Annotated in this window: 218 protein-coding genes, 2 tRNA genes and 5 pseudogenes (1 of these 225 only partly in view); 95 read left to right on the forward strand and 130 right to left on the reverse strand. The window is 33.8% G+C overall.

All coding sequences use genetic code 11. The features are described 5' to 3' along the window. Positions 1 to 43: 43 nt before the first annotated feature. From NLG42_RS10415 to NLG42_RS10425, 3 genes are all read left to right on the forward strand, one after another. On the forward strand, positions 44 to 796 hold the full coding sequence (locus NLG42_RS10415; protein ID WP_257683983.1) for an aldo/keto reductase: 753 nt from the start codon (positions 44 to 46) through the stop codon (positions 794 to 796). Positions 797 to 1,061: 265 nt separating this feature from the next. Next, positions 1,062 to 1,514 (forward strand): hypothetical protein, encoded by a 453-nt coding sequence (locus tag NLG42_RS10420; protein WP_257683696.1) that lies wholly within the window; start codon positions 1,062 to 1,064, stop codon positions 1,512 to 1,514. Between the two features lie 58 nt (positions 1,515 to 1,572). Then, entirely contained in the window at positions 1,573 to 1,974 is a 402-nt protein-coding gene (locus tag NLG42_RS10425) for a hypothetical protein (protein WP_257683697.1), read from the forward strand. A 410-nt stretch (positions 1,975 to 2,384) separates the two neighbouring features. On the opposite strand, the gene NLG42_RS10430 is transcribed toward NLG42_RS10425, so the two are convergent. From NLG42_RS10430 to NLG42_RS10465, 8 genes are all read right to left on the reverse strand, one after another. Next, the gene (locus NLG42_RS10430) at positions 2,385 to 2,903 is read right to left on the reverse strand and encodes a DUF6515 family protein (protein ID WP_257683698.1); all 519 of its coding nucleotides are present in this window, start codon (positions 2,901 to 2,903) and stop codon (positions 2,385 to 2,387) included. A gap of 311 nt (positions 2,904 to 3,214) precedes the next feature. Continuing rightward, on the reverse strand, positions 3,215 to 4,129 hold the full coding sequence (locus NLG42_RS10435; protein ID WP_257683699.1) for a phospholipase A: 915 nt from the start codon (positions 4,127 to 4,129) through the stop codon (positions 3,215 to 3,217). A 17-nt stretch (positions 4,130 to 4,146) separates the two neighbouring features. Continuing rightward, positions 4,147 to 5,235 (reverse strand): hypothetical protein, encoded by a 1,089-nt coding sequence (locus NLG42_RS10440; RefSeq protein ID WP_257683700.1) that lies wholly within the window; start codon positions 5,233 to 5,235, stop codon positions 4,147 to 4,149. A 125-nt stretch (positions 5,236 to 5,360) separates the two neighbouring features. Continuing rightward, the gene (locus NLG42_RS10445) at positions 5,361 to 5,948 is read right to left on the reverse strand and encodes a DUF4397 domain-containing protein (RefSeq protein ID WP_257683701.1); all 588 of its coding nucleotides are present in this window, start codon (positions 5,946 to 5,948) and stop codon (positions 5,361 to 5,363) included. Positions 5,949 to 6,315: 367 nt separating this feature from the next. Next, positions 6,316 to 7,242, reverse strand: a complete 927-nt coding sequence (locus tag NLG42_RS10450) for a DUF6268 family outer membrane beta-barrel protein (protein ID WP_257683702.1) — start codon at positions 7,240 to 7,242, stop codon at positions 6,316 to 6,318. A gap of 63 nt (positions 7,243 to 7,305) precedes the next feature. Further along, entirely contained in the window at positions 7,306 to 10,404 is a 3,099-nt protein-coding gene (locus tag NLG42_RS10455) for an efflux RND transporter permease subunit (RefSeq protein WP_257683703.1), read from the reverse strand. Positions 10,405 to 10,412: 8 nt separating this feature from the next. Further along, entirely contained in the window at positions 10,413 to 11,534 is a 1,122-nt protein-coding gene (locus tag NLG42_RS10460; protein WP_257683704.1) for an efflux RND transporter periplasmic adaptor subunit, read from the reverse strand. A 42-nt stretch (positions 11,535 to 11,576) separates the two neighbouring features. Next, positions 11,577 to 12,896, reverse strand: coding sequence for a TolC family protein (locus NLG42_RS10465; RefSeq protein WP_257683705.1), 1,320 nt, complete (start codon positions 12,894 to 12,896; stop codon positions 11,577 to 11,579). A gap of 345 nt (positions 12,897 to 13,241) precedes the next feature. Here NLG42_RS10465 and NLG42_RS10470 point away from each other — a divergent pair, with 345 nt between their 5' ends. The 5 genes from NLG42_RS10470 to NLG42_RS10490 all read left to right on the forward strand — a co-directional run bounded on the left by NLG42_RS10470 (position 13,242) and on the right by NLG42_RS10490 (position 17,028). Then, positions 13,242 to 14,270: a sensor histidine kinase gene (locus NLG42_RS10470; RefSeq protein ID WP_257683706.1), complete on the forward strand. Its 1,029-nt coding sequence runs from the start codon at positions 13,242 to 13,244 to the stop codon at positions 14,268 to 14,270. Further along, positions 14,267 to 15,046, forward strand: a complete 780-nt coding sequence (locus NLG42_RS10475) for a LytR/AlgR family response regulator transcription factor (protein ID WP_257683707.1) — start codon at positions 14,267 to 14,269, stop codon at positions 15,044 to 15,046. Before NLG42_RS10470 ends, NLG42_RS10475 begins: the two co-directional genes overlap by 4 nt. Positions 15,047 to 15,213: 167 nt before the next feature. Continuing rightward, positions 15,214 to 15,336, forward strand: coding sequence for a hypothetical protein (locus NLG42_RS10480; RefSeq protein ID WP_257683708.1), 123 nt, complete (start codon positions 15,214 to 15,216; stop codon positions 15,334 to 15,336). 766 nt (positions 15,337 to 16,102) lie between these two features. Continuing rightward, positions 16,103 to 16,318, forward strand: coding sequence for a hypothetical protein (locus tag NLG42_RS10485; RefSeq protein WP_257683709.1), 216 nt, complete (start codon positions 16,103 to 16,105; stop codon positions 16,316 to 16,318). After that, positions 16,303 to 17,028 carry a DUF2806 domain-containing protein gene (locus NLG42_RS10490; RefSeq protein WP_257683710.1) on the forward strand — a complete coding sequence of 242 codons (726 nt, stop codon included), beginning with the start codon at positions 16,303 to 16,305 and terminating at the stop codon, positions 17,026 to 17,028. The genes NLG42_RS10485 and NLG42_RS10490 overlap by 16 nt, the downstream gene beginning before the upstream one ends. A 101-nt stretch (positions 17,029 to 17,129) precedes the next feature. Here NLG42_RS10490 and NLG42_RS10495 read toward each other — a convergent pair whose 3' ends face one another. Further along, a complete protein-coding gene (locus NLG42_RS10495; RefSeq protein WP_257683711.1) occupies positions 17,130 to 18,356 on the reverse strand; it encodes an ImmA/IrrE family metallo-endopeptidase in 1,227 nt (408 codons plus the stop codon). 934 nt (positions 18,357 to 19,290) lie between these two features. Between NLG42_RS10495 and NLG42_RS10500 the strand changes: the two genes are divergently transcribed. The 3 genes from NLG42_RS10500 to NLG42_RS10510 are packed head-to-tail and all read left to right on the forward strand — an operon-like array spanning position 19,291 to position 21,038. Further along, complete coding sequence (locus tag NLG42_RS10500; RefSeq protein WP_257683712.1) at positions 19,291 to 19,779, forward strand: hypothetical protein; 489 nt, start codon at positions 19,291 to 19,293, stop codon at positions 19,777 to 19,779. Further along, entirely contained in the window at positions 19,760 to 20,449 is a 690-nt protein-coding gene (locus NLG42_RS10505) for a hypothetical protein (protein WP_257683713.1), read from the forward strand. The genes NLG42_RS10500 and NLG42_RS10505 overlap by 20 nt, the downstream gene beginning before the upstream one ends. Before the next feature lie 37 nt (positions 20,450 to 20,486). Then, positions 20,487 to 21,038 carry an ADP-ribosyltransferase gene (locus NLG42_RS10510; RefSeq protein WP_257683714.1) on the forward strand — a complete coding sequence of 184 codons (552 nt, stop codon included), beginning with the start codon at positions 20,487 to 20,489 and terminating at the stop codon, positions 21,036 to 21,038. Positions 21,039 to 21,178: 140 nt separating this feature from the next. Here NLG42_RS10510 and NLG42_RS10515 read toward each other — a convergent pair whose 3' ends face one another. The 10 genes from NLG42_RS10515 to NLG42_RS10560 form a co-directional block, all read right to left on the reverse strand. Beyond that, positions 21,179 to 22,048 carry a hypothetical protein gene (locus NLG42_RS10515; RefSeq protein ID WP_257683715.1) on the reverse strand — a complete coding sequence of 290 codons (870 nt, stop codon included), beginning with the start codon at positions 22,046 to 22,048 and terminating at the stop codon, positions 21,179 to 21,181. Positions 22,049 to 22,130: 82 nt separating this feature from the next. Next, positions 22,131 to 23,195, reverse strand: coding sequence for a DNA adenine methylase (locus NLG42_RS10520; RefSeq protein WP_257683716.1), 1,065 nt, complete (start codon positions 23,193 to 23,195; stop codon positions 22,131 to 22,133). Then, positions 23,186 to 24,868 carry a hypothetical protein gene (locus NLG42_RS10525; RefSeq protein ID WP_257683717.1) on the reverse strand — a complete coding sequence of 561 codons (1,683 nt, stop codon included), beginning with the start codon at positions 24,866 to 24,868 and terminating at the stop codon, positions 23,186 to 23,188. Before NLG42_RS10525 ends, NLG42_RS10520 begins: the two co-directional genes overlap by 10 nt. 3 nt (positions 24,869 to 24,871) lie before the next feature. Continuing rightward, the gene (locus NLG42_RS10530) at positions 24,872 to 26,398 is read right to left on the reverse strand and encodes a hypothetical protein (RefSeq protein ID WP_257683718.1); all 1,527 of its coding nucleotides are present in this window, start codon (positions 26,396 to 26,398) and stop codon (positions 24,872 to 24,874) included. Next, a complete protein-coding gene (locus NLG42_RS10535; protein ID WP_257683719.1) occupies positions 26,398 to 27,486 on the reverse strand; it encodes a hypothetical protein in 1,089 nt (362 codons plus the stop codon). The genes NLG42_RS10530 and NLG42_RS10535 overlap by 1 nt, the downstream gene beginning before the upstream one ends. Positions 27,487 to 28,145: 659 nt before the next feature. Then, positions 28,146 to 28,445: a hypothetical protein gene (locus tag NLG42_RS10540; protein ID WP_257683720.1), complete on the reverse strand. Its 300-nt coding sequence runs from the start codon at positions 28,443 to 28,445 to the stop codon at positions 28,146 to 28,148. Between the two features lie 210 nt (positions 28,446 to 28,655). Beyond that, positions 28,656 to 29,969: a PcfJ domain-containing protein gene (locus NLG42_RS10545; RefSeq protein ID WP_257683721.1), complete on the reverse strand. Its 1,314-nt coding sequence runs from the start codon at positions 29,967 to 29,969 to the stop codon at positions 28,656 to 28,658. Further along, positions 29,966 to 30,376, reverse strand: a complete 411-nt coding sequence (locus tag NLG42_RS10550) for a PcfK-like family protein (RefSeq protein WP_257683722.1) — start codon at positions 30,374 to 30,376, stop codon at positions 29,966 to 29,968. Before NLG42_RS10550 ends, NLG42_RS10545 begins: the two co-directional genes overlap by 4 nt. 25 nt (positions 30,377 to 30,401) lie before the next feature. After that, positions 30,402 to 30,764 carry a DUF7222 domain-containing protein gene (locus tag NLG42_RS10555; protein WP_257683723.1) on the reverse strand — a complete coding sequence of 121 codons (363 nt, stop codon included), beginning with the start codon at positions 30,762 to 30,764 and terminating at the stop codon, positions 30,402 to 30,404. A gap of 40 nt (positions 30,765 to 30,804) precedes the next feature. Beyond that, positions 30,805 to 31,194 carry a single-stranded DNA-binding protein gene (locus tag NLG42_RS10560; RefSeq protein WP_257683724.1) on the reverse strand — a complete coding sequence of 130 codons (390 nt, stop codon included), beginning with the start codon at positions 31,192 to 31,194 and terminating at the stop codon, positions 30,805 to 30,807. Between the two features lie 396 nt (positions 31,195 to 31,590). Here NLG42_RS10560 and NLG42_RS10565 point away from each other — a divergent pair, with 396 nt between their 5' ends. Further along, entirely contained in the window at positions 31,591 to 32,055 is a 465-nt protein-coding gene (locus NLG42_RS10565; protein ID WP_257683725.1) for a hypothetical protein, read from the forward strand. Positions 32,056 to 32,203: 148 nt separating this feature from the next. Here the strand turns inward: NLG42_RS10565 and NLG42_RS10570 are convergent, their stop codons facing one another. The 4 genes from NLG42_RS10570 to NLG42_RS10585 all read right to left on the reverse strand — a co-directional run bounded on the left by NLG42_RS10570 (position 32,204) and on the right by NLG42_RS10585 (position 35,205). Beyond that, positions 32,204 to 32,518 carry a hypothetical protein gene (locus tag NLG42_RS10570; protein WP_257683726.1) on the reverse strand — a complete coding sequence of 105 codons (315 nt, stop codon included), beginning with the start codon at positions 32,516 to 32,518 and terminating at the stop codon, positions 32,204 to 32,206. Positions 32,519 to 32,581: 63 nt separating this feature from the next. Then, positions 32,582 to 34,627 carry a DNA ligase D gene (gene ligD / locus NLG42_RS10575; protein WP_257683727.1) on the reverse strand — a complete coding sequence of 682 codons (2,046 nt, stop codon included), beginning with the start codon at positions 34,625 to 34,627 and terminating at the stop codon, positions 32,582 to 32,584. Positions 34,628 to 34,766: 139 nt separating this feature from the next. After that, positions 34,767 to 34,946, reverse strand: a complete 180-nt coding sequence (locus NLG42_RS10580) for a DUF3606 domain-containing protein (RefSeq protein WP_257683728.1) — start codon at positions 34,944 to 34,946, stop codon at positions 34,767 to 34,769. 40 nt (positions 34,947 to 34,986) lie between these two features. Continuing rightward, positions 34,987 to 35,205, reverse strand: a complete 219-nt coding sequence (locus tag NLG42_RS10585; RefSeq protein WP_257683729.1) for a hypothetical protein — start codon at positions 35,203 to 35,205, stop codon at positions 34,987 to 34,989. A gap of 222 nt (positions 35,206 to 35,427) precedes the next feature. Here NLG42_RS10585 and NLG42_RS10590 point away from each other — a divergent pair, with 222 nt between their 5' ends. Then, positions 35,428 to 35,757, forward strand: a complete 330-nt coding sequence (locus NLG42_RS10590; RefSeq protein ID WP_257683730.1) for a hypothetical protein — start codon at positions 35,428 to 35,430, stop codon at positions 35,755 to 35,757. 111 nt (positions 35,758 to 35,868) lie between these two features. Here the strand turns inward: NLG42_RS10590 and NLG42_RS10595 are convergent, their stop codons facing one another. The 4 genes from NLG42_RS10595 to dinB form a co-directional block, all read right to left on the reverse strand. Then, positions 35,869 to 36,291 (reverse strand): hypothetical protein, encoded by a 423-nt coding sequence (locus NLG42_RS10595; RefSeq protein WP_257683731.1) that lies wholly within the window; start codon positions 36,289 to 36,291, stop codon positions 35,869 to 35,871. A 6-nt stretch (positions 36,292 to 36,297) separates the two neighbouring features. Then, a complete protein-coding gene (locus NLG42_RS10600; protein ID WP_257683732.1) occupies positions 36,298 to 36,924 on the reverse strand; it encodes an SOS response-associated peptidase in 627 nt (208 codons plus the stop codon). 141 nt (positions 36,925 to 37,065) lie between these two features. Then, complete coding sequence (locus tag NLG42_RS10605) at positions 37,066 to 40,119, reverse strand: DNA polymerase III subunit alpha (RefSeq protein ID WP_257683733.1); 3,054 nt, start codon at positions 40,117 to 40,119, stop codon at positions 37,066 to 37,068. Between the two features lie 6 nt (positions 40,120 to 40,125). Continuing rightward, the gene (gene dinB / locus NLG42_RS10610; protein ID WP_257683734.1) at positions 40,126 to 41,307 is read right to left on the reverse strand and encodes a DNA polymerase IV; all 1,182 of its coding nucleotides are present in this window, start codon (positions 41,305 to 41,307) and stop codon (positions 40,126 to 40,128) included. A gap of 436 nt (positions 41,308 to 41,743) precedes the next feature. Between dinB and NLG42_RS10615 the strand changes: the two genes are divergently transcribed. Next, a complete protein-coding gene (locus NLG42_RS10615) occupies positions 41,744 to 42,190 on the forward strand; it encodes a response regulator (protein WP_257683735.1) in 447 nt (148 codons plus the stop codon). A gap of 77 nt (positions 42,191 to 42,267) precedes the next feature. Here NLG42_RS10615 and NLG42_RS10620 read toward each other — a convergent pair whose 3' ends face one another. The 4 genes from NLG42_RS10620 to NLG42_RS10635 are packed head-to-tail and all read right to left on the reverse strand — an operon-like array spanning position 42,268 to position 46,263. Further along, positions 42,268 to 42,558, reverse strand: a complete 291-nt coding sequence (locus NLG42_RS10620) for a DUF6965 family protein (protein ID WP_257683736.1) — start codon at positions 42,556 to 42,558, stop codon at positions 42,268 to 42,270. Between the two features lie 60 nt (positions 42,559 to 42,618). After that, positions 42,619 to 44,607: a conjugal transfer protein MobC gene (gene mobC, locus NLG42_RS10625; RefSeq protein ID WP_257683737.1), complete on the reverse strand. Its 1,989-nt coding sequence runs from the start codon at positions 44,605 to 44,607 to the stop codon at positions 42,619 to 42,621. Positions 44,608 to 44,626: 19 nt separating this feature from the next. After that, a complete protein-coding gene (locus tag NLG42_RS10630) occupies positions 44,627 to 45,886 on the reverse strand; it encodes a relaxase/mobilization nuclease domain-containing protein (protein WP_257683738.1) in 1,260 nt (419 codons plus the stop codon). Next, positions 45,871 to 46,263, reverse strand: a complete 393-nt coding sequence (locus NLG42_RS10635; RefSeq protein ID WP_257683739.1) for a plasmid mobilization protein — start codon at positions 46,261 to 46,263, stop codon at positions 45,871 to 45,873. The genes NLG42_RS10630 and NLG42_RS10635 overlap by 16 nt, the downstream gene beginning before the upstream one ends. A gap of 292 nt (positions 46,264 to 46,555) precedes the next feature. Between NLG42_RS10635 and NLG42_RS10640 the strand changes: the two genes are divergently transcribed. From NLG42_RS10640 to NLG42_RS10650, 3 genes are all read left to right on the forward strand, one after another. Continuing rightward, positions 46,556 to 46,846 (forward strand): hypothetical protein, encoded by a 291-nt coding sequence (locus NLG42_RS10640; protein ID WP_257683740.1) that lies wholly within the window; start codon positions 46,556 to 46,558, stop codon positions 46,844 to 46,846. A 207-nt stretch (positions 46,847 to 47,053) separates the two neighbouring features. Beyond that, positions 47,054 to 48,577, forward strand: coding sequence for a MauE/DoxX family redox-associated membrane protein (locus NLG42_RS10645; RefSeq protein ID WP_257683741.1), 1,524 nt, complete (start codon positions 47,054 to 47,056; stop codon positions 48,575 to 48,577). Positions 48,578 to 48,670: 93 nt separating this feature from the next. Beyond that, positions 48,671 to 48,934: a hypothetical protein gene (locus NLG42_RS10650; RefSeq protein WP_257683742.1), complete on the forward strand. Its 264-nt coding sequence runs from the start codon at positions 48,671 to 48,673 to the stop codon at positions 48,932 to 48,934. Positions 48,935 to 49,005: 71 nt separating this feature from the next. Here the strand turns inward: NLG42_RS10650 and NLG42_RS10655 are convergent, their stop codons facing one another. The 3 genes from NLG42_RS10655 to NLG42_RS10665 are packed head-to-tail and all read right to left on the reverse strand — an operon-like array spanning position 49,006 to position 56,090. After that, positions 49,006 to 51,660, reverse strand: a complete 2,655-nt coding sequence (locus tag NLG42_RS10655) for an alpha/beta hydrolase family protein (protein ID WP_257683743.1) — start codon at positions 51,658 to 51,660, stop codon at positions 49,006 to 49,008. 12 nt (positions 51,661 to 51,672) lie between these two features. Beyond that, positions 51,673 to 53,055, reverse strand: a complete 1,383-nt coding sequence (locus NLG42_RS10660; protein ID WP_257683744.1) for a RagB/SusD family nutrient uptake outer membrane protein — start codon at positions 53,053 to 53,055, stop codon at positions 51,673 to 51,675. An 11-nt stretch (positions 53,056 to 53,066) separates the two neighbouring features. Further along, positions 53,067 to 56,090 (reverse strand): SusC/RagA family TonB-linked outer membrane protein, encoded by a 3,024-nt coding sequence (locus tag NLG42_RS10665; protein ID WP_257683745.1) that lies wholly within the window; start codon positions 56,088 to 56,090, stop codon positions 53,067 to 53,069. Positions 56,091 to 56,625: 535 nt separating this feature from the next. Between NLG42_RS10665 and NLG42_RS10670 the strand changes: the two genes are divergently transcribed. The 3 genes from NLG42_RS10670 to NLG42_RS10680 all read left to right on the forward strand — a co-directional run bounded on the left by NLG42_RS10670 (position 56,626) and on the right by NLG42_RS10680 (position 57,979). Next, on the forward strand, positions 56,626 to 56,874 hold the full coding sequence (locus NLG42_RS10670) for a helix-turn-helix transcriptional regulator (protein ID WP_257683746.1): 249 nt from the start codon (positions 56,626 to 56,628) through the stop codon (positions 56,872 to 56,874). A gap of 215 nt (positions 56,875 to 57,089) precedes the next feature. Then, positions 57,090 to 57,596: a hypothetical protein gene (locus NLG42_RS10675; protein WP_257683747.1), complete on the forward strand. Its 507-nt coding sequence runs from the start codon at positions 57,090 to 57,092 to the stop codon at positions 57,594 to 57,596. A gap of 32 nt (positions 57,597 to 57,628) precedes the next feature. Further along, positions 57,629 to 57,979: a hypothetical protein gene (locus tag NLG42_RS10680; RefSeq protein ID WP_257683748.1), complete on the forward strand. Its 351-nt coding sequence runs from the start codon at positions 57,629 to 57,631 to the stop codon at positions 57,977 to 57,979. A 604-nt stretch (positions 57,980 to 58,583) separates the two neighbouring features. Here the strand turns inward: NLG42_RS10680 and NLG42_RS10685 are convergent. Together NLG42_RS10685 and NLG42_RS10690 are read right to left on the reverse strand one after the other, a co-directional pair. Next, the gene (locus tag NLG42_RS10685; RefSeq protein ID WP_257683749.1) at positions 58,584 to 58,760 is read right to left on the reverse strand and encodes a histone H1; all 177 of its coding nucleotides are present in this window, start codon (positions 58,758 to 58,760) and stop codon (positions 58,584 to 58,586) included. A 71-nt stretch (positions 58,761 to 58,831) separates the two neighbouring features. Beyond that, complete coding sequence (locus NLG42_RS10690) at positions 58,832 to 60,529, reverse strand: helix-turn-helix domain-containing protein (RefSeq protein ID WP_257683750.1); 1,698 nt, start codon at positions 60,527 to 60,529, stop codon at positions 58,832 to 58,834. A 317-nt stretch (positions 60,530 to 60,846) separates the two neighbouring features. Between NLG42_RS10690 and NLG42_RS10695 the strand changes: the two genes are divergently transcribed. From NLG42_RS10695 to NLG42_RS10805, 23 genes are all read left to right on the forward strand, one after another. Then, complete coding sequence (locus NLG42_RS10695) at positions 60,847 to 61,539, forward strand: hypothetical protein (RefSeq protein ID WP_257683751.1); 693 nt, start codon at positions 60,847 to 60,849, stop codon at positions 61,537 to 61,539. 295 nt (positions 61,540 to 61,834) lie between these two features. After that, a complete protein-coding gene (locus tag NLG42_RS10700) occupies positions 61,835 to 62,719 on the forward strand; it encodes a helix-turn-helix domain-containing protein (RefSeq protein WP_257683752.1) in 885 nt (294 codons plus the stop codon). 30 nt (positions 62,720 to 62,749) lie between these two features. Continuing rightward, positions 62,750 to 63,952, forward strand: a complete 1,203-nt coding sequence (locus tag NLG42_RS10705) for a hypothetical protein (RefSeq protein WP_257683753.1) — start codon at positions 62,750 to 62,752, stop codon at positions 63,950 to 63,952. 16 nt (positions 63,953 to 63,968) lie between these two features. Continuing rightward, positions 63,969 to 64,535 carry a hypothetical protein gene (locus NLG42_RS10710; RefSeq protein WP_257683754.1) on the forward strand — a complete coding sequence of 189 codons (567 nt, stop codon included), beginning with the start codon at positions 63,969 to 63,971 and terminating at the stop codon, positions 64,533 to 64,535. 239 nt (positions 64,536 to 64,774) lie between these two features. After that, positions 64,775 to 65,260 (forward strand): hypothetical protein, encoded by a 486-nt coding sequence (locus NLG42_RS10715; protein WP_257683755.1) that lies wholly within the window; start codon positions 64,775 to 64,777, stop codon positions 65,258 to 65,260. A 129-nt stretch (positions 65,261 to 65,389) separates the two neighbouring features. Beyond that, positions 65,390 to 65,728, forward strand: a complete 339-nt coding sequence (locus tag NLG42_RS10720; protein ID WP_257683756.1) for a DUF4134 domain-containing protein — start codon at positions 65,390 to 65,392, stop codon at positions 65,726 to 65,728. A 12-nt stretch (positions 65,729 to 65,740) separates the two neighbouring features. Next, complete coding sequence (locus tag NLG42_RS10725; RefSeq protein WP_307774307.1) at positions 65,741 to 66,049, forward strand: DUF4133 domain-containing protein; 309 nt, start codon at positions 65,741 to 65,743, stop codon at positions 66,047 to 66,049. Positions 66,050 to 66,079: 30 nt separating this feature from the next. Further along, entirely contained in the window at positions 66,080 to 66,730 is a 651-nt protein-coding gene (locus NLG42_RS10730; RefSeq protein WP_257683757.1) for a DNA cytosine methyltransferase, read from the forward strand. After that, on the forward strand, positions 66,711 to 69,179 hold the full coding sequence (locus NLG42_RS10735) for a TraG family conjugative transposon ATPase (protein WP_257683758.1): 2,469 nt from the start codon (positions 66,711 to 66,713) through the stop codon (positions 69,177 to 69,179). Before NLG42_RS10730 ends, NLG42_RS10735 begins: the two co-directional genes overlap by 20 nt. A 12-nt stretch (positions 69,180 to 69,191) precedes the next feature. Next, the gene (locus NLG42_RS10740) at positions 69,192 to 69,881 is read left to right on the forward strand and encodes a conjugal transfer protein TraI (protein ID WP_257683759.1); all 690 of its coding nucleotides are present in this window, start codon (positions 69,192 to 69,194) and stop codon (positions 69,879 to 69,881) included. 15 nt (positions 69,882 to 69,896) lie between these two features. Beyond that, on the forward strand, positions 69,897 to 70,514 hold the full coding sequence (locus NLG42_RS10745) for a hypothetical protein (protein ID WP_257683760.1): 618 nt from the start codon (positions 69,897 to 69,899) through the stop codon (positions 70,512 to 70,514). Between the two features lie 11 nt (positions 70,515 to 70,525). Next, complete coding sequence (locus tag NLG42_RS10750; protein ID WP_257683761.1) at positions 70,526 to 71,161, forward strand: TerB family tellurite resistance protein; 636 nt, start codon at positions 70,526 to 70,528, stop codon at positions 71,159 to 71,161. A gap of 10 nt (positions 71,162 to 71,171) precedes the next feature. After that, positions 71,172 to 72,365 (forward strand): conjugative transposon protein TraJ, encoded by a 1,194-nt coding sequence (gene traJ / locus NLG42_RS10755; protein ID WP_307774308.1) that lies wholly within the window; start codon positions 71,172 to 71,174, stop codon positions 72,363 to 72,365. Positions 72,366 to 72,389: 24 nt separating this feature from the next. After that, positions 72,390 to 73,001, forward strand: coding sequence for a conjugative transposon protein TraK (gene traK, locus NLG42_RS10760; protein WP_257683762.1), 612 nt, complete (start codon positions 72,390 to 72,392; stop codon positions 72,999 to 73,001). 80 nt (positions 73,002 to 73,081) lie between these two features. Next, complete coding sequence (locus NLG42_RS10765) at positions 73,082 to 73,402, forward strand: hypothetical protein (protein WP_257683763.1); 321 nt, start codon at positions 73,082 to 73,084, stop codon at positions 73,400 to 73,402. Positions 73,403 to 73,454: 52 nt separating this feature from the next. Continuing rightward, entirely contained in the window at positions 73,455 to 74,744 is a 1,290-nt protein-coding gene (traM, locus tag NLG42_RS10770) for a conjugative transposon protein TraM (protein WP_257683764.1), read from the forward strand. A 16-nt stretch (positions 74,745 to 74,760) separates the two neighbouring features. Further along, positions 74,761 to 75,591, forward strand: coding sequence for a conjugative transposon protein TraN (gene traN, locus NLG42_RS10775; RefSeq protein WP_257683765.1), 831 nt, complete (start codon positions 74,761 to 74,763; stop codon positions 75,589 to 75,591). 28 nt (positions 75,592 to 75,619) lie between these two features. After that, positions 75,620 to 76,420 (forward strand): hypothetical protein, encoded by an 801-nt coding sequence (locus NLG42_RS10780; protein WP_257683766.1) that lies wholly within the window; start codon positions 75,620 to 75,622, stop codon positions 76,418 to 76,420. Positions 76,421 to 76,447: 27 nt separating this feature from the next. Further along, positions 76,448 to 77,479 (forward strand): hypothetical protein, encoded by a 1,032-nt coding sequence (locus tag NLG42_RS10785; RefSeq protein ID WP_257683767.1) that lies wholly within the window; start codon positions 76,448 to 76,450, stop codon positions 77,477 to 77,479. Positions 77,480 to 77,489: 10 nt separating this feature from the next. Continuing rightward, positions 77,490 to 77,777, forward strand: a complete 288-nt coding sequence (locus tag NLG42_RS10790; RefSeq protein ID WP_257683768.1) for a hypothetical protein — start codon at positions 77,490 to 77,492, stop codon at positions 77,775 to 77,777. An 18-nt stretch (positions 77,778 to 77,795) separates the two neighbouring features. After that, complete coding sequence (locus tag NLG42_RS10795; protein WP_257683769.1) at positions 77,796 to 78,233, forward strand: hypothetical protein; 438 nt, start codon at positions 77,796 to 77,798, stop codon at positions 78,231 to 78,233. A 42-nt stretch (positions 78,234 to 78,275) separates the two neighbouring features. Beyond that, entirely contained in the window at positions 78,276 to 78,566 is a 291-nt protein-coding gene (locus NLG42_RS10800) for a helix-turn-helix domain-containing protein (RefSeq protein WP_257683770.1), read from the forward strand. A gap of 73 nt (positions 78,567 to 78,639) precedes the next feature. After that, entirely contained in the window at positions 78,640 to 78,771 is a 132-nt protein-coding gene (locus NLG42_RS10805) for a hypothetical protein (RefSeq protein ID WP_257683771.1), read from the forward strand. Between the two features lie 45 nt (positions 78,772 to 78,816). On the opposite strand, the gene NLG42_RS10810 is transcribed toward NLG42_RS10805, so the two are convergent. From NLG42_RS10810 to NLG42_RS10905, 20 genes are all read right to left on the reverse strand, one after another. Continuing rightward, positions 78,817 to 80,049, reverse strand: a complete 1,233-nt coding sequence (locus NLG42_RS10810; RefSeq protein WP_257683772.1) for a site-specific integrase — start codon at positions 80,047 to 80,049, stop codon at positions 78,817 to 78,819. 265 nt (positions 80,050 to 80,314) lie between these two features. Then, positions 80,315 to 80,399, reverse strand: a tRNA-Ser gene (locus tag NLG42_RS10815). Positions 80,400 to 80,541: 142 nt separating this feature from the next. Further along, positions 80,542 to 80,626: transfer RNA gene (locus tag NLG42_RS10820), tRNA-Ser, on the reverse strand. 140 nt (positions 80,627 to 80,766) lie between these two features. Next, complete coding sequence (locus NLG42_RS10825; RefSeq protein WP_089056793.1) at positions 80,767 to 81,165, reverse strand: acyl-CoA thioesterase; 399 nt, start codon at positions 81,163 to 81,165, stop codon at positions 80,767 to 80,769. A gap of 3 nt (positions 81,166 to 81,168) precedes the next feature. Beyond that, complete coding sequence (ribB, locus tag NLG42_RS10830) at positions 81,169 to 82,299, reverse strand: 3,4-dihydroxy-2-butanone-4-phosphate synthase (protein ID WP_257683773.1); 1,131 nt, start codon at positions 82,297 to 82,299, stop codon at positions 81,169 to 81,171. Positions 82,300 to 82,301: 2 nt separating this feature from the next. After that, positions 82,302 to 83,762: an LptF/LptG family permease gene (locus tag NLG42_RS10835; protein ID WP_089056791.1), complete on the reverse strand. Its 1,461-nt coding sequence runs from the start codon at positions 83,760 to 83,762 to the stop codon at positions 82,302 to 82,304. A gap of 8 nt (positions 83,763 to 83,770) precedes the next feature. Next, complete coding sequence (gene lolA1 / locus NLG42_RS10840) at positions 83,771 to 84,418, reverse strand: outer membrane lipoprotein periplasmic chaperone LolA1 (protein ID WP_199170258.1); 648 nt, start codon at positions 84,416 to 84,418, stop codon at positions 83,771 to 83,773. A gap of 52 nt (positions 84,419 to 84,470) precedes the next feature. Next, on the reverse strand, positions 84,471 to 86,921 hold the full coding sequence (locus tag NLG42_RS10845) for a DNA translocase FtsK (protein ID WP_257683774.1): 2,451 nt from the start codon (positions 86,919 to 86,921) through the stop codon (positions 84,471 to 84,473). A 15-nt stretch (positions 86,922 to 86,936) separates the two neighbouring features. Next, entirely contained in the window at positions 86,937 to 87,311 is a 375-nt protein-coding gene (locus NLG42_RS10850) for a diacylglycerol kinase (protein ID WP_089054575.1), read from the reverse strand. Between the two features lie 13 nt (positions 87,312 to 87,324). Beyond that, positions 87,325 to 87,822 carry a thiol peroxidase gene (tpx, locus tag NLG42_RS10855; RefSeq protein WP_089056789.1) on the reverse strand — a complete coding sequence of 166 codons (498 nt, stop codon included), beginning with the start codon at positions 87,820 to 87,822 and terminating at the stop codon, positions 87,325 to 87,327. 373 nt (positions 87,823 to 88,195) lie between these two features. Beyond that, positions 88,196 to 88,453, reverse strand: coding sequence for a DUF6952 family protein (locus tag NLG42_RS10860; protein WP_042566605.1), 258 nt, complete (start codon positions 88,451 to 88,453; stop codon positions 88,196 to 88,198). A gap of 66 nt (positions 88,454 to 88,519) precedes the next feature. Then, complete coding sequence (locus NLG42_RS10865; protein WP_257683775.1) at positions 88,520 to 88,828, reverse strand: thioredoxin family protein; 309 nt, start codon at positions 88,826 to 88,828, stop codon at positions 88,520 to 88,522. 246 nt (positions 88,829 to 89,074) lie between these two features. Further along, positions 89,075 to 89,713, reverse strand: a complete 639-nt coding sequence (locus tag NLG42_RS10870; RefSeq protein WP_089056788.1) for a peroxiredoxin — start codon at positions 89,711 to 89,713, stop codon at positions 89,075 to 89,077. A gap of 123 nt (positions 89,714 to 89,836) precedes the next feature. After that, positions 89,837 to 91,450 (reverse strand): glycoside hydrolase family 3 protein, encoded by a 1,614-nt coding sequence (locus NLG42_RS10875; RefSeq protein WP_257683776.1) that lies wholly within the window; start codon positions 91,448 to 91,450, stop codon positions 89,837 to 89,839. Between the two features lie 2 nt (positions 91,451 to 91,452). Beyond that, positions 91,453 to 91,902: a GNAT family N-acetyltransferase gene (locus tag NLG42_RS10880; protein ID WP_257683777.1), complete on the reverse strand. Its 450-nt coding sequence runs from the start codon at positions 91,900 to 91,902 to the stop codon at positions 91,453 to 91,455. A 194-nt stretch (positions 91,903 to 92,096) separates the two neighbouring features. Then, positions 92,097 to 92,438, reverse strand: coding sequence for a hypothetical protein (locus NLG42_RS10885; protein ID WP_257683778.1), 342 nt, complete (start codon positions 92,436 to 92,438; stop codon positions 92,097 to 92,099). A 21-nt stretch (positions 92,439 to 92,459) separates the two neighbouring features. Continuing rightward, positions 92,460 to 93,782: an MFS transporter gene (locus NLG42_RS10890; RefSeq protein ID WP_257683779.1), complete on the reverse strand. Its 1,323-nt coding sequence runs from the start codon at positions 93,780 to 93,782 to the stop codon at positions 92,460 to 92,462. Beyond that, on the reverse strand, positions 93,769 to 95,340 hold the full coding sequence (locus tag NLG42_RS10895; protein ID WP_257683780.1) for a glycoside hydrolase family 10-like protein: 1,572 nt from the start codon (positions 95,338 to 95,340) through the stop codon (positions 93,769 to 93,771). Before NLG42_RS10895 ends, NLG42_RS10890 begins: the two co-directional genes overlap by 14 nt. 246 nt (positions 95,341 to 95,586) lie before the next feature. After that, complete coding sequence (locus NLG42_RS10900; RefSeq protein WP_257683781.1) at positions 95,587 to 96,864, reverse strand: RagB/SusD family nutrient uptake outer membrane protein; 1,278 nt, start codon at positions 96,862 to 96,864, stop codon at positions 95,587 to 95,589. 15 nt (positions 96,865 to 96,879) lie between these two features. After that, a complete protein-coding gene (locus NLG42_RS10905) occupies positions 96,880 to 99,942 on the reverse strand; it encodes a SusC/RagA family TonB-linked outer membrane protein (RefSeq protein WP_257683782.1) in 3,063 nt (1,020 codons plus the stop codon). A 220-nt stretch (positions 99,943 to 100,162) separates the two neighbouring features. Between NLG42_RS10905 and NLG42_RS10910 the strand changes: the two genes are divergently transcribed. Then, positions 100,163 to 100,912 (forward strand): DeoR/GlpR family DNA-binding transcription regulator, encoded by a 750-nt coding sequence (locus NLG42_RS10910; RefSeq protein ID WP_257683783.1) that lies wholly within the window; start codon positions 100,163 to 100,165, stop codon positions 100,910 to 100,912. Between the two features lie 140 nt (positions 100,913 to 101,052). Here NLG42_RS10910 and NLG42_RS10915 read toward each other — a convergent pair whose 3' ends face one another. From NLG42_RS10915 to NLG42_RS10940, 7 genes and pseudogenes are all read right to left on the reverse strand, one after another. Then, the gene (locus NLG42_RS10915; RefSeq protein WP_257683784.1) at positions 101,053 to 102,207 is read right to left on the reverse strand and encodes a hypothetical protein; all 1,155 of its coding nucleotides are present in this window, start codon (positions 102,205 to 102,207) and stop codon (positions 101,053 to 101,055) included. A gap of 370 nt (positions 102,208 to 102,577) precedes the next feature. After that, positions 102,578 to 102,862 (reverse strand): transposase, encoded by a 285-nt coding sequence (locus tag NLG42_RS24420; protein ID WP_307774309.1) that lies wholly within the window; start codon positions 102,860 to 102,862, stop codon positions 102,578 to 102,580. Between the two features lie 4 nt (positions 102,863 to 102,866). Further along, complete coding sequence (locus tag NLG42_RS24425) at positions 102,867 to 103,007, reverse strand: hypothetical protein (protein WP_307774310.1); 141 nt, start codon at positions 103,005 to 103,007, stop codon at positions 102,867 to 102,869. A 127-nt stretch (positions 103,008 to 103,134) separates the two neighbouring features. Next, entirely contained in the window at positions 103,135 to 103,368 is a 234-nt protein-coding gene (locus NLG42_RS10925) for a hypothetical protein (protein ID WP_257683785.1), read from the reverse strand. A 215-nt stretch (positions 103,369 to 103,583) separates the two neighbouring features. Continuing rightward, positions 103,584 to 104,758 (reverse strand): annotated as a pseudogene (locus NLG42_RS10930) (IS3 family transposase). 45 nt (positions 104,759 to 104,803) lie between these two features. Then, positions 104,804 to 105,841: a hypothetical protein gene (locus NLG42_RS10935; RefSeq protein ID WP_257683786.1), complete on the reverse strand. Its 1,038-nt coding sequence runs from the start codon at positions 105,839 to 105,841 to the stop codon at positions 104,804 to 104,806. Positions 105,842 to 106,124: 283 nt separating this feature from the next. Continuing rightward, the gene (locus tag NLG42_RS10940; protein WP_099719998.1) at positions 106,125 to 106,358 is read right to left on the reverse strand and encodes a hypothetical protein; all 234 of its coding nucleotides are present in this window, start codon (positions 106,356 to 106,358) and stop codon (positions 106,125 to 106,127) included. A 569-nt stretch (positions 106,359 to 106,927) separates the two neighbouring features. On the opposite strand from NLG42_RS10940, the gene NLG42_RS10945 reads away from it, so the two are divergent. Next, entirely contained in the window at positions 106,928 to 109,834 is a 2,907-nt protein-coding gene (locus NLG42_RS10945; RefSeq protein WP_257683787.1) for an FAD-binding and (Fe-S)-binding domain-containing protein, read from the forward strand. A gap of 475 nt (positions 109,835 to 110,309) precedes the next feature. Here the strand turns inward: NLG42_RS10945 and NLG42_RS10950 are convergent, their stop codons facing one another. Further along, complete coding sequence (locus NLG42_RS10950) at positions 110,310 to 112,469, reverse strand: S9 family peptidase (protein ID WP_257683788.1); 2,160 nt, start codon at positions 112,467 to 112,469, stop codon at positions 110,310 to 110,312. A 474-nt stretch (positions 112,470 to 112,943) separates the two neighbouring features. On the opposite strand from NLG42_RS10950, the gene NLG42_RS10955 reads away from it, so the two are divergent. Together NLG42_RS10955 and NLG42_RS10960 are read left to right on the forward strand one after the other, a co-directional pair. After that, entirely contained in the window at positions 112,944 to 114,875 is a 1,932-nt protein-coding gene (locus NLG42_RS10955; protein ID WP_089059461.1) for an amino acid permease, read from the forward strand. A 149-nt stretch (positions 114,876 to 115,024) separates the two neighbouring features. Then, on the forward strand, positions 115,025 to 116,119 hold the full coding sequence (locus NLG42_RS10960) for a DUF695 domain-containing protein (protein ID WP_099719995.1): 1,095 nt from the start codon (positions 115,025 to 115,027) through the stop codon (positions 116,117 to 116,119). Between the two features lie 164 nt (positions 116,120 to 116,283). Here the strand turns inward: NLG42_RS10960 and NLG42_RS10965 are convergent, their stop codons facing one another. Further along, positions 116,284 to 117,486: an aminotransferase class I/II-fold pyridoxal phosphate-dependent enzyme gene (locus NLG42_RS10965; protein WP_099719994.1), complete on the reverse strand. Its 1,203-nt coding sequence runs from the start codon at positions 117,484 to 117,486 to the stop codon at positions 116,284 to 116,286. A 364-nt stretch (positions 117,487 to 117,850) separates the two neighbouring features. Between NLG42_RS10965 and NLG42_RS10970 the strand changes: the two genes are divergently transcribed. Further along, the gene (locus NLG42_RS10970; RefSeq protein ID WP_089059458.1) at positions 117,851 to 118,309 is read left to right on the forward strand and encodes an Lrp/AsnC family transcriptional regulator; all 459 of its coding nucleotides are present in this window, start codon (positions 117,851 to 117,853) and stop codon (positions 118,307 to 118,309) included. A 427-nt stretch (positions 118,310 to 118,736) separates the two neighbouring features. After that, positions 118,737 to 120,140 (forward strand): dihydrolipoyl dehydrogenase, encoded by a 1,404-nt coding sequence (gene lpdA / locus NLG42_RS10975; protein ID WP_089059457.1) that lies wholly within the window; start codon positions 118,737 to 118,739, stop codon positions 120,138 to 120,140. Positions 120,141 to 120,196: 56 nt separating this feature from the next. Here the strand turns inward: lpdA and NLG42_RS10980 are convergent, their stop codons facing one another. Both NLG42_RS10980 and NLG42_RS10985 read right to left on the reverse strand, forming a co-directional pair. Further along, positions 120,197 to 120,850, reverse strand: a complete 654-nt coding sequence (locus NLG42_RS10980) for a hypothetical protein (RefSeq protein WP_257683789.1) — start codon at positions 120,848 to 120,850, stop codon at positions 120,197 to 120,199. A gap of 679 nt (positions 120,851 to 121,529) precedes the next feature. After that, positions 121,530 to 121,778 carry a hypothetical protein gene (locus NLG42_RS10985; protein ID WP_257683790.1) on the reverse strand — a complete coding sequence of 83 codons (249 nt, stop codon included), beginning with the start codon at positions 121,776 to 121,778 and terminating at the stop codon, positions 121,530 to 121,532. Positions 121,779 to 122,044: 266 nt separating this feature from the next. Between NLG42_RS10985 and NLG42_RS10990 the strand changes: the two genes are divergently transcribed. The 3 genes from NLG42_RS10990 (at position 122,045) to NLG42_RS11000 (ending at position 126,977) form a co-directional block, all read left to right on the forward strand. After that, positions 122,045 to 123,331, forward strand: coding sequence for an anthranilate synthase component I family protein (locus NLG42_RS10990; protein WP_257683791.1), 1,287 nt, complete (start codon positions 122,045 to 122,047; stop codon positions 123,329 to 123,331). Between the two features lie 233 nt (positions 123,332 to 123,564). Continuing rightward, the gene (tilS, locus tag NLG42_RS10995) at positions 123,565 to 124,875 is read left to right on the forward strand and encodes a tRNA lysidine(34) synthetase TilS (protein ID WP_257683792.1); all 1,311 of its coding nucleotides are present in this window, start codon (positions 123,565 to 123,567) and stop codon (positions 124,873 to 124,875) included. Beyond that, the gene (locus NLG42_RS11000) at positions 124,875 to 126,977 is read left to right on the forward strand and encodes a protein-disulfide reductase DsbD family protein (RefSeq protein ID WP_257683793.1); all 2,103 of its coding nucleotides are present in this window, start codon (positions 124,875 to 124,877) and stop codon (positions 126,975 to 126,977) included. The genes tilS and NLG42_RS11000 overlap by 1 nt, the downstream gene beginning before the upstream one ends. 134 nt (positions 126,978 to 127,111) lie before the next feature. Here NLG42_RS11000 and NLG42_RS11005 read toward each other — a convergent pair whose 3' ends face one another. The 3 genes from NLG42_RS11005 to NLG42_RS11015 form a co-directional block, all read right to left on the reverse strand. Then, complete coding sequence (locus NLG42_RS11005) at positions 127,112 to 128,428, reverse strand: ammonium transporter (protein WP_257683794.1); 1,317 nt, start codon at positions 128,426 to 128,428, stop codon at positions 127,112 to 127,114. Positions 128,429 to 128,768: 340 nt separating this feature from the next. Further along, positions 128,769 to 130,076, reverse strand: a complete 1,308-nt coding sequence (locus NLG42_RS11010) for an amidohydrolase family protein (protein WP_257683795.1) — start codon at positions 130,074 to 130,076, stop codon at positions 128,769 to 128,771. Between the two features lie 37 nt (positions 130,077 to 130,113). Then, a complete protein-coding gene (locus NLG42_RS11015; RefSeq protein WP_257683796.1) occupies positions 130,114 to 133,113 on the reverse strand; it encodes an amidohydrolase family protein in 3,000 nt (999 codons plus the stop codon). Between the two features lie 377 nt (positions 133,114 to 133,490). Here NLG42_RS11015 and NLG42_RS11020 point away from each other — a divergent pair. Beyond that, positions 133,491 to 134,144 (forward strand): annotated as a pseudogene (locus NLG42_RS11020) (magnesium chelatase domain-containing protein); the annotation flags it as partial. A 64-nt stretch (positions 134,145 to 134,208) separates the two neighbouring features. On the opposite strand, the gene NLG42_RS11025 reads toward NLG42_RS11020, so the two are convergent. Beyond that, positions 134,209 to 135,426 carry a hypothetical protein gene (locus NLG42_RS11025; RefSeq protein ID WP_257683797.1) on the reverse strand — a complete coding sequence of 406 codons (1,218 nt, stop codon included), beginning with the start codon at positions 135,424 to 135,426 and terminating at the stop codon, positions 134,209 to 134,211. 521 nt (positions 135,427 to 135,947) lie between these two features. Then, complete coding sequence (locus NLG42_RS11030; RefSeq protein WP_194657728.1) at positions 135,948 to 136,226, reverse strand: helix-turn-helix domain-containing protein; 279 nt, start codon at positions 136,224 to 136,226, stop codon at positions 135,948 to 135,950. 104 nt (positions 136,227 to 136,330) lie between these two features. On the opposite strand from NLG42_RS11030, the gene NLG42_RS11035 reads away from it, so the two are divergent. From NLG42_RS11035 to NLG42_RS11045, 3 genes are all read left to right on the forward strand, one after another. Next, positions 136,331 to 136,687 (forward strand): hypothetical protein, encoded by a 357-nt coding sequence (locus tag NLG42_RS11035; protein ID WP_257683798.1) that lies wholly within the window; start codon positions 136,331 to 136,333, stop codon positions 136,685 to 136,687. A gap of 18 nt (positions 136,688 to 136,705) precedes the next feature. Further along, complete coding sequence (locus NLG42_RS11040; RefSeq protein ID WP_257683799.1) at positions 136,706 to 137,017, forward strand: hypothetical protein; 312 nt, start codon at positions 136,706 to 136,708, stop codon at positions 137,015 to 137,017. A 133-nt stretch (positions 137,018 to 137,150) separates the two neighbouring features. Next, positions 137,151 to 137,780 carry a recombinase family protein gene (locus NLG42_RS11045; RefSeq protein ID WP_257683800.1) on the forward strand — a complete coding sequence of 210 codons (630 nt, stop codon included), beginning with the start codon at positions 137,151 to 137,153 and terminating at the stop codon, positions 137,778 to 137,780. Positions 137,781 to 137,957: 177 nt separating this feature from the next. Here the strand turns inward: NLG42_RS11045 and NLG42_RS11050 are convergent, their stop codons facing one another. Beyond that, entirely contained in the window at positions 137,958 to 138,737 is a 780-nt protein-coding gene (locus tag NLG42_RS11050; RefSeq protein ID WP_257683801.1) for a hypothetical protein, read from the reverse strand. Positions 138,738 to 139,328: 591 nt separating this feature from the next. Here NLG42_RS11050 and NLG42_RS11055 point away from each other — a divergent pair. The 3 genes from NLG42_RS11055 to NLG42_RS11065 all read left to right on the forward strand — a co-directional run bounded on the left by NLG42_RS11055 (position 139,329) and on the right by NLG42_RS11065 (position 141,567). Continuing rightward, complete coding sequence (locus tag NLG42_RS11055) at positions 139,329 to 140,171, forward strand: GNAT family N-acetyltransferase (protein WP_257683802.1); 843 nt, start codon at positions 139,329 to 139,331, stop codon at positions 140,169 to 140,171. A gap of 264 nt (positions 140,172 to 140,435) precedes the next feature. Next, entirely contained in the window at positions 140,436 to 140,807 is a 372-nt protein-coding gene (locus tag NLG42_RS11060) for a hypothetical protein (RefSeq protein WP_257683803.1), read from the forward strand. A 202-nt stretch (positions 140,808 to 141,009) separates the two neighbouring features. Continuing rightward, positions 141,010 to 141,567, forward strand: coding sequence for a hypothetical protein (locus tag NLG42_RS11065; protein WP_257683804.1), 558 nt, complete (start codon positions 141,010 to 141,012; stop codon positions 141,565 to 141,567). Between the two features lie 402 nt (positions 141,568 to 141,969). Here the strand turns inward: NLG42_RS11065 and NLG42_RS11070 are convergent, their stop codons facing one another. Continuing rightward, complete coding sequence (locus NLG42_RS11070) at positions 141,970 to 143,040, reverse strand: IS110 family RNA-guided transposase (protein WP_257683629.1); 1,071 nt, start codon at positions 143,038 to 143,040, stop codon at positions 141,970 to 141,972. A gap of 163 nt (positions 143,041 to 143,203) precedes the next feature. Here NLG42_RS11070 and NLG42_RS11075 point away from each other — a divergent pair, with 163 nt between their 5' ends. From NLG42_RS11075 to NLG42_RS11110, 8 genes are all read left to right on the forward strand, one after another. After that, a complete protein-coding gene (locus NLG42_RS11075; protein ID WP_257683805.1) occupies positions 143,204 to 144,067 on the forward strand; it encodes a hypothetical protein in 864 nt (287 codons plus the stop codon). 182 nt (positions 144,068 to 144,249) lie between these two features. Beyond that, a complete protein-coding gene (locus NLG42_RS11080; RefSeq protein ID WP_257683806.1) occupies positions 144,250 to 145,980 on the forward strand; it encodes an AIPR family protein in 1,731 nt (576 codons plus the stop codon). A 164-nt stretch (positions 145,981 to 146,144) separates the two neighbouring features. Continuing rightward, positions 146,145 to 147,434, forward strand: coding sequence for a DUF6602 domain-containing protein (locus NLG42_RS11085; RefSeq protein ID WP_257683807.1), 1,290 nt, complete (start codon positions 146,145 to 146,147; stop codon positions 147,432 to 147,434). A 154-nt stretch (positions 147,435 to 147,588) separates the two neighbouring features. Continuing rightward, complete coding sequence (locus NLG42_RS11090) at positions 147,589 to 148,128, forward strand: hypothetical protein (RefSeq protein WP_257683808.1); 540 nt, start codon at positions 147,589 to 147,591, stop codon at positions 148,126 to 148,128. Between the two features lie 188 nt (positions 148,129 to 148,316). Beyond that, on the forward strand, positions 148,317 to 148,619 hold the full coding sequence (locus tag NLG42_RS11095; protein ID WP_257683809.1) for a hypothetical protein: 303 nt from the start codon (positions 148,317 to 148,319) through the stop codon (positions 148,617 to 148,619). 189 nt (positions 148,620 to 148,808) lie between these two features. Continuing rightward, the gene (locus NLG42_RS11100) at positions 148,809 to 149,645 is read left to right on the forward strand and encodes a competence protein CoiA (RefSeq protein WP_257683810.1); all 837 of its coding nucleotides are present in this window, start codon (positions 148,809 to 148,811) and stop codon (positions 149,643 to 149,645) included. Between the two features lie 200 nt (positions 149,646 to 149,845). Then, positions 149,846 to 150,712, forward strand: coding sequence for a hypothetical protein (locus NLG42_RS11105; protein ID WP_257683811.1), 867 nt, complete (start codon positions 149,846 to 149,848; stop codon positions 150,710 to 150,712). 379 nt (positions 150,713 to 151,091) lie between these two features. Further along, positions 151,092 to 151,565, forward strand: coding sequence for a hypothetical protein (locus tag NLG42_RS11110; protein WP_257683812.1), 474 nt, complete (start codon positions 151,092 to 151,094; stop codon positions 151,563 to 151,565). A gap of 10 nt (positions 151,566 to 151,575) precedes the next feature. Here the strand turns inward: NLG42_RS11110 and NLG42_RS11115 are convergent, their stop codons facing one another. Next, positions 151,576 to 151,797: a helix-turn-helix transcriptional regulator gene (locus NLG42_RS11115; protein WP_257683813.1), complete on the reverse strand. Its 222-nt coding sequence runs from the start codon at positions 151,795 to 151,797 to the stop codon at positions 151,576 to 151,578. Between the two features lie 105 nt (positions 151,798 to 151,902). On the opposite strand from NLG42_RS11115, the gene NLG42_RS11120 reads away from it, so the two are divergent. Both NLG42_RS11120 and NLG42_RS11125 read left to right on the forward strand, forming a co-directional pair. Next, positions 151,903 to 152,400, forward strand: a complete 498-nt coding sequence (locus NLG42_RS11120; RefSeq protein WP_257683814.1) for a hypothetical protein — start codon at positions 151,903 to 151,905, stop codon at positions 152,398 to 152,400. Between the two features lie 119 nt (positions 152,401 to 152,519). Beyond that, positions 152,520 to 153,128: a hypothetical protein gene (locus NLG42_RS11125; protein ID WP_257683815.1), complete on the forward strand. Its 609-nt coding sequence runs from the start codon at positions 152,520 to 152,522 to the stop codon at positions 153,126 to 153,128. Between the two features lie 116 nt (positions 153,129 to 153,244). On the opposite strand, the gene NLG42_RS11130 is transcribed toward NLG42_RS11125, so the two are convergent. Next, a complete protein-coding gene (locus NLG42_RS11130; protein WP_257683816.1) occupies positions 153,245 to 155,044 on the reverse strand; it encodes a recombinase family protein in 1,800 nt (599 codons plus the stop codon). Positions 155,045 to 155,081: 37 nt separating this feature from the next. On the opposite strand from NLG42_RS11130, the pseudogene NLG42_RS11135 reads away from it, so the two are divergent. Together NLG42_RS11135 and NLG42_RS11140 are read left to right on the forward strand one after the other, a co-directional pair. After that, a pseudogene (locus tag NLG42_RS11135) lies at positions 155,082 to 155,285 on the forward strand (ATP-binding protein); the annotation flags it as partial. A 50-nt stretch (positions 155,286 to 155,335) separates the two neighbouring features. Next, on the forward strand, positions 155,336 to 156,967 hold the full coding sequence (locus NLG42_RS11140) for a recombinase family protein (RefSeq protein WP_257683817.1): 1,632 nt from the start codon (positions 155,336 to 155,338) through the stop codon (positions 156,965 to 156,967). A gap of 84 nt (positions 156,968 to 157,051) precedes the next feature. On the opposite strand, the gene NLG42_RS11145 is transcribed toward NLG42_RS11140, so the two are convergent. Further along, positions 157,052 to 157,666: a recombinase family protein gene (locus tag NLG42_RS11145; RefSeq protein WP_257683818.1), complete on the reverse strand. Its 615-nt coding sequence runs from the start codon at positions 157,664 to 157,666 to the stop codon at positions 157,052 to 157,054. A gap of 194 nt (positions 157,667 to 157,860) precedes the next feature. Between NLG42_RS11145 and NLG42_RS11150 the strand changes: the two genes are divergently transcribed. After that, positions 157,861 to 158,775: a hypothetical protein gene (locus NLG42_RS11150; protein WP_257683819.1), complete on the forward strand. Its 915-nt coding sequence runs from the start codon at positions 157,861 to 157,863 to the stop codon at positions 158,773 to 158,775. Positions 158,776 to 158,777: 2 nt separating this feature from the next. Continuing rightward, positions 158,778 to 159,539, forward strand: coding sequence for a hypothetical protein (locus NLG42_RS11155; RefSeq protein ID WP_257683820.1), 762 nt, complete (start codon positions 158,778 to 158,780; stop codon positions 159,537 to 159,539). Here the strand turns inward: NLG42_RS11155 and dcm are convergent. The 4 genes from dcm to NLG42_RS11175 form a co-directional block, all read right to left on the reverse strand. Further along, positions 159,529 to 160,494, reverse strand: a complete 966-nt coding sequence (dcm, locus tag NLG42_RS11160; RefSeq protein WP_257683821.1) for a DNA (cytosine-5-)-methyltransferase — start codon at positions 160,492 to 160,494, stop codon at positions 159,529 to 159,531. The genes NLG42_RS11155 and dcm overlap by 11 nt on opposite strands. A 288-nt stretch (positions 160,495 to 160,782) precedes the next feature. Beyond that, entirely contained in the window at positions 160,783 to 162,504 is a 1,722-nt protein-coding gene (locus NLG42_RS11165; protein ID WP_257683822.1) for a hypothetical protein, read from the reverse strand. A gap of 2 nt (positions 162,505 to 162,506) precedes the next feature. Beyond that, positions 162,507 to 163,598 carry a DUF4297 domain-containing protein gene (locus NLG42_RS11170; RefSeq protein WP_257683823.1) on the reverse strand — a complete coding sequence of 364 codons (1,092 nt, stop codon included), beginning with the start codon at positions 163,596 to 163,598 and terminating at the stop codon, positions 162,507 to 162,509. Positions 163,599 to 163,876: 278 nt separating this feature from the next. Further along, positions 163,877 to 164,122 carry a helix-turn-helix domain-containing protein gene (locus NLG42_RS11175; protein WP_257683824.1) on the reverse strand — a complete coding sequence of 82 codons (246 nt, stop codon included), beginning with the start codon at positions 164,120 to 164,122 and terminating at the stop codon, positions 163,877 to 163,879. A 135-nt stretch (positions 164,123 to 164,257) separates the two neighbouring features. Here NLG42_RS11175 and NLG42_RS11180 point away from each other — a divergent pair, with 135 nt between their 5' ends. The 3 genes from NLG42_RS11180 (at position 164,258) to NLG42_RS11190 (ending at position 166,117) form a co-directional block, all read left to right on the forward strand. Continuing rightward, positions 164,258 to 164,830, forward strand: coding sequence for a hypothetical protein (locus tag NLG42_RS11180; RefSeq protein ID WP_257683825.1), 573 nt, complete (start codon positions 164,258 to 164,260; stop codon positions 164,828 to 164,830). A 179-nt stretch (positions 164,831 to 165,009) separates the two neighbouring features. After that, positions 165,010 to 165,321, forward strand: a complete 312-nt coding sequence (locus NLG42_RS11185; RefSeq protein WP_257683826.1) for a hypothetical protein — start codon at positions 165,010 to 165,012, stop codon at positions 165,319 to 165,321. Between the two features lie 85 nt (positions 165,322 to 165,406). Next, entirely contained in the window at positions 165,407 to 166,117 is a 711-nt protein-coding gene (locus tag NLG42_RS11190) for a hypothetical protein (protein WP_257683827.1), read from the forward strand. A gap of 137 nt (positions 166,118 to 166,254) precedes the next feature. On the opposite strand, the gene NLG42_RS11195 is transcribed toward NLG42_RS11190, so the two are convergent. From NLG42_RS11195 to NLG42_RS11205, 3 genes are all read right to left on the reverse strand, one after another. Next, a complete protein-coding gene (locus tag NLG42_RS11195) occupies positions 166,255 to 166,746 on the reverse strand; it encodes a hypothetical protein (RefSeq protein WP_257683828.1) in 492 nt (163 codons plus the stop codon). A gap of 152 nt (positions 166,747 to 166,898) precedes the next feature. Beyond that, a complete protein-coding gene (locus tag NLG42_RS11200; protein WP_257683829.1) occupies positions 166,899 to 167,153 on the reverse strand; it encodes a hypothetical protein in 255 nt (84 codons plus the stop codon). Continuing rightward, complete coding sequence (locus tag NLG42_RS11205; protein WP_257683830.1) at positions 167,153 to 167,314, reverse strand: hypothetical protein; 162 nt, start codon at positions 167,312 to 167,314, stop codon at positions 167,153 to 167,155. Before NLG42_RS11205 ends, NLG42_RS11200 begins: the two co-directional genes overlap by 1 nt. A gap of 163 nt (positions 167,315 to 167,477) precedes the next feature. Between NLG42_RS11205 and NLG42_RS11210 the strand changes: the two are divergent. Next, positions 167,478 to 168,191 (forward strand): annotated as a pseudogene (locus NLG42_RS11210) (YifB family Mg chelatase-like AAA ATPase); the annotation flags it as partial. A gap of 162 nt (positions 168,192 to 168,353) precedes the next feature. Here the strand turns inward: NLG42_RS11210 and NLG42_RS11215 are convergent. The 17 genes from NLG42_RS11215 to NLG42_RS11295 form a co-directional block, all read right to left on the reverse strand. Next, the gene (locus NLG42_RS11215) at positions 168,354 to 169,943 is read right to left on the reverse strand and encodes an ABC-F family ATP-binding cassette domain-containing protein (protein ID WP_257683831.1); all 1,590 of its coding nucleotides are present in this window, start codon (positions 169,941 to 169,943) and stop codon (positions 168,354 to 168,356) included. A gap of 152 nt (positions 169,944 to 170,095) precedes the next feature. Further along, a complete protein-coding gene (locus tag NLG42_RS11220) occupies positions 170,096 to 170,464 on the reverse strand; it encodes a nuclear transport factor 2 family protein (RefSeq protein WP_257683832.1) in 369 nt (122 codons plus the stop codon). Between the two features lie 35 nt (positions 170,465 to 170,499). Further along, positions 170,500 to 171,186: a GNAT family N-acetyltransferase gene (locus NLG42_RS11225; protein WP_257683833.1), complete on the reverse strand. Its 687-nt coding sequence runs from the start codon at positions 171,184 to 171,186 to the stop codon at positions 170,500 to 170,502. Between the two features lie 6 nt (positions 171,187 to 171,192). Continuing rightward, a complete protein-coding gene (locus tag NLG42_RS11230; protein ID WP_257683834.1) occupies positions 171,193 to 172,059 on the reverse strand; it encodes an alpha/beta hydrolase in 867 nt (288 codons plus the stop codon). 83 nt (positions 172,060 to 172,142) lie between these two features. Next, positions 172,143 to 172,640 (reverse strand): SRPBCC family protein, encoded by a 498-nt coding sequence (locus tag NLG42_RS11235; RefSeq protein WP_089059899.1) that lies wholly within the window; start codon positions 172,638 to 172,640, stop codon positions 172,143 to 172,145. Between the two features lie 45 nt (positions 172,641 to 172,685). Next, complete coding sequence (locus NLG42_RS11240; protein WP_257683835.1) at positions 172,686 to 173,186, reverse strand: SRPBCC family protein; 501 nt, start codon at positions 173,184 to 173,186, stop codon at positions 172,686 to 172,688. Then, positions 173,176 to 173,502 carry an ArsR/SmtB family transcription factor gene (locus tag NLG42_RS11245; protein ID WP_089054615.1) on the reverse strand — a complete coding sequence of 109 codons (327 nt, stop codon included), beginning with the start codon at positions 173,500 to 173,502 and terminating at the stop codon, positions 173,176 to 173,178. Before NLG42_RS11245 ends, NLG42_RS11240 begins: the two co-directional genes overlap by 11 nt. A gap of 219 nt (positions 173,503 to 173,721) precedes the next feature. Next, positions 173,722 to 174,276, reverse strand: a complete 555-nt coding sequence (locus NLG42_RS11250; RefSeq protein WP_257683836.1) for a hypothetical protein — start codon at positions 174,274 to 174,276, stop codon at positions 173,722 to 173,724. Positions 174,277 to 174,340: 64 nt separating this feature from the next. Further along, positions 174,341 to 174,739, reverse strand: coding sequence for a YybH family protein (locus tag NLG42_RS11255; protein WP_089059902.1), 399 nt, complete (start codon positions 174,737 to 174,739; stop codon positions 174,341 to 174,343). 51 nt (positions 174,740 to 174,790) lie between these two features. Then, on the reverse strand, positions 174,791 to 175,975 hold the full coding sequence (locus tag NLG42_RS11260; RefSeq protein WP_099719978.1) for a hypothetical protein: 1,185 nt from the start codon (positions 175,973 to 175,975) through the stop codon (positions 174,791 to 174,793). 184 nt (positions 175,976 to 176,159) lie between these two features. Then, entirely contained in the window at positions 176,160 to 176,609 is a 450-nt protein-coding gene (locus tag NLG42_RS11265) for a DUF1572 domain-containing protein (protein ID WP_307774311.1), read from the reverse strand. Between the two features lie 214 nt (positions 176,610 to 176,823). Beyond that, positions 176,824 to 177,309 (reverse strand): hypothetical protein, encoded by a 486-nt coding sequence (locus NLG42_RS11270; RefSeq protein ID WP_257683837.1) that lies wholly within the window; start codon positions 177,307 to 177,309, stop codon positions 176,824 to 176,826. An 81-nt stretch (positions 177,310 to 177,390) separates the two neighbouring features. Next, positions 177,391 to 177,756: a hypothetical protein gene (locus NLG42_RS11275; protein ID WP_257683838.1), complete on the reverse strand. Its 366-nt coding sequence runs from the start codon at positions 177,754 to 177,756 to the stop codon at positions 177,391 to 177,393. 58 nt (positions 177,757 to 177,814) lie between these two features. Continuing rightward, positions 177,815 to 178,264 carry a hypothetical protein gene (locus NLG42_RS11280; protein WP_099719974.1) on the reverse strand — a complete coding sequence of 150 codons (450 nt, stop codon included), beginning with the start codon at positions 178,262 to 178,264 and terminating at the stop codon, positions 177,815 to 177,817. A gap of 11 nt (positions 178,265 to 178,275) precedes the next feature. Next, entirely contained in the window at positions 178,276 to 179,097 is an 822-nt protein-coding gene (locus NLG42_RS11285; protein ID WP_257683839.1) for a hypothetical protein, read from the reverse strand. 204 nt (positions 179,098 to 179,301) lie between these two features. Further along, the gene (locus NLG42_RS11290; RefSeq protein WP_089059909.1) at positions 179,302 to 179,943 is read right to left on the reverse strand and encodes a hypothetical protein; all 642 of its coding nucleotides are present in this window, start codon (positions 179,941 to 179,943) and stop codon (positions 179,302 to 179,304) included. 93 nt (positions 179,944 to 180,036) lie between these two features. Then, positions 180,037 to 180,426, reverse strand: coding sequence for a helix-turn-helix domain-containing protein (locus NLG42_RS11295; RefSeq protein WP_257683840.1), 390 nt, complete (start codon positions 180,424 to 180,426; stop codon positions 180,037 to 180,039). 205 nt (positions 180,427 to 180,631) lie between these two features. Here NLG42_RS11295 and NLG42_RS11300 point away from each other — a divergent pair, with 205 nt between their 5' ends. Beyond that, positions 180,632 to 180,958: a hypothetical protein gene (locus NLG42_RS11300; RefSeq protein WP_257683841.1), complete on the forward strand. Its 327-nt coding sequence runs from the start codon at positions 180,632 to 180,634 to the stop codon at positions 180,956 to 180,958. 283 nt (positions 180,959 to 181,241) lie between these two features. Here NLG42_RS11300 and NLG42_RS11305 read toward each other — a convergent pair whose 3' ends face one another. From NLG42_RS11305 to gltB, 5 genes are all read right to left on the reverse strand, one after another. Next, positions 181,242 to 181,556, reverse strand: a complete 315-nt coding sequence (locus tag NLG42_RS11305; protein ID WP_257683842.1) for a GIY-YIG nuclease family protein — start codon at positions 181,554 to 181,556, stop codon at positions 181,242 to 181,244. 371 nt (positions 181,557 to 181,927) lie between these two features. After that, a complete protein-coding gene (locus NLG42_RS11310; RefSeq protein WP_257683843.1) occupies positions 181,928 to 183,088 on the reverse strand; it encodes a glycosyltransferase family 4 protein in 1,161 nt (386 codons plus the stop codon). Between the two features lie 349 nt (positions 183,089 to 183,437). After that, the gene (gene lysA, locus NLG42_RS11315) at positions 183,438 to 184,730 is read right to left on the reverse strand and encodes a diaminopimelate decarboxylase (protein ID WP_255409835.1); all 1,293 of its coding nucleotides are present in this window, start codon (positions 184,728 to 184,730) and stop codon (positions 183,438 to 183,440) included. Positions 184,731 to 185,362: 632 nt separating this feature from the next. After that, positions 185,363 to 186,817 (reverse strand): glutamate synthase subunit beta, encoded by a 1,455-nt coding sequence (locus NLG42_RS11320; RefSeq protein WP_089057654.1) that lies wholly within the window; start codon positions 186,815 to 186,817, stop codon positions 185,363 to 185,365. Positions 186,818 to 186,921: 104 nt separating this feature from the next. After that, on the reverse strand, positions 186,922 to 191,439 hold the full coding sequence (gltB, locus tag NLG42_RS11325; RefSeq protein ID WP_089057664.1) for a glutamate synthase large subunit: 4,518 nt from the start codon (positions 191,437 to 191,439) through the stop codon (positions 186,922 to 186,924). A 415-nt stretch (positions 191,440 to 191,854) separates the two neighbouring features. Between gltB and sucC the strand changes: the two genes are divergently transcribed. After that, positions 191,855 to 193,048: an ADP-forming succinate--CoA ligase subunit beta gene (sucC, locus tag NLG42_RS11330; protein WP_089057663.1), complete on the forward strand. Its 1,194-nt coding sequence runs from the start codon at positions 191,855 to 191,857 to the stop codon at positions 193,046 to 193,048. Positions 193,049 to 193,417: 369 nt separating this feature from the next. Here sucC and NLG42_RS11335 read toward each other — a convergent pair whose 3' ends face one another. Together NLG42_RS11335 and NLG42_RS11340 are read right to left on the reverse strand one after the other, a co-directional pair. Beyond that, positions 193,418 to 194,215: a DUF5694 domain-containing protein gene (locus NLG42_RS11335; RefSeq protein ID WP_257683844.1), complete on the reverse strand. Its 798-nt coding sequence runs from the start codon at positions 194,213 to 194,215 to the stop codon at positions 193,418 to 193,420. 356 nt (positions 194,216 to 194,571) lie between these two features. Next, positions 194,572 to 195,357: a DUF5694 domain-containing protein gene (locus NLG42_RS11340; protein ID WP_257683845.1), complete on the reverse strand. Its 786-nt coding sequence runs from the start codon at positions 195,355 to 195,357 to the stop codon at positions 194,572 to 194,574. 220 nt (positions 195,358 to 195,577) lie between these two features. Here NLG42_RS11340 and NLG42_RS11345 point away from each other — a divergent pair, with 220 nt between their 5' ends. Together NLG42_RS11345 and NLG42_RS11350 are read left to right on the forward strand one after the other, a co-directional pair. Beyond that, positions 195,578 to 196,618: a sensor histidine kinase gene (locus tag NLG42_RS11345; RefSeq protein WP_257683846.1), complete on the forward strand. Its 1,041-nt coding sequence runs from the start codon at positions 195,578 to 195,580 to the stop codon at positions 196,616 to 196,618. Positions 196,619 to 196,621: 3 nt separating this feature from the next. After that, positions 196,622 to 197,329 (forward strand): LytR/AlgR family response regulator transcription factor, encoded by a 708-nt coding sequence (locus NLG42_RS11350; RefSeq protein ID WP_257683847.1) that lies wholly within the window; start codon positions 196,622 to 196,624, stop codon positions 197,327 to 197,329. Positions 197,330 to 197,488: 159 nt separating this feature from the next. On the opposite strand, the gene NLG42_RS11355 is transcribed toward NLG42_RS11350, so the two are convergent. The 4 genes from NLG42_RS11355 to NLG42_RS11370 all read right to left on the reverse strand — a co-directional run bounded on the left by NLG42_RS11355 (position 197,489) and on the right by NLG42_RS11370 (position 200,947). Then, a complete protein-coding gene (locus NLG42_RS11355) occupies positions 197,489 to 197,953 on the reverse strand; it encodes a DUF1456 family protein (RefSeq protein WP_089057649.1) in 465 nt (154 codons plus the stop codon). A gap of 99 nt (positions 197,954 to 198,052) precedes the next feature. Beyond that, positions 198,053 to 199,105: an aminotransferase class I/II-fold pyridoxal phosphate-dependent enzyme gene (locus tag NLG42_RS11360; RefSeq protein ID WP_257683848.1), complete on the reverse strand. Its 1,053-nt coding sequence runs from the start codon at positions 199,103 to 199,105 to the stop codon at positions 198,053 to 198,055. A 3-nt stretch (positions 199,106 to 199,108) separates the two neighbouring features. Beyond that, on the reverse strand, positions 199,109 to 200,119 hold the full coding sequence (locus tag NLG42_RS11365) for a dipeptide epimerase (RefSeq protein ID WP_257683849.1): 1,011 nt from the start codon (positions 200,117 to 200,119) through the stop codon (positions 199,109 to 199,111). A gap of 30 nt (positions 200,120 to 200,149) precedes the next feature. Continuing rightward, a complete protein-coding gene (locus tag NLG42_RS11370) occupies positions 200,150 to 200,947 on the reverse strand; it encodes an alpha/beta hydrolase (protein WP_257683850.1) in 798 nt (265 codons plus the stop codon). A 57-nt stretch (positions 200,948 to 201,004) separates the two neighbouring features. Between NLG42_RS11370 and NLG42_RS11375 the strand changes: the two genes are divergently transcribed. Then, complete coding sequence (locus NLG42_RS11375) at positions 201,005 to 201,406, forward strand: excinuclease ABC subunit B (protein ID WP_257683851.1); 402 nt, start codon at positions 201,005 to 201,007, stop codon at positions 201,404 to 201,406. Positions 201,407 to 201,451: 45 nt separating this feature from the next. Here NLG42_RS11375 and NLG42_RS11380 read toward each other — a convergent pair whose 3' ends face one another. From NLG42_RS11380 to NLG42_RS11430, 11 genes are all read right to left on the reverse strand, one after another. Beyond that, positions 201,452 to 203,635, reverse strand: a complete 2,184-nt coding sequence (locus NLG42_RS11380; RefSeq protein WP_257683852.1) for a prolyl oligopeptidase family serine peptidase — start codon at positions 203,633 to 203,635, stop codon at positions 201,452 to 201,454. A gap of 103 nt (positions 203,636 to 203,738) precedes the next feature. Continuing rightward, the gene (gene uvrB / locus NLG42_RS11385) at positions 203,739 to 205,730 is read right to left on the reverse strand and encodes an excinuclease ABC subunit UvrB (RefSeq protein ID WP_089057643.1); all 1,992 of its coding nucleotides are present in this window, start codon (positions 205,728 to 205,730) and stop codon (positions 203,739 to 203,741) included. A 46-nt stretch (positions 205,731 to 205,776) separates the two neighbouring features. Further along, positions 205,777 to 206,718: an alpha/beta fold hydrolase gene (locus NLG42_RS11390; RefSeq protein WP_257683853.1), complete on the reverse strand. Its 942-nt coding sequence runs from the start codon at positions 206,716 to 206,718 to the stop codon at positions 205,777 to 205,779. 82 nt (positions 206,719 to 206,800) lie between these two features. Continuing rightward, positions 206,801 to 207,037: a uroporphyrinogen decarboxylase gene (locus NLG42_RS11395; RefSeq protein WP_089054635.1), complete on the reverse strand. Its 237-nt coding sequence runs from the start codon at positions 207,035 to 207,037 to the stop codon at positions 206,801 to 206,803. 81 nt (positions 207,038 to 207,118) lie between these two features. Beyond that, entirely contained in the window at positions 207,119 to 208,069 is a 951-nt protein-coding gene (rlmF, locus tag NLG42_RS11400) for a 23S rRNA (adenine(1618)-N(6))-methyltransferase RlmF (protein ID WP_257683854.1), read from the reverse strand. Between the two features lie 215 nt (positions 208,070 to 208,284). Further along, positions 208,285 to 208,947 (reverse strand): thiamine diphosphokinase, encoded by a 663-nt coding sequence (locus NLG42_RS11405; RefSeq protein WP_257683855.1) that lies wholly within the window; start codon positions 208,945 to 208,947, stop codon positions 208,285 to 208,287. A gap of 101 nt (positions 208,948 to 209,048) precedes the next feature. Next, positions 209,049 to 209,495: a DinB family protein gene (locus NLG42_RS11410; RefSeq protein ID WP_257683856.1), complete on the reverse strand. Its 447-nt coding sequence runs from the start codon at positions 209,493 to 209,495 to the stop codon at positions 209,049 to 209,051. Positions 209,496 to 209,539: 44 nt separating this feature from the next. Next, positions 209,540 to 210,022, reverse strand: a complete 483-nt coding sequence (locus NLG42_RS11415; RefSeq protein ID WP_089057638.1) for a GyrI-like domain-containing protein — start codon at positions 210,020 to 210,022, stop codon at positions 209,540 to 209,542. 2 nt (positions 210,023 to 210,024) lie between these two features. After that, the gene (locus NLG42_RS11420; RefSeq protein ID WP_089057637.1) at positions 210,025 to 210,852 is read right to left on the reverse strand and encodes a DUF4249 domain-containing protein; all 828 of its coding nucleotides are present in this window, start codon (positions 210,850 to 210,852) and stop codon (positions 210,025 to 210,027) included. Positions 210,853 to 210,891: 39 nt separating this feature from the next. Next, positions 210,892 to 213,273, reverse strand: coding sequence for a TonB-dependent receptor (locus NLG42_RS11425; protein WP_257683857.1), 2,382 nt, complete (start codon positions 213,271 to 213,273; stop codon positions 210,892 to 210,894). A gap of 153 nt (positions 213,274 to 213,426) precedes the next feature. After that, complete coding sequence (locus tag NLG42_RS11430) at positions 213,427 to 215,649, reverse strand: NADP-dependent isocitrate dehydrogenase (protein ID WP_089057635.1); 2,223 nt, start codon at positions 215,647 to 215,649, stop codon at positions 213,427 to 213,429. 402 nt (positions 215,650 to 216,051) lie between these two features. On the opposite strand from NLG42_RS11430, the gene NLG42_RS11435 reads away from it, so the two are divergent. Together NLG42_RS11435 and NLG42_RS11440 are read left to right on the forward strand one after the other, a co-directional pair. After that, positions 216,052 to 216,471: a helix-turn-helix domain-containing protein gene (locus NLG42_RS11435; protein WP_099719952.1), complete on the forward strand. Its 420-nt coding sequence runs from the start codon at positions 216,052 to 216,054 to the stop codon at positions 216,469 to 216,471. 467 nt (positions 216,472 to 216,938) lie between these two features. Beyond that, positions 216,939 to 217,130: a hypothetical protein gene (locus tag NLG42_RS11440; RefSeq protein ID WP_257683858.1), complete on the forward strand. Its 192-nt coding sequence runs from the start codon at positions 216,939 to 216,941 to the stop codon at positions 217,128 to 217,130. A gap of 8 nt (positions 217,131 to 217,138) precedes the next feature. Here NLG42_RS11440 and rplS read toward each other — a convergent pair whose 3' ends face one another. Both rplS and trmD read right to left on the reverse strand, forming a co-directional pair. Continuing rightward, entirely contained in the window at positions 217,139 to 217,489 is a 351-nt protein-coding gene (rplS, locus tag NLG42_RS11445; protein ID WP_089057633.1) for a 50S ribosomal protein L19, read from the reverse strand. A 197-nt stretch (positions 217,490 to 217,686) separates the two neighbouring features. Next, positions 217,687 to 218,361, reverse strand: coding sequence for a tRNA (guanosine(37)-N1)-methyltransferase TrmD (gene trmD / locus NLG42_RS11450; protein WP_089057632.1), 675 nt, complete (start codon positions 218,359 to 218,361; stop codon positions 217,687 to 217,689). A gap of 227 nt (positions 218,362 to 218,588) precedes the next feature. Here trmD and NLG42_RS11455 point away from each other — a divergent pair, with 227 nt between their 5' ends. From NLG42_RS11455 to NLG42_RS11495, 9 genes and pseudogenes are all read left to right on the forward strand, one after another. Continuing rightward, on the forward strand, positions 218,589 to 218,915 hold the full coding sequence (locus NLG42_RS11455; RefSeq protein ID WP_257683859.1) for a hypothetical protein: 327 nt from the start codon (positions 218,589 to 218,591) through the stop codon (positions 218,913 to 218,915). A 126-nt stretch (positions 218,916 to 219,041) separates the two neighbouring features. Then, positions 219,042 to 219,503 carry a nuclear transport factor 2 family protein gene (locus tag NLG42_RS11460; protein ID WP_257683860.1) on the forward strand — a complete coding sequence of 154 codons (462 nt, stop codon included), beginning with the start codon at positions 219,042 to 219,044 and terminating at the stop codon, positions 219,501 to 219,503. Between the two features lie 130 nt (positions 219,504 to 219,633). Beyond that, positions 219,634 to 220,047, forward strand: coding sequence for a hypothetical protein (locus NLG42_RS11465; RefSeq protein WP_257683861.1), 414 nt, complete (start codon positions 219,634 to 219,636; stop codon positions 220,045 to 220,047). An 18-nt stretch (positions 220,048 to 220,065) separates the two neighbouring features. Next, a pseudogene (locus NLG42_RS11470) lies at positions 220,066 to 220,509 on the forward strand (sugar phosphate isomerase/epimerase family protein); the annotation flags it as partial. 14 nt (positions 220,510 to 220,523) lie between these two features. Then, on the forward strand, positions 220,524 to 221,429 hold the full coding sequence (locus tag NLG42_RS11475) for an archaemetzincin family Zn-dependent metalloprotease (protein WP_257683862.1): 906 nt from the start codon (positions 220,524 to 220,526) through the stop codon (positions 221,427 to 221,429). A gap of 12 nt (positions 221,430 to 221,441) precedes the next feature. After that, on the forward strand, positions 221,442 to 221,786 hold the full coding sequence (locus NLG42_RS11480) for a cupin domain-containing protein (protein ID WP_257683863.1): 345 nt from the start codon (positions 221,442 to 221,444) through the stop codon (positions 221,784 to 221,786). A 145-nt stretch (positions 221,787 to 221,931) separates the two neighbouring features. After that, positions 221,932 to 223,074, forward strand: a complete 1,143-nt coding sequence (locus NLG42_RS11485) for an MFS transporter (protein ID WP_233207107.1) — start codon at positions 221,932 to 221,934, stop codon at positions 223,072 to 223,074. Between the two features lie 68 nt (positions 223,075 to 223,142). Next, entirely contained in the window at positions 223,143 to 224,075 is a 933-nt protein-coding gene (locus tag NLG42_RS11490; protein WP_089057625.1) for a peptidylprolyl isomerase, read from the forward strand. Positions 224,076 to 224,170: 95 nt separating this feature from the next. Then, positions 224,171 to 224,482 carry a cytochrome c gene (locus NLG42_RS11495; protein ID WP_257683864.1) on the forward strand — a complete coding sequence of 104 codons (312 nt, stop codon included), beginning with the start codon at positions 224,171 to 224,173 and terminating at the stop codon, positions 224,480 to 224,482. Positions 224,483 to 224,593: 111 nt separating this feature from the next. Here the strand turns inward: NLG42_RS11495 and NLG42_RS11500 are convergent, their stop codons facing one another. Next, positions 224,594 to 224,989, reverse strand: coding sequence for a GreA/GreB family elongation factor (locus tag NLG42_RS11500; RefSeq protein ID WP_089057623.1), 396 nt, complete (start codon positions 224,987 to 224,989; stop codon positions 224,594 to 224,596). A gap of 419 nt (positions 224,990 to 225,408) precedes the next feature. Next, positions 225,409 to 225,963: a thioredoxin family protein gene (locus NLG42_RS11505; RefSeq protein ID WP_257683865.1), complete on the reverse strand. Its 555-nt coding sequence runs from the start codon at positions 225,961 to 225,963 to the stop codon at positions 225,409 to 225,411. A 175-nt stretch (positions 225,964 to 226,138) separates the two neighbouring features. Between NLG42_RS11505 and NLG42_RS11510 the strand changes: the two genes are divergently transcribed. Next, positions 226,139 to 226,474 carry a tRNA-binding protein gene (locus tag NLG42_RS11510; RefSeq protein ID WP_089057621.1) on the forward strand — a complete coding sequence of 112 codons (336 nt, stop codon included), beginning with the start codon at positions 226,139 to 226,141 and terminating at the stop codon, positions 226,472 to 226,474. Positions 226,475 to 226,547: 73 nt separating this feature from the next. Here the strand turns inward: NLG42_RS11510 and NLG42_RS11515 are convergent, their stop codons facing one another. The 3 genes from NLG42_RS11515 to NLG42_RS11525 all read right to left on the reverse strand — a co-directional run bounded on the left by NLG42_RS11515 (position 226,548) and on the right by NLG42_RS11525 (position 229,460). Beyond that, positions 226,548 to 227,096, reverse strand: a complete 549-nt coding sequence (locus NLG42_RS11515; RefSeq protein ID WP_099719947.1) for an RBBP9/YdeN family alpha/beta hydrolase — start codon at positions 227,094 to 227,096, stop codon at positions 226,548 to 226,550. A 147-nt stretch (positions 227,097 to 227,243) separates the two neighbouring features. Next, positions 227,244 to 227,612 (reverse strand): PUR family DNA/RNA-binding protein, encoded by a 369-nt coding sequence (locus tag NLG42_RS11520; RefSeq protein ID WP_078227816.1) that lies wholly within the window; start codon positions 227,610 to 227,612, stop codon positions 227,244 to 227,246. Positions 227,613 to 227,681: 69 nt separating this feature from the next. Continuing rightward, a complete protein-coding gene (locus NLG42_RS11525; protein WP_099719946.1) occupies positions 227,682 to 229,460 on the reverse strand; it encodes an ABC transporter ATP-binding protein in 1,779 nt (592 codons plus the stop codon). Positions 229,461 to 229,663: 203 nt separating this feature from the next. Here NLG42_RS11525 and NLG42_RS11530 point away from each other — a divergent pair, with 203 nt between their 5' ends. Beyond that, positions 229,664 to 230,686, forward strand: the 5' portion of a protein-coding gene (locus NLG42_RS11530; protein WP_089057618.1) for a Glu/Leu/Phe/Val family dehydrogenase. 84 nt of this gene lie beyond the right edge of the window; 1,023 of the gene's 1,107 nt are visible here — the first part of the coding sequence; its start codon is at positions 229,664 to 229,666; its stop codon lies off the right edge, out of view.

The raw sequence follows: 230,686 nt of genomic DNA on the forward strand, positions 1-230,686 counted from the left end.
GGTTATGGCTTAGCGGTGTTTCCCCAACGACCAGACTACTGTTCTGGGGGTCGCCAAAGCGATCGAAGCGGGCTATCGTCATATTGATACCGCGGCTGTATATGGTAATGAAACAGCTATTGGCAGAGCGCTAAAGCAAAGCAGTGTGGATAGGGAAAGTCTTTTTGTCGCCAGTAAGGTTTGGAATACTGAGCGTGGCTATGAAAAAACAAAGAAGGCATTTCGTAAAACACTTCAGGACCTTCAGCTGGATTATCTGGATCTGTACTTAATCCATTGGCCTGCAGCAGGTCATCAGTTTAGGAACTGGCAGGAGCTAAATCTGTATACCTGGCGTGCCCTTGAAGAATTATGCTCTGAGGGTCTGGTAAAATCAATAGGAGTAAGTAATTTTCTGCCTCACCATCTCCAGCCTTTGATTGATGCGGCAGAAATAAAACCAATGGTTAATCAAATTGAGTATCATCCAGGTTTCAGACAGCAGCAAACATTGGATTTCTGCAGAATAAATGATATAATTGTCGAGGGATGGAGTCCTCTTGGCACGGGCAGGCTTCTTGAAAACCAAAGTCTGCAGAATATTGCCACCAAATACAACAAGACTGTAGCCCAGCTCTGCATTCGATGGGCATTGCAGAATGAGGTAATACCGCTTCCAAAATCAATTACACCTAATCGTATAATTGAAAACTTTGAGGTATGGGGATTTGAAATTGATAAAGCAGATATGCAGACAATCGATAAAATGAAGGACATCGGAAGTTCAGGACTCGATCCCGATAAGGTTAACTTTTAAAAAATGAATTTCAATGTAATAATTTAACAGCAGCAGGCATTTCAGCAGCTGCTGTTTTTTTTTTAGTTGGATAATCTTTCATGATTTGCAGCACTTCTTCTAAGTGTGTTTTTATGTGAACGCCATTAGTATAAACGATACGGCATTAGTGTAATTACGCTTTATTTAATGTGTGATTTCCAGTAAATTTGCATTTAAATTATTCATACTAAGTAAAGTTAAATATAAGCCCATTATGAGAATATAAGTCATCTTGTTCATATTTTTGTATTCCTTAAAAACTGCTGCTCAGGATAAACCGGCTCCGATTAAAAAGCTCGGAGGATTTGTTACAGAAAAATTTCCAAGTACGAGAATTTTTGATGTTCAGTATGAACAGCTAGGGCCAACGTATTTTAGTTCAAAACTCTTGGGGAATCGTTTTGAAGATGGAAAAATAGAAAGCCATAATAGATTTAAAGCAGCTTTAAATATGCCTTTTTTTACTTCAGAATCTAAAAAAATAGCCCTTACCGGATCGCTGCGTTACAAATATGAATCATATGGATTTGGCCAGTACAGATACAATACTAATTCAGTATATCATAGAGGTAATGAGGAATACCATTATTTTGCGACATCAGTGAGTGCTACTTATATCTCAAAACTTTTTAATAAAACAGTAATTTATAATGCAACGGCAACAGTAGATGCGGATAAAGAAAGTCCAGCGTTTTAAAGGTTTTGTGGGGACCAGTATGGTTTTAAAAAGAAATGCAGGTACAACGATGACAACGATGACAACGATGACAACGATGACAGCGATGACAGGGGGAGTGCTGGTATTGCTGGATCCTTCCTCTATAATTCCTATGACGCCGACCTTCAGTTATAATCATAAATTTGAGAACTCCAAATGGGATTTTGACTTCATACTTCCCCAGCGTATACTTTTTAGAAGACAACTTTCGGAGAATGGACGTCTGGGGATGGGAACAGAGCTTAATTCAGAAAATTTTTATATCAATCTTGACAACCCGGAGATGAGAGGTGTTTATGAACTCAACCAGCTGGAATTAAAATCCGGTATTACTTATGAATATCATTTTGCGCCGAGATTGATCGGTATGTTTAAAGCAGGAATTAATAATGTCGTAAATGTAAGACTTACGCAGAGAGGGGAGCGAACTTCCAATTAAATGTACAGACATAAAGAAGATCCCCAGGGATATGTCAAGTTCGGAATTTCGTATAATCCATTTTAAAGTAGATTAAACTTACAGTAGATAAAAAAATAAGATTTATTAGGTACATTTTTCATTTTACTGAATAAGTTTCTTCGGGAATCGTGCATCGATTTGAACTTTAGCTTTGAAGGCATTGATTTTTTTAATTGCAGCAGATAAAAAAATATCAAGATTCAATCGGAATATTTCGCAGGGTTGTTTTTTATAATAAGCTGCAAGTCAGCCCAAACTTACCAAAGCCGAATTCTAGTTTTCAAAAAAACATCGTTGCAGCATTTTTGCCGCAAAAAGTAAATGTCTTCCTATTAATAGGAGAAAAAAATTAACTTTTTGCGGCATAAAATATGTCAGGTCCACCTGAGTTATTTTGTCTTTTTACCTGCTGTTTTATAGCTGATTTCTCCATTCTCAGAAGTAATCTTTTCGTAGTAGATGTCGTTAACGCGGTAATAATTTTTACCGTTTATTGAAATTGATTCGGCGCCTTGCGGGAGTTGTGAAATAAATTCGGAATATTCAAGGCATATTATCTTCTCATCAGGTTTTTCAACTACCTTATAAATATTTGGCTGAATCTGGATGTAATATACGTCATTCAAATAATAGTAGGATGTCCCTGCGAGAATAAGAGTTGCAAAACCAGGTGGTAAAACATTTACATGAATCCCTACAGGCGGTCTAACAATTGTATAGCCTCCTTGGTAAGGACGGTAATAAATTCCATCAGCATAATGGTAATTTACTCCATTATAAACACTTACTCTGCTGTTAGGAATTGTTTTAGTAACTGTAATTTTTGCTGCTGCCCGGTGCTGGGCATGAACTGTCAGGACTGCTGATAAATTTAGTAATAGAGCGATTAGTGAATTTTTAATTTTCATGATAGCGATTTTTATTAATATTAATATTCTTTGATAATAGATTAAGGCTGTCTATCTGCATTTAGATGTCTTTATTATTACAGTTTTTTGAACAATGAACCAGTATGATTTACTGGTTTAAAAACTTAAATGATTTTGTTACTGAGAGCTTTGATACAAAGCAAAAAAAGGCAAATTAAATATTTTGTGAAAAGACAATCTGTTTTAAGCAGGCATATTTAATATTGAAGCGGACAGCTGGTGTTTCTTTTAGACATATTGCGCCCATAAACCTTTATTTTTAATATTTTCAGTTTATAAACGGCCTGTATTCAAAAGAAATTCATGAAATTTGGTTTGAGCACAAATCCAAATCTAATCATACTGGCCTGTTGATTATACTGCAGTAAGTTTTCACCATACCCATGAAAAGCCTGAACCATCATATACAGATTTGAAGTCGGAATTGCTTTGTAAAACAGCTGTGTTTCAACTGATCCTCTCCAGTCGCAGTCAGCTCCCTTTTTTACTATTACCTTTGCGTAAAGTTTTTGAGGAATGAAAATATAAGTGAAAGCAAGATCTCCGTATCCAATGTATTTAGACAGTTTGGGATTATCTGATAACGAGCCGTAGGGAATGGTTAGTTTTGCATCAATAATTAATTTTGGACTTACTTCTGCACCCCAGTTAAACGAAATAAAATTCCAGCTTCTTGAAGAGATGCTGTCTTTGCCATTTGACTCATGCTCAAGCATTAAAGAATAATATCCTAATCGTCCTTTTTTATTCATGTAGGGTCTTATAAAGCCAAGGCCGGGATTAAAGTTTATATCGCCGAATGGACTTGATTTCTGATAGACATCCCAAAAAGATTTCTGGGTGTAGGTGAGATAGGAGTATACGTTATCAAATAATGGTTTCTGATTTATTCGATATTTAAAACTTATCTGGAATTTAACATCTGAATTGTTAATTGATGGACCATCTCTGAAAGAAGTACCTGTAATAAAATAATTATCCTTGTGCATACTGAAATTCGGCTGGCTTAAAAAAATAGCAGTTGCCTTTTTTTTTTCGACTGAATCGTTTTGTGCATTTACCCCATTACAGTATAGAAAAAAGAAAAATAGAGATAATAATCTTAAAACTCCCCCTGTATTACAATGCCAAGTACAAGTAGCCAGCGAGAAAATGTTTTTTTGAAAATCCAGCACTGATTTTGATAAATGATTTTTATAATCCATGTGAATGTTTCTGAAGGTTATTTTCTTTTTGCAAGGTTTGCTGGATTCAGGGTGTATGAAAATCCCATATTAACACCGAATCCAAAAGTGTTAAGACTTCCTGAGCCTCCATTGTTGATATAGTACTTTAAAGGAAGTGCAGCATTTACTTTTAAGCTGGGAGAAAGTCTGTATTCCAGCCCAAAATCATAAAGCAGTGTGATGTATTGGTTTTCGCTGTTTTTTTTTGACACAGAAGTCTGCTTTCTTCTTAATTTAACATTTATCAGGGAATAAAAACCCAGTCCTGCTGAAGAAAAGTATCTCAGAGGCTCTTCATTATTATAATATTTTCTAAAAGTAAGATCGGCGCCGAAAAGAGCATGTGCATTTATGGTATCCCTGCTGACGGTCTGGAGTTTTTCTTTAGTTTTGGTCTTATTGGCGATCGAATAATTTAAATTTAAAACCAGGGCAGTAGTATGGCCTGTGTTTTTTTTTAATGAAATCCCAAGTAAACCTATTGCTGTTTTGTCAATTCCCAGTTTAGTTCCGGTAAGAAAAAAAGGATTATAATTAAATCCTATGTCAAAGTTTTTTTTATAGTTAGCCATTTTTACGGCATCTACTTCCTGTGTGGTGTAAACAATAGGCATAAAATAGTTGGTGGTGGTTGTTTTTTTTTTAATCTCGTCTTTTATTTGCTGAATTTCCAGATCTTTCGCTGCAATAATTTTAAATTCATATTTCTGCGGGTTCGAATTCACATCATTTTGAGAAAAACCATTTTCTTCGCTAATTAAATAATATGAAGATTTTTCAATACGGTTTACAAAAGAGTTTACATTTATAATCTGCTCATAACAATTAAGAGGGAAGTTATTCTGCTTTTCAATAACGCGGATGTATAAAAAATTATAGTCACTAAAAAGGCCGGAGGATATATACCTGTTATTTAAAGCATGAAATTTAATATCTGCTACAGATACTTCAACTACTATTACTCCTTTTGGGTTTTTTGCTTTCTTCTCAAAAACTGTTTCGCTGTAACAGACTGTGCCGGGATTATTATATTGATGTACCGTCTGAGCTGACAAAGGTGAAATACTGATACAAAAAATCAGCAAAAAGAGCAAATTCGATTTAATTTCACAACTGTGTAAAATCTTAATGTTAGGCTTTAATAAATAATTTAAGCGGATGGGTGATTTAAGCATTGGTATAAGTTTCTTTTAAAATGAATCACAACTTGTCAATAGTTTTGAATAATGGAGGCGCAAAAAGTGTTTTCTTTTTGGGCCGCCCGTGTTAAGCCAGTAGAACATATGGTATATATACCGCCGGATTCCAGCTTCATCTGAGTTTTATAATGCGCATTTTTGGATAATCTGCTCTGACGATATTTTATCCAGTAGTATCCATTTTCAACCTCGATAAAAGCGGTTGCCTGTTTATACGCTAACTCTTTGTTTACTTTTAGTCCATTTCCTTGAAGAGTTATTATCTGGCTGTCACTTGAAAGATTTATAAATCGGATCAGAGATTTTCCTCTGGGAGGTGCGGCCCAGGTGTCCTTGAATCCTAAGAAAAATATTTTTTTGGATGAATCTTCCAAAGCAAAAAGGCTCATATTTTCATTTGTATTGAGAGAAAGACTGTTTACAGATAATACAGATCCATTATCGTTAATGGCAGTGATACTGTTGGCTCCAGTAAATAAACTAAAATAACCTGTGGGGCATGAATATTTCGAAGCTGATTTTTTGAGTTCTTCCGAGTTGAATAAAAAAGACAGATTGCTGGATTTTTGTATTAAATTGGTAAAGTTTACGTGCGGCATTTCAGTACAGTCTTGACCGTAATATAAAGCACTATTATAAGCACAGGAATGATATTGTGAGTTATTGGAACAAGAGTACGATATCATGCAAAAAAGAAAATAAGTTAACCTGTATTTAGTAAAAAAAATATTCATGTTTCATTTCGCATTATTCAATTTTTTGTAAGCTCTATTAATTATTGTATATTCAATTACATCAATTTATGCAGTTTTAGCGGTGAACATTAGTTGTTTAAAACTTAAATTTTTACGCATTAATATTTTAAGAAAATATCAGTGGTTTGTGTTTTTAATACTATAAAGTGTTTGTATTAAGAGACCACTGATATTATTCTGCTGATAAAAAGTTTAAAACTTCTTAAAGCAGTTACTCCTGAGCTTCGGGAGTGAGCTGTTTTTTGGGACTCGGAGGCAGCAGTATAATTCCTATATTAAAGAAGCCTCCTGATTCAGAATCGAATTTGTGTTTGCTTCCGGCCAGATCTTCAAACTGATACATACGCATGGTGCTGATTCCTCCCGAAGCTTCAATCAGTAAAGTTTTTGTAAGCTGGTAATTAACAAATGGGCCTATGTTGGCTCGTGCATAATTGAACCGGTCCATTTCAGTATCACTTGAAAAACTTTTTGAGCTTGCATTAAAGTTCGCCCCGTTTACTGCTGCCCTGAAACCAAGCCCGATTTTGTTCTCCGGGCCGGTCTGGTAAACGTAATTGGCAAATATCGGCAGATAGATATTCAATGCATGCCTGTCTTTTTTGTATTGGTACTGAATACTTGGAAACAGCAGCGGTTTTCCAAACCGCATTGTATATATTAATCCTGCCCCTCCAATTACATTATCGTTAAATTTCTTGGTAACCATGGCATTTCCCTGAACAATAAAATCATGCCAGGAAAGTTTATCTTTAAAATCACTAGCCAGTGTTGGAGAGAGGCGGCCTATGAATGTCCATTTTTCATTAAACCGGTAAATGTAGGTAAAGGAATAACTCATTTTATGAAATGTCATCTCGTTTTTTGAAGATAGGGCATCATTGTAAATGGCAGTTTCTACAATTCCGTACTGAAGCCCGTTAACTAAAATAGTTTTCTTGTCCTGGAGCATTTTAGGAAAACTTACAAAGGCACCTGCTTCGCTGAAAGCGGCTTTATTTCCGCCGGCATCATCTTTGAATTTCACTTTGGGATAACTTAAGTATTCTAATCCTGCAAGTTTTAGGTCTTGTGCCCTGCTCTGAAAACAGAGCAGTAACAGACTTATCGATACTATTTGTTTTATTGACTTTGTCATATTGTTATTTATTATTAATATATTTCACAGCTGTATAACAGCATGCTGCAAACTCATTGTTTATTAGAAATTCCTATCGGGATGTTTTGAATTTGATTTGAACCGCACCATCAATTTTTCTACAATCATATATACAGCAGGAACAAGAAACAGCGTGAGTAAAAAAGAACTTGTAAGTCCCCCGATCAGAACCCATGCCATCCCGTTTTTGAATTCAGAACCTGGACTTTGAGAAAGTGCCAAGGGAAGCATTCCTAATATCATTGCGAAAGTTGTCATAATAATTGGACGAAGCCTTTCTTTCCCTGCCTCTATTAAGGCCTCTTTGGCGCTGAAGCCTTTCTCTTTAAGATGATTGGCAAAGTCCACGATAAGAATGCCATTTTTGGTTACAAGTCCCAACAGCATAATTATTCCTATAATAGTAAAAATGGTCAGCTGGTTCATTGTCAGGGCTATGGCAAGCAGCGCTCCAATCAGGGCTACAGGCACCGAAAAAATAACCACAAAAGGATAGACCAGACTTTCATAAAGACTTACCATTACCATATATACAAGAAGTATGGCTATGATCAATGCAATACCTAAACTCATAAAGGCATCTTTTTGATTTTTGGAGTCCCCTTGAAAATCTACTTCGATACCGGCAGGATAGCCAGCCTTATCCACAGCTGCCTGAATATCCTGTACAATGGTTCCCGAAGGACGTCCAACGGCTGCGGAAGTTATTGTTATAGAATTTTGTCTGTCACTTCTCTGCAGGATCGACTGTCCCAGTACTTCTTCTACATCAGCAACCTGCCAGAGTTTTATTAACTGCCCCTTACTGCCGTTTAGAGAAAGATTTCTGATCGCTTCGATATCCTGCTTGTCGGTCTGGCTGATTTCTAAATTTATTTTATAGATATCATCTCCCTGCATGAATTCTGTATCGTCATTTCCGTTAAAGGCCAGCTGGATGCTCTGGGCCACGTCAGGAAGAGTAAGTCCCAGTTTAGCTATGCGATCTCTCTGCGGAGTTATTTTAATCTGTTTTACAGTTCCTTTGGTGCTGTAACGCACGTAATCAGTCCCAGCTGTCTGCATTACAACTTGTTTAATTTTTGCCGCCGCGCTGTAAAGACTGTCAATATCGGTTCCTTTTACAACAACCTGGATCGGTGCATTTACACCTCCTGTGATGCTTGTTGGAATTACGGTTACCTGAAGTCCTGGTATCTTCTCAATTTCATTTCTGGCCGTGACTCCAAATTGATCCGCTGTATAATCACGTTTAGTTTTATCAATGAGCGTTACTGAAAGTTCCGCAAGGTTTTCGCCGTCCCCTTTTGCTCCTGTCTGGGTTCCGACCAGCGTATAAACATTTTTGACCTCTGGGTGTTTCAGCATCAGCTGCTCGGCCTGCTTTACAAGGAGGTTAGTCTGGCGAATCGGGGTATCTGCAGCTGTTTCCAATTGTATGGCCAGTTCGCCACGGTCGCTGTCCCCCGCAAAAGATGATCCTATAAATCCTGAAGGAACAAGAGAAACGGAACCGGCAATTAATAATATAACCAGTATAAATAGATAACGTTTGTTTTGCAGCACCCATTTCAGAAGCTCACCATAGGTGTTTTTAACATTTTCAAGCAGATTCTCAAAACCAAGGATTATGCGTCCCCATAATGTCTGCTTTGTCAGATGTTCGAGTCGGGCAAAGCGTGACGCCATCAGCGGTGTTAAAGTGAAGGCTACCAATAAACTCATTAGTGTGGAAACCACCACCACAACAGCAAATTCTCGTAGTATTCCTCCGATAAGACCTCCTGCAAAAGCCATTGGCAGGAACACCACTACGTCTACAAGTGTAATGGCCAGAGCTGTAAATCCAATTTCATTACGGCCGTCAAGTGCTGCTTGTTCTTTTTTCTTGCCCATTTCCATATGCCGGAAGATATTTTCCAAAACCACTATACTGTCATCCACCAGGATTCCAATCACTAATGAAAGTGCTAAGAGGGTCATAAGATTTAATGAAAATCCCATAGCGTACATGACAATAAATGTAGGGATCATCGCTGAGGGTATAGCGACCATTACAAAGAAGGAACTTCGCAGACTGTGCAGAAACAGCAGCATGACCAGACCAACAATGATCACGGCCATAAACAGGTCATGCATCACTGCATCTGCCGAACTGAGCGTATATATGGACTGATCTGAAGCAATCTCATAATTAAATCCTTGTGCTTTATAAGTTTTTTTTAGCTCATTGAGCTTGTCTTTTACCTGCTGGCTTACATCTACGGCATTGGCATCATTGGTTTTGAATATCTGTATGCCGACTCCTGGTTTATTATTCATACGGTTCAGCGTAGTTATTTTCTGCTGCGCATCGCTAACTGTCGCTACATCAGACAGTAATACACGGCTTCCCGAACCATTGTCCTTGAGCACAATCTCCGATAATGGACTTACCTGCTTATAGTCGCCGTTGATGGTAATGGATAAATTCTCTTTTTCACCCGATATGTTTCCTCCGGGTATGGAAATACTGTTGGCAGCAACAGTCTGAAAAACTTGTTTTGCAGATAGGCCATACATTTGGAGTTTACTGTTATCCAGCAGAATTTTTATTTCTCTTGGCTGTCCACCTATGATATTGATCTGACCTACACCCTTTACACTGCTCAGCTTTGGCTTTATGTCCTTGTCAATTAAAAGATAGAGGTCCTTTGAAGAGATGTTCCCTGTTGCAGAGATATTCAATATGGCAAAATTATCGGTGCTCAGACGGTTGACCACAGGGTCATCAATGTTATCGGGCAGTGTAGATTTTATTTGATTGATAGCTCTTTCAATGTCCTGCTGCGCCTGGACATCTGAAACCCCAGATTTCAGGGCAACCTGAATCGAAGATACATTTTGAAGCGAGCTTGAGGTTACCCTGTCAATTCCTTCTACCGTACTTACTGCTTCTTCAATTGGTTTGGAAATTTTATTTTGGATTTCCTCAGGGGATGCCCCGGGAAGCACAGTTCTAATACTGATATTACCTGTTTCAAAGGTAGGCAGTAGATTGTAATTCAGGCTGGTGTAACCTAAAATCCCAAAGAGTATAAGCGCTGTAAAGGCGGTAATTATAAGCAGGGGACGTTTTATGGATAGTTCTGTTAATGTCATTGCTGATATTATTTTATAATGTTTATAGTACTGCCCGCTCGTAAATTAATCTGGCCGGTGGTAATAACTCTGTCACCCTCGTTTAAACCTGAAAGTACTTCAACAAGGTCGTTTTGTATAATTCCCGTTTTAATTATTTTAGTGACGGCTTTTCCATTACTTTCAATAAATACATAGGGGTCTTTGCTGTCATTGATAAGTGAAGATTTAGGAATCTGCAAGGCTTCTTTTTTAGAAACAGTGTTAAATGAAACTTGGACATCTGTACCTCCTTTAAGCAGAATGCCTTTTTTCTCTGAGATAAGTAGATCTATTTGATAATTGTGATTGCTGTCAGACACTGAGCTGATATAATTAATTTTTCCCTTGAAGGTTTCTTCTCCGAACAAGGGCGAGGTAATTATAGCTGATTCTCCGGTTTTTAATTTATAGCTCATCTGCTGATCTACAAAAACGGTAACTTTAACTGCTGCCGTATTGCTTATAGTTGCAATAGGGCTGCCGGGGCTGACAAACTCCCCCTGTTTAATCATATGGGCGGAGACCGCGCCGCTCAGAGGCGAAATGATTATGGAGTTTCGGATCTGCTGCTGGATCAGCCGTATCTGTATTTCTGAATTTTCAAGTTTATTTACAGCGTTATCGAATTCATTTTTAGCAGTAAGCATATTTACCTGAAGTCCGGCATTGTTTTCAAAGAGATCTCTGGCTCGGTTGTAATCGTCAAGTTTTTTGGTCTTGTTAATTGCTGCAAGGTTTCTTTCTATCTGTGCATTTTTTAAATTTATTTGCAGTATGCGTGTATCAAGCCTCCCGATAACCTGTCCCTTCTTTAACTCCTTGCCTAGATATAAATCCAACAGGGCGATCATACCGCTGTTTTGTGCATACAGCATGACCTGGTCCAAAGGCTCAATTGTTGCGGGATATTGATCATTGGTTTTCAAAGGGGAGATCTTTGCAGTCATAACTGATACGGCCACAGGGATATCTGTCCTGTCCACGGGTCTGGCGGACTCATTGATTTTCTTTTTGTTGCCTGCAAGGACAATAATTATAGGTAAAATTACCACTAAGCAGAACGATGCCAGTATAATCAAATTCCTTTTTTTTTGATTTGGATTTTTCATACGTTGTAGATTTAATTTTCTGTAATAAATTGTATTTAAAGTTTAACGGATCTGGCTCATAAAGCTTAGAAGCGATCCTTTTGATTTTTGGTAATCCATCTGGCTGATCATAAGATTGTATAAACTATTGATGTAATTACTCTGTGATTCCTTATATGCCAGATCGTCATTAAGGTAGTCTGTGAGATTTGTAACCCCTCTCTGGTATTGATAATCGGTGACATCCAGTAATTTTTTTGCCAGCACCATATTATCCTTACTGCTCATGTAAGAGCTGTATGCAGTGCCCATCGCTGTTTTTGCATTGTCAAAACGTAATTCCAAGTTTTGTTTATTGATTTTAAAATTCAGCTCTTCATTTTTAAGTTTTAACTTTTCTTCCTGAACTTCGCTTTTTCGTTTAAAACCGCTGAAAATTGGTACATTAAGCGAAAGACCTACATAAGAGAAAGCGCTCCAATTGTTAAAACTGTTGGAAAAATCATTATTCAGCGCCTGCTGTCCAAAACGCCCCACTGCTGATAAAGTGGGAATAAAAGAGGCTTGTTTGGTCTTCAGGCTGTATTTCTGAAGTTCCAGTGACTGTTCGCATATCGCGGTTTCGGTCAGATTATCCAATACTAGATTTTCATCAAAATTTCCCGCGGCCAGAAGCTCATAGTTAACGGTAGGAACTATATCAAAATTCTCTTCTGCATCCATACCCATGGCATTTTTCAGTATGTTCAGAGCCAGTATTTCTTTGGTTTGCGAATCTTGGATCTGATAGGTTGTCGTATTGAGGTTTACCTGTACTCTGTCAACATCTTTTTCCAGTACTGTTCCTTTCTCGTATTGATATCGAAGTACTTTAACCATCTGTTCATATTTCTGCTGGTTGGATTTGAGTATGTGCAGTTTTTCTCTGTATATTAATACCTGGTAGTAAGCTGTTCCGGTATTATAAATCAATAATTCCTGATTTTGTTTCTGTTGCAGAACACTTATCTCAGCATAGGGCTTGGCGGCTTTGATCCCGGTTATTTTAGATTGGTCATAAATGATCTGCTTTACATCTACAGCTGTGTTGGTATTATACTTGGTGCCAAAAGTAATTTCTGATGGATCCGGGCCCAGGATTCCAGCAGGCAGCACATTGGTCTGGAGCTGAATGTTATTGAGCATAGTGGCAGAACCAGATACCTGGGGAAGATATTCCGAAAGGCTCTGCCATGATTTTGCTTTTGCTATGGCAACATTATTTTGCTGCACAAAAAGAGAAGGATGATTCTTTAATGTATAATCAATACATTGCTGCAATGTAAATTCTTTCTGCGCATGGACCTTAAAGGCAAGAAATAAGATTAAAATTTGTTTTTTCATTATCATTTTTTTTCGTAGAAGCATTAATTTTGATGCAAATTAAACGTTGCTCAAGCAGTGGTAAAAGCGCTTTCTGCTCTAAACGGGCAAATTTTGAAGTGAAGCGGGCGGGATATAGTTTAGTGAAAATCATGCTCAGAGACCCTGAAGATTTCAGATAAAGCTCAAGATTAACGCTGTGTTCTTTTCGAGATTGGTTTTGGTTGGTTGAGAATTCATTTTGCCTGTTTTAAGACTGCCACGGGAGCAGGGCGGGAGTAATGTTATAAATTTGTAATAGTTAAAGTGTTTTTAAAATAAAAAATAGAAACTGTTATGCCCTTAATTTTAAATGTGAAAAAAAACATGCAGTTCCAAAAGATTGACTGGAAACTCGGAGTGCTTTCATCTATTCTTTTCTCCATGATAGCATTCTCATTGTTTCTTATCAGAATGGATGAGATTCGATGGAATGACACACTGCTTGTTGTGACATTTACATTTTTATATTGCTTTTTATGCTGGCTGATCCACAGCTCCCTTTTAAAAAGGAACAATCAATTAAAATTTGACAATAAGCAGAAAAGATATGCTGCGCTGAGCATTATGGCAGCTGGTTTTTTAATTTTTGGATTTGATCTGATCTGCGGTTTTTTTTCAGATAGAATTATCTTATTTAATCAATTCTCTTATCAGATGCAAGGTCCTAAAAAATATTTTGGGATGCTTTTGAGAGCAGAACTCCTTAGCTGCCTGTATTATTTTATTTTGTATTATACACATATCCTGCGCGAAAAACAGCAGCATGCAATAGAAATTGCAAAATTGAAACAGGCGCAATTGGAAGCTAATCTGTCTTCTTTAAAGGAACAGCTGAGCCCGCATTTCCTATTCAACACACTCAGTACACTCAGTACACTGACCCGGGAAGAAAATGTAAAAAATTATGTATTGGAATTAGCCAATGTATACCGGTATGTTGTACTCTACGAAAAGAAAAATAAAGCTTCATTGAAAGAAGAGCTTAAATTTATCGAATCATATCTTTATATTTTAAAGACAAGAATGGAAAATGCTATTATGATCTGTATAAACGTAGATGAAAATATGAAAAAGACAGTTCTGCCTCCTTTAACGCTGCAGCTTCTGATCGAAAATGCAATCAACCATAATATTGCCTCCATGGCAAGACCCCTTAAGATTGATATTTACATTAAGGATGAAGAATTTTTGGTTGTATCCAATAATTTTCAGCCTAAGATTTCAGTGCAGCATTCTACAGGAATTGGTCTGGATAATATCATGCAGCGTTATAATTTGCTGTTTAGCCGTGATATACATATAATAAACAATGCCAATGAGTTTACTGTAATGCTCCCAATTATAAGACCATGAAAATACTAATTATAGAAGATGAAATAAAAACGGCCAAGGAACTGCAGAGAATCCTTCTTTGCTTTAAGGGCTTTGATATCGAGATTTTAGCAATTATCGACAGCGTTGAGGAAAGCCTGCTGTACCTTAATAACAACCCGCACCCAGATCTTATATTCTCTGATATCCAGCTGGCTGATGGTTTATGTTTTGAAATATTCAATAAAATTTCCGTCAAGAGTCCTGTTATATTTTGCACTGCTTTTGACAGTTATATGATGGAGGCATTTTATGTCAACGCAGTAAGCTACATTTTGAAACCTGTCTCGGTTCAGAGTGTAGAGGCAGCTCTGCAGAAATTCAGACTTATGCAGGAAGCCTTTGAACCGGAAAAAGCAGCCCGCACTATAAGTGCACTTGGACAGCAGATGAAGTCTAATTATAAAATAACACTTCTGGTTGAACAGCGTGAAAGAATTGTACCTTTAAAAGTAAATGATATAGCTTTTTTTTACCTTGATAAGAAAAATGTGGTAAAGATTACCACATTAAACAGCCAGCGCTATTTTATGGCCTCCAGTTTAGATGAGGTGGAAGGTACTATTAGCCATCAGCAGTTTTACAGAGCAAACCGCCAGTTCCTCATTAACAGGGATGCTGTTGAATCAGTAGAGCGGTATTTTTCAAGAAAACTGGTAGCTAAGTTATCCGCTGAAGTACCGGAGATTATTATAATCAGCAAGGCAAAAGCCAGTGATTTTCTCAGATGGCTTGAGGGTGGGTTTGAAGCTGGATAATTAAATTTATAAATTTAGATTTTCTAATCAAAGTTCAGCAGATAATCTATTTTTTAAAATTATGCAGGAAGTTATCGGACATAGGGTTTATGCTGTATTTTTGCTGACCCGGACAAAAAATAAAAACCCTTTTTTCAAATGCGCAATGAAAACTTTAAGCTGCTTATATGATCAATAAAAATGAATTAAAAGAAGGACTAATTGAACATTTAAAAGGGATGATCGAATTGAGCGGTTTTACTTTAATTGCTATGAATGCTTCGTTTGGAAAAACGAATATAGTTTTTTGAGCGATAAATAATGGATGTTTTTCGAATTTATTTAAATTTTTGGTTTAATATATTTTCCGATATTTAAACGGGTAGAAAAAACAAATGGTATTCTGCAGCCAATTTGAACATCGACTCAGCAGGTCTTGGTTTTGCTGATTATTGGTTGTTCTTTGAAATGATTTACCAAGTTTGCTGTGGTAGATTGTAACTATTTGTTTTTAAGTAATTTATGATAATGTGTGGTTTTATAGTGCGGAGGAAGAGGTTCCGCTTTTAATTATTAAAAACACTAGTAAATAATAGGTTTAATTGTTTATTAAGACTCGGCACAGAAAAAAAAGTGTACCTCGAAATTTTAACCAATTTTTATACATAGATATAGGGTAAAACAGTGGATATTCAAACAAAAACAAGAGGGAAAGTTAAGTTTTTTTCTTAGAACTCTTAACTTTTTTAAAATTCTACTTAATTTTTTCTATCAGAAATATATCAAATCCAAAACACCATTTTCCATGATTTTGCTAAGAATCGTTTATGCTTTAAAATTTTTAGGATTATTTGTAATTAAATATAACGTGACGTTCTGCTTAGAATTTTTAAGACTCTAGTAAATACTTATGTTTCATCTGTTATTTGAGATGTGGTACAGAAATAGTAGTGTGTCAGGTTTTAAACAATTCCTATACAGATCTTACTTTGTTAGAAAAAGATATTTTAATTTCAAATTAGCTTAAATTTGTAAAATCTTAATAATTATTCAAAATAATCATAATAATTTAAGTTTATGGGGGGAGTAACATTATTTAGCGGAAAACCAATTGAAAAACTGATTGACGTTATAAGTGAAGGGATAGGGGTCTTATATAAACCGCGCGCAATCAGAAAAGAAGCAGATGCAGAGGCTTATAAAATAATAGCTATAAAAAAGGCAAAACTACTGCCAAAGCGCAATCCAAGCTTATTGAATTTGAGACTTTCAACGAAATGGAGCAGAAAATAATTTTCAAGGAGCAGAAGAAGCATAAAAACGTAAAAAATATCATCGAGCTTGCGGCAGAGCAGATTGAAGAGCAATCTGAGGTTAGTTCTGAAAAGGTGGACTCTGACTGGTCGACGAGATTTTTTAATATTGCTGAAGACATTTCAAATGAAGAAATGCAGAAATTATGGGGGAAAATCCTGTCGGGCGAAGTAAAAAAACCGGGTTCATTCTCCTTAAGGACTTTAGAGCTTTTGAAGAACCTGAGCAGAAATGAAGCGGAAATTTTTACAAAGTTTGTCCAGTTAAACGTAAAACACAGCAAAGGACATTTTATTCCCTATGTCGATCAAAATATCTTTGAAGACTATTTTGGAATTGCCTACAGCGAAATTCTACTGATGTATGAAGTGGGGCTGCTGTCAAGCGGTCCTAATATAGGACTGCATTTTCCTGCCTTGGAGTTTCCCGCAATGACTTTGTATGAATTTGGAGAAACAGGTATAAGCGTGACGTCAGGTCCGCACAAAGAGCCAAACAGCATTAGCATACTTACCCTTACGCAGATTGGACTGGAGCTTGCAACACTGATACCATTCGAGAAAAATGAGAAAAATATCAAGTACCTTTGTAGGGCTCTATCGACTCCCTATACAAAGATCATACTTGGAAAATTGATCAATGAGAACGGGCATTTTAAGTTGTCGGATACTTTTGAATACCGGCCCTGATTTGTTTAGTCTGCCTGTATATCACAACAGCTGTAATAGCAAGTTTGTTTTTTTTGTATTTATATTATGCGCTTATTTTGTTATGTTTGGGCAACCCGCTTTTAGTAGTTGTGGTTTGTGCTTAGCATGCTGAATCTTCTTAATAGCTCTTTATCAGTGTCTCTTTCCTTTGTCTTTTTTGGACGGACTATAAGACCTAGATCATTTAAGCGATATTCAATACTTAGCTTCGATACATTAAAATGGGCCGCCATCCTTTTGACTATTTCAGAAAAATCCCTTTTGTTGCATTCCTGGTCATCAAGAAAAATACTTCCCGCTTTACTGATTCCCAACTCATTCTGTGTTAAAATAAGGACGGCCTGAATACTGAACTGGGGCATTAGCAGACTTGCTGCAAAACAGTTTGCCTGCCATTCTATCCAATTCTTAGGATTTTTTAAGGCATAGGACTGTTCAAAAAGACTAAAGCTTGTGTCCTTAAAATTATTGTATCTTGTTTTGTTTATCCTTAATTTCTTGTGTAATATGAAATGTCCAATTTCGTGGGCAGCAACAAAAGGTTCCCTTATACTCTCCTTTATCGATAAATTTATTATTATCTCATTCCTTTCAGCGTCAAAGTATCCTAATATATTTTTATTTGCCTCATTTTCCATATTTGAGTAACTATACTTCAAATTATGTTTCCTTTCTAGATATTGAAACAGCTCGGTTAAAGGGATTGGTAGCGCATAATTCAAAATTTCGGGATTGAATTCGGCAATAAGATTGGAAGCAATTTTATCTATCTGCTTGGAAGGTAATTTTTTAAGGCCTTCGATTTCTACCGGTAGCAATGCTCCCTGTATTGCTTTAATTATAATCTGATCGATATCATTTTCAGGGCTATTCTTTCTCTCATTTTTATAGTGTACGATATTGTAGCTATCTTCGTCCACTTCAATCAGCATCATGCCATGCGATTTGATTTCTTCGATGGCTCCGCTCTGCAGTTTGCTGTTGCTGACAAAAACACCTTTCACGGCGTAATCATGGATTTCATTTATATATTGGGCAAATAACGCCACATCATCAACTGGAATGGAAGAGGAATAATTCTTGCATTCTATCAGGTAGAGAAGGGTAGGTCTGGAGGCTCCCGGTGGAGTAACCTCTATGGATAAATCGAATATTATATCTTTTTTTCTCCTTACGGAGTAATATCCTTTTTTTCTGTAAACGCTGCAAAATTCTGGTATTAGCCCTAACTTTTTGCTGTTTAATGCAGTGCTGATAATATCATAAGACTTGTCTTCAAAATTGTCTCCGATTTCTACTGTATTCATCTGTTGATTCTTTTTTTAATGCTTTAAGCTGAGAGCTGAATGATGTGAAATTGATTTACACACGAGGTCAGTTAAAAAGTTAAAATTATGCAATTGTAAATACAAAGATTGCTAATATCGGTCTGCATGAGAAGTGTAGGATGTTAAAAATCAATTGATTTATCAACACCCGCTCACACTGGGTGAAATAATTTTTTAGCCCAATATAGCGATGAGAATATTCGCTTTTCAGCATTATGCAGATTGAAAGTTATCAACAATCCGTTTCTATTACTCGAAATTTATTCGAATAATAAAATGTCTTAAAGGCTGAGCATCCCCTACTTTCTTGATCTCAATTTCCCTTTACGAATTATATATTCCTTTTCATTTCATTAACAGATTTAATTCGTTTTGGGCATTGCCTCCGAATTGATGATAGGCATAAAAGGTTATTCTACGTTTTTATTCGAAACGGCTAAGGGCAGTCAAGCATTTTGTCGCTTGAAACAGAGTAGTTGGTGATCAATGAATTATTAAAATTGTAATAAACGTTTTATATAGACTTCGTACAAAAATGTATTGAATCAGCTCTCAGAATCTGCTGGTTTGCATGTTAAAATCATCATTTGAAATGATTGAATGATTGTAGCTGTTAGTTGAATAAAAGATTGGTTTAGCGTAAAAAAAATTAAATTTAATCCTCAATAGTATTGAAAGGGCACATTAGCTTAAAAAATTTCCCTTTTTCAATTCCAATTTCAATCAGTGCCAGCCGATTATTTAGTAATGTATTTGTAGTTGAAAATAAAAGAAATAAAGGAAGAAAGTTGCAAATTTTAATTTTCTAGATTTTATTTTTTAAAAAAGTAATAGTTTTACAGATGCTTAAAATAACCACTATATTAAATATATGATTTATAATTTATATCTCACCATTTTAATTTAGAATAACATGAAAAATAACATGAAAAATAACATTGAAATCGCACTTGAATTACATGGAATTAGACCCGATCTTTATGAATCTTACGATGTTCTTTGTTTACCTGAAAACTTCGGAGCACTTGAATTACTAGATTCTTCAGAGACATTAGATTTTTACAAGGAATTAAAAAGTAAAGGAATTTCGTGTGCGAATTCATACGACTTAGATTTAGAAACAAAGACAATTGCTAGACGAAGTGATGATATCTGGATTGGACAAATTTTTATTATTAATGATTTTATTATACCTGCTGTGATGACTATTTTAGAGCATTTTATCGTGAATAGTTTTTCTTTTAGCAATAAGCAAATTTCGTTAACTGGTGATCCGACAGTACATATCGAGCTTAAACTTCATAAAAATGGAAAAATTTCAAAAATAAAATTTGATGGAGATAAAAAAGATTTGTTGAAAATTATTAAAGCCTTGAAAAAAAATGGAAAAATATCTTCATGAAAAGCTAAATATTTTTCAAATACTTTTCGCTTCTCAAAAATATATTGAAGCAAAAGATTTATGCTATGATGTGGTTGAAAATTCGAAAACGGCATTAGCGGATAGGAGTATAAACAGTGAAGAAGAAAATAATTTATACTATATAGCAGCAATGCTTTTTAAAGGGTTTTCAGAATATATTGACCTTCAAAATTTGATAAAGGAGTCTCTATGGTTCAAGAACAAAGAAAAAGTTGAAAAAATTTGGTATTTACTATGTGATTGTGCTGATCACTTAAATTTCTGTATATGTGTTATCGAAGTTAAAATTCTTACAGTTATAGTAAATAAGGTAAAAAATATAAAAAAAAAATTTAAAGAAAAGTTCGGCGCTGGTATGTATTTAAGTCCTGTTATAACTATTAGTAAAGAAACCTGCTCAATTTGTAGCAAGGATGTTAGAAGCTGTATTCATAGGCAAGGAGTATTGTATAACGGATTGATTTGTAGGTATGTTGCAGCAGAGATTTCTAATTTTTCAGGTGTTGATATAGTGAAAGTTCCTAAAGATCCAAGATGTCGCATATGGCCATGGAATGGTGATGGCAAAAAATTTAATGCAATGGTTTTAAGTCTAAACTGTGTAGATGATTTTTTATATAAAGAAAATGATGATAATACTTCTAACTAAGGTTAGCCCTTAGAAGAAGAAAAAATAAATAATTAATATGGATGAAGAATTTTACAATAACTTAAATGCAGATCAAAAAAGTGTGTACGATAGATATAAAGCAAACACTAGTGCCTTCTGCTACATTTTAAATGCTCATTTACGACATAGTGATTTTTTAACACATCAAACTGAAATAGCACTTTTGGACCAAATTACCTCGATGTATCAAACCCCTGAGGAAATTATCTTGTATAGAGCTACAATTGAGGCTAATGTCAACAATTATATAACCGGTGATATTTATTCCAACCCTGAATTTTTATCTGCTACTACTGATGTGGAGAGTGTTCAACAACATTTTACAGATACAGACCATCCAGTTTACATGATAATTACTTGTCCAATAGGTATGTATATGGCACCAATGCAAGGCAATGTTCAATTTGGAGACAGTGAAAATGAAATGCTATTGTCAAGAAATAATAATTTCAAAATTGTTAATAATCGATTAACTAATAATAGAAATGAAATTGCAGAAATTATGGGACGAGACTTTGCGCAAGATGTCGAAAGCTTGAGAATAATTGAAGTTAAAGCATTAATATAACGGTTTTCTATAAGTAAGCAATAAATTATTATAGCATTCTTCATATAATGACAGTCTATTGGAAAAGAGTTGATAGAAATTCTTTGCAGTAATGATAATTATTGAGCCAATTTTTGTACTATGCAAAACAAGAACAAAAATTAATTATTACCCCCTTTGCTAAAAGATTTCGGTGTTATAAAAAGTTTTAAGACGAGTTCTGATGATAAAATTAATTTAGTACCGAGATCTATATCTTTTATTAATTGATTAAATGAATCGTTTTTCCTTTTTAGAAGGTTTAAAATCAATGAAATAATAACCTCCTCCTCATATAAGAAAAAGGTGTATTTAAAGTTTTCCAGCTGGCTTGTTTTTGATAAATTTTCACTACTGCAGTATTTAAAATCCATGCGATCAATCCAGTTATTGTTAAAAGACATGAATATTAATCCCTCATAGTTGTAATAGAAAACTGGAGCTTTTTTATGTTTGATATTGATTTTATTATATTCGCTACAATGTAAATACGTTTCGATTTCTAACTTTTCTGTATTGTATTCCTTTAGATTAAGCCAGTTAGGATAAAAATTTTCAACCATTTGGGAAGCAAAAATAATTTCGATCCATTCATCTATATAATCAAAAGAGAGAGAATTATAAATACAGTATTTTTTAGGTAGAGATTTAATTTCCAAAAAAAGATATTCTAATTTTTTTTCTTCTTTTTCTTTAATTATTTCTTCAACATATTCAGTTAGTAACGCTGCCACAAATTTATCTTCGGTCGTATCACCTTCAGCATATTGGAATAAAAAAGTAGAATTTATTAAAAATCTTGCAAGTTCATAAATGTTTTGCTTGGAATATGGAGAGGAGACTTCAAAAACAGTATGAAATCCCGAATACGAATCATAACTCTGTAATACATCGTCATATCCATGATTATCAATTCTTTCATTAACGTAATAGAGTTGGCCAAATTCGCGTTCATTTTTTTTCCATGTATGAATTGTTATACTATAACTCATGATTTGCTTAGAATTTTCTAAATGACAAAAAATATTGTGATTAATTCCTTTTCAAAAGTTTGGTAAGCTTTATAAAATTGCATTAATTAAGAGGTGTATTTGAACCAATTATTAAAAATTCCCTATTACTACCATTGTCCTTATTCAGAGCATAACCATACTGTCCCAAGTCTATAGTATATATCTTCATTCCTGGTTTGCATTGTTGCATTAATTCTGTAAGTTGATCAATTGAAGGGAATCCATTATTGCGATAAGATAAGACAATAATTGAATTGGAATGTTTCAATAAAAGTTGAGTCATTTCAGGAATAAAATTATTTCGGTTTTCAAACTCGAAACTTTTTCCTAATTGAATCTCCTTATTTTTTTTAAGATAATTAATATTCTCGATAATGTTGCTGTAGGATGCCAGTCCTTCTAAAAAATGATATTTTGAATGATAGGAAGTATTAGTGCCATCAGATTTTATATATGGAGGATCAATATATACTAAATCTGCAGTAATTGGGCACTTCAGAGCAGAGTAGTTATAAGCTAGATTAGTTTTATTATTTTCGAAGCTAAATTTATTTAATTCTTCAATAAATCTTATGAAAAGTTCTTCAAAACTTCTTTCCCATGTTTTCTTATTTCCAAAATTTCCGCTAGTGAAATTCTCACGCATGGAAAGATTATTTCTGTGAAACAAATTATAGGGACGCTTAATTATGCAAGATTGAAAAAGAAGATAATATGCGCTGAGTTTCTTGTTTTCTGAGGACAGTTCTTGTATGTTTTGAACAAATATGTCTATTTGTTGATTTTCTTTTTTTGTAAAATAGATACCTTCGAAATGAGTTTCTATTGTAGTTTGGTAAGTTTTGTTTTCTTTTGGTCTTAGTAAAGAAACGGCTTCCTCATAACTTAATTCATTTTTATTTTGCTCGATTAGTGTTTTGCCAATTAAATAATTGAATTTAAAGATGTCATTGTAATATACAGTCTTTCCCTTTGTTTTTGCATAATAGGAGAAAACAGCACTTCCTCCAAAAGTGTCTAACACAGATTCAAATTCTATCTCTAGTTTTTCTATTTCCTCCCAAATTTGATTTATTAGCTTTCTTTTTGAACCATAGTATCTTGTAATTGGTAATTTTATTGGCATCTTTCTTTTATAAGCTTATCTAATTTGTCGTATTCAGGCTCAGCAATACAAAGCAAAGATACTCCTTTTATTTCTTGTAGAGGCAGTTCAAATTTGTATGGCATAGTATCTAACCCTTCTCGTTTCGAGTTATAGTCTTCATAAACCTCAGCATCAATAAAGTGTTTATAATGCTTTTCTAAATTTTCGCTGAACGAACCAATTATAACAAACTCGATAGCAATGCTTTTATCAATGAATTTACGCAAACCTTTATATAGATTAGTTGTTTTAATTAAATACTTCTCAATATTTAATTGTGTGAGTTTTGTTTTTGCTTCTATGAAAATAAGCTTTGTTTCAGTTTTAACAAGAAAATCAATTTCATAATCCTGTACTTTTGATATATCGAACTTGAAATTATTTATGAAACTAAATTTATTTGCAATGAGAATATCCTCTATTATATCTTCATAATACTTTCTTATGAAATAATATGCTACGTCGGGACGGAGTGTTTTTATAAGAGCCTTTTTGTGTTTGGTGGTCGTTACATGAGGCTTATGCTCTATATAGTTTTCATTATCTTGTTCTATCCAATGCAATAAGTTATAATTATTATCTAATCTTTCTGTAGAATAAATTCCAAGTGCTAATTTTTTTTCGTCAGATTTTGATATGAAAAAACTTGAGCTGTTGTAAGGGTTTAAATTTTGAACAAGAGCTACTTCCTCAAAAAAATCTTCAAAGGCGGGTTTGATTAAAGCTAAATTATCAGCTGTAATGTATAGATTATACACCAGATATGACAATAGTTTGTTTAATTCTGTATTTTTATTTTCTTTTTTAAATCTATTTATTAAAGGACTTGTGGTATTTATTGCTGGATTTTTTTTGTTAAAAACATTTATAAATAAACTGAAAATATAATCCGTTAAGTTTGTTCGGATTATATAATTCTCTATTTGAACTGATTTTGACGGAATAAACCAGTCATCTACAGTGTAACCTATTAATAAATCTGAACTAGAATCTTGGACCATGAGGAATTTTGGATTACTGCCGATTTCAATTCCAAAATTTTTATCTAAAAAACTATGGTTTATCCAAAATCTATTTTCATCTACTGGCTTACATTCTATTTTGGAATCATCCAATGCAGTCCTTGGAAGAATAAAAGGAGCCTTCTGCTGACCATGTAATGTTGTGGTGACGGACTTGTTGTACAAGATAGTATTATCAAAAAGCGATACACTTGACAGGCATTTCTTAATTAAATCTAAATCTAAATTTGAAATTAGATCATTATCAATATCAAGTTTTTTAATATAGTTGATTAAGGTATTATTTAGACTTTTTGCTTCCCCCTTAAAGAAAACGGTTTTCTCTAACTTATCCAGAAATAAAACATTGGATATCTGAAGCACTTCCAGACCTGACGTGAAAATTTCGAAATCAAAGATATTGTTGTTATAAAATTCACCAATAACGGAAAAAAGTTCTTCCTCACTTTGTAATGAAGATTTTCTGTGGCCACACTGCGCAATAAAAGCTGCTGAAAATAAATCAGAATAAACAAAACCTTTGATTGTTTGCTGCCCTATATCATTGGCAATACAGCAAATTGGTTTAACAATCTGCTGTAATTTTGATTTAAATGAATAACTAAAAATTTCGCTGTTATTGAGAAACATACCTTACAATTTTAAATTAGAATAGCTTGATATAACATCATTTAAGATGTTTTGCTTATCAAAATTTTCTCTAAACATTACTAACAAAGTAAATAAATCTTCGGGACTGTAATCAATTATTTCAACCGCACCATTGGTATCTAATTTAAAATTTTCTAAATAACTATTAGTAAGTTCTAATTCTTTAGGAGCAAAAATGACAATGTTGTAATCATTAAAATCGAGAAGGAGATTATTTATTTTTTCATATTCCTCTTCTATATCGATGATTTCTGAATTAAAGATAAAAAGATTAATACTTAGTAAATCTTTATCAATGAAAATTCTTTCTCGTCTTTTCAGAACATCATTAATATCTCTTCCTTTGACAGATTCTAAGTAATAATCCAAAGGATCAAAAAACTTTTGATGCAGTCTTTTGAATGTATCTTCAATATCTAATCTTTTCTCAGTCTCAAGGAATAATTCATAAAGCTTTGCATTTTCAAGCAGAGACTGGATTGGAAGCTCCAAGTCTTTGATATCCAAAAGATGCACAATTTCTCTAATAATACTTCTGTTATCTTTGAGAGATTTGTTGTTTACTTTATTAAATATTTCGTTATACTTATTTTTTTTGTTGGTATCAAACAATTCATCTAAATATCCAATCAATTGCAAATAGTCTGCTTTTTCTTCGATAGATTTTAAGGAAATGATATCTTTTTCGATTCTAGTATATAAAGCCTGATTTGCTAAATTTATAGCCTGTCCACCCGTTGTGTCTGTTATACTTGTTAAGATATAGTGACCGTGAATCTTATTTGCAAGGTCAATAATTTCCCGATACGAAGTTAAAAAGTGATTGAATCTTATTTTCGATTTCTCTACAATTTTTTCAATTTCATCAACACAAAAGATTATGTATTTATTTTGAGACGAAAGAATATTTAGAAGAACTACTAGTACTTCTCGTCTATTGAAAGCTTGTATCTGAGGTATTCCATATTTCGTGAAATAATTTCTTGTGTAAATTCTGCCAGTTCCCATATAGAGCAGTTCTTCTATTTGTTCTCTGCTCATTGATGGATCAAAAAGTTTATTTACATAGTCCTTTATTTCTGCAAAATTTTCTTCAAAATTATATGAAATGTCTTTCACATCTAAATTTGCTCTATTCTCAACAATTGTATCAGCAAGAAATTCTAGATAATTATTTTCAATATGTGTTAAAAAAATTAGACCTAAGTCAGTTCTGTCTTTATCTGCCCTGGTATAAATTACATCCACTGCTTTGTTTTCTTTAAAAAATAACTTTAAGTACTTTAAAAGATTAGTTTTGCCATTTCCATATAAAGCTATAAGTACATTTGTTTGGAGTCGTCTGCCGTCTAGGTGCTTCAGTTTATCTCCTATTTGTTGTTTAGCTTCAATTTGATCTACAATAAAAAATGGAAGTTCTGGAACTTTACCATCGGAAATATCTCTTTTGAACGTATTTAAGTTTTCAGTATTAACGGGCAATTTTTCCCATAAATTTTTGAACTCCATTATTTTTTGATTTTAATTTTTAAAACTGGAATTTTATTTACATAGAATCTCTGTCGTCTGTCGACAGAATTAACAATGTTGCTAAAAAAAATCTTTGAACTGCGCTTTTCATCTTCATAAAACTGGTTTAAAAATAATTCAAAATTATCGAAGGATGTGTGCAAATGCGATTTTAAATCATGTAGATTAACAAAGCCTAAATCTTCAGTTTGATTTTTAACAAATTTATCATATTCTTCAATAAAAAGCTTTTTTAATTTTAAATACTTTAAGTTTTGTCTGAAAGTTGTACTCTCAAAGTTTTTAATGTTAATTGCTATTTCTTCGTACCACTTCTCAAAAGTTGGATTTTTCTTGATTATATTAATATAATTGTTTCTTAAATTCTTACTTGCATTTAAAACGCCTAACGTTTCAATCCAATACGATCGCACTGTATTATAATTTTCTAAACTCGGTGTGGTAAAATTAAAATGGCTTATGTTATAAAACTTTTCTAGAAAGGCGTATTGATATTCGGTAACATTTTTAATGGCATATTTCAGTTGAATCCTTTGAAAATTGCAATATGTAATAAATACTAGAAAATCGGATTCTAAAACTCGTTCGAAATAGAATTCTTTTTCCTTAGCCGACAGTGTAAATTTAGCACCAGTTTTTATTTCTAAAAGCCTTTCACCAGTATAGGTAAGATTATTTTTTTCATCAATGAGTTTAAACTTGTCTTTTGCAAGATTAACAAAATAAGATGACGCTTTATAAACAGAATATATTTGTTTCTCTATGCCTAATCTCTTTTTATTTTGCAAGATAGCGACCAGATTATCGTTTAAACTTGTCTTATTTAAGGATGAAATATAGTTCGCTATTGCATCGATAGCAGATTTGCTTGGAATTCCATGATATTCTCCAGGCAAATAAGTCGAGTACGTTTTATGAAGCTTTTTTACTAAATAGTAAAAAAAATCTATGTTAATCATCGAACTTTTAATATCATCGCGATTAACTATAAATTCACAGACCCATCTAGTGCACTTTAATGGCTTATTTAATGGCCGATGAAGACTTTGGATAAATGGAATTTCCATTACAATTTATTTTTTTTTTCAAATGTACAATTTTTAAATTTTTGCCATAATATATTTTTTCTGACATTTTTTAATCTTTTACCTCATTCAATATGGACCTAAACTTCATATATTTTAGATATTACTTTTTCTAAAGTATTGTCATGTGTCGAATCATGAGTAAAAGGTGTTTTCAGTTATTTCGATAAATTGGTAAGAGAATCAAATGTTTCTAAAATATCCAATGTCTCAGATCCTCTAATAATGGAACAAATCGATTATATACTACAAAGTACTTTTTGTACAGTCTTTTTATTATTTTCAAATATAAACTGATACATTTTGAGCCTCTATTGAATAGAGAATAATGTTTATAGTAATTGACACTGTTCTTAAAAAGCGTGTGACTTACCTGGAGAATACGATTATAGTTGAGGTATTTACGGATACAATGGTTCCGCCTAGTATTTTTTTGAAGAACTTACAAATACTAGGTAATCTCTAATTGTTGAATTAGTAACTTCAAAAAAGTGTACTTTAAATTTATTTGTGCCAAGCGAGATTTTTAAGTGTCAGCATTTTTAATCTATCAGTAAGACACCTTTGAATATAGTGAATAAATTTTGAAGATGGAAAAATTATTCCCAATCTGAAAGCACGAGGTTCTTATGGACAAGTCATTAAAATATACTATTGCGCTGCGCTGCAGCGGCTATAATTTGTCCTGCTGCTGTTATAGAACTGTTGTCTGTTTCGGGATTTAAAAACACCAGACCAAGGTCATCCAGTTTTATTAAATGATCTAAAATTAAGGACTGCTTCTGACGTTCTTCGAAAGTTTCTTCAATATCTATATTACGATAATTTCCTAAATTGGTGAAAACAAGCTTGGTGAGTTCTTCTAAAGAAAAACTTCCAGCATGGTTTTCAGACAGAATTCTTAAGATTAAATTGAAAAAGTCATTAGATTTCTCAGGCATATAGTATACTAAAGTTTATATAGCTAAATGTATGAAAAAAATACTCTTGTTTGATATTTTATCAGATATATACATCTGCTCTGCTTTTTCAGGCTTGTTTAAACCATCCTAATTTTTGAAATTACAGTGAAAAAGCTAATAATCATAAACAACTTCACTTTCCTATAAGTGTCTGCTCCGCCAAAAAAAAAACCGGCATACAGCCGGCTTTCACAAGAACGATTTAGCTTTTCTTTTTTTGACCCTTTCTTTAATCTGATAAAGGTTTCTGTTCATAAGAGTTAGTATCAGCTTATGGTGAGTGGAAGCATTGTTTTTCATGCCTCTGCACTGGATGATTTCCATGTTTTTAAGCGATACTTCAATAGTTTCAACAGACTGGCCGTCCACTTTTGCCGACAATATAAGCGAGTTTCTTTTCTTGTAATACTCGTTGGTAAAAACGCAGTGGTGCAGGTTATCGCCTTCTTCCATGAAATCCCGCACATTTTCCATTACCGAAACAGTCAGGTTTTTATCAGAGAAGCAAAGTCCGAAAAAGTCTTTTTTCTCCTCTGCATATACGCTTTGTGCTTCGAGTATTTCCGAGCGCATCTCTATGAGATATTTTTTTCGCTGAATGGCTCTTTTTTTTAGGACAAGCCTGTCATGCGATTGACTAAGGCTGTCGGGACAGACGTATAAAGCGCAGCTGAGGTCTTTTTTAAACCATCTTAAAAGGTCTATGTAATCCTCCCAAATCCTGTAATCTGAAATGATATATTTGTTTTTAAGACAGGTCTTTACTGCCTGCCAGTTCTGTTTCAGATGCTGTTCAGAAGAAGTCAGATAGTAGTTCAGCATTGAAATCTGCGAGGATTTCAAAAGGGTTTCCGCTAAAGAATCTTTCAGAAGCGCAGAAAAAAGTATCTGCGGAGCGATATTGTGGAGCGAAGTTTTAAAACCATTCCGTTTAAGAGAGCTGATAACTTTTAATTTAGGATAAACCCTGTAAGGGGCTATTCGGTACTTTGGCGAGTTCTGAAAATCCTTTGGTCTTATTTCAAGGGGAGAATAATATTTCCACTGGTCGTAAGCCTGAGAAAAAACATTGACAGAAAGCGACATTGTGCGTACGTCTCCCTTGGAGTTAATCCAATGCTGCATAACCTCCTTATGAAAGTAGGTCGGTGCAAAACCTTTCTTCATCTGCTTGTGGGAACAGATGATGCGCACAACCTGAAAATCTCCCGCCGTGTCCAAAACCGCGGAGTATTCAATTTCCTTGAAATGTGTTTTGTTATAAGGCTGCAATTTCAGTTTTCCCCTGCATCCTGCGCAATTAATGTAGTTCTGGCATTCAGCTTTGGCGCTGCCAGTTTTCCATGCGTGAGAGCAGTCAAGACAATAATATTTTCCCCTTGACAGTACGCCCCACTTTAAGAAAATGGATTTCTCCGCCCATGCAGTAAATTCATTGGGCAGAGGTGTAAGTGTTGCACTCAGCGCCGTAATCTGTTTTTCGATTATTGTTTTAGGTGTCATAGGTCAAAAAGTGTTAAGGCTGTCTGTACTGGTTTTTCGGTCTGCTGTAGCGGGATTTGCTTTGCAGGAAGAGAAAGAGCAGAATTTTTCTGCACAGGGTTTTCTGCAATGGGAGTGGGAGCGGAGAACAAATCAGCCTCCGTCGGCTGATTTGTCGTCACTCTGCATCTGATTTCGGGAATATTTCCGATAGTGTCATCGGTGTAGTATTTTACCGCCATATCAAAAATCTCACTGTCGTCAAAGGCGCATTCGCCTGTCTTTTTTACTTCGGAGATGATGTATTTAAGACAGTTTTCGACATTCTTGGAAGCCTTTTCAAGCATGGGCGCAAAAGCGGAATCCGACTGGGATTTCTCTTTCAGGAAATCTTCTATCCTCGTTTGGAATTTTTTTGAACCTTTCATAACTGATGTTTTTTAGGGTTATCGGCTATTTTTCAAATGTGCTTCTGTAGATGTCAAAGCAGTATTCCTCAAAGCAGAGCCAGCACATAAAAGTGTAGTGGGGCAGACGGTGGCGGTTCTTGATACATTCGCCCAGTGAATTTTCTAGTTCATCCCTTATTTCTTCCAAATCATCAAGATGTTTTTTGTAAAATGATTTGCAGTCAACATGGTAAATAAATTCGCCGATCATACCGCTGATGCATCCTCCGTTCTGCAAGTCCTCTATAAAGGATTTGAGCTGTTCTTTTTTAGTTCCGTCATAGGCATCCAATTCTGACAGGATTATTTTATTAAATGCCTTACTTACTCCGTAGTGGGCGTATGCTGATTTTTCCAGTGCTTTCATAATTCATTTTCTTTAGGCTTGTACATTTATCTCAAAAGGTTTAGAAAGGCAGGTCGTCGGGGTCTTTTTCATCCTGTTTTGTAACTGCATTATTCTGCTTAGGTGCTGAGGGATTATCGCTGACAAAGGCAATAATCTTGATGTTGGAGGTATGAAAGGTCAGGCTTCCGTGCGCCTGCGAATCATTACCGATATATACATTCAGACCGATTCGCCCGAAAAGTTCAACAGCAGTTCCTTTTTTAAGATACTGCGCCACTCCTGTGGAGAGCCAGTAGGAACAGTCGATGTAGGTTACAATTTTTTTGACCTCAGTGCTGTTTTTTGGTCTGTAGCTGTCGTTTACGGCGATTGAGAAATTAACCACCTGTCTTTCTGAGTTTACTTTTGCCACTACGGCATCTCTAGTAAGTCGTCCAATAATTTCCATGATTTTAAAATTTAAGTGAGTAAAATTTTCAAGTCTCTTTCTCCCTCTCCCAAAAATTATTTTCAAAAGAAAAAACGGGAAAAAAGAAAGCAAGAATCAAGTGGACCGCTTGAGGATGCGGAGTGCTATAAGTCCCGAAGGGCGGAGGAGTGAAACGGAGCCGTTATGCGCATGCAGCGTCCGGGGGGACACTATCTTGGCTGCCCTTTTAACCCGTTTCGAATGAAAATCTAAGGCAATGCCCTAAGAGCGGGCAGAAGGAAATTTTAATTGTTTGGGAAACTCGTTAGCGGAAAAGTTCTAGATGTCCTGGTGCAGACTGCAGGAATTGCGGATTTAGTTGACTGCAATAAAAAATTTAGCTATTTTTATAAATAACATTAAATGCTTAGCCGTATGAATATAGATTATCAGGACCGTAATATCTTCGAAACAGATTATATATTCAGGATCCAGACCTTTGAAAAGTACCTCGAAAACACGATGTCCTCGCCGGAGCATTATGCAAATTATAAAGCCGGACTGATACCCAATATCTTTTACGGGCATAATATGGCGGAACTTTTGGATCTGTTCCGAAAAGAGTTCCTTGAAGTAAAATCTGGAATTGAAAGGTATGAAGCGGATAATAACAATGATTTTCCAATGCTGAAATCGTATGTTAATACCGAAAGGAATCTGCGCAAAATTCTGGATGAGAGCCAGCTCGCAGATTATACGGCGCTTCTTGAAAGTTCATTTGACAATCAAAAGCAGGATGCAAAAGCTGCAGCTGTGAGCCGCTTTTTCCTGTCAACGCCGATATTGAACAATTATATATTCCAAATAGAGAAGATATTTGGAAAAGGCATCCTTGACTAATGTGATATTTTAGTGGAGCTTTAATTCAAAACTTTAAATTACATGGAGTAAGAAAAGCACAAACTCATATTTTACATCTTGATGGTATACGAATCTGTGCAGCGAGCAGTCAGCTGAAGGCAGCTGTTTCTCAGAGCAGCAACAACTGCTAATATTCCTGATGGTTTAAAATAAACCCTTCCAGTTCCTTGTCGATCAGCGGGTCACGGTTCACTGAGGTGAGTATTTTGCTGTAAAGCACTATAAAATTGCCGGCAAGAAATTCTTCCATTGCATCAAGGCACTTTAAAAATGTAGGCTGCGAGGCCGCCCAGAGATATTTACTGCTGTCAGCAAGATCGGTAAGCACAGCCTGATACGTATCCGGCTGTCCCGAGGTTTCCGATTTTGCAATTGTAACTTTGAGCTCAAAATCGTTATCATGGTCATTAAATGATCCGGTAAGAAAGTAGGCTGTGGTCATAACTAAATTTTTTATTTATTAAAGTGCATTTTTTATCTGTTCGAACTTAACAGGACAGGAAATTCAAAAAAAGATGCTCTGGGCTTTTGCCACCGCTTTTTTCATGTTAATTCCTTTTTGCAGCGATCCTTTAAAAATATCGCCTTCGGCCCTCATTCTGACAATGGAATTCTCTATGGTGAAATCTTTCATTGCCAGCCCTTTTTTAATCTCCTCCCAATGCAGAGGCATCGACACAGTAGCTCCTGGTTTCGGACGAAGGGAGTAAGGACATGCAATGGTTGCGCCCGGACGGTTCTGCAGAAAATCAAGGTACATCTTTCCGCCGCGGTTTTTAATCTGGCGCTCCAGGCTTGTGAAGTCCGGAAGCTGTGAATGCACGATCGATACGATCATCTTTGCGAACATCTGCGACTGGTCGTAGCTGTACTTGGCGCCCAGCGGTATATAAATATGAATTCCTGTTGAGCCTGATGTCTTCACATAACCCGTGATATCCAGCGTATCGAGTATATTTTTAACCTCGCAGGCAGCGCGGATGACCTGTTCGAAAGTATTCTGGTCCGGGTCAAGGTCAATTACGCAGTAATCGGGATTATCAGGATGCTGCACACGGCTGAACCATGGGTTCATTTCAATGCAGCCGAGCGATGCCATATACAAAAGCGTTTTTTCGTCGCCGCCGACAAGAAATTCCTTGCTTTCCGCGTCACTTGTGGTGTAGGGAAAGGTATCTGCCCATTCGGGCGCTTTTCCTTTGACATCTTTCTGGTAGAAGCTTTTGCCGTGGATACCGCCTGGAAAGCGGTTCAGCGATAGTGGGCGGTCCTTGAGATAAGGAAGGATATATTCTGCCGCCTGATAATAGTAATTGAACATGTCGCGTTTAGTGAAACCGTCCTCAGGCCAATAGATTTTGCTTAAGTGGGAAAAGGTGAGATTATGGCCTTTAATTTTCTTGGTCTGCGTTTCGTCTGACGGGTTCAGCAGAGTGCCGCGTGAAGATTTCCCGGGTGCTGTAAGAGGCGAAGAGACAAACTTCTTCCTGCTGGTTTTACCATCTTTAACAATCGATGAAGCAGAGTCTTCTTTTTCAAGTGCGACATCAACTGCTTTTTTATCGATTCGCATGCCTTCGAAAGAAGGGTGGCGGAAAACCCCGTCAGCGGTGATTTCGGCAAAGCTGACCTCGCAGACCAGAACAGGCTTAAGCCATACCGCCTGGGCATGCGGAGGATTAGGGCGGAAACGTGAGGGCTTGTTTATATCGGGCTCCGAGGCAAAAGGAATTGTTTTGGTTATAAGCGGTTTGAACTGCTCCATCATTTCCCTCTGCATCTTATCCGTAAATCCGGTCCCGACTTTGCCCGTATATACCAGCTGTCCATTGTGATAGACACCCAGCAGGAGCGAGCTGAAAAGCTTGGAAGAAGAATCATTTTTGGTATATCCTGCAATCACTACTTCCTGTCTCTTGTTTGCTTTGATTTTAAGCCACTGTTTGTTTCGGCTGTCAGGGCTGTAAAGGGAATCTTTCATTTTGGCCATAATGCCTTCAAGTCCCATTTTTGAGGCAGTCTCAAAGAAGTCGATCCCGCCGCTGAAAGGCTGGCTCAGGCGGATCCTGTCGTCATCACTTGGGAGTATATCTTTTAAGATCTCCTGGCGCTGGGAGAGTTCCAGATCCATAAGGTTAATGCCGTTGTACCAGAGAATATCAAAAACGTAAAAGACCAGGTGTCCGTCCGCTTCGCTGCGCCAGTTCTGAAGGGCGCTGAAATCTGCTTTTCCATCGTCTTGGATTACCAAAATTTCCCCATCCAGCACAGCATTGTTTTTCCAGTGCTGTAATGCATTTGTGATCGGATAATATTTATCTGTAAAGGGTTTATTGTTGCGGGAGGAAAGCGAGACCTCTCCCTTATTGATATAGGCGATCGAGCGGTATCCGTCCCATTTTACCTCATAAATCCAAAGGGGATCATCAAAGGGCTCGTTTACCAGTGTTGCCAGCATCGGCTTAATACCAGCGGGCATTCCAGCGGGCGTGCCGGCTTGCAGAAGCGCTTTGAGCTCCTGACTGCCATTTGAAGTTTTTTTCTCTGCCATTTTCGTTGTTTTAAATAATAAATAAAATGTGAAGCCAGCTGCGATATTTAACGTTGCATCTGCATTGCAAGCAATAGGCAAAAAATCCCCGTTACATATATGGCATATGACGGGGATTTTTATTAAGTACAGTCTTGTGCTATTTCGAGCGCAGCACCTGCGCAACAGCGTCGGCAGAATTTCCTGCCTGGTCCACGGCCTTTTGCAGTTCTTCCCGGCTGACATTGAATTTTTCTGTCCAGTAGGCCACCTCGTGATCCTCATTCATATTAATGCGTGACCGGTCCTGCTGTCCTTTTTTGTTTAAATCGTCGCTCATGATTATTGATTTTAGAATTAATAATTTATTTCATCACCGGTCAGGTGTTTGTGTTTCTGCCCGAGCCTGCATGTGATGGATTACCGCTGTTTTTTTCATTGCGGTGAGGGCTGGTGCCGTCCTGGTCGCTTTCATCGATATCTCCCCAGTCCCCCGTATTTTCATTCTGATTTTCGCCTTCATTCTCCTGCGCGCTGAGCATTTGGTGGTATGGGCACTTTTGCAGTTCTTCAGCACTGAAATTATTTATATTTTCCATGATGTTATTATTTTATAATTAATCATCTTAAAATTAAGCAGATAAGGTGCAATGTGCTTACAGGACTATTTTAAGATGTTATTTAATTATCATGCGCCGGAATAATCACATCGCTAATAAAAAGAACGCCATTGGATTTTAAAATTAAATTGGCTTAACGATTTCTAGAAAATTTGTTTAATATTTTGTAAATTAGAGTGTTGAATAAAAAAAAACATTCTCATGGAGCAGCATACTATGGTTTTATCGGCAGCGAAAACTGTACTGCCCGAAAGTATTTCAAGTGATTTTGTTGCCGCACTTATCAACCGCGGGCTGACGCAGGTTGAATATTTTGGACGGGAAATCGACAATCACTGTGATATCATAAGCGACGATATGGAAGTGGTCAGCCGCGGCCTTACCTTTATAGATATCCATTTCGATACGGAAGATCCTATTGGATATGAAGGGCTGGACGAACTGCAGGTGGAAGCGCTTGCTTTGAATATGCTTAAAGAATGCCGTGCTGAAATCCGACGGGATGAAAAAGACATTACTATATACCTATAAGATGGCAGGAAGAAGATGTAGGAAAATTATCTAAAAGGTGGAATGTTTGAGACACAGCTTCATGATTTTCGATAAAGATACAGAACAGGAGCCCGCGGATTAAAAACGGTATTATCTGATAAGCGAGCGGAGATATTTTAGGCCTTTGCACAGCCATCGGTGCAGCAGATATTTGTGATCGCATTCACCCGCAGGATCAATATACGTTACCGATACCTGCTCTATATAATCATCAATCAATGTTCCGGCTTCGCTGTATATCTGCTCTCTTTTAATCCTGCTGATTATTTCAATTTCTTCCCCGCTCAGCACCACGCCGTTTTGGGCAGCTGAATTGCTGATTATTTCTTTTATAAACTGCTTTTCATTTTCGATGCACTGTGTTATATGGTCGCCGTATTCCTGCTCGGGATCGAAAAAATCATCCGGGTCATTGTACTGCACAAATTCGGTTTTCGAGTACAGCTCTTTTTTAAACCGCTCGTGGATTTCCTGATTGCTTACGCCTTTGAAATAATCTATATCGTGCTGCATATCTGCTTAATTTGATTCCAATGCAATTATTTTGGCCTCATAAGGATAGGCAAATTCAGAGACAGCCACTGAATGGTCAAGCCAGGATGCTTCGTCGTTTTTGTTTAGAAGGATCGGCATCCTTTTTTTATGGTTATGCACATACTGCATTACCTCGTTTGCTTCCGTGGTAAGCATGGTGTAGGTATTGAACTGCTGACCGGTTGAAGGTTCGGTCCAGGTATTGTAAAGGCCTGCAAAAGTAAAGATTTCCTCGTCCTGCGAATTGATCTGGTACTTCTGTTTGGATTTTCCCTTCTCATCATGCCAGCGCCACTCATAATAGGCAGTTGCAATTATCAGGCAGCGTTTCTCAAGGCTGTCCTTAAAGGAAGCTTTCTCATCAATAGTCTCAATCCTTGCATTGAGCGTATTTTTTCTGAAGTCCTTATCTTTAGCCCATGGGGGAAGAAATCCCCAAGTATAATTCGTGGTGACAAGATCCGGCCTGATATCCAGTATCACCGGCAGGTTGGGATAGGCAAAACCATTTATGAAATCTGTCTGCAGGAAAGTTTCCTCGTTATCAATTTCGATATGAAATCTTTTTTTTACCTGGTCTATCGTTGACATCTGCTGGGTATAATAACACATAAGATATAATTTAGTTCTGTAAGATGTTCGGTTTTAAAATAGGCATCCTTTTAGTGCTGTGCTTCTGAGCCTGTCCATCAAATTTAAGAAAATATAAGTTAAAGCGCTATATTGCAGCAGGCTGTAAATGTTATAAAGTTATCATGTCTTCATTTTATGTCTTGGCAGATTGATTTCATGCTCCTGAGGATAGGGAAGCCTTTCGGTCGTGCTGACATCTTCGCGGATAAGCTCCTGTGTCCTGTACTGGTCTTTTGAATCCATATAACGGGGATCGGGAATAAACGGCATTTTTGCCATTTTATGAATGGTAATGGTTGGAAAATGGTAATCAATTTCCACAGTCCCAAGCAGCAGGTAACAGCCTCCGCCTTTAAAGGGGTGCTGCACAAGCGAGTCAGGAAAATGGGCCGTGTCAAAATATGCCCCTTCATTATCGATCCAGGTGCCGAAATACATATTGCCCTTTTTTGTCGGTACCTGTTTGGTGGAAATCAAGTAGGCAAGCATTCGGACCTGTTTTTTATGGCAGGACGGAAGGTCGCGTACTTTTATATCCCCGCGGTGTTTTGTCTGGAGAAGGTCAAAGACCGTACAGGAAACAGGAAAGCTCAGAAGCTCGATTTCATCAAATGCATCTTCAAATAATGACCTTTCAAGAGTCGGGAGGTTATATTCTTTTACCGGTTCCTGCAGCAGCATCGGTGTCCTGTTCTCCGGTTTAAAATTATTTAAAAGCAGGCTTGCAATGACCAGCAGCTGATTTTTAGTTTTTCCGGTAAAGCGGAATGCGCCGATGAAAATCAGGATCTTTACGCTTTCTATTCCCATCGGGATGCGGTTTATAAAGTCTTCCAAGGAGAGAAAATCCCCATTTCTGCTGCGTTCAGACTCTATAAACTGCGCCATTTTAGAGTCGAGGCTCATCAGGTGCATAAAGCCAAGATATACATCATTTCCATAAAGGGTGGTCTCAAAAGTACTTTTGTTCACGCATGGATTATGGATTACGGCGCCTGCCATCCTTGCCTCATGCACATATATTTCAAGACGGTAAAAACCTCCCTGATTGTTAATAACCGCTACCATAAACTCTATAGGGTAGTGAACCTTTAGGTAAAGGCTCTGGTAGCTTTCAACCGCATAGGAGGCAGAGTGCGCCTTACAGAAGGAGTAACCGGCAAAGGATTCGATCTGGCGGTATATTTCCTCACTAAGCTGACGCGGATGTCCTTTCTTTTCACAGCAGGTAAAGAAATTCTCTTTCACTTTCTGAAGTGCAGCTTTAGATCTCCCTTTTCCCGACATGGCACGGCGGAGAATGTCGCCGTCTGCAGCGGGAAGCCCGCCGTAATGAAGTGCAATTTTAATGACATCCTCCTGATACACCATAATGCCGTAGGTCTCCCCAAGCTGCTCCTGGAATACAGGATGGAAATATTCAAATTTTGACGGATGGTTATGGCGGAAAATGTATTCCTTCATCATACCGGACTGTGCCACGCCAGGGCGTATAATGGAGGAGGCAGCAACAAGAGTCTTATAATTGTCACATTTTAATCTTCTGAGCAGTCCGCGCATGGCAGGGCTCTCAATGTAGAAACATCCGATTGTTTTTCCCTGTGCCAGATAGGAATTAGCGGCAGCTTCATTTTTCGATATCGAAGTATCACGGATGTTGATACGTATCCCCCTGTTTTTTTCTATCAGTTTCACGCTCTCATCAATATGTCCGATCCCGCGCTGGCTCAGGATGTCAAATTTTTCAAAGCCAATATCCTCTGCCACATGCATATCAAAAAGCGCAATTGGAAATCCCTTTGGAGGCATTTCAAGGGGCGTGTAATTGGTAATAGGTTCTTCAGAAATCAGGATGCCGCAGGAATGCATGCTTCTCTGGTTGGGATATTTCTCCAGCATCATTCCGTACTCCTGCACGAATTTTACAATTGAATTTGACTCATGGAATTTCATCGGGTTTTTAGCCAGCATATCGAGTTCCTCTTTAGGAAGGCCGAATACTTTTCCGACTTCCCTGAAAATGGAACGGTACTTAAATTCGACATTGGTACCGCAGAAGGCCACATGTTCATAGGTATAACGGTTAAAGATATATTCCAGAATTACATCGCGTTCCTTCCAGCTCCAGTCGATATCAAAATCGGGCGGGCTTTTGCGGTTTTCATTTAAAAAACGCTCAAAATACAGATCCAGTTCCAGCGGACAGATATCTGTTATGCCAAGACAGTAGGCAACGATGCTGTTGGCGCCGCTTCCCCTGCCGATATGCAGAAAACCCTGGCTGCTGCTGAAACGGATGATATCCCAGGTGATAAGAAAGTAGCCGCTGAATTCCAGCTGGCTTATTACCTTGAGTTCCTTTTCCATTCTCTCCCTTGCCCGTATGTTTTTTGCGCCGTAGCGCCATACAAGTCCCTGCTTTGCCAGAGAGGTCAATAGGTCTATATCGCTTTTTCTGTTGTTGGTGTAGTATTTTTTATTTTTGGGAGTCTGGAAATCATAGCTGAAATTGCAGGCATCAATAATTTTCTGTGTGTTCTGGATGATCTGCGGATATTCTTTATAAAATTCCAGAAGCTCAAAAAGCGGCATCATCTTATCGGAAGTGCTGCAGGTATCCCTAGGTTCAAGCCGGGAGAGAATTACATTGCGGTCAATAGCACGCAGGATGCGGTGCAGATTGTATTCCTTTTTAGAGCGGAAAGTAACCGGCTGGAGAATAACCATATCTGCGGTGCGCTTTCTCCACTGGCAGAGCACAAGCTTCTGCAGCTGGTCGGGACGAATACCGATGTACTCATTATCGCGCAGCTCATCAGGCGCATTTTCCAAAGGGTAGATTACGAAAACATCCGAAAAAAAAGGTGCAGTTTCAGGAAGCGGCTTCTTTTCAAAATTATGTGCAGTCAAAAATCGGTTCATCTGCGCGAGTCCTGCAGCGTTTTGGGCAAGCCCGATATAGCGGAGCTGAAATTCCGAGCGGAATTCCATCCCTACAATAGGTTTGATGCCTTCCTGGCCGCAGTGCTTAATAAAATCGTAAATTCCTGTTACCGTATTAATATCGGTAAGTGCCATAGCGGTGACCCCGCAGGCTGCAGCCTGGGGCACAAGCTCGTCCAGCGGTATGGTTCCATAACGCAGGGAGTGAAAAGAGTGGCAGTTGAGATACATGGCTTCTCAGGGTTTACGTTTTAGGATTTCATTTTTATTATTGGGCTTAAAGGAAGCTCCTGCGCATCGCATTACCGCATCAAAACCGTAGCGGCTTTTCATGCGGTCCATAGCCTGATAGAGGGCAAGCATTTCTTCTGTATCCTGAAAAAGATCTATCTGATAGGTGCCCCTGACCAGTCCGCTGAAACGTATACCGATAAGGCGCAGACGCATTCGGCGCTGGTAGAGTTTATCAAAGAGTTCCTGAACTGTCTTTGTGAGTATGTGATCCGCTGAGGTATACTGCACCCTGCACTGTTTGGTTTCGGTATCAAAGTTGGCATACCTGATTTTGACTGTCACCGTTGAGGTCAGCCACTCTTCGGAACGCAGCTGAAAAGCTAGTTTTTCCACCATTCCCAAGAGGACCCGATTGAGCTTAGGAATGTCAATGGTATCCTGCGAGAAAGTGTGTTCGGTGGAAATGGATTTCCGCTCCGTGTAAGGTTCAACGGGATTGTTGTCTATGCCGTTGGCCTTTTTCCAGAGTTCAATGCCGTTTTTGCCAATCATCTGCATCAGCACATCAGCGGGCATTTCTGAAAGCGTGCGGATGGTGCGGATACCAATCCGTGAAAGCAGCTGAAAGGTCTGTTCGCCGACCATCGGGATTTTGCGGATCGAAAGAGGATTTAAAAATGACTGCACCAGATGTTCCGGAATTTCAAGGTTCTGTTTCTGTTTGCCTTCACCTGTTCCGATTTTGGATACCGTTTTGTTTATTGAAAGTGCAAAGGTGAGGGGCAGGCCTGTTTCTTTTGTGATACGCTGGGCAAGTTCGTCGGTCCATTTGTAGCTGCCGTAAAATTTGTCCATTCCGGTGATGTCGAGATAAAACTCGTCAATACTAGCCTTTTCTACTACGGGCGCTTTTTCCTGGATTATCTCTGTAATGTCGTGGGAAAGCCTGGAATACAATTCCATGTCGCCTTTCATGATTTTGGCCTGCGGGCACAATTTCATGGCCATGTGGATCGGCATTGCCGAGCGAACGCCAAACTTCCTGGCCTCATAAGAACACGAAGCCACGACGCCTCTTTCTCCTCCGCCGATAATCAGCGGGATACCGTTAAGTTCAGAATTGGTGAGTCTTTCGCAGGAAACGAAAAACGTGTTCATGTCGATGTGTACAATTGCCCTTGTCATAATTTCTATCCATTTATACGAATCAAAATTAGTAACAGATAATAACATTTTTAAAAAGTATAATGTTATAAATAGTAACAAAATTATAAAATCCTTATTTTGCAGGGGATTTGAAAAGCATTTTTTTACAGTCAAAAATGTTTATTCAGAATTTACGCAACGCCACTTTAAATGAGATTTTTTTTTGAAAAGGGTGAAGCAGGCATATTTTAAGGAATGAAAGTTCTGCAGTTAAATTCACTTTTCCTTTTGTAATATTTATGTTAAATATGAAATTAATGACTATTTTGTAAGTAAATGACGTATCTTTGTAAGCTATTAACCGCTCCACGGATATAATTCGATTGTTTATCGATTTTCAAATGCTTTGATATTTATATAAGCTTTTGCAGATTTGTAGATTCTTGTCTTCTGTAACTGCATAAATTTCTAAGCTATGTTACAACAAAAGAATTCCCAAAAGATTATTTTTCATGCAGATGATGATGAGGATGACAGAATGCTGTTTATGGATGCGGTCAATGAGCTCGATATGCCGATTAAAGTGCAGCAGGCCGAAGACGGGCAGAAGCTTCTTAACTGCCTTTACAGTCCCGCATTAGAGATTCCCGAAATTCTATTTCTTGATATTAATATGCCCGGTAAAAACGGATTTGAATGTCTTGAGGAAATACGAAATGCGGATGATCGTTTGAAACAGCTGAAAATAATTATGCTTTCAACGAGCAGCAATATTGAAAATGTTGAGCTTTCTTATAAACTAGGAGCTGATCTGTATGCCGTCAAGCCCAGCACATTTCACGGGCTTAAAAGTCTTCTTACGGAAATCCTCGAGTTGCAGTGGAATGCCTCCTGGAATAAAAAACAGTTTCTTATTACCTGAAATAAAAATAAATGTACAAGTCCAAAAAAAAGCCGTGCATCATAAATTGCACGGCTTTTTTTAAACCATTTGCAGTCTTATAAGGCAGGTTCGGTTTCTGCAGGAGCTTTTTCAGCAGAATGCCCTGCGGCAGCTCCTTCTGTTTTCTCCACAGCATCCTGCTGGGCTGTCTTTTTCATCAGAATATAAAAGTCTCTAAGATGCCACCATGCCGGGCACATGTCAAGCGGCCCATTAAAGGTGCGTATTCCTGTGTAACAGCTTTTTAGGAAAAGCTGCGAGTCTGTGATTTTTGCCCATGGCTTCCAGTCTACCTGCAATGGCGGGGGACTGCTTTCAAAGTATCGTTTAATTTCTTCTGGATTCATAGTGCAAAATTAATTAAAAACCAGCCGCAGGTCAATTAAACAATAAGATTATAATAAGACTTATTTCTTTTTTTTGATTACTAAATGAGACAATGCCGGGTCATGTAAAAGCCGTTCTAATTCTGAATTTACAATCTCTGATATATCTTCTTTTATCTGCAGATAATTGCGTTCAATCATAGTATTATTTATGATCCGTACCGGACTGATCTGCTGATATGAATTCTCTTCTTTTTTAAGTTCATCATGATTATTTATTATTTCGGAATGAAATGTTTTGAGTTCAATTTTACAGTCAGGATTGTCAGCAGTAATACCTACAAATTCACCTGAACTTAAACAGGAAATCTTAGAAGCAGGTACAGCGGATTCCAATTGTTTTGATTTGCTGATGGAGGTATCTGAGCTGTTAATTGAAAGGCTTTCGCGATCCTGCATTATTTTTCCAAAGCGCTCAGAAAGCTGTTTGGCGGTGTCGCCGTTCACCTGGCCACTGATGATATTTCCAGTAATATTGAGTATGACATCTGCCTGCTCGCGGCCGTAATCCTTACGCAGCTGGCTGAAGTCCTGAATCCCCAGACATGTGCTCACCTTGTTGCTTCTTGCAGTAGCTATCAGGCTGTCCATATTGTTGAGATAGATGGTAGGAAATTCATCAAATACCAGACTGCTTTTAAGTCTGTCTTTCTGGTTTACCTGCTTGATGAGCCTGCTCACAAAAAGGGAAAGAACAGCACCATAGGTCTGGATTTTCAAAGGATTGTTTCCCATGCAGACTATCTTTGGATCTGCAGGATTATTAATATCGAGTGTAAAATCATTACCGGAGAGCACGTAATAAAGCTGCGCACTCGACAATCGTGCCATGGAAATCTTAGCGGAAGCGATCTGCCCCTCAAGCTGCTCCATGACGTTATTCAGATAGGCGCTGACAAAAGGGTCGATCAGAATCTCTATTTCTTTTTCAGTCCTGAGCAGCGTAAAAAGACTATTGTATTCAACCTGCATCAGTTCGATAACATGAGGCAGCGTGCAGAATTCACCGTTGTTGTATTTTCTCAGATACCAGATTACTGCTGAAAGGAAATTAATAGGCGATTCCACAAAAAAGTCTCCCTGTTTTTTTATCCATTCACGGTTTAATCCTAGAAGAATTGTGCGTGCCGACTCACCAGCATCCGTGATGTCTGTCATTGATTTTGGATCAAGGGGATTGCACCTGTGGGTACGGCTCAGGTCATCAAAATTGATTACATAAAATTTAGGCTCAACCATATACAAATGTTTATACTTAAGCCAGGTGTTATGGGCAATAATGCTGAGATCATCAAATTTAAAATCGTACACAAACATTGAGAATCCTTTACGGATGTGCTGGGTTATCACATGTCGGATCACAAAATAAGATTTTCCAGATCCAGGTGTTCCCGCTACCAGTATTCCCCGAAAGGGGTTTATGATATTTATCCAGCTTTTCCGCACTTTATTTTTCAGATTATACTTTGCCGGAAGATTGACGGAATATTCATTTTCAAGAAGCCTTTCTTCCTGAGGAAAGGTCTCATTTTCCCTGTTGAAAATATCACTGCTGCTCAGATTTCTGTGAATGATTCTAGAAAGCAGTGTGCCTCCTGACAGCAGCAGCAGATATCCTAGAGCAGTGCACAGCATATAGATAATCAGTTTTGTTTCAGGCATCGAGAAAGCAATCAGAAAAAAGTAACTTGAGAAGTAAGCCGTGAATCCTGCAACAATGTAATACGTGGCTCTTTTCGAGTTCAGCTTTTCGTTTTTCCTGCCCTTTGCACCAAGAAGGGAGATGCTTAAAAATCCCAAGGCAAAAAGTTTAGAGGTATGGAAATAATCCAACAGTCCTGTGCGGAAAATGTTCTGCAGTATTTTATCCCCAAGGTCATTCGTAAGCCCCCAGAACCTAAAAACATTATATCCGAAATAGTAGAAATGAAGGCAGAGCAGTATCATGCTAATAAGCCTTGTCATATCAAGAATTTTTCTAAGCGCCTGTTCATTTTCACCTGTCTGCATTGTCTTAGTTTTTTATTTATTAATCATTAAGTCCTTTTCTTCTTCTTCTTTTCTTTTTTCTTTTGAATTCCTTTGAAACGTAAGCAGCAGCTGAATCAGATTGCAGCAGGGAATCAAATATCTTTTGCAGTTCGTTTCCGCTGATAAAAGATGAATGCTGCGATGTATTCACAATCTCTTTATGATCGATATCTCCAACAGCTTTTCGGTTAGTATTGGATATTTTCAGACCGCACCGTTTTTCAATTTCTGATGCAGCATACGGCTTACCCAAAATACTCCCGTTAAAAACGCATTTTGTTATGTGGTCCACATAAGTTAAACCATAAAGAATTCCCTGTTCATTTCTTCTCTCTGCAATCTTAATCCCGTCCTTTATAAGAATTCTGTCTAGATTGGAAACCGTCTTTATTTTGTTCTGAATGAATGCCATATCAACTGCATTTTTAATTCTTTTCAAATGGGGATTTCGGGCTGTCTTATTTGCAATAAACTTTAACTCCAAATATTTTAAAGTGGGCTTAAGGTAAAAACTGCTTGCTTTTATGGGAACGCCGACCGGCTGTTTTTTGTCATTTAAAATCTGGTATGCTAGTCCTCTATGCTGAAACATTCTTGAATCTTTCGCTCCCTGCATTGCGGTGATATTGTACAGGTTTAGAACAGCATTTAATTCTCCCACGGTGGTATACCTATAATTTGGAATAACAGCGTTCAGAACATTGGCAATTGCTTTTTTAGTTTCAGATTCCCCATATTGAACAACAATACTTTTTACAGGTTTTATATTGATTTTTTCCTTCTTACTACTCTGGGCGGCAACTAAACCAAATGCCTTTTCAATATCCCTTCGTGCTGTTTCGGACCGGTTTTTCCCTATGTTATTCATGTCAATTCTTTTCCCGTCCGATTTCACTTTTATAGAAACAATGTGGATATGCGGATGTCCCGCATCATGATGCTGGTACACCAGATAAGGCTGCACCCCGAACCCTATTTTGTCCATATAAACGTGGGCAATTTCCATGAGTTTTTCTTTCGGCAGATTACTTTCAGAGGAATCAAAATTCAGTGAGATATGCACGCTTCCCCGTTTCACATTGGAATTTAATTCGAGCATTTTTAAAAGCAGTTTCAACCTGAGATCTCTGTGAAGTCCCGAGGCTTCAACAGGATAATTTCCGTCGCCGATAAGCTCTGCTTTTTCTGCTTCGATCTTATTTTCATTGTAGTTAAAAATACTTCTGACTGATGATCCCGTATTTATGACTGCAACCATTTTTCAGCAAGATTTTGGATTGTATTTTTAATTGCATCAATAGAGTTGAACAGCATTTTTTTATCTGTTTCGAAACTCAGTATCCACACTTTGAATTCAGAAATGTGTGAAAGTGTGTGCAGTTTTTTTACAGCCTGGTTAAGATTATTTCCAATGGGATTAAGCTCTGTTCTGAGGCGTGTCAATTCTGCCATCAGCTCATCAATAGATGCATTTCTGCATTTCAAAACAATAGGTTTTCTCAGCAGATTTTTACGTGCAAAATCACTTATTTTCGGGCAGACCGAGTCTGCAAAATATTGCTGTAAAACTTCATATTCCTTTTCGCTGAGCCTAAGATGAAGCCATCTTGTCCTGTTTTTTTTCTCTTCTTCCATCATTTTTCCTTTTCATTCGACATTATAAATCTTCCAGTTTTCACTGCCAGCGAGTTCCGAGCAGAGGGGCAGCAAGATAGCGGTTGTGATACAACCGGACATCTTGCAGATTGCAGCAAGGCGTGGCAATCCTACAGAGTCTGTTTAAAAACTCAGACATCTTTCAAATATTCAGACGAATTTATGCAGGAAATTCCAAAACATCCCATCATAGGTAAATTTTGCTTATGATGCTTTGAGATGCCATTGGTATCTTTAGACTTTGATTTATTAATTTAAAAACGCTGAAATTATGAGTGCAAAGAATTATGCAGCCAAGGTGTTCGATACCGTTTTGAGCATCCCTGGCATGAGTGAGCCGGTGAAGATTGATCTGAAAATTTCACGCAAAAATGTACTTCTGTTATGCCATTTTATTGACAGGGGAGTGCTGCTTGAAAAAGATGAAGCAAGCCTGATGGGAAGCATTGCAGAGGAAGAACTAATAGAACTAAAAAATGTCTCGCAGGAGTGTCTCCAAAAAGCCGGTCTTATAGAACTTAACCAGAAGCTTTTGAGTTTTATTGAAGATGCTAAAACTTAATTAAAGAAGTTTGAAAAAAAGAAAATGCTTTATGGATTTTTAATCTGTGAAGCATTTTTTATTACATAATCTTCAAATATAAATTGGCGTATTTTTGATGTTTTTTGGCGTGTTTTTGATGTGTTTTCTTTCATTTCGGCGTTTTACATTTGTAAAAGCTTAAAAGAAAAAGGTTTTTAATTTGAATATTAATTAAAGAATAATTTTATGAATTTAAAAGGCTACATCAAACAACCTATAATTGAAGTAATCAGTCTCTTATATATATTGCTTTTTATTTATGCCGCTGTAAGTAAATTATTGGATTTCGAAAATTTTCAAGTACAGGTGGGGCAGTCGCCTTTGGTAAGCGCTTTTGCTTCATGGATTGTATGGACAGTTCCGGTGCTGGAGTTGATTATCGCCTTGCTGCTTTGCATTCCGAGATTCAGGATATGGGGACTTCTAGGTGCTTTCAGTCTAATGGCCATGTTTACGGTTTATATTTTTATTGTGTTGAATTACAGTTCTTTTGTGCCATGCTCCTGTGGCGGTATTTTGGAAAAGATGAGCTGGAAGGTGCATCTGGTTTTCAATGTAGTGTTTGCATTGCTGGCGGCAGCAGCCATTTATTTTTATGCTAAGGCTTACAATTTAAGACTGGGAAGACATAATTTTGAACCGGTTAAAAGTATGCTGGTTATTTTCTTATGCAGCACCGGACTTATGATCTTTTTATTTCTGCGTTCAGAAAACATCATGCATTATAAAAATCCTTTTACAAGGCGATATGCAAAACATCCCTCTGTATTTCTGTCTCAAAAAGATCTCAAGTTTAATTCTTTTTATATAGCGGGAATGTCTAATGGAAGGATCTATCTGGGAAATTACACCAGCCCTGGCCGCATTGTTTCGGTGGATGAGAAACTTAAAAATGAACAAGTGCATCAGATTATTTTTGATCCTGCAAAGATTGCTTTTAAAAGCATCAGAATAAGTGTAAGTGGCGGGTATTTTTATATTAAGGATGGAACCGTGCCTGTCATTTTCAGAGGCAAAATTTCAGATTGGAAAATTGATAAAGAATTTAAAGGAATGCCATACTTTACAGTGGCAGAACCGATGGACAGCACTACTATAGTATTTCGTTCCAATAACGGAAAAAAGCTAGCCAATATAATAGGGATCTACAGCGCGGGAAATAATGGAAAATCAATATATAACGATTCTCTCCTTCAACAGCAGATTGATGGCGTTTTTGATACCGATGGGGTTTTAACCTATAGTGAAATAGATCGTAAAATCTTGTATCTGTATTATTATAGAAATGAATTCATTGTTGCTGGCAAGACAGGAAACTTGGCTTTACGCGGCAGAACTATCGATACTACGACTAAAGCCAAAATCAAGATTTCCTATCTGAAAAACGATACGCAGAGGAAAATGTCGGCACCTCCTTATGTGGTTAATGCCAAAGCTGCTGTATGTGAAAATCTGCTCTTTGTACATTCAAAGATCAAAGGAAGATATGAAAATGATAAACTCTGGGATCAGGCAAGCATAATTGATGTTTATGATTTTAATAGAAATGAATATCTGTTAAGCTTTCCTGTGTACAATTCAAATGATGGCAAAATGAGTTCGTTCAAAGTGACCCGCAAATATTTATATGCTGTTGTAGGCAAGAAGCTGGCACTCTACGAATTTAAGGATAAACTAAGTAATGAAATGAAGAGCAATAATCCGAAATAGAATTTACGCTAAAAATATACTGGCCAGTATCAGGACAAAGATCGAAAACCTGTAAAAAAAAGTAGATCGAAAGTTAACTTAACATTTAGTATTATGAAAACGCAAATTTTTAAAAATGTGATGCCATTTGCTGTTGCGGCAGCAGGTATCTTTGGAGCTTTTGCAACCACTTCAATGCAGAAAGCTGAGAAAGAAGTAGCATTTGTAAACGCTTACAGACAAAGTGACTGTCAGAATATTGTGAAACAGTGTGATAATCAGGAATTAGACTTCCTTTGTCGTATTGGTTCCACTCAACTATATGGTAAAGATGGCAGTGGAAATTGTGTGCAGACCTTATGGCAGGAAAATCCATAAATTGAAGCAAGTTTTTAATAACGATGCCGCACCAAATAGGTACGGCATTGTTTATTTTTTAATTATTATGATTAATCTACATTATCAATCCAGGCGTAAATTTTTTCATCTTTGAGATAGTAAGCAAACCATTGTAGAACACGCTCATTTAAATCTTTCTGGTTAATAGGGTTAAGCAGCGTATGGCCTTCATTCGGGTAGAAAAGCATAATATTATTTTTAGATAATCTCCGCAGTGCCATATAATATGCCTTACTCTGAAATGGATCCACCTGCGTATCTTCTTTTCCGCTCCACATTAAAAGTGGAGTCTGTAAATTTCCAATGAATGCAAGAGGAGAGTTCCTGTCAAAATCAACTCGGTCGTAAAAAGGTGTTTTTTCTCCCATGCGCCAGCCGCCTGAAGCAAAGCGCCACATTTCCGGCTTTGCAGTATTAGTGCCAATTGTAAGATATCGGCTGTTCAGATCCGTTATGGCACCGCTGGCTATTGCAGCCGCAAAAATATTGGTTCGGTTTATGACATAGGCTGTCTCGTAGCCGCCAAATGAATGTCCCATGATGCCAATCTTTTTTGGATTGACAATTCCGCGGTCTATAATGCTTTGTGTACCAGATACAACACAGTCCAAAGTTGAAGGCCCAACATTTTGTCTTTCATGAATTATATCAGGACGGAAAACAAAATAACCATTGGTAGTAAAAACACTTGGATTGTACCCGGATTCATTTTCAAGCGAAGGATTCCAGTATTTATGGAGTCCGGGAGACTGTGTTTCATAAATGCTGACAATCATGGGATATTTTAGCATTGGGTCATATGCTGCAGGATAATATAAAATTCCTTTTAAGCTTTCGTTTTTTGAATTTTTAAAGGAAACAAGTTCGCTCGTTCCCCAGTCAAACGTAGCATGCTGGGGGTTGCTTTGAAAAATACATTTTTTAGCCGAGTTGTTTTCTTTTGATATTATTCTAGGCGGAAGATCAAACTTCTGTTCAGTACAGAAAAAAGTCTTTCTTTTTGACCCTGTAATGAGATTTGAAAAATACGAATCACCGACTAGAAGTGTGTTAATGCTATTGGCTGCATTCCAGATATAGAATCCTGTCTGTCCGTTTTGATTTTCGCCTCGCAGCAAGAGTGTTTTATTAAGATCATACTTCGGCAGGAGAAGTCCATCATAAAGGTATTTACGGCTAATAGTTATGGGTTTCAAATCCATCCTGTATTTTATTTTTGATGCTCTGCCATTGGTTAATCTTCGGAATTCAGTTCCATCGGGTTTAACTGCCCACAAGTCAAATTCATCGTAAAGGAGAATTTCCTTATCCTGCGAAGTCCAGCCGGGGTTTCCATAAGCACTGTCTGCAGTAAGAAGATGCACTTTTCCAAAGAAAGACTGTCTGATTCTTGAAGTAACGTTAGTATGGGTTTTACTTTCTATATTGTAAATCCACCAATTTTTATTTTTTGTATAAGAAATGTATTTAGCCTCAGGCGATATTGAGATATCATGCATATGTACAGGCTGGTTTTCAAGAATAAGATGTTTCTCGAAGGTTTTGAGGTTCAAAAAATAGTAATCTCTAGGACTTTCAAATTCAAACTGCGGTTCATATGCTTTTGGATCAGAAAGAATGGCAAATCTGCAGTCAGTAGAAAGCATTATTGACAATAATGTATTATCGGTTATTTGTCTAAAAGAGTTTGCTTTAGGCATCCAGACACATACTTTTGGTGTCGTAGCTGAGCTTCCGTCACGCTGTCGCTGTGGATAGATCCATCTGTCTTTTGTATTCCAAATTTCAACTTTTGAATAGGAATGATCAGGAAAAGTTTTATTTTGGTTTGATATGGAAAAAAATACCTTTTGAAGGTCATCTGACACCAGCATCTTATTGCGAGCAAGGTCTGCAATTGAACTGCCTTTAGGAAATGCATCCGATTTGGCAGGATCAAACTGATACAAGTTCTTGTCGGCCATTGTGTAGAGAAATACGGATGCAGGCTCTCCAGTTTTCGAATTGCCACAGAAAGCGACCGCATTATCGTTTCTCTGCCACGTAAAATTGTCGTAATAATTTTCAGTAACGCTCATTATCCATTCTGATGCATTTAATTTTTTTAGGTCAGTAAGAAAAACTGAATTTTTCCCATTGTAGCAAAGATTATATAAGAGGTTGATTCCTGATGGGCTAACCGAAAAAGTTGTCACATCTGATATTTCCTGAAGTGTTTCTCCCAGAGGTTTTTTTATTCTTAAAGTTCCTTTGTTTTTCTCTGATCGACAATAGACTATCAATAGGTTTGTTCGATCCGAATACTCGTAATGCTCTACCGCTTCAACAAAATCCATTTTTCCATTTTCGGGATTTATTGTAACGAGGGTGTCATTTTTCATAAAAACAAAAAGGTTATTTTTTGTAAATAAAGACGTAGAGGAAGATGTAAAACGGTACGTTTTATTGTCCGAGACTCCGCGCAGGAATAAGGAATCAGTTTTATTAGCGTAATTAACTGTGAAACTTACCCATTTTTCATTGGGTGCCGTTTTGTCCATTTCAAAGGTGGACCACAAAGGATAGCTGGCTGGATCTAATTTCTGTTTTACCATTACCTGCCCAATTAAAGGGCAGGCTACTAATGGCAAAACAAAAAATGAAACAAGGGTAAAAAAAGGTATAAGCGAGATTTTAGATATTTTAAATAGAACAATTTTCAGCATGATAAAATTTTTTTAATATCCGGGATTTTGAGGAAGAAGATTAGGATTCAGATTAAGTTCGTTTTCCGGTACGGGTAGAAGTCTGTCTGTAGTGCTCCAGCCGGGTTTAATTGGCGAGAGTGCTGCATCCAGCTCCTGAAATCGTCGTAAATCAAAAAAACGATGTCCCTGCTCGGTAAAGAGTTCCCATCTTCTTTCCTGAAGGATGGCGCTTAAAATTTCCTGCGGATTTGCTGCATTCGTATCGGAGAGCCCTGCACGCCTTCTTATTTTATTCAAGTCTTCTTTTGCACCGATAAGATCTCCCTGATGTGTTCGCGCTTCGGCTCTTATGAGGTACTGTTCCGATACTCGAAAGAGGATGGAATACTCTTTAGAAACAGAAGTGTTGTTCTGCTCTTTATATTTGTAGGCATGTGACCAAGATCCATTTCCATTAGTTACTGTTTTGATCCAGTTGGCTTTACGGAGATCAGAGTTTCGAAACGAGTTAAGCAGATATGGAGTAAGCGCCACCATACTGGGAGGCCCCGCCTGAAAGATAAAAAAAGCTCCTTCAGCGGCATTCTGTCCTGCAGTGGATGTCTGAAGCTGCCAGATTGTTTCTTTTGAACTATTTAAAAATACCTTTGAAAGATCATTTTCCAGAATATAGAGTTCTGTCTTGTTTAGCACTGCTGAGGCCTCATCTGATGCTTCTTCATACATTCTACTGTAGATATACACTCTTGCTAAGAAAGCATGGCAGACAGATTTATTGGGGCGTATTCTAGCGGAAGATGGATAATCATCGGGCAATAGTGCTAAGGCATCATTCAGATCGCTAATGATCTTCTGATAGACCTGTTCTTCAGTTAGTCTGCTGACATTTAAATTTTTCTCATATTCGGTGTCTTTGACGTATGGTATATCGCCAAAAAGATTTAGGAGGTAAAAGTGGGACAACGCTCTAATGAATAGAGCTTCACCAAGCAGCTGTCTTTTTTGATTCTGGCTGATATTCAAACTCTTTTCAACCCCTTTCAATACTGCATTAGCCGCATAGATCTGGTTGTAAGAGTTATTCCAATATGTAAGAATAACTGCTGATGCAGGAGGTACCGTATTATTGTAAAATGTGAATACGGGATTGGAAGGGAGTCCATAAGCAGTCAGTTCATCTGCATAATTTCCAAGCTGATTAGAAATTCCACTGGTAGATCCATTTAGGACTCCATTATCTCTGATTTTGGAATACACATTTGTAAGTGCGGCATTTGCCGTATCGTAATTTTCAAAGACAGCCTGTGCCGTAAGTTGTGATTTTGGAAGGTCAACTTCTACAAAATCATTACATGCGCTGCAAAGCAGTATTGAAGCGAGCAGTAAAAATTTTAAATTTTTTGAACGTATCATTAGTTTGATTTTTAGAAGGTTAATTGTAGTCCGGCAGTCACAACTTTCAGAGGAGACAGGTAGCCGTAAGTAGTAAATTCAGGATCTCCATCAGGATATTTTGTTATTGTCAGAAGATTTTGAGCCTGCAACATCAACTTGCAGTTTGTGCTTTTAAGGCTTAATGGAATATCATAGGAAAGGGCAATGTTTTTAAGTCGAATAAAACTGGCATCCGTTATTTGTGCATTGCTCAAAGAATAATTGCCGTCCGCGGTTAATGCTGTTCCGTTAATGCCGGTAGTATACATCTGATAAGTGCTATTCCGTCCTTCCTGTTTCCAGCTGTCAGACATCCTAGCCTGCTGATTTGACATTAGTCCAGCAGTCCCCATTGGAAAAAGACGGTTCTGCTGTTTTACAAATTGAAAAAGAAAGTCAAGGTTCCATCCTTTGTATCTAATCTGATTTTGTATGCCTCCATAATATTTGGGATTAAGATCCGCTGTAAATTGCCTGTCATAAGGAGAAGATATTTTCCCATCATTGTTTAGATCTTCAAATTCATAAATGCCGGTTTGAGGATTTACGCCTTTGTATTTGTACAATAAGGCAATATTGAGCGGTTTTCCTATTCTGTACTGCTGGCTATACGTAGAACCCTGCAGACCCGGAAAACGCACCAGCTTGTTTTGGGCAGAAGTGACATTGAAGATGGTTGTCCACTGAAAGTTTTGTTTTTGAAAGTTAACGGTGCGAAATGTAAATTCTAAACCTTTGTTCTCAACCACAGCGTCAAGATTGGCTTGAATGGAGGTAAAACCGGTTGTTCCCGGAAGAGGAATTCCGACCAGCTGATTTGAAGAGCGGTTTTGATACCACGCTGCCGTTGCAAAGACTCTGTCCTTAAATAAACCAGCTTCAAGTGCGAATTCCAGTTTCTTATTGATTTCCCAGCCAAAGTTAGCGTTAAAGAGTCTTGAAGGCAAAAGCCCGGTCAAGCCATCATAACTGATTCCAGTTGTGCTGTAGGTATCGAAAAACTGATAATCACCGATCTGGTCATTTCCTGTAGTTCCGTAACTGCCCCGCAGTTTTCCGAAGCTCAGCCAAGATATTTTTTTTACTAAGTTCTCATTTGTGAAAAGCCAAGCAAATCCCGCCGCACCAAAATTGGCAAACTGTCTGCCTGGACCAAAACGGCTGGAACCATCCCTGCGGGCGGTCAGATTCAAAATGTAGCGATCCTGCCAGTTATAGTTCAGTCTTCCAAAGAATGCCTGGTATTTATACTGAGTTTCGTCGTTGAGCGATACCGTAATAACTTTGGCGGAGGCCAGATTATAGATTAAACTGTTTGAACTGAATCCGCTTCCGGACTGATAGAGTGTATTTGTGGTCTGGGACTGAAAGGTAGATCCTGCCAAAAATCCTATTTTTCCGTTTCCGAGTTCTTTTTCCCAATTAATCTGTGGTTCTATAATCCAAGAGCTTCTGGCAGTCTGGTTTTGAAAAAGTGCCGATCTCTGACTGCTTATGTTGTAGACGGGATTAAAAATGGTCGATGGTGCCGTGCGGGTTTCCAAGGTGGCAAGGTCAGTAAAACCAAAACTGCTTTTGATACTGAAACCTTCAAATAAATCATAGGAAAGAACAGCATTGGCTATTAAATCTTTTGTTTTGGATTTAAATTTAGCGTTGAGGTTGGCGAGCGGATTTTCCCAAGTCTGATTTTCCCAGTTTAGAGTTCTATCTTCATTGTAAAGGTCGGGAGCATTAGGCGCAAGGAACCTTGCCACATATGTCAAATCACTGGCAGGTTGATCATTATTTTGTGAAGTGTAGCTGCCTGAAAATGCCAATTGGAATTTATTGTCTTCTGAGCGGTGGTTAATATTGACCTGAGCGCCGCCTCTTTTATAATTAAATTTCCCAGGAAATACGGTAGATTCGTTGTGGTAGGTGCCGCTGAGGAGAAACTGTGTTTTTTGCGAACCTCCCGAAACAGTCCCCTGATTATCGGTAATCTGCGAAGTACCTCCCAAAAGTTCACTTTGCCAGTCGGTGTATCGGTTTTGGTCCCACGTCCCGTTAATATCATAATCTGCATCGCTGTATTGCGTTATTCCATCATTTAAAAAAGCCTGTTTACGCATAGCCAAATACTGTTGCGTATTCATAAGGTTAAGAAATTTTGTAACTCTTCCTGCGCCAGTACTGCTTGTTACTGTAAATTTAGTTTTGCCAGATTTTCCTTTTTTGGTGGTAATTAATATAACGCCGTTTGCGCCCCTTGAGCCATAAATAGACGTGGCATCGGCATCTTTCAGAACTTCGATGCTTTCTATATTGTCGGGATTAATGCTGTTAAGTGGGCTTGTTGAAGTTGGAAAAATAGAGGATGTCTGTCCCGAGCCTATCGGACTGGATGAATAAGGAACACCGTCAATGATATACAAGGGGGCATTTGCAGCAGAGCGCAGGCTGTTCTGTCCGCGAATTTTTATGTCAAAACCGCCTCCTGCAACTCCTGTGGTCTGCGTAATATTTACTCCAGCCATTCTGCCCTGCATGGTTGCTAAAACATTTGCCACAGGCTGCGTTTCTATATCTTTGGAGGTAATCCGGGCAATACTCCCCGTACGGTCACTTTCCTTTACGGAATAATAACCAGCATTTACCCGGACCTCCTGTAGTGTCGTGGTATCATATTCAAGTTTAATGTCAACTTTTGTGCTTCCGTTTACTGGGACGTACTTTGTTTTAAATCCCATAAAGGAAAAAATCAAAGTGTCTTTCGCTGTAGCATTAATTAGATATTGCCCACTATAGTCGGTGATAGCATAATTATTACCACTGCCTTTTACGCCAATGGTTACTCCGGGCAGAGGAGCAGAGCCATCTGTGACAGTTCCTTTTATCTGATTCTGTTGGAAAATAAAACTGAAATGCCGAGAGGAATTAACGGCAAACGATGACGAAACAGTGAACATAAATGCCGTAAAAATTAGGCAATAAAGCACTCTTCCATCCTTGTAAAATGAAAAATTATTCATAATATTGGACTTGGTTAGTTAAATTGATTTTGATTAGCTAAGGTCCTCTACGCTAGTTTGGTCGCTGCCGTTGAGGGCCATTTTTTATGCATTAAGTAAACGGCTTAATATGCATAAAGAGAATTCATTTTTTTTAGTACACAGGCAAGAAAAATTAAATAGTTTGACTTTTTCAGCGAAACATAAAGTACTAAAACAATGTCACTAAGAATCAAATGAGAGAATGACTTTTGGATAAAAAAGGCGTGGAACTCATCTTATTGTATCAAAGGCACTGGCGGCACCCAACCACAAATAAGTGAGCCCACGCCATAAGACGTGAGCATCTTACTTATCCTCTCGTGGTTTTGTAAAACGCCAGTTTTTTGATACGAGATTCTAAGCGAATGCTTCAATTTTTTATATGAAGGATCGCAAATTTAATAAATGATATTTATTATTTGAAATAAATATCAAATCTTATTCAAAGATAGGAAATAATATTTGTAATCCAAGTGGTTTACAGAATTTTATGAAATATTGTCAAAATTGCAGTATGGCTGAAATGACAAAAGAAGATAATGAATTTAGAATAAAAATTGCTGAGAGAATTGAGTTTTTAAGAAAAAAAACAGGTCTTTCTCAAAGCGATTTTGCAAAAAAGCATGATTTAGATCGTCAAATTCTAAACAGATGGGAGAGTACAAGGAATAAACGTGGAGTAACCATTTATACAATAAAAAAATTTTGTAATATGGTTAATGTAAGTGTAAAGGACTTTTTCGATACTGAAAATTTTGATTAAAAAAAAGATGCATTAGCATCTTTTTTTTTTAAGTTCATAACTTAAAATCAAATCTTTATGCAAGACCTATTATTAACTATAATGGGCTATTTTGTACGATTAATTATAACGCGTTCATAAAAAAAAGTGTTCGAATAACGACTTTTACGTGACTAACGAAGTTTGGCATGCAATAAGATAATATAATGGAGAATATACCAAAATCTTAAAAATCAATGAAAAAGCACCCTTTACAATGCCCCGAATGCAACGATTTTAAGAAGTTAGAAATTAGTTGGGTAAGATATAAGCAAGAAACTGAAAAAGAGTTGGATATTGACATACCATTCCTAATCTGCCCAAATTGCGGTCATAAAAAATCATTTAAACAAAAAGAATATTACGATGAAATCTCTGAAGCCTACTTTAAAGATATGCCAAATGGAGAAAAGTCAAGTATCACTTTTGGATATGAAAACAAAAAGTTTGAACAATATTCTCATTTAGAATTTAAGTATTCGTCCGAAGATTATTATTTAATACCAGGATTAGTTCGTCCAGAAAATGATGGTTTTCTTACTCCAGTATTTTTTGAAAAAGATATTTTACTTTATTATAATAATCATCCTGACTACAAAGTAAGGTTTGGCTCATTTTCTTCTGGAAACATCTATTTTAAGATAGCCCTCTTTTTGGTTGGGGATTTGGAATCAATAGAAACGGAAAAATTTTTAAATGGCTAGGCGACTTAAATGATGACTTTAAAAAAGATGAAATGAAATCACACCTAAAAAGATTTCAAGCAAGTAACGTAGAATCTGACCATGATATCTACTCTAAATTTTATCTTATGCAAAATCCTTTCTCACCGAATGATGCATTTCAAGATTCTGACAATGAAGTAAAACTATTTAAGCTTAAAAATGAATTAGACGATATTTTTGAAAAAAAATTCTCTTTTAAACTAACCAAAGTGCAGATTGATGATTTTTTCGATTATTATAAACCACCTATTTTAGAAGAAAAAGAACAAATATTTAATGCTTATATTAGCTTAACAAAATTAATTATTGAGAATATTCAGATTGATAATATAAAAGACCTTATTAGAAAACAAGAACAATGAAAAAGTTGTAAAGTCATTAGGATCATTAAAAACTTTGGAGTATTTCTTAATAAACAAACTAAATATTGAGGATAGTCAAAGTAAGGAAATAATGTCGTGTTTGTTTGTACTTTACGATTTACGACTTTTACAAGGTCATTTCCAAGATTCTGGTTTTGACGAAAAGTATGATTTTTGTAAAGCAAGGCTCGGAATTGATAAAGATTCCAAACATTTTAGTGTTTATGAGCGGTTGGTTGAAAAACTAATTAGTACGTTTAAGCAATTGAAAGAAATAACTAAAAGTTTAGATATTAATTAATAGTAATTCTGGCTGGTGATAGACAACAACAAAGGAAAAAATTAAAACCAAATGTGGTGTTTTCACTATTTAAAAATTTAAATCATTATTTTTCAGCCCCGATTGAAACGGAAATACTTTTCTGCCGGTGTACGGCATAAAAGATTGCAGTGTAAAGCGGGATAGGCTGCATGATAAAACGATTTGTTGTTCTGCTCTATGAAAGAATATCTTTTTAAAATACTCAAATCCGATGCCACAAAAATAAACAATAATAAATGGGGCTAAAATGCCCCATTACTCTCTACATAAACGTGCAGCAAATTATTTTTTAGATTCTTCAATAGAAACTTTTCTAAACTCCTTTAAAAGTTTTTCAATTTCCAATGAAGCTTTACGAGCTCTTGCTCCGGCAGCTTTAACTCCTTTTTCAGAAAGAGATTCAGATTCAGTTTTGAATGTTTCAATTTCTGCATTAATTTTTACGATTAGATCTTTCATAATGTCATGTTTTTAATTACGGGAGCAAATGTAATTTTAAAATTAAAAGAACCAATTCCAAAAGTAAATTATTATGGTTGCGACTTATTTATTCTCTGAATAAAAAAGCTTACTGGCATTCCTGCTTTTGCCAAAAAAGCGTTTGCAAACCGCTGTGTTGAGCTGAAGCCTGCTTCTTGAGCCAATGCTTCGTAGGTGTACTTTCTATATATTGGTTCCGTCTGTAGTAAGTTGATGATGTATTCGATCCGAAGACCATTAATGTATTCGCTCATTCCCATATCCCTATAATAACTTAGGATAGCGGCTAAATATTTAGTATTTGAGTTAAATGCTGCTGCTAATGTGACAAGATTCCAATCTTTTCCTAAAAATTTTTTTTCGATTTCAAAATTTTCAAGCTGTTTAAGTATAGATGAAACTGTTTCAATATTTATGTCTTTTATCGGTTCTTTTTCAATCTTTATTTTAGGTTTATTTTTAACTGCATTAAGTTCCTGCATTCTAAGCTCAAAGTTTTTTTCATAAATTTTTCTTCTTTTGTAGTATCGACGGGTCTGCCAGATTATAAAGATGAAAAGCAAAAAGATAACGCATGCAAATATTATATCATAATACTGTTCCATTTTTAGATCTTCTGCAATTTCATTTTTTTCTACCAATATTTTTTCTTTTTCTTGAATAAGCTCTTTTGTATCATACTGCTTATGTATTTTGCTTACGATGTACGTATTGTTCTCCACAAGAAGAGTGTCAGCTTTTAAAAGTTCATTGATGTAGTATAATTGATTATTTAAATCTTTTTTGGTTTTATTGTAGTTAATCAAAAGTTCGAATGCCTGTCTTAGATCCGGCCTCAGGTATTTTTTCTCTTTAAAAATACTATCAACGATTTGAAAATGCTTCGATGCTTTTTCTTTTTTGTTAAGTGACCAGTAGCTTTTCCCTACATAAAAGTTTCCAATTGCGACATTTGCAAAATCTTCATTTTCAATAATAGGCTCAAGGGAAGAATCTATTTTTTTAATCGATTCTGCGTAATTTCCTTTAAAGTAGTCATTTATGCCCTCAGAATGTTCATAATAAGGAATCATTACCGTCGATTTTAATCTCTTGCTTTCCGATATTCCTAGAGCATTCATTTGCGTGCATAATCCATAGTTGCCAAGTTTGTTGTAACAGAGTCCCAGCATGTGAATAGAATTAAGATAAGGTCTTGTCTCAACATTTTTATAGTAATCTACGCATTCTCTTAAAAGAGAAACAGCTTCATCATAAAATCCCACGTAAAACTTTGTTAGGGCAATACAGTACTTTACTTTATGTATCTGATATTGATCATTTGTCTTGGAAACATAACTATTTGCAGTTAAATAATAGTCCATTGCAAGTTTCTGGTGTTTCAATCCGTAGTAATAGGTGCCCTTAGTGAGATAGGCAGCTCCAATTAATGCATAGTCATTCGATTTTTTAGCTGTGTATAAAATACTGTCTACGTAGATGAGTTTAATTTTATTGGGAGATATCAGCATCAAATTCTGGTATCCATTCATAATTTCTTTCGAGTTTTTTTCAAGTCTGGCCTTCTTAAGAAAGCTGTAAGCATATATGGCTGCATGTGCACTGTCTTTCTTCAAAGTATAGAATTTATTATCTAAGTATTCATAGCTTTTTTTCTTGAGAGAATCTGGGATCATGAATGAGTTTTTTTGAGCTGATATTACATTAAACAGCAGCAGGCAGGCAATAATTAGATTTGATTTATTCATACAATTAGGGATTTGTGCAGCATTGATAATTGACCGACTCAATGCTGTAATATTAATTTTACATTATGTTAATATAAAAATAACATAAACATTTGAAATACAGTGTTTTGTTTGGTTAAAAGCACTGTGGATTTCCATGAAATCCACAGTGGAATTGCCGAAAATCCACACACAATGGTTTGCGGGAGACTAATGAGCATAATAGTTTTGCCTTGAATTCAAAAGCAAAATGTCCAGCAGGGTGCTGGATAAAAGTTCTGCTTATCCGGATGAAAAGGGCTGAGAAAATAATCTCATTCATTTCAAACATCAAAATCATGAAAACTTTTTTACTATGTATTACTGCATCATTTTTATTTATTTCGTGTTCGGCTGATGCCGATATTGAAAGTTCAAGACCCACATCGGTTTCGCTACAGAATTCTGAAAGTAAAAGCCAATCTTTTAAGGGTGACGGCAACCCTTTTGATATAAAAGGGCAGAATGTTTACGAATTATTGAAAGTTTTTTATCAAAATAATCAGTCTCCAAATTCTGTTGCAGAACTTACTGAGCAGATAAGGTTTGTTTTAAATAGTGTTCAGAACAAAAAGGGCATTACTAATCGATTAATACCCTTTACTGACGAGATGGTGGAAGCTATACTTTCCGATCCAGACAACAGTATGATTCTAATTGTCCAGAATAGCACTTTACAGACTTATGCGAAAAACAATCTTATAAATTTCCTTCAGAATCTTATCAGTAAAAGGCAGGAAGAATTTACGATCACCAATAATTACATTCTTGGCTATGAATCTGATGTGCTCAGTGATACAATTTTTACTACTGAGGAAACCGAGACCATTCTAACTGTAGCGTCTATTTCAAGATATTCCTTATACACAGAGGAAGAACGTAAAGATAAGGATTGGGATATATTGGTAGGAAGCAAACATGCCCAGCCTTTCTTTAGTAAAAATGAAGTTTCAATTATACTAGTTATCGCCCTTCTTGAGAAGCTGCTTTAATATTCTCAAAGTTTTAAATTAAATCTGCAAATATGAAATTACGTGCCATTTTAAATATCGCTATGGTTTTAACCAACCTCATTAGTCTCTTTATTATTCTAGGACTATTATTAGACTATCAGCCCGCAGATTATTTTAGAACTGCAGAACCTACAGCATATATACCTTTCCGTTTGCAGGTATATATGCTGTATGTTACCTGTTTGTTTAACCTGTATTTTGTTTTCTATCTATTCATTCGAAAAAGATTTAAAGTATGACCTATGAAGGACGGAAAATTTAAAGTAAGAGAGTTATGATAAAAAATCTAATAAATGCCAATTTACTAGATGCTTCTAGTGAAGGTGTAGATATTCATATTATAAAAAAACATGAAAGAATTGAAAGTGATGAGCCTTTTGTTACAGAAAACTTAGCAGTACTCTTAATTAGATCAGGCAAAGTTATAATTAAACTGAAGGAATTAATTCAAAATCTATCAGCAAGAGATCTCATAGTTATTCCGAAGGACTCGATCTGCACAATTTTTGAAGTTCAAGAGAAACTACAGCTGTATTTAATTACCTTCTCATCAGACTTTGCTGTAAAAAACTGTCTGAAACAAGAATTGGTTGAGTCGTTTTATTTTTTTATAAGGAAAGAACCTTTGAAGGCTTCACTTGAAGAAAAAGAATATCAGGTATTATCTCTAATTTATAAGCTGGTGCATTACATTAATTTAGAGGCGAAAAGAACCGATATTGATGAGGAGCTTTACAGGATAAGCTTAAATTTATTTTTGTATGAACTTAAATTAATTTATGCAAAGTATTCATCTGATGCTGCAATAAGTTTTACGAGGAAGGAAAATTTGGTTATCCAGTTTTTAACCGTGCTTTCTATACATTATAAAAAACAGCATCACGCTAAATTTTATGCAGGTGCACTTTTTATTACAAGCAAGTATTTAAATAAAGTAGTAAAGGAGGTTACAGGAAGTTCTGTAAAGGCATTAATTATTGAAGCTATTATCAGCGAAGCAAAAATTTTATTGGAAGATACTCAAAATACATTTGCAGAAATCGCTGAAGAAATGGAATTTGCAAGTGTCTCAATCTTTAGCATTTTCTTCAAAAAGCATACGTCATATTCTCCGTCGGAATATCGTGCGATTTTTATTGATAGATATAAGAATCGTTAGTTTTCAGTTGTTTCATAGTAAAATCTAAAGATGATGAACATTAATTATCCATTGGAATGGTTTGATACTTTGATACTGCAGACTTTTGATCCACTAACCACAAATATTGAAAGTTTGAATGATAATGATATCTCAGTTATTACCGAAAATATTTCAAAAGAATCTATTAAGATACAAGTGCATCTAAAAAATGAGGTTTTTTCATTAAAAAAGAAAAGACATATACGAGTTACAGTCAGGCAATATCATTCAACATTAATTTTTCTGCTGGACAGCATCATCGAAAACCGTACAGAAAAAGTTCTTAAATCTGAAAAAATAAGAAAACTAGCCGATCTGCTCATTTCAAATCTTGATTATCTTATTTCTTTCATTGAAGACAGGTTTTCGTATTACCTCAGTCTTGACGAAAGAGTTCCGATTACCTATTTAATGGTGTGCAGAAAAGAGCTTGCATTAAAACTTCAGAGAATCAATAAAAGAAACTTAAATGCTGAGCCTGATAAGTTAACTATTAAACGAATTCTAAAAATATTGCAGAATTCAATTGAAGCCGACAATGGCAAAAAACTTACTTATCGGCGGATTCTCTATTTTCGAGAACTTTTAAAACTGCTTGATGAATATAATGATACCATGGAAACCCCATCTGTTTTCACCCCTCTAGATGAACTTTTAATTGACCATAATTTTAATTCTGTGCAGTATATTTCGATCCTTACAGAGAGAATGACTGAACAGATTTATAACACCGAAAAGCAGTCAGCAAAATTGAATCTCCTTTTACTCTTTTTCAAGGATTTCAAGCAGCTCCACTCAAATGTGAAAATTACTTTCGATGCCAGCCATCAGAATATTAAGGATGTCTTGGAGAACTGGTTTGTATCAGAGATTAGCTTTCTGCAGAGCAGGGATGAAATTGAAGAGTTAGATAATGTGCTTTCTAAAAGAAATATAAATTCATCTAGTCAGATACCTGAAAACAAAATCCAGTGCACTCTTTCATCTGACCAAATGGGTCTGATTTTAAGAGCCACTGACGAAACAAGAATATTGAAAGCAAAATCAATGAGTTTAATATTTAAGACGATTGTTCCTTATCTCTCAACTCCATTCAAAAGAAATTTATCATATCAGTCGGTGAGGAGCAAGTCGTATAATCCTGAAGAAAAAGATAAAGAATTTGTTATTAAAACTTTGGAGAAAATTATTAAGCATATAAAGGAATACTAATTTAATTTATGACATCATGAAATCACTATTAAGAATACTGCCATTGTTCAGCCTTTTATTCATCTGCTGCCAGAACAATAAACTGGATAGTAAAACAGCAGAAAGTATGATTGTAAAAAAATACCAATTTCCTCAAGAAATCGATTTTGAGGTTTTCTGCAATGATCCTGTGCATGCGAAAAAAATGCTGGATTCAGGTTTAGAAGAAAAAGGTTTTGTACGAATAATGAAAGTTAGAGAGTATAAAGATGGAGAAAAGCCTTTGATAGAGTTTACAGATTCGGCTGAACCTTTTCTGCTTGAAAGAACAGCAGAGGAACGAGAATACAAAATCCAGAATGTTAAGATCGGAACGAAAAAGTTTGGGGAAATTATTCAGTTAACAGCTGAAACAAATGATAAAAAGATGGCTGTGGCTGAATACATTGTTAAAAATGAACTCAATGAATTTGGAGTTTTATGGCCTGGACTTCCAGCTGAAAAGAGAGAAAAAGCATATTTTATTCTTTCGGATAACGGCTGGAAGATAATTGATAAAAAAGACGCTGAACTAATCATGTTTAGGAAGATTATAGAAAATTAATATTTCTAAACAATAAAATTGACCTCCTTTTTAAGGAGGTTTTTTTATGTCTTAAAATTTTTATTGTTCTCTCAGCCCTTGAAATTATTAAGGGGTACAGGGGTACAACTGGGGTACAGAAAAAGTTGTACTTGTAGAAGTTTTATTTCCGAAGTTACTTTGGAATGTAAAATAAACCGTAATTGTCTTGATGGTTTATTCATAGTATGAGATGATGTTGAATGATAAATGAAAATGCTATGTTAAATTCTATTACATGGAGCAGTTACCTTATAACTGCTATTACTCTATTAGTGTTATGGTATCTATTTGTCGGCCTGCGCTATTATTCTTTTGAAATAAAAGAGATTCTGCAGGGAAGAAAGAAAATTAATTTCCCATTGAGAGGCAGCAGACTAAAAAATAATTCCTTACAGCCTTTTGGGCAGGATGAAAGCAGTCGCACTAATCTTAATGAAGTATTTGAAGAATCATTTGCAACTCTTGATGAGGTAAAAGAACTTTCAGCCCGTCTGACAGCCGCAGTTGCGGAAAGCGCAGAACTAAAACGCTCAAATCTTGAGTTCAAAAATTATATCCGTTTAATTCTTTCGGATTATCCTTATGTGAAGATTTCTTCTTTACGCAGCAACGTAAACATTCTGCTGGCTCTTGATTCAGAAAAGTATCCTGAACTGCTTCTTACTTCAAGCGAGGCAGACGAATTATGGGAAGACAATAATTAAAAAAACAGCAGAGGAATTTTCCCCGTCCGCTCTAGTGCGGTATGGTAAAATGTGACAAGGAGAATAGATGATGTGACGGCGATGTTCCTCTGCTTTTTGAATAAATAGTAATCTTTAAAATGATGTGCGATGGTGAATGATGGAATAAAGGTAAAGTGTTTTTTTAAAAGGAACAAGAAGCTACTAAGCTTAATTTTTCTGCTTTTAATTATTAAAGGAAATGTATATGCCCAGGATGGTGTGGCAGGAATAAATGAAGCGAACCAAAAGGTAAGGAGCTATTTTGATGCAGGTACAGAACTCATGTATGCAGTCGGCGCAATACTAGGACTTATTGGCGCTGTTAAAGTTTATCAGAAGTGGAACGCCGGAGATCCTGATACAGGCAAGGTTGCCGCCGCATGGTTTGGAAGCTGCGTGTTTCTTGTCGTAGTAGCTACAGTAATCAAATCTTTCTTTGGTGTATAGGCAGTCTCGATTATGAGCAGTGTATACCAGATCAACAAAGGAATCAATCAGTCAATTGAATTTAAAGGCCTTAAAGCCCAGTACATATGGTATCTGGGAGGAGGTGTTGTCGGACTGATGATTGTTTTTGCGGTACTCTTTATAATCGGAATTCCTTCGCTGATTTGCGTTGCTTTAATCGGCGCATCAGGGACGGTGATGGCGATTAAGATCTATAAGATGAGCAGGAAGTATGGCGAATATGGAATGATGAAAGCTTTAGCGTCCAGACAAATTCCCAAATGTGTAAAAGTGCGCAGCAGGCTGGTTTTTATAAAATGATAGCTTAAGAACGTTAAAATGGTTTTCGCTATGAAAGTCTTAAATCTTTATGCCGGAATAGGAGGCAATAGAAAAAACTGGACTGATGTATCTGTCACTGCTGTCGAGCTTGATCCGCAGCTGGCAGCTATCTATTCAGAGAACTTTCCACAGGATATAGTGGTGGTTGGAGATGCGCATCAGTATCTTACGAATCATTATAAGGAGTATGATTTTATCTGGACTTCGCCTCCCTGCCAGTCCCATTCATCGTTCAGACAGAATATATGTGTGAGATTCCGAGGTACTCCTGCGGTATTTCCTGATATGAGACTTTATCAGGAAATTTTGTTTCTACGGCATAATGCTGAATGTTTATGGACTGTTGAAAATGTAAAGCCTTATTATAAACCACTCATTGATCCCGATGCTGTACTGCAGCGCCATTTATTCTGGTCAAATTTTGAGATTTCACATCCTGGTCTGTGCGCAGCGATAAAAATCCGGCATGCCCAGATCCCTGATCTTGAACAGGCCTTAGGTTTCAGTTTAAAGGAGTGTAATATTCCAAACAAAAGGCAGGTGCTTCGGAACTGCGTGGATCCAAATCTTGGAGAGCATATTTTGAAGGAAGCCAGAAGCCTCTGGCGTAGAAAAGCAAAAATTAGTAAAGCGAGGAAAAATGGAAAAGGAATTGGATGATGTTTTACCGATTATGGATGTGCAGCATGACTGCATTTTGTCAAAGCAAGGTGATATAACGATTGTATTTAAAGCTGATCTGCCTGAGATTTTTACGCTCTCGGATCAGGAATATGAAGCCTTCCACCAGTCATGGATCAAGGCTGTCAAGATACTTCCGCATTTCACCGTATTTCATAAGCAGGACTGGTTTTTGGAAAGCAGGTACAAAGCGGATTTCGAGAGTGGAGACCGCAGCTTTTTAACCCGAAGCAGCGAACGGTTTTTCAATGAAAGGCCCTTTCTGGATCATTCCTGCTACATTATGATAACTAAAAAACCGGCAGGACGTAAAAATTCCAGTTCGTTGTTTTCTAGTCTTATAAGGAATAAATTAGTTCCACAAGAGACGCTGAAAACCCAGTTTCTTCAGGATTTCATTGACAGCACAGGGCAGTTTAAAAGGATCATGGAAGACAGCGGGTTCATCCGTCTGGCCAGGCTCAGAAACGATGAGCTGAAGAGCCAGAACAGAAAAATGGGGATCATAGAAAAATACTGTTTTTTATCTGATGATGAGCATTCGTTCGTGTACGGCGACCTCAAGTTTTCAGACGGGATGCAGATAGGAGAGAAGCACAGCCAGCTATTTACCCTTGGAGATGCTGCTGATCTGCCCGCTCTGTGCGGGTCACGAATCAATTTTGACAGATACTCGACTGATAAGACAAAGTTCAGTGTCGGTTTTGCTTCTACGCTGGGCCAGCTCCTTTCGTGCAATCACCTTTACAACCAATATATTTTCATTGAAGATGCACAGAAAACCATCCAAAAGCTGGAAAGTAAAAGATTAAGACTCCAGTCATTATCCGCCTACAGCCGTGAGAATATGATTGCAAGGGATGCCACTAATGATTTTCTCAATGAAGCGATTGCACAGCAGAGACTGCCTGTCAAGGCACATTTTAATGTCCTGGCTTGGACCTCAGAAAAAGAAGAACTGAAAGACATAAAAAACAAGATATCATCCGCACTGGCGCAGATGGATGCTGCCGCCAAACAGGAAACAGTCGGCGCACCACAGATCTATTGGGCAGGGATTCCCGGCAATGCGGCCGATTTCCCGATGAATGATGCTTTTGACACCTTTACTGAACAGGCCGTGTGTTTTCTGAATATGGAAACAGGCTATCGTTCCTCGCTGAGTCCCTGCGGTCTTCGTTTAGGTGACCGTCTGACGGGCAAACCTGTTCATGTTGATATCAGTGATGAGCCGGTAAAGAAAGGGATCTGCACCAACCGGAATAAGTTTATACTCGGGCCATCAGGAAGCGGCAAATCTTTTTTTACTAATCATATGGTCAGAAGCTATTACGAGCAGGGAACGCACATTGTATTGGTGGATGTCGGCCACAGCTACAAAGGATTATGCGATATGGTCAGCGGCTATTATTTCACCTATGACGAGAAGAATCCCATCCGCTTCAATCCTTTTTACATCAGCGAGGGAGACAGTCTGGATACGGAGAAAAAAGAGAGCATCAAAACGCTGCTGCTGGCACTTTGGAAGAAAGATGACGAAACCTTCAACAGAAGCGAGTATGTGGCGCTGTCCAATGCCCTGCAGCTGTACTATGAAAATCTTGAAAAGGATAAAAGCATTTTTCCCTGCTTCAATACATTCTACGAGTTTCTGAAAGAGGAATTTGTGTCGATCCTTCTGGGAGATAAAGTGAAAGACAAGGATTTTGATGTCAATAATTTTCTTTACGTGCTCCGTCCATATTACAGAGGAGGCGAATTTGATTATCTGCTGAATGCAACAGAGAATCTGGATCTTCTCCAAGAGCGCTTTATTGTATTTGAGCTTGATAATATCAAAGACCATCCTATACTGTTTCCGGTGGTGACCATTATTATTATGGAGGTATTTATCAGCAAGATGCGAAAACTGAAAGGAATACGAAAAATGATACTGATTGAAGAAGCCTGGAAAGCCATTGCAAGGGAGGGGATGGCAGAATATCTGAAGTATTTATTCAAAACCGTTCGTAAGTTCTTTGGTGAGGCGATAGTTGTTACCCAGGAGGTGGAAGACATCATTTCATCCCCTGTGGTGAAGCAGGCAATAATCAACAACAGTGACTGCAAAATCCTGCTGGACCAGAGCAAGTATCAGAACAAGTTCGACCAGATTCAGGAACTGCTCGGGCTGACCGAAAAGGAAAAAGCTTTGGTGCTTTCAGTGAACAAAGCCAATGATCCTGATAAAAAGTACAAAGAAGTTTTTATATCGCTGGGAGGAATGCTTTCCAAGGTCTACCGAACAGAGGTGTCTTTGGAGGAATATCTTGCCTATACTACCGAAGAAAGCGAGAAGGTCAAGATGAATGCTTATGCAAAACAGTTTGGCGGGGACATCAAAAAAGGGATTGCCGCTATGGCCCGCGAAATAAGAAATGGAAATTAAAAATTAAGTCAAATGAAAACGAAAATTAGAGTAGCCGCATGTCTTATGTGTTTTCTGCTGATCAGCACGCCTGTACGACCGGCGGAAAAAACAGCAGTCCTCCCGATTCTGGAGATCGTGAAAGCAGTCACAAAGAAAGTTATCAAGGCTATCGATCTTGGGATCCAGAGGCTGCAGAACAAAACCATCTGGCTTCAAAACGCGCAGAAGCAGGTGGAGAATACACTTTCCAAGCTAAAGCTTGATGAGATTTCGGACTGGACAAAAAAACAGCGTGATCTTTATAAAGGCTATTACGAGGAACTGCAGAAGGTGAAGTCCATCGTTACCTACTACCAGAGAATTAAGGAAATCTCATCAAAACAGACCCGTCTAATTGAAGAATACGAGAGGGCATGGAATCTTTTTAAAAGAGACCAGAGTTTTACAGTCTCGGAACTGGAATATATGGAAAAGGTATATGACGGCATACTTGAAGAGAGCATGAAAAATATAGATCAGATATTTTTAATCATAGAATCTTTTACCACGCAGATGAGTGATCTGAAAAGGCTGGAAATCATAAATAAAGCGGCGGATCAGATTGACACCAATTACAATGATCTCCGGATTTTCAACCAGCAGAATGTGCTGCTGAGTCTTCAGAGAGCAAAAACAGAAGCTGAAGTAAATAAAGTGAAACAATTTTACGGAATTCCGTAAACAGTACTCAAAAAGATGAAAAAGACAATATTGATATTCATAATAACAGCACTGCTTAGCGGCGTTCTTCAGGCGCAGCAGGCAAAACAGAAAAGAATGCTGCTGCTTCAAATTGCGGCATTGCGGACTTATGTGGATTATGCTGCAAAAGGGTATAAAGCAGTTAAAAACGGGCTGAATTTTATTTCGGATGCTAAGAAAGGGGAAGTGAACCTGCACGGTGATTATTTTACGTCGCTTCTTTCAATAAATCCAAAGGTTAGGAACTACACAAGAGTTGCCGAAATAGTCTCGCTGCAGGTTCAGATTTTAAAAACCTATAAAAGGACATTTATAGAACTCCAGAAAGACGATCTGTTTCACGGCAGTGAACTGGATTATATTGAGCGGACATTCAGACGCCTGCTTGAAAGCTGTGATGAAAGTATTGATACGCTGCTTTTAATTACGACAAGCACCAAACTTCAGATGAAGGACGACGAGAGAATTGAGCGTATTGACAAGCTTTATGAGACAGCGCGTGAAGACTACGCTTTTTGCGAAAAATTCAGCGGGGAAATTAAAGTGCTTGCATTATCGAAAGCTAAAGAAAAAAATGACAGCAGACAGTCTGGGGAATTGTATGGCTTATAAACAAACTTACTATGAAAAAGAAGTTATTAATTTTTGCAGTGTCACTTTTAATGTGTGTTCCTTTTTCAGCAAAGGCACAGTCTGCTGAAATCCAGCAGCTCATATTAAATATCGAAAAACTATCTCAGTTTAAAAAGATATTGAGTGATATGAAGAAAGGCTACGATATACTGAGCGGCGGATACAAAGCTGTAAAAGATATGTCCGAGGGAAATTTTTCTCTTCATAAGACTTTTTTAGATGCCCTGAGGCAGGTAAGCCCTGTTGTGAAAAATTACAAGCGGGTAGCAGACATAGTAGACTATCAGTTTACACTGATGAAGGAAAGCCACAAAGGACTTGAACAGATCCTTAAAAATGAACGGTTCAGTGAGAAGGAAATACAATATTTTGAAAAAGTGTATTCGAATCTAAGCAGGGAAAGCCTTAGAAATATTGATGAATTGACATCCGTAATCACATCAGACAAACTCAGAATGACTGATGATGAAAGACTCGAAGCTATTGACAGGATCTACGAGGACATGCAGCAGAAGGTGCTGTTTCTCCGCGACTTTAACGGATCGGCATCTGTACTTGCATTGCAGCGTTCTAAGGAATCTAATGACGCGGCCTCAATTCGAAAAAACTATCATTTTAAAGATTAAACAGCATACCATGATAACGATTTTAAAAAAAGCTTTTCCATTTTTTCTTCTTCCCGAGATGGTTTCAGCTCAAGGACCAGGCGATGATATCGACAGTCTTCATTCAGTTTTGGAACAGCTGTACGATGAGATGATGCCGCTCTGCAGCAATCTTATGGGAGTAGGGCAGGGCATAGCGGGATTTGGAGCAGTCTTCTACATTGCTTCAAGAGTCTGGAGACATATTGCCAATGCTGAGGCAATTGATTTTTACCCGCTTTTCAGGCCGTTTGTGATCGGATTCTGTATTATGATATTTCCTTCTGTGCTCGCACTGATAAATGGAGTCATGAAGCCGACAGTCACTGCTACTGCTTCCATGGTTTCAGGATCCAATAAAGCTATTGAAGTGCTTCTGAAGGAAAAAGAAAAAGCAGTCAAGGAAAGTGCTCCATGGAAAATGTATGTCGGCGTTCTTGGGACGGGCGACCGGGACAGATGGTATAAGTATACCCATGACGGAGCTGATCCTTCAGATGAAGGACTTATGGAAGGAATAGGGAATGATGTGAAGTTTGCAATGGAAAAAGCTTCCTACAGCTTTAGGAATTCGGTAAAGGAGTGGGTAAGCGAGGTACTGCGGATTCTATTCGAGGCCTCTTCATTATGTATAGATACCCTGCGGACTTTTCAGCTGGTGGTGCTTTCCATCTTAGGGCCTCTGGTGTTTGGAATTGCAGTTTATGACGGATTCCAGCATACTCTTACGGTCTGGCTTGCCCGATATATTAATATCTATCTGTGGCTTCCCGTGGCCAACATCTTTGGCAGTATTATCGGAAAAGTTCAAGAGCAGATGCTGAGGCTGGACATTTCGCAGATCAATACATCAGGCGATACGTTTTTCAGCAGAACCGATATAGGCTACTTGATTTTTATGATTATAGGCATAGTGGGATATTTTACAGTGCCCTCTGTAGCAAACTATATAGTGCACGCATCAGGCGGAAGCGCACTGGGGCAGAAAGTCACCAGTCTGTTTGGCGGTTCCACTTCCTCTGTCATCGGAGGTGCGGCAGCTGGAGCGGGAATGGTAATGGATACGATGGGCAATGCGGCAGGAAAAATGAGCCAGAGCATGTCATCGTCTTCGACATCCTCTCCTTATTTTGAAGATAAAGGAAACTATATGAGCGAGAGGCTCAAAGGAAATTCTAAAAATTAAAAGCATGCGGTTATGTTCAGCAGGATGAAAAATATAGATACAGCTTTCCGCCACGTAAGAGGGTTTACGATGCTGGTCATTGCAGGCAGTACAATCATTACGGGTTATGCACTTTATAAAAGTTTCAGCGCTGTCGCTTTGATGCAGGATAAGGTTTATATCCTTGCAAATGGAAAAGCGCTGGAAGCGTACGCGTCAGACCGTAAAGATAATGTTCCGGTTGAGGCAAGGGATCATGTAAAGACATTTCACCAATATTTCTTCAGTCTTGATCCTGATGATAAAGTGATTAAAGCCAATGTAACAAAAGCCCTTTATCTGGCCGATAATTCGGTTAAGCGCATATACGATGATTTAAAAGAAAACGGGTATTATTCGGGTATTATATCAGGAAATATAAGCCAGACAGTTCTGATAGACAGCGTTACCATTGATATCAATGAATATCCCTACCGCTTTAAATGTTTTGCCAGACAAAGCATTATTAGGACTACCAGCATTTTAAACAGAAACCTGATTACAGAAGGCACGCTGCGTAATGTTTCAAGGAGTGATAATAATCCCCACGGTTTTCTAATAGAGCGCTTTAATACTTTTGAGAACAAAGATCTTGGCACTGTAAACAGAAAACCATGACAAGCTTATTTAGAAAACACAAAAGCATCCGAAAGGATTCACGGATTTATCTTATGATCAGATTCTGGTGGGTGGTTAAAATGAATAGGATTACTAAAAAACTTTCCAAATCACAGCTTTGGTTATCTCTTGCAGTTTTTATGATAACGGGAACAGTTCTTTGTTTTTACAAAGTAATAGGCGGTGTTTTACTTTACAGTCCTGAATCAATCAGCATTGAAGGAATATCAGTTGTTAAGCCTATTTATTCTGATCAGAATAAAGCACAGCATTTATTTCATATGCCGCTTAAAAAAAGTGAGAACCAATCTGATCTCGGCAGATACATAGACAGTATAATAGATGTTTCTGGTAAAATCGATTTAGATAAAAAATATAATTCCAAAGACGCAGACTTTTAAATGCTCTAAAAGTCTGCGGAAATCAATACAGGTAACTATAATAAATGAAATTATGGAAAATAAAACACTTTCAGCCAAAGGCAGAAAGGACCGTAAAATGATGCTGGTTCTTCCATTGCTTATACTGCCGTTTATAACAATGCTCTTTTGGGTTCTTGGAGGAGGCAAAGGAAAAGAAACTGCGCTTTCAATAGAAAGGAAACCAGGTTTAAATTTGCTTCTTCCAAACCCAAAGTTAAAGGAAGATTCTTCATTGGATAAAATGAGCTACTATGATCAGGCTTCGGTTGATTCATTAAAGCGTGAGGAGCAGAAGAAAAAAGATCCTAATTATTCGATGATTAATGCAGATGAAAGTAGCCTTGAATATGACGACTCTTTTGATCCAGATTTAACTTCAATGAGAAGTCAAAAAGACGGACTTAACACAGGTTATTTAAAACCGGAAAATGAGCAGAAGATGTACCAGAAACTTCAGGCGCTCCAAAAGGCAATTGCAGTGCCTCCTAAAGTAAATGGCTATGATCAGGATATGAGAGAGTTTCAATACCAGAAGCCGCCTTACAGTGAATCAGCGGAAATGAAAAACCTGGAACAGCTGATGGCTGCTATGAGCGCACCATCTGAACCTGATCCAGAACTGGCGCAGCTGGGAGGGATGCTGGAAAATATCCTGGATATCCAGCACCCTGAGCGTGTTCAGGAAAAGCTGAGGCAGAATTCAAAGATTCAGAAAGGGAAAGTATTTTCGGTGAGCAGGAAAGCAGATGAGCAAAGTATAAGTGCAATGCAGAGTACTTCACAATCAGTGATAAAGCAGGAAGCGAATTCTTTTTATTCTCTGGAAGAACAAAACGTTAACGAAGAAATACAGAATGCGGTTGAGGCGGCAGTTCATGAAACGCAGACCATTGTAAACGGTTCAATTGTGAAGATAAGGCTTGTAAATGATGTTTTTATTAACGGTGTACTCATTCCAAGAAACAGTTTCGTATTTGGTACTGCATCTCTGAAAGGAGAAAGACTGGAAATAAAGATAAACACCATAAAATACCTGAATGCCATTTTCCCTGTGGAACTTGCAGTTTTTGATATAGACGGCATAAAAGGCATTTATATTCCCGGCACAATTAACAGGGACGTTGCAAAAGCCTCTGCTGACAGGTCAATGCAGAGTATCGGGCTTGCGGGTGTAAGTGATTCATGGGGAGCCCAGGCTGCTGGAATGGGAGTGGAAGCGGCGAAAACACTTTTGAGCAAAAAAGTAAAGCTTATTAAAGTGGCAGTCAAAGCAGGCTACAAAGTGCTGCTTTATGATGAGAAGGAAAAGAATGAAAAATAACTGTAAACTATTCAACATGAAAAAAATAAAACTAATACTATTTATATGGGTTTTTCTCACAACAGTTTCAGGATATACACAGTATAATTTAAAATCTGAATATAATAATATACAGCTCAGCAATTCAAAAACTACCAGTATCTTATTTCCATATGCTGTCAAAAGTCTGGATATCGGCAGCCGTGATGTTTTGGTGCAGAAAGCTAAAGGAGTTGAAAATGTTCTTCTTCTTAAAGCAGGAAAACAGAATTTTCAGCAGACCAACCTTACTGTAGTTACATCCGACGGAAAGCTTTACAGTTTTATATTGAACTTTGACGATTTATGCCCGACTTTAAACATTGATGCCGGACTGCGAAATCCCGACGATAAACATCTGCTGTTTTCGATGGAGAATGAAAACCAGAAGGAAATAAAGGATTATGCAATGCTCGCATTATCGAAAAAAAATAAGGTAAGCAGACTTAGTTCAAGAAGATCAGAAATTGAACTTAAAGTTGACGGTATTTTTATTCATCAGGACATAATGTATTTCAGAGTCTTTTTAGGCAATGATTCTAAAATTAATTATGATGTAGATCAGCTTCGTTTTTTTATCCGTGACCAGAGAAAGTCGAAACGCACCGCATCACAGGAAATAGAGATTATACCGCTTTTCAATACTGGTGATTTCAACCGGATTTCTGATAATTCTGAAAATACAGCTGTATTTGCGTTGCCTAAATTTACAATACCCGAAAAGAAAAAGTTTACCATGCAGGTCTTTGAGAAAAACGGAGGCAGACATCTGGAGCTGAATATCAAAAACAGGAACCTGGTAAATCTTGAAATTCTAGGTAACCTTTAAGCAATACTAATTTTAAATGTAAAAGATCATGAACCAGAAAAATTTAGATTACCTTAAAGATCAGTTGAAATATACTGGATTTGGGGAAACTTTTGAAGCAGAACTGAAGGCAAATATGCTGAAAGGCGAAAAAGATTTTAAAATTGTTCACACAGGTATTATGAACAATGGTGTTCCTAATAAGGACAGCTTGACTGTTGAACTAAATTTCAAAAAGTCGGAACAGAACGATATGTATTTTTTTAATTCCTACCATGTTAACCTGCAAAAGGAGGAAAACAAACCGGGATTGGAGCAAACCTTTTACATCAACAAAGAGGGGAGCATTACAATGAAAGAAGCCTATAATTTGATGGAAGGACGATCTGTCAATAAAAATCTTCAAAGTAAGGAGGGTGAAACCTATAATGCCTGGATTTCTTTGAATTTCAAGGAAACCGACAACAGTGGCAACTTCAAGCTGAACCAGTATCACCAGAATTACGGCTATGATCTGGAAGCTTCACTGGAGAAGCATTCGATAAAAGAACTGCTTACGCCCCAGTATAAAAAAGACTTAATAAATTCTCTCAAAAAAGGAAATCTACAGTCTGTAACTTTTGTTGTGGGTGGAGAAGAACGAAAACAGTTTGTGGAAGCGAATCCGCAGTTTAAAACGGTAAAGGTTTATGATTCTTCATTGCAGAGAATCAATGATAGAGAAAGTAAAAATGAGAAACAATCGCAATCAAAAGAAAAGAGTGCGGCGCAGAACAATAATGATGATGAGCCAGCACAGAAAGAATTGAATTCTGCATCACGTTCAAGGAAAGCAGGCAGATCAGTTTAGTTTCAGTAATCCACTTAAAGATTAAATATGTCGTCTGAGAACAATAGAATACAGAATGAAGTAAAAGAGTGGATGTCCAAGGAAGATAAACTTAAATCTATATTTGGTAAAAGCCCAGGCATCGAGCGCTCTTTTGGCATAGAAAAGCTGAAATTCTTTAGAATGCTTCTCTTTAAGTATGGTAAAACAAAATCCTTGGACGAACTTATTACTGTACAGTTTCTGAAGCACGAATATAAAAGCTTAAGACATAAAATTTATCCTAACGTCTTCAAACGTCTTTTTAATGATGCAGTAAATTCTATTGTATTTGAAAGAATTCATAAACCCGCATACTTAAAAGATTTGGATGCTAATAAAAAAGCATTGGAAGTACAGCTTAAAAACACGGGTTTCGCTCAAGTATGGGAAAAAGTTCTGCATCAAATGAAAGAGGAGCAGCTGAATTTTTATATACCTGTCTCTTATCATATATCTGAAAAGGAAAGGCTTGATCATTCACTTCATTTTGCAAAAGATGTACAAGGAGCTTACCGGTTTGAAGGTTTTACATCAACCCTGCATACAGACTCTATTCCGTCAGGAAGAAGTACTCATCATTTTAAAAATGAGACGTCCGAATATTTTAATGTAGATGAAGCGTATAATATGCTCGCTGGAAGATCAGTACTTAAAAACGGCACATGGAAACAGTTTAATTTTTATGACAAGGATTTAAGTGAAAATTACCGGATGCATGAGTTTCCTCAGGATTATGGCTATAGAGTTGAAAATGTTTTAGCTCTTCTTCCTCTTAAGAATACAGATGGAGAGACATTTTACGATTTATGCAGTTCCTTAAAAGAAGGCAAAATAGAAGAGGCGGTGCTGTTAATTGAAGGCAGAGAAGTAAAAACTTTTATTGAGGCTAATCCACGTTTTAAAACATTAAACTTTTATAATGACAGAATGCAGAAGATAAGTTTAAAAGAGTTGGAAAGAGGATGTAAAATTCAGCAGGTAAAGAAGCCTGAGATGCATATTGAAACATCTTCAAGAAAGATGACTCCAAAATTCTGATTTAAAACCTATGGATAATCTTCAAATCTTAACCAGATTTTTTAAGGCAATTGAAGATGATTATAGAATTGGAACTACCCATATAGCAATTTTTACAGCTTTACTCCAGTTTCGCGCTTCTAAAGATCACATCAATCCAATATTAGCATATAGTATCGAAATTCAAAACATCGCCAAAGTGATGTCTCCTAAAACTTATCATAAATGTATGCATGATCTGGATAATTACGGCTATCTGGTTTACGTCCCAACGAAGAATAAAAACAAAAGAAGCAGCATCTATTTTCATTTGGAATGAGCTTTAAATTTCTAAATCATGAAAAAAACGAAAATTTTGGAATGCTTAGATGAACTTTTAAAACATGAATCCAGATTAATTGTGCTAGAAAGAATTTTGAAGAAAAATTTTAAAGTTGATATCAATAGTAAAATATCCGCTTCAGTTTCTAATCCATGCAGATGTAAAAGTTCATTTACTAAGATAGAGTTTGCAAATCTTTTTTACATTCTTATGGATGAAGGTTTTTTATTTTTTGAAAGATTGGATAAAAAGAACAACAGGATTGAATTTCAAAAGTTTTTAGAAAACAATTTTACTTATTTTGGAAAGAATGGCAGGCAATGTGAAATCAAAAATATAAGTAAAGAATTTGCTGAAAGCAAAGGATATACGTATAGAGAAAAACAGATTGAGTTTTTAGACTTATTGATTTTTAGATTACAAGAAAGAAAATCAAGAATTGAAAATTGGTAGTCTGAACAAAATTTGTGTTTAATAACTTAAAAAAATTAATTAATGAAAAAGGATGTCAAAAAAAAGAAACTCTCATTTCTTATGAAAGTTAAAAAGATGATTGATCCTGTCGTTGTAAAACTTGAGACCATTGATTCTAAAATAAATTCAAGAGGGAATGAAGGCAGGCCTGCTTATTACAGGAATGAAGATTTAAAAAAAATATTTGGGCTCTCACCAAATACAATAATAAAATATAGACAGACAGGAATCCTTCCTTATTCAAAACTTGGTGAAATATTCTTGTATGACTCAAGTCAAATTGAAAAAATTCTTCAGGAAAATAAAAGCTGAGAATAAAAAGTGTAAGTAAATATTCATGTAAAAAAAAAGTATCTTTGAGAGTAACTAATTAAAAATTAATACCATGGGACTTAAGACCGGACCAAAAATAATAGCCAAATCAACAGGAGAGCCTGACAAGAGACAGCGTGATAACAAAGATATACCAGGAAACACGCCTTCATTAAAACCGCCAGTAAAGAAACCTAGAAAATAAATTAAAAAAACAGAGGATTTCAAATTTTGAAATCCTCTGTTTTTTTTACGAAACTTTATCTTCATATTTAGATTTAACCATATTCATATCCTCCATTATATTCACATCTAGTACTTTCGCATAGTGCTGCGTTTGTTTGATGTTCGTGTGCCCCATCATAGCTGAAACATTTTCTAGTCTGACTCCGTTGCCAAGAGTTACTGTAGTTGCAAAAGTATGTCTTGAAACATACCAGGTTAGATACTTGTTAATTCCGCACACATCAGCAATTTCCTTTAAATAAGCATTCATTTTTTGATTTGAAATACTTGGCAGTAATCCAAGCTGCTTCCCATTGTACTTTTGAATGATTTTTTCAACTGGCGGCAGAACTGGAACATTTTCTTTTATAGATGTTTTTGTTCTGTTGGATATAATCCATTGGTTGCCGTTATTGTCTTTTGATATATTTTTTTGTGAAAGTTTTAAAGCGTCAGTTGGAGCATATCCTGTGTAACAGCTAAATAGAAATATATCTCTGACTCGGTCCAGTCTTTCAATAAAGAAAACTTTTTTCTCTATAGCATCAAGTTCGGACTGTGAGAGAAATACAGCATCTTTAACACTTAGTTTTCCCTCATAAACATTAAATGGATTTTTTTGGATCAGATCCATCCTGATAGCATAATTAAAGGCAGTTTTATACATCTTAATATACTTTACTACTGAGTTGTTTTTTATTCCTATGTGGCCTTTAAAATTGCTTTCGTATTTAAGAAATTCTTCAAGATTGTAGATAAAAGAACTTGATATTTCATCAGCGGGAATGTCGACTAAATTGTATTGTTTTACCATAAAGTTAGCGATAAGTTCAGAGCTTCGTCTGTATTTCTGCAGTGATGCGGCTGCTCTTTCACCAGCTTCTACTTTTTTTGCAAAGAATTTATTATGGCGGTGCATAATTTGAAGCAGTGTAGTTCTGTTTGTCTGTACTTTAGATTTGCCTGAAAGTTCTGCTTTAAGCACTTCTAGAGGAACATCTGGATCGACATTGAAAAGCTTATTGAACTTCTTCTCGACATTCAGGCGGTAAATATCCAGATAGTTTTTCAGTACCTTTTCCTTTTCAAGTCTTAAAAGAATTCTTAATTTGTTTGTGTAATCCCATCTTTCTTTTGAGATGGCCTTTCCAGTGCTCAAGGAAATTCTTTTTTGTTTGTAGGTAATACGTGCAAATATTGAAAACTCTCCATTCTTATCTGCCTTTTCCGATTTCAGGTAAAAAATTACTTTTAACATGCTTTCTAGTTTTTAAATTAATAATCAAATTGATTTAAAAATTTCGAAAGACACCTTTGTTTTCAGGGAATCCAGAGAGAATTCTCTTTGAATTAGTACACTTTTTTTATGGTCAAAACCCACCAAAATAAAAGTGTACTTAAAAGTGTACCACGCTTTGCAATAACATGTGATTTTTGACAATTGCCAAAAAACAAAAAAACCTTTAAATACTTGTATTTAAAGGGTTTTAACTTTTAAAGTTTCTTTTTGAAACTCCGTTCAGCGGAGAAAGAGGGATTCGAACCCCCGGACCTGTTACAGTCAACAGTTTTCAAGACTGCCGCATTCGACCGCTCTGCCATTTCTCCAGTATGTTGCTATCGTTTTCTGATTGCGAGTGCAAAGATAAGGTGTTTTTTGAATTGTGAAAATTTTTTTGAAACTATTTGCGAAAAAAAATGCTATAAAAAAAGAAAACCCTTAACGTAAGTTAAGGGTTTTAAAGTTTAGCGGAGAAAGAGGGATTCGAACCCCCGGACCTGTTACAGTCAACAGTTTTCAAGACTGCCGCATTCGACCGCTCTGCCATTTCTCCAGTATGTCGCTCTCATTATCTGATTGCGAGTGCAAATATAGTACGCTTTTCCGATTATAAAAACTTTTTTAGCGGTTTTTTTAAGTTATTTTTCAAGTGTCTAATTATCAGTATTTCCGAAAGTCAGGTTTTTGGAAAATTTACTCTAAGTCGTCTAAAATTGGCACTGGTTTTTTGTTTTCATCCACTGCAACAAACGAAAAAGTTCCTGAAACTACCGTTTCGCGAAGTTCTGAATACATTTGTTCCATAAAAATATCAACGTGAATTTTACAACTTGTTCTTCCAACGCTGACAACATTTGCTACTAATTCGATTAAAGTACCAGCTGGAATTGCTTTTTTAAAATCAATTTGACCAGTTGAAATCGTTACAACTTTCTTTCGACTGAATCGCGTAGCACAAATAAAAGCAACTTCGTCCATAAGATGAAGCGCCGTACCACCAAACAAAGTGTCGTAATGATTCGTTGTAATAGGAAAAACCGCTTTAAAAATATGAGTTTCCGATTTTGAAATTCTTTCTTCTAATGTTCCCATAGATTAATACGTTACGTATTCAGTAATTTCAAGACCATATCCAATGATTCCAACGCGTTTTGTTTGTTCTGTATTAGAAACTAATCTAATTTTTGAAATATCAATATCGTGGAGTATTTGAGCGCCAATTCCGTAATCTTTACTGTCAATAATTACTTTTGGAGCTTTCAAAGTTCCCTGCGCTTGTAATACCTTAAGTTCAGAAATTCTGTTTAGTAAGTTTACAGCCGTCATATCTTGGTTAATAAAGATAACAGCGCCTTTACCATTTTCATTAATAACTTTAAACATATCGTCTAATTGCTGTTCTGCATTATTAGTTAGTGTGCCTAATAAGTCGTTATTTACTTGCGAAGAGTGAATTCTTGTTAAGATTGGCTCACCAAGATTCCATGTTCCTTTAGTTAAGGCAATATGAATTTGTTTATTGGTAGTTTGTTCGTAAGCTCTTAATCTGAAAGTCCCAAAACGAGTTTCGATATCAAAATCTTCTTTTTTAACGATCAAGCTGTCGTGCTGCATTCTGTAGGCAACTAAGTCTTCAATTGATACCAATTTTAAATTGAATTTTTTAGCTACTTTAAAAAGTTCTGGTAAACGAGACATTGTTCCATCTTCGTTTAAAATTTCACAAATTACACCAGCAGGTTTAAAACCAGCTAGTCTTGCAAAATCAATAGCAGCTTCTGTATGGCCAGTTCTTCTTAAAACACCTCCTTGTTTGGCTATTAAAGGAAAAATATGACCAGGACGTGCTAAATCATGAGGTTTTGTATTTGGATCAACTAATGCTAGAACAGTTTTAGATCTATCTGCTGCCGAAATTCCTGTTGTTACTCCATTGCCTTTTAAATCAACAGAAACAGTAAAAGCAGTTTCCATATGATCTGTATTGTTTGTAACCATTGCACGTAAATCAAGTTCCTTACAACGGCTTTCTGTAAGTGGTGTACAGATTAATCCGCGTCCGTGAGTAGCCATGAAATTGATCATTTCCGGCGTTACTTTCTCGGCTGCAGCCAAAAAATCACCTTCATTTTCGCGATCTTCATCATCGACTACAATGATTACTTTACCTTGACGAATGTCTTCTATGGCTTCTTCAATGGTATTCAGTTGAATTTTTGTTGACATAATTATTGTTTATTTTGAGTCGGTGAAAACCGCTCAGCAATTTTTTGAAATAGTTGTGAAATAGGAGTGGTTATCGCGTCAAAATTAATCAATCCGTTATCATTTGTAGCACGATAAGTAAGTAATACAGCTAATGGGAGTAATATAAATGAAGACATCCATGATCCCATAAATGGAGACATTCCGCCTTCTTGCGATAATCTTTTTCCAAACGTATTGATGAAATGAAAAGAGATGAAAATTAAAACTGCAAAAACAATTGGTAGTCCAAGTCCTCCTTTTCGTATAATAGCTCCTAATGGGGCTCCAATGAAAAACATTAAAAAACAAGCAAAAGCAATTACGAATTTTTCGTACAATGCTGTTAAGTGTTTATTGATTTCGCGCTGTTTGTCTTTTAGATCTTTTTGAGTCGATTCAATTGAGTAAATGTTACTGGAAACATTACTGCTGGCCATTTTTAGAATGTCAGACTTTTGTTTATTTGTATATAAAGACAAAAGGTCGTTTGGTAAAGCTTTTTTCTTTTTAGCCTTATCTACATTGATTGGAGCTATTGATTTTCTAATACCAACACGCTGATTGATATTTTCAGAGAACGAAATAATTTCGGTGTCTAGATTTTTGCTTAATGAGTCTAAGGTATAGCGCAGTTCATTTACATTAAGCATTGCATTTGTTCCGGCAATACTTTCTTTACTGTCATCAACTTTATTTAATTCTGATAAATCAATGTTAATGATATGTTTTTTAAAAGCGGCTTTTATAAATGGAAGCTTGGCACGATCCTCGTATTTTTTTGGAGTAACATCTTGATAGTAGTAACCATTATTCAAAACCAGTTTTAAAATACTAGAATTTTCATTACTGATTAATTCTCCATCTTTGGCTTTGATAACAGTTTTGTTTTCTCCAACGTTATTTGATTTTTCATGAATTGTAACGCCGGTTAGTATATTTCCGTTTTCTCCAGATTTTTTATTTACTTTAATATTGTAAGTTCCAACATCGTTAAATTGTCCTTCGGCAATTGCCATTGCGGGTTTTGCCTGAGCGATATTTTTTCGGAAATTAACAAATTTATATTCAGCATAAGGAATAACGTTGTTGGCAAACCAAAAGGCTACAATGCTCAGAACGAATATAAAAACAACGAGAACTCTCATGGCTCTTTGAAGCGATATTCCAGATGATTTCATCGCTGCAAATTCATAGTTTTCGGCCAAATTTCCGAAACTCATAATCGAAGCTAATAAAACTGATAAAGGTAAAACCAGCGGAATAATACGCGGCATTGAGAAAAGCAGGAATTTAATAACTAATACAAAGTCAAGATCCTTACCTGCAAGTTCTGCAATAAAAAGCCATACGGTTTGTAATATGAATATAAAAAAAAGGATTACGAATACCGTAGTAAACGTAATCAGAAATGTTTTTAGTAAGTATTTGTCTAAAATTTTCAACCTTGTAATTAATCTAATTTATTGATGTAGTATTTCGGGTATTTACTCGCTACAAAGGTAAATTGATTTTTTGATAAAGGCTGATTGGTTTTAAAAGAATTAACGGTCAAAGTAGTTTTTGTTCCGTTTTTTCCAGTTTCAATTAAATTGTATATGTGTTTTGTCTGAACATCAATGCCTAAAAGAATCTCTTTTCTTTGGTCTTTTGCATTTGTAGGAGCTAGTTTTATGTATTGAATTTTTCTTCCTTTAACATTTTGTACAATATCCATATTGTATTTGTAGCCAGAATTGAAAAAAGTCAACATTTTTGAAGGTGTAATAGCGTTGTCGTCTTTTTCGTTTACTTTAGAAATAGTAACTTCTTCATCTTCAGGATTAATTGTGTATGTTTTTTGTCCGTCGAATATTTTAGTTACGCCCATAAAATTCAATACATATTGATTTCCTTTCATGGTTACATTTCCTTTACTGTCTTGATTAATGTTTTCCTTTGCGTTATTCAAAGAATATTTAAAATCGATTACAATATTGTTGTAGCTCTTTATTTTTGAAGTTACTTCGTTCAATAAATCTTTGGCTTTTTTATCCTGAGCTTGAATAGAAGTGAAGCTCAAAAGCAATAAGATTGCCATTTGAAAACACTTTTTACTCATGTTAGTGATAGAATTGTTCTTGATTTCCTGAATTTTTGTTCTCATGATTGGATTAATTTTGTTCATTGTTAAAAAATTGATCAAGAGCACTAAGGTCAGAGATGTTCACGCTTCTCGCTTTACTGCCTTCAAAAGGGCCAACGATTCCAGCTGCTTCCAGCTGATCGATCAAACGACCGGCTCTGTTGTATCCTAATTTTAATTTTCGTTGCAGTAATGAAGCAGAACCTTGCTGCGCATTGACAATAATCTCTGCGGCTTCTCTAAATAAGGTGTCTCTTTCGGAAATATCCATATCAAGATTAATGCCAGTTTCCTCTCCAACAAACTCTGGAAGTAAATAAGCTGTTGAATATGCTTTTTGTGAACCAATAAAATCAGTTATTTTTTCAACTTCTGGAGTGTCAATAAAGGCGCATTGAACACGAATTACATCATTCCCGTTTGAGTATAATAAATCTCCACGTCCAATTAATTGATCAGCACCTTGCGTATCTAAGATAGTTCTAGAGTCAATTTTTGATGTTACTCTAAAAGCAATTCTTGCAGGGAAATTGGCTTTAATTAAACCTGTAATTACGTTTACAGATGGTCTTTGTGTTGCGATAATTAAGTGAATACCAATGGCACGCGCTAATTGCGCAAGACGAGCAATTGGAATTTCAACTTCTTTTCCTGCAGTCATAATTAAATCGGCGAACTCATCAACAACCAAAACAATGTAAGGCAGAAAACGATGTCCAGCTTCTGGATTTAATTTTCTTGATTTGAATTTTTCGTTGTATTCTTTGATGTTACGAACCATTGCATCTTTCAATAAAGAATAGCGATTGTCCATTTCAACACAAAGAGAATTTAAAGTATTTACAACTTTTGCATTATCTGTAATAATAGCATCTTCCGTATCTGGAAGTTTTGCTAAATAGTGTCTTTCAATTTTGTTGAAAAGCGTAAGCTCTACTTTTTTTGGATCAACCAACACAAATTTTACTTCGGCAGGATGTTTTTTGTATAAAAGCGAGGTTAAAACAGCATTTAATCCAACAGATTTCCCTTGTCCTGTAGCACCTGCCATTAATAAGTGAGGCATTTTGGATAAATCGACAACAAAAGTTTCGTTCGAAATGGTTTTTCCTAAAGCGATAGGCAATTCCATTTCAGCTTCTTGAAATTTGGCTGAACCAATTACACTTTTCATAGAAACCATCGTTGGATTCTTGTTAGGAACCTCGATACCAATTGTTCCTTTTCCTGGAATTGGAGCGATAATACGAATTCCTAATGCAGATAATGATAAAGCAATATCGTCTTCTAAACTTTTAATTTTTGAAATTCTGATTCCGGCTTCCGGAACAATTTCATATAAAGTTACCGATGGACCAACGGTTGCTTTAATCTGTGCAATTTCAATTTTGTAGTTACGAAGTGTGTCTACAATCTTGTTTTTATTTTCTTCTAATTCTTCTTGATTAATAGTGATTCCGCCAGTCGAATATTCTTTTAATAAATCGATGGTTGGGAATTTGTAATTTGATAAATCTAAAGTTGGGTCAAATAAACCAAAATCAGCAACCAATCTTGAAGCTAGATTTTCTTCAATAATATCTTCTTCCTCAGCTTTTTCAATGACAAATTCTTCAGTATGAACTGGAGCAGTTACAGTTACGGGATTAATATCCATCTGAACTGGTTTTACAACTGGATTTAAATCAATTTCTGATGAATGTGAAATTGTTGGTTTTAAGGCTTCTTTGTTGATTTCGAATTTAGAATCGTCTGTCTTTAGATGAATATTATCCAATTCAGGATCTTCTTCGATCGCAAATTCTTCTAGATTATAGGCGCTTTCTGGTTGTGGTACAGGTTTTATAGCATTTAATTCAGTTTTGAACTCCTTTTTGGTAGAGTCAAAGTAAGATTGAATTTTTTCTGGCGAAAGTTTAATTTTAAAAATTAAATAAACGATCAATCCAAAAAGCAATGTTAATAAAGTTCCTGTTTTTCCAATATAATCCTGAAGGAAAAGGTTTAATTCATAACCAATTGTTCCACCAAGTTCTGGTGCCGAAGTTGCGAAAAAACCAAATAGAATTGAAATGATTATAATAGCAAATAGATCCCAAAACCAAGTGTTTTTTAGTTTTTTAGTAGAAAGTTCTAATGCTAAAAACAAACCGGTTAGGAAAAATAAGCGTACAAAAATAAAAGAGGCGATTCCGAAACCTCTATAAACAATTAAGTCAGCAAGAAATGCTCCGAATTTTCCGAGCCAGTTTTCTACAACTTCGCCGCGATCTCCAAGCTGGCTGACCGCACTTTGGTCTGCTTGCCATTGTCCGTTAACATAAAAAGAAATAAATGCAACTAATAGTGCAATTGAAAAGAGAACCAAAAGACAGCCTGCAACAAATTTTTGTTGTTTGGAAAATTTCCATGACCTTATTGTCTCCGTTTTTGATTCGTTTTTTTTGTCTACAGTTTCCTTTTTGGTTGTTTTTGCCATTCTTGCTTTCCTTGCCTATGTAAATTTTGGAATATAAATAATCAATCCTATTGCTATTGCTGTCATTGCGGCAAAAAACACTGCGCCTGCAGCAATATCTTTAATAAAACCGATTCGTTTGCTGTAATCAGGATGAATAAAATCGGCAATTTTTTCAACAGCCGTATTCAATCCTTCAACACTTAAAACTAAACCAATGGCTAAGGTTTGACAAAGCCATTCGGTTTGTGAAATATGAAAATAGAAACCAGCAATAGTCATTATAATTCCCAATGAGAATTGAACCATAATGCTGTGTTCTGTTTTTATAAGTTTTACAGCTCCGTTAAAAGCATATGTCATACTTTTTAATCGGCCGGTAACAAAGGTATTATCTTTTTGAAACTCCATTTATAGGAAAATATTATAGTGCAGCAAGAGCTGCTTCGTAATTTGGTTCATTTGCAATTTCTGCAACTTGCTCTGTATGTGTAATTGTTCCGTCAGCATCTACAACAATAATTGCTCTTGAATGTAAACCAGCTAAAGGTCCGTCAACGATTTCTAAACCGTTTGCTTTACCAAAACTTCCGTCTTTAAAATCAGATAAATTAACAACATTTTCTAAACCTTCTGCACCACAAAAACGTTTTTGAGCGAAAGGTAAATCTCTAGAAATACATAAAACTTTTGTGTTTTCTAAGTCGCTTGCACTTTGATTAAATTTTCTAACAGATGCTGCGCAAGTTCCAGTGTCAACACTTGGAAAAATGTTTAAAACTAATTTCTTACCAGCGAAATCACTTAATGAAGCAACTGATAAATCGTTTTGAACTAATTTGAAGTCAGCAAGTTTAGAACCAACTGCTGGTAACTCTCCTGATGTATGAACTGGATTACCTCCTAATGTTATTGAAGCCATGATTTTTGTTTAAAATTAATGAGGCTCAAAAGTAAGGATTAATATTTGAATCTAAAAGTATTTGTTTTGGGTTTAAGGAGAGATTAAGGTTGGTTTTTGGATAGCCACGAATTCACGAATTTGTTTCATAATTTTAGGTTTATTACGCTTGTCAGGCTGAGCGGAGTCGAAGCCCGCGTAAGTAGCTCCACCATTTAAATTGCTCATCTTTTTCGATTTGCTTTGTGTAGGCTTCGACTCCGCTCAGCCTGACAAAGGTTTTGCGAAAACTGTGACTGAACATTAAACACTGTAAAATAAAAAAAAGCGTCTCTTATTCAGAAACGCTTTCTCGGTCATGTTTTTTTGTTTTTTCTCTGAAAAAGAGGTCGATTTATTTGTCAATCGAGCCCAAAACGCGTTTCATGAATGCGTTTAAAGCTTCTTTTTTATCAGTTCCTTGCGAAACCATTTTGTGCACTTCAAGAGCGCCATACATATTTGAAATCAATTCGCCAATTACGTCTAATTCTTCATCTTTTAAAGAAGGGATTTCGGTCATAGCTTCTAGAACTTCGATAGTCTCAATGATATAATCCTGATCGTTTTCTTCGATAAATTGCGTTAACTGCTTTATTACTGGTAATTTCATATTTTTTTGTTTAAGCGTTAAATCGTTTATTTGTTTAATCGATTAAACGAATAAACAAATAACCAATTAAACAATTGCGTTTACAAGATCGATTAAAACTTCTTGTTTGGTGGTTTGAGTTTCTCCAACTAATTGTCCGTTTACAAAAGTTGCAAATGTTGGCAAGTTACTAACGTTAGCAAGCTTTCTTGATTCAGGAGAATTTTCTGCATCAACCAAAACAAAAGTGATAGCTTCATTTTCTGTGGCTAATTTTTTGAATTTTGGTTTCATAATACGGCAGTTTCCACACCATGATGCTGAATATTGTACTACTACTTTTTCGTTTTTAGCAACTAAATCTGCTAACGTATCTTCGTTTAAGTCGATTAACATAGTTATATTTTTTAAGGTGCTAAGTCGCTGAGGTACTAAGGTTCTAAGTTTTTTTAGCCCTTAGTCCATAAAATGACTTAACGTTAAAATTATTTTTTTTGAGATCTAAAGCTATCGAGGTTCTAAGATTCTAAGTGTTAATCTTAGAACCTGATAACTATATTGTAGAATTGTATTTAAGATTTGGAAGTTCAGTAAAAAAACTTAGCGTCTCAGTAACTTAGAACCTCAGAACCTTAAAAAGAATTAGTTTGCGCTTAAGTATTCAGCTGTACTTAGTCTGTCTGCAGACATTGCTTCTTTACCAGCTTCCCAGTTTGCAGGACAAACTTCACCTTTAGTTTGGATGTGAGTATAAGCATCAACCATTCTTAAGTATTCGTTTACGTTACGTCCTAATGGCATATCGTTTACACTTTCGTGGAAGATTTTTCCAGTTTCGTCAATTAAGTAAGTAGCTCTGAATGTTACATTTGAACCTTCGATAATAACTGAATCAGTTTCTTCACTGTATTCTGTAGAATCAATATCAAGAATACCTAAAATGTTAGCTAAGTTACGGTTTGTATCCGCTAAGATTGGGTAAGTAACACCTTCGATTCCACCATTGTTTTTTGGAGTATTTAACCAAGCAAAGTGAACTTCGTTAGTATCGCAAGAAGCACCAATTACGATAGTATTTCTTTTTTCGAATTCTGGTAATGCAGCTTGAAAGGCGTGTAATTCAGTTGGACATACAAAAGTAAAATCTTTTGGGTACCAAAATAAAAGTACTTTTTTATTGTTGTTTACTGCTTCTTCAAAAATGTTGATTTTTAAATTGTCACCCATTTCTGAGATAGCATCTACTGCAATACTTGGGAATTTTTTTCCTACTAAAGACATAATATTCGTTTTACGTTAAAAATTTATTTGATGCAAAAGTAGGGCATAACTACAGGTTCTTACAATAAGATGTGATTATAAAAATTTATAAGTTAATAAGTTTTGACTATTTGTGGTTGTAAATTATTGAATATCAATATTTACAGGAAGAGTCCCGTTGGTGATAAAATTTTCTAAAAATTGAATTCCTGCCGTTTTTTGAAATTCTTCAAAATCTTGATACGCCTGAAATAATCCTGAAGCCTTTTTAAGATTCGGAATTATAGGTAAAACGTATGGATTTCCAAAAACATAAAGGATGCATTTTTTGGTTTCAAGCAAATCAGAAAGTAATTCTAAAACTTCATTGTCGATTTCGAAATTATTCATTGGTTTTGCTTTTGGAACAAATAATGAAACAATAATGGTTTCGAAATTTTCTAATTGTTTTTTAATCGTTGTAATATCTGAAGCTTCCAGATTTTCAAAGGCAAATTCAGGTGAAGGTAATTTTGCTCCTAAGGTTTTGAAGAAACTGTTTTCGTTGTTTTTATATAAACTTAGTTTGGCTAGTTTATTGTCTTTTTGAGCATCAAAAGCTAATTCTGTGCTTGAATTGTCGATGATTTTTGTAATCACGTTTTGGGCAATTTCTAGATTTAGAGCTGCTGTTTTTTCGAAGTTTAATTCGCCCAAAGCAGCTGTGCTTCCAGAAAGAATTCCAGCTTTTTCTTTAGCTTTCATAATTCTATTAAAGCTTTCTTCAATACGTTCTGGCGAAGCATTTTTTAAGATTTCTTCGATTCCTTCGGGAACATTTTCTGCAAAACATAAAACATCGTTTCCAGCATTAAATGCTTCCCATTCTAAATGTCCTTTGGTTTCATATAGTTTCGAAACGCTGTGCATATTTAAAGCGTCAGAAATAACCAAACCATCATAACCTAATTTATCACGCAAAAGATCTTGAATAACAGCTTTTGATAAAGTTGCCGATGTGTCTTTTCCGTCGTTCAAACTGGGAACAGCCAAATGTCCAATCATAATCGAATCGACATTATTTTCGATTCCTTTAATGAAAGGATACAATTCGTTCTCCATTAATTCTTCCAGTGTTTCCTTTAAAACAGGTAATCCTAAATGCGAATCAACATTAGTATTTCCGTGTCCAGGAAAGTGTTTCAGGCAACCTAAAACGCCAACTTCAGACATTCCGTTTAAATATTCAATCGAAAAATCGGCTACTTTTTCTTTGTTTTCACCAAAAGAACGATATCCAATAACCGGATTATTTGGGTTATTATTGATGTCTGCCAAAGGCGACAAATTGTATTGAATTCCGGCTGCTTTTAAGTCTAAACCAATTTGTTTTCCAACTTCGTAAACTAACTTAGATTTGTTTGCTGGCAAAGCACCAAGTGTAATTGCATACGGATATTGTGGTGTTTTTTCGATACGCATTGCCAATCCCCATTCAGCATCAATACTGATTAAGAGCGGAGTAGAAGCGGCTTTTTGATAACGAGCAATCAGCACTTTGATTTTCTCGTAGCTGTCGTCGTTAAAAACAACTTTTTTCTTGCTTTCATAATTTGTTGCAGCGCTGGCACGACTGTGGAAAAACGTTAATCCGCCAATGTTGTGTTCTTTTATTAAACGTTCCGTTTCCTGAATATTTTCTTCGGTATCGTTGATAAAAACGGCAGGAAAAAAGAACTGCCCGATTTTTTGTTTTAATGCTTCGGTTGTGATTTTCATTTTTATAAAGTCTTTTTCATACATACACTATTATCAACCTTTTCGTAAGGCGGATAATTTGGAATGATGGTATAGTTTAATTTCTGATATAGATTTATTGCTTCTGGCTGGTTTTTGCCTGTTTCCAGAATAGTGTGTTTGTATTTTACTTCGGCTGCCCAAATTTCTAATTCGGCCAATATTTTTGAGGCTATTCCTTTTTTTCGATAGTCAGGATGAACATACATTCGTTTAATTTCGACTGTGTCTGATTCTTTTTTTCTAAAAGCGCCGCATCCAACAGCTTTATCATTTTCATAAAAAACGACAACGTGTTTTATTTTATCGGTCTTATTAAACTGATTGTAAAATGCATGATCATCACCGTCTCTAATGGCTAAATCCTGATCTAATAAAACGACCAGATTTTTAAAATCGATATCGTCAGAATTTGTTCGTTTTATGGTAATCATGATCTAAAATATTTTTATCAGTATCGCTTAATTTTTAACACATAGAAATATAGAATTTACATCTCGGAAAAGGCGTTTCACTTTATTTAAAATACATCCCGACACTTCGGGACTATGTGTTGAGAAATGAGTTTCTCTTTTTTATTCTTTTCGCACAAAAAAATCTATGTTTCTATGTGTTAAAAAAAAATACTTTATTTCAGTTTTGCCTTTTTTTGTTTGGCTATTTGTTTTTTGGTTTCAATTGCTTTTTCCAATCGGTTTTTAAAACGGAAAAGCTTTGGCAGCCCTTCAATTCGGTCTTCGATTGTAATTTCTTCGTAAACAATAATAGCTTTTTCTAAAACCCGAATTTCATTGTCTAGATCGAGCTGATTTTTGTAAATAGCGGCAAGTCGATCATAAGAGTGATTTCCTTTAAAACCTTCTTTTATGTTTTCTTCGTATAACGCAATTGCTTTTTCAATTTCTCCGGCTTTTTCAAATTCAATTGCTTTCAGGTTTCTTTCGGCCTGTTTAGTTTCATTGATTTCCATGGGCGTTATATGGTATAGCGGTTATTCTATTTTTTTACCGAAATCTTTCGGGAAATCTAAAAATCTAGAAAGTATCAAACCTGGAATTGTAGCTAATAATACCCAGATAAAGAAATTCTCGTAACCTAGATATTTTTGTATAAAACCGCTTAACATTCCCGGAAGCATCATTCCTAAAGCCATAAAACCAGTTGCAAGAGCGTAATGCGCTGTTTTCGATTCTCCTTCGGCAACATGTATTAAATACATCATAAAACCTGTAAAACCAAAACCATATCCAAACTGCTCAAGAACAACTGTTATACAAGTATAGAGATTTAGAGGAGAGTTAATTTCGAAAAAATACAGATTTAAATGCAGATGAAAGATTTCTTCAGGTTGAAAATGAGCTAACCCAATAAAGCCGATAATAGGTAAATGCATGGCAAGAAACATAGGAAGCATCCATTTTGTAAGTCCATGTTTAGAGATTGCAATTCCGCCTAAAATACCTCCAACGGTTAAAGCGAAAATCCCCAAAGTACCATAGATTATTCCAACTGCTTCTGTATCTAATCCCATTCCGCCTAATTCTTTTCCGTCAAGTAAAAATGGACTTAACATTTTTAGAAGCTGCGATTCTCCAAGTCTGAAAACAAGTATAAAAGCCAGAATTAAACCAATTTGCTTTTTTTGAAAGAAGCTGATAAATACAGTTGCAAAGCTTTGGTGCTGCTGTGTGTTTTTATCATTTGCAGATGCGTTTATTTCATTTTTTGGCGTGAAGATAAAGTTGTAAGCAGTTATGAATGTCATTAATAAACCAACAGCAATCATGGTATAGGACCAAGCTTTGGTATTATCACCATATTTATGTTCCAGATAACCTGCAAAAAGCACGATTAATCCATTTCCCGCTAACATTGAAAGTCTGTAAAATGTACTTCTGATTCCGAGGAAAAAAGATTGCTGTTCTTTTGGTAAAACCAATAAATAAAAGCCATCGCTGGCAATATCATTTGAAGCTGATGCAAAAGCAGCAACCCAAAAAATAGCCAAAGTCATTATAAAGAAACCATTGAGCGGAATTGTAAATCCTACGAGTAAAAATGCAATTGAAATTAATAACTGCATCGATAAAAACCATTTTCTTTTGGTTCCGGTTAAATCAATAAATGGACTCCATAAAGGTTTAATTACCCACGGGAGATATAGTAAACTGGTGTAAACACCAATGTCTTCATTTGAAATTCCTAAGTTTTTGTACATAATTACCGAAACGGAGATAATTACGGCGTACGGTAATCCTGAGGCAAAGTTGAGAAGCGGGATCCAAAACCAAGGAGTATGATTATCTGTTTTCATTAGGTTGGGCAGGTAAATAGATTTTAAAATTCTTTTTTAAGTCTGCTGCAGTTGGTGTACTTTCATTGGCAAAATAGTCAATAAATGTAATTGCGCAGGCTTTGTATTGTCTGATTTTTTCAGCAGGGATTGAAAATGAAATAACACCATCTTTTTCAATCGCTCTTACTTTGTCGATTATTTTTGTTGCATCGTTAATATCGACTTTTGAAATATGATCGCCGCCATAAATTACAATATAGCGCACATTTGTATTCAGTGGATTTTTTAAACTGAATGAATATTTTGTACTGTCTTTTACAAATTCAGTTACTACAGGTGTATCAATAATAATGTGTTTTAAATTGGGAACGGCTGCAGGAATTGCAGGATATTTATATTGATTTTCTTCTAAAATTCTTGCGACATCAAAGTTTTTATTCATAAACCATTTCGAACTGAAATAAGCGCTGCCCGAAACATTTTTGAAGCTTCTTGCAAAGTCAACTTGCGTTGGAATTTCATTTGCAAAATTCCAGCTTTTATCGCCGTCACCTCTAATTTTATACGAAGCGTGTCCGATATAAATTGCGGTATTGTTAGAGTTTTCTGACCACCATTTTACCAATTTTGAGTACGAAGCTCTCGGATTGTTCATACTCCAATATAATTGAGGTAAAATATAATCGATCCACTTTTGATCCATCCATAACAGCGGATCAGCATATAAATCGTCATAGTTTGAAGTAGATTGTGTTTCAGAACCTTTAGGATCTTGCGCTTTATTTCGCCAAACGCCAAACGGACTAATTCCGAATTGAACCCACGGTTTACTTGCTTTTATTGTAGTAGAAATGGTGTGTACAAAGTTGCTCACATTTGCACGACGCCAGTCAGAACGGCTTAAGCCTGAGCCATATTTTTTGAAGGAAGCATTGTCATTAAAAACTTTTCCGGGAATTGTATACGGGTAAAAATAATCATCAAAATGAATGGCATCAATATCATATTTATCAACTACTTCCTTAATTACTTTAGTTAAATGTTCCTGAACTTCAGGTAAAGCTGGGTCATAATACCATTTTCCGCCATATTCAATCATCCATTCCGGATGTTTGAAAAGATCATGATTTGGACTTAGTTGCTGCTTATTTAAATCGAAAGTTGCACGATATGGATTCAGCCATGCGTGAAATTCAAAGCCTCTGTTATGTGCTTCTTCAATCATCCATGCCAATGTATCATAATATGGGTTTGGTGCCTGACCTTCTTTTCCTGTCAAAAATCTTGACCAAGGTGCTAGTTCTGATGGATAAATAGCATCACCTACACTTCTAATTTGAACAATTACAGCATTATAATTTAGCTTTTTATAGGTGTTTAGAATTTCTAAATAATCAGCTTTTTCTTTTTCAACATTATCAATTGATGTTTTTGGCCAGTCGATGTTTACCACGGTGGCGATCCAAACACCTCTAAATTCATTTTTAGGATGCATTACTTTTTCTTGTGAAAAGGATTTCCATCCGAAGAAAAATAAAAATAGTAAAGAGAACAGTAAGTGCTGGTTTTTATGCATTTCAATCTTTTTTAACAGAAACCAAAAATAGTTTTTTTAATGGATTATAATAAATAATTCAGAAATTATAATTTGAACGTTATTTATGCGGATTTCTTACAATTGGTTTTTGTTTTTTACGACAGTTTTACCGATTTTCAATTTTTGGCAATTACTGTTTGATATTACTAGTTTTTTGATAATAAATTAAATGTATTTAGAAGATAAAAATCGAGGCGTAACTAAACGCCTCGATTTTAATAGATCTTATATTGCAGGATCTGGAGGTGTATTAGTATTGTTGTTTCTTTCAGAATCTGGATAAGGATACCAATTACGGTTTCTTTCTGCACCAGCAGTTCCAGCTCCTGGACGATCAAATCTTCTGCTGTCTTCTAGTTTTAAACTTGACATATACATTTCGATACAGCGATTTCTATAAATCTCAGTCAAAATAGCAGGTTTTGTAAGTGCTCCAGCGTACGGCGCTAGATTTGCTCCAATTCCGTAAGTATCAGCGGCAGCTGTTTTAGTCAAAACTTTGTTCAATTCTATAACGGCTTGTGGCAGATTATCTTTTCTAGCATACGCTTCTGCAGTGATCAGCGTCATTTCACCCGGTAAATAAACAGGAATCGGCTTAAGATTAGTATCAAAAAATCCAGTTGCAACTGTAGGGTTTGAACCTGGTTTAATGTAGAAATTCAATCTTCCGTCAGAACTTGAAGGAGCTAGGGAAGCAGGCAGACCTAATGTTAAATCAACAGGCTGAAATACGTTGTTTGTCGTTATAGAAATATAAGCAATTGGATTTGGACTAATTTGATCGAAAGCAAATACTGATTTAACCGAAAGGTCAACTTTGGCAGCATATGCGATTGCATTGTCATAATCTCCAGCCATTAAATAAGTTCTGGCTAAAAGAGCATATACTGTGTTTTTGTAATTAACAGTACTTACTAAGCCGGTAACTCCAGTTGCTTTATCTAAAAATGGTTCTGTCGCTTTTAGTATTTTAATCGCTTCAGCTAAAACGTCGGCTCTACTGTCAAAAGTGGCATTTTTTCCTGTTTTTAGAGGAATACTTTGAAAGTACTGAACCATTGTAGTTATTGCCATTGCTTTAAAAATAGTAGCATGAACAAGAACGCTTGCTTTTTCAGTTTCGGCAGTTAAAACATCAACATGATCAATAATTTTTTGCGATTCAGATTTAATCACAAGGCATTGTGACCATAGATTATTTACTACATTATTTTTAGTAGAAAGTACTTCGCCGCCCACAGAAAGTTCACCTTCGTCAACATTTCCTGCATTTAACAATCGAAGTTCTTTTGTTGTAAATCCGTTTCCAGTAATAGTATTGTAAACAGGACTTGTTCTGTCAATAGTCCAAAGTTGCTGTAATCCGTTTGCAGCACCAATAATACCTTCTCTAGAGCCAAAAACTAAATCCTGAGAGGGCTTTGTTGGGTCTAGATACTCTTCGTTGCAGCTGATAAAAAGTAATGCAAAGGCTGCTATAGGGATGAATATTTTTTTCATAATATTTTTGTTTGATTAAAATTGAACTTTTACTGCCAATGAATATGAACTAGGAATTGGCACTGTTCCAAAATTGTATTTCGCCACCGAAGATTGTCCTCCAGAATTTGTCTCTGGATCGAAACTCGTAAAATTATCCCATGAAATTAGGTTTCTTCCGCTTGCAGTAATTACTAAATCATCAAAGAAATTATTTAATTTTCCAAAAGAATAATTTAAAGATACCTCTCTTAATTTTAAGTAGCTTCCGTCAACTACTCTAAATTCTTCGATGTTGTAAACAGACCAAATGTACCCGCGAGGTAATTCTCCGCTAAGTTCTTTAGCAACTAGAGTTCCAGAACCTACACCTTGTCTTGTTCTATAATCTGCATCAAAAACATTTACGCCTTGTACGCCGTCAAATAATACTGATAAACCGAATTTTTTGTAATTCAGATTTGTTCCAAAAGAAATAATGTAATCTGGATTTGGGTTTCCAATTTGTTTGTTCAAAATTGTTCCTGTAGGTTGTCCAGAAGCATCTCTTTGTGGAACTCCAGTATTTACATCTCCTTTTTCAGTTTGAGGATAACCGGTTGGCGTAAGCAATAAGCTTCCGTCTGCATTTCTTGCAAAGTACGTACCGTAGAAAATACCAATTGGTTTATCCATTTCAACAAAAACTGGCGCTCCAGCTAAATTGCTGTCTAGTTTAAAACGCTGCTGTGGTAATCCCGTTACTTTATTTCGGTTGCTGCTATAGTTTACAAAAAGATCAAGATGCAGGTTTTCTTTTTTAATAAGGTCGTATTTAAGGTTTACCTCAAAACCTTTATTGTTCATTTGACCAATGTTTTTAATTGTGTTTGTTGCTCCTTCAGAAGCTGCTAATTGAACTGGTAATAACAAATCATCAATATCAGCATTGTAATAACTGAATGATAAATTCAAACGATCTTTTATAAATCCAAAATCACCACCTATTTCATAAGTAACACTTTGTTCTGGTTTTAAGTCTAAATTTCCTTGTTTGAAACCTTCAATAGTAAAAGTACTATTTCCTAAAAGTGTTCCTGTAGAGTAATTTGTAAAACGAGCATAAGGTTTAATAGCTGTTAAACTTCCTGATTTTCCCCATGAACCTCTAAGTCTCGCAGAACTTACAACATCATGAATACCTTCCATGAATTTTTCATCAGAAAGTACATAACTTAAACTTGCTTTTGGATAAAACTGAGATCTATTGTCTTTAGAAAATATAGTCGAAGCGTCTTGTCTTCCTGCCAAAGTAATGTATAATTTGTCTTTATAACCAATAGTTTCCTGAAGATAAAAACCCCATAAATTGTATTTTGACTGGCTTGAACTTGGTGAACCTGGAATTAAAGTATTGAAAGCATTTATAGTTTCAATAAATGGTTTTAAGTTACGTCCTTCAACAGCTGCAAAATTATCACGATACGTTTGTACGTTGTAACCACCGTAAGTTGTAGCTTTCCATTTGTCGTTTATATTCCAAAGATATCTTAAGTTCAAGTCATTATTAAATTGAACCACTCTGTTAGTCGCTTCAGAAACGTAACCATCATTATAATAAGCAGGATTAACCACATATGGATATCTCGGAATAAATACATTTCCTCTTTGATTGTAATTGTCGACACCAAAAATCATATCAGCATTGAAATTTTTAAAAGGAACATAATTTAATTGTAAGTCCGAAATAATACGATCCGTATTTTGTTTGATTTTGAACGTTTCTATAATAGAAAGCGGATTAACTCTATTAGGATCAACCGCTAATAAGTTTCCATTAGCATCTCTTTTATTAATGTCGTAAGTATTATTAGTAATATTTATAGAGTTAATTGGACTCCAGAAAACGTTTCCATCAGGTTTTTCATTTGAGGCAGAATTAATATAATTCAAACCTACAGTTGCAGACAATTTTGAATTGAAATCATGTTTCAATCTTACTTTTGCACCCGCTCTTTTAAAATCGGTATTTTTTACAATTCCTTCGTTTACTAAATAGCCAAGAGATGCAAAGTATTTTGTTTTTTCATCTCCGCCTTGTAATGAGAAATAAGTATCTGTTCCAACACCAGTTGTAAAAATGTCATCTTGATAATCATAACGCTGTACATCTATCGTTCTAGTTTCAAGCTCTCTTCCTAATACATTTACAGTAGTTGGACTTTTAGGATTCCCCTGAATAGGGAACAAAGCAGGTGAAGCATTTACAAACTGTTTGTTAGACGTATTCAAGTCTAGTTTTTTGCGGATTTGGTTAGAAGTTACACTAGTCGAAAAAGTATATCTTGTTTCGCCTGCAACACCTTTTTTAGTTGTGATTAAAACCACACCATTAGCCGCTCTCGATCCGTAAATAGCTGCGGCAGCTCCACCGTTCAATACTTCAATACTTTGTATATCATTAGGATTAATATCAGATGATCTGTTTTGACCAATCTGCATATTAGAGTTTCCAGTCGTTACATTTAAGTTTGTTACGTTTGTTGTTGCATTGTTTAAAACAACTCCATCAATAACATACAAAGGATCCGAAGAACCTAAAATAGACGATGTTCCTCTAAGTTTAATGCTGAAACCTCCTGCAGGATCACCCGAGTTTTGAGAAACCTGTGCTCCGGCAATTTTACCTTGCAAAGCAGTCGAAAGTCCGCCTGGCTGAGCTTTTATTAAGTCTTCGCCCTTTAAACTAGTAACGGCGTTTCCTAACTCTTTTCGAGTAGCACGTACAGTAGATCCAAGTACAACGACTTCAGAAAGAGTGTTGGTTTCTTCGGCCATTCTTAGATTAATTACATTAGTGCTGTTAGAAATTTTGACCTTTTTAGCACCAAAGCCAACAAAACTAAAAACTAATGTTTCATTTTCATTTACGGAAATGCTGAATTTTCCGTCTAAATCGGTTACAGTGCTTTTAGAAGTTCCTTCGATCAAGACAGAAACCCCTGGCAGCGAAAGCCCGTCAGATTCACTTTTAATTGTACCACTTACGGTTTTTGTCTGAGCAAATATGGGCTGCGCAAACAAAATGGTTCCAAATAAAATAAATAATAGTTTTTTCATATTAAAGTATTTGATTAGTTATAGAATCTAAATTTAGAAAAATTTTTTAATAAATGCGATTTTTTGCATCTTATTTAATTTATTATATACAAAATGCATAATAATGCATTTTATTTTTTTGTTTAAACGTTATTTCTGATTTGTAAGCGTCTTTGATAAAATATCACCCCTAAATCGTGCACAATAATGCAATATATTTTATATTTGTAAAAAAAATCAGATGCTTAAAAGAGAAAGACATCAATTTATCATGGATAAATTTAAGAATGTCGAAAAAATCAATACTATTGATCTCGCTTTAGAATTAAATATCTCTGAAGATACAATACGCAGAGATTTTAATGAATTGCATAATAAAGGCTTGATTAATAAAGTTTACGGAGGCGCTTTTCTAGTAAAAGATAAGCCGGGCAATGTATTTGATATTGCTATCATTAATGAAGATAAAAAAAACATAGTAGGACAAAAAGCCTTGTCGTTTTTAGTTGACGGACAAGTAATTATAATGACTGGAGGAACTACCAACTTATCTTTTTGTAAACTTATTCCAAAAGATTTATCGGCTACTATATATACGTATAGTCTGCCCATAGCCATGCAGTTGTCACAGCATCCTAATATAGAACTGATTTTTATTGGAGGAAAATTGCAAAAAAATGCAATGGTAACTGTAGGAATAGATGTTGTGCAAGTATTGTCAAAAATTAAAGCCGACGTTTGTTTTTTGGGCGTAAGCAGTCTAGACGTAAATCAAGGACTGACCGAAATGGGTTATGAAGTTTCGATTATTAAAAAAGAAATGATTAAAGCTTCTGCCAAAGTTATCGTTTTGGCAACTTCAGACAAGATCAATGGCAAAATGCCCCATAAAGTCTGCGATCTAAATCAAATAGATGCTATTGTAACTGAATTAAGTCCTAACAGTTCTAAAATCAAAAATTTTGCCGATGCCGGCGCCCGTTTGTTTTAAGAAATAATTGACTTTTTAAAATCTTAAACCGTTGCAGTTGATTATACAAAAATTGATTTTCTATACCGCCACACGAAAGAATTTGCGCAGGAGCCTGGGAACTAGTTATCTACTTTTATATTACAAATAATCTTTGATAACTATTCTGCAGCTCCTACACCTCCATATCTAGTATCTTTATATAATTCTTTAAAATCAGATATGTTGTAATAATTATTTTTCTTAAATTCTTCTTCAAATTTGTCCTCATTTAGTCTTGGAAAAAAAACAAAAAGATCAGATGAATCGAAATTTTGAGAAAGTTTAGTTGAATAATAGCAATATAATGCCTGAATTCTAATTTCTTGATTAGAGTTATTCTCATCAATTTTCGGAAAATGTTCCCTCAAAAAAGCAAGATATTTTTCTTTCGCTTTTGCATCAGATTGCTTCATAATTTCAAAAACTTCTTTATGAAAAATATATTTACCATCGCAAGTTTTTGTAAATATTAATTTATCAAATTCATCATCATTTAGATTTCGATCTATAACCCATTTCAATAAATCAGAATCTGCAACATAACCAAAAGTTTTTACTAGTGATTCTAAAAAATCTTGATCATTAAATTTTAGCCAAGCTAAACTAGCTTTATTATTATTGAATAAATACTTGTTTCTATTAACTAGTATATCAATATTTTTTTTGCGTTGTTTAGCTAAATCTGGAATATCTTTCCATTTAGTTAAATATATTTTTTCAGTACCTCCATCTTTAATTATTTCTGTAGGAAACTCACCTTCTTTAACAGCAATTTCTTTATATTCTTTTTGATAATCTACAATTTCAGGTAATGAGAATAAATTAACAACTATTTGATACTCTATACTTATATATATATCTTTTCTAAAACCATCTGGATCGTAATAATTTATGCTCGGTGGTTTAGAACATTTGTCAAAAGAATTTATATAGAAAATATCATTATAATGTGGAATACTTCCAAATATGTTTTTAACCTTATTAATAAAAATGTCTTTATCTGTGATTTTATATCCATTATTAATTAATATTTTTTTTAAAGGATTAAAAGTTACATCTAAATCACTTTTATCATATTTATAATATGCATAATCTGTATCATAATAACTGCTATAGCCACCAGCTTTTAATTGTCTCTCTAGTATTTTCTCAATTTCCTTATTATTCTGCATGATTGATTTTTTATTTATTTCAGTATTATTAATTAGAGAATCATTTTGTTTATTATTACATGAAAACATGCAAAACATTAGAGTAATTAAAATTATTTTCATTTTTTATCTGGTTGATTTACTATTATTTATTGCATCTATATCATAAAGAGGAAGCTTCTTTTCTTCATCTTGCACAACATATTTTTTTTGTTTCATAATATATAATACATCACTTTTTGGCATAGATCCCATACAAATTTTTTGACCTCCGGAAATTTTAGAGCCTTGATTCCCTCCTAAATTCACATAATCTCCCCGCTCCCGCACGAATCCTTTCGTGTGCCACGTACTACTTAGACATCAAACATCCTAAAAACAATTACATCATCAATTAATCCTATTTGCCCTGAATAATCTATAGCACTACTGTATACATAATCTTCTGCTTTATAAACTAATCCTTCTTCTACAGGATTGGCATGTATATAATTTATTTTTTGTTGAATAACCTTGTTGCTCCATAGCTCAATTGGTTTGTTATCATAACGCCAAAATTGATGTACTTTACGTTAGAACTTTTTTCAGCTTCTTTTTTAAAGAAATCCAACAAGAATTCTTTTCTGCTTTCTTTCGGATTTTCTTGTATCCTTTTTACTATTGATTGACTTGTAAATCTTTTTAAATTTCCTATAAGCAACTCAGGGTTCTGACCATTTATACTTCTAAAAACCAAATGCACATGACTCGTCATTATACACCAAGCATGGATTTCCAACCCCTTATTTTTTTTGACAGTATTCTAAACTTTCTAAAAACAAATCTTTATACTCATTTCTCATAAAAACGTCCAGCCAGCCTACTACGGCAAAGCTTATAAAATACAAGCTTTCAGGATTATGAAATTTATAATTTCTACTCATTCTAATACATTAAACCTTTTTAAAACTAGAATTTTACCCAGCTTAACGCCACACGAAAGGATTCGTGCGGGAGCGGGGAGACGATCACTCCAGCAAAGAGATTTAAAAAAAGAGATTTTCAATTCTTTTATTTTGTCTTTTTCAAAGGAAACTCGTCATTCCCAGGGTTTATACTTGAAATTGGATCACCTGATATAATATAATTATTCCCATTTTTTTGAATATAAACAATTCCCATATCATCATATTTTTTATTAAAAGTAATTTTCATCTTATCGTTACTAATCATTTCTCCAACAGTATTGTTGTATGTTTCAGGTTTTTCTCCATCACTAACATAGACTAATGAAATATTCTTCAAATTATTAATACTAATTTCAAAACTAGTTTTTAAATCATCTCTATTTGTTCTTTCAAAAAAGTACTTTCCTCCCCATGAATTATTAATCTCTTTATCGTCATTTTTAATAGATAAATTGGAAGAAAAGTTATTTTTTACTAGATTTACCTTTCCACTTTCTTCATCTATTTTATAATAATTCCAAATGGATATGCAAACAAAAACTGGAGAAAAAGTTAAGCTACATTTTTATAATTAGTTAGTTTGTTAAATTCTTCAATTGTTTTATAGTTCAAAGCCGAATGTCTTCTTTTTTTATTATACCAAATTTCGATGTATTCAAAAATTTCAAGTTCCATCTGTTCTCTAGAAATTAATTTACTTCCATAAACCAATTCCGTTTTTAAAGATTTGAAAAAACTTTCAGCAACCGCATTATCCCAGCAGTCTCCTTTACGGCTCATACTTCTTGTGATATTTTTATAAGAATCCAATACATTAGTAAATTTTTTATTGGCATATTGGATTCCTCGGTCAGAATGGAATATTAAATCATTTGCAATTGTTCTATTCTTAACTGCCATTTTCCAAGCCGTCATTGTAGTTTGTTTAGTGCTTAGTCCATTGCTTAAACTCCAGCCGACTATCTTTCTGTCAAATAAATCTAAAATGATGGTCAAATATAAAAATCCATCCTTTGTCTGTATATAGGTGATATCTGAAACCCAAGCCTTTGCTGGTTCGGTTACTGTAAATTCTCTTTTCAGGATATTTGGCACAACAAAATGATTATGTTTTGAATTGGTTGTTACTTTGAATTTTTTACTCAATTTGCTGTACAATCCTAACTGCTTCATGTATTTAGCTACAGTTATTCTGGATATCTGATATCCTTGGCTTTGGAGTTCCAGAGTAATTCTTGGGCTTCCATATCGTTGTTTAGCATTAAAGTATATTGACGTAATTTCTTCTTTAATCAGAGCAGTCTTCCTCTGTCTTTCTGATAGAATCTGTCGCTTCCAATTATAGTAGCTGCTTGGACTTATTTTTAAAACTTTGCACATCTTTTCAATCGAATATATTTTTTCATGGTCTTTTATGAAAAGATAAATCATCGACCTCCCTTGGAAAAGATGCTTATAGCCTTTTTTAGAATATCACGTTCTAATTCTGTTTCTTTTAATTTTTTTTCAAGCTCATGGATTTTTTCCTGTTCAGGGCTAAGTTTTAATTTTCCTTTCCCAGGAAAACTTCCTGTTCCAAATTCTTGGTAATCCTGACGCCATTTGTAAAGCAAAGGTGCTGTTATTCCAAGTTCCTTGGCTAATTGTGAGATATTATCTCTTTCATAACTTAATTGGACTGCTTTCTCTTTGAAATTGCGGTCATAAGTTTTACGATTCTCTTTCATGGTCTAAAGTTAAGATTTAGTTCTTAACTAGAACTCCATGCTAAGTTAGCACATCCAATCTAATGATACAACTATTGCATGAAGATCTGACTGTATAGTGAAGTTATGAGTAAAAAGAAGATCATTGCTAACCAAATCTTCATCATACAATGTAAGACGAACTTCTTTTCCAACTAACCCTGTTGAATTTATCCAAACTTTAATTTGTTTTTCTTTAAACTTACCTTTTATTTTATGCCCAGCGGTGTCAGTAAGATTCACTGAATTGATTTTGCTTTTTACAGCTTTAGGAGTTTCAGAGGTTTTTGTTTTAGGCTGCTGTACAGGTGCATTACTTTTAACAGGCTCTTTTTTAGGAGTTGTCTTAGCTTTGTAAGGTGCTGTCGGTGCTTCTGGCGCATTGACATTTACGTTATTGCTTGGCACTTTTTCCTGATTTAATTGCGCAGTTATATAATATTCGTGGACATCGTCATTTTCTGGACCATTTTTCGTTGCAATTTTTGCAAAGCTCGGCTTTAAGAGAAAATCAATATCTGCAATCCCATCTCTTACAATTCCAGATTTTGTTTCAATAAAGTTTGTTTCATTAGCCTTATTATGGCCTGCTCCCTTTGCATCATCTTCCCAAAGTGTAACATATATTCTGCGTTTCTCCATATGCAGGCAGTGCACACGTGCTTTAACCGTTTGTCCGTAAGATAAACGTCCTTCTATTTTTTTTCCGCTTTTATCTAATAATCTTACATCATCAATTTTTGGTTTAGATGGAAGAGGTTTTATATCGAGCCAGGCTGTTTCATCTCCTTTTATTGCTGCAATGCGAATACCTGCTCTGGTTAAGCTTCCGTGACGAAACTTATAAGTTACTAGATTTCCCGTTTTATCATTTTCTTTTGTTTTACGCCATCTTCTGTTTTCCAGCACATACACTTCCCATTTTACAGGAAGTTCAAAATTAGCAGTGCCTGCAGATGCAGTATTTTGATAAGGCAGCACCGAAGGAATAGCATCACCTACTCTGTAAAACTCTTCAACTCCTACAACGGGATTAGGATTTCCAATTATATTAAAATCTGACATTTTATATTTTTAAAGTAAGTAAAATCTTGTATTTTGCGAATATAATTGTTTTTATTAAAATATATAAAATTCTTACATTTTTTAACTTTAATAAAAAATCTTAATTTAGAAGTGATTTACTAAGTTCTAATGGGAGGGAAAACTTTTTGCCCCACCCGTGATAACTATTCTGACTAGAGCAAAAGATTTGAAGGACAGGAGGTATCAATATCTGAATAAATAGCAATAAAAAAACCTCGATTTATAAAATCGAGGTTTTCTGTTTTTAAGCTAATTAAAAACTTTACTCCAAATCCAAATAAGGATTTAAAGTTTCTGCTAATTCATTGAGCCAGTATAAACCCTCTCTTAATTTGGTAATTTCGTTTTGAAGCGATTCATGTTCGCTCATAACACCTAATGCAAGTGTAAAATTTACCTGCCTTAGTGTTTTAGCCATTTCTTCGGGTTCGATTCTGTCGTTGAAAAAATTCAAAAGCCTGATTTCGGTTTCTCTTGAAATTGTGTTTGTACTCATAATGTTGTAGTTTTAGAGATAAAAAACCCTTGCAAAGTAGTGTTTCTAACGCCTACAACAGCGCTTGCAGTCGTTTCCGATACCGCACACATAATACAAGGGCAAATCTTATTTCGTTCTTAATGTTGTAGTTTAAGAGTTGTAAATGTATCGAAAAAAACAACAAAAAGTAAGAAAATTAATATATTATTTTGTTAAAAAGCAAACTGAAAAGTTACAAATTATCTCTAGAAGGTAAATATAAAACGTTATTTCGAGAAAAGATAAACTCAGTGAGATTTTCGGGCAGTTTGTCATTTCGACGAAGGAGAAATCTTCGCAAGAAACTCCACAACAGTGTGTACTCATCGTACGAAGATTTCTCCTTCGTCGAAATGACAAGATTGGAGAATTTTGTTGCGTACGTTCAAAACGACAATTGAGTTAAAATTCCAATAATTAAATCCCAAATTTCAATTTCAAAAACAAGATCAAAGAGAACCTTTGTCCCGATAGCTGTCGGGATTGTCACTATGCCTCTTTGAACCTTAAAAAAATACCTATTTTTGTAACTCAAAAAGAAAGCAATAATGTCAATAAATAAAGAGTTACAAGAACTAGCAGCATCATTAGAAGGTACACTTTTATACGATGATCTTTATAAAACACTATATTCTACAGATGCTTCGGTGTATAGGATTCGTCCAAATGCGGTGGCTTTGCCTAAAACTACGGAAGATATTAGCAAGTTAATTCGCTTTGCGGCACAGCATAATATTTCGGTTACACCAAGAACGGCGGGAACTTCTTTGGCAGGACAAGCAGTAGGAGATGGAATTGTGGTTGATGTTTCGAAACATTTCACTAAAATTTTAGGTTACGATGCTGAGAAAAAAACGGTTACCGTTCAGCCCGGCGTGATTCGCGATGAGTTGAATTTGTATTTGAAACCATACGGCGTTTTCTTTGCGCCAATTACATCAACTTCAAATCGAGCGATGATTGGCGGAATGGTTGGAAATAATTCATCAGGAACAACATCGATTCGTTATGGTGTTACGCGTGATAAAATTGCTGCCGTAAAAACGATTTTAAGCGATGGGTCTGAGGTGACTTTTGGCGAATTGACTTCGGCAGAATTTATGGAGAAAACCAAAGGCGATTCTTTAGAAAATAAAATTTACAAAAGTGTTTACGACGAACTTTCGGTAAAAGAAAATCAAGAAGAAATTATAAAAGAGTTTCCGAAGCCTGAAATTCACAGACGAAATACAGGTTACGCCGTTGATATTCTGCTAAAATCGGAAATATTTGGCGGAACTGAACCTATAATAAACTTAGGGAAACTACTTTGCGGAAGCGAAGGAACGCTGGCTTTTACGACCGAAATTACTTTAAAAGTTGATGACTTACCGCCGGTACATAATATTATGGTTGTCGGGCATTATCATACCATTGAGGAATCGCTGGAATCTGTTGTGATGGCAATGAAACATCATTTGTACACTTGCGAAATGATCGACGATACGATTTTAGATTGTACTAAAACGAATCGGGAACATATTAAAAACAGATTCTTTTTAGTTGGCGAACCAAAAGCGATTATGCTTTTTGAAGTTGCATCGCACACGCTTGAAGATGCCGAAAATCAGGCAAACGCTTTAATTGCCGATTTAGAGAAACACAATTTTGGATACGCACTCGTAAAAATTTACGGTGCCGATATTGATAAAGCCAACGAACTTAGAAAAGCAGGATTAGGATTATTAGGAAGTATTGTTGGCGATAATAAAGCTGCCGATTCTATCGAAGATACGGCTGTAGAATTAAGCGATTTGCCAGCTTATATTGCAGAGTTTTCGGCAATGATGCTGCGTCACGGACAGGAAGCGATTTATTATGCGCATGCCGGTGCAGGAGAATTACACTTGCGTCCGGTTTTGAATTTGAAGAAAATATCTGACCTAAAATTATTCAGAACCATTGCGACCGATGTGGCGCATTTGGTAAAAAAATATAGAGGTTCGCTAAGCGGAGAGCACGGCGACGGAATTGTGCGCGGAGAATTTATTCCGTTTATGATTGGTGATAAAAATTACGAATTGCTGAAAAGAATCAAATTAGCCTTTGACCCGAATTCGGTTTTTAATATCGGAAAGATTGTCAACGCTTTGAAAATGGATGAAAATCATCGAGTAGTTTCGGGCAGAGTAGAACCAGATATTAAAACGTTTCAGGATTTCTCAGACAGTTTAGGAATTTTGCGTGCTGCCGAAAAATGCAACGGTTCTGGCGATTGTCGAAAAATGCCGTCGGCAGGAGGAGCAATGTGTCCGAGTTATCGTGCGACCCGAAATGAAAAAGAAACGACTCGTGCGAGAGCAAATGCTTTACGCGAATATTTGACATATTCTGAGAAAGAAAACAAATTTGATCAGAAAGAATTATACGAAGTTTTTGAGTTATGTGTAAGCTGTAAAGCCTGCGCGAGCGAATGTCCAAGTAATGTTGACGTTGCAACTCTTAAAGCAGAATTTTTATATCAATATCAAAAAGCAAACGGATTTTCGACCCGAAGTAAGATTTTTGCCAACAATGCAAAATTGAACAAAATGGGAAGTTTGTTTCCGTCGATCACGAATTTTATTTCGAATCAATCGCTGGTAAAAAAATCAATGGGAATTGCGCCAGAAAGACAAGTGCCGCTTTTGGCAAAAAAGACTTTCAGAAAATGGTATGAAAATAATAAATCAAAAAGCACAGACTATCCAAACGGAAAATTGTATTTGTTTGTAGATGAATTTACCAACTATTATGATGTAAATATTGGTATTGATGCTTTTGAATTATTGACAAAATTAGGTTACGAGGTTTTAATTGCAGATCACGAAGAAAGCGGAAGAACATATCTTTCAAAAGGATTCCTGGAAGAAGCAAAAAAGATAACCGATATAAATATCAATATTTTCAAGGATTTAATTTCGAGCAATACACCTTTAATTGGAATTGAACCTTCGGCAATTTTGACTTTTAGAGATGAATATCTGCGATTGGCATCGGATAAAGAAAATGCGGAACGAATTTCGCAAAATGCATTTACAATCGAGGAATTTTTCAAGAAAGAAATCATCGACGGAAAAATCAGACCTGATTCGTTTTCTGAAGAAACAAAAGAAATTAAAATTCACGGACATTGTCATCAAAAGTCTTTAAGTTCTGTTGAAGCTACTTTTGCGATGCTGAATCTTCCTAAAAATAATACGGTTACGATTTACAACTCGGGCTGCTGCGGAATGGCGGGTTCTTTTGGATATGAAAAAGAGCATTATAAAGTGAGTATGCAAATGGGAGAAGATACTTTGTTTCCAAAAGTTCGAAACACTGCCGAAAATGTAAAAATTGCTGCTGCAGGAACCAGCTGTCGTCATCAAATTTATGATGGGACAAAACGCGAAGCACAGCATCCGGTTAGTATTTTGAGAAATTGCTTGAAGTAAAGAGGAAGCCTGAGCGTAAAGAATTACGTAAGGGAACACTAAGAAAAAAAGTATCCCGATAGCTATCGGGATACTTTTTTTTTCCGCAGATTAAGCAGATTTTACTATTTCTAAAGTCAAAAAAAGAAATCTGCTTAATCTGCTAAATCTGCGGGAAAACTATTTTGACACAGATTACAGGATTAAAATTATTTTTTTTCTAATTGTTATGTCATTTCGACTGAAAGGAGAAATCACAAGCGGAAATATGCAAAGGAAGTCGCCAATCTTTGTCGATGTACTAGTGTGATTTCTCTCCCGAAGCCTCGGGATCGAAATGGCAAACTGTGAGTGTTTGTTATTAGTTTTGTTTAAAATGTTCTGTAAAAATCATTTTTAATCGGTGGCAAAAAAAGCGTAATCTATATAACGACTAAGCCCCATTATTCCGAAGAATAACAGGGCTGAGAAAATGACAAGTTTAAATTGTTATAAATTATTTGGCGCCAGGAGGGCAATGCTCTTTGATATACTTTGTAAAAGTATCAGCAAGATGTTTTGTCGTTCCTTCTCCTTCGTCTATACTGTGTGAACGATTTGGATAAATCATCAAATCGAACATTTTATCATATTTCACCAATTCATTAATCAGAACTTCGGCATTTTTATAATGCACATTATCATCGCCTGTTCCGTGAATGTATAGTAAATTTCCTTTCAGGTTTTTAGCATGTGTTACCGGAGAAGCTTTTATGTAAGTTGCTTCGTTTTCGCTTGGCAAGCCCATATATCTTTCCGTATAAATATTGTCGTAAAAATGCTGATCTGTAACCGCTGCGATCGCAATTCCAGTTTTGTAAATTTCAGGAAACTGAAACATCAAATTCAAAGTTACAGCGCCGCCGCCGCTCCATCCGTGAATAGCAACCCTGTCAGAATCAATAAAGTTCCATTTTAAAACTTCTTTGGCTGCCATAGCTTGATCGTGCGTATTGATAATTCCGATGTTTTTGTAAATCGACTTTCTCCATTTTGTACCTTTCAATACAGGAGTTCCGCGGTTATCCATTGCAATTCCAATATATCCTTCAGGAATTAAAGAGGCAATAAGGGGATAAAAATACGGTTCATCATTTGCAACAGATGCCATTGGTTCACCATAAACATAAAAAAATACAGGATATTTTTTCGAAGCATCAAAATTCAAAGGCTTAGCCATAACACCGTCTATCTCGACTCCATCAACAGTTGTTACCTTAAATTTCTCTAATGAATAATTGCGTTTTGGTGCCGTAAATGAATCTGCAGCTGCAGGAAGTATTTTTTTATGACCAGATAAAGCAACCAAACGCTTGTTGTAATGGCGATTTATATTCGAATTTATGTGTTTAGCATATTTAGCATCAGTCGAAAAACTGTATTCATTTGTGCCTTCAAATTCTTGAGGCGTAACACGTTTTGTTTTCTTGGTGTTTAAATTAGTTTCGTATAAATAACGTTGTGTTGCATCTTTTGGGCTGGCAATAAAATAAACAGATTTTGTTTCTTGATTGTACGCTTTGTAGTAAGCATCAAAATTTTCAGTTGTAACAAGTTCTTTCTTTTTACCGTCGCTGCTGATTTTGTAAATATGCATCCAGCCATCAGCATCTGAACTCCAAAGAAACGATTTTCCATTATCGACAAACTTACACGGAAAAGCATCATATTCGCCAGACGAAATATCAAATACATCAATCCAAGAATCTGATTTTTCCTGATAGATTAAATTCGCTGTTCCAGATTTAGTATCACATTTATAAATAGAAGCTTGATTTTGGTTTCTATTTAATTGAACAACCATTACATTTTGATTGCTGATCCATTCCATTCGAACTAAATAATTATTATCAGGCTCGCCAGGAATATTTAGCCAGTTTGTCTGTAAGGAAGCAATATCAATAACACCAATTTTTACAGATGAAGGTTTTTCTCCAGCTTTAGGATATTCTACCGGAATCGTAAACGGATAAAGAGCATCAGTATTATTGATCATTAAATGAAACTTCGTTTTTGAAGCGTCTACACGCCAAAATGAAATGCTTTTTCCATCAGGACTCCATCTAAAACCGTCACGAGCAGCAAGTTCTTCCTCATAAACCCAGTCAAAAGTACCATTTATGATTTTATCAGTTCCGTCTGTCGTCAAAGGAGTTATTTTTCCAGAATTTAAATTTTCAAGATAAATATTATGCTGCGAAACATAAGCGACATTTTCGTTATCGTTAGAAAATTTAGCAAACATCAACGACGATTTTTCTAAGCTTGTTCCCAGTTGTCTTCCCTTTCCAGTTGTTAAATCAAAATACCAATAATCACCTTTAGTATTTGCTCTCCATACTTTTTTAGAATTGGTAAAAACTAACACTTTTGTTTTGTTATCATTCCAAACCAAATCCTCAATTTCTCCTGTAAAACCAGAATTTTTTAATTGGTCATCACTTAAAATAATTTTCTTTTGATTTAGTTTGTCAACATCATAAACTGCGACATTATCTTGAGAGTTCACCCAAAAAGAGTGTGAGTTTGGCAGCCAGTTGAGTTGATTGATATTAATATCCTCTTGCGCAAAAACGCTGGAGCAGATTAATAAAAAGAGTAACAGATGTTTCTTCATTATATAGGTGTTTTTAGTTTGTTAATAGTATTGCATTTTGAAGAAGTAAATATAATAAGTATTTCGTCTGACTAGGAATTAACTTATGAACTCTGCTTAAATTTAAACATCATTTGAAGAGTATTAATATAAGAACAGAAAAACAGAAACGGCATTACTTTAAATTTTACACTGAAATAAGTTGGGATAAAAATACTATAGGCTTCCCTTCAAAATTTGTATTATATTACTATTTAATAGTCAAATATTATCTTATTTTGGGTTAATATATTATTGTTTTGAGTTTGGTTTAATTGCTTTAAGAAAAAACCTAAATGATTATTTTGATTAAGTTTATTCCTGTTTATTTTGTTTGATTATCTATTGAAGAAAACAAAATCGTTTTATATATTTGAAATCACGATAAAAATTGCATTATTTGCAAAATAAAAGCATAATCACCGCTATAAATTAATTTAAAAAGTAAAACCATATATGGCATTATCAGGTTTATTCCGAAAAAAAACGGTACAAGATATTCTGAAGCAGGTTGCAAAGAACGAATCAGATGGTCATGATGCATTAGGAAAACATTTGACCACTAGAGATTTAACCGCGTTTGGTATTGCAGCAATTGTAGGAGCAGGTATTTTTAGTACCATCGGAAAAGCCAGTGCAGATGGTGGTCCAGCTGTTATTTTTCTGTTTTTATTTACTGCTTTAGCCTGTAGCTTTGCGGCTTTTGCTTATGCTGAATTTGCCTCAATGGTTCCAGTTTCAGGAAGTGCATATACATACTCATATGTTGCATTTGGTGAGATTATTGCTTGGATAATCGGCTGGGCGTTAATCATGGAATATGCCGTAGGAAACATAACGGTTGCCATATCGTGGAGTGATTATTTTACAGGACTTCTCCAGAGCGGCGGGATTCATTTACCGCAGTGGATTCAGATGGATTATTTAACGGCTTCAAACGGCTTTAAAGATGCTGAAGCTTTAATGCGAGGCGGAAAATCATTCGAAAATTTAAGTACCGCATTGCAAGCTGCACATACAGCTTGGACAACGGCACCAACAATAGGATCATTTCATTTTGTAACCGATATACCTGCTTTATTTATCATTATTTTGATTACTGCTTTGGTCTATAGAGGAATGAAAGAGTCTCGTAATGCAAGTAACTTAATGGTAGTTGTAAAACTTTGTGTAGTTCTTTTAGTAATTGCAGTTGGTGCATTCTATGTAGATACAGCAAATTGGGATCCGTTTGCTCCAAATGGAGTTGGAGGTGTATTAAAAGGAGTATCGGCAGTTTTCTTTGCTTATATTGGTTTTGATGCTATTTCTACAACCGCCGAAGAATGTAAAAATCCACAGCGTGATTTACCTCGCGGTATGATGTGGGCAATTATTATTTGTACCATTTTATATATTGCTATTGCTTTAGTTTTAACAGGGATGGTTCGTTATAATGAATTAAATGTTGGAGATCCATTAGCATTTGTTTTCGAAAAATTAGACTTAAAATGGATGTCAGGAATTATTGCAGTAAGTGCAGTAGTTGCAATGGCAAGTGTTTTATTAGTTTTTCAAATGGGTCAGCCTCGTATCTGGATGAGTATGAGCCGTGATGGTTTATTGCCAAAGAAATTCTCTAAAGTTCATCCAAAGTTCAAAACTCCATCATTCGCTACAATTGTAACCGGTTTTGTGGTTGCAGTTCCAGCTTTGTTTTTGAATCTGACAATGGTTACTGATTTGTGCAGTATTGGAACTTTGTTTGCCTTTGTATTAGTTTGTGCAGGAGTTTTAGTATTGCAGGATAAAACAGATATTCCGAGAGGAAAATTTAAAACACCTTATATCAATGCGAAGTTTATTTTACCATTGGCAATAATTGCAGGACTTTATTATTCTTTTGCTTTTAATAATAAAGCTACAATGGCTTTTATAAAAAACGAAACGCAGATAAACGATGTAACAACAATCATTACATCTTTAGATAAAGGAGAATCTGAAAAAGTATTCAATTATTTAGAAAGTATAGACGTTGATAATAAAACTGCAGAAACCGCAGATTTAGAGCATTTGTTAAGCCAATATCAAGATGATGATGCAAAATATGCTGAGGTTGTAAAAGGGCTTCCTATTGCAGATTCTCTAAAATATGAATCAGGACTTAGTTTATTCAAACATAAGATTCCAATGTGGATTTTCCTTTTCGTTTTAGTTGGATTAGCGGTTTGGGCCTTTAGAAAAAACCTGTCTTTAATTCCGCTTTTAGGATTAATCTGCTGTCTTTACATGATGGCTGAATTAAGCGTTTGGAACTGGATTTACTTTACGATTTGGTTATTAATTGGATTGTTGATTTACTTTACTTATAGTAGAAAAAACAGTAAACTGAATACAATAAAGGCATAAATCAAAAGCCTAAAATTAAAAATAAAAACCGTTTTGAATAAAATCTCAAAACGGTTTTTTTATGGCTTTTTTATAAAAATAACCTCCTGTTTACGAAAGTTTTTTCTTAGGTTTGTTGTGTTGTAAAATTTAAATTGTTTTTATTATAAATGAGTTTTTTAAAAAATATATTAGGTAAAAAAGAAACGAAAATAGAATCCTCGAGCGATTTTTGGAACTGGTTTTTAAAACAAGAAAAAGAGTTTTTTAAAATCGTTCAAAACGGAGAAAATATCCATAAAGGTTTCTTTGATAAATTGGCTCCAAAGCTAGAAGAAATTCATTCCGGAATTTATTTTTTGACAGGAATGAGTGACGATCAAACTGCTGAGCTGATTCTAACACCTGACGGCGTACTGCGAAATATTTATGTTATTGAAGAGTTGGTTGAAGCTGCTCCCAAAATTAACGGCTGGAAATTTACTGCACTTAAACCTGCCTGCGATATTAAAGATGTAGGTATTACTTATGAAAATTTCAAATTCAATAAAGACAATTTGAAGTTTTATCCTAACATACATAAAAGCTATCCAGATGAGATAGATTTGACTATAGTTTACGATGATTATATTGAAGAAAAGAAAGCAGCTGTAACAAACGGCGTTCATATTTTTTTAGATAACTATTTAGGCGAAATGCATTCAGTTACTCTAATCGATAATTTAAAAGCTATTGGAAACAGTGACGTTTCAGAAGAATTAATTCCTATTGAAAAATTAAGCGATTATTTGATTTGGAGAGAAAAAGAATTTGTTGAGAAATACGAAGGAATCAGGCATAATACCGATAATGATGGTTACACCAATTTTGAAGGAAAGCGCAAAGATGGCGGAATTGTATTGGCTTTGATAAATACAACGCTTTTAAAATGGGATAAAAAAGCATCGCATCCATGGGTTTTTATTCTTGCAATTGAATTTGAAGACTGTGATAACGGAGGATTGCCAGACGGAAAAACCAATAATAGACTAGAAGAAATTGAAGAAGAAATAATAGAGTATCTGCCAGATTACAATGGGTATTTAAACATAGGAAGAGAAACAGCAAACAACAAAAGAGAACTCTTTTTTGCCTGCAAAGACTTTAGAAATCCATCAAAAACGGCAGACGACTTAATAAAAAAGTATAACGAGGAGTTTAAAATAAATTACGAGCTGTACAAAGACAAATACTGGCAGTCTTTTAAACATTTTGAACAAGATTAAAATAGAAAACCGTTCTGAAAATTTCAGAGCGGTTTTTGTTTTTGCTAGAGCTTGTCGCATATGTTTTTCAGTAATAAAAAAATCCGCTTAGAGAAAAATCTCCAGCGGATTCAAACAAACTAAAAAAAATCGTGCAAATTTATTTATAAAGAATTGTTTCAAATTTATAAAACCCCAAGTTCAACCATACAAGCTTTCATCATTTCGTAAGTACGCTCAATGTCGTTGTCTAGTCCGATAGAAAAACGAATTAAACCATCAGTCAATCCCATTTCATGTTGTTCTTCTAACGGAATTTCACTTGAAGTTGAAGTTCCCGGCGCACTAAACAGTGTTTTGTAAAAGCCTAAACTAACCGCCAAATAGCCTAAATTTCGAGCCTGCATCAATTCCATTAACTCATTGGCTTTCGCCAAAGAACCAACATCAATTGTCAGCATACCTCCAAAACCATATTCTGGGTTAATCATTGTTTTGTATAATTCATGACTCGGATGACTTTTTAATCCCGGATAAACCGTTTTTAAACCGTCTTTTTCAAATTGATCTGCAAGAAAATGTGCGTTATGGCTGTGCTGCTTAATTCTAATATGAAGTGTACGCAGGTTTTTCATTACACTTGCAGAACGTAAACTGTCCATTGTAGGTCCTAAAAGCATGCTTGCGCCAGAATTTACATTTTTCAAAGCATTAATAAATTCTTTAGATGCACAAGTTACGCCGCCAACTGTATCGCTGCTTCCGTTAATGTATTTTGTTAAACTATGAATGACAATATCAGCACCTAATTTTGCTGGTGAAACGGATAATGGCGAAAATGTATTATCGACTACCAATTTCAAATTATGTTTTTTAGCGATTTTAGCCAAACCAGTAATATCAGCCACTTCTAATAACGGATTACTAACCGTTTCACAATATAAAACCTTTGTTTTTGGCGTAATTGCGGCCTCTACAACATCTAGTTTTGTAATGTCAACAAAGCTCGTTTCAATCCCGAATCTAGGTGTAAAGTTTTTCAAAAATGCGTAAGTTCCGCCATAAATCGTTCTGCTTGAAACAATATGATCACCCGCACCGCAAAGCTGCAAAAGAGTAGGTGTAATGGCTCCCATTCCCGAAGCCGAAACATTTGCCGTTTCCGTACCTTCCATCGCTGCCAAAGCCTGATCTAAATACAAATTACTTGGTGACGAATGACGAGAGTATAAATAACAGCCTTCCATATTGCCTTCAAAAGTATCAAACATGGTTTTTGCCGAAAGAAAAGTATAAGTCGAAGAATCAGAAATCGACGGATTCACGCCTCCAAATTCACCAAAGTATTGTAAATCCTGTATTTTATCTGCTGGGTTAAAGTCTTTCATTTTTAGTCAGTTTCAAGTTTTTAGTTGTTTCAAGTTTCAAGTTGTTTGAACCTAGTGTTAGTTATTAGGAGCTAATCCTGCTCCCGAGGCTTCGGGACGCTATATCTTTTATGATTCTCGGCAGCTATCGGCACTATCATAAAAGGATATCGCTTTTATCAGGGCTAGGAAACTCATTTTCAAAAGAAATTCTGTTCAAAATAAGATCTATTTAGATTATTAATCAATACTTAGGTTTATGTTTAGTTTTTAAAACTATAAAAATGCGTTTAGTTCGATTTTTAATCTAAATTTGATTCGGAAAATATAATTTAGTAGATTTTTTTTCATTTCAATAAGTAACCGTAAACTATAAACTGAAACCATGACTTTAGACGCCGTAGATAAAAAGCTCTTAGTTTTATTGCAAACTGACAGTAAGCAGACCAATAAAGAATTGTCTCTAAAACTTAATCTTTCAGTGACAGCAGTATACGAAAGAATAAAAAAGTTGGAGCGCGAAGGAATCATTAAAAGCTACGCCGCCTTAGTCGATAAATCTAAAATCGAAAAAGGATTTGTAGTTTTCTGTCATTTAAAACTCATTCAGCACACAAAAGAGTTTTTAACCAAATTCGAAAGCGAAGTTATCAAACTCAATGAAGTTCTAGAATGTCACCACGTAAGCGGCGATTACGATTATATTCTGAAAGTATTAGTAAAAGATATGGAAGCGTATCGAGAATTTTTGGTTACAAAACTAACTTCATTACAACACATCGGAAGTACACAAAGTACTTTTATGATTAGTGAAGTAAAGAACTCAACAGTGATTTCTTTTTAAGGAGGTTCAAAGTTTTTTTTTAAGGGACTTAGATTCTAAGTTACTGAGGTTCTTAGTTTTTTGAATTGTCTCCAGCTTCAGCTGGAGGTTTTGTATTAAGAATAGAAGAGGGCTTTAGCCAAAATGACGCAGATTTGGCTAAAGCCTTTTGTCTTAAAATTATTCTCCATCCAGCTAAAGCTGGACGCTATTCATTTTTTTATTTTAAATTTTGCGACTTCGCGACTTTGTGAGATTAAAAAAGAAAACTTTGCGTCCCGATTACTATCGGGATTGCGAGATTAAAAAAACAAAAAAACTTTGTGTCTTAGTCGCGATAGTGGAGAAAAGCAAACCTCAAAATTTCACACAAAAAACATTGAAATTTAAACTTTAAACAAAACTTTATTCCTTAATTTTGTATCGCTAAAAATAAAATAGACAAACTATGAGTTCATTTGACGTAGTCATTATAGGTTCAGGTCCTGGCGGATATGTATCAGCAATTCGTTGCGCACAATTAGGTTTCAAAACTGCAATTGTAGAAAAATATAATTCATTAGGCGGTACTTGCCTTAACGTAGGTTGTATTCCTTCAAAAGCATTATTAGCTTCTTCTCACCATTATGCTGAAATTAAACATTTCGCAGATCACGGAATCGAAGTTTCTGGCGATGTAAAGATCAATTTAGAGAAAATGATCGCCCGTAAACAAGCCGTTGTAGATCAAACTTCAGGTGGTGTGAACTATTTAATGGATAAAAATAAAATTACTGTTTTTAATGGTTTAGGTTCTTTCGTAGATGCAACACATATTTCAGTTGCAAAAGCAGACGGAACATCTGAAACTATTGAAGCAAAATATACTATAATCGCAACAGGTTCTAAACCGTCTTCTTTGCCATTTATCAAAATCGATAAAGAAAGAATCATCACTTCTACTGAAGCTTTAGCTTTAAAAGAAGTTCCTAAACACCTAGTAATTATTGGTGGAGGTGTTATCGGAATCGAGCTTGGACAAGTTTACTTACGTTTAGGAGCTCAGGTTTCTGTAGTTGAATTCATGGACAGAATTATTCCAGGAATGGATAGTTCTCTTTCAAAAGAATTAACTAAAGTGTTGAAAAAACAAGGAATGAAATTCTACGTTTCTCACAAAGTAAAATCAGTAGAAAGAAACGGCGATGCTGTTACAGTTCAAGCTGAAAACGCAAAAGGAGAAACAATTACGCTAGAAGGAGATTACTCATTAGTTTCTGTAGGTCGTCGTCCTTATACTGACGGATTAAACGCAGATAAAGCTGGAGTTAAAATTTCAGACAGAGGACAAGTTGAAGTAAATGATCATTTACAAACTAATGTTCCAAATATCTATGCAATTGGAGATGTTGTTCGTGGAGCAATGTTAGCACACAAAGCAGAGGAAGAAGGAACTATGGTTGCTGAGATCTTAGCAGGCCAAAAACCACATATCGATTATAACTTAATTCCAGGTGTTGTTTATACTTGGCCAGAAGTTGCTGCAGTTGGACAAACGGAAGAGCAATTGAAAGCTGCAGGAATAGCTTACAAATCTGGAAGTTTCCCATTCAAAGCGTTAGGACGTGCAAGAGCAAGTGCTGATTTAGACGGATTTGTAAAAATCCTTGCTGATGAAAAAACAGATGAGGTATTAGGAGTTCACATGATTGGTGCTCGTACAGCTGATTTAATTGCTGAAGCAGTTACTGCAATGGAATTTAAAGCTTCTGCTGAAGATATTTCAAGAATGAGCCATGCGCATCCAACTTTTGCTGAAGCAATAAAAGAAGCAGCATTAGCAGCAACAGATAATAGAGCTTTACACGTATAATTTTTTACGTATAAATTATATTTAAACCGTCAAAATTATTTTTTGACGGTTTTTTTTTATTGCCTCGTTATTTTAAAAGTATAATAGGTTTCTTTGTTTTTTAAGTAAACACTATAAACGCCTTCAGCTTCATTGTAGATTCTGTAAAGATATTTGTCACCTTTAAGGCTTAAATTTTTTCGGGATAGATTATTGCTTTCTATAAACTCTAATTCAAATTCGCAATTGCCTTTTTGTTTAAAATGCAGTTTTGAAAAAGTATCGTCGCTGAATTTTTCAATCCATAACTCATCATTTAAAGTTACTTCTACTTTATTGCCGTCATTTTCATAATAATAGTATTGGGCAGCTTTTTCAAAACTATTGCATTGTTCTCTGGAAACATTTTCAATTGGTTTGTCAGATTGCATAGACCAACTGCTTTTTGTTGATTGATTTGGAAAAAGAGCGACAAACTCGTTACAGTTTTTATGCAGCCTGAAAAATATTTGTTCAAACACTTTTCGCTGAATAATACTGTCTTTAAATTTGGATAAATAAGGAGTAATATGAGAATTATTTATAGTATTGATTCTAATCTCATCGTTTAAGTTCTTATTTTGAACTAATGATTTACAGATCTCAACGTTTAACGAGTCTACAGATTGAATAGATTGAGATTTGGAAATAGAAGTGTAAAATAAGAGAATAAAAAATAGGTAGATTTTCATTTGGATCTGTTAGTTAGTATATCAAATGTAGGTTTTAGTAAGGATATTCTAATAATTCAGAATGGACTTTTTTTATTTTTATTGTATGCATTTTTTAATGCCCGAAAAAATATTAAGTGTCAGGAAATTTTTGTAAATTAGAGGTATGATTTTGATAATGTGTTTGTTGTAATGTGTTGTTTGATAAATATATAGAGATGCCTCTCTAAAAAACTAGAATTGCATTTTACTTCATTTTAGAAAACGCTTATTGAAGAGAATTGTATATAACTGCCGAAAATTCTCGGAATGATTAAAGTACCATAAAAGTCAATAATGAGGACTATAGTGTCAAAAAAGACAAATGGGAAGAAAGCATCGGGAAAGCCAAGTTTATCAAAAAGGATGATATTGGTATGCTCAGGGTCTCGTTTTTTGGTCCTTTTTATAAAGGTTATACTTTTTTTAAATTAAAATGTGCACTAACAGCCGGCGAAAGTTTAAGGTATAAATATTCTTTCGAGTGAAACTAAAACAGGCTAAAAATAAACCCGGAAGGTTTTTAAATCTTCCGGGTTTATTTTTTTAAGATGAAAAACGAATCAAGGAGTGAAAACAGTTTTATAATTATCCCAGTATCTGTAAATTAAGAATAAATTCCCTAAGAAAAGTAATCCAGCTATTGGCAGGCTTTCAGGAGTTAAAAAATAATTAATAAACAAGATGTTGATTTGACGACGTTTTTGACTTTGAATTTAATATCTGCCGTTCGGATAAACTTTTGTTTGCTGTTTTTTTGTTCGACCGCTGCCGATGATGAAACAGCAGTGCTGTCTGTTGTCATTTTTAGATCTGCAGATTCTCCAGAAGCATGATCTGCTTTTTTACAAGAAAATAATACTGTGATAATAATCAAGGAAGTCAATCCTAATTTTGCAATTGTTTTCATAAAGGTTATATAATTTGATTAATAAAAATATGGAGTCTGTTCTTCAGACTTTTTTAACTGTAGATTAGAAAATTTTAAAGATTGAAGAAATCTTTATGAATCTTTTAATCTGGATTTTTTCCGAGTAGTTTTTAATCAAATAGCAAGAAAAGGTTTAATAATTAGCATTAATTCGATATACTAAAAAGTGTGCCATTTTTTTTGAGGATTCTTTATATCGAAGGATTTTTTTTGTCGTAATTTTGAAACCTAAAATTCATACTTCTTTGAGAGTTTCAATTCATAAACATATTTCCAATCCAGCTCAATTTAAACAACAGCTGATGAGCTGGTCACAGCAGTTTCGTGAGATCGTTTTTCTAGACAGTAATTCGTATCCGCAGGAATATTCAAGCTTTGATTTTATTTTGGCTGTAGATGCCTTTACATCTTTAAAAACCGATTTTCAAAATGCCTTTGATGATTTAAAACAATATCAGCAAACAACGAAAGACTGGCTTTTTGGTTATCTTTCTTATGATTTGAAAAATGATATAGAAGATTTAAAATCGAATAATTTTGATGGATTAAATTTTCCGGATTTGTTTTTCTTTCAACCAAAAAAAATATTTTTATTGAAAGACAATCAGCTCGAAATTCAGTATTTAAACCTTTGCGATGATGAAATTGAAGATGATTTTAGCGAGATAGTCGAAATCCAAAAATCAGAAGTTGAGAGTTCAGCATCTTTAAAAATCGAACAACGCATTTCTAGAGATTCATATGTTGAAAAGGTAAATAAAATGCTGCAGCATATTCATATTGGTGATATGTATGAAGCGAATTTTTGCATGGAATTCTATAGTGAAAATGCAGTTATAAATCCGTTAGAAAAATTTCTAAAACTAAATGAAATTTCGCAGGCGCCATTTTCAGTATTCTTTAAAAATCACAAACAATATCTGCTTTCGGCTTCACCAGAACGATATCTTAAAAAAATAGGAGAGGATGTTATTTCTCAGCCGATAAAAGGAACTTCAAAGCGCTTTTTAGATCCAATTGAAGATCAGAAATCAAAAGACTATTTGGAATCTGATGCAAAAGAACGAGCCGAGAATATTATGATTACAGATTTGGTGCGGAATGATTTGTCACATACCGCACAAAAAGGTTCTGTAAAAGTTACAGAGTTGTGTAAAATATATTCGTTTTTGCAGGTGCATCAAATGATTTCGACGATAACTTCAAAATTAGATGCTCAGTATTCACCAGTAGATGTTTTAAAGACGACTTTTCCAATGGGAAGTATGACTGGAGCGCCAAAGATTTCGGTTATGAAAATTATTGAAAATTTGGAAGAAACCAAACGTGGCTTATACAGCGGAGCCGTTGGTTATTTTACACCTGACGGCGATTTTGATTTCAACGTTGTAATTAGAAGTATTTTGTACAATCAAGAGAATAAGTATGTTTCTTTTTCTGTTGGAAGTGCAATAACATCGCTGTCAATCCCTGAAAAAGAATACGAAGAATGTTTGCTCAAAGCTAAAGCAATGCACGAAGTTTTACAATAGAGATATTGCCACGAATTACACGAATTTGCACTACTTATTTTTTCTTCAATTTTAGAAAAAAATAGAGCCACAGATTAAAGGATTAAAATGATTAAAAAAATCTGTGTAAATCTTTTTAATCTGTGGCGAAATAAAAAAATAATTCGCGGAAATTAGTGTAATTCGTGGCAGAAAAAAACGGGCTTAACATTTCATTTAAAAATAGATCGAATTTAATTTTTTACTTTTATCAAATGTTTTCAAAATTTCAAAATCATATCGTTTCAAGGTTTCCTTTTTTAGCAGAAAAAAAACTTTTTCTTGCTGTGAGCGGCGGTTTAGACAGTATGGTATTATTGCATTTATTGAAACAGCTGCCATATGAAATCGCTGTGCTTCATTGTAATTTTCAGCTTCGCGGATTAGAGAGTTTTGGAGATCAGACTTTTGTTGAAAATTATTGCGATCAAAATAATATTCCAGTTTTTACAACTCAATTTGATACTGAAGCTTTTGCAAAAGATTATAAGTTATCGACACAAGTTGCGGCTCGTGAACTTCGCTACAGCTGGTTTTATGAGCTTTTGGAAGAGAAAGATTTCGATTATATCTTAACTGCTCATCATGCCGATGATAATTTGGAAACATTCATAATCAATTTGTCTCGAGGAACTGGACTGGATGGATTGAGTGGGATTCCAGAGCAAAATGATAAAATTATACGTCCGCTTTTGCCTTTTTCAAGAGAAGAAATTTTGAAATATGCTGAAGAAAATAAGATAGAATGGCGTGAGGACAGCAGTAACGCATCTAATAAATACCTGAGAAATAAAATACGTCATGATTTAGTTCCGATTTTAAAAGAATTAAATCCAAACTTTTTAAATGCTTTTCAGAAAACACAGTCTTATCTGCAGGAATCTCAGGTTATGGTTGAAGATGCTTCGATTATGATTTATCAACAGGTTGCAAAAGAGGCTGGTGACGATATTCATTTCGATTTAAAAAAGCTTAAAAAACTTCCTAACTATAAATCTTATTTGTACCAATGGCTTCATGAATTCGATTTTTTAGCATGGAATGATATTTATGATTTGGTAAATGGACAGTCTGGTAAACAAGTTTTTTCGGCTGAGTTTAGACTGCTTAAAAACAGGGATACTTTGATTTTGAGTCCTATTTCTGAAATGTCAGAAAAGGAGCAGTTTGAAATTAATGAAAATGAAAAAGAAGTTAATTTTCCCTTAAAGTTAAAGCTTTGTAACGTAGGTCACATAACAATAGATTCAAATAAAGCTATATTTGTGGACGCCGATAAAATCCAATTCCCATTAGTATTACGTAAATGGAATGAAGGAGATGTTTTTCATCCGTTTGGAATGCATGGAAAATCAAAAAAAGTGAGCAAACTTTTTAAAGATGAAAAGTTGTCTCTAATTGAGAAGGAACAAACTTGGATTTTATGTTCCGATGATCAAATTGTCTGGGTTGTTGGAATTAGGCAAGATGAACGTTTTAGAATAAAAAATACCTCAAATAAAATACTTAAAATAGAACTACAATAATGAATTTTACTCAATCTAATCAAGCAGGAATGCTACAAAGTTTCAGGAGCAAATCGATTTTATTTTTACTGTTTTTCATTTTTGCCTTTGCAAAAAGTAATGCTCAAATTTTAGAGCCAGTTAAATGGACTGCAAAAATTGAAAAAAAATCAGGAAACAATGCAGTATTAATTTTTGATGGAACGATCGAAAAAGACTGGCATATGTATTCGCAGTTTACGCCAGATGGCGGACCGCTTGCGCTGGAAATTACGTTTAAAAATCAAAAAGGAAATTACGAATTAGTTGGAAAAGCAAAAGAAGGCAAAACTAAAACGGCTTTTAATGATGTTTTTGGTGTAAATGAAACTTTCTTTGAAGGAAAAGCACATATTGAACAAGAGATAAAAATCATAAACCCAAACTTAAAAACGGTTGATGTAGATTTTGATTTTCAGGTTTGTAAAGAGGTTTGTATCAATTCAAGTAAGAAATTTTCAATTGCAGTGCCTTCAACATTCAAAATGGATGAGGTTCCTGCGGTTGCAGAATCAAAATTGGATGAAACAAAAGTAGCAGGAATCGCAGTTGATACGGTAAGTAAAACTGCCGCATCAGAGAAAGTAGAACCGGCTAAAGCTGATACTACAACAGCTAAAGCTGCTGATGATATTCAGAAACCAGCTCCTGCAAGAAGTTTATGGTCAATCTTTTTTATTGCATTTATCTCAGGATTTGCGGCTTTATTGACGCCTTGTGTTTTCCCGATGATTCCAATGACGGTTAGTTTTTTTACCAAACAAAGTAAAAGCAGAGCAAAAGGAATTAGAAATGCCGTTATATATGGACTTTCAATTATTGCAATTTATGTAATTTTAGGATTAATAGTGACTAAGATATTTGGTGCAGATGCTTTAAATGCGTTGTCAACGGATGTATGGTTTAACTTAATTTTCTTTGTAATCCTGATCATTTTTGCTACTTCATTTTTGGGAGCTTTCGAAATTATGCTGCCAAATTCATGGGCAAACAAAGCAGATCAACAAGCTGACAGAGGTGGAATAATTGGAATTTTGTTTATGGCTTTGGCTTTGGCAATTGTATCATTTTCTTGTACTGGACCAATTGTTGGAACTCTATTAGTTGAAGCAGCTTCAAACGGAGGAATTGCTCCAATTGTTGGAATGTTAGGTTTCTCATCAGCTTTAGCTTTGCCATTTATGTTATTTGCTATGTTCCCAGGTTGGTTAAATTCATTACCAAAATCTGGCGGATGGTTAAATACAGTAAAAGTTGTTTTAGGATTCTTAGAATTGGCTTTGGCATTCAAATTTTTATCAAATGCTGACTTGGTTCTACAGTTACACTTTTTAGAAAGAGAAGTTTTTATCGCAATTTGGATTGCTATTTTTGCGGCTTTGACTTTGTATTTATTCGGAAAAATTACTTTGCCGCATGATAGTCCGTTACATCATATTTCAGTTGGAAGATTATATTTAGGATTACTTACGCTTGTGTTTACAGTGTATTTAATTCCAGGACTTTGGGGAGCGCCTTTGAAATTAATAAGTGCTTTTCCGCCGCCGCCGCAATATAGTGAAAGTCCATTTGGTGTAGGAGGAAGCTCGGCAGGAGGAAGTAATAGTACAGACGCTGTGAAAGGAATGCCGGAAGGTGCTGAATTAGGACCGCATGGTATTATGGTTTTTCATGATTATGAAGATGGATTGGCGTATGCAAAGTCAATCAATAAACCAATTATGTTAGATTTTACAGGTTATGCTTGCGTAAATTGCCGAAAAATGGAGAATAATGTTTGGTCTGAACCAACGATTCTTCCAATTTTAAAGAATGATGTTGTTTTGATTTCTTTATATGTTGATGATAAACGTGAATTGCCAGAAGAAGAACAATTTGTAACCGCTTCTGGAGATAAAATCATTACAGTTGGTGATAAATGGACCGATTTTATGATTTCAAAATATAAAACTAATACGCAGCCTTTGTATATAATTACAGATTTAGAAGGAAATAATTTAAATCCTTCTAAACCAACAATTAGTTATGTAAGTGCAGATGAGTATTTACATTGGTTAAAAGAAGGAATTTCAAACTTTAAATAGTTTTAAGAATAAAGGAAATATCCTAAAAGCTAAAATCTACAGTATTTTGTAAAGGCATTTAATTCAAACAAAAAGCACTCTAAGTTTAAACTTAGAGTGCTTTTTTATTTAAAGGACAAAGGGGAAATTGATTCTTATAAAAATTCTCCGTGTTGTGAGATATCTAAACCTAATTCTTCTTTCTCTTCCGTAACTCTTAGAGGTGTAATTTTATTTACAATAAAGAATAAAGCGTAAGAAGCAACAAAAGCAAAGATGGATACAACTACTAATGCGGTTAATTGATTGATAAATAAAGTTGGTGTTCCAAAAACTAAACCTTGATTATCTCCAACAGCTGGATTAATAGCTTTTGAAGCAAAAACTCCAGTTAACAACATTCCTACCATACCGCCAACACCGTGACAAGCAAATACATCAAGTGCATCGTCAATTTTTCCTTTAGGGAATTTGCTTACTACAAGATTACTTACAATAGCTGCAAATGCACCAATAAAGATAGCGTGAGATATACTAACAAAACCAGCTGCAGGTGTAATTGCTACAAGACCTACAACAGCTCCAATACAAGCGCCAAGTGCAGATAATTTGTGCCCTAAAATTTTATCTAAGAAAACCCAAGCCATTGCAGCGGCAGCAGCAGCAACAGTTGTTGTTCCTAAAGCTTGTACAGCTAAACCGTTTGCTCCTAAAGCTGATCCAGCGTTAAAACCAAACCATCCAAACCATAACAAACCAGTTCCTAACAATACATAAGTAATTCTAGCCGGATTAACTTTTTGAACTTTTCTTTTTCCTAAAAAGATTGCTCCAGCAAGTGCAGCCCATCCTGCACTCATATGTACAACTGTTCCTCCTGCAAAGTCAAGAACTCCCATTTTAAAGAAAATTCCATCAGGATGCCATGTCATATGTGCTAAAGGAGAATATATGAAAATGATAAATAAAACCATGAATAACAAGTAAGCCCAAAAGCGTACACGTTCTGCAAATGCACCAGTAATTAAAGCAGGTGTAATGATTGCAAATTTTGCCTGAAATAATGCGAATAGCATAAACGGAATTGTTGGTGCAAGACTCCAAGCTGTGCTCATTCCAACACCTTCAAAGAATAAGTTGTATGATGGATTTCCAATGATTCCTCCAATTGTAGGACCAAAAGCTAATCCAAAGGCAACAACAACCCATAAAATGGTAACAATTACCATTGCCATAAAACTTTGAAGCATTGTGCTGATAACGTTTTTCTTACCTACCATTCCGCCATAGAAAAATCCTAATCCAGGAGTCATTAACAATACAAACGCAGTTGCAACGATCATCCAGGCAGTATCTCCAGTATCAAACTTTACAGCTTCTGCAGGAATTGGGTTATCTGCTATGATAAAATTTGATATAAAGGTTAGTACTAAAATAGTGATAAGAATCACACTTAAAATAATTTTTCGCATAGTTATTTAGTTTTAAAATTTTTGATAAAAGTATAAAATCATTCAATACCCCATAAAGAAATAGGGTCAAGTGTTTAATTTTTATTAAATTTTCATTTTGACCCCTTTAATTTTAGATCTATTTCTTAAAATATACTTAAAATTTGCAATTTGTTAATCGTTGGAGTATGATTTGTACTTTTTGTGAGTTTTGTTAACTAAAAAACGTGAGAATAGTTTTCTTTTTAAGAGTAACGATGCGTAAATAATTGAAAAATAAAGAAAAATGGTTTTATTTGTAAATAAAAAAGGCATCAGATGAATTTTTCAAATGATGCCTTTTTTGGTATAAGGTATAGTTTTATTTCTGATTGAATTTTGTCTTAAATTTATCGTTTAATTTGGTTTGGAAAGTTTCTAAAATAATAGTTCTTCCTTGAATAAAAGCACTCGTTAATTTATTTGTTCTCATATCCAATGCATCACCTTCTGAGATAAATAAAGTGGCATCTTTACCCGTTTCCAATGTTCCGCAGCTAGTATCAATACCTAATAATTTTGCCGTATTTGAAGTTATCAGTTGTACAGCCTTTTCTTTATCTAAACCAAAAGCGGCGCAAGTTCCTGCTAAAAAAGGAAGATTTCTAACACTCATACGTTCATGATCACCACTGTTTTCTAATCCAACCACGATACCTTTGTCTGTTAAGATTTTGGCCATTTTATATGGTAAGTTTACATCTTGATCATCGCTTGTTGGCATATCATGTACACGTCTTAATAAAACGCCCACATTGTATTTTTGCAATACATCAGCTGCTTTGTAAGCCTCAAATCCTCCAACAATAACAATCTTTTTAATTTGATTATTGATTGCTAATTGAATGGCATCTACAATTTGCTTTTCTTCATCAGCATGAATATAAAGGATTTGCGAGCCATCAAAAAGCCCTTTTGTGGCTTCAAGAACAATATTTCTTTCTTTATTAGAACCTTGATTGTAGGCTTTAGCATTTATTAAAAATGCATTTATTTCTTCTGATTGTTTCGGGTAATCTTTATTTGCTTCAATTAATCCAGGCTCAAACCATGATCCAGATTTTTTAAAACTAGATGGAAAATTAAGATGAATTCCGTCATTTTCTTTTACAATAGCATCCTGCCAGCTCCACGCATCTAATTGAACAACAGAAGAAGTTCCTGAAATTCGACCGCCTCTTGGCGTAACTTGAGCAATTAAAATACCATTTGGACGAACAGTTTCAACAACCTTAGATTCAGAATTATAAGCAATAATACTTCTCACATTCGGATTAAAACTTCCTATTTCTTCTTCATCGTCTGATGATTTTACAGCATCAATTTCAACTAATCCTAAAGTAGTGTTTGGAGCAATAAATCCTGGGTAAACGTGTTTGCCACTGGCGTCGATAGTAGTATCATAGGCGTTGGCAGCTAATCTAATAGTTGTTGCATCTGCAACTAATGTTATTTTTCCGTCTTTAAACCCGATAGCACTGTTTTGAATCACTGTACCGTTGCCTAAATGTGCAGTGGCATTTAAAATCAAAACCGATTTAGTTTGTTTTGGTGCCGGAATTTGCTGTGCGTATATTGAAACAGAAGCAAAAAATACAGGCAGCAGTTTATAAATATATTGATGTATCATGTTGTCTTTTTTTATTATTTTGAAATTTTTAAAAGCTTTATAACTGTTCTAAAGTGTCACAGTGATATTCTTTTTTTTCTTTTCGAGTTGGCTGCTGTGTACTGTTTCCTTTGTTTTTTTCCTGCAGCATTTGTCCAATTAATTCATTTCTTTCTTTCGTAATTGCCAATTGTTTTTGCGCATCTTTTTCAAGATCAAAATAAACAACTCCTTCAATGATTGTTTTTTCTGCTTTAGCATAAATAGATAATGGATTTTCACTCCATAATACAACATCTGCATCTTTACCCACTTTTAAACTTCCTACTTTATCATCGATGTGTAATAATTTAGCAGGATTTAGAGTTACAAACTTCCAAGCTTCTTCTTCAGAAATATTACCATATTTAACTGCTTTTGCGGCTTCTTGATTCAATCTTCGCGACATTTCGGCATCATCTGAGTTGTAAGCAACTACTAATCCTTCATTGTGCATAATTGGTCCGTTAAACGGAATGGCATCATTTACTTCAAATTTATAAGCCCACCAATCAGAGAAAGTCGAAGCACCAACACCGTGTTCCTTCATTTTATCTGCTACTTTGTAACCTTCAAGAATATGGGTAAATGTATTTACCTTGAAATTAAATTTTTCGGTAACATTCATTAACATTAAAATTTCAGATTCTACATAAGAGTGACAGGTAATAAAACGTTCTTTATTTAATATTTCTGCGATCGTTTGTAATTCTAAATCAACTCTTGGCGCTTTTCCTTTTTTAGAACCGGTATTGAATTTTTTCCAGTTTTCATCGTATTCTTTTGCAAGCTGAAAATAATCAGTAAAAACTTGTTCAACTCCCATTCTGGTTTGTGGAAAACGAGTAGGATTATCAATTCCCCAATTGGCTTGTTTTACATTTTCTCCCAAGGCAAATTTGATGAACTTAGGCTGATTTTTATATAACATTTCGTCTGGAGAAGAACCCCATTTCCATTTTACAATTGCAGAACGACCTCCAATTGGGTTTGCTGATCCGTGTAATAATTGTGAAATAGTTACACCTCCTGCAAGATCTCTATAAATATTAATGTCTTCAGAGTTTACAACATCTTGAATAGTAACTTCGGCAGTAGAATTATGTCCGCTCTCATTTACACCTTTTGAAATTGCAATATGTGAGTGCTCGTCGATAATACCACTTGTAATATGTTTGCCTTTTGCATCAATAATAGTTGCAGAAGCATCAGAGATATTTTTACCGACAGCAGCGATTTTTCCGTTTTTTATAAGAACATCAGTTTCCGTTAGAATTCCGTCTTTTTCATTCGTCCAAACAGTAGCATTTTTAAACAATAAAGTCTGTGCAGTTTGTTTTTTAGAATCTCCAAAAGCAATATTAGGATACGTTACAGGGATGATAGTATTAGGTTTTTCTACTTTAGCAGAATCTTTTACAGCAACAAACGGACTTGTTTTTACTGCATTCCAAACCAATTCATCTCCATTAGATAAAACCGCTTTTCCTGATAAACTTTCAGGTTTTTCAATAAGTCCTGTTAAACGAGTAAAAGTTGATTTAGTAGAATCTGCAGGTTTAATAACTAGAGAAATCCAGTTTTTAGAAAAGGCAAAAGTTGTTTTTAGCTTTTTAGCGTCAACGGTTGTTATTTCAGATTTTGGAGTATGCGCAGTTCCGTTAATTTTCCATTTATAAATGTCTTTTCCAATAGTTAAATCATAATTACCGCGAATATCTTTTGCGTTAATGTCCGTTACTATAAATTTATTTCCTTGAACCCAGTTTTCAAATAAGACTGTTTTCTCGTCAAAAACTTCTCCCGAAGTAATAATGAAATTGGCATAACTTCCTGTTTTTAAGCTTCCAACTTCATTGCTTTTTCCTAAAATTGCAGCAGGAATTGTAGTTAGTGCTTCTAATGCTTTTGTTTTATCAAAACCATATTTAATTGCTTTTAAAAGATTAGGTTTAAAATCTTCAACTTTTTTTAGTTTATCTGTAGTCAAGGCGAAAACAATTCCGTTGTCCGAAAGTACTTTTAAGTTCGTTGGTGCTTGATTCCAAAAACGCATATCAGCCAATTCAATTTGATTGGATAAATAAGGATTTGTAACATCATAAGCTTCTGGAAAACTTATCGGAATAATGAATTTGGCATTTGTGCTTTTGATTTCTTCTATTCTTTCAAATTCATTACCACTTCCTTTTAAAACATAGTTTAAACCAAATTCTTTGGCAATTTTTGCTGCTCTTAAACTGTTTAGTTTATCTTCTGAAGCAAAAATCTGAACTAGTTTTTCATTGTTCGCTAATGCTTCTAAAGACAAATCTTTGGTTTCAGAATTTCCTTTTTTGTACCAATCCAGATCTAAATACATCTGACGCAACAATGCCATCATTCCCATAAGCGAGCTTGGATACGCTTGGTTGGTTAGTGCACTTCTCGTAAAGGCAAAATGGTTGGTCAGTTTGTTGGCAATAATTTGTTTGCTGTTATCAGTATTGTTTAAAGCAACCAAAGCGCCAGTTCCTTGAGCAACTCCATCAGGAATATGAGTTCCAACAACACCAAAACCAGCTTTTAATAATTCTTCGGCTTTAGGCTGGTCGTATTTAAACGTTTCATAGGTATTTACTTCCGGAAGTATACTTTCGTTCCAGTAATAGCCAGTTTTTTTTGTGTCATATAATGGGTTACGATCACGTCCTCTAGCTAAGTTGGGTTTAGGTTTTTCAACTCCAAAAGAAGTATAAATATCAATAAAGGAAGGATAAATTGTTTTTCCTGTAAGATCAATTGTGATACTGTTTTTAGGAATGGAAATCGTATTTCCAACGGCAACAACTTTCCCATCTTGGATGAGCAGGCTGGCTTTTTCAATTTTTTGCGTTGGAGTTACATAAATCGTTGCATTGGTAAATACAGTGTAATTTTTAATTTTGTTATGAACACTTTCATTAACGGGAAAATAATCTTGCGCATGTGTTTTTGTTAAAAAGATGCTCAAAAAGAGTAGTAGTAAAGCTTTTTTCATGGATAATTGGGCTAATTTTTCATAAAAATAACAATTATTAGTATTTAAGCAAGCGTAAAATTTAAAAAGTGTTTTTTTATTGAAGTAAAGCTATGAAAAGGAAGAATTGATAGGTTTTGTATGGTGATTTATGGAATCTTGTAGTTTCTAATTGCTTTTTTTGATAATGCTACCATTTTTATTTTGAGGTGTATAAGATGAGTAAGTTCTAGTGTAAAAAAAGAAGTTTTTTTGAAGTGAAAAATAGTGTTCTCTTTTCTGAAATTAATAACGCGTTTAGGTAAAATTGAAGTCTTAAATTTAATGTAGTAAAATATTTACAAATAATAAAGAATTTCCATTTAAATTAAATACATTTACTTTTCATTAAAGAAATTATGCTAGTAAAAGTTTATGGAAGTGCTGTTTTTGGAGTTGAAGCGACAACCATTACCATCGAAGTGCACATGGACAAGGGTATTGGTTATCATTTAGTTGGTCTTCCTGATAATGCAATTAAAGAAAGCAGTTTTAGAATTGCTGCCGCACTTAAAAACAACGGATTAAGTCTGCCGGGAAAAAGAATAACAATAAACATGGCTCCCGCCGATCTTCGTAAAGAAGGTTCCGCGTATGATTTACCGCTTGCAATGGGAATTTTGGTTGGTTCAGATCAAATAAAAGCACCAGAAATTGAACAATATATTATTATGGGTGAACTTTCTCTTGACGGAAGTTTACAGCCTATTCGAGGTGCTTTGCCTATTGCTATAAAAGCAAAAGAGGAAGGATATAAAGGCTTTTTTCTGCCGATTCAGAACGTAAAAGAAGCGGCAATTGTTACCGGTTTAAATGTTTACGGTGTTTCTAATCTACAAGAAATAATTGATTTTTTCGCAGGAAAAGGAGCTCTCGAACCAACCGTGATAGATACTCGCGCCGAATTTCATAAAACACTAGATTTCCCTGAATTTGATTTCTCCGATGTCCGTGGGCAGGAAAGTATAAAACGCTGTATGGAAATAGCCGCGGCAGGTGGACATAATATTATATAAATATAGTAAACAAATACCACTTTACTAATAATCAATATTAAAATCATGTCTCTTATTGAATTTAATCTAGTTTGTTTGAAATAATTAGATCATCTTTAAAAGAGTTGTTTAGTTCCAAAACTAATTCTTTAAATGGTGACCAGTTACGTTTGATTGTTGCTAAGCTTTTGTTGATTTTTATTGCAATCTTGTCTTGTGTTATTTTACCATCATTTTGAAAGTTCCAATTATCAATTGCATCATTGATGAACTTTTGTGTTTTGTCAGTTTTTATTTTACCCATTAATACAGCGGTAGTTTTTTGCTTTTCTTCTTTGGTTATTTTTTTATTTGGGTTGAATATAATTTTTCTTTCCCTATTCAAGTATGGTTCTAGTGTTCCTTCGTTACGTTTTTTAATAACCCCAGCTACTATTGACTTTATTTTATCTTCCTCATATTTTTGAGTAAAATGTCTATTGATTTCACTGGCACATGCCATCAGGAAACCATTCTCCATAGTTGGGTTCAATAGTGCATATTGAGACAATACACCAAACATGGTTCTGTTCCGTTGACCGACTTCAATTCTTTTTGGTATAAATGGAATACAAAGATTTTTCTTTTCATCAAATACAATATAATCACCATCAGTACCTTTAAAATAATCATCAATATTATTGAATCTTATTTTATCTGATGGTAAAAAAGTGTCATCTACTGTTATAAGTCTTTCTCTTTTCTCTTCCTCTTGTATAGGAGTAAATGACACCTTTTTACTAATTGCTTGAAAAGTAAATGAATCTTTATTCTGGTAGAGATTAGTGTCATAAGACAATATGTTCTGTTGGGTGGCTTTACATGCACCTAAATCAGTCTGCACACCTAGTAAGCCACCAACGGCTTGATATGTGTCTTTAAAGTTAGTAAGTGATAGACCATCGACTTTAACTAAGATACCTAGTCCTGTTTCGGAAAGTGATTTCCAACAGGCATATATGTATGGATTGGTTAAATCAATATTAGTAGAATCATCAACGTCAATGTATATTAGCCCAGTTGGCATATCTATTGTTCCGTTTGACGCTTTACCGCTGAATTTAAAGTTAAATCGAAATGTTGGGAGCTTATTTGTTTTTATGTTTTGGTAAACTGGAGATGATTTACCAAGTTTTCTTATGTCTAAAATTGTTTGTAAATTGGAGTCACCATGTTTGATTGTTGAAAGGGCTTCATCAATCGTTACGTTTTTGTCTATAAAAGGTTTTTTCCCATTTATAAATTGGTTAATAATTAGCATTAAAAGGTTAATATTATTCTCTCGTTATTGTTCTCTCATTTTTACTTGGTGAGAGAAGCTGGGAGATATGCCTATCTTTTATCCCAGCACCCAAGGCAATCATTACTGACTACTTTTATAAATATCTGAGCATTTATCTAAATCCAATTTTTTCAATTATTTATTAAAATTGGGTTCCAAATGAGATAAAAACTAAATACATCTTAATATATGAATAATTTCTGAAATTATCAAGTGTTAGCTAATAATTACTGTTACTTTTTGCAATAAATTTTAACTTTTAAGCTATTTTATCTGTACCATTTTGCACCAGACGCTCCAGTATTTGTTAGGTAACAAAAAGAGGAAATCAGCTATTTGCAGGAATCTGAAGATGGTTTATGTCATTGATTACCTAATTAAATTGTACTGTGTTCATAATGCCTCTTATTTTGGTTTCATTTTTGCTTTTTTTGCCTTTCTTTGGACCTCAATGATCTGGGTTAATTAAAAATATCTGACAGTGGAAATGAAATTGACATCTAAATATTCCCTTTTAAAATATGAAGGCTTTTCTCTAATAAAGCTTTGGCCTCTTCTACTTCACTTTCTGTAATTATGCTTCCTTTTGTTGGAATAAACATTTCTCTTATATCAACATCCAACGCCTCGGCCAACTGAATCAGTAAACTTATAGTTGGCAGATTTTTCTCTGATGAAATATTGGATATTGTGGTCACGCTAACTCCAACCTTATTAGAAAGCTCTTCTCTTGAAATTCCTTTCAAATTCATCAATTGTTTTAGTCTTAATATTTCCATTTTTAGTTTTTTATTCTCCAAAGATACACAAAAAGTAAACAATACTTGCTTTTTATAATAATAAATAAAGTAATACTTGTTTTTTAATAAAATATAACTTTACTTTGCAATACAATAATAAAGCAATACTTGATTATATGACTGCAACAGACTTTAAAAAAGAATTAAAAGAAATCAAAGAAAACTTGAAAGGTCTAACACTTCAATTGGTTACCAGCAATGGTTACAGACCGTATTTTAACTTGAAAGATTTTGGTACTGCTATTTTAAATGAAGAGTCAAAGGGAAATGATTTCAGAATAAATCAAATTTGGACAATTGGAGGAACTCAATCAGTAAAATCAATTAAGAACCTTGCGGAGCTAATCAAAACTGAAACTGTTACTGCGATTCAATTTGAGAGCTTTTACAATTATAAAACAACAGAAGGATTCATCAAAAGCTTTGGGGCATTGGACTAACACTTAATCATAAACAAAATGGAAACAACATCAAGATCAATGGGAATAGCTCAAATAATTTTAGGCCAAATAAAATATACTGACAGAGGCGCTTTAATGGCTTGGGGGGCTAATAACTTTTGTGCGTTAAGTGAAACTAAAGAATTTCAAGGTGGCTTATCATTCAAAGTTAATGGGCTAACTCATAAGGGATGGGTAAAAGTTTGTCTAAGATGGGTTGATGACTATACAATAATATTCATCAACAAAAATCGTGAAGTAGTTAAAATTTCGGAAGGAGCTTATTGTGATATGCTAGTAGATGTCATAGATTGGATCGAAGGGAAGTAATCTCAATCCTGTGCAAAAAGTGTTATAAATAAAGGTTTACCTTTTTGTATAACACCAAATGAACAATAAATAACCTTTGAGGCTGGTAAAATTACCTCAAAAACCATTAACCCTTTTTTTATAACAGTGAACCATGAAAACACCTGTAGCAATTTTTGGTAGAGTGAGTTTGGATTCGATGGATTTCCAAAGACAGATTAATGATTTAAAAAAAGTAGCTGATAAATTCGATTATGAAGTCGTAAGTATAATTACAGAAAAAATATCAGGAGCCAAATCAAATCAAGAACGATTGGGTATCCAAAAATTATTAGAAGAAGCCAAGCAAGGAAAATTCAAAAAGGTGCTATGTACTGAGATTTCGAGATTAGGAAGGTCAAATACGCAAACACTTTGTCTACTTGATGAACTTCATCATTTGGGGATTAGTATTTACTTTCAAGACTTAAATTCTGAAACTCTAAATGAAAATGGTGAAGTGTCCTTTCAAACAGAAATTTTAACTAATCTACTAAGTTTATTTTCAAAGAACGAGAGGCAAACCCTGATTTCAAGAATTCGTTCTGGGATGCAACAGGCTAGAGCTAATAATATCCATTGCGGGAGACCTAAGAACAGTCATGAAGAAAAAAAAATTTTCTTGTCTAAATATCCAAAAGTTATTACTGGTCTTAAGCGGGGATATAGTATAAGGGAATGTGTTAAGTTATATGATGTTTCACTTGGAACTGTAGCAAAGGTCAAGAAAATGGTAGATTTATAACCGTAAAAGCAGTTAGTATTAATAAATCCAAGCAATAAGAAAGCTTTGTTTGAATTGGAATACATACAAAATAAACAGAAAATGGTTATAGATCTTGTTTGTATTCAGGATTTGTATCTATTAATTTCCCCTCTGAACTATCTTAAAATTAAAAAGGGGCTTTTAGGCCCCATTTTTTTATTCTATTATACTTTTAAATTGTCCTTGAGTATATTTAAACACTGGCTCCTCCAATGAAAAATCAGGAATAAATTTTGTCATTTCCTCACCATCTTGCATAGCACAAGTATAATCAATTTCATTTCCCCATTTATGTGTAATTGCTAACCATTCATAATATTTTTCAATATGTTTTAAATCAACTTGGTCAACAAGGTTTAAAAAAGGTTTAGATTCAAAAATATGTGGAAAATTATTTTTTTCACGCACATACATTTCTAATCTAAGCTTAAATTTTTCTTCAAAACTTATACAGCTTGCATATACTTCATATGGCTGAAGATTTGATACAATACCTAATTTGTCTAAAAATTCCTGAATTAGCTCCCTTAAAGAGTTTCTAATTTCATCGAATTCTGGTTGGTAATAAAAGTATTGTCTAGGGCTACGATAGTTTTTCCCATATACCTTGTTTTTTCGAGTTTTATCAACTACCCATGCCTTTGGAAAGTCTATTTGAAATCTGTCACGTAATGAATAGCATGCTCTTTGAAATTCTTCAGGAAACTCATTATAGGCTTTTCCAAATTCATTAATTAAAAAGTTAAAATCAGATTGAAGTAATATATCTTCAATCATGTTGTGGTCAATAATACAATTTTTTAATTCATCAGGAAAGTTATTATTCGCAATAATAACATTTAAGATTAATGGTGCATATATACTTTTTAATCCCTTATAAGTACGGTTTTTTAGTTCTTCTAGTAAAACTGTTTTTAGATTTATTTTGTTTTTCATCTGTGTTTTTTTTATGTAATTGTTATGTGCAAGTAGTCAGCTACTTGCAACCAATTTCAAAAAGACATAAAGAGTTATTGCCAAATTCAAAATTGGATTTTTTAGACAAGGATAAATTGTCAGTTTTAGGAACTAATGTTCCAACGATAAAATTTAATGTGTTGCTGACCTATTCTTTAAGACAGAATAGAAAAGTACGTTATCTCAAATAGCACATAGCCATCCCCCATGAAGTTCGGGGTATAATAAACAATGGAGCTGTTTTTAAGCAGTTTTTTCCAAGAAAATTAATTAATACAAAAGTACTATTTTTTCATGAATTATGCAACTGTTTTTAGTGGAAATTAGGAATCGGAAGCCTCTTGCATGACATTGGCTATTTCAAAGTTTTGCTATACATTTAGGCACATCCAAGAATTATTAAGACACAAGACTAGCAAGATCACGGAATTTTCACCAATCTTAGTATGAAATGCTTATAATAGATAAAAGCATTTTTGATAATTTGTAAGAAAAAAAGAATACATTTGATAAAATAAAAGCGAAAGTTTTGTTTCGCCTATATATGTTACCAGCAATTATTCAGTACGTATGTGTAAAATAGAAGAATTTGATTTTTTAGATGCTAATTTCATCGGACAAGTAAGCGATTTTGCAAAGGCAGAACCTTTTCAACTATTTTACTTATACAATGCAATTAATATGGTTAATCACGAAGGCATGGATTTTTATGATGCATTTATTCTGACAAATAGTAATTGTAAAATAATTGGGCTTTGTATTGATGGGGGTTATTATTTTTATGGACAAAATTGGACAGAAACCGAATTAGAAATAATTAGAAGAAGAGCTAACTTCAATACATTTCCGAATGGTTTCCATTTTGTGGGAACAAACAGTTTAATAAATGATATTTTTAAAGGTGTAGAAATTAAAACTGTTGATTTTAAAGATCGCTATTTTTACAAAATTGATTCAATAACAGTAACATCTTACACATCGCCACATATTATTACCGAACCGAACGAAAGTGATATTGAGGAGTTGGCAATAATAACGCAAGAATCCCATAAAGAAGAATATAAAGAACTCAGCCAGAGAACACTTGACGAATTTGTTTTCCAAGTACGAGAACTAATTTCAAATTCAGACATTTTCATAAGCAGAAATAACAAAGAAATTATTGGTTTCTGTACAGCAATGTATACAAAATCCGATAGCCCTATGATTGGAACACTTTTTATAAAAGAAGAATATAGGAATAAGGGAATTGGAAAAGCACTTTTGCGTTTTGTAACTAAAAAATTAATGATGGAAAAAGCAAATTCTTGTTATCTAGTTACAGAAAGAAATAATGTTTCCGCAAATAAAGTTATTGAATCCATAGGCTTTATTAAAATATATGAACACATGGATAAAATAATAATTAAATAGCTGGTACTAATAGTCGTTTGGTGAGATTAGGATTTTAGGCTTAATTTAAGGTTAGTCATGTATTTCGAAAAATTTGTGTTTAACGAAAAATCCCGCATCTTTAATCTCCAACCTCACCAAACGCCAGAACGTTAGTGGGAATTTTTAGCAACATACATAAATTTAGTACATATGAGTAAACCTATTATTGAAAATCAAAGAACTTGGCCTAGAAACTTAAGTACTAGTCTAGGCGGTGGGTTATCAACTTCACTCAATGGTGGAATGTCAACATCACTTTATGGTGGAGCATCGACGTCGCTTTATGGTGGATTATCAACGTCACTTTATGGTGGAATGTCTACTTCATTATATGGCGGACTTTCAACATCGCTATATGGTGGACTTTCAACATCCTTGTATGGAGGTTTGTCAACTGCTATGTATGGAGGATTATCCACTGCTATGTATGGAGGATTATCATCCGCAATCGGAGGAGGAATGTCAACTTCAATGTCGAACGTTTATAGAAGTAATATTCCACCTTGGCCTCATTTCGTAAGAGAATTACAAAATAGAGGATATGACAGACAAGTTGAAATGATCAAAAACCATTTACCAGAATTTTTATGGCCCGAAAATTATTTCAAATATTAAAAATTTAAGCTCAAAAAGAATAAAACTGCTACTAACTACCGTTTGGCGAGATTGGGGTCTCAGGCTTAATTTAAAGATGGTTTTGTATTTGGAAAAAGTGCATAAGCAAAACATAAATCTTAATTTAGTCCCCAACCTCGCCACGCGCCAGAATGTTATAGCTTATTTTGAAGTAAAATCATAAAATATTGACTGAGAATAAATGACACGAAGTAAAGAAGATTGGAGAAAATCACCTTGGACAATAAGTATAGGCACAGCTATATTTAGTTTTTTATTAACAATTGGCTATGATTATTCAAAAGAAAAACCGATTCTCACAACTATTTGGATAATACTTAAGTGGATTGGAAATTTAGTATGGTCAGTTTTAGATTTTGATGTCAAAATTTGGTGGATTATAGTTATTGTTATTTTATTCATTTTGATAATTATAATCAATGATAAATTCAAAACAGAGGAAGCCTTCAAGCCAGATTTCTGCAATTACAGAACTGACAAATTTAAAAGATGGATTTGGACTTGGGATTGGAAATTTGATGTTATAAGAAAAGCTTGGATAATTGAAGATTTGCAGGCTTTTTGTCCAAATTGTGAAACTCCAATGATTAATCACTCAAACAGATATGGTTTAGATTTTGACTGTCCAAGATGCGAGTTTAGAGCAAGTGACCAACAATGTGATGAACCGCATAAAATTGAACGAATTATTCTTGATAATATTGATAGAAAAAAAGCTGAAAAGAAAAACAACCCATAACAGCCGTTCCTATGTAAAGCATCGTAAAGTTATTCACAACTTTTGAGAGGGTTATATGTTGGTTATTTTTCGAGTATAAAATTCCGTTCCAACGGCTTGTTGAAAAAGTTGGAAATCAACTTTTTGTCCGCCGAAGGCTAAGGACTGAAAAAGTTATTCTAACTTTTTCAATAATGCCAAGAATTTTGATCTCTTTTTATTTCATAGTCTTTCTTTTATAATTCTTAAAACTCATACTCCTATATGTGGTTCTCTTTTTTAGAACGAGACCACCAGCATCTGTTTGATTGTAAGAATAAAAATAGCTGCCTGCTACAAAATGTGGCTTCGTTTTATAGAACCACCTTGGCTGTTTTACAGTCTATTTTCTATCATGGTTGAGCTTTTTTAAGAACATTATTTTTATTTTTCTAACACTAAATTTCTATTGATTTGATAAGGTGTTTCCGTTTTAATTACCGAGAGTATTCTTCGTGCCATTTTATGAGCAACTTTAACGATGATACTCTTCACGTTCTTACCTTGATGTTTGCGGTAATATTGCTGCATTTCGGCATCTTTTCTAATGGCAATCCAAGCGGCTTCCACTAAATAACTCCTTAATTGTGAACGGCTTCTAGGGGTTATTCCCAAACACTTTTCCGAACCACCGCTATTATAAATTCCAGGTACTAATCCGATGTAAGAGCTAAATTGTCCCTCGTTATTGAATCGGCGTAAATCGCCACATTCAGCCAAAATTACACTGGCCAGATACCCACCAATTCCCGGAATGCTCCTCAGGAGATTATAATCTTTCTTATGGGTTTTTCTGCAATGTGAACGCATTTGATTGGCAATTTCTAAATACTCTGACCTAACAAATTGATACATTCGTATTTTGCCCTGCAATGCCAATTCTCCGCAGCTGGTGCTGAATTTTATATTTTCCACCCATACCATAAAATCTTTGGTCCAATTTGAATTATCAAATTCTTTAGGTATTGCTATCCCATGAAAGAGCAACATACTTTTGATATGCAATTTACTTTGTCGGAGTTTCTTGGTGACTTGCGTTCTATGGCGAGCCAAACTCGTAAACTGTTCGTGTTCTTCCGTAGGAATATAAACTCCCCTGAGAACACCAGCCTTTAATTGATTGGACAGATTTCTGGAATCTAACGCGTCTGTTTTTTGATATCTTTCCTTGTCTGATGTCTTGACATCCGATGGATTGACTACCAAAACGTGCCAACCTAAGTTTAAAAAATATCGTGCTGCAGAAAACCCGCAACAACCTGCTTCGTAAACTAGATCTACATCGTGATTAGGAAATGTTTGATCCACATATTGAAATAAATCCTCGGCAACAGAAGGCATCGAGTACGTTCTGTGAAAAAACAAATCAGTTTGGATGGAAACGCTCCAGCTTTTTTTGTGAATATCTAAACCAATGAATATCTTTGGTTTTATTAAGGCATCTTGTAATGGCATAATCTTCGTTTTTAGTAACTCTAAGTTATGCTTTTACATAGATGCTACACAGATTTGGAAAATTTGTGCATTGAAAAAATCTAACACCATATAATCCCAAACCTCGTGTAGCACCAGAATGTTATAAGCAAGCGAACCAACGTCCGTAATTAAAACCCGAATTATGCTTGATATTGAAAATCCGAATGAATTATTGAAAGAGCTTCGGGAGAAATTTTTAAGATTACACAACAGGTTTTTAGCTGTTGCGATGGATTACAAATATTACATTGATCCAAACATTTCGGACAATGAAATTTATAAACTTAGAGATAATGTTATCTTCAGGTTACAAAGCGCAAGATTTCATTTTGAATTGCTTTTGCAACATCATAACTATATTGAATATAATATCAAAGAAATACATACTGCTCAACTTCCGAGTTTAAATGGAGGAATTGAACTTCAAATGTATCAGATGCAAGCAACTGAGGAAATCTATTCTCTCTTTGACAGCTTAATTTATCATCTATGTTCGAATTTTGACTATCTATTTAGGCTTATTAATTTTATTCACGGAGAAACAGAGCTTGCTCAACCAAAGTGGAATCTGTTTAAATCAGACAAGAATATAAAAAAAAATATTTATTGTAGTAAAGAACTTATAGATGCACTGGATATTCTTGACCAAAAATTTGTTTATCCACTTATAAAACATCGTTCATTTTTAATCCACAACGAACATGCGGTTGGTGGTCATCAGATTTTTCTAAATGATTTGAAAACAAGATTTCTAGCCACTGAAACACTTATAAATCACTTTCCTGAATTAACTTTTGAATTCGGTGAAGAAAAAATGAGTATAAGTTTTGTAGCAAAATGGTTAATAGACAAAACCTTTGAGACAATTACAGAAGTTTTGTTTGAAGTCCGAGATGATATTATTAGAAACCAAAAACAAGTCCAACCAATATTCTTTTCACTAGGCCCCAACAACACTATGCAATCAACTTCTGTGTACTATTGGGGCGAAAGGACTCATATTTAGTAACTGTTTATAACAGCTATACAACGGATCTGGACCACAGACTTAATGGAAAAATGGTTTTGTATTTGGAATGATTTGGCAAATCTGAAAATAGGGCCTAATTTAGCCCCAAACTCGCTAGTAATGGGACGTTAGTGGCTATTTTACTGCAGAAAAAAAAAGACGTTTAAAAAATGATAAATATGGATACAATTACCAATGGTTTTCTTAAAGATTTTGTAGATAGTAAAAATTACACTCATTTTGATATTAGTACACAGTTTGAATATTTTATTAATTTTTGTGTCATAAATAAAGAATATGATTCAATATCTTTTGATGAAAAAGAAATATCAACTGGTAAATCCACTCAAGGAATAGATGGAATTGGAATAATTGTCAATAACAAACTATGTAATTCTGTTAGCGAAATTAAACAACTTGTAGAATTAAATAGATTTCTAACTGTAACCTTTGTTATAATTCAATCCAAAACTTCTCCAAAATTTGACGGAAGTCAAATAGACAACTTATTACGTTGGACAAAAACTTATTTTTCGGAAAGCCCAGATTTATTTGTAACAAATGAAATGAGGAATTTCATAGAAATGAAAGAATACATTTATTCAAATTCAAGGTTTATGAAAGAAAGAAGCCCAATTTGTAACTTGTATTTTTGTTCAACAGGAAAATGGACAGATGACCCAAATCTACTGAGTATAATTGATTCTAACAGAAGAGAATTAGACAATTTAAATTTGTTTGATACAATTAATTTTTATCCTTGTGATGCAAAGCAAATTCAATTTCTTTATAGAAAAACCAAAGAACCTGTTGAAGCAACCATCAAATTTGAAAAGAAAGTTACGATCCCATCAATCCCAGAAATAAAAGTTGCATACTCAGGAATGTTACCCTTTTTAGAATTTAAAAAGATTATAATTGATGATTCTGGAAAAATGAAATCAGTTTTTGACGATAATATTAGGGATTATTTGGAACAAGAAAATAATCCCGTAAATCGTGATATTTCTGAAACCTTAAAAAATGGAGATTTAGACCAATTTTGTATTTTAAATAACGGAGTTACAATAGTAGCTGAAGAAATTTCTGGACCTGGAGATACTATAACAATAATAAATTATCAAATTGTTAATGGTTGTCAAACAAGCAACGTTTTGTATGAAAACAGAAATCTTCCTAATATAAATGCTATGCATGTTCCAATTAAAATTATCGTAACCGATAATTATAATATAAAAAGTCAAATTACGAGAGCAACTAACAACCAAACTGCTGTTGATTCTGTAGAACTCGAAGCATTGTCTGAATTCCAAAAAAGTTTAGAATATTATTATTATTCTTTGCCAACAGATGATTTAAAATTATATTATGAAAGAAGAACAAATCAGTATAAAAGTAATGACGATGTAACTCTGAATAGAATAATAAATAGAGAAAATCAAATAAAGACTTTGTCTGCGATGTTTTTAGATAATCCGCACAATGTTGCTGGAAATTATGGACGTCTCGTAAGTAAAATTGGAGAAGAAATATTCAATAAAGACCACGAATTTATAACATATTACGTAAGTTCACTATCATACTTTAAACTTGAAAATCTTCTAAATAGAAATCTTCTTAGTGAAAATTCAAAAAGATTTCGATATCAAATTTTAATGATTTTTAGATTTATGGTAACAAAATCTGACGCACCAAATCTTAAAGACAAAGGAAGAATAAATAAAATATGCAATCAAATTATTGAAGTCTTAAAAGATGAAGATTTGACATTAAGCATATTTAAAGAATCTTCCGATTTTTTAGAAAGCGAAGAATTAAATCTTAATTTTAAGGATCGTAAAACTGTTGAAAGAAAAGATACAACTGAATTAATAATTGAAAAGTTAAAGTTTAAATACTTAAGAACATAAAAAAACTGCCACTAACACTCGTTACAAGCAATTTGATCATTTGCTTATGGGAAAAATTGGTTTGTATTTTGAAGATTTGGCAAATTCACAGAATTGGGTTCATTTATCCTAAACTACTTGTAGCGCGAGAACGTTATTCGTTAGCCCAAAAAAAGAAACAATAAATGATAGAAACAGTTTCAGAATTTTTAGAAGAATTTAAAAAAAAAGGAATAGATGAGATAGCTTTAAAAGATGGTAACATAACTCATACTGTTACTATCGGCAATATGTTTGAAGGTCTGACGTCTGAAATATTAAACCGTTCTATTTTTAAAGGTTTAAATCTCAAAATTGTAAATAATAGTTTTATTTATAATGATAGTGGAGTGTTAAGTAAAGAAATGGATTGTATGATTGTGATTGGTAATGGTCAAAAAATTTCATTTTCAAACCAATATAAATATCATATAAAAGATGTTATAGGTGTGATTCAGGTTAAGAAGAAACTGTTCAAAAACTCTTTAGATCATGCACATCAAAACTTAATGTCTGTAATTGATACAGCAGAGCCAAGAGATGGTGAAATGTATATGACAAATATCCAAGCTGATGCCTATAAAATACTTATGGGGAAAGTTATGCCTTTAAATAATGATATCGCTTCAAAATCTTGGAGAGAACAAATGATTTATAATTATTTATTGATGCAAGCATTTTGGCCTATAAGAATCTTAATCGGGTATGAAAGCTATGAAACAGAATTCGCATTAAGAGAAGGATTTGTTAATCATTTAGAAGAAATAGTGAAGGATGGCCCAAAATCTGGTTACAATCCTATCAGTTTTCCTGATTTGATGATCTGTGGAGAGAATTCTATCATAAAAAATATTGGAATGCCTTTTGGTTACCCAATCCAAAACGACCAAGAATTTTATTGGGAAATACTTCAAACGTCGAACAATAGACCGATGTATCTTTTATTGGAACTTATATGGACTAGATTAAGTTATCGCTTTGAGTTAGGTTCTGAAATTTTTGGAGATGATTTTGAGTTAGATTCATTCCATCCTTTCTTAAAATGTAAAGAAACAAAAATGGATGAACTTAATTTTGGTTGGGAATATAGTTATCACGGATTAGCTAAAGAACAACTATCGGAACCATTAGTTCCAATAGATTGGAAGCCAATCGAGATAAATAAAATTGAATCAGCAATTCTTTTTACATTAATCAATACTCGTAAGATTAAATGCGACAGGGAACTTATTGAATATATAGAAAAAGAAAGATCAACTTTAGATGAAATAGTACATAATTTAACCCAAAAAAGAATTGCTTACCAAGAAGGAGATGAAATAATTTTACTGTTAGACCAAGCTATAATTAGCTTTGCACCAGACGGGAAAACATATATTGGAGAAAATAAAAGTGGAGAAATGCATAATTGGCTGAGTAAGCAGGCAAGAATATAAAAGCTACTACAACTGATTTGGGCAATTGGCTTAATGTAAAGCTGGTTTTGTATTTGGAAGAATAGTGCTTAACCGAAATATAAATCTTAATTTTGTCCCTAACCTCGCCATGTGTCAGAACGTTACCAACAAACGAACTACTAAATTCCTAAGAATGATAGAAAAACAAATCGAAGTAATTACAAAACAAATTGAAAAGCTTAATTCTCCTGATTTTGATTTAGGAGCTTGGAAAAGTTCTTCCATACTTATATTAGACAGAATATTTGGTAACGATTTTCAAGGTATACAAGCCATTGAAAAAATAAAACATAGAAGTGGCGGAATATATTCAGGCAATACTTCATCATCATGGAATAATATGGATTCTTGTAAAAAACAGGGAAAAGAAATTCTTCAAACGTGCATAACTGAATTAGAAACTTTTGGTTCAAGAGAAAAACCGCAAAACAATAATTCTTCAGTAAATATAAACTTAACGCAAAATCAATCTGTTAATATAAATTTATTAATTACAGCGCTTGAAGACGAACTGACTGTGTCTCAAATGAGAGAAGTAAATGATATCATGAAAAGTGCCGAAAACTCAAAAGATAAGAAAGCAAAAATCCTTGAAAAAATAAAAAATTTCGGAAACGATGTAGCCTCAAATATTTTAGCAAATATATTAACGAACCCTGCAATATGGGGATAATTGACTGCAGATAACGGCCGTTAGAAGAGGTTGGGATTTGGCTAAATTTAAAGATGGTTTTGTACTTTTGAAATTGTGCATAATGGAAAAAAAACGCATCTTTAGTCTTAAACCTCTTTTAGCCCCCAATACGTTAGCGGTAACCGCAACCCAAAATCAAAAAAAATCTAAACTTAAAATCAAAAATAATGAGAATAAATCTGAATAATACAGGAGAATTTACAATTGAAAGTTTAAAGAAATTAATTGCCTCAGAAGATGATAGTGTAAATACTCAATTTCGCGTAACAAATGATGGATATTTATTCATTTCAAAAGTTGTTGATGATAAAGAATTAGATGAAATAAAGTTTAGGTATGATACAAATAGAAAGGGAAAGGGGTATGTTGGAAAAAAAGCATCAGAAGATGAAGATTGGGTAAATCTAATATTTAATTCTGTTAATGAAAATTGGCCAAATCCTTATTCACCACACATAGAAAGCTTATAATCGACTACTGCTAACAGCTACAAGATATTTGGGTTTTATGCTGAATTTGAAAATGGTTTTGACTTGGAAAATTTGTGCATAATGGAAAAATCTAATATCTTTAACTCTCAACCTTTTGTAGCGCCAGAACGTTGGTAAGCATTGACCAAAGCTGTGAAAAAACAAGCAAACCCCAAAACAGTATAAAATATGCGTTTTGCTTTAATAGGTAATAATCGGACAGAAGCTCAACCGAAACTTAACGGATTGTGTTGCTGTTGTTCAAAGCCAGTTATTGCAAAATGTGGCACAAGAAAAATTTGGCATTGGGCACATAAAAGCAAAACAGATTGTGATAATTGGTGGGAACCAGAAACAGAATGGCACCGAAATTGGAAAAATAATTATCCCGCTGATTGGCAAGAAGTATCATTACTTGATAACAGAACAGGAGAAAAACATATTGCAGATGTTCTTACAGTTCATAATCTCGTTATAGAATTTCAACATTCGCATATTAAACCTGAAGAACGAACTTCCAGAGAACAATTTTATAAAAATATGGTTTGGATAGTCGACGGTACACGCCTGAAATATGATTATCCTCGTTTTCTCAAAGGTAAAAAGAACTGTTTTGAAAATACAATTTTTTATAATACAGACAATCCGAAAATATTTGGAGTTGATTTTGTGGATTGGTGTTTTCCGTCAGCTTGGCTCGAAAGTTCTGTACCTGTAATCTTTGATTTTCGTGGAGACGGTTCAATGGATGATTACGAAGGTTTGAGAAATACTCTTTATTGTTTATTCCCACAAGTTGGAAGATATGCTAGAGTTGCAGAGATTTCACGTAAAGCGTTTATAGCAACAACCACTAACGGAGAATGGACGCAAAGAGTTCAAGAGTTTATGAGCAACTTCCGTAAGGAAGATGAAATAAATCGACGACTAGAGCATCAACAAACCCTGTCTCGTAACGTGAATTTTAGACAATTAGGAAATCCACTAAATCGTTTTATTTATAGAGGTAGACGACGAAGATTTTAAATTATATCGACAAAATAGTCGAGAATAATTCAAATTGCTCATAAAAATTGCCTGCACATAACAGCCACCACAACGGATTTTGACAGTTTGCTTAATGGAAAGATAGTTTTGTATTTGGGATTATTTAGCAAATCTGAAATTTTACCATACTTTAGGCCCAAGCATCTTGCAACAAGGGAATATTAGCACACATTTTAAAAATGACATTAGTAATCGGAAAAATAGTTCAAGGCTCATTAAGAATTGACAGTGATTCAAAAATCACTGATCCAAATATTCCTTCTAATAGAAATAATATTTTTTCAGGCTTATTAAAAACAATCATTTTGCATCCAAGACTTTGCTTTTCATATGCTGGTGGTGTTGACACCGCTCAAGAAGCAATTGAACAAGTTTATAAACTAGAAGAACTAACGATAGAAAAAGTAAAAAAGTTACTCCACGAAATAAATAAAAGTTCAAATTATGAAACTGACTTTTTAATTGGTGCATTAGAAAATCAACCTTTACTTTATAAAATTTCAAATGGTGAGATTATACCTTCAAATCAAAATCATTGGATTGGCGATATTTCTGGGTTAAATTTATATCAGCGAAACTTTTTACCAAATTTGAAGGGTACTGATATGAAACACATTATTGACATCCATTCTAAAGCATTCGAAGAAGTTGTTTCAAGCGGAACTATAGAAAGTATAGGAGGATTTCATATAACTGTACATACAACTCCAAGAGGATTAGAATATTTAATGAAAATGTCAATTTCAATTGGGCAACCAACTTCAATGACTATTAATGGAAATCAATCTATCCCTATACCATTTGGAGATGCTAAAACAGGAGCTTATTCATATAGTTATTTAATATCCAATAATCCTTTTCAGCCAGCTATTGGAATACATTTTCCGATGGGTAATTTTGGAACATTATATTATCCTCGTTTAACAAGACAAATTTTAATATTAAAAGATGTTGATCCTTTTCAGTTTGCAAAAAGAGTTAAAGAAGATTTCAAAATAGACTTGACTGGAATGGTGAAAAATGGGGACCACATGACAATGATTTAGAAAAAACTTGTGCTAACTGTTGCGACAAGAGATTTGGGCAGATGGTTTAATTTGAAAATGGTCTTGTATTTGTGACTTTTAGACAAATCCGAAAAATATGGCTTAATTTAGTCTCAAACCCCAGATATAGAAAGAACCTATTTCCGCAGAGAATCCATGACTCCACTTTTAAAACCCTCATCTAAAAAATGTACACCTACGATTAGGTGTTAGAACATATTTTTGTTTTTTAAATCACCATTTTAAATTTTATTTTTCTTTCCAGAATTTTCCAAAATCACTTGATAAAGTTCAAATTTCCAAAAAATTTTTTTTTGGAATTTTTGGATAAAAAAAACGGCAATTGTTTTCTTTTGAGATATTTATATTAAAGAGAAATATGGAACAAAGAGATTTAATTACTATACCACCAAGTGTAATTGACCAACTTAAAAAAAACGTTGACAAGTATATTTTAAAAGACAAAAAGCCAGAAGGCTTTGAAGAAGCGTTGAGATATATAGCCTTAGAAAAAGCAACAAGATCACAATTAGCAAAGCTTAATTCATTTTCAAGTCATCATTCTTTATCCAACGATGAAGACAAAGAAAAAATTGAGATTTTAGATAAAATGATTGTGTTTGCAAAGAATTGGACCAAACATGAAAACATAAAAAAAGAGCTTTCTAATAAAATAAGAATAAATACTGACCATCCAACGGAAGCATCTACAAAGAAACAATCTGGAAGAGAAGTTGACAGACTGCGCCCAAATCTTTCATCTGTAAAGCCATATACGACATTAGACATTAAAGATTCAGCTTTAATAAATGAATGTTCTCGAATTATTAAGATTATGCAAATAATAGATTAAAATACAAATGTCACAGATTCAGCTCTGAAAGTAATTCCGACATTTTAATATCTAGTGCTTTACAGATTTTTAAAAATATTTTAATTGAAAAATTTTGCCTACCTTTTAAAATTCTCCTGATACTAGTTTCATCTATTTCACATGCATCAGCAAACTCCAAATTAGTTTTGAATTTAGCTTTGGCCCTTACATTTATATTCTCACCTAGTTTTATTAAAAATTCTTCTGACATTATCCAAAATTCGAACAATGACTTTTTAAATCATCGGCATATTTGCCGATTTAGATTTTTAATCTTAAATTTGACAAAATTTAAATCAATTTAAAACACCAAAAAATGAAAAAAGTCTTTACCCCAACTACATTCTTTATTTTTTCTCTTCTTTTCTTAGTTTTTGCATTTGGCTTGAAAAGCTACAAAAAAGGGGGGAACATTGATTCTAAAGAAAATGTCGAAAATTATATAAAAGGGAAATGGCATGATGAAATTGTCAGCAGAGGCGGTCTGATAACATATTACAGATTCGAAATTACAGATACTCAAATAAGATGCTGGAAATCAAATATGATTTTATCAAATACAGGACGTTCATCAGATAACATAACCAGTGATTGGATTGAACAGCCCCCTGTCACTTTATCAATTGGCAGTGTTCAAGAAGAAGCAGAAAGTTCAAGCTCTTATGCGAGAAAAATCAGATCACTTGGAAATTGCAGTTACGGAACATATACTTTTGAGCAGAACGAAAAGTTAGGGAATGCTCTAATTTTCAAGGAAATTAATGCTAATGAAGGGTTTCATACTGGCAAATTGGACAAGGGTTGGGAATACTAGTAATTCAATTCTATATAAAACAAAAGCTAATCCCAGACAGCTCCAATGACGAACTATGTTTTGTATAGAACTGAACTCACTAAATATCAATAAATCTAATCTTAATAATACTATAAACAATGACAAAAAATATACTTTTAATATTAATCGGAATTTTAACTGTTAACTGTTCTTCTGATGAATCACAAGAAAACTCACAAAGCTCTGCTAAATCTTCATTCAGTTTTACATTAGATAATAAAACTGAATATTCATCTATTCATGATGAAAAAGTAAACGGTTATGACATTTATCCTACTACTTGGGAAAAGAGACAGATCACAAACACTACTGACAGCAAATACACTATTAGTTCAAGCGTTTCAATAAAAGGAGAGGCAGACGAATACTATCACTATGTTGATTTTAATATTGTGACTTCTGATAAGACATTGCAAGTAAATAAGACATACGATATTGATATTGAAGTCGCTTTAATTTTGGGTTTACCTTTGGTTAAGGACCCTGCTGTATGTTATACAAATGCTAGTTTATTTGTTCGTGATGAAACAGTAGGAAAAGTTAAAATAACCAGCTTTAACGGGGAAAGTTTAAAAGGAGAATTTACAATTAACAACCTAAGCAATAGCAATGGATCTTCTAATATTGGATTCTGCAACGGCGCCCAGATAAAAGAAAGATTTTTCAACATAACCAAAGGTACTTTTATTGCAATTGCAAAAGAATAGAATCGTACTAGTAATATTAAACCAAAAGCCACTCCGTAATGTAAAGTGGCTTTTATTATTTAAGACAAACCCGTTGTTTTTTTGAGTGCTTTTGTATAGAATATCTTCTTAATTATTTATAACAATAACTTTTTAAATTTTAAATCTACACTTATTCTATCTTGAATATCACCGTTATAACTATTCATTTCATTTATTACCAATGGTATCATTTGAGTGGTCACCAAAGAATTAAAAATTGAATAATCTGTAGATGGAGTTTGTGCTTTAAAACAAACACCTATTATATTTCTTGTAATCGTTTTATCTAAAACTATATAACCAAGTTCAAGCTGAATTGGTAATTTGTCACCAAAATAATCAGTATATTCTTTTCTAATTGAAAAATCTTTTATTACTACTTCAAGTACTGTATATTTCATATTATGTTCCAAGATATTAATATGGTCAACAAATGAATTTACATACTTCTTCAACATTTCTTTTGAACTTTCAATCTTTACAATATTTTGATTTATGACAGTAGCAATATCTGATTGTTTATCATAGATTAAAAGTTTATTAGATTCTATTGAAGATTTTTCTTGTCGAATCTTGGACAACTCATTTTCAAGCCTTTCAATCTTCTTTGCAGTATCTTCAATCAATTGCAAGACACCTGTACTCGTTAATCGACCAACACTTTTAAGAATTGCAAGGTTTTCATCAATACTATTTTGTACTTGTTTTTCTCTCTCAACTAAATTTAATAAATGATTATTCAATTGAACAAGATACTCATCAGGGTTGATTTCATTTATTTTACGTGATAATTCAGGTAAATCAGTTTTAATAAATGACCAAATAGCCGAATCAATTAAATTCATAGACAATGATTTTCCAACGCTTGCACAAGATGTTGAATCACTTCTTGATGTACATCTATAACTATTTTTATATCCAGTATTTGATTTTCTGTAATTACCTTGCATTTTACGATGACAAGAAGGACAATTAAGTAATTTCGACAATATGGTAATATGCTTAGTTTCTTTATCACCTTTTGTAATGTTTGATCTTAACTTATCTTTAACCTTCTTGAATAACTCAGTTTCAATGATTATTGGATATTTGATTTTGGTGCTTGATATCAAATATTCAGGTTCATTTATAACCAATCCAAACTTGGGATTTTTGCGTTTGTTATTTGTTATTTTATTTCCTGTGTAAGCTTCTTCTTTTAATAATTTGTTTACGTTTCTTTTGCTATGAGTGTATGGATGAAAACCTCTTTTAATACATTCAATACTTATTGCTTTAATTGAAGGATTTTTAACGTTATTTAAACCGTTTAGGTACCAGTTGAAGATTGTTCTGATTATTTTTGCTTGGTCCTCATTTATAATAAGTGTATTTTTATTATTATCAAGTTTAAATCTATCGTAACCAAATAAAAGTTTTCCTGAAATTGATAACCCCATTTGCATCAGTTCCTTTCTTTTCCTTGTGAAACGTTCCAACTTTTGCTTAACTTCGTTCTCTGCAAACATACCAAACAATGCGAATATCATTTCTGATTGTTGATTAACTTTACCATCATTATCAAACAATCTAAAATCCATATCCTTTATTATTATTTGGATATTTCTGGTTACGCAATGTTCTTTTATTTGATGAAGAATTGATTGCCTTCTCGCAAGTCTTGAAATTTCAGTGGTAAATACAGTATTATAACTAGGATTTTCTTCAATGTATTTGAACATATCATTTGTACCAACCTTTTGTGATAAATCTGCAAATGCAGTCTCTTTGGTTTGGACCACGTGAAAATCTATATAACCTAAAGATTGGCCATATTGTTTTAAGTCATGTATTTGGGCTTCATAGTCCTGTTCAAGACTTGACACTCTTACTAGTAATATTGCATTCTTTTTCATTTTTCAAATATATAAAAAAGTGGGATTTGTATACTGCAATACTATTTTAATTGGACCTCCGGGTGCAGGAAAAACGATGCTTGCAAAACGTGTTCCGAGTATTTTACCACCAATGACGCTGCGTGAAGCTCTTGAAACAACTAAAATTCACAGCGTTGCGGGAAAGCTGAAAGAAGTAGGTCTGATGAATCAACGGCCTTTTAGAAGTCCGCATCACACTATTTCAAATCTTATTCTATTAATGTAAATAAGTATATTTGTTTTTTATTGTATCAAATTCAATCTAAAACTATGGCAACATTAGGCATATATAAAAGAGTGTCAACAGATGAACAAAACATCAAAGGAATATCATTAGACAATCAAGAAAGTAGAGGTATTGAATTAGCCCATAAATTAGGATGGGAATATAAAATTTATAGCGATGTAGGTCTATCAGGTAAAATATCATTTGATAAAAGACCTGGTTTAAATAAACTATTAAATGACGTAGGAGAAAAAAAGATTAAAGGGATTTTTGTTTTTGATTTAGATAGGTTGTCAAGAGGTGATATTATTCAAGTAACATTAATTAAAAATCTCTTAAAAGATAATAAAACAAGATTGTATGATATTAATGGAGAAATAGATTTAAATGATATTAATCAAGAATTATTAACCGACATACGGTCATTATTAAATGCTTTTGAATTAAAAAAAATATCATCAAGGATAAAATCTGTGTTACAACAAAATGTTCAAAAAGGTAAAATAGGAGGAGGGCCTTTGTTACCATTTGGATATACAAAAGATGAAAATAAAAAATTAGTAATAGAATCAGGTGAAGCCGAAGTTGTAAAATATATTTATAAATTATCATTGGAAGGAAAAGGAACAAAAGTAATTGCAGGTCTTTTGAATGATAAAAATATACCAACAAAAAGAACTTCTTCTTCAAAAGGATATTTAAAAGTTAGAGGAGAACATAAGACAATTTTCTTATGGAGAGATGCAGTTGTTTACAGAATATTAACGAATACAATGTATAAAGGTGAAAGAAATTATAAAAATGAAATATATGAATGCCCAATAATAATTGAGCCTTTAATATTTGATTTAGTTCAAGAAAAATTAAAAGAGAAAACCCACTTCAAGAATACAACAAATAAATATACGTATATATTAAAAGGATTAATCTACTGTTCAAGGTGCAAAAGAAGATTGTATGGTAAAAAGAGAGCAAACGGGAGAGATAATGCTTATATCTGTTCATCACAACGACATAAAGGGGAGTATTGTGGTAATGTTGGTATTAACATTGATTTCGTAGAAGATTTAGTTTTAAAAAACATTTTAGATTTAAATAAACAAGTTGAGGTTTTCTTTGAAAATATTAAAAATGATGACTGGCATAATAGAGCTGTATCAAGTACAATTAAAAAATATAGTGAACAAATAAGGGAATGTAATTTATCTATCAGTAATTTGATTTTTATGGCAGAAAAAGCAAATATAGATCCCGCAGTTTTTAAATCAAGAATAGAACAATTAAATAAAAAATTAGAAATTATAAGTGAAAAGAAAAGATTGAAAGAAAAAGAATTAGGAATTATTAATGATGAGAAAGTAGTTAAAGAATTTATTCGAAAGAGTTTATTAGACTTTAAAAAATGTACCAAAGATGAAATTGTAGATTTTGTTAGAAACTTTATTTTTAAAATGTATGTTCAGTGGGATGAAGATGAAAGGGCACACTACATAGCGATACATTATAAAATTGACAGATTAAATAATTATCAAATTTCAAGAGAGCTATTAGTAAATAGGACTGGTATGGAAAAAGATAGAAAAAAAATAAATCGATTTATAAAAGAAGAGATTGTAATAGTAAATGCAGTCAATTTTGTTCCACATACAATTACTAGGATTAGATATACTAATTGATTTATTAAATTTTATATTAATTATTTATGAATATTAATCATGTTAAATTTAATTGCAATTAAGTTTAATATGATTTAATACACCTTAATTTATTTCAATTCTTTTTAAATAGGATTTTATCTTTGTTAGAGTATTTATATGAAGTCCAGTAATTTTTGAGATTTCAGTGTTTTTGTAATTCTTTTTGATATACTCTACGGCTTTTTTATTTTTCTCTTTATTTAAGAAAGTCAAAGCATTTTCTTTACTCCCTTTTTTTCGGCCATTATAGACACCTTTCATTTTGGCAATTCTAATTCCTTCTCTTTGTCTTTCTTTTATTTGATTTTTTTCCATTTCACCGACAACCCCAAGAATTGAAATCATCATTTTAGATATTGGATTTTCATTTCCTGATGCGTCAAGTGTAGTCAATCCTTGTGAAACGAAATTAATCGAAATCTTTCTTTCATTAAAGTAATGAATAGTGTTGATTATGTCTCTTAAATCCCTCCCAAGTCGGTCGATTTGCCATACAGAAAAATTTTTAAGAATGCCTTCATCAAGAAGTTTTTTTATTTCTTTGCCACCGTCTCTTTCAAAAAAAGGGATGCTTCCTGAACATTTATCTTCAACAACTAAATTAAACTCATTTTCAATAACTTTTTGTCTGTCTGTTTTTTGATCTATTGTCGAAACACGGGCGTATAATACTTTCATAACTCACAATTTTAGGATACTCCTATTAACATCCTAAAATTATGGATAAAATACCGTTTGGCGGAGGAAATTAAAGACTTTTTAATATAATCGCATTCACAAAAAAAGCTCTACTCTAAAAATGTGAGTTTTAATTGGGAATTGATTTTGCATTTTATTATTTTTCCATTTTAAAAGTAAAACATTTTTAGAGTATGAGTGCTGACCAAATACAGTTTGTAGAAAATAATATAGTCGCAATTAATAGTGCAAATTTTAATATTGAAAATGTTCAGGATGGAAAAGAATTATTTGGTTCAATAACTAATTTAAAGACTTTTTTAAAAGGATATTTTGTTGTCAGATTAAACGACCCTCAATTTGGTCAACAACTCATTGAAGAGTTTACAGAAAGAGAATTTGTTAAAGCTAAAATTGTAGAAATAGCAAATATATTTCATATCACTATATCAGATTTGAAATCTTTTTATGATGAAAATTTGCAAAAATCATTAGCACCATTTGTTAATAAAGAAAATTTTATAAAAAACTCTTTACAGTTTATAAAAGATAGCGTTGATGAACAAAAGCATTATTCATATACTAAAACTTCTTTGCGAAAGATTTTAGAAAAACAATACGATTTCATTTTTTCTAATGGATTTCCTACTAACATTCTAAATATTAATACTGGTGTAATGACTGCAAATGCAGGAGATAGTGCACAGTTTTTATTTTTAGCAAGAGCAATCCTTGCAGGATACAATTGCTCTAATGTTGATGTTCGTTCAAGTAGATATGATGCAGTAGTAGATTTCAATAATATCCTATTGAGATTGCAAATAAAGGGTGTTTCAAAAGGTAATTCTATAAGTTTTAAAGACAGAGATAGAGGAGGTCAAGGAATTGATCATACTCACGAAAGAAACAGAGGTCAAAGAATTACATCTGCTGATTGTGATATTTATGTTGCTGTCGATAAAGAAGTAGGTATTTGTTATCTAATCCCTATGAGTTATGTTGACGGATTAACAATTGAAGAAATTACAAGTATCAATTTATCTACGCTGCAACAATATAAAGAGAATTGGAATATAATTTCCGAAGTAGCCGAAAGTAAAACTTCATAACTATGAAATTAGATAGAAAAGGTACAGACAATTATTATGTTAATAATCCAAGGCCATTCGTAGGGATTGCTATTGCAAGACAAGATATACAAAGAGTTATTGACTTTGCTTATGCAATGTGTTTTGGAGATGGGCATCATCGAAACCATAGAACAGGTGGTCAATATGGGAGAAAAGCAGGAGAGAAATTTTGCAATACATTTCAAGGTAAATTAGGTGAAGTTTTACTCTATGTTTTTTTTAAATCAAACGGTTTAGAATCAAAAGAACCCGATTTTGAAATCTATGGTGAAGGAAAGTGGGATGATTCAGATTTAGAAATAAAGAATAAAAAAATAAATGTAAAATCAGCGGCATCACAATCAAACCTTCTACTTCTTGAAACAAATGATTGGAATATACAAGGTCATTACATTCCAAACCTCCTAAGCAATAACGGTTCAACTTTTAAATATGATTACTTCATTTTAGTTAGAATACAGCCAGATATAAAAAAACTATTCAGTGCAGAAAGATTAATGTATAATAATGAAATTGAAAAGGAAGTTATTGAAAAACTAATTTTTGGACAAAATTGGAATTATGACATTGCAGGTTACTGCACTCATTCAGAACTTGTAACAACAATTGCTAATGGATATGTTTTACCACAAAATTCTACATTAAATCATTACACAAAAATGGATGCAAGTAACTTTTATATACAAAGTGGTAATATGGGAGTTATAGATGATTTAGTTAACGAGTTAAAAGCTATACCTTAGATTTTAAAATTTTTAAAATATTTTTAGAAACCGCTTGGATAACAGGAACACTAACTGAATTACCTGCTTGTTTATATAAACTCGAATTTGAAATTTCAGTAGGTATTTCAAAAGAATCAGGAAATCCTTGAAACCTTAAACATTCTCTTGGAGTTAATTTTCTAAAACCAAATTCAGTTTTTATAAGAGGTACATTATGGCCACCAGTTCCCATATTAGCAGTAAGTGTTGGACAAACGTTAGATTTATTTTCTCTCACATACTGTCTTCTAAATTGATAAACAGTATCTTCTGATTTCATAGTTTCTGAAAGCATATTATACATATACTTATCTTCATCATAGTAAAAATTATCAGATACTTTTTCTTCAATGATAAAATCTTTAATTGTCTTTGTCAGTTTCTCTTCTTTCGGAAACTCAAAAGTTCTTTCCGCATCAGGATATTCCAATTTGTCAAAAGCAACCATAAAGATTCTTTCTCTATTGTGAGGTATATTTCCATAGTCTTTTGTATTTAAAACCTTTGTTTGAAATGAATAATTTCTATCTCTCAATGATTTTTCAATAACTTTCATTGTATTGCCTTGGTCGTGTGTTTTTAGATTCTTAACATTCTCTAAAAAAACCACTTTCGGTCTCATTGAGTCTACAAAATCAAGTATTCTAAAAAAATGATTACCTCTGTTATCATCAAAACCTTTTCTGTAACCAGCAATGGAGAACGGCTGACATGGAAATCCTGCTGTGAGTATATCTATTTTATCAATAGAATCAATATCCAACTGCAAAACATCACCTTCAATAAGTTTATGTTCAAAATTTTTTCTGTAAGTTATACACGCATTTTTATCATATTCATTTGCCCATAGTATGTCAAAGCCCGATTTTTTAAACCCTAAACATATTCCACCAATACCAGCATATAAGCTACCAACTTTATATTTATTACTCATTTTTAATCTATCTCTCATTTAAGTTTTGCGAATTTAAGAACTTAAATTAAATATACCTAATACTAAAAAAGTAGAAAAAAATCGATGAATATATTAAGATGTTATTTCAATATTTTCAAAACAAACAATAAGTTTATTTTATTATTTTTTAAAATGTTTATTTTTAATAAACCACGAAGATTCAATTTCTCATTGACTTTTAATTAAAAATAAATCGAAGATTGGTTATAATTATATTTTAATACCATTTTACTTCAATGTGATTATCTATAATTGTTATAGTTTTTGTTATTCGATTAAAAACAATGTTTCTTCCAAATATTCTTGTTGCTTATCATTTAAAGTATGTAATAAAGATCTTTCATTTGCTAAATCGGTTAAAATCAATTTAGCTTCACCATTCATTATTTCTTTATTATATTCAGATGCAGTTTTTGCGTTTTTCTCAGATTCTGCAAAAGAAAAGATTAGCTGATTGTTACTTGGCTTGTTTTTGAATATAAATTCAAGTATTAATTTTCGGTTATCTTCATCGATATCTTCTTTAAAAACTGCATCCATCATAAATGGGAGTATGTGAACATACTCAGTTTTTTCAATTAATTTATTAAAAGCAAAATAATAAGCAAGTAAAGTCTTCAATAATTCAACTCCCTGTTTTGGAAATATCTTCATCTGATACAGTAACAAGTATAGCTCATTATCAAAAGATTTCACATTTAACTTATCAAGAAAATCTTTGAAATATCCTTTAAAAATATAATCTTTATTATTACGCTCTTTTCTTAATTCGTCATCTGTTTTAAAGGCTTCTAACTCTTTATTTTTTTTATTTAACTCAATTGTAGTTTCTCCTATTTGAGACAAAATATTATTAGATAATTGAATTTTAGTTTTATTATCTAACCAAGAAGTGAATGTTAAATCAGCAATTTTGTATTCATGCAAGATTGAATAATCTGTTGAGACAATTTCTTTTTTTGCCGACATAGCAATTTCTAAACTATTAATTGCTCCTTTTATTTCTTTAAGTTCGTTTTTCAGCTTAGCAATTTCTGATTCAGTATTGTTGAAGTCTTGATAATATTCATAAATATCTTCTATGGAACTTGGCAAATTTTGACGACAAGTTGGACAATCATTTTCTACTGGATTCTCTGTTTTTAAAGCTTTTTTAACTACTCTAAGAATTTTTAATCTTTCTTCAATAAATGTTAACTTATTACATTTTGTTAAATACTCTTTCTCTATTTGTATAAGCTCATCTTTGTTTTTCTTGTAAGACTCTATATATTCAACAGATTTAGTAACAAACGATTCATCTTTTAATTTTGAAAGTTTGAAATCATCATCATATTTCTCTGTATCAGTTAAAAATTTTATTCTACCTTCAAGAGTTTTTTTATCTTTTTCTAATTCTTGTTTTTTTAACCTATCAAATTCGTTCGTTATTCCAAGATAATAATCATAATAGTCCGTTTTAAAGTTTCTAAAAAAATCCAGACCTCTGAAAGATTTCAAAGCCAAAACCCATCCATAGTCTTGCGAGACATAGTACGGCAAAAACATTGCCTCTAACGAAGCTAATTTATATTCTCCGGATGATTCTAAATTTAAATTAAAACCAATTAATTTACTTAAATACTCTTTAAGCAGTACATGTTCCCTTGAATGATTTGCTCCAATACCAGAATATTTAATTAATGGAAGATTTTCTCTTTTTATGTATATAAAATCGTTATCTCTAATGATTGTTAAATTTTCGTCATTACTACCTTTTTTTAAAACAAAGTCAAGTCTAAAAATCACTCCTTCATCTAAAATTTCAAATAATTTATGTTTTTCATCATTAATACCAAATGTGTATTGTATAGCCTGTATTAGTGTGCTTTTTCCTGACGTGTTTTTTCCATGAATTATGTTTATACCTTCATCAAATTCTGTAAAGAAACCTGTGTTATTTTTTTCACAATAAATAAAGAAGTTTTTATAGATTAATTGAGTTCTCATTTTTATTTTTCTTTAATATATAATACTTCAAAGAGTGAAGCAAATAAGATTGCTTTAATTTGTAATTCATTAAAATTTGTAGTGCACGTACTTTGAAATAAATCAAACAGTTCCATTACATTTTCTTCTTCCGAATAAGTTGTAACATTTACAATTTGTTCTTTGGTAAATTGCAATATTTTTTGATGTTCAGCTTCTTGAATACTTTTAAATAAATCAAATGCACTATCAAAAGCTAATTCAAAAATTTCCTTTTCTATTGGTTTGATTTTTAATTTTAAAGAAATTTCAGTTTTTCTTAAATGCCAATGATCAAAACATTTTGCCTTGGTTGTCAAAACTTTTAATGCATTTTCTATTTTATCACTTTCAACTCGTTTTGTTTTGTCTAACAATTGAACTTCATTTCCGTGATTATATTTTCCCTCAATTTTTCTAAAAAGACTAATAAGAGAATCAATTGCCGCTCTTTTATCAAAAATTTTATTTCCAAAAACCTCACTAATTTTACCTTCTAATTGATTTTCTTGCTCTTTTGCAGTTGTCGTAAAAGGTATCCATAAAAAATTCAATTTATCAAATTGATCGTGTAGAGTAGTTTCTTTGATATTTGTTTTAAAATGCTCTTGGATGTCATTATGTAAATTTCCAAATTGAACACTTGGATTATCATTTTTTATAGATACAAGAATATCTTTTTTATTGTCTTTTTTTGGATACTTTTTCTTTATTTCAATGGTTTGATTAGTTGAAAAATAAAGAATATGTTTATATTGATCAGATTTCAAAATTTTATCTGAAATTAAATTTTTACCCGTTTTTAAAAGTTTGTTTAAAATTTCAAATAACTCAGGATTTGCTCGCCAAATGCTGGGTGATTTCTTCTTAGATTGGTACGCTTCAATTAAATCAACTTCTTCTTTTTCATTTAGAAAACAAAACAAGAAATCATCATGATGTTCAAGACAAACAAAATAGTCTTTATCTTTAAACTTACTAATATAATTATCTAAAAGTAAATAAATAGCAGTATTTCTCTGTAATGCAAACCCATTATGAGCGTCTGGTCCTGAATTTATTGATTTATCTATCATTTTCCAATTTTGCTGATTTAGAATGTCCGCTAACTACATATACTCGATAAAATTTTACATATCTAATTTAAGTAAAGTTCGTGCACGAATTTTTGTAGTGATTTATTTTCAAATATATAGGAAAAATATTTAATAAACCCGAAGTATAAAAAAAACAAATAACATTCTCAAAACATCTCAAATATAATAATAGATATTTTAACACTAAAAATCACTTTGAGGTAAAAAGAGAGGATTTTTTTCAGGGAGAAGTTAGGGAGTAATATTAAGTAAGTTACTCAAAGATTCAAATTTTCATTTTCAAATCTAAACAGCCATGATGTTTCAACATCTAAACCCTTAGCCAAGGATTTAATTGTGCATATTGTTGGATTAATAACACCTCTTTCGATTCTTGTAATCTGAGGTAATGAAACTTCTGCTAAGTTTGCTAACTCCTCTTGGGAGATACCTTTTTCTTCTCTCACCTTTTTTAGATGTTTTCCGAATCTTATTAGATATTCTGTATCCTTGGTATATATCAAAATTTTACAAACTATGATTAAGGATGTAAAATTCCTCTAATTATCGACCATTTATCTAATCATGTATGATTAGTTATCGAAGCTTTTTATATATTTGTTGATGAAATTCTTACAAACCAATTAAAAAGCTATTAAATGCTAAATCAAATCACTAATATGAAAACTTATCTATCCACAATGAGAACTACTACTTTATTACTATTTATGAGCAGTATTGAATATGCTCAGGTGCCATCATTTCCCAATACGCAACAGCAGGAAGTCAATAATCAAGAAAACGTATCAGAAGAATACACAGAATCTAAATTTTTAGGAGAAGAAGAAATTAAGCAAATAGAATCAAGGAAAAATCTGGGTATGATAAAGACTGAAAACGGATGGGAAGCTATCAATAACAACGCAAGAACTCCAAGCAATAATAAGACAGCTATTAATAGAAAACAGTTTATTGGCAACTATACTGTGAAAATGAATATTGATGGTATAAATTCAAATTTTTATGCTAATATAAGTATAGTAAAAGGGAAGTTGCAATTTATTGTGAACGAAGGTGGCTCAATAAACTCTTATTATGTAGAGACATCAGTTAAAGAGATTCAAAAGAATATTCAATATGAGTTTAAGGCTAATGATTCAGATAGTGGAAACAGTCGTACATATCATTTTAAGAAAAAAAGCAATCGTTTTGAACTAAAATTTAATTACTAAGAATAAAACTCTATTTATTGATTTCATCTTTAAAAAAAGATTGCAATCATAAAATTTTAAGAGTTAATACTATTATAATATTTTAGAATATGCAGCAAAACAATAGACTATTATTAATAATACTAATGCTTATATCTATTTGCTTATATATCAGTTTAAACCCTGTTAAATCAGGAATCATGGAAATTATTGATAAAAAGACGAAACATGAAATTAACCGAGAAATATTTGTTGACAGTTATGCTGTAAAAGTAAACATCGATGGTTCAAGTCCAACTTTCTATATTAATGTTAAGGCAATAAAAGGGAGATTATATTTTAATGTAAATGAAGGAGGCACAAAAGAATTCAATTATGACGAAACATCTGCAAAAGAAATTACGAAAAATTTAGAGTATCACTTTGAGGCTATTGATACAGATAGCGGAAACAATCGAATATATCGTTTTAAGAAAAAAGGAAATCGATTTGAACTGAAATTTAATCATTAGAATTCATATTTGGAGTTCAGAAACCAAAATAAAAACGGGGTGTAATCGAAAAATCAAAAGAGTAGAAAACAATTATTAAAAAAACATGAAAACAATAAAAATTTTATCAGCAGTAATAGTTACTATTCTTCTATTTTCTTGCGAAAGAAAAGGAAATGATAAAGAAGAAGAAAATGCAAATAAAAAAATGGAAAATGTTGTCGAGAGTTGCAATTGTTCAGAGCTTAGTGATGAAGATGAATGGGACATTGGGAGTTTAGAAAATCCATACATTATTAAGGGAGTAACAAAAAAAGACAGTAAAGAAATATTTACAGGAGTTTGTATAATAAAGGATCAACACGACACTATAATTAGAAAAAATACATATAAAAATGGCTGGTTAGTTAACGCAATAGTGAAAGAAAAAACAGGTAATGAATATACAATTATTAAAGATATTGACTATGAAAACGGAGAACCCAACACTTATAAATATATAAAAACTGGAAAAAATAACAGTGCTAACTTCATCTTCATTGAAAACTACAAAGAATACAAAAACAAGAAAGGAATCATAGACTACAATATCACAATATTTGCAAATGAAACATTTAGTTTAGCAGTAACTATGCACTATATGAATAAAAAAGATTTTTCTCATAAAAATCACTCCCCACAACCTATCTGTATGCCAAATTCTTTTAAAACTATTGATGGTGGTTGGAGATTAGATAGAATTTCTCAGGATGAACTTTATGAAATTTTAGATGGTTTAAAAAAAGAATTTCCACATTTTAATTATTGGAAAAATTAAAGATAAAATATCTATAAAAAAAGCGGGAAAATCATCCCGCTTTTTTTATGAATTCATAGAAAATCTCTGTATGAAAGTGAAAGCGCAATAGAAACTTAGGACATTTAGGTAGTATCTCACTAACTTAGATACTTTTATTATTTTGGTAGTTTAATTTTATAATTATAATTATCATCGGTTAGTAAATGTTTTTGTTTGATTAAATAATTAGCATAATTCATTTTGTCATCTCTTTTGGTAATATCTTCAATAAAAATATCTGGATTTCTAAATGTTGTTTGAATATAATATTCTATATTTTCTTTTGAAATTGTTGTTCCTAAAATTATATGAGTATGGACTTCGCAATTGTCTGGCAATTGATTTCCCATTGATACTTTGGTCGGATATTCAATAACAAATGAATAATTTAATACTTCAAGGCTTTGCTTGTAGTCTTTGTGTATTTTGTTAAACAATTTGTTTGTTAAATAAAATCTCAATTCCTCAGTTGTTTTACAATCGGTATTGGTTATTGTTATAGCGTAAATTGGCGTGTTTTGGGACGTTATTTTGTAAAAGCTATATTTTATATCATCAATTATCGTTTGGGTTGATTTGGGAGTGTTTTTCTTTCTTATTAAAGTCATTAAAATTTTAATTTTTTATATAATTCAACCAATACAGGATAGATAAATTATCTGTATTGCGTTGTATTATTGTTTTTGCTTCATATTGCCCGTAATCGTTTTTATTCCAGAGTGCGATAACTCATTAATTCAACCTCTAAATTTTAAATTTTCTATTTTGTCCCTTTTAGTCTCTCTATTTCTATTTGTAATTTTACTATGGCTATTTGTTTAGTAAGAATTTGTTTTTTATTACGATCAGTTATTTTAGAAAGTTCAGAACTGAACAGTCTCACTATATCATCAAATTTTCTGATTTTTTTATAGTTAATGCCTTCTACTATCATATCAAACATTTCACCATCTCTTTTGCTACTATCGTAAGTTATAGTAGAAGTTGTATTGAAGTTTATAAATTTCTTTATCATTATTCGGTATCTTTTTTTTCTAATAAGAACTTTTCGCATAATTCAATAAGAAAATCGTTATAAGATAGTTTTTTTCGTCCAGCACAAATTGCTTCTTCTAATAGGTTCTTTGTCAATTTACTAACATTTATTGTTGCTCGTTTCACTTGTTTAGTTGCCATTTTTATATTTCTTTTTTTATAAAGTATATATTATATACTTTATGCTCCTTTACAGATTTTTTTTTTGATAATATTTTTTTAAAGAGTAGAGCATATTTAATTTGACAACTTTGTATCTATATGCATTTACAAGTCTATACGAATTAATTAAGTTTACTACATTAACACAGTAAAGAATGTGGCGCTGGTTGGCGGAGGAAGTTATCCGCAGCCTGGAGAAATTTCGATGGCACATAACGGAGTTTTGTTTTTAGATGAATTACCAGAGTTTAAACGCGATGTTTTAGAAGTAATGCGTCAGCCTTTAGAAGATCGTGAAGTAACAATTTCAAGAGCTAAATTCACAGTAACGTACCCATCGTCATTTATGCTTGTGGCGAGTATGAATCCAAGTCCGAGTGGTTTTTTTAATGATCCAAGCATGCCGAATACTTCATCGCCGCACGAAATGCAGCGTTATATGAGTAAAATTTCTGGTCCGCTTTTAGATCGAATCGATATTCACATTGAAGTTACACCAGTTCCATTTGATAAATTAGCTGACGATCGAAAAGCTGAAAGTAGTGTTGAAATTCGAAAGCGTGTTACAGAAGCGCGTGAAATTCAAACCAAACGTTTTGAAAACGTAGAAAATATTCATTACAATGCACAAATGAGCAGTAAGCTCATTCGGGAGTTTTGTGCTTTAGACGAACAATCTAAAGTACTTTTAAAAACAGCTATGGAACGATTAAATCTTTCTGCAAGAGCTTACGATAGAATTTTGAAATTAGCCCGCACAATTTCCGATTTAGATAATTCAGAAAATATAATTTCACAGCATATAGCCGAGGCGATTCAATATCGAAGTTTGGATAGAGAAGGCTGGCTGGGATGATTTTATATTTCAGGTTTAAGATTGTAATAGTTTGGATGAAAACTTTGGCAAAGGTCCTATAATCTTGTCAATTCCGAGGAACGAGAAATCGCATTAGAAAATCGACAACAGCGCGTGCTCAGCGTTTGTGATTTCTTGTTTCTCGAAATGAAAAACTGCATTTTAGTTCAACTCAATAAAATCCTCAATATGTATTTCCTCCAAAAAAACAGCATCGTGCGAAACCACAATTAATGTCCCTTTGTATTCATTTATTGCTGCTGTCAAAATTTCGATATTTTGAATGTCGAGATTGTTTGTAGGTTCATCCAAAATAATAATATCCGGAGCTTGATTATTAATCGTTAAACAGCAAAGCATCAAACGCATTTTTTCTCCTCCGCTTAAAGCCGAGCTGGATTTATTCCAATCATTTTGTAAAAACAAAAACTTGTTCAGTTTCATTTTTATATCATGTTCCTGTAACCCCGAAACATTAAATTTTTGAGCCTGTTCGTAAACCGAAATTCCATTTTCAATAAGCGAATAATCCTGATCTATATAGATAATTTTCGAATCGGCTTTGTAAATTGTTCCTGTTTTGGGATACAATTCACCCATTATTATTTTAATCAAAGTTGTTTTTCCTGAACCATTTAAACCTTTCAGCGCCACACGTTGACCACTTAGAATTTCGAAACTAAGGGGTTCTGTCCAAAGCAAGTGATCTTTGTAACGGTGGTTAATAGCAGTTGCTGAAAAAAGTGTTTTTCCTTTATGTAAGTCTGTTTTGTCAAAGCCAAATTTCATTTGATCAATATCTGGTAAAGACGATCGCAATTCTTGTAATTCTTTTGTTATTCCACCAATCTTTTCAGCATGAACATCTTTTGTTTTAGCGGTACTGTTTTCGGCGTTGTTGCGTAAAGTATTCATCATAATTCGAGAAACTCCAGCTTTTTTTTGCTTCTTTTCACCGCGAGAATCTAGTTTATTTTGACGCTCGAGAGTTTCACGTTCTTTCTCTTTTGCTTTACGTAAAGCTTTTTCCTTACTATGAATATCTTGATTTAAAGCATTGTTTTCAATACGTTTTTGTTCCGTATAAAAATCGTAGTTACCACCATAAATCGTAATTCCGTATTTTGATAATTCGTAAACCGAATTCAATAAATTAAGCAGTTTCCGATCGTGACTCACAACAATCAAAGTTGAAGAAGTGTTTTTGAGAAAAGTGTATAACAATTCTCTTCCTGAAACATCCAGATGATTACTTGGTTCATCAAGTAACACAAGTTCAGGCTGATGAATTGAAATTCCGGCTAGAAACACTTTTGTTTTTTGACCGCCGCTCAGCGTTTCTAATTTCTGATTCCAATTTAAACCCTGCAATTGCCAATATTGCAATGCTTCAGTACAGCGATCTTCAATTGTCCAGTCATCGTTTAAAGTGTTCATATTTTCTTCGGAAACATTTCCGTTTAGAATTTCCTGAAGCGCACTCAATTTATCTTCAACCTGCAAAGCCTGAGCAATAGTAAGATGATTAAACTGTCCGAATATTTGTGGCAGATAATAAGGCTTAGAATCGGTTTTTAATATTCCGTCAGCAGGCTGTAATTCACCTGCAATAATTTTTAATAATGTCGATTTTCCAACGCCGTTACTGCCTATTAAAGCAATCTTTTCGCGAGGATTAACTGTAAAAGTGATTTTTTCAAACAGCAAATCTTTGTTTGAATGCAGATATGAGATATTTTGTAAAATAACCATAATTTCTTTCTTTAAGGAATAAACAAATGAGCAAGCCTTTTTACGGCTTACCTTAAAATTGTCCGAAAGAAATTTTTAATCACATAGAGTTTGTGCGGTTTATTAAGTATGGCAAAGATATAAAAAATATTTTTTAAGATTTGAATTCCAGATTATTCAAATTTTAAATTGGCATTTTTAGACATTAAATAGGAGGTAAGTTTTTTAATTTTTCCATTTTCCATTTCAAAAACATCACAAAAAACAGCATCTAGTTTGTTACCATTTTTCATGTTTCCTTGAACGGCACCTTCGGCAATCACGATGTTATTTTCTTCGATTAATTTTATAATCTGAATCGTTGGACTCCCTATAAAATTGTCATTTTCAATTTCTTTGTCAAAAGCTTCTTTACCAACATGCTGATATATTCCAGGCATTTCCCAAACCACATCATCAGTAAGACAGGCAAGAATTCTTTGATGGTCGCTTACCATAAAAGCGGCCATATATTCGTTTACGGTTTGTTTATTTGGTGTCATAATTCGTAAAGTGATAAATGAATAGAAGTCTAAATTTACAACTTTTTAGAAATATTCCAGAAACTCATTTTTCTTCGTGTAACAAAGCCTAATTTTTCGTAGAGTTTTATCGCTCCAAGATTACTTTCAACAACGTGTAAAAACGGAATTTTACCTTCATCAAAAATGTTGTTTACAACGTGCGAAGTTAATTGTTTGGCGTAACCTTTTCCAGTATGATCTGGATGTGTTACAATCGCGCTGACTTCGGTAAAGTTGTTCATTTTCATTCTTTCGCCGGCAATTGATACTAATTTTCCATTGCAGAAAATTCCGTAATAACTGCCTAACAAAAATGTATTGATTTTAAAATATCCGGGTTGAACCAAATTTACCAATTCAAATAATTCTTCTTTATGTTCTTCGGTGAGTTTGATGATTTCATTATCGAAAGCTGTTTGAACTTTTTCACGAACAATCATTTGAAGACAAACTAGTTCTTTTGCGATTTTTAAAGTGTTAGTGATTTTAGGTTCTTCACCAACTATAAAGAAGTTTTCTGATAATGCAGCGTATTTTTCGGTTGATTTTGAAGTACTCTCAAGTTCTAAAAATCCGCCAAACGGACAATAATCAGGATTGTAAAACTTGGTTCCGTTATAATCTAAAGCAAATTTTTGATGACTTTCGGTTAATGAATTCCAAACAGGATTGTCTAATTTACTTTCGTCAGTACTTTTCATTTTTTATTATTTGGTTTGAGGATAAAAGAATTTAAAAGAATTTGAAACGGCAGGATGTAAAATTGTACCGTGATTCTCCTCTGGGAAATAATCAAAATAGACTTTTATATTTTTGCTTTGAGATGCTTTTATTTTTTCAGTCAATACATTAGCGTCAACTTCCATTACTCTAGGAATTTCTGTAGGTGTAAGTCCTTCTTTGCCAACTGCGATATAAATCTCTGTTCTCTGTTTGAAATTTTCTTGAAGAATTTCTGGATTCTGATTTAAAATAGAACCATTATTCCACCATAAACTCGGACTTACTATTACATATTTATTAAATAGTAATGGTTTTTTGAATAAGATTTCAGTTTCCAGTAATCCTCCCAGAGATTGTCCGATAATGGTTTTTGAATTGTTGGTTTTGTATTTTTTATCAATAAAAGGCTGTAATTCTTTTTCGATAAAGGCGATAAATTTATCGGAATGTCCCGTTGTTGGAAATCGGTTTTTATCATTTTGAACCGTTGTAGGAAAAGTAAAATCTCTTCGTCGATCTACGGTTGCAATACCTACTACAATTGATTTGGGAACTTGATTAATCCATTCAAAACTATTAAACTGCACCAAACCAGATATATGAATAAAATCTTCATTTGCAGAACCATCCAGTAAATAAATTACAGGATATTTTGTAGTGTCTTTTGCCGTGTAGCCTTCAGGAAGATAAATGTTTAAGATTCGATTTTCGCCTAATTCTTTCGATTGTATTTCATCAATAACACCAAGTACAAATGGTTTACTGGAATCTGAAGTTTTTGATTTATTATTCTGGCTGAAAATAGATATTGAGAAAAGGAATAAGAGGATTGAAGTAGAAAAATTGTTCATTGTTTAAAGGAAATAGTATAAAGACGAAAGTTACAATTTTATTTTTTGAAGCTTTGATCTTTATACTACTTTAATGACTTTTTTTATTTTTTGGCAAAAATTTCGTCTAAACCTTCAAGAGCAATTGTGAAACCTTCTTTGAAGCCCATTTCGATAATCTTTTCTAAATCAGATAATTTGTCATGTTTAATTGCAATATCAACGATTGTTGAATTTCCTTGCTCAGAAAAGTTAACATTCCAGTCAGAACGTGGAAAATCTGAGTTTAAGTTTCCTTCGTTATCGCTAAAAGCATCTAAATATTTAAAATTAGTTTTAGGCGTTATTGATGTAAAATCGGCTATAGCCCAATGTTCTTCACCTTCAGGTCCTACCATAGCATAAAGTCTGCGGCCGCCTTCTTTAAATTCCATGCTTTTTGTTCTGGCTTTCCAAGGAGCTGGCGCCCACCATTGATCTAGGATTTCAGGTTCTGTCCATGCCGACCACACATTTGCTAAAGAAGCATTAAATTCACGTTTTACATTTACCGTACTATTTTCTTTGTCTACAGTAAAATTCATTAATAGATTAGATTTCATTTTCTTTTAATTTTAGATTTATTACTATTTTTATTGACTTTGTTTTTATTTTTGTGCTTCAAAGATTTTGTCCAAACTTTGCATAGTGGCTGTAATTCCTTCTTTGAAACCCATTTCGATTATTTTTTCCAATTCTTCCAAACTATCTCGTTTAATTGCTATATCAACAACCGTTAGATTGCCATTTTCAGAAAACGTCAAATCCCAATACGAGCTTCCAAAAGCTGAATTTGGATTTCCATCAGCATCACAAAAAGTAGAAGAATATTTAAAGTTTGTTTTTGGAGAAATAGAAGTGTAATCAAAAGAACTCCAGCGTTCTTCGCCTTCCAGACCAACCATAGCATATAGTCTTCGTCCGCCTTCTTTAAAATCCATACTTTTTGTTTTCGATTTAAAGGGAGCCGGCGCCCACCATTGATCTAGAATTTCGGATTCCGTCCATGCCGACCAAACATTTGATAAAGGAGCATTAAATTCACGTTTTATGTTTACCGTTTTATTTTCTTTATCTACAGTAAAACTCATTGCTAAATTAGATTCCATTTTCTTTAGATTTTAAGTTCATTAATACTTGATCTAATTGACTGAAACGGCTTTCCCATATTTGTTTAAATTGCTCCAGCCATTGATCAATTTCTTTCATTTTGTCAATTTTGAGTTGATAATAGATTTCTCTTCCCATCTTAGTTTCATTCAACAATTCACATTCATTAAGAATTTTAATATGTTTAGAAACCGCCTGTCTTGTCGTATTAAATTGTTCCGCAATTGCATTAGGCGTTAATGCATTAGAAGCAATTAAAACCAGAATTGCTCTTCGGGTTGGGTCAGCAATGGCTTGAAAAATATCTCGTTTCATCTTTTAATTATTTAAATAAGCAACTAATCAGTTGCAAATATACGCAACTTTTTGGTTGCGCAATATAAATTTTGATTTTTTTTATATAATAACTGCAAAATGCAATGAAAAGAAGAGAAGAATGTGGCGAAAAGTTATGCTGTAAAACAAGCAGAGGCTCACTGTATTAAGTGAACCTCTGTTTAAATTTAAATGTGATATTTTTTTAAATCTATAAAATTATTTTTGCTGAATCCATTTGTATTTTCCGTTTTCCAAATAAATTATTCCACCACCGCAGCTTTCTTCGGCGTGAATAAATATTCCGTCATTTAGCAGTTTTATTTTGTCTTCTTCTTTTATTTCTTCATCTGCAAGTATATCGCCATTTTCGCCTACATTGTCCCAGTATAATTCATTTTTAGGTGCTTTTTCAAATATTCCAGTCCAGTCGATCTCATCAAAACCTTGGTCTAAAACATCATTTCCCATACCAAAATAATCAGTTTTATTTCCGTTTCCAAAAATAATTCTCAAACCGCTTTTTCTATTTTTTGTACTCCTTACAATTTCAACAGTTTCATTTAGTCCATCTCCATCAAGATCACATAAAATTTTATTTGTTTTATGTTTTGTCGATAATACAATTGTATCTGCGCTAGTTTTATTTACTGTTTTTTCTGTATTTTTAGTTTCACTCTTTTTTTCAGTCGTAACATTATTTACTTCTTGTTTTTCTTCTTTTTTACAGGAGATAAAAAGGAGTGTCATAATAACTAAGATTCTAATTTTCATGCTTGAGTTTTACTATTAAATGTTTGTGGATATTCGTTTTGAAATATATAAAATCGTGGTATTATCAGCTCATAAAAATGGCAGCAGCAAAAGGATTATCAATAAGCCATAACCAAATGCCATTTTCATTTTTAATCATCATGCAGCTTGTAGCGCCATCCATTTCAATTGGATTTCCGTCAGGCAAAGTTGCCTTCATAGACCATTTATCAATCCAAATAGCGTGATTGCCTACAATTGTTGCTTTATGATTACTGCCTTTTATTTTGGGTTTCCAAGTGCACAAATGCTGCATGGCTTTTTCGATATTATCTAAGCCTTTTATTTCTTGTCCATCTCGATCAATGTAAACAGCATCATTGGCAAAACAGCTTAGCGTTCCCTGCAAATCGCCAACAGCAATGCAATGGCGAAAATAGTTTACGGCACCAATAGGAGTTGTTCTATCAAATTTTTCGATCATGATAATGTTTTTTTTAAAGTATTAGATGATATAGTTTCTTAAAAAGTATTATTATCTAAATTTATTTCGAACAATAATATCTTTAATTTTTGCTTTCAAATCTTCGCCGGTATCATAAACCATTTGTTCGTTGTTAGGAAAAGGAACCGCGCGTTTTGTAAAATAACTAATGTAGTTATCGTCGCAGGCATTTCTGTCACCTTTGTAAGTCGAATAAACATTCTCAAAGAAATATTCGCTGGTTACAGGAAATGACTGAAGTAATTGATTTGTTCTTACATCAACATAATCTACAACTGCAGTAACTTGACAAGACTTAAACTGTCTAAATTCATAAACATTTGCACGAAGCATTCTGTAATTATCCACTTTTATTTCCTTGCCCAGACTGTCTTTAACAGGTCTTCCTCGGCTGTCTAAAAGTGTTTTCATGCCATCTTTAATCTGTCTTTCTTTGATAAATTCTTTCTCCTTCATTTGTTCTGGAGAAATATTTATTTGTCTAAAATTGATTATTAAGCTGTAATCGTAAGTAACATTTTTTTGTCGGGCGCTGTGGTAAACCGTCCATTTATCATTTAATCCGTACGTTTTAAAATCCAATAAATCGTCTTGAAGCATTTTTGGAATCACCATATTGGTTTGATTTTTAGCATAAACATCTACAAAATCAGTTCCTTTAAACTGTGCATCGTCTATTAGTTTTTTAGAATTCTTATAGTTTGGACTAATCTTTTCTAAATATGTTAAATCGTCATAGGCTTTTCTAAAATCAAGTTTATTGTTTGATTTTAAAAGAGTCAAAGCATTTTCGTATAAATATCTGGTGAGGGCAATTTTACTGCTTATAATTTGGTTTGAATAGTTATCAAAGTTAAAAGAAGCATTTTTTCCCTGTTTTAATAGTGGCAGAGGCAATAATGGTCTTATTTTTTCCTGACGGTTATTCAATTGTAAATAGGTGTTGTAAACACGTTCAGCATTTGTAGGAGTAGCTTCTTTAATCATTAAATCAAGATCACGAAGATCTCTTTCTTTTGCTTTTGCAAATGCTTCTTCCAGTAAATACACGTAATCCTGTTTTCCTTTTGAATCTTTTTTAGTTCTCAAAGCTTCAACTGCACGATCAATAGCACCGTCATAATTACCATCGCTTATTAAAGCCTGAGTTGTTTTTACGCCGCACGATGAGAGAATCAGAAAGAATATAGAAAATAGTAAAGTAGTTTTTTGCATAGTATTTTTTTGAAAGTGTAAATATATTTCATTTAATTTTCAACAACCATGCCTTTTTTTAATTTATTTTAAGGAGCAGAAATTTATGTTTTCACAAGAACCTTTAGTCCCGCTTTCGCCTTTATCTCTTCGAGGATATCGGCTTTATCGGGGCTGGATTAGAACGTTTAGTTTTTCATAAATCTTATTTTGTCAGCAGTTTTTTAATCAAAACAATCTGTCCTAAATGGTAGTAACTATGTTCAATCATAGCATCGATATTTCTTCTGTAAGTTCCGTACTTTTCATCAGCAAAAAACTGGTCTAATTTTTCATCAGACATTTGTTCGACAAAAGAGGCAAATTCTTCAGAAGAACTCCAAAATTTCTCTAGAAAAAATTCCCAGTCTTCAGTAGAAGAAATAGGAGGAAAGTCAAAACTGAATTTATCTTTTATGTCCAGCGTTCCACCTTTAAAAACAGTATTAATTCCGTCAATATAATAATGTATATGCTGTGCCAGAATTGCTATTGTATTTAAGTTCTGAATAGGAGTAACGGCAGTTTTCCAATCTAGATTTTCGAGCTGATCTTTGTAATTGGTATTTGCAACCCAAGTTCCGTTTAAGGATAATTTCTCTAAAACGATTGGCAATTTCTAATGCATTTTTCATATTTAAATAATTTAAAAGTTGTTATTCTTTTATGGCATATTATTCTCATTGGAGCTATAGAAAATGTTTGTCGTTTTGCAAGAAATAGTAAGTATTGCTCAAAGGAGTAAAAGTTTAATTTTCATATTGGCTTAGATAAAATTTAAAATGGGAATATAAAAAAAACACGTACAAAAAAAACTCTTGTTTTATTGGTTATTGAGCATTTTGTTTATTCTCTATATCATTTCCATTATGTTCAATTTTGAGTATCCAGAAAGCAAATTTTGAATATTCGATTTCAATAAAATCATCAATATTTATTAGGGAATAGGTTTTTTTTGTAACCTGATATTTAGGGATATCTTTCGAATCAAATACAATAAAATAATTACTACTTTTTTTTAAGGTATAATATTTATCAATCACCTTAAAAGTGTTTACAATCTTAATTTGTGCTGCGAGGTCGTTTCTTGTTACTTTTAATCTTTTTAAGGAAAGTACTAACACGACGAGGGCTATAAGAATAATAACAAAAACGATGGCATTGAATATCGAAAACAAAGTGTCTGAATCACTTAATCCCCAAGACCAAAGTGCAATAAATGAAAGAAATACAAATATGAAGACTTTCGTTTTTTTTACTTTTCTTTTTATGGTTTGGATGTCTTTATCGGTTATTCGAGTTTCTGTTCGGTTCATTTTATAAGGAATGTTCATAAGACTAAAGCTTCGCAGTGCTTATTTATTGGTCTAGTTAAGCTTGAGTCAATAGAAATATATTTATTTAGATTTCCTATTCTTTACCTGATACACAATTTCCCAAAAAATAATAGATAAAAGAGCATTTGTAAATATGGCTGTTTTAACTAAGTAAGGATCGTAATTTGAAAGTAAATGTAAATTGGCAAACTGCACCGCTAAAAACAATGCTAAGGAGGCAATTGCAATAGAACAAATCACGTTTAACAGCGGTTTCCATTTTAATCCTAAAAAAGCATAAATGATATTTAAAACAGTAAAACCACAACCCATAGTTATATAAGGATCGGTTTTTAATATTTCGCCAAGTGATAGAAAAAAATGAGTCGAGGTAAGGTATAAAAAGAATAAAATTGAATAAAGCAGGATTCGTATTTGTAGTTTCATTTTTGTTGTTTTTTATCGGGTAAAATTAATCATTTAAAATGAAGCTTTGATTAGGATTTTATTGTAAAAGTGCTTCGATTTTAGTTTCAGATTTTTCTTTTAGCGGACTGTCTGAATGCAAACTCCAAATAACTAGAAATTTTCCTTTTGCAAGATATTCTTCAGGATGTTCTTTAGTTGGCTGACCATCTTTTCCCCATAATAATCCTTGCAGAAAACGGTCGCCTTTAAAAACGTGTTCGAATTCAAAATACATTATAGAACCGCGGTCTGTTTTACTTTTAAAACTCTGAATAGCTTTACTTTTTATAGTTCCAACAATATTGCTGTAGGTTTCAATGTCGTTGTAAAAAGTACAAGCCTGAGGTGTTACACAAATATTACCGTCGCTTAAAGTATAGGTTTTTGGAAATTCTTTTGGTTTTAATTTTAAATCTGTGAGGATTTGACTGAATATATTGGTTGTAAATAGTAGAAGCAAGGTTGATAGGGGGATTGTGAATTTCATTGATTTGGAGATTATTTGAAACTATTGAGAGTAATTTTAGAAATTATTATTTTGTTCAATTTTATAAATTTATCATTTGCCAGAATTTCTAGACCTTCTTTACTTCCAAACTCTGTAAAAAACCAATTTTTCCCTTCGTCTATAGATGTTGCCAAAATGTTCCAAATCAATTTTTGATTTTGATTGTCAGCTTTTACATCAAGTTCCCATTTCATCAAACATTCTAGTTGCTGATTATGATTGATTATTTGAGATGTAACAACAGGCTTTCCTTTCAAATAGGTAAGGTTTATTTTGCTTTGCAGAAAATCATCTTGTATTTTCTGACCAGCCTCATTATAGTTTTGTCCTTTTAGCGAAAACGGATGCAGTGAAAATGCGAATTTTTTATAATTTTTATTTACTAAATCTAATATTTTGCTATTAGCTTGACTCAGTATTTGGCTATTCAGGTTTTTATCCAATAAAGTAATGTCTTTTTGCGGCTTAAAGTTTTGAGAAATTAATCCTTTGACTACCGTAGATATCGTATCTAAATTTGAAGTTTTATTCTCTTCTTTTGGAAAAAAGTAAGTTGACTTTTTTTCAAGTTCATTGTAAACCAATACCGAATGAGTATTTTTAAAATTATTTCCGCTCGGTAATTTAATTAAAAACAGCGTATATTTTGTTGCGCCAATACTGTCTATGTAGATTTTATATTCACAATCTTTACTTTTTTTTTCGTACTTAATGTTGTAATTTGAGAATGATTCTTCTAAAGCAAATTTACTTTGCGCTATAACATTTGATATTGCAAAAAGAAGTAATCCTACAACTAAAATTTTTTTCATTGAATTGGTTTATTAGAGCTAAAAAGCTGTTTTACTTTTAAAACTTTGAAAGGTTTTGTTTTTTACAGTTTCCACAATATTATCGTAGGTTTCTATATCATTATAGCAGGGAAAATATTGATAAGGAAATCGTGATTTTTATGGATTTGGTGGTTTGATTTGTTTAGTTCTATTGAATTTTACTGCAGGAGTAAAATGGTTGTGTTATTCATCATCTTTGAGATACCTGCTGTCAAAATAAATCTTGTATTCCATTGTGTTTTTTTCTTTGTAAGGTTCTCCCGTTTTTTTGTCTTTCATTTCAATAAAAAAATCTTCGCTTAAAAAATCGACACAGCCATAAATATGTTTACGATCAGATTTATTGTTGGGCAATCTGTTGAGAACAAGTTTTGAAGTTCTTGTGTAAACGAGTATTTCGCTTTTTGCATCTACCTGGTCTCTACTTGTAAAATAAGAGGGATAACCCCAAAATTTGCGCAATTTTATTTCTGCGGTTTTATTTGGAAATACTTTTGCAACGAAACCGTAAACCTGAAATCTACTGCCAAAACCACCTTTAATAATAAGTGTGTCATTTTTGTAATAATGATTACACATAAAGTCTTTTTTTGTAAAATCATTTTTTAGATGATCATAAAATATAGTGTCTTCAACCATATTTTTTCCTCTATAAACCGTTCCATAAATCGAATCTATCGCATATTGTGATCCGTTGTTTGTTGTATTTATATTTTCAAGAGCCAACGCTTTTATTTTTGGGTCTAAAATTATTTTGATTGTTTTTTGAGAATAAATAAAACTTGCTGATAAGACAAAAAATAATGTGAGTAGATTTAATTTCATAGGTTTAAAGTTTGGATTGGAATTTTGGTTGTGCACAAAAAAAGCACAAAATAAAAAGATATTTGTGCTTTCATAAAATTTATTGTTGAGGAATTATTTTCCTTTCAGTAATTTTTCTAAATATTCGTTTTTGTCTTTTTCAGCCTGAACCAAACGTTCGTAAAGTTCCATCAATTTATCTATTGGATTGAATGTTGGATGATATTGAAAAAGAGCTGCATTATCATGATTATTAACTGTATTTCCAATAATATTAAATACAGCTTCGTCACTATAGTTTTTTATTGCTTCTGCCGAAACACCTAAAACTTCAGCAATTGCATCTAGTTTTTCTTCTTCAATGGTTTCACTTCCTTCAATATTTGATACAGTTTGCTGAGTAACACCAATTGCAAAAGCAAGTGCCTCTTGTTTCATACCTCTAAGCTCTCTAATTCGGCTTATGTTTCTTCCAATATGTTTTGGTTTTGCTGTTGTAGTCATAGCTCAAAGATATTTAAAAATTATTAGATTTTTTTTGATCGTTGTAAAAAACAAAAATACTTTGTGAGATACAATTAGCATTTGTCGATTACCCAATAATCTATTGATTACTTGCGAGGAATAAAAATACAACTTTTCTTACGTTAAATTGTAGAATTGTAAAATAAAATAATGCTTAAAAATACAAACAAGAAATTAAATGTCAATGGAAAAAAGTGAATTTGAAAATGAAGAGAAGTTTAAAAAATTAATGCATTATTATTTTAAAACTCTAAAATCGGCTAATAAAGAAAATGAGCATTATGTTGCTAAAGTTAGGTTTTCAAGTTACTATGAGCTTGGCTGCGCTATTAACGAAATGCTGAAATTATGTATTTTAGGCGTGGATAATGACGTACATAAAATTTCAGAAACAGATATAAGAACAACTATAAATTTGTCTTTAATTTTAGAAGTTGTGCACCAGCTTTTTCCTCTCGATGCTTTTGAATTTCTAGATGAAATCGATGAAATGTTTCTTAAAAAAGTTTAAAATATAGAAGGGTAATATGTTTTTTAAATCATTTTGAAGAAAAAAAATGCTGGCACGAGCGAGACGCTCGCGCTAGCGAGTGGACAAACTTAATGGTTACTTTATGTGCGTTTTAGCTTTCTTTACAAAGTTATTTGCGAAGATTCGACTGTTCACTATCTTTCGGTCTTCTTCGTTGAAATAAGTTAAAATATTAGAAATAATTATACACAATCTTGTCATTTCGACGTAAGGAGAAATCTACGTAAGAAACTCTGCAAAGATTGGAAACATTGGGAATATATTATTCAAATAAATAATTCAAAAAATCAAGATCAGGATTAATAGTTTTAATTAATTCGATTTTCTTTTCTCTGCGCCAGTCTTTTACTTCTTTTTCTCGAGAAATTGCTTCTCGAATCCATGTGAATTTTTCGTAATATAGTAAGTATGTGGCATTATATTTTGACGTAAAGGTTTTATTTCCAATAGCGTTGTTTTCCTTGTGTTGGCTTAAACGGATTCTTAAGTTATTTGTTACTCCTGTGTAGAAAACGGTTTTGTGTTTATTGGTTAATATGTATATGTAATAGGTGTGATAACCTTCTTTTTGATGCATTTTTTTTGATGCTAAAGATAAATATAAGTTAAGATTTTTCTTTCTTTTTTTTCTAATGAATTTTATATGCTTTGTGGAGTTACTTGCGAAGATTTCTCCTTCGTCGAAATGACAAACTTGATGGTTGCTTCGCGTATGTGTTAATTTTCTTTGTGGAGTTTCTTACGAAGATTTCTCCTTCGTCGAAATGACAAACTGGGCATGAACTTTCACATTTAGATTACTGAATGATTATTACTTTACGGAGTCACTTACGAAGATTTCTCTCCCGAGGCTTCGGGATCGAAATGACAAGATTGAACAAAAAAAATCCCGCCTCAATTAAGAAACGGGATTAAAGGGATATTCGCGCCAGTGTGAAATAATTTATTTTAACCTTCTTTTTCGATTGTTGACAGAAATATTTCTCTCATTTTTTTGCCCCAATAATTCCAGTTTAACTCGTTATCAAATTTCAGTCTCGATTGTTCTGCTAATTCTTTCAGCTTTTCGCGATTATTTAGAAGGTCTTGAATTTGATTGGCATATTCAATTGGTTTTGCTTCAAACGATAGGGCATAACCATTTATATTATTCTCGATAATAGAATTTACACCACCTGTATCTGTTGTGATTACTGGTATTCCGAATGCATTGGCTTCACAAAATGCTATTGGAGTACAATCTGCACGAGTTGGAACAAATAAAATATGGGTCTGAAATAATATTTCTAAAAAAAGATTATAGTCTTCTGATTTGTTTTTATTTAAAAAAGGGATAACCTTTATTCTAGAATTTGTAATCTGATTTGGAGGAACACAACCGCAAATGGTTAAGGTAATATCAAATCCTTTATCTATTAAAATATTTAAGGACTCTAAAACGATGTCTCCACCTTTTCTTTCCCAATCGACTCCTAAAAAAAGAAAGTTAATTGTACCGCCAAAATCCTTTTTTAAATCAGTTTTTTCAGGAATGAAATCTATATTAGCGCCAAAACTTACGGTACGAACATTTTTACTGTTTGCTTTATAATTATTTATTACATAATCTGCTGCCCATTTAGAGGAATAAATTTGGGTAGAAGAATTGTTTATTGCTTTCTGTTCAATTAAATTCGATTCTTTAATAGATAAAGCTGATATTCCTGAAAAGATTTTGTAGTATTCATTTATTTGACTGAAAGAAGTGTCAGATAAATAACAAATAGGAGTAGAAGTCTTTAAATATGCAATTTCGGTAGCGGCGGCGGGAGCAAATAGTATGTCTACTTTTTTTCTTTTAAGCTTTGCACTAATTTTAGAAGCATAAAATTTACTTACTAGAATGTTGTGAAAAACATTGTATTTTTTAGAAAATAATTTTACATGAATTTTGTTAAATATTTTAAGTGTTTTGTTTAATGCACTGCTTTTTGGCATCGGACCTAGTACATATACTTCATCAAATTCATTTAATAAAGCCTTATACATTCTGTAATGAATACCCGACCAGCTTCTTTTATCATTAGGATCTGAGGCAGTGATAAATCCAACAATTTTTTTTTCTTTCATTTTTTGGTTAATTTTCTAATTATATCCGCAGTAGTTCTGTCGTTACAGTGAATTTGATACTAAATAAAGTTGGATGGTAAAGCCTTTCAATTGCAAAAATAATATTAAAAGTTTAATATTAATTGAGGTCTCTAAACTTTGAATAATTTCTATTTAGTTTGTAAAGTTTTACTTTTTTATTTCGATGGTTTAAATTTCTATAAAAAGGAAATATGGTAAATGATTGTTTGATTTTAAGTGTTTAGTTTTTGGTTTCTCATGCAGGTTTTGTAGTTTATTTTCACGATAATTAAAAAAATCCCGCCTCAATTAAGAAACGGGATTAAAGTGATATTCTCTTTTTTTTATTTTAAACTGTTGCAGCAATTTCTTGCGGTAACGGAATTTGATTTTTAAGTAAATCTTCAAATGTTTCAGCTTGGCGAATTAAGATTCCTTGTCCGTTCATCCATAAAACTTCGGCTGGTTTGTATCTTGAATTGTAGTTTGAAGACATTGAGAAACAATATGCTCCGGCATTTCTGAAAGATAAAATATCGCCTTCAGTAATTTCTTGAATTCTGCGGTTGTTGGCAAAAGTATCTGTTTCGCAAATGTATCCTACAACAGAGTAAAAACGCTCTTTTCCTTTTGGATTTGAGATGTTTTCGATATGGTGTGAAGATCCGTACAACATTGGACGAATTAAGTGGTTGAAACCACTGTCAACTCCAGCAAAAACTGTTGATGTTGTTTGTTTTACTACGTTTACTTTTACTAAGAAATGACCTGCTTCACTTACCAAGAATTTTCCTGGTTCGAAAATCAGCGTTAAATCTCTGCCATATTCTGTACAGAAAGCATTGAATCTTTTAGATAATTTTTTACCTAATTCTTCGATGTCTGTTTCGATATCGTCTTTTTTGTAAGGAACTTTGAATCCGCTTCCGAAATCTAAGAATTGTAAATCTTTGAAATGTTTAGCCGTATCAAACAAGATTTCAGCAGCATACAAGAATACTTCGATATCTAAAATATCAGATCCTGTGTGCATGTGAATTCCAACAATACTCATTTTTGTGTTTTCAACAATTCGCAGGATATGCGGAATCTGGTGTACAGATATTCCGAATTTACTATCGATATGTCCAACAGAAATATTTGCATTTCCGCCCGCCATTACGTGTGGATTGATACGAATACATACTGGAATATGTGGATGTTTTGTTCCGAATTGCTCCAGAATAGATAAATTGTCAATATTGATTTGAACCCCCATTGCAGCAACTTCTTCAATTTCTTCAAGAGAAACGCCGTTTGGTGTAAAGAAAATCTTTTCGGGTTCATAGCCAGCATGAAGTCCTAACTGAACTTCCTGAATTGATACAGTATCTAAGCCAGACCCCATGTTCTTTAATAACTGAAGAATCGCAACGTTTGACAATGCCTTCATGGCATAATTAACTCTTAAGTTTTCTACCTTAGAGAAAGCTTTAGTTAACCTGTTGTACTGAGATTGGATTTTTTCGGCATCGTAAACATACAATGGACTTCCAAATTGGTCTGCTAACTGCAGTAAATCTTTTGCTTGCATTTTTAAATCATTTTGGGCAAAGTTATTACACTTTTGATTACCAGCAAATAAATTGTAGAAAAATAACAAATTGTAACAAATTGTTTAATTTTGAACAAAAAGTTGCTTATTTTGAGTTTTTGTAACCTTTTTCTAAGAAGCTAAGATTATAAGGTACTAAGATACTAAGTTTTTTGGCCGCGAATTGACGAATTTGACTAATTTTTGAATGCTGTTGAAATTGTTTTTATGCCACAGATTATCATGATTAAATGGATTTTTTCCAATTTTTAAAAGAAGCAAGATGTTTTGATTTAGCCCCGATTGAGGCGGTATCCTCGCAGTGAAACGGAGAGATATAGCCGAAAGCGGGAACTATGTTTATTATAATGCCCATTGTGATGCTTCAAAAGAACATAAATTTTTTGCCACCAATTTTTAATTTTTAATTTTTCGCAAAATGATTAAAATATTGCCCGTGGTTTCAACCACGGGAACACAATATATGATTGCGTCCAATTCGTAACGTTTCCCGTGGTTGAAACCACGGGTTATGTTTGAAATAGAAGTCGGCCAGAAAATAAAAATTAGTGAAAATTTGTGTAATTCGTGGTTAACAAAAAAATCCATTTAATCTGTGAAATCTGTGGCTAAAAAAAAACAAAACCCCTGAATAGTAATTCAAGGGTTTGTCAATAGTATGTGTTGTGTTTTTTATAGTTTTATAGGCTAGGTAAATCTCCTTTTCCTTTAGTAGGCAAGTTTGTAGAGCCCATTAAGAACAAATCTACCTCTCTAGCAGCTTCGCGACCTTCTGAAATAGCCCACACGATTAATGATTGTCCTCTTCTCATATCACCAGCAGTGAAAATGTGAGGAACATTTGTCTGATAGTTATGCGCTTTATAATTGCTTCTAAAATCAGTTTCGATTCCTAATTGCTCGCTTAAAGTTTTCTCAGGACCTGTAAATCCTAAAGCTAATAAAGCTAAATCGCAAGGCCAGATTTTTTCTGAACCTTCTTTCTCGATTAATTCAGGACGTTGACCTGGAGTCATTTTCCATTGCACTTCAACAGTTTTTAATCCTGTTAATTCACCTTTATCGTTAGAAATGAATTCTTTAGTGTTGATCAGCCAGTTTCTGTCGCATCCTTCTTCGTGAGAAGATGATGTTTTTAACTGCAACGGCCAGAAAGGCCAAGGCGTTGACTCGCTTCTTCCAACTGGAGGTTTTGGTAAAATCTCAAAGTTAGTTACCGATTTTGCTCCGTGTCTGTTTGAAGTTCCAATACAGTCAGAACCTGTATCTCCACCACCAATAACGATTACATCTTTACCAGTAGCTTTAACCTGATCAGGAATTGATTCTCCAAATAAAACTTTAGTCTGCTGTGTTAAGAAATCCATTGCCTGAACAACACCTTTGCTTTCGATTCCTTTAGTTGGTAAGCTTCTTCTTTCAGTTGCTCCTCCGCATAAAACGATAGAATCGAATGCGTTTAATTCTTCTACACTGAAGTTTACACCAACATTTACATCAGTTTTAAAAGTGATTCCTTCTGCTTCAAGGATCGCTACACGTCTGTCGATAATTCCTTTCTCCAATTTGAAGTTTGGAATTCCGTAACGTAATAAACCTCCAATAGCGTTGTCTCTTTCAAAAACAGTAACTGTGTGTCCTGCTCTGTTTAATTGCTGAGCAGCTGCTAAACCTGCAGGTCCTGAACCAATAACAGCAACAGTTTTTCCTGTTCTTGTTTTTGGAGTTTGTGGTTTAATCCAACCTTCTGCAAAACCAATTTCAACGATGTTTTTCTCGATGTTTTCGATTGATACTGGATCTTTTATAATTCCTAATACACATGCTTTTTCGCATGGAGCAGGGCATAAACGTCCTGTAAATTCAGGAAAGTTATTAGTAGATTGTAAAATCTCTAATGCACTTTGCCATTCTTCCTGATGTACCATGTCGTTGAAATCAGGAATTAAATTTCCTAACGGACAACCACTGTGGCAAAAAGGAATACCACAATCCATACATCTTGAACCTTGTTCTTTTACTTTATCTTTTGCTAACGGAATAGTAAATTCGTTGTAGTTAGAAACACGTTCAGCTACAGCTAAATTACTTTCGTCGGCTCTGTTATATTCTTTAAATCCGCCTATTTTACCCATGACATTTTTATTAAATTTAGTTGTGAGTTGTGAAATGTGAGTTGTAAAATGTGAGTTGAAAAACTCAACCTTTGTAACTCTGCACCTTTGTAGCTCAGAACCTCTTAATCAGCTATTAATTCTTCTATTTGTTTTTCTTCTGCAATTCGTTTTAATGCTTTTTTGTAATCTGTCGGCATTACTTTTACGAAGTGCTGTTGTTGATTTTCCCAGTCTGCTAAAATTCTTTTTGCTAATGGACTGCTTGTGTACAATGAATGATTTTTGATCAGTTTTCTTAGTTTTGTAACGTCCTCTTCTTCCAACGGATCGAATGCAACCATTTCCATGTTACAAACAGTCGAATCGAATTTTTGATTTGGATCGTAAACATAAGCTACACCACCGCTCATACCAGCTGCGAAGTTTCTTCCTGTTTTTCCTAAAACTACTACGGTACCGCCAGTCATGTACTCGCATCCGTGATCTCCAATTCCTTCAACAACTGCGGTTGCTCCAGAATTTCTAACACAGAAACGCTCTCCGGCCATTCCATTAATATAAGCCTCTCCGGTAATAGCTCCGTAAAGGGCAACGTTTCCAATAATGATATTGTCTTCTGGTTTAAAAGTTGCAGTAGGAGGTACTTTTACAATTAGTTTTCCTCCAGAAAGCCCTTTTCCTAAGTAATCATTACAGTTTCCGTGAATTTTAAATGACAATCCGTTTGTTGCAAAAGCACCAAAACTTTGTCCGGCAGAACCTTCAAAATCAACTAAAATAGTGTCATCAGGTAATCCTTGTGCGCCATAAATTTTTGAGATTTCGTTACTCAAAATCGCACCTACAGAACGGTCTGTATTTTTAATTTTAAATGTTACTCTTGTTTTTTCTTTTCTATAAATAGACGGAATCGCTTCTTTGATAATATCAAAATCTAATACGTTTTCAAGTTGGTGATCTTGAGTAGTTGTATTGTGATTTGGCTGCGTTTTTGCTTTTTCCGGTTTGTATAGAATTGGTGATAAATCTAAACCATTTGCTTTGTAATGTTTGATAGCTTTGTTCACATTTAATTTTTGTGATTGACCTACCATTTCTTTTAAGGTTCTGAAACCTAATTGTGCCATGATTTCTCTTAATTCTTCAGCAATAAAATACATGAAGTTGATTACGTGCTCTGGCGTTCCTTTGAAATTTTTTCTCAATTCAGGATCCTGAGTTGCAATACCAACAGGGCAAGTATTTAAGTGACAAGCTCTCATCATGATACATCCAGAAGCTACAAGCGGTGCTGTTGCAAAACCAAATTCTTCAGCTCCTAATAAAGCTGCGATTGCAACGTCACGACCAGTTTTCAATTGTCCGTCACATTCTAAAACTACACGGCTTCTTAAATCATTTAAGATCAAAGTCTGCTGTGCTTCAGCTAAACCAAGTTCCCATGGAATACCTGTGTGCTGTAAAGATGTTAATGGTGCAGCTCCCGTTCCTCCGTCATAACCAGAAATCAAGATAACGTCAGCTTTTGCTTTGGCAACACCGGCAGCGATAGTTCCAACTCCAACTTCAGAAACTAATTTTACGTTTACACGCGCTTCACGATTCGCATTTTTTAAATCGTAAATTAACTGAGATAAATCTTCAATTGAATAAATATCGTGGTGAGGAGGAGGTGAAATCAAACCTACATAAGGAGTAGAGTTTCTAGTTTCGGCAATCCAAGGCACTACTTTTTCTCCAGGTAACTGCCCGCCTTCACCAGGTTTTGCACCTTGAGCCATTTTAATCTGGATTTCTTTAGCATTTGTCAAATAGTTGATCGAAACACCAAAACGTCCTGACGCAACTTGTTTGATTGCACTATTTCTAGAATCTCCGTTAATTTCTTTCTGGAAACGTTTTGGATCTTCTCCACCTTCTCCAGAGTTACTTTTTCCGCCAATTCTGTTCATTGCAATTGCTAAATTCTCGTGTGCTTCTCTAGAAATAGATCCATAAGACATTGCACCCGTTTTGAATTTCTTCACAATTTCTGTCCAAGGTTCTACTTCATCAATAGAAATTGGATCCAAATTATTGAATTCAAATAAACCTCTAATGGTCATTAAGTTTGAGCTTTGCTCGTTAACGGCATTTGAGTATTCTTTATAACTTTCAGGGCTGTTTAAACGAACTGCCTGTTGTAATTTAGAAATAGTGGTTGGGTTAAACATGTGTTTTTCACCACCACGTCTCCATCTGTAAATACCTCCAATTTCAAGAGAAAGCAAACTTGCTACTTTTGAATTTGGGAAGGCTTTTTGGAAACGTTTTTTTACTTCTTTTTCAACTTCCATTAAACCAATTCCTTCGATTCTAGATGGAGTGTAAGGGAAGTACTTAGAAGTAAATGTTTTGTTTAAACCTAAAATCTCGAAAATCTGAGCAGCTCTATATGAATGTAAAGTAGAGATACCAATTTTGTTCATGATTTTAACGATTCCTTTTGCAATCGCTTTGTTGTAGTTTACAACCGCATAATCAGCTTTTACTCCAGTAATGAAACCTTGCGCAACTTGATCGTAAATGATTTCGTTTACCATATACGGATTGATTGCACTTGCGCCGTATCCGAATAATAAAGCAAAATGATGAGGTTCACGAGGTTCTGCAGATTCAATTATGATTCCGAATTTAGAACGAACTTGTAAGATGTTTAAAGAGTGGTGAATGTAAGAGCAAGCCAATAACATTGGAATTGGAGCTAATTCTTCACTTACGCCTCTATCTGATAAAATGATAACATTACATCCTTCAGAAACAGCTTTGAAAGTTGCCTGAACACATTTCTCAAGTGCACGTTCTAAACCGTTAACTCCTTTTTCTATTTTGTATAAAGTAGAAATGGTAGCCGATTTGAAATCTGCGTGATCAATGTTTCTTATTTTGTCCAAATCCTCATTAGAGATAACTGGATTTTGGATTTTTAGTTTTTTACATTGTTTTGACTCAATTTCGAAAATATTGAAATCACCACCAATTGCTAAACTAATATCAGTAATGATTTCTTCACGAATACCATCCAAAGGCGGGTTAGTAACCTGAGCAAATAATTGTTTGAAATAATTGTATAACAATTGAGGTTGGTCTGACAATACAGCTAATGGTGTATCGTTACCCATAGAACTGATTGCTTCAGCTCCTTGACCTCCCATTGGGTTGATGATTGTTTTTAAATCTTCAATTGTGTAACCAAATAAACGTTGTCTTGTTAAAAAATCTAGTTTTTCAACAGGAGTAGGGTTATTGGTATAAGGAACTTTAGCAAGAGGTAATAAGTTAGCATCTAACCATTCTTGGTAAGGGCGTTTTGTAACGATTGATTTTTTTACTTCTTCGTCTTCAATAATACGACCTTCGTTCATGTCAACCAAGAACATTTTTCCTGGCTCTAAACGTCCGTGCTGAATTACATCTTCTGGATCGATATCTAGTACACCAATTTCTGATGACATGATTACGAAACCGCTATGTGTTAATGTGTAACGAGAAGGACGCAATCCGTTTCTGTCTAGTAAAGCACCAATTACGTTACCATCTGTAAACGGAATAGAAGCAGGACCATCCCAAGGTTCCATGATACAAGCATTGTATTCATAGAAAGCTCTTTTTTCTGGAGACATGGTTTGGTGTTTTTCCCAAGCTTCAGGAACAACCATCATCATTGCCTCTGGAAGCGAACGACCTGTCATTAATAAAAGTTCAACCACCATATCCATAGAAGCAGAATCTGATTTTCCTTCTAAGATAATTGGGAATAATTTTTTGATATCATCGCCAAAAACTTTGCTTTGCATAAGCTCTTCACGAGCACGCATGCGGCTTACGTTTCCACGAAGTGTGTTGATCTCACCATTATGACACATGTATCTAAACGGTTGAGCTAAGTCCCAAGAAGGGAATGTATTTGTAGAGAAACGTTGGTGTACAAGCGCTAAACGAGTCACCAAGTCTGGATCTTTCAAATCTATATAATAACGGCTGATGTCTTCCGGCATCAATAGACCTTTATATATTATAGTAGTTGTCGATAAACTAGTAAAATAAAACATGTGGCTTTCAGAAGTTTTAGATCCTCTTACGGCATGTTCAGCAATTTTTCTAGCTGCAAAAAGTTTTGCATTAAATTCTTGTTCTGTTAAATCTTGTCCGTTTTTAGAAACGAAAACTTGTTTAACTGTTGGTTCTTTTTCTGCGGCGATCTGCCCTAAATTTTCAACGTCAACTGGCACATCTCTCCAACCTAAAACTTTTAAGTTTTGATCTTTAATAGTTGCCTCAAATGCATTAATACAAAAAGAAACTTGGTTTTTGCTTTTTGGTAAAAAAACCATTCCTACTGCATACTCACGCGCTTCTGGGATTTCAAAGTCACATACTTTCTTGAAAAAATCATGAGGGATATCAAACAAAATCCCTGCTCCGTCTCCAGTTCTTCCATCAGAACTAACGGCACCACGATGTTCCAATTTAATTAAGATGTCTAATGCTTTGTGAATAATATCGTTTGATTTAATACCATTCAAATTACAAATAAATCCTGCACCACAATTGTCGTGTTCAAATTCAGGCAAATAAAGCCCTTGTTCTTTAACTTTCATTCTTGATATTTTTTCTACAAAAATAAAGATTTCGTTAAACATAATGTATTGAAATTATAAATTGACTTACATTTTTGTTGTAATAATAGAAAAACGCTTCTTAATTGATAATAATGTTATATTGCCCATTGCGAAATGATAAAATGACAATGCGCTTTAAAATATATTAAGAAAAATCGTCGTTGAGCTACTGAATTCGGTGAATTTTTTGTTAAATCTCAAACGATATAGTGATTTTAAGTTAACATTAACAAAGTGTTTCGGTAACGATTTGTTTGCTTTGAAAAAGAATAATCCTATAATACCTATTTGAGGTGTTTTTTAATTGAAAAAGATTTTACTATTAAGTTGAATTTTGCTACTTTTGTCGCACTTTTATTCTGAAATAAATTCAGAACCAGACAAATTCTATATTATGAACATACACGAATATCAAGGAAAAGAAATTTTAGCAAGTTACGGAGTACGCATTCAACGCGGAATTGTGGCTAACAATGCGGTTGAAGCTGTAGCTGCTGCAAAACAATTAACTGCCGAAACTGGTACAGGATGGCATGTTATTAAAGCACAAATTCACGCAGGTGGTCGTGGAAAAGGTGGTGGAGTTAAGTTGGCTAAAAACTTGCAACAAGTTGAAGAAATCGCTGGACAAATCATCGGAATGCAATTAATTACACCTCAGACATCTGCTGAAGGTAAAAAAGTAAACAAAGTTTTAGTTGCAGAAGATGTTTACTATCCAGGTGAAAGTGAAACGTCTGAATTTTATGTTTCTGTTTTATTGAATAGAGGTACAGGTCGTAACATGATTATGTATTCTACTGAAGGTGGAATGGATATTGAAGAAGTTGCTGAGCACACTCCACACTTAATCTTTACTGAAGAAATCGATCCATCTGTTGGATTACAAGGTTTCCAAGCAAGAAGAATTGCCTTTAACTTAGGTCTTTCTGGAAATGCTTTCAAAGAAATGGTTAAATTCATCGATTCATTATACAATGCTTACATTGGTTCTGATGCTTCAATGTTTGAAATCAACCCAGTTTTAAAAACATCTGATAACAAAATTTTAGCTGTTGATGCTAAAGTTAATATCGACGATAACGCTTTATACAGACAACCTAAATATGCTGAAATGAGAGATATCCGTGAGGAGAATCCAATCGAAGTTGAAGCTAAAGAAGTTGGTCTAAACTATGTTGACCTTGACGGTACTGTAGGATGTATGGTAAACGGAGCTGGTCTTGCAATGGCAACTATGGATTTAATTAAATATGCTGGTTTTGAGCCTGCTAACTTCCTTGACGTTGGTGGAACTGCTGATGCAAAACGTGTTGAAACAGCTTTCAGAATTATCTTGAAAGATCCAAACGTAAAAGCTATCTTAATTAACATCTTTGGAGGTATCGTTCGTTGTGACCGTGTTGCTCAAGGTGTTGTTGATGCTTACAAAAACATGGGAGACGCTATCAATGTGCCAATTATCGTTCGTTTGCAAGGAACAAATGCTGAAATTGCAAAAGAATTAATTGACAATTCAGGTATGCCAATCTTATCTGCAGTTCAATTTCAAGAAGCTGCTGACCAAGTTAAAGCTGCTCTTTCTTAATTAAAATAAGAAATCAATTTATATAGAAAATCCATTCCGAAAGGAATGGATTTTTTTTTGGATTTACCTTAAAGGACGCTTAGAATTTAATTTGGGATAGTCAATATAAACGAAAAGCTAAATCAATAAAATTTTACGTATTGTATTTCAATACAGTTGGTGGTTTCAATTATAAGGATGCTCCACGATGTTACAGATTGTGATATACAGATTTCGATATGCATTGTGTCCATGTGGTTTCAACCAAGGGCTATATAAAAAAAACAATCTTTTTATAAACGCAAAGTTCGCAAAGCTGTATGTGTTTAGCTTTGCGAACTTTGTGTTTGTATTTACAATCCTTAGTAAAAAACTTTGCAGTAAAAAAACTTATTTCAAAATAGTCGATAATTCTATAAGTTCAAATGTTGGATCATTTTCAATAAGCTGTCTGAACATTGCAGCATGACCACCGCCTACTAAAACCATTATTTTATCATCTTTGCTTTCAGTTAGCTTTTGGATTAAAGAATACATGTATAAGTTTCTTTTGTACCAATTTGAAACTAAAGAAGCTCCCGTAAAATCATCTGGTTTTCCAGTTCTGTTTGCTACTTCTAAGTACCATTGTAAGTTATCTTTATCAGTTTCTTTTTTATTGAAATAAAGCATAAGTTCTGTTAAAGTGCTTTTTGAAATTTTCTCATTTTGCTCTTTCTGATATTCTTCCATCATTTTTTTAGTCTTCTCCATCAAATCCTTTTGATCCGCTTTTTCCATACTCATCATTAAACTATCGTAAGGAAATGGAGTGCGATAATCAATTGCGTATAATTTTTTGTGATTTAGTTTTTTCGCCGCACGAAGTGCTAATTGAGTAATTTCGTTTGCATCTTTTTTGAAAAGACTGTCAGTGTTTTTATTGTAAAACTTATCTAATTCAGCTTGTTTGGTGAATCTCCATTCAACAAAAATTTTATCTGGACCAAATTTCTTGATTTTGTCGCTCATGGTTTCAAGCTCTTTTTGACTTTTTTCGGACATAACATTAAATGTTTTTATTTTGGCAACATCATTTCCTGGATTTGCAAAATGAAAAGTTCCAATTAGCAAGATTTGTTTCTTTTTTGTTTGAGCAGATGATAGATTAAATGTAATAAGGGCTAGTAATAAAATAATTTTTTGCATGATGATTTTGTGTTTAAATTCATTGCAAATGTATGCTGCCTTTTGACCTCTATTTTTTGTTTTTGATGAACATAGGATTTCATTTTATAAACACATGAAATTAGCAGTGTAATAATTTCGTGTAATGTTTTTGATAGTTCATCCCTAAAAAAGTATCTTTTAAATAAATATAATTCTCTATTTAACGGCTAGTTGTAAAAATGGAATTGAAATTGCTTTTGGAAAATGATTTTATTCAAATACATAAATTGTATGTAGTTCTGAGGTTCTATAAAAGCGAAAAGTTCGTAAAGCTATTTATATATAACTTTACGAACTTTGCATAAGTTGTAGTATGTTTTACGGTCAGAAAACCACTATTTTAAAAGTGCCGATAATTCTACAATTTCGTATTCAGAATTATGTTTTACAAATTCTCTAATTATAGCAGTATGTCCGGCTCCTAATAAAACCATTATTTTATCGTCTTTGCTTTCTGTTAACTTTTCAATTAAAGCATACATATAAAGATTTCTTCGGTACCATTCTGAAACTAAAAAAGCACCAACAAAATTATCTGTTTTTCCTCCTTTAATCGCTGTTTCAAGATACCAGCTGATATCTTTTGTATTAACATCCAAAAGTAATTGGGTCAACGAATATTTTGTGATTTTTGTATTGAAATCTGTTTCATTATGTTTTATCGTTTCTTCATTCTTCTTGATTAAATCAAATTGATTGGCAGCTTTCATTTCTTTTACTAAGCTATCATATGGAAAATCAGTATCATTGTAATCTATTCCGTATAATTTTTTATGCCCTAATTTTTTAGCTGATCTTAAAGCTATTTGTACTATTTCATCTGAATCGTTTTTTAATAAACTATCAGTATTTTTAGCATAAAACTTATCTAATTTATCTTGCTTTTGAAAATTCCATTCTACGAAAATTTTATCAGGTCCAAATTTTTTAATTTTATTGGTAATGTTTTCGAGTTCTTTCTGACTCTTATCAGACATTACATTAAACGTATTTACTTTAGCAACATCAAGCCCAGGATTTTCAAAATGGAAACTTCCAAATAATAATATTTGTTTCTTTTTTGTTTGAGCAGATGATAGATTAAATATGATGAGAACTAGTAATAAAATAATTTTTTGCATGATTGTTATTTTTTAAATTCATAGCAAATGTATCTTGTCTTTTTACTTCTATTTTTTGTTTTTGATGAACGTAGGATTTCATTTTACAAACACATGAGATTTATGGCGTAATAATTTCGTGTAATGTTTTTGATATTTGATCCTTAAAAAAGCATGTTTCAAATAAATTTAATTTTCTATTTAAGGCTTAGTTGTATTTTTGAATTAATTATCAAAAACTATGAAATCAAGAATCCCTTTTTACTATCACATTGTCTTTTTCTTTTTATTATTTCTAACGTACATTTTGTGGGATATTGGACTTAATGATGAAAAAATAGAAATTGTAATCAAAGCAATATGTTATGGAATTACGCCAACTCATTTGTTAGCAATATTTTGTATTTACATTCTCAACTTTTACTACTTCTGTGAATGGTTTTTAAACAGGAAGAAATTACTTTTTTATATTCTGACAATTCCAGTTTCGCTATTGCTTTTTGCAGCTGTTCGCTATTTTTTGCAAGAAGTTGTTATGTTTAATATTACTGGAATGCACAACTATTATGAAGAAGCCAGAGAAATAGGTTACTACATAAAAGATAATTTTTTCTTCGGATTGCCGGCTGTAATTTTAAGCGCATTGACTTTTTTGTTTTGGCAGTATCATACTACACAACATCAAAATCAGGAATTGCTTTTGGAGAATAAAAAAGCCGAATTTCAAATGTTAAAAGCACAGGTTAGTCCACATTTTTTATTTAACACATTGAATTCTTTTTACAGTCAGTTGGTTTTAAAAGATGACGAAATGGCTTCGGATGTTTTGGTGCTTTCCGATTTACTGCGCTATGTTATTACAGAAACAGAAAAAGATGAGGCGGTACTTTTAAAAGAAATTCAGTTTATTCAAAACTACATTCATTTACAGAAAAAACGATTTGAAGATCAATTGTATCTAGATTTTTCAATTGAAGGAAAGTACTCGAATGAAAAAATTCTTTCATCAGCTTTGATTCATTTTGTAGAGAATGTTTTTAAACACGGAAAATTTAATAGCGAGCAGGAAAAAGCAGTTATATTCATTAAAATAAAAGAGGATTTTTTAGAGATTTCCACGTTTAATTATACTGTTGAAGGCGAGAATTATTCTTCAACTGGAATTGGTTTTGATAACTTAACAAAAAGATTAGAGTACATGTATAAAGGTAAATTTATACTTGAAAAAACAGAAGAAAATAATACCTTTAAAACCTACTTAAAAATACCGCTAAAAAAATAAGTTATGACTTTTAAATGTATTATTGTTGACGATGAACCGCCGGCAACTCGTATTCTGGAGAATTATATTGGAAAAGTAAATTTCCTTGAAAAAACGGGAGTTTTTAATGATTCATTAAAGGCTTTAGAATTTTTAAATACACAAACAGTTGATGTTATTTTTTTAGATATTCAAATGCCTCAATTGACAGGTTTACAGATTTCTAGAATTATTTCGAAGGATATAAAAGTCATTTTTACAACTGCTTATCCAGACTTTGCCTTGGAAGGTTTTGAATTGAATGCAGTTGATTATTTATTAAAACCCATTTCGTTTGAACGTTTCTATCAAGCTGTTTCAAAGTTGAATATAGAATCAAAAACGATTATTTCAAGTCAGAATAATACGCCTGATTTTATATTCATTAAAACAGATGGAAAGAATAAATTCCAAAAGATTTTTCTAAACGATATTTTGTATGTAGAAAGTTTGCAGAATTACGTTTGTATTCATACTTCAAAACAGCAGATTATTACACATTCGTCATTAAAAAATGTAATCGAATCACTTCCCGAAAATCATTTTATTCAGATTCATAAATCGCATGTGATTTCTCTACAGCATATTGAATCTACTGATAATTTTTCTGTTTTTGTTAACGGGAAGGAACTGCCAATTGGTGCTACTTTTAAAGATGTTTTTTTTGATAAGATAGAAGAAAATAAAATTTGATTTTAACCGCAATCCCGATAGCCCTCGGAAGCTAAGATTTTATTTTAGAAAACACTTATAAACGCAAAGTTCGCAAAGCTTTATCCATTAAAGCTTTGCGAACTTTGCATTTATATTCATAATCTATAACAAAAGATCCTTGCGCCCTTTGCGGTTAAATTATTTCTTATTTTTCCCGTTTTTAAAAACCACTTTTTCTACAACAGATGGTTTTCCATTTCCTTTAGGAAATGCTTTCTTTTTAGGTTTTCCAGCTGATGAACCTGACTTTGATGAACTTTGATCACCTCTATATTTTTCTGAATCTTTTTGAGAAGCTTTAAATTCTGGTCTTTCTTTAGAAGTTTCTTTCTTTGGAATTTCAGATTTATGTTTTGCTAAAACATCAGTTGGGTTTTTCGGATTTTCTTTAGTTCCTCTCAAATGAATTACTAATCCGTTTAAGAAATTACGTAAAACCTGATCGCCGCATTCCATATAGTTTGGATGATCTTCGGCTCTAAAAAAAGCACCTAATTCTGATTTTGAAATTCTAAAATCTACTAATTCTAAAATTTCAACTATTTGGTCATCACGGAGCATTAAAGCCACGCGAAGTTTTTTAAGTATATCGTTATTTGTCATTGTTTATTTTTTACAAAGGTACGTTTTATAAGCAAAGATTTGGAGTATTTTTTTGAGCGCGAATTACAATATTTGCCCGAATTAAATTTTTTAAATGAATTAGTAGAAATATTGTAATTCGCAGCCTATTTTTTTATGATTTAAAACCTGAACTAATTTATCCAAATCTTCTTTTAAATGGTTTGCGGTAATTACTATGCGATTTAATGGTTCAGCATCTTTAGTATATTTAAAACTAGCAATGACGATTTTTTCTTGGTTTAATTTTGCTACTAATTCATTTGATAAAAGATAAATCAAAGGGTAGCTTTTATCAAATTTGAGATAGTTGTTTTTAATTAAAATCGAATCGATATATTCTAAATTGTCTAAGAGTTTTTTATGCTGCAAAGTGTAGATTTCTGCCGCATCTGAAAGTGTTTGCACAAAAGCAGGATTCATTCCCGCTGCGCTTGTAAAAGTTTCTAACTCCTTTATTTCATTGATAAATTTTAAATCAGATGCAATAACACCGCCAGTTAATCCAAATGCTTTTCCTAAAGACGAAACCATTATTTTCCTTTTAACAGGATATTGAATTGAAGAATAAATGCCGCAGCCATTTTTGCCTAAAATTCCAAAAGAATGTGATTCATCAATAAGCAATGTAATTTCTTTATGACTTGGAATTTGTTCTAAAAAAGACAAATTAACAGGTTTAGTTTCAAACGAAGGAACTCCATCAGTAAGGATCGCTATTTTCTCCCGTTTTGAATCTAATAAACGTTCGTTTAATTGTTCATTTAGAAATAATGGAAGGCTGTTTTCGATTCGGATTGCATTATGCGTATCATTCAAATGAAAAAAACAGTCAGTTTGCTTCTTTATTAAATCTATAACCAATTTTCCCGCCAGCATTCCAGAAGAAACAGTAACAGCACTTTCTGAACCAATATGAGAAGCTAAAAAGGTTTCGCCTTCATCATAAGCTCTTAACTTGATGTTTGCGGTTCTCGAACTGCCATAAGTAGTTCCCCAGTTTAAAATGTTCTTAACGACCAGATTCTGAAAAGCTTTATTGGTTGGAAGCCCTAAATAAGCAGTTCCGCCAAAATACAAAAACTGTTCTTGGTCAATCTCAATAACTCGATCAGGAAATTTTTCGACTTTCATTTTTTATAGCAGTGTAACACCAGTTCCGTTTAGATTAGAATAACTTACAACACCATCTTTTATAGTTACACCAGTTGCAATATCTTCTGCTAAAAGCAGTGCGCCATCCATATCTACATAATCAAGTTGAGGAAGTAAATGCGCGATTGCAGAAATACCTACCGTAGATTCGGTCATACAACCCACCATAGTTCTCAATCCTAGTTTTTTAGCTTCTTCAATCATGCGTTTTCCCGGAGTTAATCCGCCGCATTTTACCAATTTTACATTCACGCCGTGAAAATGATTGAAACATTTAGCAACATCTTCTTCAATAATACAGCTTTCATCGGCAATAATTGGTAAAACAGAATGCTTGAAAACTTCTCTATGTGCTTCCCAATTGTCTGCTTTCATAGGCTGTTCTAAAAACTCAACACCTAACTTTTTCAATTCTATAGCATTGTTGATTGTTTCTTCAACTCCCCAGCCGCAATTCGCATCAATTCTAAAAACGGCATTCGTATGTTTTCTAAGCTCTTTTACGATTGCACTATCTTCTTTAGTTCCCAATTTAATTTTATAGATTGGCCATGGAAGTTCCTGCATTTTTGAAACCATTTTTTCAATAGATGCAATCCCGATTGTATAATCCGTCATTGGATTTCTTTCAGTCGTATAATTCCATAATTCGTATAATTTTTTGCCTTTTTTACGTGCATACAAATCATTGTAAGCTAAGTCCAACGCGCAAAGTGCAAACATATCATCTTTTAAATACGGATGAATTTTTGACCAAAATACTTCGGGAGTTTCATTTTCTGTACCTTCAATAATATTTCTGATTTTTTCTAAATCTTCCATCATCATTGGAACGGTCGTTTTGTAATACGGATTAGAAGTAGCTTCTCCAAAACCCGATAAACCATCACTTTGCAGCTCCACGATTAATGAAGGTTGAAAATCAATAGATTCTCTCGAAATAGTAAAAGTATGTTTTAGCTTTAAGTTATATTCTTTTAAAATTAGTTTCATGTTTTATGCTGTTTTTTTGTTGTATTTTGCTCAATAACCAAGCCAAAGAACCGCTTTTACAAAGCTGTCTCTCCATAGTTTTTCGTTGTGTTCTCCGCCTTTTACAATTCTTGTTTTGGTAAGATGCAGGCAATAGCAGCGGTTTTTTTCTAATAAACGTTCCATTTTATTTAAATCTTTTACCATATCATCACTTTCTTTATCTCCACACAGAAAATAAATTTTGGTTTTATTTTTTGGAGCCTGTTCTGTCAAAGCATAAATATCATTTGAAAACCAAAATGAAGGTGAAAAAACACCTGCTTTGCCAAAAACTTCAGGATATTTTAGAATAGCATAATAAGAAACTAAACCGCCAAGTGAGCTTCCCATTATGGTAGTGTTTTTTGCTTTGGTTTTGGTTCTATAATGTGTGTCGATGTAAGGTTTTAAAGTTTTTACAATAAAATCAAGATAATCGTCTGCTTTTCCGCCGCCGTATTTTTCATTTTTGTATGGCGTTAATTCATCAATGCGTTTTTCATTTCCATGTTCAATTCCAACTACGATTACTGGAGCTTTAAGGCTGTCTAATTTTTCATCGACATTCCATTCGCCGGAATAAGAAGTTTTAGCATCAAATAAATTCTGAGCATCATGCATATAAATCACGCTGTATTTTTTGGCTGAAGCCGAATAATCTTTGGGTAAATAAATCCAGATTTTTTTGGTGGTTTTGAGTTGAGGAGCTTCAATTGTAAAAGTTGATACGTTTTTTGAAGCGGTGCTTTCTTGAGCATTTCCAATTGCAAAACAGAGAAAAATAAAAAAGAAAACTCCTCTAAGCATCAGTTCTTTTGTGTTTTAGATTTAAATATAATATTTTAGCTAAAAATAACAAATTTGATGAATACCGAAGAAGAAAAGAGAAGTTTACTTTTAGAAATGATTGCTTTCTCGACAGTTGATGGTCAATTACATAAACGCGAGTTGGATTTTTTGTGGCTGGTTGCACAAGAACTGAAAATCGATCGTGCTTTTTTTCAGGATTTATTTCATCAAGAATATACTGCAAAAGTAATAAAGTCTGAATTTCAGCGTATTCAGCAATTTTACAGATTGGCACTGATTATGCATTGCGACGGCATTCTGCATGAAAAAGAAGCAAAAGCAATTCAACAGATTGCAATTGAAATGGGATTAAATCCAGGTGCTGTAAAACGTGTTTTAGATCTTATGGAAAAAGCACCAAATGCTTTAATTGACCCAAAAGTGCTGCTCAAAGTATTTCAGGAACAACACAATTAGGTCAAGAAAAAGGAATAAAATCTACCGTTTTAAAATCTTATTTTATTACGGTTTTATTTTTTTTGAAGGTTGAAATTTTGGATGCCCAGTATAAGTGTATGCAAAGCTGATTAAATCACTATTTTTTTCTATGCTTTTTGTAGCACTGTCACCCATTCCGTGACCAGATTCAAAGTCCGTTAAAAATAATATTGGATTATTTGAAGTATTTGCATTTTGAAGTGAAGCAGCAAATTTTGCAGGCTCCCAAGCAATTACACGAGGATCATTCATTCCTGCCGTTATTAATGTTGCTGGATAAGCAGTTCCTTTTTTAATATGATGAAACGAATCCATTTCTAACAGCGCTTTGAACTCTGTTTTATCCTTTACAGTTCCAAATTCAGGAATATTTCCAGGACCATTTGGAGATAATTCTGAGCGGATTGTATTAAATGAACCTACTTCTGGAATGGCTGCCGCAAACAAATCAGGTCGTTCAGTAATTGCTCTTCCAATTAATATACCACCTGCACTTGCGCTCCAAATTGCGATTCTTTTTGGCGAAGAGTATTTTTCTTTAATTAAATATTCAGTAACCGCAATTAAATCTTTCCATGTGTTAGGCTTAGTAGTTTTAAAACCTGCTTTATGCCAAGCTTCTCCTAATTCTCCGCCGCCTCTAACGTGAGCAATAACGTAAATACCGCCATAAGTACAATAGGGCAGTGTAAAGCTAGAGCTAAATCGCGGTTCCATAGAGATTCCATAAGCACCATATCCCATCATAAGCATCGGATTATCACCATTTAATTTGGTATTTTTATTGTAAATGATAGAAACTGGAACCATAACGCCATCATGAGATGGAACCATAATTTCTTTTGAGACTATATCTTTGAATTCAGGATATTCGATAGGTTTTGTCATAGGCTGAAAAGTAAATGTATTTGATGATGGATTATACAAATAGCGTTTTGTTGGAGAAGTCCAGCCAGAAAGAGTGATCCAGATGTCACTTTTATTTTCATTTACAGTTAAAAATGAAGCTGAACCTGCTTGAAAAGGAAGTTTTAATTCAATAGGTTCTTTTTTTCCTTTTGCTAAGAAAAATACTTTTGCCTGTACGCCATTTTCGGTAAGTGAATAATATAAACCATCTTTTGTAAGTGTAAAATTGGTAATATTTCCATTTTTGGGTTCAGGAATAACTGTTTCTGCCTTTTCAATGTTAGGATCTGAAATGGGAACTTTGATAATTTTGTAATTAGAAGCATTTTTATAAGTCAAGTAATAAATAAACTCTTTATCAACATTATAATTCGTTACTTCATCTTTCTTGTCAACTAAATTTATCCATTTTGTAGGTTTGAAATTGTCTTTTAAATCAGTGTCGTATAACTTAATTCGATTGTCTACCGTAAGAACCAAACCATAGTTTTTATTCGAATTTTTATGATAGAGATTTAAAGGGAATTCTTCTGCACCTATATTAAGTTCTGGATTGGTTGCACTCGATAAAAATTCGACATCTTTGTTTGGGTCTTCGCCTAATTTGTGATAATAAACTTTAGAGTTCAGTAATCTGTTTGGATCAGTAACATTTGCAGAGTTTAATCGTCCGTAAGTAAATGAATTTCCGTCAGGCATCCAAGAAGGAGTACTAAACCAGCATCTGTCGAATACTTCAGGATAAACTTTTCCGTCACTGCTTACAATAAGTAATTCAGCACTTTCAGAACCGCTTGGAGCTATTTCTACCGCTACTTTGTCTCCTTTTTCATTAGGAGTTATCGAGCTTATATTGTAATTTACTCCAGGTGTTTTTTTATAAGTTTCTGGATCAAAAAGTAGTTTTTCAGTTCCTTTATAGCCAATTCTATGATACAATTTACCATTTTCCTCGTTGGCATTTCGTTTTAGATAGAAATAATGATCATTCTCGGTAATTTGTAAGTCAGAGATAGTACTTTCTTTTCTTGCATCAAGCTCTTTTAGTTTTTTAAAGAGATTTTGGCGTTCTGGAACTTCATTTAGCTTTGCTCGCGCATAATCAGCATTAGCTTTCATCCAAGTAACCACATTCGGATCATTTAAATTTTCAAGATAACGGTAAGGATCTTCTATCTTTTCTCCGAAATATTCATCTACGACGATTTTTTCTGGGGCGGGCTGTGGTTTAATTTGCCCGAAGTTCGATACTACCGAGCCGCAAAGTGCCGCAGTAGTAAAAATAAATTTAGTGTTCATAATTTATCTAGTTTAAAAGTAAGAAAAAATTCCAGATAGATTATGGACGCGTAAATTTATGAAATTATTTTAAATAATTGATGATCAATATATTGTGTTTTTTTTAAGCTAATTGATCTTGTAGTTTTTTAATATCATCACGAAGTTTGGCAGCTTGTAAAAAGTCTAGCTCTTTTGCTGCTTTTTCCATTGATTTTCTTTTTTCTCGTATCATTTTTTCTAACTCAGATTTAGACAAATAAGCAGTTTCAGGTTCAGCGGCAACAGGTAAAGTATGTCCTAATTCGTATTCTACTAAAGGATTTTTTGTAAAAGCGCTGTCTATTTTTTTGTTTAATGCCTGAGGTGTAATACCGTGCTCAGTATTATAATTAATCTGTTTAGTTCTTCGGTAATTAGTTTCGTCTATTGTTCTTTGCATGCTTGCGGTAATTTTATCAGCATACATAATCGCTTTTCCATTTAAGTTTCTTGCGGCACGACCAATAGTCTGTGTTAAAGATCTGTGATTTCTTAAAAAACCTTCTTTATCGGCATCGAGAATCGCAACAAGAGAAACTTCAGGTAAATCTAAACCTTCACGAAGCAAGTTAACTCCAATTAAGACATCAAAAATACCTTTTCGTAAATCCTGCATGATTTCGATTCGTTCTAAAGTATCAACATCAGAATGGATGTAACGGCATCGAATGTTTACTTTAGTTAAATATTTAGCTAATTCTTCAGCCATTCTTTTAGTCAGCGTTGTCACTAGAACTCTTTCATCCAGTTCACATCGAACTTGTATTTCTTCAATCAAATCATCAATCTGATTTAAACTTGGTCTTACTTCGATAATTGGATCTAATAATCCTGTTGGACGAATAATCTGCTCTACATAAATTCCATCAGATTTTTGCAATTCATAATCTGCAGGTGTTGCCGAAACGTAAATTACCTGATTTTGCATGGCTTCAAACTCTTCAAATTTCAAAGGTCTGTTGTCCATTGCGGCAGGCAGTCTAAAACCATATTCAACCAAATTTTCTTTTCGGCTGCGATCGCCTCCATACATGGCGTGAACCTGTGAAACCGTTACGTGGCTTTCATCAACAACCATTAAATAATCACTCGGAAAATAGTCTAACAAGCAGAACGGTCTTGTTCCAGCCTCACGTCCGTCAAGATAACGCGAATAGTTTTCAATTCCAGAACAGTATCCTAATTCGCGAATCATTTCTAAATCAAAATTAGTTCGTTCTTCAAGACGTTTTGCTTCTAAATGTTTGCCTATTTCTTTGAAATAATCAACTTGTTTTACTAAATCTTGTTGAATTTCCCAGATTGCTCCTTGCAAAACCTCAGGAGAAGTCACAAACATATTGGCGGGATAAATCGTTAATCTTTTAAATTTTTCAATAACCTGTGAGGTTTTAGGATCAAAAGCTTCGATTTCTTCAATTTCATCTCCAAAAAAGTGAATTCGATATGCATCATCAGCATAGCTGGGATAAACTTCAACAGTATCGCCTTTAATTCTAAAAGTTCCCGGATTAAAATCGGCTTCAGTTCTAGCATATAAACTTTGTACAAGACTATGCAGTAATTTAGTTCTCGAAATAACTTGATCTCGAGTTATTTCAATCACATTTTTTTGAAATTCTACTGGATTTCCAATACCATACAAGCAGGAAACTGAGGCTACAACTAAAACGTCACGTCTTCCTGAAAGTAAAGAAGAAGTCGTGCTTAAACGCATTTTTTCAAGCTCTTCATTGATAGATAAATCTTTTTCAATAAAAACTCCTGTAACAGGCATAAAAGCTTCTGGCTGATAATAGTCGTAATAAGAAACGAAATACTCAACCGCATTATTTGGAAAAAATTGTTTAAACTCTGAATATAATTGCGCAGCCAAAGTTTTATTATGCGCCAAAACCAACGTTGGACGCTGTACTTCCTCAATAACATTAGCTACCGTAAATGTTTTACCAGATCCTGTAACTCCTAATAAAGTTTGATATTTTTCGCCGTCGATTATACCTTGCGACAATTTTTGAATTGCTTGAGGTTGATCTCCTTTTGGACTATATTCTGAAGTTACTTGGAAATTCATTTTTTATGGATGAAGATTAGTTGTGTAAAGATACAAAGTTTGAATTCTATTCTAAAAAATTAATAACAGCGTCGTTTGTAATTTTCGCTTGGTCAATAGATAAAAAATGACCTGCATCTTTAATAGTTTGCGTTTTACAGTTTGTTAAAAATTTTTGTGCTCGTGTCAGACTTTCATCAGAGTTAATAACGTCATGATCTCCAATTAAAACTAATACTGGATTTGCAATTGATTGTAATTCTTCGTCTGAAAACGGACGCATTTTAAGCATACTGGAATTTGATTTTGCATATTTGTTTGCCAAATAAAACTGCCTTTTGTAATTGGAGTTTATGTTTTGGGGATGCGTTGAAAATGTTTCGAGTGTTTTATTGAATTTTTTTTCACTTGGAAAAAGTTTTAAGAGCAATGCAGAACTTGTTTTTCTTACTTTATCTATAAATTTAAAAGTCTGTGCGGGGCTTAGTAAAACTATTTTATCGATTGAATTTTTTTCTTGAGAAGCTAATAATACTGTGATCCATCCGCCTTTTGATGCTCCAATAATGTCAAATTGTTTTAATTTATAGAAACTGAAAATTTCATTGTACCAAATCACAATTTCTTTTGAAGAAAGCGGTTTTGCTGTTAAAGTTGATTTTCCTGGTTCCATTAAAAAATCGATCGCATAAATTCTATGATTTTTTGCTAAAGCCTTAATGTTAGGATACCACATGGTTGAGGTAGCATCCATTCCGTGAAGTAAAACCAAACTTTTTCCGTTTTTTGGTCCCGCGATAATTACGTGTGCTGTTCCAAAACTTGTTTTTACATTTTCTTCTGTATAAGGAATATCCCAAAGTTTTAATGCTTTGTCGTATGCATTTAAATACGATTGCTTTTCGCTTTTTGTTTCGAATATATAATCATCAAATTTTGCTTCTTTAATGGATGAACAACTTGTGATTACTAACAATATTAGAACTAATCTGAAGTATAATTTTTGCATTGCAATAAAATTCAATTTAGCTAAAGATACAATTTTGGAAAAGCGTTTCTGTATCAGAATTTTGTTTTAAAGTATCATAATTCTAAGGTTCATTTTTTTGCACAGTTAAGTGATAGACTTGTACCAATGCTAAAATTCCGTTGGGAATAATAACAGGCAGAAGCCATTGACTAACGTCTCTGTAATCTTTTAAAAAGATGCCGTATATCACAAAACACATACATCCGAAAAAGTTAATTAAACGTATTTTTTTGAGATCTTTCAATAAAAAACCTCCTACTATAAAAAATGATGCTAGGTAACCAATATAATCTGCCATGATTTTGATATTGAATAGTTTATAGTAAACTTACCAAAAGCAAATTATAAAATCAAGGTTTTGAAGTTGAAAATCAATATTTTAAAGCGTCCACTTTTGCTGTTCCGTATTACTTAAAAAACTCCAAGCGACAATACGGCTGTTTTTTTGTCCTTGCGACATTTCGATGGTTTTTACAGAAACTGCATTTACTTTTTTCAAGGTTTTGTAAATTGAGGATAGATTTTCTTTTTTAGAGACCAATGTCGTAAACCATAAGCATTGCGAAGCATATTTTACACTTTCGTAAATCATTTGAGTTACAAAACCAATTTCGCCGCCATTGCACCACAATTCAGCATTTTGACCACCAAAATTTAAAACAGGATTTGTGTTTTTCTTTTCTTTCGGGTTTAAATTGGATACTTTTCTAGAGGTACTTTTATTAGCTTCTTCAGCGGAAGCGTGAAAAGGCGGATTACACATAGTAAATGCAAAACGATCTTCGGGAATGATAATGTTTTTAAAGATAAATCGAGATTCTGTCTGTTGCTGTAAACTAATTGCATCAATTAATTTGGGGTTTGCTTCGATAATTTTACTGCAGTTTTCGATTGAAGTTTTATAAATATCTGTTGCAACAAAACTCCAATTGTAAATCGAATTTCCTAATATCGGATAGATTAAATTAGCACCCGTTCCGATATCTAGTCCCATAACAGAATTACCTTCAGGAATTTGACCGTTATTCGTTTCTGCCAATAAGTCGGCTATATAATGAATATAATCAGCTCTGCCTGGAATTGGCGGGCAAAGATAATTTTTTGGAATATCCCAGTTTTGAATGTCATAATAGGTTTGCAGTAAAGCTTTGTTGAGCGTTTTTACAGCAAGCGGATTGCTGAAATCAATAGTTTCAATGCCAAATTTGTTTATGGAAATAAAAGCTTTTAATTCAGGACAATTTGAAATAAGCAAATCAAAATCATAGCGTGAGCGATGAATGTTTCTAGGATGTAAATTGTCTTTTTGAGAATTGTTTTCTGCTTTCATTTTTGTTGATTTCTGTGCAAAGATAGGTATTCCTTTCTTTAAAGAAAGCTTCAGAAGAGCGTAATATTTACAGCCTATTATTATATAATTAAAAACAAAAGCTCCAGCAGAGCGACATAGGTTTTGTGTGTCACCTCGCTGGAGCTTTAATTAGAACAAGAGATTTTGATTTATAAATATTGCGTCCGGCCGAGACTTTTTATTTTCAAATGTTTCTAATCAAAACATTCCATTAAAAGTAAATCTCCCTCACGATGTGTTATAGTTACAAGTCCGTCTTTTTCTACAGAATTACTGCTTCCGGTTCTATAACCCATTGTAAGCGTATCGTCTTGTAATTCGTATTTTAGATTTTTAGAAAAAATTCCGTTTACAACGCCAATTGGAATCAACGAAATAGGTGTTTTGGCGGTATACCATTTCTCAAATTTTGTTGGCAGTAAAAATATCTTTGAATGATCGTCGAGAATCACAATTTTAAGTAAGTTTCGATAACGAACAATGTTGGTAAGATTGGTAATCGTATGATCTGCACGTCTTCCTGTAGCCCAAACTACATTTACGGCAGGGATTTTTCTTTCTACTAAATAATCAAAAGCTTTCTCTAAATCGGTTTTATTTTGATCTGGAGTATGAACGATTTCGATAGGATATTGCGAAGTTTTATATATTTCGGGATCAAAACCACGATCAAAATCACCTAAAAGCACATCGATTTTTATACCTAAATCTATAACACGTTCAATTGCTGAGTCTAAAACAATAACAAGCGGAGACCATTCTAATAATTGTCCCAATAATTCAGGGTTGCAGGCGGCGCCGTTTGCAATTATTAAAGCGGGTTCCTGATCGTCGCGAACTATATGGTGTGATGACATGTTATTTTTTTTGAATGTGTTGCAAAGGTACTGTTACAATTTCAGATTTTAGATTTCTGATTTTTTTTGCAAAAGATTTTCGAAAGATCTAAAATCTAAAATTATAAATCCAGCAATCGTCTATGATAATTAATTTGTCCAAGATGATAAGCTAAATGTGTAGAAAGATGAACAAAAAAGAATCCTGTTGTCATTTCTTTTTCGAAAACAATCTGCGGATAAATGGTGTTTAAATCTTCTTCAGTTAAAAGATCAAGGGTGTTGTTTACAACAAGAATGGTTTCGTCGATTTTACGAATTAATTCTGATTTTGAAATGTCTTTTAGAGAAAATTCTAATGGACGATCTCTAACATATCCAGTTTTTCCTATTTCGGCACCTATATAGGTGTTGATGTTGCCAATTAAATGGAGGCAAAGATTTCCGCCTGAGTTTGAAATGTTTTTATCGATTGCCCAAAGCTGATTTTCATTTTGGTAAGATTCTATTTCGACTTTTAATTTGTTCAAATCTCTATTGAACAGTGATTTTAATGTTTCGACCAGCATGTTTTTTTAGTTGAAAATTAAGAATAATAAAGAGGTACTGAAAATTAGTCTCTGTTTTTTATGGGAATCCAGATTTCCTCTTCCGAGTTTGGATCGTCTTTTTTGTACTTATGATCCATTACTGCAAAATGAGGCCTATCGTCAATTGTATATTCTGATTTTGGAAGCCATTCTGCAAAAATAGAATGGTAGGTTTTGTGTCCTTCAGCTGCTGGGCCGTAATGAATAAAAACGGCATATAAACCAGTTGGTACAACAAGTGTTTCCATTTCTGATGGGATTACATCAAAATCAGTAACGGCTACTGCTGCCCATTTTTGAAAGCTTTTGTTAGGATCAAAATTGTCAAAATGATTCGGTGAAAAAACTTCTAACGAGTATAAATTAGAATCAATTGAATTTTTAATTTCACGGCGTTTTGGCATAAAACTGCTCCATAATTGAAACGTTCGGTTTTCGATAAACGACATTTTAATGCATTTGCCAATTAGTTTTTTTTCGGTTGCGATTTTAATTTGTGCTTCCATTTTTATTTTGTACTTATTTTATAATTAACCTTAGAAGTTTCGCAAAGAGAGAAATAACCTAATGGATAATTATCTTTATTGGTTACATTAATAATATTTCCTTTTACAGTTGCAGGAGGAGATTGAAATGGACCTCCAATATTGCTTCCAGCAATGCTGACTAAAATACTCATATAATTAAAGTATTGTTTTGAAATTCCGTAATGTGTTATTTCGATTTCATTTCCAACTTTCAAATCTTCATCATTAGAAAGACTGAAAAATTCATTTCCGTTAAAAAACTTATCCTCATCTACATAAAAGGTTGATTTTACTTTATTAGAATATACATATTTGTATAAATAAAAATTCTCTGCATCGCCAGGATCATTATAAAACGCTTTTATTTCGATATCTTTTCCTGTTAAACCACCTTTGTCATTTTGATCTATTCGAGTTATGGGTGCCACTGATTTTAAAGTTTCAGTGCCAATGTATCTATTTCCTCTGCTGATTACGGTTAAGGTGTATTGTTCTCCAATTACAGGCGTGAAATTTGAACATACATATTGACCGGTTTTTTTAACTTCGATAAAATTAAATTGTTCATTTTGACTGTTTTTTATATTGATAATTGCACCAGAAACGGTCGGAATTACGTTATCAAAATAACCAGTTGTTGTAGTTAATTTTATCGTCTGTTCATTTCCTTTTGTTCCTTTTTCCCAATTGATAGCTGCTTCGATTACTAATTTTGGCGGAGCTGTATCTAAATCAACTTCTACAACTTCTTCACAACTAGTAAAAAGTGTCGTTGTAAATAATACGATTAATAGAATAATTTTTTTCATGATGTATCTTTATTATTTCTCTACAGAAATGAAACTTCTTTAAAATTTAAAGTTATAACTAACAGCGGGAACCATACCAAATATTGACAATTGCACGGCTTCATTTACTCCTGTGTCGAGATTTTGTCTAAAATTGATTGATGTTGCATTTTGGCGGTTGTACAGATTGTATATGCTAAAAACCCATTCGGCCTTCCAGTTACGGTCTTTATTTTTTCTTGGAGTTAAAGTCGCCGAAATATCTAAATGATGATAGGCAGGCAGGCGATCTTTATTTCGAAGTCCATAACTTGGAACTGTAATTCCTAAATACTCATATTGACCGTTTGGGTAAGTTACAGGTTGTCCAGACTGTAAAATGAAATTAGCGCCAAATGACCATTTATCGTTTAAATTGTAAGCTGATGTTACGGCTAAATTATGTGTTTTATCATAAGCAGAGCTGTACCATTTTCCGTTATTGATGCCTATTTCTTCAGGAGTTCTTCCCGGTGTCTGCTGTTCTGACTTAGATAAAGTGTAAGAAATCCATCCGTTGAATTTACCTTCGTTTTTCTTCAGCATAATTTCTAAACCATAAGCACGCATTTGTCCGTTTAGAATCACTTGTTCAATTGCGTCATTTGCAATCAAATCAGCACCATCGATATAATCCAGTCTGTTTTTGATTTTTTTATAATAAGTTTCAACTTCAAGAGAATAAACGCCGTTATTAAAGTTTCTAAAATAACCCAAAGCAACCTGATCAGCAAGTTGTGGTTTAATGTAATTATCACTTGGCATCCAAACATCCAGCGGAGTAGGAGATGAGGTATTCGAAATTAACTGAAGATATTGCGCCATGCGATTGTAACTTGCTTTTATTGCCTGATCGTCATTTAATTGATAAGAGACAGAAAGTCTAGGTTCTAAGTTGTTGTAATCTTGAATTACTTTATTTGAACTAAAATATTTTGTTGAAGATGGAGTTGCTTTTTCGTAAATCTGCATGTCAGTATTAAACAGCACAGGATTATTATTGTCGTAATAATTTATGGTCGATGCTCCTAAACGATAAAACAAACTGTAACGTAATCCGTAAGCCAGCGTTATTTTTTTAGAAAGCTGGTTTTCAGCATCTATATAAATTGACGGTTCAAACGCATATTTTCGATCTAGTTGATCTGGATTTATCCCAGATGTATCATTGCTTGGTTTAATAGTTCCAGGATTAAAATCATAATAAATCCCGTTTAAACCATAATTTAATTTGAATTTATCTGAAATATAGTTTTTGAAATCATATTTAATATTATAATTTTTGATGCCTGAATCCCATTTGAAACCAACAAAATCCAAGTCAAGACCATAATAATAATCACTGTAGATTAAAGATAAATTTGAGAACAGTTTATTAGAGTACAAATGATTCCAACGAAGATTTAAAGTAGAGTTTCCGTAAGTATTTGTAAAGCTTTTATTAAGGCTGAAAACATCCCGACCAAAATATCCAGATAAATATAAGCTGTTGTTGTCGTTTAATTTATAACTGAATTTTGCATTTAGATCATAAAAATAAGCGGAGTTGTCTTTGTTTTCCTCGGATAGTTTTAGGAATAAATGGGCGTATGAAGCTCTTCCGCCAATTAAAAATGAACCTTTGTCTTTTACAATTGGACCTTCTAAAAGAAGTCGGCTGGATATTAAACCAATTCCTCCGCTCATATGAAAATTCTTACTGCTCCCGTCTTTCTGGTAAATATCTAAAACAGATGAGGCGCGACCGCCAAATCTGGCAGGTATTCCTCCTTTATACAATTTCAAATCTTTGATCGAATCTGGATTAAAAACCGAGAAAAAACCAAATACGTGTGAAGAGTTAAAGATTGTAGCTTCATCTAATAAAATTAAATTTTGATCGGCACCGCCGCCTCGCACATTAAATCCTGATGCACCTTCGCCTGCATTAGTTACTCCTGGAAGCAGTAAAATGGATTTAATAACGTCGACTTCACCCAATACTACAGGCATTTTTTTTATCGTCGAAATTGAGAGTTTGTTGACACTCATTTCTGGCGACTTAATATTTATTTTTCCTTTATTATCTTTAATGATAACTTCTTGAAGTTCTTGACCGCTTTCGCTGATGGAGAAGTTATTTTTGGTATCTTGATTTAAGATAATAGTTTTATGAATGGTTTGATATCCTAAATAACTAATTTCAATTTCATGCTCGCCGCTTGGAGCTGTTATAGAATAGAAACCATATTCATTAGTTGTTGTTCCAATTTTTAAGGTAGGAATATAAACGTTTACACCAATTAAACTTTCGTTATTTTTAGAATCTTTTATAGTTCCGCTGAGTGTGAATTTTTCTTGAGAAAAAGAAGCAAATGTGGTAAAAATAAGGATAAGAAGTAAACTAATCTTTTTTGTAATCATTGCTTTGGTTTTGAACTACATAGTTAATAATTCTTACTAAATATAACAGACTGAATTTTGTTAAACATTAGTTAAGAATAAAAAAAGGACAACCTTATCAGTTGTCCTTTCCGTATTTATTATAGATGTGCACAGCAAAGCAGTGCGTCTAAATTATTTTATTTTGGCAATAATTGCATTGAATGTTTCGCTAGGACGCATTGCTTTGCTTACCAATTCTGGTGTTGGCTGATAATATCCTCCAAGTGTTTGAGGTTTTCCTTGTGCACCAATTAATTCCGCATCAATTTTAGCTTCATTAGCTTCAAGTTCAGCAGCAATTGGAGTAAAGATAGCTTTTAATTCTGCATCTTTATTTTGAGCAGCCAAAGCCTGAGCCCAATAGAAAGCAAGATAAAAGTGAGAACCACGGTTATCGATTTGTCCAACTTTACGAGCTGGAGATTTATCGTTTGCTAAGAATTTGTCATTTGCTTCGTCAAGAGTTTCTGCTAAAACAATTGCTTTAGAATTGTCTAAAGTTTGTCCTAAATGCTCTAAAGAAGCACCAAGAGCTAAAAATTCTCCTAGTGAATCCCAACGTAAATATCCTTCTTCTGTAAATTGCTCAACGTGTTTAGGAGCAGATCCTCCTGCGCCAGTTTCAAACAATCCACCACCGTTCATTAAAGGAACGATAGATAACATTTTTGCAGAAGTTCCTAACTCTAAAATTGGGAACAAATCCGTTAAATAGTCACGTAGAACGTTTCCAGTTACAGAGATAGTATCTAAACCTTTGATGATTCTGTCTAAAGTAAATTCAGTTGCAGCAACTGGATTTAAAATGCGAATATCTAAGTTTGTAGTATCGTAATCTTTAAGATATTTTTGAACTTTTAGAATCAATTCTCTGTCATGCGCTCTGTTTTCGTCTAACCAGAAAACTGCAGGAGTACTTGACAAGCGAGCTCTGTTTACAGCTAGTTTAACCCAGTCTTGAATAGGAGCGTCTTTTGCTTGACACATTCTGAAAATATCATTTGCTTCAACGTTTTGTTCCATTAAAACATTTCCATTTGCATCAACAACGCGAACAACGCCGTCTTCTTTCAATTGGAAAGTCTTATCATGAGATCCGTATTCTTCTGCTTTTTGAGCCATTAATCCAACGTTAGGAACACTTCCCATTGTTTTAGGATCAAAAGCACCGTGTTTTTTACAGAAATCGATAGTTGCAGTATAAATTCCAGCATAAGAACGATCTGGAATAATCGCGATTGTATCTTGTTGTTTTCCTTCTTTGTTGTACATCTGTCCAGAAGTACGAATCATTGCAGGCATAGAAGCATCTACAATTACATCAGAAGGAACGTGTAAGTTTGTAATTCCTTTATCAGAATTTACCATTGCAAGAGCTGGTCCGTTTTCGATAGCAGCATTGATCGCAGCTTCAACTTCAGCCTGCTCAGGTTTTCCAGCAATTTTTGCATAGATATCACCTAAACCATTTCTAGTGTCAATGTTTAATTCTTTGAATAAAGTTTCGTATTTTTTGAAAAGATCAGCAAAATAAACTTCAACGATAGCGCCAAAGATAATTGGATCTGAAACTTTCATCATAGTAGCTTTTAAGTGCACAGAAAGTAAAACACCTTCTTTTTTGGCATCAGCAATAGCTTCAGCAACAAAACTTTTTAAAGCTTTTAAATGCATTACAGAGCTGTCGATGATTTCACCAGCTTTTAAAGGAGTACTTGCTTTAAGAACAGTTGTAGAACCGTCTTTAGCAACAAATTCAATTTTTACATCATTAGCTTCAGTAACAGTAAGTGATTTTTCACTTCCGTAAAAATCACCATTCGGCATAGAAGCTACCTTAGTTTTTGAGTCAGCAGACCAAGCGCCCATTGAGTGCGGATTTGCTTTTGCAAAGTTTTTAACGGCTCTTGGAGCTCTACGGTCAGAGTTTCCTTCACGTAAAACTGGGTTTACTGCAGAACCTAATACTTTTGCATATTTTGCTTTAATTTCCTTTTCAGCATCATTTTGCGGATCTTCTGGGAAATTAGGAATGTTATAACCATGCGATTGCAATTCAGCAATAGCAGCTTTTAATTGTGGTACAGATGCAGAAACGTTTGGTAACTTGATAATATTAGCTTCTGGCTTTGTAGCTAATTGACCCAATTCAGCCAAAGCGTCACCTGTTTTTTGAGCATCTGTTAAAGACTCAGGGAAATTAGATAAAATTCTTCCTGCTAACGAGATATCTCTAGTTTCAATAGCAATACCAGCTGTGGAAGTAAAAGCTTGAACAATAGGTAATAAAGAGTAAGTCGCTAATAACGGCGCCTCATCAGTTAAGGTGTAAAAAATTTTTGAATTCTGTGTCATTTTTTTTTTTTTTTTATAATCGTGTCGTCAAGGAATGGCGATGTGAATGATATAGTCGGCTCAAAATGAGCGGAGCAAATATAATAAAAACAGTCCGAAAACGGTATAGTTTTACCGAGAAATACTGGAATTATCAGATTACTAATTCGCACACGTTAAATTGCCAAATCGATGATTTTGATATTAAAAAATTGCAGTTTTGATTAATCATAGGTAAAAGCAGAACATTTCGAAAATAGAAAACACTACAGTTGTATAAATCTATTTTATTTTCAATCTTTTTTGTGAGAAAAGTTGTATTTTTGACCAAAAAGCAATCAACATGTAACAAATGTAAGATACATTGTTTAATATGTTTTTTACTTGTTGTTTATTATTACGCTTAATCATTATCTTTGAATTATGAGCACACTTACAAAACCAAATCATATAGGGCGAAAAATAAGCCGTATTCGTGAACTTCGTGATATGAAGCAAGAAGCTTTGGCGCAGGCTTTAGGAACAAACCAACAAGCTGTATCGGCTATTGAAAACAGTGAAACAATAGATGATGAAAAACTTGCAGAAGTTGCAAAAGCTTTGGGAGTAAGTGTAGAAGCAATTAAAAATTTTTCAGAAGAAAATATGATTAGCTATTTTAACACTTTCCACGATAATAGTATCAATAACGGTCAATTTGGAAATAATCATAATTATCATTGTACATTCAATCCATTAGACAAATTAATTGAAACTTTCCATGAAAAAGAAAAGCTTTACGAACGTTTGCTGCAAGCTGAAAAAGACAAAATCGAATATTTGGAAAAACTATTAAAAAAATAGAAAATCAATTTTTTATTAAATACAAACCGATGCTTTATGAGTATCGGTTTTTTTATTTTGGGCGCGTTCGCCGAAAAAGGCGAACCGGGCTATCCGTTTCAAGTCCTCGCACTTCCTTCGTCAGGCTGTGGGCTTTCCACTTCTATCCCTCACGCAAATAAGTTAAGGGAAATTTACAAAATTACTTAACGGTTTAAGCAAGAAAGTAATTAGAAAAATCCGTTTTTATCAGCGTTTTCGCTTTAGCGAATCAGTAAAATAAGCGTCTAATTTTGACGCGGATAAAACAGATTTACTTCGTAAAACGCAGATAAAAAACGGATTTTATTTTCCAAAAGATTAAGCTGATAAATCCGTTTTAATCTGTTCTTTCGCAAAGCGAATTTCAATATTGTCGCCAATCTTTGCCGCGCTACTTGCGAAGATTTCTCCTTCGTCGAAATGACAAACTAAAAGAAAATATTGTTATGAAAATTATTGCCCTAGCCCCGATAGAAGTGGAAATCCTTTTGCTTTTTTCTTTAAAAAGCAAAAGATTGAAACGTCCCGAGGCTTCGGGAGCAGGATTAGCTCCTGAAAAAGATTATGGTATTTTAAAAATCGGGCGCAAAAAAAAACTCGTTTCAAATGATATGAAACGAGTTTTTTATAACAATTAGATAAATGATTATCTTCTTTTATCTTTAATCTTAGCTTTTTTACCAGTAAGTTGTCTGAAGTAGAAAATTCTAGCTCTACGAACAGAACCTTTTTTGTTGATTTCGATTTTTTGTAAAGCTGGTAAGTTTACTGGGAAGATACGCTCAACTCCAATAGCTCCAGACATTTTACGAATCGTGAAAGTTTCTGTGTTACCAGAACCTCTTCTTTGAATAACAACTCCTTTAAAAAACTGAGTTCTTGTTTTTTCACCCTCTTTAATTTCGTAGAATACTGTAATAGTATCTCCAGCTCCAAATACAGGGAAATCTTTTCTAGCAACGAATTCGTCTTGAACGAATTTTAATAAATCTGCCATGATAATTTTATTATTATAGTTTTATTTAGAGTAACATTCACGGATCTCGCCAGAGGTTAGTCCAATTCGGGTGCAAATGTAGAAAATAATTATAAATTATGAATTATAAATTGTGAATTATTTTTTAAGATATAAAGTTGAAGTCTATAAAGCTGTAATGTTTTAAAAATGAATATGCTGACTTGCGTATTTTAAGACTATTCCAGTAAATCAGGTCTTCTGTTTTTAGTATGTTCGTAAGCCATATCTTCGCGCCATTTATCAATTTTAGCAAAGTGTCCGCTCGTTAAAACTTCTGGAACTTTCCATCCTTTATAATCAGCAGGTCTTGTATATATAGGTCCTGAAAGTAAATTGTCCTGAAAGCTGTCTGTCAACGCTGAGGTTTCATCACTCAAAACTCCTGGAATTAATCGAATTAATGCATCAGATAAAACCAAAGCGCCTAATTCACCGCCAGATAAAACATAATCACCAATAGAAATTTCTTTAGTAATAAAATGATCTCTTACACGCTGATCAACACCTTTATAATGTCCGCATAAAATGATAATGTTTTCATACATAGACATTTTGTTGGCCATTTTCTGGTTTAACGTTTCACCGTCAGGCGACATATAAATGATTTCATCGTATTCACGTTCACTTTTTAAGTGTGTGATGCAATCATCGATTGGCTGTACAGTCATTACCATTCCAGCGCCTCCGCCAAAAGGGTAATCATCAACACTTTTTTGTTTATTGGTTGTATAGTCACGTAAATTATGAAAGTGCACTTCTACTAAACCCTTATCAATAGCACGTTTCATAATCGATGCCTCAAACGGGCTTCTTAATAATTCCGGCAAAATCGTTATAATGTCAATTCGCATTGTTTTTCTTCAAAAGTTTGCTACAAAGATACAAAGTTAATATTTGAAGTTTTAATGATTTAATATCTGAAACATTTATACCTGTTAAATTGAAATATTTGACCATTATGAACCGCACGAGTTAATGTTTATTTAATCAATTGATGATCTTAGGTTTATTTCTTTTTTTGGAAGAAAGCCTACTTTTAAAATGATGTACCTAAAGCAATAAGACAAAATAAATAAACATGAAAAAAATCACATTGTTACTTATAATTATAATTTTTGCTTCTTGCTCAAGCTCAAAAAATACATTAGATGGTTTGACTGGCAAAACGAGACACAATCTTATTAAAAGCTGGGGATTTCCTATTCGGACTATTAACAACGCTCAAGGACAGATATTGGTTTATGCAGATCAAGTTTATAAAAACTCTAATAATGCTAAGCAAAGAATTGCCGGGCCAAGTTATTGGAATTATACCTATATATACATTGATTTTGAAGGAAAAGTATATTCCTATAAAAACGAAAAGCAGAATTATCCACCGCAGCAAATAGTTATTGCGGATTAACTTTAATGGCTGATTTTTTTGTTTAGTTATTTACAATCAATAAGATAAGATTGCTTTTTGTTGTTTCTTTAAGTGAATTATTGTTAAATTTAATTACTTTTATTAAAGCTTAAAAAACAATAACAGATGAAAAAAGGAATAACAATACTAGCTGCAATTTTTGTACTTGCTTCTTGTAATAACCAAAACCAGTCAAAAACAATGGATACCACAAAAAACGAAAAAGTAGTAAAGCAATATTTTGAATATTTCAATAGTCATAATTGGAAAAAAATGGCTGAAATGTATACTGAAACAGCCGATTTTAAGGATCCTTCATTAGGGCAGGGAATTGTAAAGCAGACTCGAAAACAAATCGAGGAGAAATATGCAGGTTTAAATGAAGTTTTTCCAGATTTAAAAGACAGTATTGTGCAAATATATCCGTCAGGAGAGAAACATATAATTGTTGAATTTATCTCAAGTGGTACTGCTCCGGATAATTCAAAATTTGAACTGCCTATCTGTACTATTTTTACATTCGAAAATGGAATGATTACAAAAGATTTTACTTATTTCGATAACTTTGAAGAAGAAGATTCAAAGTAAAATAGAGTAATGAAAAATTTATGAGACAAGAGGAAATTATGTACAAAGAGACTGCGATTGCTCTTCATAGTTTTATTCGTGATTTTGAAAATCAGTTTGTATAGTTTTAAGTTTTACTTTTTTTGTAAAGATGGTAACAAGAAGAAAATTTATAATAAACAGCAGTTTGGCAGGAGCCGCAGTTTTGGCTTTGCCGTCATTAGCATTTAGCATGGAGAAAAAAGAAATAGGCTTGCAATTATATACATTGCGAGAGGAACTTCCAAAAGACGTAAAATCGACTTTAAAGAAAATATCAGATTCAGGTTATTCTATTGTAGAAACTTACGGATTTTCAATCAAAGATCAGTTTTGGGGATTATCGCCTTCAGAATTTAAAAAGATTTTGGATGAAAATGATTTGAAAGCCGTAAGCGGACATTATAATTTAGGGAGTTTTCTTTATGATGGAAATAAAGAAGAATTGATTGCTGCTATAAAAGCGGCAAAAACTTTAAAAAGCGATTTTTTAACCGTTCCATGGATTGATGAAGCGTATAGATAAAATAGTGAAGATTATAAAAAGATTGCTGTACGTTTGAATGAAGCTGCCAAAATGTGTAAAGATGAAGGATTGAAATTTGCTTATCATAATCACGATTTTGAGTTTCAAAAATTAGAAAACGGCACTACAGGTTATGAGATTTTGTTAAAAGAAACAGAGAAAGATTTAGTGTTTTTTGAGTTAGATTTATATTGGGTTGTTCGTTCAGGCAACAATCCTCTTGAATTGTTTGCCGCAAATCCGTGGCGATTTAAAATGTGGCATGTAAAAGATATGGATAAAGAAAACCAGAGCTTGAATTCTGAAATAGGATCTGGCTCTATTGATTTTAAGCCTTTTTTCAAGCAGCGAAAAATATCAGGAATGATGTGTTTTTTTGTGGAGCAGGAGAACAATTATATTCCAAATGCTATTGATTCGATTAAAACCAGTTATGATTTCATTTCAAAAAACTTAATCTGAATAAGTAGTAATTTATGAAGAAACTTGTTTTGTTGGTGTTTGTATTTTTTTGTTCTTGTCATTCAAATAAGAAAGAAGAAAATAATTCAAAATCACAGTTAAATTCGCAACAAATTTTACCTCCTCAACCTTATTTTTTAGATATTAAAGTTAATGATGTTAAGCTTGGGGAACCAGTTTTTGGCGATTGGTTGTTTTCTCATAAAGAGAAAGGACAAAGTTTTGAGCAATTTGTTCGGACTAAACATGTTGTTCCAACAAAAGAAGAAGATATTATCTATTTGAAACCAATTGGACAATTTAATTCTTCACAATTAAAACAGATTGAATTGGTTCGTCAATATTTACAAATATTCTTTCAGCTTGAAACCAAGGTTTTAGAAAATGCTTCAAATGATATTATTCCAAATCACGCCAGACGAATTGGAGATGTTGGGCAAGAACAATTTTTAGCAGGATATATTTTGACAGATGTTTTAAAAGAAGAAAGTCCTGATAAAAGAATTGCATTAATGGCAATAACTGAAAAGGATTTGTATCCAAAACCAGAATGGAATTATGTTTTTGGACTGGCATCTTACAGAGATAAAATTGCGGTAAGTTCTATTTACAGAATGCAGAAAGAAGCTGATTTTAATTTATGCTTAGATCGATTGCTGAAAATTTGTTCGCATGAGATTGGGCATATGTTTGGTTTGCATCATTGTATTGAAGTAAATTGCGTCATGAATGGAACCAATAGTATGGTAGAAACAGATAGACATTCTATTAGATTGTGTTCTCTCTGTCAAAGAAAATTAAATACTGGGTTTAAGTATGATAATGTAAAAAGGTTAAAAGAATTAGAAAAATATTTTAAGGACAACAATTTAGCTGAAGGATTACAGGTAACAAAAAAAGACCTTAAAAGCATTCAATAAAAATTAAATAATATGAGTTTCGGAACAAGTAAAGAGTTTATTAAAGGAGATGAAATAGAATGGGAAGTTGTAGGCGAAGGAATCAAACGTAAAATATTAGCTTTTGATGATCGCGTTATGCTTGTTAATGTACATTTTGAAAAAGGAGGAATTGGTGTTTTGCATGAACATTATCATTCTCAGGTTACTTACGTTTCAAGCGGTAAATTTGATGTTACGATAAGCGGCGTAACAGAAACTTTGAAAGAAGGAGATAGTTTTTATATTCCGTCTCATGCTGTTCATGGTGTTGTTTGCTTAGAAAGTGGTCTTCTAACCGATGTTTTTAGCCCAATGCGCGAAGATTTTATGAAATAAAAAAGTTTTCAAATACTGCATAATTGGTATAAAAAGGCTTGGTTTTAATGGAGACTTTAGAAATTTTATATTTTTTTTAAAGTTTTGGTTCCAATTAGAATAGTATTTTTGCAAAATGAATTTATCTAAAACGAATGTCCTTTTTATGGCAGTTTGCACTGGTCTTATCGTTGCAAATCTTTATTACTGCCAGCCTTTAATTGTTTTAATTGCCAACGAATTTAAAATTCCAGAAGCCAGTGCAGGAACTATAACTTATTTAACTCAGGCAGGTTATGCTATTGGGTTGTTTTTTATGGTACCGCTTGGGGATAAACTAGAACGTAAAAAACAAATTTTAATAACCACTTTTGCTTCTGTAATAGCATTGCTTATTGCTGCTGCAGCCAAAAGCTTTTTGGTTCTGCAAATTGCTTCTTTATTAATTGGGATTACATCAATTGTACCACAGCTTATTTTGCCTTTGGCAGCCTCATTGAGCACTCCTGAACAAAGAGGAAAAGTAATTGGAACCATTATGAGCGGTCTCTTAGTTGGAATTCTTCTCTCTAGGACTTTAAGTGGTTTTATTGGTCAGATTTTAGGTTGGAGATCCATGTTTTATATTGCAGCGGGAATTTGTCTTTTGATATTTTTCCTGATCCAAAGTAAATTTCCAGTTAATAAACCTCAGTTTAAAGGTACTTATGGCGAATTGTTAAAATCTTTGTTTACACTTATAAAAACACAGCCTGTATTGCGTGAAGCTACGATGATTAATGTTTTTAGCTTTGCTCAGTTTGGTGCATTCTGGACTACTATGGTTTTATTGCTTTCTGGTGAACCATTTCATTTTAATAGCGCAACAATTGGTTTATTTGGTATTGTTGGTGCTTCTGGAGCATTGGCGGCGCCTTTGGTTGGAAAAATTGGAGACAAAGGAAATTCCAGAATTGCAGTTGGTTACGGTTGTTTGCTGATTTTAATAAGCTTTTTGATTTTCTATTTTTCTATAGAAAGTGTAATCGGAATTGCGATTGGAATTGTGTTTATCGATATTGGAATTCAAGGAGTGCATATTTCAAACCAAACGAGAGTTTATTCTCTATTACCTGAAGCCAGAAACAGGTTAAATACCGTATTTATGTCATTTAGCTTTTTAGGAACCGCGGCAGGATCTGCATACGGATTATTGTTGTGGAAATTAGGCGGATGGCATGCCGTAGCAATTGGCTGTATGGTGTTGTCATTATTAGCATTAGCCGTTTACGGACTTACTTATAAATCAAAGCAGAAACGTCGGGTCTAAAAAAATAGAAAGCACAAATTGATAAAAAATTAATTTGTAAATTTGCAGTCAAATTAAAAATAACAACAATGGAAAACGGAATATACGCTAAATTCAATACTAGTAAAGGTTCGATTTTAGTAAAACTAACACACGATTTAACACCAGGAACCGTAGGGAATTTTGTAGCTCTTGCAGAAGGAAATATGGAGAATAAAGTAAAACCTCAAGGACAAAAATTTTATGATGGATTAAACTTTCATAGAGTAATTCCTGATTTCATGATTCAAGGTGGATGTCCAAAAGGAACTGGAACTGGAGATCCAGGTTATAAATTTGATGATGAATTTGTATCTAGTTTAAAACACGATCGTCCAGGAGTTTTGTCTATGGCAAATTCTGGTCCAGGAAGTAACGGTTCTCAGTTTTTTATCACTCACGTTCCAACTCCTTGGTTAGATGGAAAACACAGTGTTTTTGGTTATGTTGTTGAAGGACAAGATGTAGTTGATGCTGTTGCTCAAGGTGATGCTCTTGAAACTTTAGAAATTATTAGAGTTGGTGAAGAAGCTCAAAAATGGAATGCAATCGAAGCTTTTATTGGTTTAAAAGGTGCTCGTTTGAAACGTGAAGCAGCTTTAAAAGCAGAATCTGAAGCAAAAATGGAACAATTAGCAGCAGGTTTTGATAAAACAGAAAGCGGTTTACGTTACAAAATGATTCAAAAAGGTGACGGTAAACAAGCAGAAGCAGGTAAAACAGTTTCTGTTCACTACGAAGGATCTTTAGAAAACGGAAAAGTTTTTGATTCATCTTACCCACGTAAAAAACCAATCGAATTTAGATTAGGTCAAGGTCAAGTTATTGAAGGATGGGATGAAGGTATTGCTTTATTACAAGTTGGAGACAAAGCTCGTTTTGTAATTCCTTCTGATTTAGCTTACGGACCATCAGGTGCAGGAGGAGTAATTCCGCCAAACGCAACTTTGATTTTTGACGTTGAATTAATGGACGTAAAATAATAAAACTGATAAAGTTTAAATTGATTTTAAATAGAATCCCATTCGCCTTGTCGAATGGGATTTTTTTTATATTTACTTAAAAATAAATCAAGGCAATGAAAACAAAAATTCTAACTTTAGCAGTTGTAACGTTACTTTTAGCGTCGTGCGGTACAAAAAAAACAACCGCTGCAACAGCAGAAACTTCTGCTCCAGCTTCTAAAACGGTAAAAGCCGAATTAACTCCTGAATTGGCAGAAGGTAAAAATTTGTATGATAATAGTTGTGCAAGATGTCACAAATTGTACGAACCAAAAGATTTTACTAAAGAAGATTGGAAACCAATTTTGGTGCGTATGCAGAAGAAAGCAAAGTTAGACGATGTGAAAATGGCATCAATAACAAATTATATTCATTCGCAGTTATAATTTGCTCTTAAGAAATGATAATTAAAACTATTCAGTAAGTCTATTGAATAGTTTTTTTGTTTATGGATAGATATAAAAAAAACACCGTCACAGAATGAGGTGTTTAAAAAGTTATAAATTATGTACAGCCGTATTGTCTACTGCTATTATTTTTAAAGTCTTTATACCAGCAGGTAATTCCCAATCGACTTCGTCATTTTCCTTAAATCCGATGATAGCAACGCTTAATGGTGCAAGAATCGAAATTTTAGATTGTTTTACGTCTGCAGATGAAGGTAAAACGATTTGAATTTTCATTTGTTTATTTGCCTTTACATCTTCAATTGTTACAAAAGAGTTAATTCGGATAACAGAACTATCCAGCTCGCTTTCTTTGCTGATAACTGCACGATCTAATTCTTGCGAAAGCTGATTTGCTTCTTTAGTATTTGTTGAATTTTTACTTTTTAATATCAATTCTCTTAAAAATTGATAATCTGTTTTACAGAATGTGGGTGTCGGTTTCATATATCTATATTTTATTATTATAATTTAAACGTTTGTGTTTTCTGTTTCAAATTTGTTCTTCGTTCAGGCTGATTAGTTTTTTTTTAACTCAAAAAAAATCAAATTGTAGATTTTGTACAATTGATGTTTTGGGATTGTTTGATTAAAAAAAGCAAAAAATTATTTGAGAGAAGTTACTCCTTCAAATAAAAATAAATATTAAAATGTGGTAAAATCCTCCGCCTGAAAGAAGAAATTGGAATAGACGGAGGCCTAATTAATAAAGGCCTTACTATGTGAAATAAAAACAGCACCAGACAGTTCTCTTCTTAAAGAAGACAACAACAGGTAAACTGTAAATATTGTTATAGTGCTCAAAATGAGGATTTGTTTATTAGATAGTGCAAAGATAGGTAAACTTTTTTAAAGGTGTACACTCTTTATTTCCATTTGATATTACAGCCTATACTTGGCTTTTGAATTGCATTTAAGGTACGATTGTAAATTAAGGCATCAATGGCACTCCTTAAATCGCTTCCGCTTAACGGAATTCCGTTTCCAGGCCTTGAATCATCAAGCTGACCTCTGTAAAATAATCGATCTTGACTGTCGAATAAGTAAAAGTCAGGAGTGCAAGCGGCATTATAAGCTTTTGCAATTTCTTGAGTTTCATCAAATAGGTATGGAAAATCAATTTTATTTTTAAAAGCAAATTCAGTCATCATCTCTGGCGAATCTTCAGGATGCTTTTCAATATCATTGCTTGAAATAGCTATTACACCAAGTCCTTGAACGCGGTAATCATTTGCAATCATTACAATTTCTTTCATGACATGAAGAACAAATGGGCAATGATTGCACATAAAAATAACAAGAGTTCCTTTTGATCCTTTCAAATCTTCAAAAGAGTATTCATTATTAGAATTGGTATCTTTTAGATAAAAATTGGGAGCAATTGTTCCCAAAGGAATCATATTTGAAGGAGTTCGTGCCATTTTTATAGAAAATTAGTTCTCAAAAATAGCTTTTAATTTCTGTAAAAAAAAGAGCACAAGAATAATTCTTCTAGAGCTGCTTTTTAAGAGTAAAGACAGCTCTAAAAAATAGATTGTACAAATAATGATATTAAGAACAAAATTTATAGGTTTGTAAATAATCAAAAATCAAAAAATGGATTTAACCTGGAATGAATTTGAAAGAACAGATATGAGAGTTGGAACTATCGTGGAGGTAAATGATTTTCCTGAAGCGAGAAAACCTGCCTTTCAATTGACTATAGATTTTGGGTCAGAAATTGGCATTAGAAAATCATCTGCACAAATTACAAAACGCTATCAAAAAGAAGATTTATTAAACAGACAAATTGTAGCGGTTGTAAACTTTCCTAAAAAACAAATAGGGAAATTTATGAGCGAATGTCTTGTACTTGGTGCAGTAGGCGAGGAGGGAGATGTTATTTTATTAGCTCCTGATTTTAAGATTGAAAATGGGCTTCGTATAGGCTAGTGTTCAGTGTTCAGGTTTTTAGTGTTCAGTTATTTACTTATCTAAAACTGAACACTAAAAACCTGAACACTGATTACTTATTAATATTCGATATCAGCTTTTGCAAAATTGCTTGTCCTTCTTCCCAATATTTTAAATCAGAATCTGAGTTAATGTGGCCTTGTCTGCCAACATTTACAAAATCACTTCCCCATTTTTCAGCAAAATACTGCTTTCTTTCAAACAAAGAGTAAGGGTCGTTTTCACTGGCTACAACTATCGACGGAAATGGTAATTTATAAAGCGGCATTGGTGAAAAATTTCTAATAACATCAGGAGTGTGTTCGGGTGAATCGACATCGGCAGGAGCAACCAGTAATGCTCCGGCAATATTTTTATTGTTGTTTGTTTCTGCCCAATGCAATACTAAAGAAACGGCTAAACTGTGGGCGACCAAAATAGTTGGTTTGTCAAGTTTAGAAACTTGCTCGTTTAAGCGAGAAATCCAATCTTCGCGAACGGGTTCATCCCAATTATCTTGAACTAAACGAATAGAATTTTTAAATTTCTCATGCCAAAAGGTCTGCCAATGTTTGTCGCCAGAGTTTCCCAGACCAGGTAATATTAATAGTTGTATTTCCATTTCTTGGAATTTTTATATATTAAAATGGTTAGTTTAAAAGTTTAGACCTAGTTTTATCTCGACTAAACTTATAGAGTTTAAATATATAAAAAAAGTCCAAAATGGTTAGCATTTTGGACTTGTACTTTTTAAAAAGTTATAATAGGACTAAATATCGTCAAAATCGATATCTGTAAAGCTAGATCTTTGTCCTTCAGGTTTATCAGAACTGTATTCTTTTTTAAAATCTTTTTGATGTCTTTCAGAAATTACTTCTTCGCCTTTGTGGTTCAAAACGTATGAAGTCATTTCTTCTAATATTTCGGCAAAAGCACTAAAATCTTCTTTGTATAAATAAATTTTGTGTTTTTTAAAATGAAAAGAACCATCTTCTTCAGTAAATTTTTTACTCTCAGTAATTGTGATATAATAATCGTCAGCTTTAGTAGCTCTCACATCAAAGAAATAAGTTCTTCTTCCTGCTCGTAATACTTTAGAAAAAATCTCTTCTTTTTCTAACATGTCATTTTCTCTCATAATACGTTCTATCATTTTTTGGAATTAATAGTACTCAAAAATCATAAAAAATTATCTATTACGCAACAATTAAAGTAATTCTTTTTCCGAAAGTTGTTTTAAATATAACGATGAATAATAGCCTTCCTGATTTATTAATTGATTATGAGAGCCTTGTTGAATGATTTTACCATCTTCTAAAATTATAATCTTATCGGCATTCTTTGCAGAGGAAACTCGATGACTGACTATTATTGTAGTTTTATCTTTACAAATTTCGAAAAGGTTATTTAGGATAGTTTCTTCTGTTTCGGTATCTACCGCAGATAAACAATCGTCAAAAAGTAAAATTGCTGGATTTTTTATAATTGCCCTCGCAATCGATACACGCTGTTTTTGTCCGCCAGAAAGTGTGATACCTCTTTCGCCTAAAACAGTGTCGTATTGCTTGTTGAAAGCGGCAATATTATCATGTACAACGGCACTTTTTGCGGCTTCAATTACTTCTTCATCTGTTGCATTTTGATTGCCAAATTTGATGTTATTCTTAATAGTGTCCGAAAACAAGAATGCATCTTGAGGAACAATTCCAATATTATTTCGCAAATCATTTAAGTTTAGCGTACTGATTTCATTTCCGTCAATCGTTATTCTTCCGTCAGTAACATCGTATAATCGCGATATTAAAGATAAGATCGTCGATTTTCCAGAACCAGTTTTTCCTAAAATGGCTAATGTTTCTCCTTTTTTTACGGTAAAAGTGACATTTTTTAAAGCTTCAATGTTAGTATCTGCATAAGTATAACTTACATTTTCAAAAGCAATTGAACCTTGAATGTCTGATGAGTTTGGATTGTTGTTTTTGATTTCTGGTTCGATTTTCAAAAATTCATTTAGACGCTTTTGAGACGCTTCGGCTTCCTGAACCATAGATGAAACCCATCCTAATGAAGCAACAGGCCATGTAAGCATATTTACATACAATATAAATTCAGCAATAGTTCCAATATTCGGAATTGTTCCGTTGATATACATTACGCCTCCAAAGTAAATTACGACTAAATTACTGATTCCGATCAGAGCAATCATTAAAGGACCAAATAATGATTGAACTCTTGCGAGACTTAAGCTTTTACGTTTGCTTTCTTCGGCAAGATCAATCATGTTGTTTTGATGTTGATTTTCTAAAGAATACGCTTTTATAACTCTAATTCCAGAGAATATTTCCTGCGAAAAACTCGAAACTTTTGATAAGTATTGTTGAAAGGTTGTGCTTCGCTTATTGATTTCAGAACTTAGTTTAAAAATGCAATACGATAAAATTGGTAAAGGTAAAATGGTATATAAAGTAAGTAACGGCGAGACATTATACATATATAGTATAACAATCGCAAAACGAATAAAAGTATTAATGGTATACATAACCGCAGGTCCTACATACATACGAACTTTTGATACATCTTCACTAATTCTGTTCATTAAATCTCCGGTGCGGTTTTGCTTGTAGAAATTTTGAGAAAGATTTTCGTATTGTTTAAAAACCTCATTTTTTAAATCAAACTCAATATGACGAGACATTACTATTAAAGTCTGGCGCATTAAAAAGGTTAAAAATCCTCCAACGATGGCACTTGCAGTGATTAAGAGTGCGTTATGGATTAATTCACGCTGATAAAAATCAATAATTATTGTTGAATTTTTGTCTGCTTCGGATAATTTTAGAAAGCGCTCAATCACGTCAAAACACTTACTGACCAGTTTTGGAGTAAATAAGAAAAATATTTGTGCGATTATGGTGATTAAAATACCTAAGGAAAAACTGTATTTGTATTTAATGAAATATTTATTTAAATAGCTTAATTCTTTCATTTTTTTAAGAGATTCAATATTGTATTGATTTAATTTTATGAATTATTCTTAATTAAAATTATAATAAAATGCAATTAAATCAGAAATAATATATTGTGTAATTGTTATTATATAGATAAAAAATTAGCACAAGTGTATTTTTTGTTTAAGTTTGAGAAGTCTTTTTGACAAATTCATAATTTTAACTAATTAATACTAGCGCTATGGATGCAGCTTTCGCAACTGGAAAGGAACTTCAAAAAATGGATCCTGTTTTTGGTCAATTATCTTTTGACGATCACGAACAAATTGTATTTTGCAATGACAAAGATACAGGTTTAAAAGCAATTATTGGTATTCATAATTCGGTTATGGGTCCAGCTTTAGGAGGTACTAGAATGTGGAATTACAATACTGAATGGGAAGCGTTAAACGATGTTTTGCGTCTTTCAAGAGGTATGACTTATAAATCAGCTATCACCGGTTTGAATATCGGAGGTGGTAAAGCGGTAATTATTGGTGATGCTAAAACGCAAAAAACACCTGAGTTAATGCGCAAGTTTGGTGAGTTTGTTCACTCTTTAAGCGGAAGATATATTACTGCTGAAGATGTTGGAATGGAAACTAAAGATATGGATACTGTAAGAGATGTAACTCCTTACGTAACGGGAATCTCTGAAGAAAGAGGTGGTTCTGGAAATCCGTCTCCTGTAACAGCTTACGGTGTTTATTTAGGAATGAAAGCGGCTGCAAAAAGCCAATTTGGTTCTGATGTTTTAGATGGTAAAAAAGTTTTAGTTCAAGGAATTGGACACGTGGGTGAAACTTTGGTTGAGTATTTAACTAAAGAAGGAGCACAGGTTACAATTACTGATATTAACGAAGAAAAATTATATCAGGTTGCTTCAAAATACAATGCGACAATTTATACCGGCGAGGATTTATATACTGCAGATGTTGATATTTATGCACCATGTGCAATGGGAGCAACTATTAACGATAATACAGTTAACAAAATTAAAGCTAAAGTTATTGCTGGTGCTGCAAACAACCAATTGGCAGATGAGAATGTTCACGGTGCAAGATTACAAGAAAGAGGAATTTTATACGCTCCAGATTTCTTGATCAATGCTGGTGGAATTATCAATGTTTATGCTGAATTAGAGCATTACGGTAAAGCAGAGATCATGGCTAAAACCGAGAATATCTATAATACTACTTTAGAGATTATCGATTATGCTGTGAAA

The organism is Flavobacterium plurextorum (genome assembly GCF_024638035.1).
GTDB classification, from domain to species: Bacteria; Bacteroidota; Bacteroidia; order Flavobacteriales; family Flavobacteriaceae; genus Flavobacterium; species Flavobacterium plurextorum.

Coding starts and splice junctions, on each gene's coding strand:
- NLG42_RS10425 (WP_257683697.1), top strand. CDS start 1,573: ATGACAACGATGACAACGATGACAGCGATGACAGGGGGAGTGCTGGTA.
- NLG42_RS10430 (WP_257683698.1), bottom strand. CDS start 2,903: ATGAAAATTAAAAATTCACTAATCGCTCTATTACTAAATTTATCAGCA.
- NLG42_RS10435 (WP_257683699.1), bottom strand. CDS start 4,129: ATGGATTATAAAAATCATTTATCAAAATCAGTGCTGGATTTTCAAAAA.
- NLG42_RS10445 (WP_257683701.1), bottom strand. CDS start 5,948: ATGCCGCACGTAAACTTTACCAATTTAATACAAAAATCCAGCAATCTG.
- NLG42_RS10450 (WP_257683702.1), bottom strand. CDS start 7,242: ATGACAAAGTCAATAAAACAAATAGTATCGATAAGTCTGTTACTGCTC.
- NLG42_RS10455 (WP_257683703.1), bottom strand. CDS start 10,404: ATGACATTAACAGAACTATCCATAAAACGTCCCCTGCTTATAATTACC.
- NLG42_RS10460 (WP_257683704.1), bottom strand. CDS start 11,534: ATGAAAAATCCAAATCAAAAAAAAAGGAATTTGATTATACTGGCATCG.
- NLG42_RS10465 (WP_257683705.1), bottom strand. CDS start 12,896: ATGAAAAAACAAATTTTAATCTTATTTCTTGCCTTTAAGGTCCATGCG.
- NLG42_RS10470 (WP_257683706.1), top strand. CDS start 13,242: ATGCAGTTCCAAAAGATTGACTGGAAACTCGGAGTGCTTTCATCTATT.
- NLG42_RS10475 (WP_257683707.1), top strand. CDS start 14,267: ATGAAAATACTAATTATAGAAGATGAAATAAAAACGGCCAAGGAACTG.
- NLG42_RS10480 (WP_257683708.1), top strand. CDS start 15,214: ATGATCAATAAAAATGAATTAAAAGAAGGACTAATTGAACATTTAAAA.
- NLG42_RS10485 (WP_257683709.1), top strand. CDS start 16,103: ATGGGGGGAGTAACATTATTTAGCGGAAAACCAATTGAAAAACTGATT.
- NLG42_RS10490 (WP_257683710.1), top strand. CDS start 16,303: ATGGAGCAGAAAATAATTTTCAAGGAGCAGAAGAAGCATAAAAACGTA.
- NLG42_RS10495 (WP_257683711.1), bottom strand. CDS start 18,356: ATGAATACAGTAGAAATCGGAGACAATTTTGAAGACAAGTCTTATGAT.
- NLG42_RS10500 (WP_257683712.1), top strand. CDS start 19,291: ATGAAAAATAACATGAAAAATAACATTGAAATCGCACTTGAATTACAT.
- NLG42_RS10505 (WP_257683713.1), top strand. CDS start 19,760: ATGGAAAAATATCTTCATGAAAAGCTAAATATTTTTCAAATACTTTTC.
- NLG42_RS10510 (WP_257683714.1), top strand. CDS start 20,487: ATGGATGAAGAATTTTACAATAACTTAAATGCAGATCAAAAAAGTGTG.
- NLG42_RS10515 (WP_257683715.1), bottom strand. CDS start 22,048: ATGAGTTATAGTATAACAATTCATACATGGAAAAAAAATGAACGCGAA.
- NLG42_RS10520 (WP_257683716.1), bottom strand. CDS start 23,195: ATGCCAATAAAATTACCAATTACAAGATACTATGGTTCAAAAAGAAAG.
- NLG42_RS10525 (WP_257683717.1), bottom strand. CDS start 24,868: ATGTTTCTCAATAACAGCGAAATTTTTAGTTATTCATTTAAATCAAAA.
- NLG42_RS10530 (WP_257683718.1), bottom strand. CDS start 26,398: ATGGAGTTCAAAAATTTATGGGAAAAATTGCCCGTTAATACTGAAAAC.
- NLG42_RS10535 (WP_257683719.1), bottom strand. CDS start 27,486: ATGGAAATTCCATTTATCCAAAGTCTTCATCGGCCATTAAATAAGCCA.
- NLG42_RS10540 (WP_257683720.1), bottom strand. CDS start 28,445: ATGCCTGAGAAATCTAATGACTTTTTCAATTTAATCTTAAGAATTCTG.
- NLG42_RS10545 (WP_257683721.1), bottom strand. CDS start 29,969: ATGACACCTAAAACAATAATCGAAAAACAGATTACGGCGCTGAGTGCA.
- NLG42_RS10550 (WP_257683722.1), bottom strand. CDS start 30,376: ATGAAAGGTTCAAAAAAATTCCAAACGAGGATAGAAGATTTCCTGAAA.
- NLG42_RS10555 (WP_257683723.1), bottom strand. CDS start 30,764: ATGAAAGCACTGGAAAAATCAGCATACGCCCACTACGGAGTAAGTAAG.
- NLG42_RS10560 (WP_257683724.1), bottom strand. CDS start 31,194: ATGGAAATTATTGGACGACTTACTAGAGATGCCGTAGTGGCAAAAGTA.
- NLG42_RS10565 (WP_257683725.1), top strand. CDS start 31,591: ATGAATATAGATTATCAGGACCGTAATATCTTCGAAACAGATTATATA.
- NLG42_RS10570 (WP_257683726.1), bottom strand. CDS start 32,518: ATGACCACAGCCTACTTTCTTACCGGATCATTTAATGACCATGATAAC.
- ligD (WP_257683727.1), bottom strand. CDS start 34,627: ATGGCAGAGAAAAAAACTTCAAATGGCAGTCAGGAGCTCAAAGCGCTT.
- NLG42_RS10580 (WP_257683728.1), bottom strand. CDS start 34,946: ATGAGCGACGATTTAAACAAAAAAGGACAGCAGGACCGGTCACGCATT.
- NLG42_RS10585 (WP_257683729.1), bottom strand. CDS start 35,205: ATGGAAAATATAAATAATTTCAGTGCTGAAGAACTGCAAAAGTGCCCA.
- NLG42_RS10590 (WP_257683730.1), top strand. CDS start 35,428: ATGGAGCAGCATACTATGGTTTTATCGGCAGCGAAAACTGTACTGCCC.
- NLG42_RS10595 (WP_257683731.1), bottom strand. CDS start 36,291: ATGCAGCACGATATAGATTATTTCAAAGGCGTAAGCAATCAGGAAATC.
- NLG42_RS10600 (WP_257683732.1), bottom strand. CDS start 36,924: ATGTGTTATTATACCCAGCAGATGTCAACGATAGACCAGGTAAAAAAA.
- NLG42_RS10605 (WP_257683733.1), bottom strand. CDS start 40,119: ATGTATCTCAACTGCCACTCTTTTCACTCCCTGCGTTATGGAACCATA.
- dinB (WP_257683734.1), bottom strand. CDS start 41,307: ATGACAAGGGCAATTGTACACATCGACATGAACACGTTTTTCGTTTCC.
- NLG42_RS10615 (WP_257683735.1), top strand. CDS start 41,744: ATGTTACAACAAAAGAATTCCCAAAAGATTATTTTTCATGCAGATGAT.
- NLG42_RS10620 (WP_257683736.1), bottom strand. CDS start 42,558: ATGAATCCAGAAGAAATTAAACGATACTTTGAAAGCAGTCCCCCGCCA.
- mobC (WP_257683737.1), bottom strand. CDS start 44,607: ATGCAGACAGGTGAAAATGAACAGGCGCTTAGAAAAATTCTTGATATG.
- NLG42_RS10630 (WP_257683738.1), bottom strand. CDS start 45,886: ATGGTTGCAGTCATAAATACGGGATCATCAGTCAGAAGTATTTTTAAC.
- NLG42_RS10635 (WP_257683739.1), bottom strand. CDS start 46,263: ATGGAAGAAGAGAAAAAAAACAGGACAAGATGGCTTCATCTTAGGCTC.
- NLG42_RS10640 (WP_257683740.1), top strand. CDS start 46,556: ATGAGTGCAAAGAATTATGCAGCCAAGGTGTTCGATACCGTTTTGAGC.
- NLG42_RS10645 (WP_257683741.1), top strand. CDS start 47,054: ATGAATTTAAAAGGCTACATCAAACAACCTATAATTGAAGTAATCAGT.
- NLG42_RS10650 (WP_257683742.1), top strand. CDS start 48,671: ATGAAAACGCAAATTTTTAAAAATGTGATGCCATTTGCTGTTGCGGCA.
- NLG42_RS10655 (WP_257683743.1), bottom strand. CDS start 51,660: ATGCTGAAAATTGTTCTATTTAAAATATCTAAAATCTCGCTTATACCT.
- NLG42_RS10660 (WP_257683744.1), bottom strand. CDS start 53,055: ATGATACGTTCAAAAAATTTAAAATTTTTACTGCTCGCTTCAATACTG.
- NLG42_RS10665 (WP_257683745.1), bottom strand. CDS start 56,090: ATGAATAATTTTTCATTTTACAAGGATGGAAGAGTGCTTTATTGCCTA.
- NLG42_RS10670 (WP_257683746.1), top strand. CDS start 56,626: ATGGCTGAAATGACAAAAGAAGATAATGAATTTAGAATAAAAATTGCT.
- NLG42_RS10675 (WP_257683747.1), top strand. CDS start 57,090: ATGAAAAAGCACCCTTTACAATGCCCCGAATGCAACGATTTTAAGAAG.
- NLG42_RS10680 (WP_257683748.1), top strand. CDS start 57,629: ATGAAATCACACCTAAAAAGATTTCAAGCAAGTAACGTAGAATCTGAC.
- NLG42_RS10685 (WP_257683749.1), bottom strand. CDS start 58,760: ATGAAAGATCTAATCGTAAAAATTAATGCAGAAATTGAAACATTCAAA.
- NLG42_RS10690 (WP_257683750.1), bottom strand. CDS start 60,529: ATGAATAAATCAAATCTAATTATTGCCTGCCTGCTGCTGTTTAATGTA.
- NLG42_RS10695 (WP_257683751.1), top strand. CDS start 60,847: ATGAAAACTTTTTTACTATGTATTACTGCATCATTTTTATTTATTTCG.
- NLG42_RS10700 (WP_257683752.1), top strand. CDS start 61,835: ATGATAAAAAATCTAATAAATGCCAATTTACTAGATGCTTCTAGTGAA.
- NLG42_RS10705 (WP_257683753.1), top strand. CDS start 62,750: ATGATGAACATTAATTATCCATTGGAATGGTTTGATACTTTGATACTG.
- NLG42_RS10710 (WP_257683754.1), top strand. CDS start 63,969: ATGAAATCACTATTAAGAATACTGCCATTGTTCAGCCTTTTATTCATC.
- NLG42_RS10715 (WP_257683755.1), top strand. CDS start 64,775: ATGTTAAATTCTATTACATGGAGCAGTTACCTTATAACTGCTATTACT.
- NLG42_RS10720 (WP_257683756.1), top strand. CDS start 65,390: ATGGTGAATGATGGAATAAAGGTAAAGTGTTTTTTTAAAAGGAACAAG.
- NLG42_RS10725 (WP_307774307.1), top strand. CDS start 65,741: ATGAGCAGTGTATACCAGATCAACAAAGGAATCAATCAGTCAATTGAA.
- NLG42_RS10730 (WP_257683757.1), top strand. CDS start 66,080: ATGAAAGTCTTAAATCTTTATGCCGGAATAGGAGGCAATAGAAAAAAC.
- NLG42_RS10735 (WP_257683758.1), top strand. CDS start 66,711: ATGGAAAAGGAATTGGATGATGTTTTACCGATTATGGATGTGCAGCAT.
- NLG42_RS10740 (WP_257683759.1), top strand. CDS start 69,192: ATGAAAACGAAAATTAGAGTAGCCGCATGTCTTATGTGTTTTCTGCTG.
- NLG42_RS10745 (WP_257683760.1), top strand. CDS start 69,897: ATGAAAAAGACAATATTGATATTCATAATAACAGCACTGCTTAGCGGC.
- NLG42_RS10750 (WP_257683761.1), top strand. CDS start 70,526: ATGAAAAAGAAGTTATTAATTTTTGCAGTGTCACTTTTAATGTGTGTT.
- traJ (WP_307774308.1), top strand. CDS start 71,172: ATGATAACGATTTTAAAAAAAGCTTTTCCATTTTTTCTTCTTCCCGAG.
- traK (WP_257683762.1), top strand. CDS start 72,390: ATGAAAAATATAGATACAGCTTTCCGCCACGTAAGAGGGTTTACGATG.
- NLG42_RS10765 (WP_257683763.1), top strand. CDS start 73,082: ATGAATAGGATTACTAAAAAACTTTCCAAATCACAGCTTTGGTTATCT.
- traM (WP_257683764.1), top strand. CDS start 73,455: ATGGAAAATAAAACACTTTCAGCCAAAGGCAGAAAGGACCGTAAAATG.
- traN (WP_257683765.1), top strand. CDS start 74,761: ATGAAAAAAATAAAACTAATACTATTTATATGGGTTTTTCTCACAACA.
- NLG42_RS10780 (WP_257683766.1), top strand. CDS start 75,620: ATGAACCAGAAAAATTTAGATTACCTTAAAGATCAGTTGAAATATACT.
- NLG42_RS10785 (WP_257683767.1), top strand. CDS start 76,448: ATGTCGTCTGAGAACAATAGAATACAGAATGAAGTAAAAGAGTGGATG.
- NLG42_RS10790 (WP_257683768.1), top strand. CDS start 77,490: ATGGATAATCTTCAAATCTTAACCAGATTTTTTAAGGCAATTGAAGAT.
- NLG42_RS10795 (WP_257683769.1), top strand. CDS start 77,796: ATGAAAAAAACGAAAATTTTGGAATGCTTAGATGAACTTTTAAAACAT.
- NLG42_RS10800 (WP_257683770.1), top strand. CDS start 78,276: ATGAAAAAGGATGTCAAAAAAAAGAAACTCTCATTTCTTATGAAAGTT.
- NLG42_RS10805 (WP_257683771.1), top strand. CDS start 78,640: ATGGGACTTAAGACCGGACCAAAAATAATAGCCAAATCAACAGGAGAG.
- NLG42_RS10810 (WP_257683772.1), bottom strand. CDS start 80,049: ATGTTAAAAGTAATTTTTTACCTGAAATCGGAAAAGGCAGATAAGAAT.
- NLG42_RS10825 (WP_089056793.1), bottom strand. CDS start 81,165: ATGGGAACATTAGAAGAAAGAATTTCAAAATCGGAAACTCATATTTTT.
- ribB (WP_257683773.1), bottom strand. CDS start 82,299: ATGTCAACAAAAATTCAACTGAATACCATTGAAGAAGCCATAGAAGAC.
- lolA1 (WP_199170258.1), bottom strand. CDS start 84,418: ATGAGTAAAAAGTGTTTTCAAATGGCAATCTTATTGCTTTTGAGCTTC.
- NLG42_RS10845 (WP_257683774.1), bottom strand. CDS start 86,921: ATGGCAAAAACAACCAAAAAGGAAACTGTAGACAAAAAAAACGAATCA.
- NLG42_RS10850 (WP_089054575.1), bottom strand. CDS start 87,311: ATGGAGTTTCAAAAAGATAATACCTTTGTTACCGGCCGATTAAAAAGT.
- tpx (WP_089056789.1), bottom strand. CDS start 87,822: ATGGCTTCAATAACATTAGGAGGTAATCCAGTTCATACATCAGGAGAG.
- NLG42_RS10860 (WP_042566605.1), bottom strand. CDS start 88,453: ATGAAATTACCAGTAATAAAGCAGTTAACGCAATTTATCGAAGAAAAC.
- NLG42_RS10865 (WP_257683775.1), bottom strand. CDS start 88,828: ATGTTAATCGACTTAAACGAAGATACGTTAGCAGATTTAGTTGCTAAA.
- NLG42_RS10870 (WP_089056788.1), bottom strand. CDS start 89,713: ATGTCTTTAGTAGGAAAAAAATTCCCAAGTATTGCAGTAGATGCTATC.
- NLG42_RS10875 (WP_257683776.1), bottom strand. CDS start 91,450: ATGAAAATCACAACCGAAGCATTAAAACAAAAAATCGGGCAGTTCTTT.
- NLG42_RS10880 (WP_257683777.1), bottom strand. CDS start 91,902: ATGATTACCATAAAACGAACAAATTCTGACGATATCGATTTTAAAAAT.
- NLG42_RS10885 (WP_257683778.1), bottom strand. CDS start 92,438: ATGGAAATCAATGAAACTAAACAGGCCGAAAGAAACCTGAAAGCAATT.
- NLG42_RS10890 (WP_257683779.1), bottom strand. CDS start 93,782: ATGAAAACAGATAATCATACTCCTTGGTTTTGGATCCCGCTTCTCAAC.
- NLG42_RS10895 (WP_257683780.1), bottom strand. CDS start 95,340: ATGCATAAAAACCAGCACTTACTGTTCTCTTTACTATTTTTATTTTTC.
- NLG42_RS10900 (WP_257683781.1), bottom strand. CDS start 96,864: ATGAAAAAAATATTCATCCCTATAGCAGCCTTTGCATTACTTTTTATC.
- NLG42_RS10905 (WP_257683782.1), bottom strand. CDS start 99,942: ATGAAAAAACTATTATTTATTTTATTTGGAACCATTTTGTTTGCGCAG.
- NLG42_RS10910 (WP_257683783.1), top strand. CDS start 100,163: ATGCTTAAAAGAGAAAGACATCAATTTATCATGGATAAATTTAAGAAT.
- NLG42_RS10915 (WP_257683784.1), bottom strand. CDS start 102,207: ATGAAAATAATTTTAATTACTCTAATGTTTTGCATGTTTTCATGTAAT.
- NLG42_RS24425 (WP_307774310.1), bottom strand. CDS start 103,007: ATGAGTAGAAATTATAAATTTCATAATCCTGAAAGCTTGTATTTTATA.
- NLG42_RS10935 (WP_257683786.1), bottom strand. CDS start 105,841: ATGTCAGATTTTAATATAATTGGAAATCCTAATCCCGTTGTAGGAGTT.
- NLG42_RS10940 (WP_099719998.1), bottom strand. CDS start 106,358: ATGAGTACAAACACAATTTCAAGAGAAACCGAAATCAGGCTTTTGAAT.
- NLG42_RS10945 (WP_257683787.1), top strand. CDS start 106,928: ATGTCAATAAATAAAGAGTTACAAGAACTAGCAGCATCATTAGAAGGT.
- NLG42_RS10950 (WP_257683788.1), bottom strand. CDS start 112,469: ATGAAGAAACATCTGTTACTCTTTTTATTAATCTGCTCCAGCGTTTTT.
- NLG42_RS10955 (WP_089059461.1), top strand. CDS start 112,944: ATGGCATTATCAGGTTTATTCCGAAAAAAAACGGTACAAGATATTCTG.
- NLG42_RS10960 (WP_099719995.1), top strand. CDS start 115,025: ATGAGTTTTTTAAAAAATATATTAGGTAAAAAAGAAACGAAAATAGAA.
- NLG42_RS10965 (WP_099719994.1), bottom strand. CDS start 117,486: ATGAAAGACTTTAACCCAGCAGATAAAATACAGGATTTACAATACTTT.
- NLG42_RS10970 (WP_089059458.1), top strand. CDS start 117,851: ATGACTTTAGACGCCGTAGATAAAAAGCTCTTAGTTTTATTGCAAACT.
- lpdA (WP_089059457.1), top strand. CDS start 118,737: ATGAGTTCATTTGACGTAGTCATTATAGGTTCAGGTCCTGGCGGATAT.
- NLG42_RS10980 (WP_257683789.1), bottom strand. CDS start 120,850: ATGAAAATCTACCTATTTTTTATTCTCTTATTTTACACTTCTATTTCC.
- NLG42_RS10985 (WP_257683790.1), bottom strand. CDS start 121,778: ATGAAAACAATTGCAAAATTAGGATTGACTTCCTTGATTATTATCACA.
- tilS (WP_257683792.1), top strand. CDS start 123,565: ATGTTTTCAAAATTTCAAAATCATATCGTTTCAAGGTTTCCTTTTTTA.
- NLG42_RS11000 (WP_257683793.1), top strand. CDS start 124,875: ATGAATTTTACTCAATCTAATCAAGCAGGAATGCTACAAAGTTTCAGG.
- NLG42_RS11005 (WP_257683794.1), bottom strand. CDS start 128,428: ATGCGAAAAATTATTTTAAGTGTGATTCTTATCACTATTTTAGTACTA.
- NLG42_RS11010 (WP_257683795.1), bottom strand. CDS start 130,076: ATGATACATCAATATATTTATAAACTGCTGCCTGTATTTTTTGCTTCT.
- NLG42_RS11015 (WP_257683796.1), bottom strand. CDS start 133,113: ATGAAAAAAGCTTTACTACTACTCTTTTTGAGCATCTTTTTAACAAAA.
- NLG42_RS11025 (WP_257683797.1), bottom strand. CDS start 135,426: ATGCTAATTATTAACCAATTTATAAATGGGAAAAAACCTTTTATAGAC.
- NLG42_RS11030 (WP_194657728.1), bottom strand. CDS start 136,226: ATGGAAATATTAAGACTAAAACAATTGATGAATTTGAAAGGAATTTCA.
- NLG42_RS11040 (WP_257683799.1), top strand. CDS start 136,706: ATGGAAACAACATCAAGATCAATGGGAATAGCTCAAATAATTTTAGGC.
- NLG42_RS11045 (WP_257683800.1), top strand. CDS start 137,151: ATGAAAACACCTGTAGCAATTTTTGGTAGAGTGAGTTTGGATTCGATG.
- NLG42_RS11050 (WP_257683801.1), bottom strand. CDS start 138,737: ATGAAAAACAAAATAAATCTAAAAACAGTTTTACTAGAAGAACTAAAA.
- NLG42_RS11055 (WP_257683802.1), top strand. CDS start 139,329: ATGTGTAAAATAGAAGAATTTGATTTTTTAGATGCTAATTTCATCGGA.
- NLG42_RS11060 (WP_257683803.1), top strand. CDS start 140,436: ATGTCAACATCACTTTATGGTGGAGCATCGACGTCGCTTTATGGTGGA.
- NLG42_RS11065 (WP_257683804.1), top strand. CDS start 141,010: ATGACACGAAGTAAAGAAGATTGGAGAAAATCACCTTGGACAATAAGT.
- NLG42_RS11070 (WP_257683629.1), bottom strand. CDS start 143,040: ATGCCATTACAAGATGCCTTAATAAAACCAAAGATATTCATTGGTTTA.
- NLG42_RS11075 (WP_257683805.1), top strand. CDS start 143,204: ATGCTTGATATTGAAAATCCGAATGAATTATTGAAAGAGCTTCGGGAG.
- NLG42_RS11080 (WP_257683806.1), top strand. CDS start 144,250: ATGGATACAATTACCAATGGTTTTCTTAAAGATTTTGTAGATAGTAAA.
- NLG42_RS11085 (WP_257683807.1), top strand. CDS start 146,145: ATGATAGAAACAGTTTCAGAATTTTTAGAAGAATTTAAAAAAAAAGGA.
- NLG42_RS11090 (WP_257683808.1), top strand. CDS start 147,589: ATGATAGAAAAACAAATCGAAGTAATTACAAAACAAATTGAAAAGCTT.
- NLG42_RS11095 (WP_257683809.1), top strand. CDS start 148,317: ATGAGAATAAATCTGAATAATACAGGAGAATTTACAATTGAAAGTTTA.
- NLG42_RS11100 (WP_257683810.1), top strand. CDS start 148,809: ATGCGTTTTGCTTTAATAGGTAATAATCGGACAGAAGCTCAACCGAAA.
- NLG42_RS11105 (WP_257683811.1), top strand. CDS start 149,846: ATGACATTAGTAATCGGAAAAATAGTTCAAGGCTCATTAAGAATTGAC.
- NLG42_RS11110 (WP_257683812.1), top strand. CDS start 151,092: ATGGAACAAAGAGATTTAATTACTATACCACCAAGTGTAATTGACCAA.
- NLG42_RS11115 (WP_257683813.1), bottom strand. CDS start 151,797: ATGTCAGAAGAATTTTTAATAAAACTAGGTGAGAATATAAATGTAAGG.
- NLG42_RS11120 (WP_257683814.1), top strand. CDS start 151,903: ATGAAAAAAGTCTTTACCCCAACTACATTCTTTATTTTTTCTCTTCTT.
- NLG42_RS11125 (WP_257683815.1), top strand. CDS start 152,520: ATGACAAAAAATATACTTTTAATATTAATCGGAATTTTAACTGTTAAC.
- NLG42_RS11130 (WP_257683816.1), bottom strand. CDS start 155,044: ATGAAAAAGAATGCAATATTACTAGTAAGAGTGTCAAGTCTTGAACAG.
- NLG42_RS11140 (WP_257683817.1), top strand. CDS start 155,336: ATGGCAACATTAGGCATATATAAAAGAGTGTCAACAGATGAACAAAAC.
- NLG42_RS11145 (WP_257683818.1), bottom strand. CDS start 157,666: ATGAAAGTATTATACGCCCGTGTTTCGACAATAGATCAAAAAACAGAC.
- NLG42_RS11150 (WP_257683819.1), top strand. CDS start 157,861: ATGAGTGCTGACCAAATACAGTTTGTAGAAAATAATATAGTCGCAATT.
- NLG42_RS11155 (WP_257683820.1), top strand. CDS start 158,778: ATGAAATTAGATAGAAAAGGTACAGACAATTATTATGTTAATAATCCA.
- dcm (WP_257683821.1), bottom strand. CDS start 160,494: ATGAGTAATAAATATAAAGTTGGTAGCTTATATGCTGGTATTGGTGGA.
- NLG42_RS11165 (WP_257683822.1), bottom strand. CDS start 162,504: ATGAGAACTCAATTAATCTATAAAAACTTCTTTATTTATTGTGAAAAA.
- NLG42_RS11170 (WP_257683823.1), bottom strand. CDS start 163,598: ATGATAGATAAATCAATAAATTCAGGACCAGACGCTCATAATGGGTTT.
- NLG42_RS11180 (WP_257683825.1), top strand. CDS start 164,258: ATGCTAAATCAAATCACTAATATGAAAACTTATCTATCCACAATGAGA.
- NLG42_RS11185 (WP_257683826.1), top strand. CDS start 165,010: ATGGAAATTATTGATAAAAAGACGAAACATGAAATTAACCGAGAAATA.
- NLG42_RS11190 (WP_257683827.1), top strand. CDS start 165,407: ATGAAAACAATAAAAATTTTATCAGCAGTAATAGTTACTATTCTTCTA.
- NLG42_RS11195 (WP_257683828.1), bottom strand. CDS start 166,746: ATGACTTTAATAAGAAAGAAAAACACTCCCAAATCAACCCAAACGATA.
- NLG42_RS11200 (WP_257683829.1), bottom strand. CDS start 167,153: ATGATAAAGAAATTTATAAACTTCAATACAACTTCTACTATAACTTAC.
- NLG42_RS11205 (WP_257683830.1), bottom strand. CDS start 167,314: ATGGCAACTAAACAAGTGAAACGAGCAACAATAAATGTTAGTAAATTG.
- NLG42_RS11215 (WP_257683831.1), bottom strand. CDS start 169,943: ATGGTTATTTTACAAAATATCTCATATCTGCATTCAAACAAAGATTTG.
- NLG42_RS11220 (WP_257683832.1), bottom strand. CDS start 170,464: ATGACACCAAATAAACAAACCGTAAACGAATATATGGCCGCTTTTATG.
- NLG42_RS11225 (WP_257683833.1), bottom strand. CDS start 171,186: ATGAAAAGTACTGACGAAAGTAAATTAGACAATCCTGTTTGGAATTCA.
- NLG42_RS11230 (WP_257683834.1), bottom strand. CDS start 172,059: ATGAACAATTTTTCTACTTCAATCCTCTTATTCCTTTTCTCAATATCT.
- NLG42_RS11235 (WP_089059899.1), bottom strand. CDS start 172,640: ATGAAATCTAATCTATTAATGAATTTTACTGTAGACAAAGAAAATAGT.
- NLG42_RS11240 (WP_257683835.1), bottom strand. CDS start 173,186: ATGGAATCTAATTTAGCAATGAGTTTTACTGTAGATAAAGAAAATAAA.
- NLG42_RS11245 (WP_089054615.1), bottom strand. CDS start 173,502: ATGAAACGAGATATTTTTCAAGCCATTGCTGACCCAACCCGAAGAGCA.
- NLG42_RS11250 (WP_257683836.1), bottom strand. CDS start 174,276: ATGAAAATTAGAATCTTAGTTATTATGACACTCCTTTTTATCTCCTGT.
- NLG42_RS11255 (WP_089059902.1), bottom strand. CDS start 174,739: ATGATCGAAAAATTTGATAGAACAACTCCTATTGGTGCCGTAAACTAT.
- NLG42_RS11260 (WP_099719978.1), bottom strand. CDS start 175,975: ATGCAAAAAACTACTTTACTATTTTCTATATTCTTTCTGATTCTCTCA.
- NLG42_RS11270 (WP_257683837.1), bottom strand. CDS start 177,309: ATGAACCGAACAGAAACTCGAATAACCGATAAAGACATCCAAACCATA.
- NLG42_RS11275 (WP_257683838.1), bottom strand. CDS start 177,756: ATGAAACTACAAATACGAATCCTGCTTTATTCAATTTTATTCTTTTTA.
- NLG42_RS11280 (WP_099719974.1), bottom strand. CDS start 178,264: ATGAAATTCACAATCCCCCTATCAACCTTGCTTCTACTATTTACAACC.
- NLG42_RS11285 (WP_257683839.1), bottom strand. CDS start 179,097: ATGAAAAAAATTTTAGTTGTAGGATTACTTCTTTTTGCAATATCAAAT.
- NLG42_RS11290 (WP_089059909.1), bottom strand. CDS start 179,943: ATGAAATTAAATCTACTCACATTATTTTTTGTCTTATCAGCAAGTTTT.
- NLG42_RS11295 (WP_257683840.1), bottom strand. CDS start 180,426: ATGACTACAACAGCAAAACCAAAACATATTGGAAGAAACATAAGCCGA.
- NLG42_RS11300 (WP_257683841.1), top strand. CDS start 180,632: ATGGAAAAAAGTGAATTTGAAAATGAAGAGAAGTTTAAAAAATTAATG.
- NLG42_RS11305 (WP_257683842.1), bottom strand. CDS start 181,556: ATGCATCAAAAAGAAGGTTATCACACCTATTACATATACATATTAACC.
- NLG42_RS11310 (WP_257683843.1), bottom strand. CDS start 183,088: ATGAAAGAAAAAAAAATTGTTGGATTTATCACTGCCTCAGATCCTAAT.
- NLG42_RS11320 (WP_089057654.1), bottom strand. CDS start 186,817: ATGGGTAAAATAGGCGGATTTAAAGAATATAACAGAGCCGACGAAAGT.
- gltB (WP_089057664.1), bottom strand. CDS start 191,439: ATGAAAGTTAAAGAACAAGGGCTTTATTTGCCTGAATTTGAACACGAC.
- sucC (WP_089057663.1), top strand. CDS start 191,855: ATGAACATACACGAATATCAAGGAAAAGAAATTTTAGCAAGTTACGGA.
- NLG42_RS11335 (WP_257683844.1), bottom strand. CDS start 194,215: ATGCAAAAAATTATTTTATTACTAGCCCTTATTACATTTAATCTATCA.
- NLG42_RS11340 (WP_257683845.1), bottom strand. CDS start 195,357: ATGCAAAAAATTATTTTATTACTAGTTCTCATCATATTTAATCTATCA.
- NLG42_RS11345 (WP_257683846.1), top strand. CDS start 195,578: ATGAAATCAAGAATCCCTTTTTACTATCACATTGTCTTTTTCTTTTTA.
- NLG42_RS11350 (WP_257683847.1), top strand. CDS start 196,622: ATGACTTTTAAATGTATTATTGTTGACGATGAACCGCCGGCAACTCGT.
- NLG42_RS11355 (WP_089057649.1), bottom strand. CDS start 197,953: ATGACAAATAACGATATACTTAAAAAACTTCGCGTGGCTTTAATGCTC.
- NLG42_RS11360 (WP_257683848.1), bottom strand. CDS start 199,105: ATGAAAGTCGAAAAATTTCCTGATCGAGTTATTGAGATTGACCAAGAA.
- NLG42_RS11365 (WP_257683849.1), bottom strand. CDS start 200,119: ATGAAACTAATTTTAAAAGAATATAACTTAAAGCTAAAACATACTTTT.
- NLG42_RS11370 (WP_257683850.1), bottom strand. CDS start 200,947: ATGCTTAGAGGAGTTTTCTTTTTTATTTTTCTCTGTTTTGCAATTGGA.
- NLG42_RS11375 (WP_257683851.1), top strand. CDS start 201,005: ATGAATACCGAAGAAGAAAAGAGAAGTTTACTTTTAGAAATGATTGCT.
- NLG42_RS11380 (WP_257683852.1), bottom strand. CDS start 203,635: ATGAACACTAAATTTATTTTTACTACTGCGGCACTTTGCGGCTCGGTA.
- uvrB (WP_089057643.1), bottom strand. CDS start 205,730: ATGAATTTCCAAGTAACTTCAGAATATAGTCCAAAAGGAGATCAACCT.
- NLG42_RS11390 (WP_257683853.1), bottom strand. CDS start 206,718: ATGCAAAAATTATACTTCAGATTAGTTCTAATATTGTTAGTAATCACA.
- NLG42_RS11395 (WP_089054635.1), bottom strand. CDS start 207,037: ATGGCAGATTATATTGGTTACCTAGCATCATTTTTTATAGTAGGAGGT.
- rlmF (WP_257683854.1), bottom strand. CDS start 208,069: ATGAAAGCAGAAAACAATTCTCAAAAAGACAATTTACATCCTAGAAAC.
- NLG42_RS11405 (WP_257683855.1), bottom strand. CDS start 208,947: ATGTCATCACACCATATAGTTCGCGACGATCAGGAACCCGCTTTAATA.
- NLG42_RS11410 (WP_257683856.1), bottom strand. CDS start 209,495: ATGCTGGTCGAAACATTAAAATCACTGTTCAATAGAGATTTGAACAAA.
- NLG42_RS11415 (WP_089057638.1), bottom strand. CDS start 210,022: ATGGAAGCACAAATTAAAATCGCAACCGAAAAAAAACTAATTGGCAAA.
- NLG42_RS11420 (WP_089057637.1), bottom strand. CDS start 210,852: ATGAAAAAAATTATTCTATTAATCGTATTATTTACAACGACACTTTTT.
- NLG42_RS11425 (WP_257683857.1), bottom strand. CDS start 213,273: ATGATTACAAAAAAGATTAGTTTACTTCTTATCCTTATTTTTACCACA.
- NLG42_RS11430 (WP_089057635.1), bottom strand. CDS start 215,649: ATGACACAGAATTCAAAAATTTTTTACACCTTAACTGATGAGGCGCCG.
- NLG42_RS11435 (WP_099719952.1), top strand. CDS start 216,052: ATGAGCACACTTACAAAACCAAATCATATAGGGCGAAAAATAAGCCGT.
- NLG42_RS11440 (WP_257683858.1), top strand. CDS start 216,939: ATGAAAATTATTGCCCTAGCCCCGATAGAAGTGGAAATCCTTTTGCTT.
- rplS (WP_089057633.1), bottom strand. CDS start 217,489: ATGGCAGATTTATTAAAATTCGTTCAAGACGAATTCGTTGCTAGAAAA.
- trmD (WP_089057632.1), bottom strand. CDS start 218,361: ATGCGAATTGACATTATAACGATTTTGCCGGAATTATTAAGAAGCCCG.
- NLG42_RS11455 (WP_257683859.1), top strand. CDS start 218,589: ATGAAAAAAATCACATTGTTACTTATAATTATAATTTTTGCTTCTTGC.
- NLG42_RS11460 (WP_257683860.1), top strand. CDS start 219,042: ATGAAAAAAGGAATAACAATACTAGCTGCAATTTTTGTACTTGCTTCT.
- NLG42_RS11465 (WP_257683861.1), top strand. CDS start 219,634: ATGGTAACAAGAAGAAAATTTATAATAAACAGCAGTTTGGCAGGAGCC.
- NLG42_RS11475 (WP_257683862.1), top strand. CDS start 220,524: ATGAAGAAACTTGTTTTGTTGGTGTTTGTATTTTTTTGTTCTTGTCAT.
- NLG42_RS11480 (WP_257683863.1), top strand. CDS start 221,442: ATGAGTTTCGGAACAAGTAAAGAGTTTATTAAAGGAGATGAAATAGAA.
- NLG42_RS11485 (WP_233207107.1), top strand. CDS start 221,932: ATGGCAGTTTGCACTGGTCTTATCGTTGCAAATCTTTATTACTGCCAG.
- NLG42_RS11490 (WP_089057625.1), top strand. CDS start 223,143: ATGGAAAACGGAATATACGCTAAATTCAATACTAGTAAAGGTTCGATT.
- NLG42_RS11495 (WP_257683864.1), top strand. CDS start 224,171: ATGAAAACAAAAATTCTAACTTTAGCAGTTGTAACGTTACTTTTAGCG.
- NLG42_RS11500 (WP_089057623.1), bottom strand. CDS start 224,989: ATGAAACCGACACCCACATTCTGTAAAACAGATTATCAATTTTTAAGA.
- NLG42_RS11505 (WP_257683865.1), bottom strand. CDS start 225,963: ATGGCACGAACTCCTTCAAATATGATTCCTTTGGGAACAATTGCTCCC.
- NLG42_RS11510 (WP_089057621.1), top strand. CDS start 226,139: ATGGATTTAACCTGGAATGAATTTGAAAGAACAGATATGAGAGTTGGA.
- NLG42_RS11515 (WP_099719947.1), bottom strand. CDS start 227,096: ATGGAAATACAACTATTAATATTACCTGGTCTGGGAAACTCTGGCGAC.
- NLG42_RS11520 (WP_078227816.1), bottom strand. CDS start 227,612: ATGAGAGAAAATGACATGTTAGAAAAAGAAGAGATTTTTTCTAAAGTA.
- NLG42_RS11525 (WP_099719946.1), bottom strand. CDS start 229,460: ATGAAAGAATTAAGCTATTTAAATAAATATTTCATTAAATACAAATAC.